This window comes from Maribacter sp. IgM3_T14_3 (assembly GCF_049603095.1).
Taxonomy (GTDB): domain Bacteria; phylum Bacteroidota; class Bacteroidia; order Flavobacteriales; family Flavobacteriaceae; genus Maribacter.
On the sequence record NZ_CP187138.1, the window covers coordinates 2,275,758 to 2,506,443 of the forward strand.

Consider the following 230,686-nt stretch of genomic DNA (forward strand, 5'->3'; position numbering starts at 1 on the left):
GGGTGCCAGATGAAACCGATTTGGATGACGACAACGATGGAATTTTGGATACGGATGAAGACCCTAACGTTGATGGCGATAATAATCCATTAACGGATGCTCAAGACAGTGACAATGATGGTTTCCCTGATACTATTGATATTGATAGTGACAATGATGGGATTCCTGATAATGTAGAAGCGCAAACTACGGATGGCTATATTCTACCTAGTGGTAACGATAGTGACAATGACGGTATAGACGACGCATATGATTTTGGTAGTGGTACAGGTATTACACCAGAAGACACAGATAATGATACAATTCCCGATTATCTAGACGAGGATAGTGATGGTGATTCCGTTTCGGACAACAATGAAGGAAACGACTTTGACTTCAATGGCGTTCCTGATCAAACCTTTACAGGAACAGATACCGATGGTGACGGTTTAGACGATGGGTACGAAGGAGACGATGTCAATGATGGTTTCGACGTGAATGATGAAATAGACAGCCCCGCTGCCGACCTGCCAAATACAGATGGTACGGAAGATGCGAACTATAGGGATTTGGATGATGATGGAGACGGCATCAGCACCTTAGACGAGGATAGTGATGGCGATGACGATTCTACCAATGATGATACCGATGGTGACGGTACTCCCAATTATTTAGATCCAACGGATGATAGAATCGATACCGATGGTGACGGAGTGCCCGATGAAACCGATTTGGATGACGACAATGACGGTATTTTGGATACGGATGAAGACCCTAATGTAGACGGTGACAATGATTCATTAACAGACCCACAAGACAGCGATAATGATGGTTTACCGGATGCTATTGATATTGATTCGGATAACGATGGTATTCCGGATAATGTAGAAGCCCAGACTACCGACGGCTATATTCCACCTAGTGGTAACGATAGTGACGGTGATGGTTTAGACGATGTATACGAAGGTACTGGTAATGAAGGTATTTTCCCGGTAGATACGGATAACGACCTTAATCCTGACTACATGGACACTGATGCCGATGATGACGGAATTAATGATGTAGATGAAGCCGATCAAGGAACCGCTACAGGAACGGATGCCGATAATGATGGTCTGGACGATGGTTTTGAGGGAACGAATATAAATGATGGTTTTGATGTAAACGACGAGATAGCAGACCCTGCTACCGATTTACCGGATGTTCAAAACCCCGGAGGAGATGTCGACTTTAGGGACGACCAGCTCCCAAATATTGAATTGGAATTCGAATGTGATCCACAGACTGGTCTCGATACTGATGGTAATCCGTGTGTATACATAGACAACCAAAGTGTTGGCCCACAGATTGACGAAGGATTCTTTAGAATCAATAACATTGATTTCTTCCAAGACAATACTTTAAAAATATTCAACCGCTGGGGGGTCTTGGTTTACGAAACCAATTCTTATGATTCTTCGAACAATAACTTTAGAGGAATCTCAACAGCGAGAGCTACCATTAACGCAGAAGAAGAACTACCTTCTGGAACATATTATTACATCCTTGATTATACGGTAAACGGGCAAACCAATATATTATCCGGATACTTATATTTAGTAAGATAAAAATTACACAATAAGAGTAATTATGAAGAATATAAAATTAACAATGGCAATAATGTTGGTCACAGGTTTAGGCTTGCATGCACAACAGGATGCACAATACACACAGTATATGTATAATACCATGACTGTAAATCCTGCTTATACAGGTTCCCGTGGTATGTTGAGTATAGCTGCCTTGCACCGATCGCAATGGGTAGGTTTAGATGGTGCGCCGGCTACTCAGACCTTAAACGTACATTCTCCGGTTGGAGGGCGTATGGGATTAGGACTATCTATTGTAAACGATAATTTGGGTAATGGTACAAGTCAAGAGACAAATTTTGATGTTGCTACTTCATATACCATACCTACTTCGGAAAAAGGTCAATTGTCTTTCGGATTAAAATTAGGAGGGAATTTGCTAAATGTTGATTTAAACCGTTTAGCAGCTTATAGACCAGATTTAAATAGAACGGGTCAAGATGGTGTAAGTAACAACTTCTCTTTCAATTTCGGTGCTGGAATATACTATCATACTGATAGATTTTATCTAGGATTATCGGCACCCAACTTTTTAGGCACCCAACATTTTGAAGACTCGGAAAATGCCGAAACCTTTTTAGCTGAGGAACGCCTGAACACTTATTTAATAAGTGGTTACGTTTTTGATCTTAGCCCTAACGTTAAGTTTAAACCGGCCACTTTGGTAAAAATGGTCAGCGGTGCTCCTTTACAGGTAGATGTGTCGGCGAACTTTATGTTCAACGAAAAATTTATACTAGGTGCTGCCTACAGGTGGGACGCGGCCTTAAGTGGTTTAATTGGATTTAACGTTTCTGACCAATTTATGGTAGGTTTGGCCTATGATCGGGAAATCACTGAACTTGGAGCAACCACATTCAATAGCGGCTCTTTTGAGGTATTTCTAAGATATGAATTGCTCAGTAAAACAAGAAAATTAAAAACTGCTAGATTCTTCTAAAATAGATGACTATGAAATTTCAATATATAATACTGGGTATTCTCATGACCTGTGGTGCATTAAACGCCCAAACTAAGAGAGAACTAAAGGCCGATAAAAAATTTGAGGATCTTTCTTACCAAGATGCTATAGAAACTTATGAGCGCATCGTAAAAAAAGGAGAAGCAAACGACGATGTATTCAGCAACTTGGGAGACTCCTATTTTGCATTGGGCAACTACGGTAAAGCAGGTATTTATTACGATAAACTTTCCAATACCCAAAACGGCTATGGAAGTAAAGAAACCATGTATAGGCACGTGTTGACTTTAAAGTCCGATGGGGACTATGACCGTGCCGATAGTATTATGGAGGAGTTTTCTCAACAATACTCGGAAGATATGCGTGCCAAACTTTTTTTGAAAAATAGAAACTACAGGGGTGATATCACAAAAAACTTAGGGGAATACGAGTTGGAAACATTGAGCTTTAATTCAGAGTGGGCAGATTTTTCTCCTTCGTTTTACGGGGAACAGATTGTATTTGCAACCGCCCGCGATACGGGTACGGTAAAGAAAAACCTTCACTTATGGGATAATGGATATTTTGAAGATCTATACGTGACCACGAAACTAGATTCGCTCGGAAATTACACCTCCCCGAAACCTTTCTCCAATACCTTGAACTCGGTTAACGAAGAAACTTCCGTTGTTTTTAGTAGGGACGGGAATACCATTTATTTTACACGTAGTGCCAACAATGACAAGAAAATTAAAAAAAGTGATAAGGGTATTGGCCACTTAAAATTATACAAAGCTGAATTGGTAGACGGCTCATGGGTCAACCAGATAGTATTGCCTTTTAACGGTGATTCATACTCTGTAGCGCATCCGGCATTGAGTCCAGATGGTAAAAAACTTTATTTTTCATCGGATATGCCAGGTACTAGCGGAGGGTCGGATATTTTTATGGTAAGCGTTAATGAGGATGGTACTTATGGAGCACCGGAACATCTAGAAAACGGCATCAATACAGAAGCCCGCGAATCATTCCCGTTCATTACAGAAAACAATGTGTTGTATTTTGCCTCAGACGGGCATCCAGGTTTAGGGGGTTTAGACGTATTCCTAGTAGACTTAAATTCCAAAAATCCAGAAGTAATCAATCTGGGTACACCAATAAATAGTACAGCCGATGATTTCTCCTATATCGTAAACGATGAAAATATGCAAGGACTATTTGCTTCTAACCGTAATGACGGTATAGGAAGTGATGATATCTATAGTTTCGTCCAAAAAGCAAATCTATTAAAAAAGGTACAGCTATTAGCCGGTACTGTTAAGGACCTTAGTACAGGCGAAGTTCTGGCTGAAGTCGATGTTACGGTAGTAGCTAACGAAAACAAAAATGAAAAGTTCAGTGTAAAGTCTAGTGAAGAAGGTGTATTTGAAATAGAAGAATACCTGTCAAGTTCAACCTATATCCTCACTGCAACTAAGGAAGGTTATGAAACTAACCGAGATACGATTAATATTAAAGAGATGGAGGATATGAAAAATATCCTTGTAGAGCTAGAGCTGATGGCTAGCGAAACTGACATGGCGGATATGAAGTCAGGAGATAACCTGGCCGATATGATGAACCTATCCCCAATTTATTATGATTTTGATAGCGCAACGGTTCGTGAAGACGCCAAACCCGTTCTAAATGAAATTACTGAATACTTGAAAAATAATCCAACGGTTTATATTGAGATACGGGCACATACAGATGCTCGCGGTAGTAGTGCGTACAATCTCAAACTTTCTGAAAGAAGGGCAACATCAACCATATATTATATAGTATCACAAGGAGTTGAACTTTCTAGACTTACGGGTGTAGGTTTAGGCGAATCAGAATTAATATATGATTGTAAAAATTGTTCTAAAGAGGAACACCAGCTTAACCGAAGAACTAGGTTCATAGTGAAGTAATACCGTCATTTGGGCTCAAGGACATTAGGTTGTAAGAGTGAATTTCGTTTGGGAAAGTGCGCTTCAACAATATTTTAAATGAAAATCAAAAAACCGACTAGCTAGTCGGTTTTTTGATTCTATATAAAAGCTTAATCCTTGAAATCATCGGCAAACCCTATTTTTTATGGATTAGCGACTAAAATTCTGCTGTTTTACATCGCTTTTAAGCAAAAACAAACTAGTCGGTTTATAAGAATAAATTGAATATCTTCTGGTTTAACAATCCGTACTATCAATTAAAATGTGGTTTACCGATGAACGGTATAATAATCTGGCTGTTTTTAAGTTAAACATACATACGTAGATCAACTATTTTGAATCTTAAAAATAAACTTATTTTATCCGGTGTTTTGGCGAGTATGCTTTTCAGTGCATGTTCGACCAAAAAAGATGCCTTTATTAATCGTAATTGGCATGCGCTGAACACCAAATACAATACCTTATATAACGGTAATATCGCTTTTGAAAAAGGGCGCACGACTTTAAACGAAACCTATCAAGACGATTATTTTGAACTCTTGCCTATAGAACGTTTAGAGGTTAGCGGCGAAATTAAACTCGACTCAGAAGACAACAATCCTAATTTTCTAATCGCGGAAGAAAAAGCGACCAAAGCTGTTCAACGCCATAGTATGGATATTAAAGATGAAGAGCGTAATCCACAAATAGATGAAGCTTTTTTATTATTAGGCAAGGCAAGGTATTTTGATGAGCGTTATATACCGGCATTAGAGTCTTTCAACTATATTTTAAATAAATACTCTGAAAGCGATAAGCTGAATGAAGCTAGTATTTGGAGAGAGAAAGTAAACATCCGATTAGAAAACGATGATCTAGCCATTAAGAACTTAAAGCGCTTAATGAAATACGAGCGCTTAAAAGATCAAGAATATGCCGATGCAAGAGCAATGATGGCGCAAGCGTTCATTAACCTTAATGCACCAGATACTGCTGTTCAAAATCTTAAAATTGCATCGCACTACACCACTAAAAATCCTGAGAAAGGCAGGTACTACTATATTATAGGTCAGTTGTATAATCAATTGGGGTATAAAGACAGTGCTAATTATGCATTTGACAAGGTGATAGACTTAAATAGAAAGTCGCCACGGGTATACATGATCAATGCAAAAATTGAAAAATTAAAGAATACCGAGGTTACTGCTGAAAATAAAGAAGAGGTTTTAGAATATTTGACCAAATTGGAATTGAATAGGGAGAATAGACCCTTTTTAGATGACATTTATAGACAATTGGCAGAGTTTCATTTAAAGCAAGAATCTGATAGCTTGGCGTTGGCCTATTTCAATAAATCGCTACGTGCTTCGCAAAACAAGCCAAAATTGAATGCGCTTAACTATGAGAATTTAGCGGAGTATAATTTTGATGAAAGTATATACAAGTCAGCAGGTGCCTATTATGATAGTGTACTTACAAACCTGAATGAGAATACCAAGAAATTTCGTGCTATTAAAAAGAAGCGCGATAATTTAGAAGATGTTATCAAATATGAGGACATTGTGCAATATGCCGACAGTGTAATAACATTATATCAAATGCCAAAAGATGAGCAATTGGCTTATTTCGGTAAGCATATTGAAGAATTGCAAAAGGCAAAAGAAGCTGCACAGAAAAAAGAGAAAGAAAGAATTACCGATGGTTTCGCTGCGTTTAGCAATAGTAAAGGTGGTAAAGAAAATAAGGGTAAATTCTATTTCTACAATATTACCAGTTTAGGCTACGGTCAAAATGATTTTAAGAATCGCTGGGGAAATAGAGAATTAACCGATGATTGGCGTTGGTCAGACAAATCGGTGATAAATAATGAAAATCTAGCATTACAAGATGCACAAGGGGTTAATGATAGTTTAAGTGTTGTAGGTGATGATGAGAAATTCTCGTTAGATTTTTATATGGATCGTTTACCAACAGATGTTGCTGTTATTGACAGCCTAAAGACAGAACGTAATTTCGCGAACTATCAATTAGGTTTAATATATAAAGAGAAGTTCAACGAAAACCTTCTGGCAGCTGGTAAATTAGAAGATGTATTGGCATCTAATGCAGAAGAACGATTAATTCTTCCTTCAAAATACAATTTGTATAAGATTTACGAAGAAGTTGATAGTCCGTTGAAAGAGGCTATGAAGGCAGATATTATTGCCAACCATTCAGACTCTAGATATGCTGAGATTCTATTGAACCCACAAGCGGTATTAGCAGATAATTCTGATAGTCCTGAAAAGCGCTACGAGAATTTGTTCAAACAGTATAAAGACCAAAAGTATTTACAGGTAATTACAGGATCAGAAGAAAACATCAATAGATTTACAGGTGATCCTATAGTTCCGAAATTTGAGATGCTAAAGGCAAATGCAATTGGTAGACTGCAAGGTTTTGAGCCTTTTAAAGAAGCATTGAATTATGTGGCACTAACGTATCCTAATAATCCGGAGGGTAAAAAGGCCGAACAGATGATTGCAGAGCAGCTTCCGAAGTTAGAGCCAAAAGAATTTTCACCAGAGACAGATTCTAAGGGAACATCGAACTGGAAAGTAGTTTTTCCGTTTAAAAGAAGCAATACCGAAAAGGCGTTAAAGTTGATGGAATTGTTAGAAAAATCTATCGTAGAACTTAGATACAAAAATATAGTTTCGAGAGATATTTATAATCTAGAAGATCAATTTGTAGTGGTACACGGATTTAAATCTAAAGATTTTGCACTTGGGTATGCCGAGCTGCTAAAAAATAATAAGGATTACCTAGTTGCTGATGAGAATTTTGTAGTTTTATCGGAGAACTATAAGATTATTCAAGTACACAAGAATATTATCGATTATAGAAATACGCTTTTAACCCCAAAACCGTGAACAATGTTTTCAGACAAACAAAAACCTAGAACTATGAATGAAGTAGGAGGTCAACCTAACAGAATAGAGAAGAATACCAAAATTAAAGGAGATATAATTTCAGAAGCTGATTTTCGCATAGATGGTAAGCTAGACGGTAATGTAAAAACTTCAGGAAAAGTTGTTATCGGTAAAGATGGTTACATTCATGGTAAAGTAGAATGTGTAAATGCAGATATAGAAGGTAGTTTTAACGGCGAACTTTTAGTGTCTGACTTATTATCTTTAAAATCATCTGCAGTAATAGAAGGTACCGTATCTGTAAATAAATTGGCGGTTGAGCCAGGTGCTACATTTAATGCTTCTTGTACAATGGGCGGTGGTAAAGGCGCTAGTGGTGCAGGTTTTAAATCATCTAATAATGGAGCCGCAAAAGCCTTGTAATGACAATTCTGAACTTTTAAGAAATGCCGCAAGCTTATCTGGTGTTGCCATACAAATGGGTGTCACGATATTCTTAGGCAATCTTTTAGGGGAGTGGTTGGATCAAAAATTTGAAAAAACGTTTTTAGAAGACACAGTTACTTTACTTGCCGTATTTTTGTCCATATACTTGGTCATTAAAAAAGTAATGGCCTTAAATAAATAAGGACAATTGCTTAGAAGAATAATAACATATTTAGTCGTGTTCCTTTTAGTGGGCACGACTTCTTTTTTTTTGCACACATTTTTTTTAGAGGAATTTGGGGCTAATTTTATTCCATTATTAAAAAAAGCATATATTTTTCATTTTTGTTTTTCTTTTATTCTAGTACTATTGTTTCTAATATTCAGCAGTGTTGAGAGAATATTTGAACAATTAGGATTCATTTATTTAGGAGTACTCGTTTTTAAAATAATAATTTTTACAGTTATTTTTTATCCGCAACTTTTAGGAGAAAATATGTTATCCCAGTATTATAGGGCTTCGCTATTAATTCCAGTTATTGTATTTTTGCCGCTTGAAGTGATTTTCATTTCAAAATTGATGCATGGTAAAAAAGTTTAAATTTTAAAGCTCTAAAGTTGCGTAGATTAGGTTAATATTAACTACTTTTGCGCAAAATTTCAAGAGCTTAATTTTTGAAAAAGATATAATGAAGAAAGTTTTAGATACATTGAAAACGGCAGCACTACTTTTTGTATTATGTTTTTCCTTACAAGGATTTGCATCATCTGACGAGGACCAGAACCTTTCGGTAGACACTAAAGATGAGGTAGATGCATACATTTTGCACCACATTAAAGATGCGCATGACTTTCATTTGTTTTCGTATACCTCTAATGGGGAGCGAAAACATGTTGGTTTTCCTTTGCCTGTAATTGTTTGGTCAAGTACAGGTCTTACAACATTTATGTCTTCTGCTTTTCATCACGATGATGATGGTAAGGTGGTTGTTGAGCGTAACGGATCTAGTTTTGTAAAGCTTCACAGTAAAATATATGAATTAGAAACGGGTGCTTCTCAGGTTGAATTCGATGAAACACATCACGCTACAAATGCACATAAAGTATTAGATTTTTCTATTACTAAAAGTGTTATGGGAATTTTACTTGTGGGCTTATTTATGCTCATCGTTTTTGGTTCTTTGGCAAGACAGTATGCAGGTAAAAAAGTGCCAACAGGTTTTGGTAGAGTGTTAGAACCTTTGGTTATTTATGTTAGAGATGAAATTGCATTGCCTAACATTGGTGAAAAAAAATATAGGAAATTCACAGGATATCTATTAACGGTTTTCTTTTTTATCTGGATTTTGAACTTGTTAGGATTAACACCTTTCGGATTCAATGTTACAGGGCAATTAGCGGTAACTGCTGCTTTAGCAATATTCACTTTAATTATCTATACCGTAAGTGGTAATAAAGATTATTGGATGCACATGCTTTGGATGCCAGGGGTACCTGTTTTAATTAGACCGGTATTAGCAATTATAGAATTGGCTGGTGCATTTATTATAAAGCCTTTCTCATTGTTGGTGCGTTTGTTCGCAAACATATCGGCAGGGCATATTGTAGTTATGAGTTTAATTGCGATTATGTTTACTTTGAAAGAGAGTTTAGGTGTTGTCGGGGCAACAGGGCTTTCTTTGGTATTAGCGTTTTTTATCACCTTAATTGAAGTGCTTGTAGCATTTTTACAAGCATATATTTTTACAATGTTATCAGCTTTATTTATAGGTATGGCAGTTGCAGAGCATGATCACGAACATGATCACGATGACCATGGTCATGATGTGCCATATGCAGAGGATGTAAGAGGGGATTTTATTTAACACGAGTTTTTTTAATTTAATTATATAAATCAATTAGTATGGTAACTTACAATTTAATTGGAGCAGGTTTAATCGTAATCGGAGCAGGTATTGGACTTGGTCAAATTGGTGGTAAAGCAATGGAAGGTATTGCTCGTCAGCCAGAAGCGACAGGTAAAATTCAAACTGCGATGATTATCATCGCTGCACTTTTGGAAGGTTTGGCATTCGGTGCTTTGTTCTTAGGAAAATAAGAACACAAAAACCAAAGAACATTCTCCTGCAACGGTTGGTTACAGGAAATGTTTTTTTTAATTATTGATTTAGATTTTAAAGATTAAGATATGGAAGTTTTATTGAACGATTTTTCACCAGGTTTATTTGTTGTTCAAACAATATTATTATTAGCATTAATTTTCTTAATGGTAAAATTTGCTTGGAAACCAATTTTGAATTCGCTGAACGAAAGAGAAGCTGGTATAGAAGAGGCATTGGCTGCTGCTGATAAAGCACGTACCGATATGCAAAACTTACAAGCTGATAATGAAAAGATGCTTCAAGAAGCACGTGCTGAACGTGAGGGGATGTTGAAAGAAGCGCGCGAAATCAAAGAAAAAATGATCTCTGACTCTAAAGAGCAAGCAAAGATAGAAGGCGATAAGATGTTGAAGCAAGCGCAAGCTGCCATCGAAAGCGAGAAAAAAGCTGCTGTTGCCGATATTAAAAGTCAGGTTGCAGAATTATCTGTAGCTATAGCAGAAAAAGTTATAAAAGGAGAGTTATCTAACAACGACAAGCAATTGAAATTGGTAGATGCAATGTTGAGCGACATAAAACTTAACTAAAAGAAATAATGAGCGAATCTAGAGCTGCATTACGTTACGCAAAGGCAATATTGGACATGGCCAAGGACAACAAAGCCTTGGATGCTGTTGAGAAAGATATGCGTTCAATCGCCGCTACTATTTCAAATAGTAAAGAACTAAGAGTTGTATTGGCTAGTCCGGTTGTTTCTGATACCATGAAAAAGAATGCTTTACTTGAGATTTTCAAGGGTAGCCATTCTATTACAGAGGGTACTATTAACATGTTGGTAGACAATAAACGTTTAGGAATGCTAAACGAGGTTGCTTTAAAATATATTATTCTTAATGAGCAATTAAAAGGTATAGATGTAGCATACGTTACAACTGCTGTGCCCTTAGATGCTGAAATGGAGAAAAAAATATTGAAGAAGGTAGCGGCACTTACTGGTAATGAAGTTACCATTGAGAGTAAAATTGACGAAAGTATTATTGGTGGCTTCATCTTAAGAGTTGGAGATTTACAATATGATGCTAGTATCGCCAATAAGCTGAATAATATTAAAAGAGAATTTTCAAATAGTCTATAATAACTATATATGGTAGTGGATGTTTACATCTATCACCTAATATCTTATATCTAATTAAAAATGGCAGGAGTAAAAGCCGCTGAAGTATCAGCAATTTTAAAGAAACAATTATCAGGATTTGATGCTACCGCTACTTTAGACGAAGTAGGTACTGTTTTAACTGTAGGTGATGGTATCGCAAGAATCTACGGATTAGCTAATGCTCAATATGGAGAATTAGTTGAGTTCGAAGGCGGACTTGAAGGTATCGTTTTGAACCTTGAAGAAGACAACGTTGGTGTGGTTCTTTTAGGGCCTTCTAAATCAGTAGGTGAAGGTGATACGGTTAAGCGTACTCAACGTATTGCTTCTGTAAAAGTTGGTGAAGGTATTGTTGGTCGTGTAGTTGATACTTTAGGTACACCTATAGATGGCAAAGGGCCTATTGCTGGTGAAACTTACGAGATGCCATTAGAGCGTAAAGCTCCAGGGGTAATCTATAGAGAGCCTGTAACTGAACCAATGCAAACTGGTATTAAAGCAATTGATGCCATGATCCCAGTTGGTAGAGGTCAAAGAGAACTTGTTATTGGTGACCGTCAAACTGGTAAGACTACAGTTTGTATCGATACCATTTTGAACCAAAAAGAATTTTATGATGCTGGTAAGCCTGTTTACTGTATCTATGTTGCCATAGGTCAGAAAGCATCTACTGTAGCCGGTATCGCTCAAGTATTGGAAGATAAAGGGGCAATGGCATATACTACTATTGTAGCTGCTAACGCATCTGATCCTGCACCAATGCAAGTATATGCACCGTTTACTGGAGCATCTATTGGAGAGTATTTCCGTGATACAGGTCGTCCTGCATTAATTATATATGATGATTTATCAAAACAAGCGGTTGCTTATCGTGAGGTGTCTCTTTTATTAAGAAGACCACCAGGACGTGAGGCTTACCCAGGTGATGTTTTCTACCTACACTCTAGATTGTTAGAGCGTGCTGCAAAAATTATCAATGATGATGATATCGCAAAAGAAATGAACGATTTGCCAGAGGTGTTAAAGCCAATGGTAAAAGGTGGTGGTTCTTTAACGGCTTTGCCAATAATTGAAACACAAGCGGGTGACGTTTCTGCTTATATCCCAACAAACGTAATTTCTATTACTGACGGACAGATATTCTTAGAACAAGATTTATTCAACCAAGGTGTAAGACCGGCAATTAACGTAGGTATTTCTGTATCTCGTGTTGGTGGTAACGCTCAGATTAAATCAATGAAGAAAGTTGCTGGTACATTGAAACTGGATCAAGCTCAGTTTCGTGAACTAGAAGCATTCGCGAAATTTGGTTCAGATTTAGATGCAGCTACATTAAACGTTATTGAAAAAGGACGTAGAAACGTTGAAATATTAAAGCAAGCACAGAACGATCCATTTACTGTTGAAGATCAAGTAGCTATTATCTATGCGGGTTCTAAAAACTTGTTAAGAGACGTACCTGTTGATAAAATAAAAGAATTCGAACGTGATTACTTAGAGTTTTTGAACGCTAAGCACAGAGATGTTCTTGATACGTTGAAGGCTGGTAAACTTACAGATGAGGTTACAGATACCTTGACTGCTGTTTGTAAAGACCTTTCGGCGAAATATAAATAAGTTAAAAGTGCAGAGTGATGAGTTATGAGTAAATTGAATGAAAGTCCTATTAGGATAAAAAGTTTTGAATTTGCTTGTAATATTGTTCTGTACTGTGATGCTTTAAAAGGGAATAAAGATTTTGAGCTTGCTTCTCAATTGTTAAGAAGCGGGACTAGTATTGGAGCAAATACTAGAGAAGCGCAGCGAGGGGTTAGTAAGAAAGATTTTAAAAATAAGTTTGGAATAGCTCTAAAGGAGGCGGACGAAACCATGTATTGGTTAGAGATATTGGAAGCGACTGGAAGAAATGTACCAAAGGATATGAAAATTAAATGCGAAGAATTAATTAGAATTTTAGTTTCAATAATTAAAAACTCATAACTCTTCATTCATAACTTTTAACTTGAACAAATGGCAAATTTAAAGGAGATACGTAATAGAATTTCATCGGTTTCTTCAACGATGCAGATTACCAGTGCCATGAAAATGGTATCTGCTGCGAAATTGAAGAAGGCACAAGACGCAATTACCGCGATGAGACCTTATGCCGATAAACTAACCGAATTACTTCAAAATTTAAGCGCAAGTTTAGAAGGTGATTCTGGTAGTGTTTATGCCGATAATCGTATTGTGAACAAGGTTTTAATTGTTTCCGTTACTTCTAACAGAGGTCTTTGTGGAGCTTTTAATACTAATATTTTAAAGCAATCGGTTAATCTAGCAGAAAATGTTTACGCTGGTAAATCAGTTGATTTTATTGCTATTGGTAAAAAAGCAAATGACTTTCTAGGAAAACGCTTTAATGTTATCGCTAATCACAGTGGTGTTTATGATGACTTAACTTTTGATAATGTCGCTGATATTGCTGAGAGTTTAATGGCCCTTTTTGCTGCTGGTACATATGACCGTATTGAAATTGTGTATAACAAATTCAAAAACGCGGCAACTCAAATTGTAATGACAGAGCAATTTTTACCTATTGTTCCATTAGAAGAAGTTGAAGTAACTGCAAGTGCAGATTATACTTTTGAACCTACGAAATTAGAAATCATTGAACAATTGATTCCTAAATCTTTAAAGACACAATTGTATAAAGGTATTAGAGATTCATTTGCTAGTGAGCATGGTGCACGTATGACTGCAATGCACAAAGCAACTGATAACGCTACAGAAATGCGTGATCAATTGAAATTAACATACAACAAAGCAAGACAGGCTTCTATTACTAACGAGATTTTAGAAATCGTTGGTGGTGCAGAGGCATTAAATAACTAGTTGTGCATTTGTACTTGATGACTTGTTTTTTAAAGTCATTAAAAGCTTGATAATATATTGATTTGAAAACCCCACTTTTAAGTGGGGTTTTTGCTTTTATAGCTTTGAGATTACTTTTTTTATACGACTTTTGTCTTGACCATGAAATCAAACAAAACCGCGTTACTTTTTATATTCATTACCATCTTAGTTGATGTAATTGGTATTGGTATCATCCTTCCTATTATCCCAGATTTGATTATGGAGTTAACAGGTGAGGGTAATCACATGGCTATTATTTATGGTATGTGGCTGACTACCGCTTTTGCAGGTATGCAATTTTTGTTTTCACCGGTGTTAGGCGAAATATCCGATAGATTTGGAAGAAGACCTATATTACTTCTTGCGCTATTCGGATTAAGTGTAGATTACATGATTCACGCTTGGGCTCCAACAATTACCTGGTTGTTTTTAGGGCGATTTTTAGCGGGAATAACTGGCGCGAGTTTTACGGTGGCGTCTGCATATATCGCTGATGTAAGTACTAAAGAAAATAAGGCAAAGAACTTCGGATTAATAGGTGCTGCTTTCGGAATCGGATTTATAATCGGTCCGGGAATTGGGGGATTTTTCGGAGAGATCAATATCCGACTCCCATTTTATATTGCTGCAGGCTTAACATTTGCTAACTTTCTTTTTGGCTATTTCTTTGTTCCAGAATCTTTGGCTCCTGAAAATAGAAGACAGATAAATTTTTCAAAGATGATTCCTGGGGTCTCCTTGTTTGCATTACGAAATTATAAAGGGATTTTGTTATTGATATCCGCTTTCTTCTTGGCGAATCTTGCAGGGCAGGCATTACCATCAACGTGGTCTTATTATGGTATTGAAAGATATGATTGGACTCCTAGAGAAATTGGTTTGTCATTAATGGTAGTAGGATTGCTAGTGGCCATTGTACAAGGGTTTTTAGTGGGTAAGATTGTAAAGAAATTTGGAAAACGTAAGGTCATTATTTTCGGGTTTTTATTATGGACCGTAGGTATGTTCTTATTCTCATTCGCCAAAGAACCTTGGATGCTGTATGCATTCTTAATTCCGTATGCGTTAGGTGGTATTGCTGGACCAACGGTACAAGGGGTAATTTCAAATCAGGTATCTGAAAAAGAACAGGGCATTTTACAAGGATCCATAACAGGTTTGGTAAGTATTACTGCTATTCTCGGTCAATTTATCTTCGCACCGGTATTTTACTATTTTATACGTCCTGAAGGCACTATTTATTTTCCTGGTGCACCATATGCTTTAGCTGCAGTATTTCTTTTAGCGGCGTTTATTTTAGCATCCACAGCTATAAATAGAATGGATGTAGAGCCAGAATAAAATCTTTTTTCAATTTAAGATGTAACATTTTTTAATTTTTGAATCTAAAGGGCAAACAAACAAAAACTCTTATGATGAAAACAATTAAAAAATTACTATACGGACTACTTTTATTTACTGCCTTTTCTAGTACTGCACAATACAACCCTTTTGAAGTAAAAGTTACTGGCGAAGGAGATCTAATACTCTTATTCCCTGGATTTACCTGTACTGGTGAAGTTTGGAATGCGACCGTAAACGAATTATCAAAGAATTACGAATGCCATGTATTTACTTTTGCTGGCTTTGGAGATGTACCTGCTATTGAAAAGCCATGGTTGCCGAAAATTAAAGATGGAATTATAGAATACATTTCTGAAAAGAAATTAAATAACCCAACTTTAATCGGTCATAGTTTAGGTGGGGCATTAGCATTGTGGATGGCTGCAGATGGCAATTCATATAAAGAATTAATTATCGTAGATGCCTTACCATCAACAGGTGCTTTAATGATGCGAGATTTCAAGAGCGAATATATGGTGTACGATTCCCCATATAATAAACAACTAGTAGCTATGGGCGATGCTGATTTTGAAGCTATGGCACAGCAAATGGCGAATAGTATGGCTAAAGAAAAATCAAACCAAGAAACCATTAAAAAGTGGATAGTTCAGGCCGATCGAGAAACCTATGTCTATGGGTATACCGATTTATTAAAGTTAGATTTACGTGAAGATTTGGCTAAAATTAGTTCGCCGGTTACGTTACTGGCAGCAACCGAGCCTTATGGTACAGACATGGCGAAATCTACATATGACTTACAGTATAAAGCCCTTGCAGAATATTCCATTGAATTTGCTAATGGTTCATCGCACTTTATCATGTACGACCAACCACAATGGTTTATCGAGAATCTTAAAAAGGCATTGAATAACTAATGAGCTATAAAGAGAATACATACAAGAAAATTTATCAACAGAACTACCCTAAGGTCATTCGTTTGTGTTTAGGGTATACTGTCGGTAATGATGCACTTGCCAAAGATTTAGCTCAAGAAACTTTTATTAAAGTTTGGCAAAATTTAGACGGATTTAGAAATGAAAGTGGACTTTCAACTTGGATCTACCGAATCTGTGTGAACACCTGCTTGGCAGAAATACGACGGGAGCGTAAGAAAGATAAAAACCTGGAAATTGATAATCTTCAGGTTAGTGCTTCTAATGATTATTCGGCTGAAAAAGAAGATATGCTGGTTCAGCTTTATAAATGTATCGATAAATTAAGCAGCATTAATAAAGCTATTATTTTACTAGAATTAGAAGGATTGCCTCAGCTAGAGATTTCAGATATAATGGGTATCAAGCATGAAGCCATCCGTACTAGAATACATAGAATAAAACAACAACTTACAAAATGTGTCCACAATGAATAATTTTGAAGATTTACAGAATAAATGGCAGAGCCAATCGGCGGTTAATGCCACCGAAGACGGATTTCAAGCGCTTTTAAAAGGTGTAAAATCCATAGAACAAAAACAACGAACAGGTAATATTGTTCAAACCATTACAATCATCATCTTAGTTGCATTTCTAATCTACGTTTCAGGTTACAAAAGCGAGACGTTTATGCTTGGTATAGGTTTAATGATCGGTAGTTTAGTAGTTAGAATTGCTATTGAGATGTATAGCCTAAAAAAGCTGAGAAGTATAAATTTCAGTAAAGAATCAAATACCTTCCAAAACGATTTAACGAGTTATTATAGTTTTAGAAAATATACACATTACCTAATTACTCCATCGGTAATTTTTATTTATACCGTTGGGTTTATTATTTTATTGCCATTGTTTAAAGCTTCTTTATCAAATGGGTTTTATCTATATATTTTATGTTCATCTGTAGTGTTTTTAGTGGTGTTCTCGGTTTTTATCTATAAGCAGACACGAAAAGAACTCTCTAAATTGAAAGAATTACAAATGAAAGATTGATTGCTAAATTGTGATAGCGATGTTAAATGAGTCGTTAAACCCATATTACTTGCTATCTTTATATGGATAATATCGGTCTAATGAAATATGTAACTAGTTGTTTTTTACTTTTCTGTCTTTGTCTTACCAGCTGTACTTCGCAAAAAAAATTACAGACAGAAACTCCCTTTGAAATTGGCAACGCCAGTTGCCAACAATACGTTGGCGGACGTGAAGAAAGCGGTTCTGGTACCGAATTAAGAATTCCCGTTGCTAGTTTTCAGAAAGTTACTATAGAACTTGATGAAGTTTATTTTCGTGGTAAGCAAGTCAAAGCACTTGTAAATACAATTGATGATCAAGATATGATTGTTGTTAGAATTTCTAATGAAATGTCAGATTCATCTGAAACGAAGAGTTTGAATTTAAATTCAGATGAGGCGGTTATTAGTTATATTGAGAATGGTGAAACAAAATTTACCAAGATTTCAGGCATAAAACAAAAGCAACCGTTAATTTATAATGGTATCCCTAAAAACTAACTTTGTAACTAGGCTTTTAATAGGTACTTTTATCCTCTGAATTTATAGTGTTTGAATCCACTCAAAAAACTTTTTAAACAAACGGCAATCTATGGCTTGGCAACTGTCTTGCCAAGGATGCTTAATGTTATATTGGTACCTATTTATACCGGTGTAATGAAGCCAGGTTCATATGGCGAAGTAGTGGTAATTTTTGCATATTTTGCAATTTTCAATGTCTTCCTTGCTTATGGTATGGAAACCGCTTTTTTTAGATTCTATAAGGATACAGAAAACAAAAAAAGAGTGGTTTCGACATCATTGTTATCCATTTTAGGATCAACCTTGCTATTTATGCTCATTGGGTTTTTGTTTAAATCTTCGTTATCCGATGTTCTAGAAATATCAAATGAGTATATAGGCTATGTCTTTTGGATATTAGCTTTAGATGCTTTAGTTATCATTCCGTTTGCTTGGTTAAGAGCAAATGAAAGACCTATGCATTATGCCGTAATTAAGTTAATTAATGTTGGCTTGAACTTAGGTTTGAATTCTTTTTTCTTAATTTTTCTTCCAAAAATTGCTGCTGCAGATAGTACTGGTCTTCTAGCATCGATGTACAAACCAGATTTTGAAATCTCTTATATCTTAATTGCTAACTTAGTTTCAAGTGCAGTTACATTAATATTAATGTTGAGAGTATATCTGCGAAGACCATATATTTTTGATATAGATATTTGGAAAAGAATGCTAAAATATGCCATGCCGGTTATGGTGGCAGGTATCGCATTTACCGTAAATGAGGTGTTAGATAAAATTTTGCTTGAGAAAATATTACCTGTCGAAATAGCTAGTGATGAAGTTGGTAAGTATGGTGCATGTGTAAAGCTTGCCGTTTTTATGACGCTATTCGCAACTGCCTTTAGAATGGGTATAGAACCATTCTTTTTTAGCCATTCAGACACTAAAAACCCGCAAAAAGCTTACGCTCAAATAACCAACTACTTTGTTGTACTAGGCAGTATTATACTGTTGGCAGTGGTTGTGTTCTCTGACGTGCTAAAAGTACTTTTTGTACGTGATGAAGCCTATTGGGAAGCTATGCCTGTAGTTCCATTAATTTTATTGGCAGCTTTCTTCTTGGGTATTTACCATAATCTTTCCGTTTGGTATAAGGTGACCGACCGAACAAAATTCGGAGCATATATATCATTAATAGGTGCCGTTTTGACCATAATCGTAAACTTGATTTTTATTCCTCATTTTGGGTATATGGCATCTGCTGTAGCTACATTATTGGCTTATGGAACCATGATGCTGCTTTCGTTTTATTTCGGACAGATGTATTATCCTATTCCGTATAACTTCAGAAAAATTAGTTTTTATTTAGTAATCTCCATCTTGTTTTCTATTCTTTCATTTTACATATTTGATAGAAACCTCTTTGTGGGTATACCGCTGTTAATTGTGTTCTTAGGTTTAGTGTATAAACTAGAATTTGAGAATCTTAAAAAATTATATTTAAATAGATGAACATAAAAATCATTAATAAGTCGAATCACGATTTGCCACATTACGAAACAAATGCATCTGCAGGTATGGATCTAAGAGCGAATCTAACCGAGGCTGTTACGTTACAACCTTTAGGTAGAGCTATTATACCAACTGGTCTTTTCATTGAATTACCTGTAGGTATTGAAGCACAGGTTCGACCTAGAAGTGGTCTTGCTGCAAAAAAAGGAGTAACTGTACTTAATGCTCCAGGTACAATTGATGCTGATTATAGGGGCGAAGTCGGGGTGATATTGATAAATCTTGGTAGTGAAGATTTTATCGTTGAAAATGGAGAACGTATCGCACAAATGGTCATTGCAAAACATGAACGTGCAGAGTGGAGTGTTGTCGACAGCTTGTCTGAAAGCGTTAGAGGCGAAGGCGGATTTGGTAGTACTGGTGTAAAGTAATTTCTGTTACTAGAGATATGAAGAACTTGATTTTAATGGGCTTGCTTGTCGGTGTTTGTAGTACGCCCATGCAATCTTTTGCGCAAGAAAATCAAGAATTGGATGTAGAACAAAGCGCAGAGGTCTTTTTAGAGGAATATTCAGATACTTTTCAAGAGAATTTTTTCGAAGGGTTAAAGCAAATGGGAATTCGTAATTATGACCGAGCTATAACTTACTTCTTAGAATGTAAACGTCTACAACCACAAAATACGGTCGTCTCTTTTGAGTTGGCTAAATTTCATTTGTATGATAAGCAATTTGTAGTTGCTCAAGAATATGCGGTAGAGGCGCTTAACGGTGAGCCAGAAAATTACTGGTATGCAGAAACCTTGGTAGATGTTGTCGATGCTAGAAAATCTGTATTAGAAGAGGTAAAAGAAGAGCTACCTTGGGATAATGTTGTGCTTCGGGGTAATTTGGCAGAAATCTATTTTCTAAAAGAAGATTATGTAACTGCAAAATCTATTTTAAAGGGCTTAAAAACTTCTAAAAAATATCAATACTTAGAGCATAAGATAACAGATTCAATCGCTAAACAACAAGAAAAGCCCACTACAGTTATTGTATCTAGAAAAGCAGAGAATACTACTGATTTAAGCAGTATTGATGGGTATAAAGTAAAAATAGAGGGTTTATTAGCTTCAGCTGGCAATCATGATGAATTATTACGTTTGACAGAAGATGCAATAGAACGTTTTCCATCTCAGCCATACTTTTATTACGCCCAAGGTGCCGCATTTAATCTGTTAAACAAATATACCGATGCTATCGATATTTTAGTGACGGCATTAGACTACGTTATAGATGACATTCCGCTTGAGAATAATATCTATAAAGAATTGGCTACCTCATATATGGCGACCAATAATACCTCGAAGGCAAATATGTACCTTAGTAAAATTAAATAAGGATTTTAGATGATGAAGTTTTTGAATATGATGAAATCAAGGCAAGCCATTGTAATAATGATGATTGTATTTATGGCCTCTTGTAAGAGCACTAAAGTAATTACTGGTGGTACCGTAGATGAAAAAATGACATCTAAGTCGGTTATAAAAGCCCATTATCAAAACGAAGCGGGTTTTAAGACATTAGCCGGTAGGGTTAAAATAGCCTATTCAGATGGGGAATCTTCTCAGAGTGTTTCGGTAAGCTTACGAATGGAAAAAGACAAAGCTATTTGGATGAGTGCGCCCTTAGGTATTGTAAAGGCATATATAACGCCCGATAGAGTGTCTTTTTATAATAAACTAGAGAACGAATATTTTGATGGCGATTTTTCATATTTAAGTAATTTATTGGGCACCGAAGTAGATTTTTCAATTTTACAGAATCTACTAACTGGGCAAGCAATAGTAGACTTAAGAAAAGAAAAATATGATATCGATATTTCTGAAGAAGCATATCGACTTACACCTAGGTTACAGGCATCGTTGTATAAAATGTTATTCAGAATCGAACCTAAAAATTATAAGATGGATTTGCAGCAGATCGCTCAACCTCAAGAGAAGCGTCTGTTAGAAATTACCTATAAAAATTACCAGAGTTTAGATAAAGAAATTTTGCCTAACGAGATAATGATAAGAGCAATTAGTAAGGACAAGGTGAATACTATTGAACTAGAATTCAAGAATTTAGAATTAAATAGTCCTGTAAATTTCCCATATTCCATACCTAAAGGTTTTAAAGAAATTGAACTGTAAACATATGTTGTTCAAAATAAGATATTGTCTTTTTTTAGTAATGCTATTCACCTCTGTGTCTATATTTTCACAAACGAGTGAGCAAAAAGCATTAGAGGAAAAGCGTGAGCAACTTCAGTCGGAAATACGAAACATTAACCGCCTGCTTTTTGCCGAAAAAAAAGAGAAAGGCAATGTTTTGGATCAAATGGAGGCGTTAGATAAAAAAATTACCGTACGCCAGCAACTTATACGAGTTACCAATCAGCAATCGAACTTATTGAACAGACAGATCAATACCAATATTAGAAATATAGGTAAGTTAAAGAACGAGCTGCAAGAAGTAAAGGACGAGTACGCGAAAATGATTCAGAAGTCATATCAGAACAAATCGAAACAGAATAGATTAATGTTCTTGTTATCTTCTGAAAGCTTCTTTCAAGCATTTAAAAGGCTTCAATATATGAAGCAGTATACAGACTATAGAAAAGAGCAGGGAGCTCAGATATTGACCAAAACAGAAGAGCTTTCACGTCTAAATTCAGATTTGAACGAAGAGCGAAAAGTAAAAGAGGTTTTATTGGCTCAGAATAAAAAGGCGAAAGATCAATTATTCGGTGAAATACAGACTCAGAAAGCATTATTGGGTACTATTCGTAAGAACGAGAGTAAGTATGCCAGTGCGATCGATACGAAAAAGAAAGAAGCTAGAAAGATAGATCAGCAAATTGAAAATCTGATTAGAAGTGCAATTGCGGCCTCGAATAAAAAATCTGGCAGTACTACTAAAAACTCAAGTAAGTTCGTACTAACTCCAGAAGCGACTGTTATTGCCAATAACTTTTCTGCCAATAAAGGAAAACTGATTTGGCCCGTAGAAAAGGGAATAAAGAGTCAGGGATTCGGGGTGTACGCTGATCCTGTCTACCCGGGGATTAAGCACCAAAGTAACGGAGTAATTATTGCAACGGATGAGGGCTCAAAAGCACGTGCTATTTTTGAAGGAGAAGTAATCGCTATTTTGGCTGTGCCTGGTGGTAATAAAGGGGTGCAAATTAAACACGGTAATTTCATTAGTACATACTACAACCTTTCTGAACTGTATGTAAAAAAAGGTGATAAAGTATCTAGTAAAGAAGAACTCGGTGTTGTTTATACCAATAAAAATAATGGTCAGACCAGATTAAAATTTTACCTATACCAGGATACCTCTCGTCTTAACCCAGAAGAATGGGTGTATCGACTTTAAAAGATAATCTTATGAAAAACCTACCGGTTATTACAGATATTAAAGGAAGTTTTGAACTCCGTAACGGAGTTAAAATGCCGTATTTGGGTTTAGGAACGTATCAATCAGATAATGAAAAAGAAGTTGTAGAGGCGATTAAAAGCGCAATTCAATTAGGGTATCGTCATATTGATACTGCAGCGGTTTATAAGAACGAAGAGGGTGTAGGTAAAGGTATTCGTGAAAGCGGAATAGATAGAAATGACATTTTTTTGGTAACCAAAGTTTGGAATGCTGACCAAGGATATGATGAAACACTGAAAGCTTTTGACGCAAGTTTAGAACGTTTAGGTGTCGACTATATAGATTTATACCTTATTCATTGGCCAGTTGCTGGTAAATACAAAGAAACTTGGAGAGCTTTAGAACATCTATATGCTCAAAAGAAAATTAGGGCTATAGGAGTTAGTAATTTTCTAAAACATCATTTAGAAGATCTGATGAGCCAATGTAAGGTGGTGCCTATGGTCAACCAAATGGAATTTCATCCGTACTTAGTGCAGCAAAATCTTATTGATTTTTGTACTTCGAACGGAATTCAATACGAGTCTTGGTCTCCTTTTATGCAGGGTAAGGTTTTTGAGTTGGATATTTGTTCCGACTTAGCCAAAAAGTACAATAAGAGTGTAGCACAGATTATTCTGCGTTATAATCTTCAAAAAGGTGTTGTTGCTATCCCGAAATCGGTTCATGCCAAACGAATAGCATCTAATGCCGATATATTTGATTTTGAGTTGTCAAATGATGATATTATCTTTTTAGACGGATTGGAAACAGGAGAACGCTCTGGTCCCGATCCTGATAACTTTAATTTTTAGTAGGTAATTTTGTCAATCTTATTTTTCTGATATTCAAATAATATGATTTCTTTAATTCTTCGTTATCATATTGATTTTCATTATATTATGTAAGTGTGTGTGCCATTTTTTGCCGAATTTTACTGTATTAACCAGTAAAATAGAGCCATTATGCACAATACAATTGCGTTGAATTCCGAGTCCACACAAAATGAACTAGCGAAGAATACTACTCTTAAATCACCAAGTTTTAATCTAAAATGGTCTCTTAAACCAATAGTCGTTTATGTTACATTTTTAGCTACATGTTTGACTTTAGCCTACGGCGGATTAGCTGTTTATTCTATCGCCTTTTTCATAATTGGAAGCATTGGTTTGGCGGCACTTTATATTTGGAATAATGCAAACGAAATGAAAATGGACCTATCTTTTAAAGTTGATATAGAACAGTCGGAATTGGAAAAGGATTTGTACCGAGAAGTGGTTTAGTAGAATTACAAATTAGATATGCTAAAATATAGACAGACCTCTTGGCTCACATATAAAAAAGAATAAGAAATCGATTAGTATTTTGGTAAACTAATTTACTTCGTAAACAATGCCTTAAGTTCGGTAGCATTATCAGGTGTCATTTTACCTGCCAATACTAAACTCAATTGTTTTCTACGTAATGCACCTTCAAAACGGGTAATCTCTAGGGGAGTTTCAGGCGTTAATTCAGGTACTTCAGTTGGTGTACCTGTTTCATCAACGGCAACAAAGGTATAAATAGCTTCATTTGCCTTAGTACTCTTACCGCTGTAGCGGTCTTCTATCCAAACATCTATGTAGACCTCCATAGAGGTGTTGTATGCTCTAGAAACGGCTGCTTCGACAGTAACAACACTACCAAGTGGTATTGCCAAGTTAAAAGCTACGTGGTTAACAGATGCAGTTACGGTAATTCTGCGGCTATGTCTACCGGCAGCAATACTGGCTGCGCGATCCATACGGGCCAATAATTCGCCGCCAAATAAATTTTGAAGTGCGTTGGTTTCACTTGGGAGAACCAAATCGGTCATTGTGGTACGAGATGCTGCAGGAGTCTTTGCTTCCATTAATTAGAAATTTTGCGCAAAGATACGGGCATCAAGGGTACTTATAAAATGTGTGTAGGTTTATTTTTCGGTTAATAACCAAGCATCTTTAGACTGCGTACGTTTAATTTCACGTAAAGCATTCAAAGCATCGTTTGCATTGGTATAACTATCAAAAGTTACCATGTGTAGACCGTAAGCATTCGTGCCATAATAACCGGCATTAAATCCGTTAGCCTTAAGCTGCTCGATTTTTCTATCGGCATTATCTCTAACTCTAAAGGCACCCGCAACAATAAAATGTGTTGATGCGCCTTTGCTAACTGATGGTTTTGAAGTTGTAGTGGCTTCAACAGTAACTGTGGGTAATTCTAATGGCGATAAGTCAAAGAAGGTAGCTTCTTGTATTTGTTTGTTTACAAACTCTTCAGCATCTTGTCTAGCAACTTGCTCGTTTGTATTTTTTTGTTGGTATGCACGGTAACCCGTAACGCCAGTAGAAAATGCCAACATTAGAATAGCCGCATATTTTAAATAAGGTCTAAAACCTCTATTTTCTCTACGTTCAGGACTAATTACGAACGGTATTTTTTCTTCTATTTGTACAACTTCTTCCTTTAATATCTCTCTAATTACAGGTATAGAGTTGAAATTCGAAAGTCCGAAAGATGAGGTTAAATAGTTTGTTTCATTTGCAGGTTGAAACAATATTTTATCTTCATGGTTTCTAGCTAAAGAACCAATATGTTTTAGGTGTAAAGATGTTTCTTGGATCAAAACCTTTTGCCAAGTTTTTACTTGGTTTTCAATTTCAACCAATGCCGTTTCATAAGAAACTTTCTCTGCATTTGACACATAAGAAACCAAAAGCCCATCGTTAGAGATCAGCTGTCTATTGAAAACAATAGATTTATTTGGCGCGCTAAACGTATTGGTAACCACGTTTATTTTGGCAGAATTTTTTTGGGTAAGGAATGCTCCAAATCCTGGTACAACAACACAGTTGTACCTATAAAGTAAATCGCTTATATAGTGTTCTAAAACCATCTGATTACAAATATGAAGAAAATAAAGAGGTATAAAAACTCCTTTCGTAACTTTTTATTAACATATTTTTTTCGCTTATTTGCGAACTAGAAATGAAAACTACACAACATACTGCTGATGAACTTGTTGCAATACTACGGTTACAACATGTTCCAAATATTGGAGATATCCTCGCGAAGAAATTAATTTCTCATTGTGGGAGTCCATCCGCGATTTTCGAAGACAAAAAGCAAAATCTACTGAAAATCGATGGCATCGGTACTCATACGATCAAACATTTATTTGACTTAGAACATTTAGAAGCTGCCGAAGCAGAATATAATTATGTACTCAAAAACGATATTAGCTGCACCTATTTTCTAGATGAAGATTATCCTAAGTATTTAAAGCATTGTATTGACGGACCTATTCTTTTATTTCAGAAAGGAAATATTGATTTGCAGAATCGTAAATTGATCAGCGTAGTCGGTACCCGTAATATTACGAGCTACGGCATGGCTTTTTGTGAGCAGTTTATTGAGGAAATAGCTCCGTTAGATCCAGTCATAATTAGTGGTTTTGCATACGGAGTAGATATTTGTATTCAGCGGGAAGCTATAAAACACGGATTGCAAACCGTAGGATGCTTGGCACACGGACTAAATCAAATTTACCCAAAGGTACATGCCAAATATCAAGCTGATGTTTTAAAGAATGGCGGCTTCTACACCGAATTCTGGAGTACTAGTAACCCTGAACGCGAAAACTTTTTAAAACGAAACCGAATAATTGCCGGTGTAAGTGAAGCTACAGTGGTAGTAGAATCTGCTGAAAAGGGCGGAAGCCTTGTAACTGCTGATATTGCGAATAGTTATAATAGAGATGTTTTTGCTGTACCTGGTAGAACAACTGATAAATATAGCTTGGGCTGTAATAATCTAATTAAGCAGCAAAAAGCACATGTAATGACATCGGCGGCAGATTTAATTTATTTGTTAGATTGGGATATAGCTGAAAAACAGAATAAGAATATTCAGAGACAGCTTTTTATTGAACTAGATGAAGTCGAACAAAATATTTACACCTACCTACAAAATAACGGCAAGCAAATTTTAGATAGTATAGCGTTAGATTGTAAACTACCTATTTATAGAACATCTTCTACCTTATTGAATATGGAAATGAAAGGTGTAATAAGGCCTTTGCCTGGAAAATTGTTTGAGGCAATCTGATATTTTTACAAACCACTCGGTTTGTTTTTTAAATATTCGAAGAGTAGAATTAACCAAGCAATCCTTTTGTCGATAAAATTCCATTCCAAATCGGGAAACTTGACACGAACTCATTTGTAATTAAAACAAAAAACCGACCACTAGGTCGGTTTTTGATATTTGTGGTATTTAAGGCTAGAAATTAATAACCCAGCTTTTCACGAACTCTTCCCAGTACTCCGTCCGCTACTTTTCTTGCTTTTTCCGCACCCAGATCTAATGCATCATCAAGTTCTTTTAAATTATTCATATAGTATTCAAACTTCTCACGAGGCTCTATAAACTTATTAACAATAACTTCATAAAGTGCTTGTTTGGCATGACCGTAACCATAATTTCCGGCTAAATAGTTAGCGCTCATTTCTTCAATTTGAGGCTGGCTAGCTAGAATTTTATATAAAGCGAATACATTATCATTGGTAGGGTCTTTTGGATCTTCCATAGGTGTACTATCCGTTTGTATTCCCATAATCTGTTTGCGTAATTGTTTATCCGTCTGAAAAAGACTGATTAAATTACCCTTACTCTTGCTCATTTTAGCACCATCGGTACCTGGTATGTACATCGTTTCTTCTTGAACCTTGCCCTCTGGTAAAACAAAAGTTTCACCTAATTGTGCATGAAAACGAGAAGCAACATCGCGCGTCATTTCAATATGTTGCATTTGATCTTTACCTACAGGTACAATATTGGCATCATATAATAGAATATCTGCAGCCATTAACATAGGGTAGGTAAAGAGTCCGGCATTTACATCCTCTAACCTATCAGCTTTATCTTTAAAAGAATGTGCAAGGGTTAATCGTTGGTACGGAAAAAAGCAGCTTAGGTACCAAGCTAGTTCTGCCGTTTGCGGTACATCGCTCTGTCTATAAAAAACGGTATTTTCAATATCCAATCCAAAGGCAAGCCAAGTTGCGGCAACAGCATAGGTGTTATGACGCAATTCTGCGCCATTTTTTATCTGTGTTAACGAATGCATATCTGCAATAAAAAGAAAAGATTCGTTAGCAGGATTATTTGCCATTTCTATTGCTGGCTTAATCGCTCCTAGAATATTTCCTAAATGCGGAGTTCCGGTACTTTGTATGCCTGTTAAAATTCTTGCCATTTTCTTTTTTCTAAAAAAGCAAAGGTAAAACAAATACAAAAAAACTATCGTAAATAACTACTTTTGATTTATGCTTAAATTGGTTAAACACGCCGGTCAAACTATATACCGAATTTGGTTTTATGTTCTCGTGGCTATTCCTATTCTACTCTTTTTTCCATTACTGGTAATTTTTGCTTCGCGTGAAACCTGGTATCCACAGTTTTTCTGGATGGCTAGAAACCTCTGGGCTAGATTTATACTATATGGTATGTTTTGTTTCCCGAAAGTAACCTACGAGCAACGTTTGGTGAAAAAGAAGAGCTATATGTTGGTGGCTAACCATACGAGTATGCTTGATATTATGCTGATGCTAGTGGTAAGTAGAAACCCATTTGTATTCGTGGGTAAGAAAGAGTTGGCTAAAATACCTTTATTCGGATTCTTTTATAAACGTGTGTGTATCATGGTAGATAGAGATAACACCCAAAGTAGAACTGGTGTGTATAGAAGAGCGCAAAAGAGATTACAGCAAGGCTTGAGTATTTGTATTTTTCCTGAAGGTGGTGTGCCCGAAGAACATGTGGTTTTAGATACGTTTAAAGATGGTGCCTTTAAAATGGCCATTTCTCATAAAATACCAGTGGTTCCCATAACTTTTTTTGATAATAAAAAACGGTTTTCTTTTACGTTTTTGAGTGGAGGACCTGGTAAATGTAGGGCTAGAGTTCATTCTTTTGTAGAGACGCATTCCACACGGCCAGAAGAAACGGCAGAGCTAAGAACAAGCGTTAGAGAAACGATACTTAGCGATTTAACCAAATAGCTAGAACCTGTAACCAAGGTTAATACCACCTTTACCGATAATGGTAAAACTTCGATCGTTTTTAAATAGATTGCGACCAATGCCTGCATCTATTTCGACGATAAAACCTCTTTTAGTAAGTAGTTTAACACCTGAGCCGATACCTAAGGCAAAATCGACAACATTTTCTTGGTATCCAGAATTGGAATAATAAGAATCTGTTGGTTCGTCGTAATAAGAGTCATAGATGTAATCATCAACAGAATTTAACATGCCAAATGCTTCCACGAAGAAACCTGAGGCATATTTTTTTCCAAAATATTGACGGTAGTACGGCGATACATAATTGTTGACATCGAGATTCTCATCATCATAAGTATAAAGTACATCAATACCTACAGCAGACTCTTCATTTAGTAAATATTGATAATCTAACTCAATGGCGCCTAAGATTAAAAAGAGGCCGTTAAGCTTTAATTCATGATGTTCTTCTGAAGTATAATTTCATCATCTACATCTTGAGAGTAGATAGAAATGCTGAAAAGGCAAATACAGCTTAAGATGTACTTTTTCATAGGTATGATTTAAAATTGAAATGTGAGTCCGCTATAAACCCCTACAGAATAGGGTCTAAAAGTACCGTTTACATCAGAAAAGGTGTTCAGTTGATATTTAAAAATCGGTTCTACATTAAATCGAACTTTTTGTGAAAAGTTATAATTTATACCAAGCCCCATGTTCGCGCTAAAGTTTAGGTCGTTAATATTATTGGCTTCGCCGATTTCAGTGGTCAACTCACCAGAAGTCAAAGAAACTGCGTTGTCAATTAAAAATAAAGAACTGACACCGCCAATAAGGTTTACTCCGAATTTTTTGTCGATCAGTGCGTAATTTAATTCTACTGGTAATTCTATATAACCAAATTGTTGCGACATAAAGCCTTCTCTTGTCGGACTTTTTGCTGTAACATCTAAAGCAGAACTTATGGTACTGAATTTGTCTGATGCAACTACTTTACTCGAAATGGTAAGTGTGTTAGATGTTTCTGCATAATCAATAGTGCTTAATTGACTATTGGTAGATGCCAAAGCTGAGGAAGATGAAAAAGCAACATCTTCTGTATCATACCCGTAATCTACTTTATTGATGCCTGAGCGTATGGTCAGCTTTTTAGTTACGGCATAAGCTACAGAGACTCCGTAACTCATATTAACGTTTCCTGATTTCGCATTCGGACTGAAAATGGAATTTACTGGGGAGCCTTCACCAAGCGCATTAAAATAAACGGGGGCAACATTTGGGCCAGCAGACCATCTATTATTAGCAACTTTTTCCTCTTTAAGCTCTTCTTGATTTTCAATTTCTTCAAAAATAGATTTTTTAGCTGTTTCAGCGTTTTCTAGCGTTTCGTCAGTATTTGTATTTTGAGCAATAGCAGTTTCATTAGTCAATTCGGTCGAACCTAATTTTTCAAAAGAATTGCTTGATTGCATTGTGCTGTTTTCATCATTAACATTAACATCAGTATGTAATGTGTTTTTAGAGCTTTTTTCTTTTAAAGCAATGCTTTCAGCTAGTAATGCACCATTTGTAGTTGACTTACTTGGCGAAATCGGTTTTTTGTTATCAGCGACCGAGTTTTGGTTTTTACCGATGTAATTATCACGTTTTTTGGCTGATGGTTTAATTATGTTGCTTGATTTCTGCTGTGTTGTTTCTGTATTGTTTTCAACAATGTTAACGCTATTTTTTATGGAAATTTCTTGTTCAGCAACTTGATTTTTGTTGATGTCTATCGAATCAATAAAAATTTCATTTTCATTATTCGGTTGAATATCAATGTTGGGTTTTGATTCATTTTCAGTGTCTACCAATATTTCGTTCGATGGTTGGCTATCGGAAAACGGATTAATTACCAATAAGCCAATGGCTATTGCAGCCGCTATACCACCTAGTGACCACCAAATAGGGATCACCCGCTTTTTTTTCTTTTTGTTCAATGACGCATCAATCGCCCGCCAGACTTTATTGTCTGGGTTTTGTTTGAAGTCCGAGAGCTTGTCTCGAAAAAGGTCGTCTATATTTTTCTTATGCATCTAGTACTGTTTCTGTTTATAACCGTTCAGATTATAAAAAGTATGTTGATATTATAATTAAGACACTTACAATTGATTGTGTCATCTTAGTTTCTATTTTCTCTTTTAATAATGCGCGTGCCCTAGCAAGATTAGATTTTGAGGTACCGATAGTGGTACCTAGTATTTCACTAATTTCTTTATGCGTGTGCCCATCCATTACATATAGGTTGAATGTAGCACGGTATTTATTCGGTAATTCTTGTATGTAACTTAAAAGCGATTGTAAACTGATATCGGCATAAGCATTATCAACCGTAACTTCTTCTTCTGTATTTTCTGTAACTACGTTTAAATACTCTTCTTTTCTATATTTTTGTAACGCAGTATTTATGGTAATTCTTTTCATCCAACCTTCAAAAGAACCTTTATTTTTAAACTGACCTATTTTATCATAAATGGTCATAAAGCTGTCGTGCAAGGTATCTTCTGCCTGAGACTTAGATTTAGAGTACTTTAAACATATGCCATAAAGAGTTGTGGCATAGGCTCTATATAATAGTTCCTGTGCTTTACGGTCTCCTTTTTTGCAATTATGAATGAGCTCTTCTAGACTCACAAATGGTTGGTTGTTTTAAGGGTTGTTTACTGGAACGACAATTTCTAAATATTCTGCCTCTCCGTCACTATTATCGCCGGTATAAAATTTAAATGTATAGGGTTCTGTATAAATTACCTGAAAGTTAAATGACGCTGTCTCTTGAATTAATTCTTCCATACAATCATCAATATCTGTTCGTACTGTCCCAATGGCAACAACACTTCTCGTGGTCAGGGAATCTTTAACAACATCAAAACCTTCGTAGTATGTGCAACTATCAGGCTTTAGGTAATTTACAGTAATCTTATAGGTCTCATTAAGAACAAAAGATTCTGGTACTTCTGCATCCACAATTTCCAATGCAGTAAAATGGAAATTGGCGCCATCATCATCAATAGAACAACCATTGCATAAAAATGCCAAGACCAAGGTCAATAACATTAACTTATTTCTCATCATACAACTATTTTGTAATAAGATGAAAAGGAAGTAAAATGGTTGCGTTAACTCATTTGTGTTTGCTAGATACTCTTTAATTTAATACTCCGAGGCTTGCACACCATGAGCGGTCAAGCCTCGAAATTTTAATTTGTTTCTCTTAAGAATACCTCGTGTGCCTACTCAAACACAATTTATTACTATAACAGCTGAACTTAAGCAGTTAAGGCCTTAATGGCTTCTCTAATTTTGCCATCTAATTCTTCAAATAATTCAGGGTTATCTAAAAGTAGGCTTTTGACGGCATCACGACCTTGACCTAATTTAGTGTCGCCATAGCTAAACCATGAACCACTCTTTTTTACTATTTCGTATTCAACACCTAAGTCGATAACCTCACCAACTTTAGAAATACCTTCGCCATACATAATATCAAATTCTGTAGTACGAAAAGGTGGTGCTACTTTATTCTTTACAACCTTAACTCGGGTCTTGTTACCTTGAACATTACCATCTGTATCTTTTATTTGTGTAGATCTTCTAATATCTAAACGAACAGATGCATAAAATTTAAGGGCATTACCACCTGTAGTAGTTTCTGGGTTACCGAACATTACACCAATTTTTTCACGTAATTGGTTAATGAAAATAACGGTACAGTTTGTTTTACTGATAGAACCTGTTAATTTTCTAAGTGCCTGAGACATTAAACGTGCATGAAGACCCATTTTAGAATCTCCCATTTCTCCTTCAATTTCACTTTTAGGTGTCAATGCCGCAACTGAATCTATTACTACAATATCAATTGCTCCAGAACGTATTAAGTTATCTGCAATCTCTAAGCCTTGCTCGCCGTTATCTGGTTGAGATATAATTAAGTTGTCAATATCTACACCCAATTTTTGAGCGTAAAAACGGTCAAAAGCATGCTCAGCATCAATAAATGCTGCAATACCACCATTTTTTTGTGCTTCTGCAATTGCGTGTAAAGTCAAGGTTGTTTTACCTGAAGATTCTGGTCCGTAAATTTCAATTACACGACCTCTTGGGTAACCACCTACGCCTAAGGCAATATCTAAACCTAATGAGCCAGAAGGTATCACTTCAACATCTGCAACAACCTTATCGCCCATTTTCATTACAGCGCCCTTACCGTAGGTCTTATCCATCTTGTCAAGGGTTAATTGTAATGCTTTTAATTTTGCTTCTTTTTCAGAACCCATTTTCTATTTTTTTTGGATAGCTAAATTACCAAATCTTTTTTGAATTGAATAATATTGAATCGAATACGCAACCATTTTAGGCAATTACTATCTTTTATAAAATAGAACGTACTTAATTGGTTATATATCGCTGTTTTAGTGTCGGCGGTTATAGGTGGCTATATCCTTTTTGTATTCTTTAAGAATGCTATGAAAAAGTATTAAAATGGAATAGTCGATAAAAGAGTCTTGTGGTCCACATGGCTCTTTTTTAGATTATAATGTGGTTAACGGTAATAAAATAGGCGCATTTTCATTATTTTTGTCCTTCGAAATTTTTCTATAAACCTTCTGTCATTGGCAGACTTAAATTATTAGTATAGCATGCAACTGTACAATACGTTAAGTGCAATAGAAAGAGCAGCTTTAATTGAAGAAGCGGGTAAGGAACGCCTTACTATCTCTTTCTATACCTATGCACACATTGGTAATACCAACATTTTTAGAAATCACCTTTTCATTAACTGGAACGATATGGATGTTCTTGGGCGAATATACGTTGCTCACGAGGGTATAAATGCCCAACTTTCTGTGCCAGCAGAAAATTTTCAAGTATTCAAAGAACATTTAGATAGTATTTCTTTTCTTGAGAATGTGCGCTTGAATATTGCTATTGAGCAAGACAATCTTTCTTTTTTGAAATTAAAAGTTAAGGTGCGACACAAAATAGTAGCCGACGGTTTAGAAGATAATTCTTTTGACGTTACCAATAAAGGAATTCACGTGGGCGCAGAACAGTTCAATGAACTTATTGAAGATCCAGATACGGTTCTCGTAGATATGCGAAACCATTATGAAAGTGAAATCGGACATTTTAAGAACGCGGTTACACCAGATGTTGATACATTTCGCGATTCATTAGATATTATTGAACGCGATTTGGCGGATCACAAGAAAGATAAAAAATTGGTAATGTATTGCACAGGCGGAATACGTTGCGAAAAAGCGAGTGCCTATTACAAACATAAAGGTTTTGAGCAGGTGTATCAGCTAGAAGGCGGAATTATTGAATACACCCGACAAGTAGAGAAAAATAATCTTGAAAATAAATTCAAGGGTAAGAATTTTGTTTTTGACCATAGAAGGGGAGAACGTATTAGCGATGATGTAATTGCCAATTGCCACCAATGTGGCGAAGCTTGCGATGAACATGTAAATTGTGCCAACGAAGCTTGTCATTTATTATTTATTCAATGCCCATCTTGTGCAGAAAAAATGAATAATTGTTGTTCAGATGCCTGTAAAGAGGTTCATGAATTACCTTTTGAAGAGCAAAAAGTACTCAGAAAAGGCAAGGTTGTAAGTAATAAGATATTTAAAAAAGGAAGATCAGAAGTGCTAAAGTTTAAAAAGTAGGCTTTCTTACTTAGTTAGGCTTAAGTCATTAAATAATACGATACTCTATAAAAAGATAGCGTTTTTCGCTGTCTTTTTATGTTTTTGAAAAGGTCTTGATTGATTGGCAAAGTCACTATTTAAAACCGACACCACTAATTTCACTTTTATTTCACATTAAAAAAACTGTATCTTTACCTATAAGTTTTTTATGAACCTTTTTTGGTGAATTTTATAAGATTCGACCAAACCAATATATATAATATGAGTTGTAGTAGTTGTTCTACCGGTAAGGATGGACAACCAAAGGGATGCAAGAATAACGGTACTTGCGGTACAGATGGTTGCAATAAACTGACAGTCTTTGACTGGCTTTCAAATATGTCGCTCCCTAATGGGGAACGACCATTCGATTTTGTTGAAGTACGATTTAAAAATAGTAGAAAAGAATTTTTTCAGAACACAGAGAATCTTTCACTTTCCATAGGCGATATTGTTGCCACACAAGCACAATCTGGTCATGACATTGGTATGGTCACATTAACAGGTGAGCTTGTACGCGTTCAGATGAAGCGAAAGAAAGAATCTTTCACTGATGTAGAAGCTCCGAAAGTTTACAGAAAAGCGAGTCAGAAAGACATAGATATTTGGCAAAAATGTAGAGATCGAGAAGATGAAATTAAGAAAAGAGCGCGTGAAATCGCTATTATCTTAAAGCTTCAAATGAAGATTTCTGATGTGGAGTTTCAAGGTGATGGATCAAAAGCTACGTTTTACTATACTGCCGATGAACGTGTAGATTTTCGTCAACTGATAAAAGATATGGCAAAGGCTTTCGGTATTCGTATCGAAATGCGCCAAATAGGATATCGTCAAGAAGCTCAGCGACTTGGTGGTATTGGTTCTTGCGGTAGAGAGTTATGTTGTTCAACATGGTTGACAGATTTTAGATCGGTAAGTACCTCGGCTGCACGTTACCAACAATTATCATTGAATCCGCAAAAACTTGCAGGTCAATGTGGTAAGCTAAAATGTTGTTTAAACTATGAGCTAGATGTCTATGTTGATGCTCTTAAAGATTTTCCTGCTCAAGACACAAAATTATTTACAGAAAAAGGACTCGCTTTTTGCCAGAAAACCGATATTTTTAAAGAAATGCTGTGGTTTTCCTATAAAGATAATCCTGCTAACTGGCATGTTCTTTCTAAGGATCAGGTAAACGAAATTATAGAGAAAAACAAAAAGAAAGAGAAGGTTGCTAGTTTAGAAATGTACGCCATGGAAATTGTCGTAGAAGAAAAAGTAGTGTTCGAAAATGTAGTTGGTCAAGACAGCTTAACACGTTTTGATAAACCAAAAGGTGCTGGTAACAACAATAAGAATGAGAATAGAAACCGGAACCGAAATAAGAACAAAAACAAAAATCGTAATAGGAATCAAAAGGATGCGTAGTATATCTTATTGTTTTTTGGCATTAGTACTTTTTGCTTCTTGTGACAGCAATATTATCAAAACCGAATACCGAACTTTAGAAGACGGTGTTTGGAACAAAGATAATGTTCTTGAGTTTTCACTTTCAAAAATGGATACTATTGCCGAGCACGATATCTTTATTAATGTTCGTAATGACAATACATTTCCTTATAGTAATTTGTTTATCATCGCTTCTTTAACTACTCCTGAAGGAGAGGTAACTAAAGACACCTTAGAATATGCCATGTCTGCACCCGATGGTACTTGGCTTGGAAAAGGGAATGGTAGTATTAAAGAAAATAAATTATGGTATAAAGAAAACATCGTTTTTTCATCTTCGGGCGTATATACTATAGAGGTATCACAAGCGATGCGTAAAAATGGTAATGTATCGGGCATAATTGGTCTCGAAGGCATTACAGATGTTGGCATAGAAGTAACAAAAAGCACCCCGTAAACAATGGCAAAAGAGGTAAAGAAAAAAACAACGAATAGTTTTTCGAAATTCATATTATGGTTTTGGATCTTGTTTGGGTCAGGTATTGCAATTGTAGCATTAATTTTCTTATCTGCCTCTTGGGGACTTTTCGGTGCATTACCACCTTATGAGTATTTAGAAAATCCGCAAACAAATTTAGCTTCACAAATAATATCCTCTGATGGTAACTTGTTGGGCAAGTTCTATTTAGATGATAACCGTACCGATGTAAAATTTGATGAATTGCCAGAAAATTTAGTCAATGCGCTAATAGCTACTGAAGATGTTCGGTTTAATTCTCATTCAGGAATTGATGCATGGGGTACTTTAAGAGCCTTCGTGTATTTAGGTAGTAAAGGTGGGGCAAGTACTATCTCTCAGCAATTGGCAAGACAGTTATTCGTAGGGGTTCGTTCTAGAAATAAGTTTGAGACCATACAGCAAAAAATTAAAGAATGGGTATTGGCTATTCGATTAGAGCGAAGCTATACCAAAGAAGAAATCATCAGTATGTATTTTAATATTTATGATTTTGGTAATAATGCCGATGGTATTCGTTCTGCTTCACGTATTTATTTTGGTAAAGAGCCTAAAGATTTAAAAACTGAAGAATCAGCAATGCTGGTGGGTATGTTCAAAAATTCATCACTTTTTAACCCTATGCGTAGGGAAGAAATGGTGAAAGATCGTAGAGATGTTGTTTTGGCTCAAATGGCAAAATATGATTTCATTACCGATGTAGAGAAAGATTCGCTACAGGCTACTAAAATGGATATCAACTACAATCCAGAAACGCATAGTGTTGGTTTGGCAACCTATTTTAGAATGTATTTGCAACGTTTTATGAAAGATTGGATAGATAAGAATCCGAAGCCTGCTATTGGTGACGAATCTGATCGTTATAATCTGTATTTAGACGGACTCAAAATTTACACCACCATTGACTCGAAAATGCAGGCTAATGCCGAAGAAGCAGTCAATGAGCACATGACTAAATTGCAAGCTGAGTTCTTTCATCAAAATACTCCTGATAGAAATAAGACAGCACCGTTTTTGGATATTACACCAGAAGAGACGAAGAGTATTATGGAGCGCGCCATGAAAAATTCTGAAAGATGGAAAATCATGAAAAGCGAAGGTAAATCTGAAAAGCAGATTCGCGAGTCTTTTGATAAAAAAACCGAGATGACAGTTTTCGATTGGAAAAGTCAGACCAAAGAAAAAGATACTATTCTAACTCCGATGGATTCCATCCGTTACTATAAAACATTTTTAAGAACGGCAATGATGTCTATGGAGCCACAAACAGGTCATGTAAAAGCTTGGGTTGGGGGTATCAATTATAAGCATTTTCAATATGATAATGTTATTATGGGATCAAGACAGGCAGGTTCTACTTTTAAACCTTTTGTTTATGCAGCGGCAATAGACCAATTAAGATTATCCCCTTGTGAAACTCGCCCAGATACCCAATATTGTATCGAAGCAGGTAAGCATGGTAATGTAGAGCCTTGGTGTCCAAGAAATTCTGACATGAAGTACTCGGGTACTAGCTATTCGCTTAAAAGAGCTTTGGCAAATTCTGTAAACACGGTTACTGCACAATTAATAGACGAGGTGGGTCCGAAATCTGTTGTGAGTATGGTTCGTAATTTAGGACTTTCAGGAGAAATTCCAGAAGTGCCTTCAATAGCCTTAGGCTCTTTAGATGTTAATGTATATGAGATGGTAGGTGCATACGGTGCTTTTGCTAACCAAGGGGTGTATGTAAAACCGGTTATGGTTACTCGTATAGAAAATAAAGACGGTACGGTTCTGTATGAATATGTACCAGAGACCAAAGATGTATTGAGTAAAGATGTTTCGTATGCTATTTTAGACCTAATGAAAGGTGTTACCCAAGGGGGTTCGGGTACACGTTTACGTACCAAGGATTATAATAAATGGAGACCAGAATATGATGAAATCATTACAGGTTATCCATATCAATTGACGAACCCTATTGCGGGTAAAACCGGTACTACACAAAACAATAGTGATGGTTGGTTTATGGGTATGGTACCTAATTTAGTTACTGGTGTATGGGTAGGTGGCGAAGAAAGAGCAGTGCACTTTAAAAGTATTACCTATGGTCAAGGTGCTTCAATGGCATTGCCTATATGGGGTCTGTATATGACCAAAAATTATGCAAATGAAGAATTGGGCATTTCTAAAGAAGATTTTGAAAGGCCAGCTAACATGTCTATTGAAATAGATTGCGATAAATTCTCAGCCGATATAAAGCAAGATAAAGATGTTGAAGATGATTTAGAAGATTTAGATTTTTAAGTGATCGACTATAATTTTTAGAAAAGGTCTTGGTGTACACCAAGACCTTTTTTTATTTATTCCATTTTAAATCGGTATTTTAGACACTAGATAATTCAATAATAAATGATACGTAAAACAGTAGCAAACGTAACCGATGCATTAGCAGGAGTAAAAGACGGAATGACCTTTATGTTAGGTGGATTCGGACTTTGTGGTATTCCCGAGAATGCGATAAGTGAATTGGTAAGATTAGGTGTAAACGACATCACTTGTATTTCTAATAATGCAGGAGTCGACGATTTTGGCTTGGGATTATTGTTGCAGCAACATCAAATAAAAAAAATGATCTCATCTTATGTCGGTGAGAACGATGAATTCGAACGACAAATGCTTAGTGGCGAGTTAGAGGTTGAATTAACGCCACAGGGTACTCTTGCCGAAAAATGTAGGGCTGCGCAAGGTGGATTTCCTGCTTTTTTCACTCCCGCAGGTTATGGTACAGAAGTAGCTGAAGGAAAAGAAGTTCGAGAATTCAATGGTAAAATGTACATACTAGAAGAAGCTTTTAAGGCTGATTTTGCTTTTGTAAAAGCTTGGAAAGGTGATGCAGCGGGTAATTTAATATTTAAAGGAACTGCACGAAATTTTAATCCGTGTATGTGTGGTGCCGCTACCATTACTGTAGCTGAGGTTGAAGAGTTGGTACCTGAAGGAGAACTAGATCCAAATCAAATACATATTCCAGGAATTTTTGTGCAACGCATTTTTCAAGGAAAAGATTACGAGAAAAGAATAGAACAAAGAACGGTACGTCAAAAATAAAAACATGTTAGACAAGAACGGAATTGCAAAAAGAATTGCACAAGAAGTGGAAGACGGCTATTATGTAAACCTTGGTATCGGTATACCTACCTTGGTAGCAAATTATGTTCGTGATGATATTAGTGTAGAATTTCAAAGTGAAAACGGAATTCTAGGTATGGGACCTTTTCCTTTTGATGGCGAAGAAGATGCAGATTTAATAAATGCAGGTAAGCAAACCATTACAGCATTACCAGGGGCGTCTTATTTTGATTCTGCCACTAGTTTTGCCATGATTAGAGGTAAACATGTAGACCTTACTATACTTGGTGCTATGGAGGTTGCTGAGAACGGCGATATAGCAAACTGGAAGATTCCGGGTAAAATGGTTAAAGGTATGGGTGGTGCTATGGATCTTGTGGCATCTGCCGAAAATATCATAGTCGCTATGATGCATACTAATAGAGAAGGAGAGTCTAAGTTGTTAAAAAAATGTAGTCTTCCTTTAACTGGTGTGGGTTGCGTTAAAAAGATTGTTACCAATTTGGCAGTACTCGAAGTTACTAAAGATGGCTTTTTGTTACTTGAAAGGGCACCTGGCGTATCGGTAGAAGAAATTAAAGCAGCAACTGAAGGTAATTTGATTGTCAAGGGCGAAGTGTTAGAGATGAGTATATAATTTGTGTGGGTCAATCACCGATAAATTGTGCTTTTAATTTTTTTCACAACATGTTATAATCTGTACACAACAATTATTATCGAAAATGAGTAGAACAGATGTATCTTTCAGTCTCAATTAACCCCATAACCTATTAATTACTTAACCGTCATGAATTCACAAATTAACCACACTGCTAGTGAAAACAAAATTCAAGTTTATAGAAATGATTTCTTTAGCGGATTTTTAAGACTTACTAAAAAGTTATTTATGTTGTAAATTACTTTTAAGAGATTACAAAAGAGCGACTTATTAAGTCGCTCTTTTTTTTTGCTTCTTTTTGTAATTTGGATTTTAGCAAATTTAGTTAATGAACTAACTTGTCTATGTTCACCACAATTTTAATAAGTTTTACCACAAATTCTTTTTTGTAAGAAAAAGACTACATATATTTGAAGTGTAATTAAAGTGTATCCCAAATCGCTTTGAAAAACTTAACCTAAAATGAAGTATGTATTTAGTTGCCTAATCTTGATGGTACTTGTTACCTCGTGTTCAAAAATTGAAGAAAATAACGATCCTATTATTGGTATATGGAGTCATACGGTTAAAACCGCTACCAATACAAATAAAATGGTCGTTGATAATGAAGAGTGGATTTTCAATGATGTTTATTTAGGTCGGTTTCACGGCTATAAAGGTGGTCAGGTTGTGTATCTGACAGATTTTAGCTGGAGTGTAAATGGCGATGTGTATATCGTTAGCTACCCAGGTACAGATTTCCCCGATGATTTTGTAAAAATGCAAGAGACTGATGACGGAATGATTCTTATGAGAACAGAAGGTAAATTATTTGCCGAAAAAGAATAAAAGTTCGCAATCGAAAAATGCCCACGAACGATTGCATGTTGTAAATATACACTAGTAGAACAGAAAAGTTACCAAATCAACCATTTTATAAAATTTCCCCCGGTTAGGAGCAAAGTAATTTGCTCCTTTTTTTATTTTAGTGAAATGGAACTTACATATAGATTATGTTCTCTTGAAGAACTGCATCAATTAAGACAAATTTCTGAGCACACCTTTGTAATTGCTTTTGAAAAAGACAATGATCCCGAAGATTTTAAGAAGTACATTAAAAAGGCTTTTACCTTAGAAAAGGTGAAAGAAGAATTGCTTAACCCCAATAGTGATTTCTACTTTGTGTATAACAATAAAGAAGTTGTAGGTTATTTTAAGCTAAATGTTAATGACGCACAGTCTGAACTTAAGCAAGATAATAGTGTTGAATTAGAACGTATTTATGTTGTAGCTAAATATCAAGGTTTAGGTTTAGGGGAACAATTTCTACATTACATTAAAGCTATTGCTCAAGAACGTAACAAGAAAATGTTATGGTTAGGTGTTTGGCAAGAGAATAAACGAGCAGTAAAATTCTATGAGCGCCACGGATTCCAAAAATTCGATACGCACCCTTATTTTATAGGTTCAGATGAGCAAACAGATTGGTTAATGCGTTTCGATTTAAGTAACTTGTAGTTTTAAACTAACTTTCATGAAATCACACTTTATCACGTTCGTAGCCCTCCTTGGTTTTTTAAATCTACAGGGGCAAGATTATTACTTTCCAGAACGAAATGCAGATTGGGAAATAAAATCACCGAAAGATTTTAAAATTAAAGATGGCAAGCTAAATGAAGCGGTAGATTTTGCTGAAGCAAATGAGTATTCAGGCTCTAGAGATTTGCGTATTGCTATCGTAAAAGGTTTTGAAAAAGAACCGTTTCATAAAATATTAGGTCCTACCAAGAAACGTGGCGGTCCGGCAGGCATGATTCTTAAAAATGGATATATTGTTGCTCAATGGGGAGATACAAAAAGGGTTGACATGACTTTCAGTGTTACAAAGAGTTTTTTGAGCACCATGGCTGGTCTTGCCGAAGATGAGAAGCTTATTACCGATACTAAGAATTTGGTAGGTGACTACATCTGGGACGGCACTTTTGATGGTGCACATAATTCCAAAATTACTTGGGAACATTTATTGCAACAGAACTCCGCTTGGTCTGGTGAACTTTGGGGCGGTAAAGATTGGGCAGATAGACCACCTAGTGAAGGTGGTATTGATGATTGGAAGTTAGCAAAACCTAAAGAACCTGGTACTGTTATGGAATATAATGATGTTCGTGTAAATGTGCTTGCATATTCGCTTACACATGTATGGCGCAAACCAATGCCTATAGTCTTAAAAGAGAAAATTATGGATAAAATCGATGCATCTTCTACGTGGCGTTGGTTTGGTTATGATGATGCTTGGACAGAAATTGACGGACTTCAAATGAAGTCGGTTACTGGTGGCGGACACTCAGGTGCAGGAATATTCATTAGCGCAGAAGATATGGCTCGCTTTGGTATGTTGTTCTTGAATAATGGTAAATGGAAGAATGACCAATTGATTTCTGAAAGTTGGATTAAAAAGGCAACTACCCCTTCAACCCCTAATGCAAATTATGGCTACATGTGGTGGTTGAATAAAAAGGGCGCTAGACATTGGGAAGGTCTATCAGAAAATATCTACTATGCTGCCGGTTTTGGCGGTAACTTTATCGTAATAGATAAAGAGAATGATGTAGTTGTTGTAACTCGTTGGTTAGAGCCTAGTAAAATTGGTGAATTTATGTCTAAAGTAAATGCTGCTTTTTAGTAAGTAGTTTTTATAGCTTACATAGAATTTCTACTGCTTTTTCTAAAGTTTCCTGCTTTTTGGCAAAGCAGAATCTTAACATATAATCATTTCTATTATCGACATTAAAAGAGGAGATGGGTATAGATGCTATGCCGTTTTCGATAATTAATCGTTTCCCGATTACTTCATCTTCTTCATTTGAAATAGTAGTGTAATCTAATAATTGAAAATAAGTGCCTTGGGATGGTTTAAACTTGAATTTGGACGATTTTATTCCTTCAAGAAAGAAATCTCGTTTCTGTTGGTAAAAATTGTTCAAATCTAGATAGTGTGATGCATTTTTTAAATAAATAGCTAATGCCCGTTGTACCGGATGGTCTACACAGAATACTGCAAATTGATGCACTTTTCTAAACTCAGCCATTAATTCAGCTGGTGCGGCACAATACCCCATTTTCCAACCAGTTACATGAAATGTTTTTCCGAACGATGCACAAATAAAACTTCTGTTGGCTAAATCTGGAAATCGAGAGGCACTCTCATGTACTTTTCCGTCAAAAATGATATGCTCATATACCTCATCACTAAGTAGAATTATATTAGTAGGTTTTAGTATTGCCTCCAGCTGTTCCATATCCCTTTTTGTCATCATAGTTCCGCTGGGGTTATGAGGCGTATTGATGATGACCATTTTGGTTTTATCACTAATCTTGCTGCGGAAAATACCCCAATCAATTTTATAATCTGGAGCATCTAATTGAACAAAAACCGGAGTTCCTCCATTTAATATGATTGCGGGCTCATAACAGTCGTACGCAGGTTTTATGACAATTACCTCATCACCTTTTTTAACAAAGGCTGTAATGGCTGTAAAAATAGCTTGTGTGGCACCAACGGTCACTGTTATTTCACTATCAGGATTATACAAGCGGTTATGTAACGATTCTATTTTTTGTGATATAGCTTCTCTTAGTCCGTAATACCCTTGCATGGGTGCATATTGATTATATCCATTATTTATAGCCTCGTTTACCAATGACTTTAGTTTGGTATCTGCTTGAAAATTCGGGAAACCTTGAGATAAATCTAAGGCGTTGTGTTTTCGGGCAAGATTACCTACCGTTGTAAAAATGGTAGTCTTTACATGGGGTAATTTAGAAGCTTTGGTGTGTGGTTTATAATCCATAATAGTAAATGTATGAATTTTAAATACGGACATAAAAAAAGCCCAACCAATTGGTTGGGCTTATAAATTCCATAAAAAATGAATTATGCATGTTGCATTTCATGTTTTCCTTCTTTTATTTCCTCAATTAATTTGGAATTAAAAGCAGGCAAATCATCCGGATTTCTACTGGTTACAAATCCTTCATCTACTACGACCTCTTGGTCTACCCAATTAGCCCCTGCATTTACTAAATCATCTTTGATGGAATTAAATGATGTCATTTTTCTTCCTTTCACCACTCCTGCACTAATCAATGTCCATGGTGCATGGCAAATTGCTGCTACTGGTTTCTTTAATTTAAAGAAATCGCGTACAAAATCTAATGCGGTTTCTTCTCTTCTCAATAAATCTGGATTGATTACACCGCCTGGCAAAACCAAGGCATTATAATCTTCAGCTTTTACTTCGCTAAGAGTTTTATCAACTCTATAACTGTTAGACCAATTTCCGTCTGCCCAACCTTTTATTTCACCTTTTTCTAAACTTACGATTTCTACAGTAAAGCCTTCTTTTTCCATGGCTTCTTTTGGAGATTTTAATTCACTTTCTTCAAATCCATTTGTAGCTAATATTGCTATCCTCTTCATATTATATAGTTTTAAACGATTAATAATTTGTTTGATACTAAGTTACATATCATACAGGTTAAAATCCGTTAAGGCTATATTAAATAAGGGCTCACAAGGGTTAAACATTTATTAAATGAACTTCATAAAATTCATTTTGTGCTCTATTGCGTAGCTTTTAAATGATTTAAGGTCATGGTTAAACATTCTTCAAGATTTTTTTTGATATCTGTCTCCCAAAATCTGAATACCGTATAACCTAAATTCTTAAGTTCTTCGTTTACTTCATGGTCACGCTGAATGTTTCTTTCTATTTTGGCAATCCAGAATTCGCGATTGGTTTTAACATTTGGCTTTCTTTCTTCCCAGTTTTTGCCATGCCAATATTCTCCATCGATAAATATGACCGTTTTATATTTTGGTAAGGCAATGTCTGGTTTACCGATCAGGTTTTTGTAATCTATTCGATAGCGATATCCAGCTGCGTACAATGCTTTTCTGAAAGCAAGTTCAGGTTTTGTATTCTTACCCTTTATTTTGCTCATTATTCTTGAGCGCTCCGGTGTAGTGTAGAAACCAGATTCTTCGTTGAACCTTGGCACTTTGATTCGTTCTTTGGGGTAGTCTTCTGGCATATCTTAAAAATAAAAAATCCCGAACCTTTATGGTCGGGATTTTTAAAAACTTTATGATTGTTAAGCCTAACTTTTAATATTAGCACTTAAAAACTCGCGGTTCATTCTTGCAATGTTTTCCAAAGAAATTCCCTTAGGGCATTCTACTTCACAAGCTCCAGTATTGGTACAGTTACCAAAACCTTCAAGATCCATTTGTGCGACCATATTTTTAACACGATCAACAGCTTCTATTTGACCTTGTGGTAATAATGCGTATTGAGAGACTTTAGCACCTACAAATAGCATTGCTGAAGCATTTTTACAACTTGCCACGCAAGCGCCACAACCAATACAGGTAGCGGCATCCATAGCCTCATCTGCTGCATGTTTTGAAATCAGAGTAGCATTTGCATCTTGCGTATTACCAGAAGTGTTTACAGAAATGTAACCACCAGCATGCTGAATACGATCGAAAGCGCTTCTGTCTACAACTAAATCTTTAATTACCGGAAATGCTTTTGCTCTAAATGGCTCTATTGTAATAGTGTCGCCATCTTTGAACATTCTCATGTGTAATTGACAAGTGGTAACGCCTCTGTCAGGACCATGAGCCTCACCGTTAATATACATAGAGCACATACCGCAAATACCTTCGCGACAATCGTGGTCAAAAGCTACAGGTTCTACACCTTTATTGATTAATTGCTCGTTAAGAACATCCATCATTTCTAAAAAGGACATGTGTTCAGATATTTCTGTCACTTTATAATCGACCATTTTACCCTTGTCGTTCGCATCTGTTTGACGCCAAATTTTAAGTGTTAAGTTCATGATACCTTCTTTATTTATAACTTCTTTCTTTAACCTCTATATTCTCGTAAACCAATTCTTCTTTATGCAGAACTGCATCTTTTGGTTCTCCTTTATATTCCCATGCCGAAACAAATTGAAACTCTTTAAGTCTTTTTGCTTCACCATCTTCTGTTTGGTGTTCTTCTCTAAAGTGACCACCGGCAGATTCTTCTCTTACCAATGCATCTTTAGCGAATAATTCTCCCAATTCTAAGAAATCTGCAACTCTACCAGCTTTAGCTAGTTGTTCGTTGTATTCTGTAGTTGTTCCTGGAACATTAACGTTTTTCCAAAAATCTTTTCTAAGCGCCGATATTTCTTCAATTGCCTTTTTAAGACCTTCTGCGTTACGTGACATACCACACTCATCCCACATGATCTTACCTAATTTCTTATGGTAATAATCTACAGAATGCTCTCCTTTATTGTTAATAAAGAAATTAATTCTATCAGTTACTTCTTTTTCAGCAGCATCGAACTCAGGTGTATCTGTTGGTATTTTTCCAGTTCTAATGTCGTGTGATAAATAATCACCAATTGTATATGGCAGTACAAAATAACCATCAGCTAAACCTTGCATTAAAGCAGAGGCTCCAAGTCTGTTTGCACCGTGATCAGAGAAATTTGCTTCACCAATAGCGTAGCAGCCAGGTATGGTTGTCATTAAATTGTAATCTACCCAAACACCGCCCATAGTATAATGTACCGCTGGGTAAATCATCATTGGTGTTTTGTAAGGATCTTGATCAACAATCTTCTCATACATTTGAAATAGGTTTCCGTATTTCGCCTTAACGATGGCAGCACCTAAATCATATATTTTATCTGCTGATGCGTTTGTAATATTATGAATTTTAGCTTGCTCAATACCGTAACGTTTAATTGCGGCTGCAAAATCTAAATAAACGGCTTCGCCAGTTGCATTTACTCCGTAACCAGCATCACATCGTTCTTTTGCAGCTCTCGATGCAACGTCACGTGGTACTAAGTTACCAAATGCAGGGTATCTTCTTTCTAAGTAATAATCTCTTTCATCTTCAGACAAATCTGTCGGCTTTTTCTTGCCTTCACGAATTGCCATTACATCATCTAAATTCTTAGGTACCCAAATACGACCATCGTTTCTTAAAGACTCAGACATCAACGTAAGTTTAGACTGATAATCTCCTGAACGTGGAATACACGTTGGGTGAATTTGAGTATAACAAGGGTTTGCAAAAAATGCTCCTTTTTTATGAATTTTCCAAGATGCCGTAACGTTCGATCCCATTGCATTTGTCGAAAGAAAATAAACATTTCCGTATCCACCAGAAGCAATAACGACGGCGTGCGCAGAGTGGCGTTCTATTTCACCGGTAACCAAGTTACGAGCAATAATACCACGAGCCTTGCCATCTACCTTAACTACATCTAACATTTCATGACGATTGAACGGGGTAATTTTACCACGTGCAATCTGTCTGTTCATTGCAGAATAAGCTCCTAATAACAATTGTTGTCCTGTTTGTCCTTTAGCATAGAATGTACGGGAAACTAATACACCACCGAAAGAACGGTTATCTAATAGTCCGCCATAATCACGTGCAAATGGTACGCCTTGGGCAACACATTGGTCAATAATATTTGCAGATACTTCTGCTAATCTATATACGTTCGCTTCTCTAGAACGGTAATCACCACCTTTTACCGTATCGTAAAATAAACGGTAAGTAGAATCACCATCACCTTGATAGTTTTTTGCAGCGTTAATACCACCTTGTGCAGCAATAGAGTGTGCTCTTCTTGGAGAATCTTGGTAGCAAAATGTTTTTACATTATAGCCTAATTCTGCTAAAGTTGCAGCAGCAGAACCACCTGCCAATCCTGTTCCAACTACGATAATATCAATATTACGTTTGTTGGCAGGGTTAACTAAATCTATGTGGTTCTTATAATCGGTCCACTTCGTTTTCAACGGACCTTTAGGTACTTTTGAGTCTAATACAGACATAAGTAATAGGTATTAATGATTAAAATGATGAAAAAGTGCAATGAATATAAATCCTAACGGAATAGATATCGAATACACTTTAGCAAACAATTGTAGTTTTTCTTTTCTCATGCTCGATGCACCTGCAGACTGAAATGCAGAACTGAATCCATGCATAAGGTGTAGCGATAAGAAAATGAAGGCAATAACATAAGCACCTACACGTAATGGATTTTCAAATTTATGAACAAGTTCTTCATAATATCTGAATCCTTCACCGTTCGGCAGCAAACCGGTCATGTCTCCGTCAATAAACTTAGTGTTGATTTCTGGTATCCAGAAATCGATAAAGTGAAGTACTAGGAAAGCCAAAATGGCTAATCCGCTGTAAATCATATTACGGCTCATCCAAGATGAATTGGCTGCACCATTGTTTTTTGCATATGTTTTCACTCTAGCACTTCTGTTTTTAGCTTCTAAAATGAAACCCATTACGAAGTGATAAATTACCCCGAAAATTAAGACAGGTTGCAAAACATATTGTACGGCCCAAAAAGTACCCATAAAATGCGAAGCTTCATTGAACGCATCGGGACTGAAAACCGATAAGATGTTAATTGCAAAATGCTGAAGTAGAAAAAACATTAAAAAGAAAGCAGAAAGCGCCATTGCGTACTTTCTACCAATCGAAGATTTAAAAAATCCGCTCATTAGTCGTTAATTTTATATGCGAATTTACATCACAAGCTAGTTATTAACAAGAATTAAGCAGTTTTAGTATGTCTATTTAGATTGATTTTAAAATGAATTATAATGATGTTTAAGATTTATCTTCTGTTTAGGCTTGTAAATTCTTAATCTTTAAACAAAAAAATAGTTAAGAAATAGAAGATTGATCTGATTTTTTAGAAATATGTAGCGCCCAATGTACAGCTTGATCTAAATCTATGAAGGTTTTTATCCTTTTTGGAAAAATTAACTTCTTAATCAATAGACTGAATACGTTGTTTTTTAATCCGCCAACTGATGCAATATATTGCATATCGAAACGATTTTTATGAAACTTGAACCATTCAAAAGTTGGCACATGATATTTATTGACCCTATTGGCAATATAAATTAGAGGAATACCTTTTTCGTAGATTTCTTGAGCTGCGTAAACTGCCTTTTTTGCACTTTCCCATTTAAATTTTGCACCTTGATGCATTTCAGATATTACGATGCCACCTTTGAAGAAATAAAACACCCCAAATTCAAACTCCCTTATCTCTCTGATTTGATTAAATAATTCGAGTTCTCGAACTCTTTTCATGCCTATTTTTGTCAGGCGGCAAAGATACTAGATATTAACCTAATAGCTTATAAAAACATCGACGAACGGCTAGGTTATTAGTTGGGCTTCTTCACTTGATGTGTAACCATTATTTCTCCATATCCTTTAACTGAATTTCTAAGGCTTTAGTCGATAATTGTACTTCGATCAATGAGAGTACTAATGAGATCATTAGTGCAAATAAGCTTATGCTAAATACCAAATTAGCCCAAAATGTATATTCAGCATAAATTAAAGTCATGGTAATTACGGCTAACAAAAAACTTACAATAGCGGTTGCCTGCATATTCTTAATTATAGTAAGTCGCTTTCTTAGCTTTTGTACTTGTAAACCAATAGACGCTGATTCTGTTTCTTGATATTTTTGATGTAATTGTCGTATTAAGGCTGCAATGGCTAAATAGCGGGCATTATACGCGAGCATGGTCAACGAAATAGCCGGAAAAAGTAGTGCTGGTATCCCTAAGGTTAATTCCATAATTTGTTTTTCTTAATCTGTTGCAATGCCGAAATAGGTCCAAGTTACATTGGCATCAAAAGGGTTGTGCTGACCGTGAATTTCGCCTGGTTCAATGGTTATACAATTACCTGGACCTACTTTATACTCTTTACCTGAAATAGTAAAAACTGCTTGACCTGTTTGTATATGAAACACTTCGAACATCGTATCATGTTTGTGTAATTCTACTTGTTGACCAGGTTTAAAAACGGCAGTGCCATACATCATTAATTGCGGAATTTCACCACGCTCAATCAATGTTCTCTTTTTAATATCCGTATTATGGCTTACGCCTAAATCAGGTAGTGTATTCCAGTCGACTATTTTCATTTTTACTCTATTTCGAAAGTGATGTTTTCATTGGTGCCGTTTCCTTTTATTTCAACAACGTATGATCCTTTTGGTAGATAGGTGCTTCCATTATCAGCTTGCTTTAATTCGGTTTTGTGTTTTTTAAGGTAATTCAACTTTCCAATTTTAGAAAATGCTAGGTCATATGATAATATATTCAAGCCTTTGCTGGCGATGATTTCGGTTTCGCTCACCACAATATCATCCGAAGATTTTATTTTAGCTTGGTATACATCATCGCGATTAGAATAAAAAGTAATATCTAAACCGGGAGTACTTGCTTTCGACCAAGAGCTCCATGAATTCCCCCAACGCGAAGAATACTTTATGTTTTCTAGCGGATAGGTGTGCAATGCTTTTGCTAATACATCGGTAGTCATACTTTGCAATGCTGAAATATCTGCCTTGAAAATGCTTCTGCCGTGCGTACCTACTAATAAATGCTTGGCTTCTTTTTGAATTACCAAATCATGTACCGCAACATTAGGCATTCCGTTTTGAAAAGATTCCCATGATGTACCGCCATTCAAGCTTACGTATAGACCATTGTCGGTACCTACAAATAATACTTTCTCATTTTCGGTATCTTCAATAATTACATTTACTGCTGCAGTAGGTATATTTGCTGCAATATTTTTCCAAGTGGCACCTTTATCTTCACTTACATATATATAAGGTGTAAAATCGTCTGAACGATAGCCATTTAACGTGGCAAATACTCGGCCCTTTTGATGTTTAGAGGCGATTACCCTACTTACCCACAAATTCTGAGGGAGGTTTTTAGAAATGACTTCCCAATTTCCGCCACCATTGTCGGTACGTTGAATAAGGCCGTCATCACTACCGGTGTACATCAATCCAAATTTAAAAGGAGATTCTGAAATGGTTGCTAAAGTTCCGAATGCGACGTTACCTTTTTTACCTCCTTGGGTTAGGTCGCCTGAAATGGTTTCCCAAGTATCACCTTGATTTAAAGAGCGGTGTAGCTTATTGCTACCCATATATAAAATATCTTGATTATGGGGTGATAATAGAATAGGAGATTGCCAATTAAAACGATACGGAGTCTCGCCTAATTCGTGTTTTGGCTGAATGTAATTTCTCTGGTCTTTTTCTAAATCAATTCTAAAATAATTACCAAATTGATATCCTGTGTAAACGATATTAGCATTGCGATTATCTACTTGTACTTGCATACCATCGCCACCCAAAATAGATTTCCAAGGGTATTGACCTGTTTGTTGCCACTCAGTATTTTCTTCTGCGTTATGTGGACCCATCCAAACGCCGTTATCTTGTAAACCGCCATATACATTATATGGTTTTTCATTATCTACCGCAATAGCATAAAACTGACCTACGGTTGGTGAGTTGTTCTTGAACCAATTTTTACCATCGTCATAACTTGTATTTACTCCACCATCATTTCCGTTGATTAAATGTCCCGGTAAATTTGGATTTACCCATACAGCATGGTGGTCAGAGTGAACATTATCGCCATTAATTGAAGTGTATGTTTTACCACCATCTTTAGAAGAAATAATAGGAACGCCAGATAAATAGATGGCATCAACATTATTTGGGTCTACCGTTATTTGCGCAAAATAATATCCGTAGCTATAGAATAAATCATCAATATATTCTTCGTTTTGCTTCACCCAACTGGTACCGGCATCATTACTACGATACACTTCTGCACCAATTACGGGCGTGTCGAATAACATAGAATTTGCATCTTCTAAATACAATGCGATGTCCGCGGGTTGTACAGCATTACTGCGGACCATTTGCTTTACATTGGCAGCTCTATATTTTTCTTGGAAGTTATTTGTCTTTAGAAACTCGTTCAAGTCTTTGTCGTTTAAATCTAGAAATTGTTCTTTTGAGAGCGATTTAAAATCATCTTTTGATAAGCCAGCTTGTTTCTCTTTCTTTTCTTTGGATGCATTTCTTCTAAATTGACTGTCATGTACTGCATAAACAGTATTATCATCAAAAACCGCTAAACCTATTCTACCTACACCTTCACCAGTGGGGAAACCACTCGTTGGAGTTGAAATTTTAGTCCAAGTGCTTCCTGCATCTGTACTTTTATAAATACCAGAACCTTCGCCATTACCAATAAAATCCCATGCTTTTCTATCTTTTTGCCAAGCTGCGGCATATTGAATGCTATAATTATTAGGTGAAACGGCTACATCAATAATACCTGTTTTGTCATCTATGAATAAGGTGTTTTTCCAAGTTTTACCACCATCTGTGGTTTTATAGATACCACGTTCTTTGTTGTTCGAGTATAAATGGCCTGTTACACCAACGGTAACTTCGTTTGCATTATCCGGATTCACCACGATACGCCCAATATGGTGCGAATCGCTTAAACCCATGTGTTGCCAAGTTTTGCCTTTGTCGGTAGATTTTAAAATTCCGATACCTGCGTATGATGAACGAGAAGAATTATTCTCGCCAGTACCTGCCCAGATAGTACCACTTTGCCAGTGAACTGCAATATCACCAAGATTTTGAGTTTGGGTTTCATCCATCACCGGGGTGAAAGTATTACCGTTGTTATTGGTATACCATATACCCCCAGAGGCATAGGCAGCATAATATTCTGTAGGGTTATTTTCATTGACTGCTAAGTCAACAACACGACCGCTCATTACAGACGGACCAATATTTTTCAAAGGAATGTTTTTAACCAGAGAATTAGTTTCCATCACTTTTTTTGCAACTAAAGATTCATCTACCGTTTGTGAAGTAGTGGGTTGAATTTGTGCCGATGCAATAGTAATACTGGCTAGAAATAACAGGAAAGAGTTTTTCATTTTCATTTGTTTGATCATACTGATGGTAAGTTACTGATTACTTATACCCTTGGCAAATTGTACTATGAAGCTGAATGGGTTTTTATTTAAGCGTTTCTTTTAATTCATTCGATTTTTGCTGTACTTGGTTTTGAGCATCGGAAATAGCAGTTTTTACGGCTGAATTTTTATTTGTATGTATATCAATTACAGAGGCAAGAGATTTATTGTACCAATCTTCCCAAGCAGAAATAATTTGCTTTTCTTCCTCGATTGTACCTCCATTTTTAAGTGTTAGTATACTTAGTTTTGCTTCATCATTTAAACGGTTAATAGCCTGTTCTTTTAAAATTTGAATCTGTTCATGAACAAAAGAATCTGACGCATTTATCAATTTCAACCCACTAACTAACGCTGCCGTACCTACATTTTTCAAGGTTTCTTGAGATACCTTGTCAATGCGGTCATTATCGGTATGGTAAAATTGATCTGTGAAATGCCAAAGTAAAAGTCCTGGAATACCGGCTTCTAAAAACGGAGTGTGATCACTGCCGCCTTCGAAAGGGTTGGTTTCGACTACCCAATTGGCATAGTCGCCTTGTTCTTTAAATGTGGAAATTATAAAATCGTTCAGGTAATGCGGTTTCATATTTTCTAATTTCAAAACCTCACCGCCCCATTCGCTGTGTTTATCTTTTCCGCGAGTCCAAATAGCACTTGGGTCTGGCATTTTTTCGATTAGAAAAGTGCCTCCTGTAATAGCGGTATTTTCACCGACCATGTCTAAACTAATTCCCCATTTAATCCCTTTTGTACGTTCAGAATTTTCTTCAATATATCTTCTAGTGGAGATTATTTCATCTCCCCATAACAAGGTCATGGTTCTTTTAAATTCTATTTTGTTTTCTGCAAACAATTTAGCAGCTGTTTTAGCCATTTCTAATTGTGTGCCTACGCCTGTTGCATTGTCATTTGCACCTGGTTCTTGAATATGTGCGCTGTATACCAAACGCTCATCTGGTAGTTCGCTGCCTTTTATGTTCGCTACTACAGTAAGTTCTTCGGATGGGTATCTTTTGGTTTCAATATGTACCAGAACTTCTGTTTTGCCTTTTTGAAGCTGTGTTTTTAGTTTTTCTTTTGCTTCGTAGGATAGTGCAATGCCCCAAAAATCAGCATCATCTTGAGAAGGTAGACTTCTAAACTGAATAGAGGTCTTGTTTTTCTCTGGCTGTAAATAATCCGGATTATCATACGTAAGAATACCAATGGCACCTTTTTCAACCGCTAGTTTATACAGCCGTCTAACACTCATTTCTGCGAATATTATTTTCCCTTTCACAGAAATACGCTCTAAATCGGTAGTAGATATTATTTGTATGACTTCAGCAGTTACTCCTTTTTTAGGCGTAGAGGCAGAATTTAAATAGGTCATGTTCCTATTCGTTTCTGAAAGTAAGAGCGGATTGTTGTTGCCAACAATTTGTAATGAAGCAGCTACAGGTTCCCATGTTTGGTGGGTCATTTTCCGTTTTTCAATACGGTAGGTCAATCGTTCACTATCCTTTGCTTTTTCCTCAAGCACATAACCTGAAGCTTTTAAACTGTCGGCAATAAGGTAAATGGTTTTATTGAAGCCAGTATTGCCAACAACACGCCAATAATCTTCTACAAAGTCTGTAGTTTCATAAGCAAGTTGACCCGTAAATTCTGGGCGAACAATATCAAAATAGTTAACCGATTTTTCTTCAGTATGCTGCGAACATCCTGTTAAAAAGGAAAAGCAGAGTAGTGCGGGAACAAAACCCTGCTTTATAATTATTCTTTTAAGTGAATTTATTCTTCCCATTTCCAGTCGTTGCCAATGATCAATTTCTCTTTTAAGTCGTTCTTGATCATGAACTCTTTTGTCGTTTCACTATCCATTTTTGTGGCAGGTAATTTATCAGCATTTGCTACAGCATAAAGCATCATAGTACCAAAACGAGCGGTATTTTTCATATGGTCTTCATTCACCAAATTAAAATCGTCACAGTCAGAATGGTAGCAGCCGTAAATAGAACGGTCTAGATTACTGTTTACAGATAAAATCGGCACACCTTCTAACATAAAAGGTTGGTGGTCGCTATGTAAACCAGATTTATTAGAAAATGTATTTTGGTAGATGGTATCTTGTTGTTGAATAGCAGCACCTAAATCTGTAAAGAATTTTTCGTCATCTAACTTTCCGCCAGCATTCATACCAATTGGGTTACCAGACATATCTAAGTTCATCATGTATTTAATGTTCTCAATAGTTTTGTTTTCAATAGCTTGTGCTACTAAATATTTAGATCCGAGTAGCCCTTGTTCCTCTCCCATGAACATTACAAATTTCACTGTACGTTTTGGGTGAAGGTTATTTGCCTTAAAAGCTCTTGCAATATCTAAAACTGCAAAAGACCCAATACCATTATCAATGGCGCCAGTCGCTAAATCCCAAGAATCTAAATGTCCGCCAATAATAATTTCTTCTTGCGGAATTTCAGTACCTGGCAATGTTGCAACCACGTTTCTTGCTTTGATGACATCACTCGTATTGGTCATGTCAATTTTGGCTGTTGCTTTTTTAGTTTTCAACGTTTCTTTCAATGCCATGCCATCTTCTTTTCCAATACACACAGCAGGAATCGGAATCAACTCTCCAGTTACAGAGGCAGTACCTGTCAAGAGAACTCCGTTGTCAACTTGATTAAAAATGATAATACCAATAGCACCGTATTTAATTGCTAGGGCCGTTTTTTCACTTCGGTGTAAATTACTTAGTCCTTCTTCACTATCTGGCAAAATAGAAATGTATACTAAAGCAATTTTTCCTTTTACCGCATCTGGGTTAGCCGTATAATCTGCATCTAGCCCATTGCCCATATCTACTATTTCTCCTATAACATTTGCCTTGATAGGAGCATGACCAAGGGTTACAACTTTAACATCCTCCTCATTTATTTGTAAAGAAACTTCACCTCTTGCCCAAGCCTCTACTTCAAAAGTTTGGTATGCAACATCTTCAAAACCGTATTCTTTAAATTTATTAAAGGTGTATTCTTCAGCTTTCGCTCCGTTTGTAGATCCTGTTAGTCTATGACCAATGGTTTCTGTAGCTTCTTTTAACGAACTATAACCTTTAGAGTTTGCTTTGATTTCGGTGTCAATACGCGCAAAAAGTTCAGATTGAGTTTCTTCTTTTTTGGTTTCGGAACATGCCTGTAGGCACAAAGCGCCTATTAATAGGTAAGCGATTTTTTTCATGAGTTGTTTCTGTTTGGTTTAGGTATACAAGTTAGCTAATTTGTAGTTAAGAATATGAGATGGTGTTCTTGTAAATCTTATAATTCTATGCCCTATTTTCTGAGGAAACAACACATTATGCTTAATTTTATATCAAAATAAGAATTCATGAAATACGATCAAATATCTAACTCCCTATTTATAAAGAACCGTAAGAAGTTTATGGATCGCATGCAGCCTAAGAGTATTGCTGTTTTTAACTCTAATGATATTTATCCAATAAGTGCAGATAGTGTATTGCCTTTTGAGCAACATAGAGATATTTTTTACCTATCTGGGGCTGATCAAGAAGAAACTATTTTAGTGTTGTTTCCTGATGCTATAAATAAAAAGCATCGCGAGGTGCTGTTTGTTCGCGAAACCAATGAACATATTGCTATTTGGGAAGGTGCTAAACTGACTAAGGAAAAGGCTACTGAAGTTTCGGGAATTGAAACTGTTTGTTGGTTGTCAGATTTTGAAAAAATCTTCTTCGATTTAATGACAGAAGCTGAAACAATTTATTTCAATACCAACGAGCATTATAGACAAGCGGTAGAAACGCAAACGCGTGAAGACCGATTTATTGAAAAATATAAGCATCAGTATCCTGCTCATAAGGTTGCCAAGAGTAACCCTATTCTTCAGGAAATTAGAGGTATTAAAGAGCCAGAAGAAATTGCAATCATGCAAACTGCCTGTAATATCACCGAAAAAGGATTTCGTAGACTTCTTAGTTTTGTGAAACCGGGAGTGATGGAATATGAGATTGAAGCAGAACTTTTGCACGAATTCGTAAGAAATAGATCTAAAGGTTTCGCTTATCCACCAATTATTGCTTCTGGTACTAATGCCAATGTACTTCATTACTTAGAGAATAATAGACCTTGTAACGATGGCGATTTAATTTTGATGGATGTTGCTGCAGAATATGCGAATTATTCTAGCGATTTAACCAGAACAATACCTGTAAACGGAAAATTTACCAAGCGCCAAAAAGAGGTTTATAATGCCGTATTACGTGTAAAAGACGATGCTACTAAAATGTTGGTGCCTGGCACGCTTTGGGCAGAATACCATAAAGAGTGTGGTAAATTAATGACTTCAGAATTACTCGGACTCGGTTTGTTAGATAAGGCCGATGTACAAAATGAGAATCCTGATTGGCCAGCATACAAAAAGTACTTTATGCATGGTACTAGTCACCATATTGGTTTAAATACGCATGACTATGGCGCATTAAAAACACCTATGAAAGCAAATATGGTATTTACTGTAGAACCGGGTATTTACATTCCGGAAGAGAATATGGGTATTCGTTTAGAAGATGATGTGGTTATTCAAGAAAACGGAGAGCCTTTTAACTTGATGGCTAATATTCCGATCAAAGCAGATGAGATTGAAGAATTAATGAACAAATAATAACAGAGAATGAAATTAGTATCGTGGAACGTTAACGGCATAAGAGCTTCTGTTAAAAAGGGATTTGAAGATATCGTGAAAGATTTTGATGCCGATGTTTTTTGTGTTCAAGAAACAAAGGCACAAGATGATCAAGTTGCCGAAGCATTGAAAGATGTTGGGGGCTATCAGCTTTTTAGTAATAGTGCAGAACGAAAAGGATATTCTGGTACCGGAATTTTATCTAAAAAGGCACCTGTGAAGTTCGAAAAGGACATGGGTATTGAAGAACATGATCTAGAAGGAAGAATTACACATTCTGAATTTGAACATTTTCATTTGATCAATGTGTACATCCCTAATAGCGGTAGTGGATTAAAACGTTTGGATTACCGTGCCGGATGGGATAAAGATTTTACCAACTACCTAAAAGAGCTATCTAAATCGAAGCCTTTAATTATTACGGGCGATTTTAATGTAGCACATACCGAAAATGATTTGGCGAACCCGAAGAGTAATTACAACAAAACATCAGGATTTACACAAGTTGAAATGGACGGATTTGAGCACATGTTGAAAGAAGTAAACCTGGTAGATAGTTTTAGAAAATTGCACCCGACCACGTTCGATAAATATACCTTTTGGAGTGCACGAGGTGGTGCACGTGGCAGAAACGTAGGTTGGCGTTTAGATTACTTTTTAGTAAGTGAATCTATTTGGGATAAAGTGAAGTCTGCAGAGATACATGATCAGATAATGGGTAGTGATCATTGCCCTATTAGTTTAGAAATAGTTTTTTAAAAATAAAACGGCCCACTTCTAAGTGGGCCGTTCTTTTAATTTGGGGCAAAAATTTACATACCTGGTAATACAACAGTATCAATAACATGTATAACACCATTAGATTGGTTTACATCTGCAATCGTTACCGTAGAAATAGTCCCGGCAGCATCTTTTAACTGTACTTTTTTACCTTTTAGCATAGCTGTTAATGTTCCACCGTTTACAGTAGTCAATTCAGCTTTGCCTTTACCATCTTTAATCATCTTTATTAAGTCCATAGCGCTTACATTACCAGCAACTACGTGATATGTAAGCACAGCTTGTAATTTCGCTTTGTTTTCAGGCATTAATAAAGACTCAACCGTCCCTTTTGGTAATTTCGCAAAGGCTTCATTTGTTGGTGCAAATACGGTAAACGGACCTTCACCTTGTAAAGTTTCTACTAATCCGGCTGCTTTTACTGCTGCAACAAGTGTGGTGTGGTCTTTGGAGTTTACTGCATTTTCAATGATATTTTTATTCGGATACATCTCTGCACCACCGACCATTTTGGTCTCCATCATCATTTTTTCCTTTTTCATCATTTTCTTGTCCTTCTTCATTTCCATGCCGCCATCTTGAGCGAAAGTTGAAGTGGTAAGTCCTATAGTTAAGGCAAGAGTAGCAAGTTTAATCGTTTTTGAAATTTTCATCATCTAATTTTTTAGTATACCCCACTTACGGAAACCAAATAGCGAAGGTTTGGTTTTTGGGTATGAATTAGATAAAATAAATTTTAAGGAAGTTATTTTTTGATGAATTTGCTATACAAATTTGAAAGTACAAACACCACTAAAGCGGGTAATACCCACCCCAAACTATATTCTTGCAGCGGAATCCAAGAGAAGGTATCCGTTTTAGGTGCCAATGCACTAATACTACCTAAGAAATCTGGAATACTAAACACTATGGTGGTAATCGTAACTGCTCTGAAAATAAAAACAGATGCATATTTATCTGGCACTACATTTAATAGAATAAGAATAATGTTTATCGGATAAATGAACATTAAAGATGGTATGGCCACTGCAATAATATAGGCGACATTGAATTGACCTACTAAAACACCAAGTACACTACCAAGAATTGCAGTTATTGTGTAGACCGTTTTTGAATCATTCAATCTAGATGCTGCAAAATCTGCTGTTCCGGTAACAATACCAACTGCGGTAGTAAAGCATGCTAGCCCTACCAAAATACTCAGAAACAAATTACCGATGTTTCCTAGACTTTGTTTGGCCAAGCCAGATAATATTTCTGTTCTCGTGGTATCGGCATCAAAGACCGAATGTACCAATGATCCAGAAAGAATTAATCCCATATAAATTAAAAACAACGATAAACCCGCAAACCAGGCGGCGTTGCGTATTAGTAGCTTCTTATCCTCATAAGAGGCATGGGTGTATTTTAAGTTGATCGATATAATAATTACTCCGCCAACAACGACAGCGCCTATAGCATCAAATGTTTGGTAGCCTTCTAGTATTCCGTTTGTAAACGGACTCGCAAATGAAGTGCTTTCGAAATCAAATGGGAAAGAGAAAATCGTTATCCCAATCACCAAAAGCAAAATTAGAATGATAGCTGGTGTCAATATTTTACCTAAAATATTCAGAATTTTAGATCGGTTTAAAGCGAATAACAATACTAAAGCAAAGTAGATACTGCTCGTATACCAAGAGGAGATATCCCAGTAGGGTTGTATTGCTATTTCGTGGGTTACCGAAGCAGTTCTAGGGCTAGGTAATGCAATAGCAATGGCATAAATGAAAAAGGCATAAATTAAACTGAAGCTTGGCGATACTTTATTGCCAAAATCTATAAGTGTGCCTTGCAGTTTTGCATGTGCCAAAATACCAAGTACAGGAATTGCCACTGCTGATAGTCCGAAACCGATGGTGACAATGAGCCATTGATCGCCAGAATTAAAACCTAATAATGGGGGTAAAATAAGATTGCCCGCTCCAAAAAAAAGGGAGAACAATGCAAAAGCCGTAACGAGGGTTTCCTTCTTTTTAAACATGAATGCAAATTAAGTGAAAGATTATTAAATAACAGTCAAGGCAAGGTTTTTCATTTTTTGAAACAGCAAAAAAAAGGGTGTTGACAACAGGTTAGGTAAAACTCACAACAATTACTGGTACAGGCCTTTAATATGACGTACCTTAACCAAAGGAAACAATGTGTATGCTAATTTCCTTGAAATTCAACCTTATATTAATCGCATTTTCTCGATAACCCAAATCGAAATTTTTGCATAAAAACCTACAGCATGAAAAAATTATTCTGCAACATTTTCGGTCACCACTATTCAATATCTAAAAAAGTGACCTCTCACATTAAAGAGTACAAGTGTATTCACTGTCAAAAACAGGTAACTACAGATGTAAGTGGTAATCTTTCTAATTTAACTCCTGAGTTACAAGATATCAACAGAACTTTAGAGCATATTTACCAAAGAAGACATACTACCGCGACACAACAACAGCAACAGGTAGCATAATTCGTCTTGTTTTAAGTAAATGAATTCCAGCCCTGCGCGGTTAACGGAATCTTCGTATTATTCCTAGAAATTAAGAAAGCACCTTCGTCTTTTCCCGTGGTATGCCCTATGACGGTCAAGTTTGGATTACCCTTAATTTTTGGGAATTCTTTTTGGTCTATATTTTTTTGATTTTATTTTTTCTCCAAAAAAAGAGAATAAATCCTATTGCCAATAGCGTTCCAAATATAGATGGTAAAAATTGGCTATAAGGTTTATATTCTGGTAAAACTGTACCAGTAAAAGCTGCTAGTAGAGCTGTAAATGAAGCAATCATCTTATAAATGTGTTCATAAAGCCATCGATTTTTATATTTGTTTTTAGGTAGAAAGTATCTAACGAAATCATAAGCGATTATTAAAAATAATGCTGCTACTGTACTATAAATAATCCCAGATGCCCATATTAGGCCAATCGTTTCAATATAGTGCATGAAATATAGTCCAGACCCCAAAGCTATTATTGCTACAATAATATCTAATAGTTTCGGTAGGCTTTTTTTATTTCCTAAAACTCTATATCCAGAAAACGCTTGATATCCACTCAGTAATGTAAGTACTAAAAGAAATGTATTTACCTTAAAAATAAAAACCCCAATAAGCCCTGTCATTATTACAATAGCTATCAGGACAAGAAATAGGATGCCACTTGTCTTATGTGTTTTATTTCCTTTTGATGCTATCATAGCAATGATTGCCATTATCATTGCTAAACAACCTGAAGTAACATGTATCAAAATATTTAATTGGTGCGTAAAAGTGTAGTCGCTCATAACTTTAAAGTTTTTAGCAATATTACATTTAGATAATAATCTTCACGACCTAACCTATCGGTTGGCACCTGTAAAAAAGGGGTTAAGAGCTAAAATGGGAGGGAGTTTTGCCTGTATTTTTTTTAAAATATCGATTGAAAGAAGATTTTGATTTAAAACCACATTCAAATGCAATTCCTAAAATTGAAAGATGGTCATAATCATTAGACTCAATCATGGTCTTAGCCATTTCAACACGATATTGATTAATGTAATCATAAAAGTTAATTTTATAATATTGGTTAATGACTTGTGATAAGTGAGCTGGAGAAATATTTAAATTATCTGCAAGTAGCGCTAAATTGAGATTCTCGTTCATAAATGGTTTTTCTTGAATCATAAAAATTTCTAATCGTTGCGCCAATACTTCAATTTTATCATCTGTCAATCCTGATTTTGAATAAGGGGATTTTAGCTTTTCAGGAGAGCTATGAACTGGCGAATTGTTTTGAGAAAAATCAATGCTGGAAAACACAGCAGTTTGTTTGAATCCGTAAAATCCAAAAGCAATTAACATTAAGCTTAATGAAATACCGACCAATGCAAATGCATTTTTTAATGGGAATAATTGAAACTGAGTAGCTCCAAAAATCCAAATTGAAGTTATTACGAAAAGTATTAAAAATGAATTGACAACGTAGGTCAACCATTTTAAATCTATTTTCTCCTGAAATGAAAATAGAGTGGTTATTGAGGTTCTATGTTCTTTTAACAATAGTAAATCCCAAACACAATATAAAAGCCCAGAAATTGCTAAAGGAACTGCATAAAATCGAGACCAAAATGTATCACTTTTTTGAATAATTAGATAGCCGTCTTTTGCTATTATTAACATATCCCAATATTGTTGTGCACCGAATAAGATAATAACATAAATAACATATATGCTCGAATGGACGAGTATAGTTTGAGATAATACTTTGTGTCCTGTAAGATGTAAAATATAAAGATAAAGGACTGGCGCACCCAATAAAGGAAGGCTAAAAAAAGAAATAGCCCAAAACCCTGTCATTTCAAATTGATAGATGGTAATTTGGTAAAAAGCGACTTGGCAAAGCATAATGCCAATCCAGCTAAGAAAGAAGTAATCTCCTTTTTGTTTTGCTTTTTTAAACAATAGTAAAAAAAACATCAAGATTCCAACACCAAAACCAATATTCAGAACAGTTTCCATTTATACACTATAACTCTCCATGCCCCAAACTACGAATTTATATCATAATCAATCCTTTTTAAGTAAATGAATTCCAGCCCTGCGCGGTTAACGGAATCTTCGTATTATTCCTAGAAATTAAGAAAGCACCTTCGTCTTTTCCCGTGGTATGCCCTATGACGGTCAAGTTTGGATTACCCTTAATTTTTGGGAATTCTTTTTGGTCTATCGTGAACAATAATTCATAGTCCTCACCACCACTAAGTGCTACAAGGGTACTATCCATTTTAAACTCTTCGCAAGCTGAAATTACGGTAGGGTCTAAAGGTATTTTGTCTTCGTACAAATCAATTCCCAGTCCGCTACTCTTGCTTAAATGCAGAATTTCAGATGAGAGTCCGTCACTAATATCGATCATAGATGTTGGGTGAACATCTAATTTTTTCAATAGTTCAGTAATATCTTTTCTAGCTTCAGGTTTTAACTGACGTTCTACGATATAAGAATATGGCTCTAAATCTGGCTGACTATTAGGGTTCACTTTAAAAACCTCTTTTTCACGCTCCAACACTTGTAGCCCCATGTAAGCGGCACCTAAATCTCCACTAATCACTAAAAGGTTGTTTGGTTGAGCACCTGATCGATAAGCTATATCTTCTTCATTTGCGATACCGATAGCGGTAACGCTAATCATTAATCCTGTTTTAGATGAGGTAGTATCACCACCAACTAAATCGACATTATATGCCTTACATGCTGTTGCCACACCAGCGTAAAATTCTTCAAGCGCCTCTAACGGAAATCGATTTGAAACTGCAATTGAAATAGTTACTTGGGTCGCCGTGGCATTCATGGCGTAAATATCAGAAAGGTTGACCATTATAGATTTGTAACCTAAATGCTTTAGGGGCATATAGGCAAGGTCGAAATGTACCCCTTCTATTAAAAGGTCTGTGCTGATAACCGTTTTTTTATTTTTAAAATCTAAAACTGCAGCATCATCACCAATACCTTTTACAGTAGACTTTTGTTCGATTTTAAAATCTTTAGTTAGGTGTTCTATGAGTCCGAATTCACCTAATTTCTCTAATGACGTCCTTTCTTGTTCTTTATCTTCTAGCATGTTGCAAAAATAAGAAGTAAAACAAGATGAATGGTATAAAAAAATCCGAAGCTGAAAAGCTTCGGATTAACTATTGAATTAGTAACTATATTTTGGTCTTATCCTACAGAATACCCATCTCTATAGGTACGTTTTACATATTTGTTTGCAGGTTCGAAATTGGTGACTTTCATATTTGCTGCATCCCACTGTAAACGTTTTCTTCCGTAGTATTGTTTTCCACCGCCCCAGAAGCTTTGATTTTCAACTGTCGGATCTACTTCAAAATATGATTTTAATGCTAAGTTTCCGATAAGGATACTTTCAGTGAACGGACCGGCATAATCAAAAGAAGAACTTGTTTCTGCATTGCCATAACCAGCCATACAAGCATTTACCCATTGTAAATAATGACCTTCTGGTACACGTGCAATTGTTTGTTCTACTTCAAATTGTTCGTTAAGGGTTAATGGTAATAACCTTGGGTTTGCACCGTAGCAATCTGCCATTAATTTTCCTTTTGTACCAATGAATAGTACGCCACCATCCCAGTTTCCTAAGGCTTCGTCATCGCCTAATTCTTCTGGTCTTTCAGGTAGCAATCCGCCATCCATCCAAGTAACTTTTATTTTTCCTTTACCATCCGTTCTTGGATAGCTTAAGTGTATTTTACTAGAGTTGGGGAAACTTTTTGGGTAGTCTTTATATTGAAAATTTCCACTGAAAGAATCGGAAACGCTACATTCTACGGTATCAGGATATAAAATCGGTAATATTCTATAAACAGGATCCATAATATGACATGCCATATCGCCAAGTGCACCTGTTCCGAAATCTGACCAACCTCTCCAGTCAAAAGGTAGGTAGGCATTGTTGTAATCTCTAGCAGCAGCGGTACCCAACCAAAGATCCCAGTTTAGACCTTTCGGGATTTTATCTTTTTTGGTAGGTGTTTGTAATGCTTGTGGCCAAATGGCTCTATTTGTCCAGCATTTTACGGTATGTACTTCACCAATAATTCCTGTATCATAAATTTCTTTCATGGTACGAACACCATCGCCAGAACCACCTTGGTTACCCATTTGAGTAACTACCTGGAATTTTTTTGCTGCTTCGGTCAACATTCTTGCCTCCCAAATATCATGTGTCAATGGTTTTTGAACGTAAACATGTTTACCCATAGACATTACCTGGTAAGCTGCAACGGCGTGGTTGTGATCTGGCGTAGCTATTGAAACGGCATCAATATTTTTACCTTCCTTATCTAGCATCTCCCTGAAATCGTTGAAATAACTTGCTTTTGGGAATGCCTCTCTAGACGCTATCGCTTGTCTGTCATCGACATCGCAAAGAGATACAATGTTTACATTTGGGCTTTCAGCAAAAGAAGCGATATCGCTTTGACCTTTACCACCAACCCCAATACCGGCAATATTCAGTTTGTCGCTTGGTGCAACGTAACCTGTACCGCCCAAAACGTGCCTAGGTACGATCATAAAACCGGCTGCCGCCATACCGGTATTTTTCATGAATTTACGGCGGGTGTTGTTTTTGTCGTTCGATTTGTTGTTTGACATATGTTGTAGTTGTTGTTTGATTTGGTATTGAAGGTAATTTATTTCAATCAATAACTTTTAAGGTATTTATAGATTTGTTATTTTTCAAAATAAGCAATTACTATCTTTAGGTATTGAAAATAAATCGATTACATGAATAAAGGCATTTGGTTTTTAATATGTATTATAATTTTTGGATGCTCATCGGATGATGTTGCGCCCGATGTAATAGATGCTGTTGGTGAAGAGGAAACCCCTACAGATACTCCCGTGCAAAATGGTGTAATTCCATGTGAAAACGGATTTGCAGGTATGTACCCATGCAGCGGGTATGATTTGGTAGCACATATCGCATTAGATGTTTTTTCTGCCAATGAGGCCAATGATATATGGGGATGGACAGATTCTGAAACAGGCAAGGAATATGCTATTTTGGGTTTAGCGAACGGAACAGCCTTTATAGATATTTCTGATGCCGAAAACCCTGTATATTTAGGAAAATTGCCAACCGCTACAACTTCTAGTTCTTGGCGAGATGTAAAGGTATTTGAAGATTATGCTTATGTAGTTTCTGAAGCTAATAACCATGGTGTTCAGATTTTTGATTTAAAGAAACTAAGAAACCTGAATAATGGTCCTCAAATTTTTACCTCAGATGGTAGGTATACCAATTTGGGTAATGCCCATAATATTGTTATTAACGAAGATTCTGGTTTTGCCTACCCTGTTGGCACAGCTAGAAATGATCAATTTAATGGCGGTGTGCATTTTCTAAATCTTCAAAATCCGATAGCACCAACACTTGCTGGGGGCTGGGGGTTAAATGGTTATACACATGATGCTCAAGTAATTACTTATAATGGTGCTGATACTAGGTATGTGGGTTCAGAAATTTTTGTCGGTGCCAATGAAGATTTGGTAGTTGTGGTAGATGTTTCAGATAAAAATGCACCGGTTACCTTAGCTACATTGTCTTACCCAAATGTTAGTTATACGCACCAAGGCTGGTTTACCGAGGATCATCGCTATTTTATTTTTGGAGATGAATTAGATGAGGTGAATGTAGGATTCAGGACACGTACATTTATTTTTGATATGGAAGATTTGGAGAATCCGGTGCTCCACCACACCTATTCAGGCCCTACAGCGGCTATTGATCACAACGGTTATGTTTTAGGAAATGAGTTTTTCTTAGCGAATTATACTGCTGGGGTTCGAGTTTTAGATATCACCGACATAGAAAATAAGAATGTAACCGAAAAGGCTTTTTTTGATACGTATCCTTCAAATGATAATACTCAATTTGCGGGGGTGTGGAGTGTTTACCCTTATTTCGAGAGTGGTGAAATAATTGTTAGTGATATTAATAACGGATTTTTTATCATTCAGAAATCGAATTAATTATGCGACATATACTTCTGATTTTGCTTTTTTCTATCCTTTTTTCTTGTGCTAAAGAAGAGGCAGAAGTATCTATTGATGGGTTGAAGACTGATTTTAAGGGGGAGTTAGATTGGATAAAGAGTTTTGGCGGCAGTGGAAATGAAAGTGCCCAAGCCATTGTAAAAACAAATGATGGTGGATATGCTATTATTGGGCATACATCAAGTATTGATGGCGATATTTCTACAAAAAATCAAGAAGAGAATGATTATTGGTTTTTGAAGTTTGATGAAAACAATAATTTACAGTGGAATAAAACATATGGCGGTAGTAAAGATGACATTGGTCAAAGCTTAGCGCTAACAAAAGATGGTGGCTATATCTTAACAGGATATTCTATGAGTAGCGATGGCGATGCGTCTAATAATGAGGGTTTTCATGATAATTGGATTATAAAATTAGATGCTCAAGGCGTTTTAGAATGGGAGAGTAGTTATGGTTTTTCTGGTCATGACCACTCGTACGATATTCTTGAGGCATCGCAAGGAGGTTATTTTTTTACGGGTTTTTTAGATATTACTTCGGCTAGGGCAGACGGTAATACCGAGAAAGTAAATTCATTGACTAGCCATGGAGTTGGAGAATTTTGGGGAACTAAAATTGACGAAGAAGGTAGCGTGCAGTGGCGCGGTTATTTTGGAGGAACAAATAATGACAGGGCACATAGTGCAGTACAAACAAGCGATGGCGGCTTTGTAATGGCAGGTTTTACTGAAAGTGAAGATTATGATATTAGTGATACCAACGGCAGTTATGACTTTTGGGTGGTGAAAGTAGACACGTTTGGAAATTTTGTTTGGGAACATTCTTATGGTGGCGAGGGTATAGAAGTTGCTTATGATATTGCAAAAACTAATGATAATGGTTTTGTGATAGTAGGTAATACCTTCAGTACAGATGGTGATATTCTATTGAATAACGGAGAGTCTGATATGTGGATGATTAAATTAGATGAAGAAGGAAACATGATTTGGGAACAAACCTTTGGTGGTAGTCAGTTCGATTTGGCGCAAGCTGTAATTCAAAGTAAGGATGGGGGTTTTATGATAACTGGTAATACTAAAAGTGACGATAAAAATAGTACTTCAAATAATGGGGAAAATGACATTTGGGTCTTAAAAACGAATGCATTTGGCAGTCTGGTTTGGCAAAAATCTTTTGGTGGTTCAGGGTTAGATTTCGGCTTTGATTTAGTTGAAAATGTAGACGGAAGCATCATGATAATCGGAGAATCTTCAAGTACAGATTTCAATTCCTTAACTTCTAAAGGAAAATCTGACCTAATTCTTCTAAAAATCAAATAGTCGCACTTTTCTGTATAGTATTTCTCTATTAATATATACGTTATAATAATGTTAGGTTCTATGGAAAAAACCTACTTATGACGTATATTTGTAAACTATTTAGATTAAATCTAGTTAATTATGATTCAAGTATCAGAAACGGCTAAACAGAAAGTAATCAACCTAATGACAGAAGAAGGTTTTGATGCTACTACGGATTATGTACGTGTTGGGGTAAAGAGTGGTGGATGCAGTGGCTTATCATATGAGTTAAACTTCGATGATAAGAAAGACGACGCTGATAAAGTATTCGAAGACAATAATGTACGTATTATCGTAGACAAAAAAAGCTTTTTATATTTAGTAGGTACAGTTTTAGAATACTCTGGCGGACTCAACGGAAAAGGTTTTGTTTTTAATAATCCGAACGCTCAAAGAACGTGTGGTTGTGGCGAGAGTTTTTCATTATAGAAGTAAAGTTTTGAATACGTGAAATGATATGTGGTTAATTTTTTAACTCATTTACTTTTTTACTTATTACATAGAATATATGGCATATACAGAAGAAGAATTAAAGAAAGAATTGGAAACCAAAGAGTATGAGTATGGTTTCTACACAGATATTGAATCTGATACATTTCCTATTGGGTTAAGCGAAGAAATTGTTATTGCGATTTCAAAGAAAAAAAAAGAGCCAGAGTGGATGACGCTTTGGCGTTTAGAAGCTTTTCGTATTTGGCAAAGTATGGAAGAGCCTACATGGGCAAATGTGCATTATGAAAAACCAGATTTTCAGAATATCAGTTATTATTCTGCACCAAAATCTGCAGATCCTAATAAAACGTTAGACGATGTAGATCCAGATTTGTTAGAAATGTATCGTAAGCTTGGTATTTCTGTTGATGAGCAAAAGAAATTACAAAATGTAGCTGTTGATATTGTTGTCGATTCTGTTTCTGTAGCAACAACTTTTAAAAAGACACTAGCTGAAAAGGGAATTATTTTTATGCCTATTTCAGAGGCTATAAAAGAACACCCAGAATTGGTGAAGAAGTATATGGGTACTGTTGTGCCTCAAAAAGATAATTTTTATGCGGCTCTAAACTCCGCAGTATTTACAGATGGATCTTTCTGTTATATACCTAAAGGGGTAAGATGCCCAATGGAGCTTTCTACTTACTTTAGAATTAATCAAGCGGGTACAGGTCAATTTGAACGTACGTTGCTTATTGCTGATGAAGATAGTTATGTAAGTTACCTTGAAGGTTGTACTGCTCCGTCAAGAGATGAAAATCAATTACACGCTGCCGTAGTAGAGCTAATTGCTTTAGATGGTGCTGAAATAAAATATTCTACCGTTCAAAACTGGTATCCTGGTAATAAAGAGGGTAAAGGTGGGGTTTACAACTTCGTTACGAAAAGAGCTATCTGCGAGAAGAACGCTAAAGTATCTTGGACACAAGTTGAAACAGGTTCGGCAGTAACATGGAAATATCCTTCTTGTATTCTAAAAGGAGATAATTCAATCGGTGAGTTTTATTCTATCGCCGTAACGAACAATTACCAACAAGCAGATACAGGTACCAAAATGGTTCACCTTGGTAAAAACACCAAGAGTACAATTATATCTAAAGGTATTTCTGCAGGTAAATCTCAAAACAGTTACCGTGGTTTAGTGCAGATAAATAGCCGTGCCGATGGTGCGCGTAACTTCTCTCAATGCGATTCCTTGTTAATGGGTAACGAATGTGGTGCACATACCTTCCCGTATATCGAAGCGAAGAATAAAACGGCAATGATAGAGCATGAGGCTACAACTAGTAAAATTGGTGAAGACCAAATTTTCTATTGTAACCAAAGAGGTATACCAACAGAGAAAGCGATTGCCTTAATTGTAAACGGTTTCAGTAAAGAAGTACTAAATAAACTACCAATGGAATTTGCTGTTGAGGCCCAAAAATTATTGGAAATTAGTTTAGAAGGTTCTGTAGGATAAAAAGTAATTAAGATTTTAGTAAAACGCCATTGGCGCCACAATATTTAAAGTAACATATTATGTTGAAAATTAAAGATCTACATGCTAGCGTAGATGATAAAGAGATATTAAGAGGAATAAACCTAGAGATTAAAGCAGGTGAAGTACATGCTATTATGGGACCTAACGGTTCTGGTAAAAGTACACTAGCTTCTGTAATTGCCGGAAACGAGCGTTTTGAGGTTACTCAAGGTTCAATTGAATTAAGTGGTGAAGATTTAGAAGAAGTTTCTCCAGAAGAAAGAGCACATAAAGGTGTTTTTCTTTCTTTTCAGTATCCAGTTGAGATTCCGGGTGTTTCTGTAACCAACTTTATGAAAACTGCCATTAACGAATCTCGTAAGGCTAAAGGACTTGAAGATATGCCTGCAAAGGATATGTTGAAATTGATTCGTGAAAAATCTGAGTTATTAGAAATTGACCGTAAGTTCTTATCTAGATCATTGAACGAAGGTTTTTCTGGTGGTGAGAAAAAGAGAAACGAGATTTTTCAAATGGCAATGTTAGAGCCAAAGGTTGCAATTTTAGATGAAACCGATTCTGGATTGGATATCGATGCTTTACGTATTGTTGCTAGCGGAGTTAACAAACTAAAAAGTAAGGATAACGCTGTAATATTAATTACACACTACCAACGTTTATTGGAGTATATCGTACCTGATTTTGTTCACGTTTTACACAATGGTAAAATAGTAAAATCTGGTGGTAAAGAACTTGCTCTAGAGCTTGAAGAAAAAGGATACGACTGGTTAAAGCAAGAAACAGCGGTGTAAAAAATTAGTACTAAGTACAAAGTACTTAGTATAGAGTACTTATTACTTTGTACTAAGGACTTAATACTAAAGATATATGGATTTAAAAGATAAATTGATTTCCTCTTTTATGGCGTTTGAGAACAACGTGGATGTTGAACATCCGGTACACGATGTTCGTATGGCAGCTATAAAAAATTTTGAGGAAAAAGGGTTTCCTTCTAAAAAGGAAGAAGCTTGGAAATATACTTCATTAAATAGTTTACAAAAAATAGATTTCAGCATCTTCCCGAAGGAACAGAATGCGTTGGAATATAAAGATGTAAAGCGTTATTTCATTCACGAAATTGACACCTATAAAATTGTTTTTGTTGATGGTATTTATAGCTCTTTCTTGTCTGAAACTACACATGATGGTGTAGATATCTGCTTAATGAGTTCAGCGCTTACCAAGCCAATGTACAAGCAGATTATAGATGTGTATTTTAATAAAATCGCATCTAAAGAAGAGTCTTTAACAACATTGAATACGGCTTTTAGTCGTGAAGGGGCATATATCTATATCCCGAAAAATAAAATGCCTAAAAAACCAATTGAGATATTACATTTCTCTACTGGTAATGAGGCTTCTCTTTTATTACAACCAAGAAATTTAATTGTAGTAGAAGAAAATGCTGAGGTTCAAATTATTGAGCGTCACCAGAGTTTAACATCAAACGACACACTTACTAATGCAGTAACCGAAATATTCGCTGCTAAAAGTGCTATTGTTGATTTTTATAAAATTCAGAACGATGCGGCTACGGCGTCATTAATCGATAACACGTATGTTGACCAAAAAGACAAAAGTGTTGTTAACGTTCATACCTTCTCTTTCGGCGGTAAATTGACTCGTAACAATCTTAACTTTTATCAAAACGGTGAGTATATAGATTCAACCATGAATGGTGTTACTATTCTAGGGGAAAAACAGCATGTGGATCATTACACATTAGTGCATCACATGCAACCGAATTGTGAAAGTCATCAAGATTATAAGGGAATTTATGGCGATAGCTCTACGGGTGTTTTTAACGGTAAAATTATCGTAGATAAAATTGCTCAAAAGACAAATGCTTTCCAAAAGAATAATAATATTCTTATTAGTGATAAAGCAAGCATCAATTCGAAACCTCAGTTAGAGATTTTTGCCGATGATGTAAAATGTTCTCATGGCTGTACTATTGGTCAGTTAGATGAAGATGCTTTATTCTATTTACAGTCAAGAGGTATACCAAAGAAAGAGGCAAAGGCTTTATTAATGTATGCCTTTTCTAATAATGTTTTAAATACGGTTCGTATTCCTGAACTAAAAGCTAGAATAAATAAATTGATAGCTAAGAAACTGGGCGTAAACCTTGGTTTCGATTTGTAGAGACATTCATTGTTTTATTCAATTAAAATTAACGGTTCGTTAGGTTATTCTTAACGAATCGTTGTATTTTCTTACATTAGTAAAGTCTATTTTAGCGCGGTTAATTCCTGACTAAAATAAATATGAAAAAAATCATTCTTGCCTCTTTTTTAGTTTTCTCTTCCTATTTAGTGCACGCTCAAGACCAGAAATGGAGTATTGAGGCTAATTACCCCTTAGTTGCTAATAGTAATCTGCAAAATGATTTCAACGGAGTTTTGGATTTGGGTATCAAATACAGATTTGCAAATCTTGGTCCTGTTATTTTAGGCGCAGGATTCAATGCGGCTTATCTGAAACACTTTGATAATTTTACCTACGGATCAGCAAGCGAGCAGGATTTGGAGTTTGATTACAAAGCAAAACAGTTATTATTACAACCTAAACTATTTGCAGAGTTGCCTATTCCAGGCCTATCTGCTCTTAGACCTCAAATTGGTCTAGGTTATTCGTTTAGTACAGTAGATATAAATTATGATAATGGGGATCAATTTTTTGTTGATGATACCAATACCGAAGGAGGTTTCAACCTAAATGTGGGATTGTCTTATGATATATCTAAACGGTTTTTCGTTCAGGCACAATACGATTATCTTACTATAAAATATAATGGAGAATCTGAAATTAATGGTCAAACAAGTAATTATGACTTTAAAGAGAAAACAGGCTTTATAAAAGCTGGTGTCGGATTCCGTTTTTAACTTTTATTAAACATAGATTATCACAAAAGGATAATGTACAATACCCGATATGTTTTCATTATCGGGTATCTTTGTATATAAGAAGATTGACTATGCTAAATATTAAAAAAATAAGAGAAGATTTTCCAATTCTTAAGCGTCAGGTAAACGGTAAACCATTGGTCTATTTAGACAATGCCGCTACATCGCAAACTCCGCAGCAGGTAATAGATGTTATTGTAGATTACTATCAAAACTACAATGCGAATATTCACCGTGGGGTGCATACGCTTTCTCAAGAAGCGACCGATAAATACGAGCAGGCTAGAATTAAGATTCAGAAGCATTTTAATGCAGCAAAGTCTTATGAAATTATATTCACTTCGGGAACCACCCATAGTATCAACCTTGTAGCCAACGGATTCGCTTCTTTAATCAAAAAAGGAGATGAGGTATTAGTTTCTGCTATGGAGCATCATTCTAATATTGTGCCGTGGCAAATGTTATGTGAACGAACCGGAGCAATCTTAAAAGTAATCCCTATGAATCTAGAAGGGGAATTACGAATGGATGTTTATGAGGAACTTCTAAACGATAAAACGAAACTGGTTTTTTGTAACCATATTTCTAATGCTTTAGGGACTATTAATCCGATAGAAGAAATTATAGAAAAAGCACATAAGGTTGGTGCTGCCGTATTAATTGATGGCGCACAGGCTGCTCCGCATTTAATAGCAGATGTTCAAGCTTTAGATGTTGATTTTTATACCTGTTCTGCACATAAAATTTGTGGTCCTACAGGTGAAGGTATGTTATATGGTAAAGAAGAGTGGTTAAATAAATTGCCCCCTTACCAAGGTGGTGGTGAAATGATAGCCGAAGTAACTTTCGAGAAAACGACCTATGCCGATTTACCGCATAAATTCGAAGCAGGCACCCCTAATATCTGTGGTGGTATCGCTTTTGGCGCAGCACTAGATTATATGAATGCTATTGGCTTTGAGGAAATTGCCAAGTATGAGCACGAATTGCTAGAATACGCGACGGAGGAATTACTGAAGATAGACGGACTCAAAATTTACGGTACCGCTAATGATAAGACTTCTGTTATATCATTCAATATCGAGGGTATTCACCCATATGATATAGGTAGTATTTTAGACAAGTTGGGCATTGCCGTTCGTACGGGGCACCATTGTGCACAACCGATTATGGATTTCTTTAAAATACCAGGCACCGTACGTGCTAGTTTTGCTTTTTATAATACCAAAGAAGAAGTAGATGTACTTGTTGCGGGCGTAATTAAAGCTAAGAGCATGTTGCTTTAACTGGGTAAAATTTGTTAAAATCTATATTTTTCCTAACATTTCTTTAACATATTGTTAATATTTTATATATTGGGTCAACACTAATTATAAAATATTGACTATTTATGAAAAAAGTAATTTTAAGCGTTGCGTTATTAGGTGCATTTCTAGTATCGTGCGAAAATGATTCCCCCATCTCTGATAATACGGTAGAAGAATCTCAGGAAGTACAAGTAGATATGAGCGATTTTAGCTTATATGTTGATCAAGATGACATCGCAGGTAAGTCTGCCAGTAGTTTAGAGAAATGCGTATCCATGAAAAATTTGGAATACAGATTATCTAAGAATAATGGACTAGCGAAAAAGATGTATGATATTGAATATAATACGCGTAAAGCCATTGCTTTAAAAGGTCAAGCTAACAAAGGTAAACCTACAGGAGGCAATGAAGGTGGTGGAACTACCCCTTCTATTTATGAAGGAGCAATTACTATTCCCGTAGTTATCAATATCATTGAACAGTTTTCTGGGCAAGTAACGCAAAACCAAATTAATTCTCAAATTAGAATATTGAATGAAGATTTTCAGAACAATAATTCTAATACTGGTAATGTACCTTCTGCTTTTGCAGGTCTTGTTGCCGATATCAATGTTACGTTTGTATTAGGTACTGTAAATAGGGTAGTGAACACTAAAGCTTCTTGGGGTACCAATGATGCCATGAAAATACCATCTCAAGGTGGTATCGCACCAACAGATGCAACTAGTAATCTAAACCTTTGGGTTTGTGAAATTGGTGGCGGTATTCTTGGTTATGCTCAATTTCCTGGTGGGTCTAATGCAACTGACGGAGTAGTAATCGGAACCGATTTCTTTGGTGAAACTAATGCTGGTGGAATTTATGGAAAAGGTCGTACCGCAACACATGAAGTTGGTCACTGGTTAAATTTAAGACATATTTGGGGTGATGGTAGATGTAATAGAGATGATTTCGTTGCAGATACTCCATCTTCTGATGCTCCTAATTATAATTGTCCAATATACCCTACAGTTAATTGTAGAACTGCTGACATGACAATGAATTATATGGATTATGTACAAGATGATTGTATGTACATGTTCACCTCTGGTCAAAATGATCGTATGCGTGCATTGTTTATAGCTGGCGGACCAAAAGAAGGTTTTATAAACTAAAATTATTCTTAAGCTTATAATAAAAAGGACATCCAATGGATGTCCTTTTTGTATTATTACATGTAAACATATACTAATGAAAATAGTCTTTTTGCTCTTTGGCATTATTACGCTTAATACTTGTGGTCAAAAGTCAATGCCTAATAAAACAATTATTACCGAATTTAAATATGAAGCTAGTACAAGAGGCTCTAATTATACATGTTTGATAAATGAAAACGATATAGATGTGATATCAAAAGGAATATCTGATTTTCAAAAATCTAAAAGTATCAATAATGAGCAATGGAGCTCTTTAATAAACTTATCAAAAACTATAGATGTACTGAATTTAGAGAACCTAATTGCGCCTAGTAATAATAGTCATACTGACAGGGCAAGAATTGCCACTTTAACTATAATAACACCCGATAGTTTTTATATCTCGAAACCTTTTGATGAAGGTAATCCTCCTTCACAATTAAAATCTTTGATAAACAATATGTTGACCATTGCTAAAACTGTTGATTAACATGCTTACTTGTTGTAATTTTGCATAAAATATGGTAATGGAAATTAAAGAGATACAGGAAGAGATTATAGATGAATTTTCTATGTTCGATGATTGGATGCAGCGCTATGAGTACATGATCGATCTTGGCAAATCACTTCCATTAATTAACGAAGAGTTTAAAACTGACGATAACATTATTAAAGGTTGTCAAAGTAAGGTTTGGGTACATGCCGAATTAGAAGATAATAAATTGGTTTTTACGGCAGATAGCGATGCTATAATTACGAAGGGTATTATCGCCATTTTAATACGTGCATTTAGCAACCAAAAACCACAAGCTATCTTAGATGCCGATACGCAGTTTATTGATGAAATTGGGTTAAAAGAGCACTTATCGCCTACAAGGGCAAATGGTTTGGTAAGTATGATCAAACAATTAAAGTTATACGCAGTAGCGTATCAAACACAAATTGAAGACTAGAAGATTATGAGTGATGAAAATATTGCTGAAGACAGCGCAGAATTAGGAGAGAAAATCGTTAAGATTTTAAAAACTATATATGATCCAGAAATTCCTGTAGATATCTATGAATTAGGGTTGATCTATGATGTTTTGGTGAATGAAGATAATGAAGTGAAAATATTAATGACGCTTACATCTCCTAACTGTCCGGTTGCAGAAAGTTTACCTGCAGAAGTAGAAGAAAAAGTGAAGTCATTAGATGCCATTAAAGATGCTGAAGTTGAAATTACTTTTGACCCACCTTGGACACAAGATTTAATGAGCGAAGAGGCGAAATTAGAATTAGGTCTTCTTTAATTAGATTGTTGTATCAATTTAAAAGATGCCTTTATGCAAGATGAAATTTTAAATAAAGTTGCCCAAAGCAAACTAATTACTTTTAACCTAGAAGATTACTATCCGAAAGGTAATAGAGTGGTTTTAGATATCAAAGACTGGCTTTTTGAAGGATTTATCTTAAAGGAGAAAGATTTTAGAAGCTATGTTGAAGCACATGATTGGTCTCAATACGAGGGTGCTTATGTTGCTATGAATTGTTCTACCGACGCTATTGTGCCGGGTTGGGCGTATTTATTATTAAGTGTAAAGCTTAGTGGTATCGCAAAAAAAGCGATTCAAGGTACTTTAGTAGATTTAGAAACAAGTATTTATCAATCTATAATTGAGAATCTAGATGTTTCTGAGTATCAAGATCAACTGATTATTGTTAAAGGATGTAGTAAAAAACCTGTTCCAGCAAACGCTTATCTGTTCCTCGCAGAGCGTTTAAAGCCTGTCGCTAAGTCTATTATGTATGGTGAGGCTTGCTCTTCTGTGCCGTTATACAAAAGAAAATAACATATTCCTACTTAAAGATGTTGCGAAGTATTATTACCTTTGCGCCACTAATAAATTATAAACATTAATTATTATGAAGAAAATTGTATTAACTCTAGCTCTTGCATTTGTTGCAACTGTTGGTTTTTCTCAGACAGAAGAAGAACTAAAAGGTCAATTAGGTGCAGCAAAAGATTCTATCGCAGCTATTCAAGGAAGAGCTGACGCCATTCAAGGTGCTATTGACGCATTGCCAGGATGGAAAAAAGGTGCATTTGGTACTATAGGTGCAAACTTAAGTAGCTTTAACAACTGGTACGGTCAAGGTACTCCAGATTTATCTTCTGGTAACATTGGTGTAACTGTAAACGCTTTTGCTAATTTAAACGAAGAGAAATTCTTCTGGAGAAACTCTGGTAACATCAATTTAGGATGGGTTAAGTTCGACGATAAGAATGATGATACTGATGATGACAGTTTCAAACAAGGAACAGATGTATTTAACATCTCTTCTCTTTATGGAAGAAAGCTTAATGAAAAGTGGGCTATTTCTGGTTTAGCAGAATACAGAACTACAATATTGAATAACTTTAACGATCCAGGATACCTTGACTTTGGTGTTGGTGCTACTTGGACTCCTATTGCTGATTTAGTTGTTGTAATTCACCCATTAAACTACAACTTCGTATTTAGTAAAGGGGATTCAGTATTTGAATCTTCTTTAGGTGCTAAAATCGTTGCTGATTACACGAAACAAATCGGTGCGGTTAACTTTAAGTCTAACCTTTCTATGTTTCAAAGCTATAAGAGCGGTAATTATTCTAATACTACTTGGATCAACTCTTTTGGTTACACATTATGGAATGGTATTGGTTTAGGTTTTGAATTCGGTTTACGTGATAACAAGCAAGAAGCAGTAAATTATGCAGTTGGTACATTAGGCGAAACTGCTACTGATTTTGATACTGTTGACAACAAATTACAGACGTATTTCTTATTAGGTCTTAACTATTCGTTATAAGCATTAGATTAACTGAAATATAATATTTTACAAATAAAAAAGCCCTCTAAATAGAGGGCTTTTTTCGGTTAAGTAATTATCGTAAAATTTGGGATTTTACTTTTTAGTTTTCATAAGTTAAATATCGATTTGGGGTCAAGACTTATCTTAAGTACACTGTAAAATTAACTCATATGGTCTTGTTGAAAACAATTTATGTTGTGAACTCATCTCATAATGTGGTGAGATTTACCATCTGTTTAATTTCATCGATGAACTACATTAATTCATTTATAATTGGTGTCTAATACTCGTCTAAATGTTCCGGATAAAGGAAATTGTTATATGGAAAACGAGTGATATGAATGTCTCTTACCTCATCATAAACACGTTTTCTAAACTCATCTAGATTTTCTTTGTTTAATGCAGATATAAAAATAGCGCGGTCACCAACCTTTTCCATCCATGTTTGCTTCCAATCACTAATGGTAAAATGTCTTCCGGTGCGTTCTGTAATTAAATCATCATCATCGATAGTTTCGTGCTCGTACTGATCTATTTTATTGAAGACCATGATCATTTTCTTGTCTGAACTTTTGATTTCAGATAATATCTGATTTACCGATTCTATATGCTCTTCAAACTGCGGGTGAGAGATATCTACTATATGTAATAATAAATCTGCCTCGCGAACCTCGTCTAAAGTACTTTTAAAGCTTTCTACTAGCTGTGTAGGCAGTTTTCTAATAAACCCTACCGTATCACTTAAGAGAAAAGGTAAGTTTCCTATAACAACCTTTCTTACTGTAGTGTCTAGGGTAGCGAACAGCTTGTTCTCTGCAAATACTTCGCTCTTACTAATAACATTCATTAAAGTAGACTTACCAACGTTGGTATAACCAACCAAAGCAACACGCACCAAAGCACCGCGGTTACCTCTTTGGGTTTCCATTTGGCGATCTATTTTAAGAAGCTTCTTTTTTAATAAGGTAATACGGTCACGTACAATACGTCTATCCGTTTCGATTTCAGTTTCTCCAGGTCCGCGCATACCAATACCCCCTTTTTGGCGCTCAAGGTGCGTCCATAATCCGGTAAGTCTTGGTAACAAGTATTCATATTGTGCAAGTTCTACCTGTGTTCTCGCGTAACTTGTTTGTGCACGCTGGGCAAATATGTCTAAAATCAAACTGGTACGATCAATGATCTTACAGCGTAATTGTTTTTCAATATTACGTTGTTGACCAGGTGTAAGCTCATCATCAAAAATTACTGAGCCAATTTCATGCTCATCAACATATTTTTCAATTTCTTCCATTTTTCCGGTACCTATTAAGGTCTTCGGGTTTGGAATATCCATGCGTTGGGTAAAACGTTTTAAAACTTCACCACCAGCAGTGTAGGTAAGAAACTCTAGTTCATCTAGGTATTCCTTGACCTTTTCTTCATTTTGGTCTTTATTGATAATACCAATAAGAACCGCTTTTTCATAATCTATACTCTTCTTTTCTATCATAAATTCCGTAAAGTGTAAAATTAAGCAATTACCGATAAGCTATTTCGTATTTTTATTGACTCGATAATCGAGATTTTGTGCTCTTAGGCATTTCATGGAATATTAAATGAATACTCCCTAATGTCTTTTTGCTTCTCTAGAGTTGTTACTCCTTAAAATAATACATGCGATTTCCATTCTTTAAGAAAAAGACCAAAAAACAGCGTTATACGATTGCGTTCTACAATTTAGAGAATCTATTTGATCCAGAGCGTAATTCTAAGATTCTAGATAAAGATTATACACCCGACGGCGCTAAAAATTGGACGGTTGAGCGTTATCAACGCAAACTAGATAAGCTTGCAAAGACCATAGTTAAAATAGGAGATGAAGATCACCCTTACCCACCTGTATTAATAGGTGTTGCCGAAGCTGAGAATAATAGTGTTTTTAAAGCGCTGTTGGATACCGATGAAATGGATGATTTTGATTACGGATTTATTCATTACGATTCGCCCGATGAACGAGGTATCGACACAGGTCTTATTTACCGAAAGCGTTTTTTTAAAGTTTTACATTCAGAGCCATTGACCTTATTAGTCGATAATGCCGGCGGAGTTAGAGATACAACCAGAGATATACTATATGTAAAGGGCGAGCTTAATAAAGAGTTGGTACACGTTTTTGTAAATCATTGGCCTTCTAGAAGAGACGGTGGGGTAGAAACCGAATATAAGCGTGTAATCGCTGCCAAAGAAATTATACTTAAAATAGAACGTATTAAAAAAGAGGAGCTAGACCCCAATATTATAGTTATGGGCGATTTTAACGATGACCCTTCTTCAACTAGTCTTCAAACGATGACAGAAGGGGCTGGTCTATTTAATCCTTTTGAGAAGATTCATATACCTAATAGTAAAGGGTCATCTGTTTATGGGAATAAATGGAATATGTTCGACCAAATTTTAATCTCGAATTCTTTTTTTAAATTCCAAAAGAATACCCACAGTTTTGATGCTGCTGCCATCTATGATCATCAATCTTTAAAAGAGAAAGAAGGTAAATATAAAGGTACGCCCTACAGAACCTTTGTATCTGATCGTTATATGGGTGGTTATAGCGACCATTTTCCGGTTTATGCGGTGTTTACATTTAATTCTTAAGGCACACTTAAACGAGAGAAAAATCTTACACATCATAAATTAATGTTTTCACAACAGATTCACCTTTATGTTTAGGTAATTCGTCGAATAAAAGTGTTCATTCACCGAACACACTAATAGGTTTATATATTTGTAGTCCAAATCTTACAATTTTAAACTTATGTTGACTACCTACAATTCAACCTACCGTACAAGTAGTATCTTAATACTGCTATTTTTTGTGTTCTCGTCAATTCATATAGCTTCTGCACAAAATTCTCAACAACGATTAAAAATTGCTGAAAACAATAAGAGAACCGAATTGGCAAATTTTAAATCTAATTTGGTTTCTGAGTATGCTCTTGAAAGAACTCATCTTAAAGAGGTAGCAAAATTGAACAATTGGAAAATAAAGGAAACTTTAGCGAACGGTAAAAAAATAGAATTGCAAGGTATAGGGGTAGATGGTAGTCCTTTATACTATGAAACGTATTCTGATGAAGCTGGTATGGTATCTAGAGCGAGTACATTAAACACCGACGGTTTAATGGGACTGAATTTAGATGGTGACGGAATGAATGTTGGTGTGTGGGATGCTGGTGTTGCCTTAGAGAATCATATTGAATATGCATCTAGAGTTACTATTGCTGATAGTAATGCTGAGGTTGATGCACATGCCACTAGAGTTTCTGGAAGTATTATTTCTACGGGACTTAAAAAAGACGCTAGAGGTGTGGCTAATATGGCCAATGTAATTTCTCATGATTGGACAAGAGATAAAATTGAAGTAACCGAAGCTGCTGCTGACGGACTCCTAATTTCTAACCACTCTTACGGTATTAAAGCTGATCGTGTGCCAGACTGGTATTTTGGCGCTTATACTAAAGTTTCTCAAGATTGGGACAAAATTATGTACAATGCTCCTTATTATTTAATGGTTACCGCTGCAGGTAATGCACAAAAGAGTAGAGATAACGAAACACCTTCTTATGGTAAAACAGCTGATGGTTTTGATGTACTGTTAGGTTTCACCATTTCTAAAAACAATATTACCGTTGCAGCCGCCAATTCTAAGATTGACGGAAACGGAAATTTAAAAAGTGCCGATGTTTCTGCATACAGTAGCTTCGGTCCGGTTGATGATGGTAGAATTAAGCCAGATCTTGCCGGTAACGGTAGTGCTGTTTTATCAACCGATGCGATTAGTAATACTAGCTATAACACTTCTTCTGGTACCTCTATGGCGACACCAGGCGTTACTGGGTCTTTATTATTGTTACAACAGTATAACAAAGAATTATATGGTGAGTATATGAAAGCTGCGACCTTAAAAGGGTTGGCGTTACATACTGCCGATGATATTGATACAGAAGGTCCTGATTATAAAATGGGCTGGGGAGTTATGAATGCAAAAAATGCGGCTGAGGTTTTAAACAACAAAGATTTCTCTAGTCATATCGCTGAAGAGACTTTAGAAAACGGAAATTCATTTTCATTTGATGTAACTGCAGAAGGTAACGAAACATTGATCGCTTCAATTTCTTGGACAGATGTACAATCTAGTTTTATTAATTCTGGTCAGTTAAATAATACTACTGCCGCTTTGGTAAATGATCTTGATATCAGAATCACTAAAAACGGACAAACTTTTTTACCTTGGAAATTGAATCCTGCACAGGCAAATAGCCCTGCAACAAAAGGCGATAATTTGGTAGATCCTTTTGAAAGAGTTGAAATACCTAATGCAAATGGTACCTATACTATTACCGTTACCCATAAAGGTGAACTAGTAAACGCTATGCAAGATTTTTCATTGATCGTTTCAGGTGTTGCTATGACGACATGTTCTATAAATGCTTCAGAAGTTAATCTTGATGAAGCTGAAATGTCTACTGTAAAATTAGCTTGGAATGCTTCGGAAGATGCACTGTATGAAATTCAGTATAAAGAAGTTCACCAACAAGAATGGACAACAGAGTATATTTCTGTAAATAACTTCAGCTGGAAGGGATTGTTAAACGATACTACCTATTCTTTTAGATTAAGAACATTCTGCTCACAGAACATTGCTTCTGAATTCAGTGAAGTGGTAACATTTACTTTTAATGGTGAAGATACCGAGTTAGAAACTTTACATGCGTTAAGTGCAGATTCTGATATTCCGTTTAGCGTATACCCTAACCCTGCGGTAGATGAAATACAATTGAATGTAAAAACGTCTGATACTGCTATCTACAGAATAATGAGTACAGGTGGTGTAGCATTGAAAATGGATAAAGCATCAGATGCTAGAATCAATGTTTCAGATTTACCTTCAGGTTTGTATATATTACAAATTCAAGATTCGAATATCAACAAAAGCACGAAATTCTATAAGTACTAGAAAACTATTTTATTCTTCTAGATTGTGTAGTAAATGAGAGTCCTTGTTGACCAACGGTAGAATTCATGATACCTTCAAATAATGGCTCTGGGCAATCTTTTGGTGCTTGCCATTCAAAAATAAAGTTCGAACCGGTACCGCCTTCAACATCCATCTCGTCAATTATAATTTCAGCCGTTTCTAAAGGGGCTAAATAAATAGGGTGGCTAAAGTAATTTCTTAACGAAACCCCATGGGTATCAAAATACTCGGCCTTAGAAAGGTAAATAGTATCGACATCGCTTGTATTTCGTAAGCTGACCATAGCGGTTAAATTATGGGTTTTATGCTCAGAGCTGCTATAAATTTGAGAATAGATCGATAGATAAGATTTACCGTGCTCTAAAGAATCTTGAACCTTCATGGTAATTTTTCTCTTAGACCAGTTTTCAGGGTGTATAGAGCTTATTTCCTTTTCTTGTAAACAACTTGCCAGTACTATGACTACAGATAATAATAAGATGATTTTTTTCATAGGTATGGCTCGTTTTGAATAAATGTCGTTACTAACAAAATTACATCATTAGTGCTGTTTTTATATCGGTGGATGGTAATTTTAACGCGATTCTATGAATTAGCGACTTTCTTTACTTCATTATCGGTTAAAAGATTTTGATTTCTTAATCTTAAATAGACCTGAGCAGTGGTTAATACGTCTAGTTCGCAATAGGTAACGATTCGGCTTAAATCGTTTTCATCGTAATAGACCACCCTTACCATGCTGCCATCGATATCTTCTTTAGGGGAAGGTATACCCAGCACATGTGCCATAAGTTTTAGCGAAGTATAATGTTTGTAGTCGCCAAATTTCCAAAGCTCCATGGTGTCTATATGCGGGACTTCCCATGGCTTTTTGCCAAATAGATCTAGTTTTTGAGGTAGCGATATGCCATGAATAATCATTCTTCTAGCGATATATGGAAAGTCGAATTCTTTACCATTGTGCGCACAGAGTACATTTTTAACATGGCTAAAATGCTCGTCTAATAAGTCTTTGAAGTCCTGTAATAGCTTAGCTTCTTCTCCGTAAAACGTGGTGATTCTAAAACTTCGCACTTCTTTTTGAAAGGTAAAATAACCTACAGATATACAAATAATTTTACCGAACTCTGCCCAAATGCCAGCGCGCTCGTAGAATTCTTCTGCAGTTATATTATCTTTTCTTTGGTATTGAGATTTGTGCGCCCACAGTTCTTGTGTAGTTTCATCTAACTGGTCAAAAGAACTTTTTTCAGGGACGGTTTCTATATCTAAAAACAAGATATTTTCGAGATGTATTTTATCAGGCATAGTAAGGTAAGATACTAATAAGTAGGAAATTAACACAATTTTGCTTTTGTTGTACTTACATCTTTACTCGGTTTGGCTAAAATTTTTAGCTTTTATTTGTGGGAGAACACCTCCGTATATGAAACTTAGATTGTAAAAAGACACTATTGTGGTTCGTTATTTTTCATACTGATGTTGGATTCACTTGGATTTGTCCTCCTATTGCTTTTAATACTTTCATAATTGTGGCAAATTGAGGTTTTGCTCCATCTGATAATGCTTTATATAAACTCGGTCTACTCAAGCCAGTTTCCTCTGCAATTTTTGTCATACCAATCGCTTTTGCGATATTTCCGATTGCATTTATTACATCTGAATTATCCCCTTCTTCTAAAACCGTATTTAGATATTCTGCAATCATTTCTTTGCTTTCTAAATAATCAGCTATTTCAAATTTTGAAGTTCCCATTTTTATTTATTTAATTCTTTCCAAATACTTTTCGCTTTCGCAATGTCATTTTGTTGGGTAGATTTATCTCCGCCAATCAATAGGACTATTATTTTTCCATCTTTTTCCTTGAAGTAAACACGATAACCTTTCGCAAAATTAATTCTCATTTCTCGAATTCCGTCACCGACTGGTTTGCAGTCGCCAAAATGTTCGTTAGTTTCTAATTTTTGAATTCTGAATATGATTTTAGCTTTAGCCCTCAAGTCTTTAAGCTTTCTAAGCCATTTGTCAAATTCAGATGTTTTCTCAATAAAGAACATAAATAGTGTATCTACTTGGATACAAATTTAAGAAATTTTTTTTAATAATTCTTTTTGCTCATATTAAGTTTTCTATAGCGTGAGTTTTAATGTACTATAATAATTGTAATAGTATATAGTTTCGTGAATATTTCCAGCATCTAATCAGGTGGGTTAAAATGTAACTATTGCCTCCAATTATTATTATGCCAATCCGTAGTAAATACAAATCAACGATATGGTGTCAAAAAAACCATGTACAGCAATTACAAACCATAAATCGTATTTGCGTAGGTAAAATATCAGGGCTATGAGCCCTCCGATGGTACCTGCAACGATTTGTCCGGTAATACCTTGGTAACTATGCATGAAACCAAAAAAACAAGCTAACAAGACGATGTTAAGAACAATACTTAATTTACTTTCTCCGAAGAATTTTACAAATTGTCTCATGAAATAACCACGAAAGATAATTTCTTCTCCAAAGCCTGCAGTAGCCCAAACGACTAATAAGGCAACTAAGCAAGCGGAAAGATTTCCTTCTAATTCTTTGAAACTTGAATAATCTATCGGAACTCCTGTAAGTTTTGTAATGCCAGGAACCAATAAAAAGGCATAAAAAGCAAAGAGACCTAGTGCGACTAATGGCGCTAGTACGAAGATGTTTTTGACTGTAAATTTTTCACGTTGAAAGCCTAGCGCTGAGAATGGTTTTCCCTTGTATTCTATATAATTTGATAAGATGATTAATAGAGACACAACGATGTTCTCTACATAACTTAAATTGAGTGGTCCGAACCAAATAAAGCAGATGACTGCAACGGTAATTAATGGAATTAAGGTTTGTCGTAAGGTAACTTTGTTCATTATTTTAGGTTTTAAATTCTAAGCGAATTAATGAACAAAAACGCTGAAACCCCTTTTGAATACTTATGTTCTTACTGAATGGTAGTAAATTATTAACTGAATAGTCGGTAATTTTTATTGAAACCAATTCATAAATTCTTTTCGCTTGTACCGACTGATATTTATTTCTTTAATAGCATCGTTTTCAATAGTAGCTTTTAATTGAATACGTAATTTACCATTCTCAATTTTTTCTATTTCTTCTACAGCATCTTTGTGAACGATAATTTGTCTATTGGCTCTATAAAACAATTGATTGTTTATTTTTTCTTCAAGCTCATTCAATATAAAATCGGTACTGATAGTTGTGCCATCATTTTTAACAGCAAATACAATTTTGTTTTCACTATAAAAGCATGCAATATTTTCATAAGCGAGTTTTGTAGTTTTTGCTCCACTTTCGATAGTTACAACAGCATCTTTTAAAGATGTCTTATATAAATAGTATACGTCTTGGGCATACGATAAGCCTATAAGAACAAAACTCACTAGTAAGGTAATCAGCAAACCAATTAATAAATAATAGAACTCTATCTCACCGTCTACAACCATACTAAAAATAAAATTTATAGGAATGTACATGAGGGTTATATAAGCTAAGGTTGAAGCCATGAACCATATAATAGTTGTGATTTCAACTTTTTTAAAGAAATGCTTCCTCTTGTAATATTGAAAGTTAACCTCGGTTATAATGCCTATGAGAATACATAAAATAATAGACGCCAAAAAACCTTCAATTGGGAATCTATATACATCACTACCAGGAAAACTTTCTGGTGTCGCTAAATGATTTATGACCAAAGAGAAAATAATAAATATGGCAACTTTCTTAAACCAACGCCATGCAGAACTACTGATAAAAGTGTGCCAATCTGTTTTTAGGGTTTTTTTTGTTTGTTTTGCGGTGCTCATTAATTAGTAGTTCTATTTTTTGGACAGTGAATCTATGTTTATACTATTTTTATACCGAATAGTATAAAAATAGTAGCGGATTAATATGTGTTAACTCTTCATTTAAACACAGACCTTTATTGTATTTACTTAATTCCGTTATATATATTCGGGTTATGTTTCTCCATATAAAATTCAGGATGAGGTATTTCCGTAAAACCAAACTTTTTATAAAGCCATTCAGCTGTGTCGGTTAATAAAATCCAGCGTCTTAATCCTTGAAGATTTGGGTGTTCCATTATTTCATTTATCAACCATTTACTTAATCCCTTTCCTCTATGTTCTTTTAGAACATAAACATCTCCTAAATATGCAATAGTTGAATAGTCTGAAATTATTCTAGCAAAGCCAATTTGTTGGTTTTCGTAATAAAGTCCGAAATTCAAAGAGTTTTCAATTGATGTTTTTAAAGTATTGAGTAGAATTCCGTTAGCCCAATCAGTTTCGTTTGCAAGAAATTTGTGAATACTCAAAATATCTAATTTATCCTTGTCAGTTGAAATGGTGTACTCATTTCTATGTGTTTCTCTAATTTTCAATTCAGTTTTCTTAATTAATGCAACCGTTAAATACATTCTGTCAAGTCAATCTGTTATTTTCGTTCAGATTTGCGTTTAATTGACGTTTATAGAATCCAACTTTGAATCTAATTCCGTCGCTTTATCATTCCACCAGTCCCAATGAGAATCTTTCTTAAGTTGCTCTTTTACAATTAACATCGCTTCATTGATATTACCTTGTTGCTCTAACGATAACATTTCATAAAATGCGAAGGTTTGTAGCTCGGAATCTTCTTGTGCAATTTCTTTAAAATATAAAGATAATTTTTCGGTCTCCTTGTATAGTTTTTGGTCAGTAAGTGAGTCCAGTAAGGTAAATATCAATTCCATGTCCGTATGAAATTCATTTTTCAGTTTACCATCAATGATACTTTGATAGAAGTTGATCGCAGCTTGGGACCCTTTATTTTGGGTAATGGTTTGAAGTGTATCATTGATTAACTTTTTAGGATCAGAAACTTTTTTTACTATTAAAGGATTATAAATCAAAGTGGTATTTGGCGCCATTCCATTACCGCCTTCTTTTCCATAAGCAATTGAGTCTGGTAAAATAGCAATTAATTCATCTCCTTCTACCAAATAGCTATTTAGCTCCTCAAACCCTTTAATCATTGAAGTTGTTTCATGGATAAATCCAATAATGGAGTCTTTTTCAGTTGAAGTCGACCAAAAAATAGAATCAGATTCATTTAGGTACAAATCCATATATTCCTCTACTTTAGAGTTCTTACGAATCGGTTTTCCTTTTCCTTCCTTTAAAAAGATATATTTCAAACCACTTGCTGTGGTTATCGTATCTCCTAATACAATATTTCTACTTTCTTTTTTTTCTTGTTGGCTACAAGAAAAAGTCATGGTTGAAAGAATGAACAAAATGAAATAGTTTTTCATAATTGTGGGTAACGTTAAATATATGGCATTTAGGGCAGAAACTAAACTGTTAATTTCGGTTTTGCACTAAGCCAAACTTTTGCATTTTGATTTACCTTTTCTATCATAAAGCCAAATCAAAAGATTTGGCGACCTCGCAAATAAACAACAACTTTTTGAACTAACACAAACAAGCCCTATTTGCTATATATAGTGTTGTAAGCCGTTATTTTTCTATTTCAGTAAACTTTTCAATATTCAGTTCGATATAGTCAGCTACTTTTTTATGAACTGTTTTTTTAAATTCTTTATCGTAATAATAGTCCTCAATTTTTTCAGTCGATTTTAATTCCTTGTATCCATCAGCGAATGAGTTCCATCTTTTATTCCAGCTTTTTGATTCATCATTAAAAACAGATTTTAATTCTCCGATTTTAGATGTTTTTCCTGTCAATTCATTTAATACAGCATTATAATCTGTCTTTAATTTGTCAATTTCTAATTCTTCCCAAGCCTCAGCAGCCGCAATTATAAATTCTGGACGATTAAAAATAAATTGATAAACACCACCATTATCAGTATCTCCATTAAAAGATAGAAATGCCCAAAATACTTTTTGTTGACGAGTTAATTTATTCCATAATTCATCATAACTCTCAATTCCGCTTTTTTCAATAGTTTCGTCAAAAAGTTTATACATATACTCCCACATTCGATTATCGTATTCGTCAAATTGGTTCCAATCGTATTTAGCTTTTATAGAATCTAATTGCTCTTGTTTTACTTTTATAGATATCAAAAGTTCGTTCTGATTTCCATCATTTATCGAGTATAATTTACTAGGTAGTTTTGATCCTTCATTCTGTTCAGAACTAGAGTTTTTTCTAATAAAAAAGAAGATAGCAAGTCCTACAATTATAATTCCTATTAATATTTTCATTTGTGTTTTTCTAATGGCTTACAACGTACATATAAACGCGCTAGGGTACGTTTATTTCCTTTTTTGGTGGTTTAAAGCTTACTTAGCTAATATACCACTTAAGAATAAACCTACAATTAACAAGCGACTTTCCGCAACCGAAAACCACAATCATAAAAATCATATGCAACAGAAATGGCAAAAAACAACAAACCAACCAACCAGTCTGTTTTTTACTGCTAAAATGTGTGGTAAATCATTGAAAACAGCGACAGCAATCGCAATTGTATCGACAAAATGCAAGGAGTTAGAAGATAAATGGCTGTTTTAGACGCTTAACAAACCAAGTGGTTTGTTTTTTGGAAGCTTAAACGAGCTGTTTCAGAACCCTTTTTCTTGTTTATTTCCTATTTTGGGCTTATTAGTTCTCTAAAGCACGTTTTAATTCCTCTATTTCTGAAGCGTAGATTTCGTTTAAATATTCATTGTAATAATCATCACGTTTAGAGGCTATGTTACTCTCTGCTTTCAGAATATGAGCTTTCGCTTTCTCCAAATCCCCAAGTTTTTGATAGGCTTTTGCAATGCCAAAGTGTGACTCTGGTACGTTTTCCGATTGCTTTAATGCTCTATGAAATTCGGATATGGTTTTTTCATAATTTCCTAATTCGTATTCGCAAATTCCAAGATAGACGAACGTATGTATATCTACCCAATCTTCTTTTTGAGTTTCAATGTTTCGATTGAACATTTCAATCGCTTTTGGGTAATCTTTTTTGCCGAAATAACATTCTCCGCGTAAAAAGTCAATATCCTCTCCCCAAGGGGCGTCAGAGACGTTTGGGGTAAGACTATCAAGTCTGTCAAAGTCGAGTAGGGCTTTATCGTAATCACGCATTTTACGCAATCTGATCCATCCGCGATATCCTAGGTGTTTGACAGGGTCGAGTGCCACAGCTTTATTTAAATATTCAAAACCTTTATTGAAATCACCGGCTTTGTTAAATGAAACGGAACGCTCCATCCAAGCATCACTATTTTCCTGGTCGTATTCAATTGCCTTTTCATATTGATGAGCTTCTGTAAGAAAATTAGATTTTTCGGTGTCCGGTTTTAGGTTCCACCAGATGGTTGATCCAATCACTAGAAATAGAATTATGGACCCCAAAAAAATGAATGAGCATTTAAAAAATTTCTTCAATTTTTCCGTTTTTAATTTTTAATCGAATAAGGTTGTAGGTTTTATAATCTTTATCTCTTTTCCAATCCGTTAAACTCAGTGCAATGGTCTCCAAATCTTTTATTAATTCCCCATTATTGAATACCGTAGGCTCGTAGTTTTCGTCTATTTGAAATGTTTCCATTTCGCAAAATTCACCTGTTTTGGTAATGTACAGTCTCAACGTTATAAAACCGCTACTTGGTGCTATGTTGGTTTCAGCTAGTTGAATGTCTTTAAATGCCTTTCGCAGTGTTGGGTTTTCTCCTTCAATTCTGCTATTAATATAATTTACCCAATAGGGCATGGTTTTTTCGTCGCAGTCGCTATTTTCTTGCGAAAAGGTTAGAAAGGGTAAAATAGCTATTAGGAATATAAATTTTTTCATGCCTATTGTATCGCAGTAAATAAGATTTTGTTTGTTCTACCTCGGTTCTCTTTTGTGCAGCGTTTTTCTCCAGTTTTGTTATTCCTCTTTAATCAATTTTTCGACCTTCGAATTGAAATTTTCTTTATTAATTCCGATCAATTCGTTTGTAGCTTTTAAATAACTTTCTAGCCTATCTTGACTACCAGCATTGATAAATTTTGAAATACCTTCTTTACCTTTTTCCTTTTCAATTTTCTCGGCAATAATTCCCGATATAACAGAACGAACCGAAATTTCTGGTGCGATATTGGTGAAAATCTTTTCATTAGTACTGAAAATCGCAAATAGATTTGTATTCGGATTGTTTGTTAGATAATCTTTTAATTCAGTTACAAGTCTATCGTTGGTAACCATTTCGCCATTTTTGTCTGTATAGTAAGCGTTGCCCCACGCATAGGCAATTCCCTCTTCGGTAATCCAATTTCGGTTTTCACGTTTGTTAATTTGCTCAGAATAATAATGAAACATATCATGAGAAAAGTCTTCGTTGTTCATTACTGCAAAAATTGTTTTACTATCTACACCGTAACCATCTCTATACTTTCCGTTTGAATAAAGAGAATATCCAAAACCCAAAAGTTCTGAAACCTCCTGAAAATTATCGGTCATATAAAAGTCCAATTTCTCTGGTTTTAAGCCTAATTTTTCAGCTATCTTACTATTTTTACTATCAAATACTTTTGCTCTCTCTTTATCAATATGATTTCTAAAGTGGTAGGTAATATTACCTACGGTTTCTGTTTTCCAGTATCGCGTTAAATAATCAAGAGGAACTGAAAATGTAAACTTGTCGTTTAATTCAGTTGCTACTAAATTTATCTTATAAATAAGGATCGGATTCGTTTCGGGGTTTTGATAAGTATAAGAAATGGTGAAAAAATAGTTGTCAGTCGAAATCGGATAGATATTGATCAATTTCTTGTCTTGAATCTTTTTAGCACTACTGTCCTTTTTTGCTTCATAGTTCATTAACTCTTGAAGTTGAGATTTTGTTAAATCAGCTCTTTGTGGTGTTAACAATTCTTCGCTTAGTTTACCTTGTTCCATTTCAGAAAAAAAGGTTTCTAAAGTTTTGTTGAAATTCTGTTTGGTAATTGAATCCATAGGGTTTTGTAGATATCGTGGAATACCAACGGATTCTTGGGCAATTGTAGAAGTGAATGCAAAAATTAATAGTACTGTTACAATTTTTTTTATCATTTCGGTTTTTTAAAATATTGTGGAGCGGCTGGGCGTTTAAACCCTAAGTCTGTATTGTTAATAGGTTGTGTTAAAACCATTATTCCAGCGTGCTAATTAATTCCGAGTATAATTTCCATTCTTTATCCTCAATTATTTTATACTTAAATTCTCTTTGTTTTCCATTCTCTTTTATAAATTCCAAGAGTCCAATTGCACCTTCTTTTTCATTTGTTACAAGGTTGAATACTCTTTCTTCATTGTAGGTTGAACGACCAATGTAGTAATTGAATATCTTGTTTTGCGTCAAATTACTTTCAATAAACATTTCAAAATTGTTAAGAACTTCCAATTCATCTTCTGATGGTAATTTAGAGGCATTATCAATGGCGTATTTTGTTTTGATTTCAATGAAATAAAAGAATTCTTCTTTATGAGGAAACCGTTCGAATCCTTTATTTGCAACAATTAGTTTGGGTACGCCGTCAATAATTAAATCGTTTGTACCATATTCTTCAGGAACTACATAAGTATCTCTTTCTATTGGTTGGTTTTTGTCGGCATTACCAACATCAAATCCATCATATGATGTTACATTGAATTCATCTGCAACTGCATATAGAATTTTATTCAGTTCGAATAATGAATTTGCATCATGAATTTCAATTCTTTCCATATGCAACCAGTATTCTCCTGTATCATCTGAATAAATGTCAACGTATTCAAATCCATCTTTTTTTAAATGTTCCGATACTTTTTCTAATTGTTTTGGTTCAACATTCGTGAAGAAGTATCCATATAACATTTTGATATCCGTATCCACTCCGTTTGAGTGCATATTTGTATACATTTCTTGGACTTTCTCGAATGTTATCATGTTGGAATTCTGTTTGGTTTGTGATTTTCCTTCACAAGAAGTTAGAAGAACTGTAATTAGCAGTAGAATTATTTTTTTGGACATTTTATATTTTTTGTGCACAATTACATATATACTAAAATCTATAAGCATACGTAATCTGTTTACTAATATACTATTATTTGATTCCACGGTACTTTACCAGTATCCTTTTGTTTATTAACTTTAGGACAAATATAGTAAGATATGAACCTATTAAGATTTATGGAGCAGTTCCCCGATGAGGAATCCTGTCGCACCGATATGCGAAATGTTAGGGAAAAGCAGGTCGTGATATGCAAGAAGTGTAAGGGTAAAAAGCAGTATTGGCTCAAGGCCAAGGGACAATGGCAATGCGCAGACTGCGGTTTCAGGACGACCCTTCGCAGCGGCACCATGATGGAGAACAGCAAATTGCCTTTAAGGACATGGTATATCGCCATGGCATTCATGACCTATAGCAAAAAGGGTGTCTCCGCCGTGGAACTCCAGCGTCAGCTAGGCCACAAGCGGTACGATACGGTCTGGTCGCTCATGCACAGAATAAGGGAAGCAATGGGTAAACGGGACGCGCTTTACGGACTAAAGGGGGAAATCGAGTTCGACGAGGGCTATTTTGAGATTGCTACCAAGGAGATCGTAAAGAAGAACCTTAAAAGGGGGCGCGGTAGCCAAAAACAGTCCAATGTAGCGGTAATGGCCGAATCGACGCCTTTGGAAGACCCCGCTACCGGAAAGAAGAGTAGCCATTGCCGATATTTCAAGATGAAGGTACTTACATCCCATAAGGCAGAGGAAATAGATGAAACCGTAAAGGGCAACTTTGAGGAAACGAGCATCGTTTTCAGCGACAAAAGCACGAGTTATGTGAACATATCCGATTATGTCGAGATGCACATAATGGAAAAATCCGGTAAGGAAACCACGGCAACGACACTAAAATGGGTACATATCGCCATTGCCAATGCCAAAAGGACCTTATTGGGCATATACCATAAGATAAAAGGGAAATACTTGCAGAACTACCTTGACGAATTCTGCTATAAACTCAATAGAAGATACTTTGGGGAAAGGCTTTTCGATAGACTCACAATCGCGATCATAACCCCGTACTGGTATATAAACGAGTAATCAAATACTATTAAATAATAAACCTACAATTAACATCTTACATTCTATTAAGGGAAACCATAATCGCTATAAATTATGTGGAACTAATTTGTCATTAATAGCTCTCAAAAGAAAATTACCTTAAAAATAACAAACCGACCAACTAGTCTTTTTTTTATTAGCAAAATGAGTTCAAAATTCTTGAAATTGACGATAGCAATCGTAATTGTATTGATAAAATGCAAAGCGTATGAAGTTTAAAAGGTGTTTTTGGAGCTAAATAAACCAAGTGGTTTGTTTTTTGGTTGGGAAAAGCAGCTGTTTTAAAACAAACTTTACTGAACTCTCATGGTTCAATAACCACTGTTTGCTGTGTAGTTTTGTAACCCTTTATGCAAAGCATTAGATGACTCCAAAGTTTTAAAAAGGAACAAACATGCATTAGTCTTCAGAGAGTGTTTTAAAGCCTTCCATCACATAGATTAACTTACGTTTATCTTCGAATCCCGGATATTCTTCATCTGTGAACATTGATGGTAAAAAGCTCTTGTATTCTGTATAATTTTCGCCTTGGTATAAACCGAAAGTATAGGTTTTTCCACCACTTATGGCGTTTTTCCATGAGTTCGCTTTTTCGCCTAAGGTCGCTAACTGACTTTGATCTATATTGAATTTTCCTTCGCTAACACAGAGATTCAAAAATGCCCAATACTCTGAATACTTTTTTTTCTGAACACGTATCCTCTTTATTTTGGTGGAAGCCGTTGGTTGGGCGGACTCATTAATTCTGTACCGCCTTACCTTACCTTTGTTGAGGTAAACGATATAATCTGATTCTGGTTCAATATGTGGCAGTATAGAGTAGGCGAGGCAAACCACCAATGCGTCTGCATCTTTCAAGCCAAATAACTCAACATACCTGTTTACTTCTTCTGCATTCGATTTAAAGTCGATTTAAAGTCGATTTTTGGTATCCCAGCTTCTTGCGAAAAGGCTAGTATGGGCAAAAGAATTAAAAGATAGCATTGAAGTTTTCTCATTGTAAAGTTATAAAACTTGGTTACGAACGTATTCTGTTTATTGATTTTGTTTTAAAAAACGCCTTTAAAATCAATATAAAAACAGAGACAAAGCAGATGGGTTTTTTAAATAATTATCAGTTTTTATATTTTGGCTTTTACCGATAGTCATTATCGTTATTTCAATAGAAAATAATTTAATCTATTTTTTCTAAAGAATTTTATATTTGTTTTGCCATTCTTGAAAATGAAGCATAACGTTTCTAGTATGGTGCGTTTGTATTCCGGAGGGTGCACATTCAATATAAACTTGTTGTAAGCAGTACCATTATGTTATGTTTAACTTATCAAAAAGAATTTTATTCCGTTGTTTGGCATCTTTTATAATTTTTTGGAAAGGCATAACTTCCACATAAGCTCTTGAAGTTTTTGTTTCATAGAACCTGAAAAAACCTAGGCCATCTGGTGTTGGGTCAAAACTTTCGTACTCTAAAATATTTTCAAGGGTTGGCATTATATCAGCCACTATATAGCAATAAAATGGAGTGTTTCTATTCGCTTTTATTTGCTTACCATTTTTCTTTTCTTTACCTGCAATAATCTCTTCAACATAAGTACGTACTTGCTTTATTGGGTCTTTTTTTCTATCTCCGTGCTTGTAATCATTTCTTTCGGGCTTTTTGAATTCAACAATTGTAAATGATTCGAAAGGAAACTTATCTTCTGAAAATAGAGTAGCATTTTCAAAAACCTCTTCTTGTTGAACAATTAAGTCCATTCTTTTGGCGGAACTAGAGTTGAGCTTATCTATTTGTTTAAAAAGTTTATCAGAAGCTAGAAGAGAATTAAATGTCAATCTTTCATCTAAAAGCCAAAGATTTTGTTTGTCTGAAGAAACCGTTTCACCCGTTTCTCTTATAGGAAAAAATAGACTGTGAACTAAATCCTCATTTGCGAACTTTTCATCTTCATTTAGTTCAATTAGTCTATCAAGTAAATCTATTACTGAACGTCGATGAATTATATATCGTGCCAAATCAGATTGTCCAATTTCATTAAATTGTGTTAGAAATTTGTCATATAAAACTTTATAGTCTTCGAGTTGTGTAATATCTTTTTCCTTGTCGATTAAGTCAATTCCTTTTTTTCTAACTTCAAGTTTCCATTGGCTTTCTATTTCATAAAGTTTTAAGTCTAACTCTTGATTGCTTAATCCAACAGGTAATTTCTTTACTTTATCTAAATTGTTATTTACGACACTTGTATAGTTAGGAAACTCTTCTTTTATAATCGGGAAGTATTTTTCCAATTTCTGTTGTCTTAATTTTACTAAGAATTCATTAAGTAGTTTTTCAATAATCAACAAGGTGCCTTTTCTAATTTTAGATAAAGTAATCTCTTGAAAATCTTCGTCCTCGTCCTCTTCATCAGTATCAAAGTGAAAGCTCGTTCTTGCTTCATTAACATTGTGGTCTAAATAGTCACTAACGACAAAAATTTGGAAGTAAAAACCCTCTTCACCTTCAATATTTATTCTGTATTTGAGATCTTCAAGGAATTTGGATACGTATTCGTCTTTTACAGTTCTTTGATGAGCACAATAATGGATTTTATGACTTTTAGATTTGAGGGATTTTGAGATAAAAACTTTGAAATGTTGATTGGATAAATCAAATGAATCTTTTAAAATTTGGCCTTGAAACTCTCTTTCGAATAAAGTTGATAAATTAACTTCTACGTCATCTTGATTGATAATGATTATTTCAGGTTCAATTTTTTGAATAAAGTATAATTGAAAGTGAGTTATTATTTGACGAGCAATTTCCATTATATCACGAGGAGCGTGCTTTTGGTACTTTAGTTCAAAATTTGAAAGAATTATATGTGTTCCAGTAGTTTTTTGACACTATCCCATTAACTGTGTAAGTTAAAAATAACAGGGGTTGGACTTTTATCTAAAGTCTGACCCTTTTTTCATAGATCGTCAGGAACTGATTTAGGATTATGCCCCAGTTCCTTACAGGCATCGACCACTTTTTGGTGGCCTCCCTTACCGCCAAATATACGGATTTCATCACGGCATCGTCCGTCGGGAAGGACAGCTTGTTCTTGGTGTACTTCCTGATCTTGCCGTTCAGGTTCTCGATAAGGTTGGTGGTATAGATTATTTTCCTGATCTCGATGGGGAACTCGAAGAACACGGTAAGCTCGTCCCAGTTGTCCCTCCAGCTTTTGACGGCATAGGAGTACTTCCCTTCCCATTTGTCCGCAAAGTCCTTTAGGGCGGCCTTCGCCGCAGCTTGTGTAGGTGCGTTGTAGATAAGTTTCATATCTGTTGTAAAGGCTTTTTTGTCCTTCCAGACAACGTACCTACAGGCATTCCTTATTTGATGCACCACACATATCTGGGTCTTGGATTCGGGGAACACGTTCTTGATGGTCTGGGTGAACCCGTTCAGATTATCGGTTGCGGTTATCAGGATGTCCTCGGTGCCACGGGCGCGTATATCGGTCAGTACGCTCATCCAAAAAGCGGCGGACTCGTTCTTGCCCAACCAAAGCCCAAGGACCTCTTTCTTACCGTCCCTGCGCAATCCTACCGCGATATAGACCGTTTTGTTGATGACCTTCGAGTTCTCGCGTACCTTGAACACGATCCCGTCCATCCAGACGATAAGGTATATCGGTTCCAATGGCCTGTTCTGCCAAGCGACGATGTCCCCGGAGATCTTGTCGGTTATCCTCGATATGGTGGATGTGGAGATATCGAAGTTGTAGACCTCCCGTATCTGCTCTTCGATATCGCTGTTGCTCATTCCCTTGGCATAGAGCGATACGATCACGTTCTCGATACCGTCGACCATATTACCGCGCTTGGGCACGATCATGGGGTTGAAACTGGCATCCCTGTCCCTTGGCACCGCGATCCTTGATTCCCCGAAGGAGGTACGGACTTTTTTGGTCGAATGGCCGTTACGTGTGTTCCCGTTCCTGGCCTTTCCATGTTTGTCATAATCGAGGTGGCCGTCAAGCTCGCCTTCCAGCATCTTCTCGATACCACGTTTTTGGAGTTCTTTCAGAAAACCGTTCAGCTCGTCACCGGTCTTGAACTGTTTTAAGAACTCATCGTTGAATAATTCCTCTTTCTTCATAATGGTGTGAAAATTTAAAGTTAAAAAAATAGCGGGGGCATGCCCCCGCTATTTTTTTATTTACACACTTTATGAGATAGTCCTAGTTTTTTTATCGGTGGGTAAATTTTCTTGATATTTATCAAAACCTTCTTTTGATTTACGGTAATTAAATTTTCTAGCTTTTATTGATCCATTATCTTGATATGTACTATCAGCCATTATTTTTTCAAATGCCTTTAAGCAAATTAACCTCCCAACACCTTTACCACCAATCTCTGATTTCTTTTCGGAATCAAATTCTGCAAAAGATGTTATATTTTCTTCATTAAGTCCAATCCCATTATCAATAACAGAAAAAGATTGTATTGGATACTTCTCTATATCACTAATCTCTTTTAAAATATTTTCACTACCATTTCGGATGACTTTTATTGTAATTCTTCCTTTATATTCTGGATTGCCAGGTGATTTTAGTTTTTCATCTATTGCGTGTATAGCATTACTTATAACTTCAAACAAGGGATATAGAGCCTTTGTTTTCGGAAGGTATAATTTTTTTACCCTATTCCTGAGATTTGTTGAGCTATTTGGATTCATTGTTTTGAGTATAGTGTTTTTTAGTATTATCTACAACGATTAGCCAGAGCTTTTTATTTATCTTTTTCATTTTAAAAGCCAAATCCAAAAGATTTGGCTGACTTGGTGAATACGCTCAAGTCCTTGAATTAGGCACTTTATGAGCTAGATGCTATAGCCCTTGTTGTGTTTAGTTATTTTCCTATATAATTTGCAATTAATCCTCCAACTACCGAAATTATAAGACCAATTATTACTACTGTATTAACTGTTTTTCTAGCAGATTCTTTCTTTTTAAATACTTCGAGGTAATCTCCCCAACAAAAATTATAAATAGGATAAAGTCTAGAGAGATAAATAAATAGAATTATTAGGATTAAAATTAAGCTTCCAAAAAACATTAATATATATTTTACCGGGGTAAAAGGGTCAAGTGCATTTTTTCCTTCTTGAATTTTAATCAATGCTTCTATCGGGTCTGTTAATTCTCCGGCTTCCCATTCCTTTCTTATATCAATTATTATTTTGTCACTTTTCCCAATAGTTGTAAATAGAGATGAAGTAAGTACTAGTAACATTGTAACAGGAATAAACAAAGTACTAAAAGGTTTATTCTTCCTAGATTTTGATAATAGACTTAGATTAAATCGTTTTATTTTTTTAATTCTTTCATCCATTAAAGAACTTGTGATAAATACCCAATCTCTTGTCAGTCCGCTAATAGTATATTTTATACTTATATCGCTTCTTACATTATTTGAATCCGCATTTGAAAAATCTATTCTAATTATTCTTTTATCTTTTATTTCAGAAGTTAATTGTAATTCAATAATTTTCGCGGAACCACTATTTTCTAAAGAAAGAATTTCCTCAATATCATTAGTTTCGGCAACTACACCATTTTCAAACACAATTGAATAAGTATTTTCAATTTTACCATCAATTTCTTTTTTTAATTGTTCTTGAAATAGGTCATTAAATCTTCGAAGTTCTTGTTCGTTTAATAAGAAACCGTGATAAAATGTTTTATTTGATTCTACACTTAGTTTTTTCATTCTTGGTTTTTAATTAAACACAACGTATGGATATATACAATCAATCATATCCGCATATATTGAGGTATATGAGTAATTCTTTAATTTAGTCTGAACACTAATATACCACTAAAGAATAAACCTACAATTAACAACTCACATTCCATTACGGAAAACCATAATCGCTATAAATAAATGGTGCATGTGAGTAATTAACAGAACTTAGATGATAATTGTCATAAAAATCGAGAACCGACCAACCAGTCTGTTTTTTACTTGTAAAGAGAGTTGAGAATTGCAGAAAGAAACGACAGCAATCGCAATTGTATCGACAAAAAGCGCAACGAACAAAGTTAAATGGGTGTTTTAGACATTAAACAAACCAAGTAGTTTGTTTTTTAGTTGGGTAAAGCAGTTGTTTTAGAACAAACTTTGTTGCTTAAACGGACTCTCATGGTTCAATAACCACTGCTTTCTGTGCAGTTTTATCGCTAATGCTCATGACCCTCAATGTAAAATGGTATATGACTGAATGGTTTTAAAAGGAAGAGTAAAATTAGCTTTGATTGCAGCCTTTAATATATTGATTAATCAACTTTAAGGAATAACCCAACCTGCTCTAGATTATGATAGAAATAATATGGTTAGATTTAATTTGATTTTTTCGACCGGTTATATAGCCAAGTATACTTTAAAGTGTATTTCAGATTATATTTTAATTAATTAATACACTTTATAGTGTATATATGCGTTATATTTTTACATTTGCAAAGAATTTGACACGTTAATATGGCGGATAAATCAATTGTAAAATCTTTTTTGCAAGAACTTAAGGCGATTATAAAGTCTTTAGGCATAATCTTCACCAATCGCCCTAAAAATAGTATTCAAAATCTTGCAGATTTAAGTATTACCGCTAAAATGCGTGAAGAAATAATTTTAAATCTAGAAGTAGAGGATTATAGCGAAGGTCCTTTAGAAGAAACTCAACAAGGAGGAACTGAAATGTGGGTTTTCGGTAAAGTGATTAAAGGTCAACAGGTCTATATTAAATTGACTATTTCAAAAATGACTGGAGGAGCAGTTTGCATCTCTTTTCATAAAGCGGAATATTCAATGAAATTTCCTCTTAAGAAATTAAGCTAAAAAAACAAACAATTATGAAAAGTCCAATCACAGGTAAGGAAATGGCCTTACAAAATGAGAAGAGTATTTTGGTTTTTCGAAAAGAAGAATTTGAGTATAATCACAAAAGTTATTTTTGTGAAGATAGTGGTGAGTCATTTACAACCACAGAGTTAGATGAATTTAATTTAAATCAAGTTTATAATAAATACAGAGATAAACATAATGTTCCATTTGCGGAAGAAATAAGAGAATTTAGAGAAAAATACTCTTTTAGCTATGCTGATATAACCAAAATATTAGGCTTAGGTATTAATAGTTACAGTAATTATGAAAAAGGAGAAGTGCCTAGTTTGGCTAATGCTGCGTTATTAAAAGCAATAATAAATAGTTTAGGAACATTAAAAGGGTTGATTAACAGTAATAATGAAATTTCTGAATCCCAAAGAGAGAAGTTTTTAAAAAATATCAGCAAAGTAAAAAAGGAAGAAGAATTAAATAAAAGAAAACAAGAATTGATTGACTATGTTTTTGACTATAACTTTTTGCCTGATAATTTTTCAGGTTATAAAAAACCCAATTTTGATAAACTAGTTGAAATGGTAGTGTATTTTACTGAAAATGTAAGAGTAACACCCACTAAAATGAATAAACTACTATTTTATTCAGATTTTTTACATTATAAATTAACTGGTGTTTCAATAAGTGGGACACGTTATTTTGCGCATACACACGGTCCTGTTCCTAAGAAATTTAGAACGTTATTCGATTATCTTTCAGACCAGCAAATTGTAGATTTAATTTCGGTTCAATATCCAAGTGGTTTAGTTGGTGAAGAGTTTATAAAAATTCCATCTAAATCATTTAAGAGTGAATTATTTGATAAAGCTGAGATTGATATTTTGGATGAAATTATTTTAAAATTCAAAAAGTACAATGCGAAGGAAATAAGAGAATTAAGTCACGAAGAAAAAGCGTGGATTGACAATGAGAAGAGTAAAGGATTAATAGATTACAATTATTCGTTTGAACTAATTCATGTTTAATTTTCAAATGTTTGCCAAGGAAATAATGAATTCATCAAGATAGGTTTATTTCCTGTTTTGGTGCTTAAAGCGTACCTAGCTAATATACTATTAAAGAATCAACCTAAAATTATCATCTCACATTCCATTACGGGAAACCATAATCACCATAAATTATTTAATTCTACGTAAGAAATGACTAAAAACAACGAACCGACCAAGTAGTCGGTTTTTTACTTGTAGCATATGTTTATAATTGTTGATAGTAACGACAGCAATCGCAATTGTATCGATAAAATGCAAGATGTAAGATGTATGAAGGGGAATTTTGAAAGGAAACCAACCAAGTAGTTTGTTTTTTAGACGGGTAAAGCAGCTGTTTTAGAACAAACTTTGTTGCTTAAACGGACTCTCATGGTTCAATAACCACTGTTTTCTGTGCAGACCGCCAGCGTAGCCTGTAAGTGAACCATCAGTGCCAATAACCCTATGGCAAGGCACCACAATCCATAACGGATTTCTGGCATTTGCAGAAGCGGCTGCTCTGGTTGCATTGGGATCACCTAATAATTTTGCAAGCTCTAAATAAGACTTCGATTTTCCGTAAGGTATATTCTGTAACTCCACCCAAACCTTCTTTTGAAACTCGGTTCCTTCAGGGTTTAGTTTTAAATCGAATTTGGTTCTTATCCCTTCAAAATATTCGTTCAATTGATAAACGGCATCTTCTAAAGATTCTGGTATAACATCGGTAAGTGGTTCATCAGAATTCAATACGGTTATAGCGGTAAGGCCATCAGCATCACCAATAATTTTTGCAACTCCTAAAGGCGTACTTATATATGCTATATCCTCCTCCATCGTATTTTGAAAATTATTCGTCTGGTGAAGTTGGCTTTTCGATCACGCCCGTTGCCTGAGCGCGTTTTTCCCAGTTTTTACGAGCAAGACTCTGTAAATCGGCAACATTGTCGCTCTCGTCCATTATTTCGAGTCCTAAGAGGGTTTCAATAACATCTTCCATAGTTACAATACCACTTACAGAACCATATTCATCTACAACAAGAGCAATTGCTTCACGTTTTTCAATGAATATTTCAAATAAGGTGGGTATTGGTGTACTTCTACGGGTTACTAAAATTTCGCGTTTAATATCTTTCAGCGGAATGTCTCCGTTCTGATCGATCATTTCTTCAAGCACATTATCCTTTAAAACAAAACCGGTAATATTATCCATATTATCGGTGTACACAGGAATTCTAGAAAAACGCAATTTAGGATTATCGGAAAAGAAATCTGCAATCGTTTTTTCATCAGATGCTACTTTCATAACTGCTCTTGGCGTCATTATATCTTTCACCAATACTTCATCAAACTTCAATAAGTTTTTAATAATGGTAGATTCAGACTTCTCAAAAACACCTTCTTCATGTGCCATATCGGTCATGGCATGAAAATCTTCGCGACTTAACACACTACCATGGTGTTTGCCACCGCCTACCATTTTGGTAAACAAACGCAGCAACCATAACAGCCCCGTATATTTTAAGCCCAAAACCATAATGTTCAAAGCCTTGGTAGAGAAATTAGCCAATTGTTTCCAGTACGTAGCACCAATAGTTTTTGGTATAATCTCTGACGCTACCAAAATAAGAATGGTCATAATGGTAGAAACCACACCAACCATTAAATCTTCTGTAAAGGTGATGCCTAAAAATGATTTGGTTTCGCTACCATATAATTCGGCATAGGCAACTTTTGCTTGCACACCTACCAAAATTGCACCGACCGTGTGGGCGATTGTATTTATGGTTAGAATGGCAATTAAAGGTTGATCGACATCTTTTTTAAGTGCCTCTAGGGTTGTTGCATACGCATGACCTTCTTTCTTTTTTACATTTATGAAAGTAGGGGTAATGCTCAACAGTACTGCTTCTAGTATAGAACACAGAAAAGAGAAGAAAATAGAAATGAACGCGTAAAAAAGTAGTAAGCCCATAGGGTTGTTTTATAAATCGAAGATATTAATAATAATGCTAAGGTTTGTGCTCTTTTACGTTATCAAATGCCTGATAAAATATTTGTTGGATGGATGAACGTATATTAAGATCGTAAATATTGCGATTTTCTCTCGTAGGATACACTCTATTGGATAGAAATATATACACTAATTTGCTTTCGGGATCTGCCCAAACAAAAGTACCCGTAAAACCGCTATGACCAAAACTTGATGCACCAACTTCTGGTGCAGGGTAGGCATCGGCAATTTTAAAGGTGTTATTTTCTAAATAAGGCTTGTCAAAACCTAAACCTCTTCTGTTATCGTTACCAGGATATTGAACTTTGGTGAATTCTTTTAACGTGTTTTCAGAGATATATTGCTTGCCAGCATAACGGCCGTTTTGCATGAACATTTGCATGATAATCGCCAAATCATTTGCAGTACCGAACAGCCCTGCGTTGCCAGAAATGCCACCTAATAAAGATGCGTTTTCATCATGTACCCAACCTTGGGTTAACGTATGTCTGTAAATTGTATCTATCTCTGTGGGGACTATTTTGTTGTTAAAATTTTTAGTGCTCGGCAGAAAACCGAAGGTTTTCATACCAAGTGGTTTGTAAAATTCATGCTCCATATAATCTGCATATGGAACGCCAGTAATTTGAGTAATGAGCTCAGGAAAAATCAGAAATGTGAGTCCGGAATATTTGTATTTTTTCTCTGCAGATACTTCAGAACGATTTATGATTCGGTACATTTTTCGGTGGAATCTATTTTTTACATAGATACCTTCAAATGCTTCGTTGCTAAATCTGTTACTCGATTTTCTACGGATGAACCTTTTTTTAAACCGACCGTTATTTTTTAAAGTTTCATTTAGGAATACGACATAAGGTTGAAGTCCCGCTTGGTGTGCTAAAATCTCGCGAAGCGTAATAGTTGCTTTATCTTTCTGTCTTCGCCAAGGTTTCCAATAGGTGCTAAAAGGGACATCTAAATCTAACTTTCCTTCATCGACCAATTTCATAATGGCAGGCAGCGGACCTAAAATTTTGGTGACCGATGCTAAATCATAGATGTCATTTAAAGCTACAGGCTGAATACTATCATAGGTGTGAAATCCGTAAGCTTCATGAAAAATGATATTCCCTTCTTTGGCAATTAATACCTGAGCACCGGGGAACGCATTATTTTTTATACCAGTCGTTACAATACTATCTACTTTGCGATATATGTAAAGAGAATCTAACCCATAATGCGCCAATGAAGATTCTTGCAAACTAGAACCAACCGGAAGCAATAAAGTTTTGGTTGCAGGTTCTTGGGAAACAAGAATACCACTTAATAAACCAAATAGTATAAAAAATAATTTATTCATTCACTGAATTCAGTCCTGCTTTTAACCCATTAATTTTACAGCATCTTTTGCAAAGTAACTTGCAATAATATTGGCGCCTGCTCTTTTAATTGCCAATAACTGCTCCATCATTACGGCATCATGATCTAGCCATCCTTTTTCGGCAGCAGCTTTTACCATCGCGTACTCACCAGAAACTTGATAAACGGCAACGGGTACATCGACTTCATTTTTAATTTCACGAACAATATCAAGGTAGCAAAGTCCTGGTTTTACCATTACGATATCTGCACCTTCTTCAATATCCATCAATGTTTCTTTAATAGCTTCAGATCTATTGGCAGAATCCATTTGGTATGTTTTTTTATCCTTAGGTACATTTTTAATGTCGACAGGGGCAGAGTCAAGTGCATCTCTAAATGGTCCATAAAGTGCGCTTGCATATTTTGCACTATAGGCCATAATACCGGTATTGGTGTAACCTTCATCTTCTAGAGCCTCGCGAATGCGAAGAATACGCCCGTCCATCATATCACTTGGCGCAACAAAATCTGCACCGGCTTTGGCGTGCGAAACACTCATTTCTGCCAAAACCTCTACGCTTTCATCATTAAGAATTTGTCCGTCAGCAACAATACCATCATGCCCGTACGAAGAATAAGGGTCAAGGGCAACATCTGTCATCACCAACATATCTGGACATGCATTTTTGATCGTCTTAATCGCCAATTGCATTAATCCGTTTTCATTCAATGCCTCAGAACCGATATTATCCTTTAAGTTATCTGGCACTTTAACAAATACAAGCACCGAACACAGCCCCATACGCCAAAGTTCTTTCACTTCTTTTGCAAGATTGTCTAGACTTAGACGGTAATAATTGGGCATAGAAGGTATTTCTTCTTTAATGCCTTTACCCTCCACTACAAAAAGCGGAACTAAAAAATCACTTGGTGTAATAATGGTTTCCCTCACCAAACTACGTATGGCTTCTGAACTTCTAAGTCTTCTATTTCTAATAAGTGGGTACATAATGCTATTTTATATTCAATATTTATTCAGATTCCTGACTTTTTTTAATAATGCTTTTTAAACGTTCTTTTCTTAGTGCGGCTTCTTTTTTCAATTTATTCTTCTTTCTATCCATTAGCTTGGCATGCTTTGCTTTGTTCACCGTATTTTTAGCTTTACCTTTTTTTGCCATAACTGAATATTTTTATTCAAACGCTTTATTGCTTTTTCACTATAACCTTCTAGTCTTTACCTGTTGAAAGCGTAAGCGTCTTGAAGTTATACAAAAATAGGGGAATTTGAAGAATAGCTACAGACGTTACCACTTATTTTTATTGGCTTAACCGCTAAATGTTTTTTGAAATAAAAACTCAGTGAAATATTACAATTCAAATATAGCTGGGTAGTTACTAGTAGATTTTTTTTGAAGGTTTCAAGAACTTATAAATGAGGGGCACTTACATGTTTTAGCGCCACATAGATTATGTAAAATTATATTCGGATTTGAAAAAAAATCCATTGAGAAGCAGGTTGTTGGAGTATTTAACCCTGCAAAGAATATTCGATTCAATTTCTTATGAGAAAAGATATATGTCAAACTTTTGAAAACGCTCAATTTTCTATTCAATGGTTTTATTTCTTAATAGTTTTCGCCTGTACATTTTAATTAAGAATAATTACTACGATTTTGTAGGGTAAGTTATATGATTGTGAATATTTTTTATCACTATTGTAACTTTTATAAGATTTTAGACACGTATTAGACATCTAAATACTAACCTTGAAAACCAATTACATTATGCTTTCGATTACAGATTTGAATAAAACGTATCCGAACGGTACAAAAGCCTTAAACAATGTTAATCTACAAATAGGTACCGGTATGTTCGGGTTACTTGGTCCGAATGGTGCAGGCAAGTCCTCTTTAATGAGAACTATTGCTACTTTACAGCAAGCAGATAGCGGTCATATTGAATTTAATGGCATTAATGTTTTTGAACAGCCCGATGAGATTAGAAAAGTTTTGGGTTACTTACCTCAAGATTTTGGCGTCTACCCGAAAGTATCTGCTGAAATGATGCTTAATCATATCGCCAAAATAAAAGGTATTCAAAGTAAAACGGATCGCAAGGCGTATGTAGCCGATTTATTGAATAAAGTAAACCTCTACAAATTCCGTAAGCGTAATTTGGGCGATTACTCTGGTGGTATGAGACAACGTTTTGGTATAGCTCAAGCATTGATAGGGAATCCTAAATTGATTATTGTAGATGAGCCAACTGCGGGTCTTGATCCTTTAGAACGTAATCGTTTTCATAATCTATTAAGTGAACTAGGCGAAGATGCCGTGGTTATACTATCAACCCATATTGTAGATGACGTTATTAATTTATGTACCAATATGGCCGTATTTAATGAGGGTAGTGTAGTGGTGCAGGGGCATCCGTTAGAACTTTCAAATACATTGAATAACAAAGTATTTCGTAAAAATATTGCAAAAGAAGAGGTTGAAATATACCAGTCAGAATATAATGTGCTGTCTACCTATTTACGAAGTGGTAACCTATATATTAATGTATTTTCAGAAGGCGATCCAGGTCAAGGTTTTGAAGAAGTGGCGAATAATTTAGAAGACTTTTATTTCTATAGTATTAACCAACCACAAACTGTTTAATATGAAAGAAATATTCTTATTTGAGCTAAAATATAGGCTTCGACGACCTGTTACTTATATCTACATATTTATCATGTTTTTAATACCCTGCTTACTTGGAGTATTTGACGAATCTGTAACGGCAGAATTCACGAATAGTCCGAATAATATAACAGGTGTTTTTGGAGTGTTAAGTGTATTTGCATTGTTCTTTTATGCCGCGATTATGGGTGTACCTGTGTATAGAGATGAAGAACATAAAACTGCCCAGACCTATTTCACTTTTCCTATTTCTGAAAAGAACTACATATTGGGTCGTTTTTGGGGTAGTTTTACTATCGTCACTATAATGAACATTGCCGCTATGCTCGGTGCAATGTTTGGTTATGTGTTAGGTGCATTATTAGATAGACCCGACTATGGTACGTATACCGATTTTAACTTTTGGTCGTACTTTTTTCCGTTTTTATACCTATTAGTTTTTAACTCCTTTTTTATTGGCAGTCTTTTCTTCTGTCTGATGACATTTTTTAAAAGAATGCCAATCTTATATTTAGGAGGTATATTAATATTTATCGGTACATCGGTATCGGGGCAATTACTATCTAGTTTAGATACAGAATGGCTTAGTATCTATGTTGATCCTTTTGGGCAATCTGCTTACAGCTTTTTAACAAAGTATTGGTCTGTAGACGAGTTAAACACTACCCAATTGGCTTTAACAGGTAAGTTTATGCTAAATCGTTTACTATGGTTGTCTTTAGGTATTTTGATATTTGTATTTACACTTTTTAAATTTTCGTATAAAGGGTTTTTATCCTCTAAGAAAAAGAAGAATGTAAAAGAAGATAATGATCTAATAGCATCTTCAGAAACCATTAGTGTTGTTCAAGAGTTTAGTGAAAAAGCGCAAAGACAAAATCTATGGTCTTTAAGTAAAATAGAATTTTTATCTATAGTTAAAGAACCTGTATTTCTTGTATTAATCATAATAGGGGTTATAGTAGCTGGGTTTATAACCTATCAAAATAATCAATATAATGGTACGCCGTCATTACCGCTTACTAGGTTTATGGTTGCCTATGTTTCTGGTGGGATAGCTTTATTTTCCACAATTATTCTAATTATTTATTCTGGTGAAGCAGTGCATCGTACAAGAAGTAATAAGACTTTTGAATTTTATGATGCGCTACCGGTAAGTAATACTACACTATATCTTTCAAAGATTATTTCGCTTATTGGTGTTGCCGTTTTGTTGACTTTAATCAATATACTGGTTGGTATTATGTATCAGACAGGTAATGGTTATTTTGATTATGAATTGGGTATGTACCTTACCTATAATTTTACATCTCTTTTTCCTTTATATGTTTCTACATTGTTATTGGCGTTTTTTATTCATGTGCTAGTAAACAATAAATTTTTGGGTCATTTTATTGTAATTATAATTTATGTGGGTATACCTATTTTGGTGAGTTTAGTGTTGAAAACAAATAACCCACTTTTAGCTTTTGGAGAAACAACACCAGGTTTTATAAGTGATTTAAATGGATTTGGACATTACCTGACTGGTCAATTTTGGTTGAACTTATATTGGGTTCTTTTTACAGGTACATTGGCTGCTATTGGTAGTGTATTCTGGAGTAGAGGTTTTTATTCTTCAGCAAAAGAGCGTTTAAAATTAGCTAAAAGTAGATTTAAGGGTAAAACGGTCGCTTATACCTTGTTTTTCTTATTTGCTTTTATCTCTGTAGGAGCTTATAGCTTTTACAATATAAAAGTTCTGAACCATATGGAAGATAGCGATTCTAGTGAGAAGCTTTCTGCTGATGCTGAAAAGGCATATGGTAAGTATATAGATAAGCCCCATATTCAAGTTATCGATTTAAAAGCTGATATAGATATTTATACAGATACACGTGGTGTAGATGCAAAGGGAGTGTTTACAGTTGTTAATCCTTCAGAAGTGCCAATCGATACCGTCTTAATGGAAATAAAGTTTCCAACTTATGATACTAAGATTACGAAGGTGGTTTATAATGATCAAGAGTTAAAACCGTTTTTAAGCGATTCATTGTATCGTTTATTCATTTACAAATTGCCAGAAGCTTTACAGCCGAAAGACACTGCTAATTTGGTTATTGAAACTAAGGCAAGAACTCATGGTTTTTCTATGGATAGAGAAACTGCTGTACTTAATAATGGTTCTTTCTTTAATGATGGTATTTTTCCAAGCTTTCATTATGATATTGCTTTGACAGAGAATGGTGCTCGTGAAAAATACGGTTTAGAGAAATTAGACTTTCTTTATCCGCCAAGAACAGATAGCATTGCTTTGAAAAAGAACTTATTCAATGAGGATAGCAATTATATGGATTTTGAAGCAACAATTAGCACATCAAAAGGGCAAACAGCTGTCGCTCCAGGAGTTTTGGTTAAAACATGGGATACCGAAGATAGAAGCTATTTTAATTATAAACTGGAAGATAAATCTGATTACTTCTTCAATTTTGTTTCTGCAACTTATGATATCGAACAAGATGTTTGGATAGCACCTAGTGGCAAAAAAGTGACTATTGAAGTGTATCACTCTCCGAAACACAAGAAAAACTTAGCTTCATTTATAAATGGGGTTAAAGTTTCGTTAGATTATAATTCTAAAAACTTTTATGAATATCCATATTCAGTTATCAGGATAATTGAGTTTCCGGCGCACACAACATTTGCACAATCTTTTGCGACAACGATACCTTACTCAGAAGATTTTGGCTTCGTAGCAGATTTTTCTAGCGAAGAAGATTTTAATTATGCGTTTAGGGTAACAGCTCATGAAATTGCACACCAATGGTGGGGTCATATCGTTACGCCAAGTAAAACAAGAGGAGCAAATATTATTTCGGAAACTTTAGCAGAGTATGTTTCATTAATGGCTTTAAAGCATGAATATGGTGAAAATGGTATTAAAGGGTTTTTAAAGCCTTCTTTAGATACCTATTTATCTAGAAGATCATTCAGTTTTAAACCAGAACGTTCGTTAATGGATGTTGAAACCGGTCAGCATATTTGGTATCAAAAAGGTTCCATGATTATGTATGATTTGCAAGATGTCATTGGTGAGGATGTAATAAATGCGGGACTGAAATCTTTCTTGAATGAATACAAGTATTTTGAAAAGGGAGTATATGCTACCTCTGAAGATTTCTACAAAGCTATTTATAATGTTACTCCAGATTCCTTAAAATATAAAGTTGATGATGGTTTCAAAGAGATTGTTCTTTATGAAAATCGTGTAATGGATGCTAAGACCAAAAAGCTAGATAATGGAAAATGGGAAACCACATTCACAGTCAATTCTAAAAAGATTTACTATGATGATACCGGTAAAGAAAAATTGATTGATGATAAAAAGAACTTGGTAGATATTGGTCTCTTTGGTGAAGATATCACTGGTGACGATGGGGTAACTATCAAGAACCCGTTTTACTTTGAATTAAAATGGCTTTCTGCAGGTGATAATACATTTACTATCGTTACTGAAGAAAAACCGTTAAAAGCGGGTATTGATCCGTATAATAAGTTAATCGATCGTAATTCTGATGATAATCTAGAAACGGTAGAAGAGTAGTTTTTTCAATTTAGTTAGTGAGCTCATCTTGACTTTTTGTTTGAAACCGAGAATTATGGCTTTTGTGCCGTAAGGAAGTCATTTTTTACTTGCATAGCCATAGCCATAGCCACGGAACTCAAAAATGACAAAATTAGGGTGCAAAATGTATAATTCGTAGGTAAAAGAAAAAGTTAAGAAGAGTTCAGTTATACCTGTTCGTTAATGGCAATTGTCATAAAACGGACAGGTTTTTACTTTTTTAAAACTTTGACAAGAGGCTGTATTAGTTAAATAGAGTGATACAAAACCTAAATCTCTATTTCCCCAATCAAGTAACAAACTCCATTACCCGATATTTTTACGCGGTCTCCCAAATATTCGCATTGTATATCGCCACCACGTTCAGATAGTTGTTTTGCGGTTAATATTTTCTTATTCAACTTCTCTGACCAATAGGGTGTAAGTGTAGTGTGTGCAGAACCAGTAACTGGATCTTCAGGAATTCCACATTGCGGAGCAAAAAAGCGAGATACAAAATCTACATCGTTACCTTTTGCCGTAACAATGACGCCTCTACAATCTAACTCATTTAATAAATGAAAATTAGGAGTGATGGCTTCTATTGCTTCTTGAGAATCATAAATAAGCATGTAATCTGTTTTCCCTTTATAGGTTTCTAAAGGTTGCTTTCCTATTGCTTTTGTAATGTTAGTTTGTTCTGAAACAGGCGTTACATCATCCGTTGGGAAATCCATCGTTAACAGTCCCGATTCACTTTTTTGGACTAACAATTCACCACTTCTTGGGGAAATAAACCGTAAAGTATTTTCTTTGAAACCGTAGTAATTATAGAGTACGAAGGCAGTTGCAAGGGTAGCATGACCGCAAAGATCTACTTCTATTTCAGGGGTAAACCATCGTAACTCATAATGGTCCTTATTCTTAACTGCAAATGCCGTTTCGGCTAAATTATTTTCAGCAGCTATCTTTTGCATTAAATCGGTTTCTAACCAGTTTTCAAGAATACAAACTGCTGCCGGATTTCCGCCAAATAGCTTGGATGTAAATGCATCAACTTGATATATTTTTTGCTTCATGGAACATAAATTTATTCAATCCCTAATTTACGACTTATCTCGTCGGCTTTCGCAATCCATTTTTTTGGCGCATCAAATCGATAGCCTACATAAAACTCGAGAAAGCTTATGGAGTCGTCTAAAACGAAATTCTCATCAGAAGTGTGACTTAATAGTTGCGTATTGATATTTACGCCACTAAAGAAATTTTCCGAATTATAACCTCCTGTCATTCTAAAGATCAGTTGCGCTAAACCATTAAATGAAGTTTTGCCTTCCGTTTTAGAAAGGTTAAAACCTAATCCCCCAGTGGCACCAGCAGAAACTAAATAGTTTTCATCAAATACCCAATTGTAATAATACCCGGGACCTATAGCAACCTTCAAAGATTTCTCTAATTGATTATCGATAATAGGGTCTTCTAACTTAAACTTGGTGTAGTAGTACGATATGCTAGGAATAAAACTGCCGACACTTTGTTTTTGCCATTCATTCTGAAACCCGATAGCACGAAACGAAAAATCAGGATTGAAAATGTAACTAGATGTTCCTCCGATTTTGAAGGTTTTTAAATCATCTATGGGTAAGGTTAAATCTGCCGTTCGAACGAAGAACCCTTTTTGCTTATAGATATCTAAGGTCTGCATGTATTGACCAAAGAAAGTGCGTATGTTGAAAGTGATTAATTTAGAATCCCCATTGTCTTTATTCTCTGATAGAAAGTTAGGTGCATACCCAAAATCAACTTCTAAAAATCGAAATAGAACCGATAACCCTAAATAGCTTTTGTCATTTGGTATAAACTCGGTTTTATTACGTGTTATCTTATCGCTAAGGGTAAAACTATTTGAAGTGGTCTGTAATGACAACCTCACGGTAACCTTATCAGGAAAGGCTTCTTTGTAGTGCGAATTCTGAGCTGTACTAATTTGTGTAAAGCATAGCATACACCAAAATAGAAAAATTCTTAAACCCATGCTTTTGGTTTCATCAATACTTCAATTAAGCGCTCTTCTTCGCTTCCTTTTTCTGGATGGTGGTCATAGACCCATTGTACATGTGGCGGCAAGCTCATTAATATACTTTCAATACGTCCGTTTGTCTTTAAACCGAATAGGGTTCCTTTATCATGAACTAGGTTAAATTCTACATATCTTCCTCTTCTAATCTCTTGCCAATCCCTTTGTTTCTGGGTATACTCTAGATTTTTTCTTTTTATAACAATCGGTACATAACAATCTAAAAAGCTATTGCCAACTTCGGTTACGAAGTTGTACCAGTCTTGCATATCCATCTCCGGAGTTGCTTTACAATAGTCAAAAAATAGTCCGCCTAGTCCGCGTGCTTCGTTTCTATGGGTATTCCAGAAATACTCGTCGCAGCGTTTTTTATAGGTGTCATAGAATGTGGAGTTATGTTTGTCACAAGCAGTTTTGCAAACTTCATGAAAATGAACGGCATCTTCGTCAAATAGGTAATAGGGAGTCAAGTCTTGACCACCGCCAAACCACTGGTCTACAATTTCGCCGTCTTTACCATACATTTCAAAATAACGCCAATTGGCATGAACCGTCGGCACCATCGGATTTTTCGGATGCAATACTAAACTTAATCCGCAAGCGAAAAAATTAGCATCTTCTACTCCGAAATAAACCTTCATACTGTCAGGAAGCTCACCGTGTACTCCTGATATATTTACACCACCTTTTTCAAAAACAGCTCCGTTTTCAATTACTCTAGTACGACCGCCACCACCTTCTGGGCGTACCCAAATATCTTCTTTAAAAGTGGCTGTGCCGTCTACTTCTTCTAATTTAGAAGTAATCGTGTCTTGAAGTTGTTCTATGTAAGCGTAAAATTTATCTTTCATGAGACTAGAAATATCATAATCGTAATAGATTACAAAATTACGATTTATTGAGAAGGTATTGAATTAGTATATGGCAATAAAAAAAGCGGGCACTTAGAAGGTTGCCCGCTTTTTAATCTATTTAAAAATCAATTTAATTTTTAAAATCTCCTGCATTTACTACAGACCATTTTTCGTACGGACCTATATATTTTTTAATTGCAGCATTAACTTTTGAGACTGTTAATTTACTTACGTTATCTTCTATTGATTTTTGGAAATCTAATGTTCGATTGTAAAAAATATTGTTGTTTATTAAGCTGCTTAGCTCATTATCTTTTGCCCTCGAGACATTTTTAGATTGGATCCAACCATTGATGGCATTTGTTAACTCTTCTTCTGTAATACCATCTTTAATAAATCTTGCAATTTCTTCCTTAAAACCTAATTGTACTTTATCAAAATTTTCAGGTGCATAGATTGCATACAAATACATCTGAGAATTCTGGTCATCTTTGTTGCCATCGCCTTGAAAACCAGCGCCAGCACCATAACTTACTCCGTCTTTTTGTCGTAAACGATCTGCAATACGTGAATTTAAAAATCCGCCACCCAGAATCGAAGAAGCAATTTCCAATGCGGCATAATCTTCATGACTGTCACTAATATTAATGCTGAAACCACCTAATGTCATTGCATTCTGCTTATCTGGCGTTATAAGGCTTTCATTAGTCTCTTTTACTGGTTTGTAAGGATTTGCAATATATGAGTAAGGATTTTTGCTTTTAAAGTTTCCGAATTTTTCTTCCATAAAAGTTTTTACCTCCTCAGATGGTACGTTTCCTATACCAACTAAAATAGAATATCCTAAACCATAATAATCAGTATAAAAAGATTTTAAATCATCAACTGTCAATTTTTTAATTGCAGCTTCTTGCTCTTCAATACTCATAGCGTATAATGGGTGACCAGCAGGGTATGTATTATTGATTTGCGCTAATTTTTGGGATGCTAAAAACTGTGGTTCAGTCTTATTGCTCTCTAGGTATGCTAGTTCTTCAGTTTTTAATTTTTCAAGTTCTGCTGCATCAAATTTTGGATTCATTAATAAATCTTCCATAAGAATTAGGGTAGGCATTAAATCTTTCTCGGTCGAAGATATATTGGCATAAATATTACCATTTGACCCCCTAAAATAAATTGAGCTTTTTAGTTTGCTTAATTCATCTTCAATTTGCTGACGTGATTTTGTTGTTGTACCCTTGTTCAACATATTCGCAGTAAAACGCGGAATCATACCTTTATTCATTAAAGATTTTACATCACCGTTTCTTCCACTAAAACTCAATGTAACAGTGTTACCTCTATTATTTTTTTCGATGAAAGCATAGTTTACACCATTAGAAAGGGTACCACCATTTATACTATTTTGAATTGCATCATAAGCTACATCAAAAGCATCTCCAGTACTCATGGCTTCCTTACCCTTATAATCTTTTACAAGAGCGCTGATATCTGTATTATGAGGTAAAGAAACTCGTTCAGGATTTTTAGTCGGGTAGAATCTTCCAGTAGTTCTATTAGTAGGAATTAGATATTTTTTCATTGCTGAATTGACCTGATCTAAAGTCATATTCTCTACTCTATCTCGTTGTAAAAATGCTAATCGCCAGTCACCTGCGCCAATAAACTCACTCATATAAGTGCCTAAATATGCTGAATTTCTAAAAACTTCATCGATTTCTTTTAAGATATTAGATTTTGCTCTTTCTAATTCCTCTGCTGTAATTGGATTATCTTTTAAATTGTCTAATGTCGATCGTAAAATAGTTTCTACTTCATCTGCATTTTTCTCAGAGGGTACATCAACATTTATGTACATAAAACCTGGTTCTTTTGTAAATGGGGAAAATGACCATAAAGAAGATGCTTTTTGAGTTTCTATCAATGCTTTGTAAATTCTTCCAGAAGGTTCATCAGTTAATATGTTTTCTACTACTGACATTGCTGCGAAATCAGGGTCAGATCCTGCTGGTGTATGATATAAGGCACTTACCAATTGTAAATCGCCAACACGACTCACGCTTACATTTTTTTCTCCATCTTGAGCAGGTTCTTCAGTGTAGGACATTAGAACAGGAGTACTGGGGTTTTTAAGATCACCAAATTTGCTTGATATTAAATCTAGTGTTTTGTCTACTTCAAACTTTCCAGTTACCATTAGCACGGCATTGTCAGGTCTGTAAAATTTTGAATAAAATGCTTTTAAGTTTTCAATAGGTACTCGCTCTATATCACTACGGTTTCCGATAGTTGAGTTTCCGTAGTTATGCCATAGGTAAGCAGCATTAATAACTTTCTCAAGTAAGACCCCTGTTGGATCATTTTCACCACTTTCAAATTCATTTCGAACTACTGAAAATTCAGATTCTAAATCTTTTTTTGCAATGTATGAGTTTAACATTCGGTCAGCTTCCAAATCTAACGCCCAATCTAAATTTTCGTCGGTGGCATTAAAAGTTTCGAAATAATTAGTACGATCATACCAGGTTGTACCATTTGGCCTTGATCCATGAGAAGATAACTCTTTTGGAATATTGGGGTGGTTAGGTGTGCCCTTAAAAACCATGTGCTCTAATAGATGAGCCATACCCTTTTCGCCATACCCTTCATGTCTAGATCCAACTAAATAAGTGATGTTAACTGTAATTGTTTGAGCAGAATTATCTGGAAATAACAGCACTTTTAGACCATTATCCATTTTGTATTCTGTTATACCCTCAACTGAGGTTACTTGGGTTGTTTGTGCAGAGGTTACTGCATAACAGGCTATTAAAAAATAGCTAATGAGTAGATTCTTTATCATTTTCAATTATTTAGTGTAAGTCCAATATTACAAAAATAAAAGGCAATGTATAAATTCTTACATTAAAGAGTGGTGTTAAAAAATATATAACATGTAGTAGTTTAAAAACAAACTTGACTGAATATCAGTAGATGTAGTTAATTCTGTAAAACATAAAGTTCCATATCTAACGGTTCTTCGTTAGGCGGAGTGTGTTCTTTTAATAGTGTCTCTTTCCAAAGATAACCACAATTTTCTGCTACCTTAATACTACCTAGATTCGTGTTATGCGCAATGATTCTGAGTCGTTGTAAATGTTGTTCGCTGAAGCCCCATTCTGAAATGGTTTTAACAGCTTGTGAGGCAAACCCTTTATTGATGTGGTCGTATGATATGCAATAAGCGATTTCTGCTTCTTTAGCTGCTCGTTTCAGTTCTTTTAAATATACTAGCCCTATAATTTTTCTACTTTCTGGATCCTTAAGTGTGAATAAATACTCTTTGCCAGATAGAAAATCGGATACTTTTTCAAGAACGAAAATATTGGATAAGGTCGGATTAAGATTTGCAGCAACAGTTTTAGGGAAGTATCTTTTTATATGATCTGCATTGGCAGATATAAAATCGCACAAACGCCATGCATCTCTCTCTGAAATCGGATTAATTTCGAAATCTGGTAGTTGAAATGAATTCATTATGCGATTATTATATCGGCTACTTCAATTCTTTTTGAGCCTCTAAAATATTAGGCTTGCTTGTATTCCTTCACGGCATCAATAAACGCCTTGGCATTTTCAACAGGAACATTTGGTAGTATACCGTGACCTAAATTAACCACGTAGCTATCTTTACCAAATTCATTGATCATTTGGTGTACCATCTTCTTGATTTCAGAAGGCGGAGACAACAAACGAGATGGATCAAAATTACCTTGTAGCGTAATTTTGCCACCACTTAAATAACGGGCATTTCTTGCAGAACAGGTCCAGTCTACACCTAGCGCCGCAGCGCCAGATTTTGCCATATCACCTAAAGCGAACCAACATCCCTTACCAAAAACAATAACTGGAGTTTCATCTTTTAAAGCATCGATAATTTGCTGAATGTATTGCCAAGAGAATTCTTGATAATCGGTTGGCGATAACATGCCGCCCCAAGAATCAAATACTTGTACCGCGTTTACACCTGCAGCAACTTTAGCCTTTAGATATGAAATGGTGGTATCTGTGATTTTCTGAAGTAATTCGTGAGCTACAACGGGTTGTGTAAAGCATAGTTCTTTTGCCTTATCAAACGTTTTGCTTCCTTGACCTTGTACACAGTAACATAAAATCGTCCAAGGGGAACCTGCAAAACCGATCAACGGAACTTCGTCATTCAGTTTTTCTTTAGTTGCTTTTATGGCTTCCATTACGTAACCTAATGTTTCGTGAACATCTGGTACAATAACACGATCTAAATCTTTTTGACTACGAATTGGGTTCGGTAAATACGGACCAAAATTCGGCTTCATCTCCACATGAATATTCATTGCCTGTGGAATCACCAAAATATCACTAAACAATATAGCGGCATCCATACCGTATCTACGAATAGGTTGAACCGTAATTTCTGATGCCAATTCTGGAGTCTGACATCTTGTGAAGAAGTCATATTTTTCTTTGATAGCCATGAATTCAGGTAAATATCTACCTGCTTGACGCATCATCCACACTGGTGGTCTTTCTACCGTTTCACCTTTTAAGGCTTTTAAAAATAAGACGTTTTTTAAGCTCATATTCTTTTAATAGCTTTTAGCTGCTAGCCATTGGCTTTTAGCTATTTTTTATTTTACTAATTAGACTATTAATCATTTTAGATTCTATTGAAATCAATTCAAAAATTAATTTCAAGTCTTCACTATCTAAATATTTCAATTCTTCTGATATTATTAATTGCGTTTCCACTTCAAAAAGAGAACCTAGTGCAATCTCTAAAAATCGTTTAAATTCAACTTCACTATTTCGGCTGCATCCTTCTGCAATATTTGAAGGAACTGAAACAGCAGCTCTTGAAAGTTGACTTTTAAGTCCGAATTTTTCTTCGCTTGGCAACTTTTGAACTAAACTATAAACATGCTTAACTATGGTGATTCCATTTTTCCATATTTCAAGCTTTTTAAAGTCCCTCATAATTTATTAAAAAAGCCAAAGGCTAGCAGCCAAAACCAAGAGCTAATCTTTATAGTCACTGTTCACCAATTCAATAACACTTTCTACAGTAGGTATTTTGGCTACTTTAACTACTTTGAAATGCTCTCTCGCTGCTTTTGCGGTGGTTTCACCAATGCAGTAGGCAACTCTGTCGGTAGAATTCTCTTTTAAATAGCTTTCTACGTTCGACGGACTAAAAAACATAATACCTTCTGCACTTTCTGGTATTGCTTTGCCAGAAAGTTTAGTTCTATATGCTTCTATAGCATTTACCTCAATATTATTTTCTGCTAAAATACTAGGTAATTCTTCGAGACTTAGATTACCATGAAAATAAGTAATCTCAGATCCGTCGATAAATTCTACCAAATAGTTTGCTAAGTCTTTTGCATTATTTTCATAATGGGTAACCTTACCGAACTTGTTTTTAATAAATCTGCGGGTTTTTCTGCCAACGCAGTATATGTTTTCAAAATCTAATTCAGCAGCGTCTCTACTAGCTAATACAGCTTCTACCGCATTTTTACTGGTGAAAACTACATTTTTATGTCTTTTTTTCAAGATGATCGGAGAGATACGATTCGGATTAATTTTTATAAAATCATCTGAATCGGCGTTTACCGATATGTTTAGCATTAGCTGTTGTGGCGGCGTCAGTTTTTTGGTAGAAAAGATATTGACTTCTAAACCGGCATTTGCCAGTTCGGTCATTAATCTCTTTCCGCCTCTGGCTAAAATACTCTTAGCACAGTCGATACCTAAATTTTGATGCTTACCAAGTGGCGCGGTCAATTCTGCTTCTAGTTTTTTACTTCCATCAACATTTAATAAAATACCTTTTAGGGTAACAATATTTTCTTTGTTGATATAGGATAATGCTCCGATCGGTGCACTACAACCACCTTCTAATTCCCTAAGAAATTCTCTTTCCAGCGATACACAGGTGTCCGTTTCTTCATGATTAAGTTGTGCGCAGGCTTCACGAATTTCTTCATCATCTTCCATGGCAACTACCATAATGGCACCTTGCGCAGGCGCTGGTAACATCCAACCTAGTCCAATAGTATTTTCTGGTTCTAAACCTATACGCTCTAATCCGGCTGCGGCGAAAATGGCACCGTTCCAGTCATTTTCGTAAAGTTTTTCTAAGCGTCTATTTATATTCCCTCTTAAATCGACAACAGTATGTGTTGGGTATCTATTTAGCCATTGTGCTTGTCTACGTAAACTACCCGTTGCAATTACACCTTCGCGAGAACCTAAAAATTCTTCATTGTCTTTAAACGCCATAATGTCCATGTAATTACCGCGCTTTAAAACAGCAGCTTTTACAATGCCTTGTGGCAGGGCAGTAGGTACATCTTTCATAGAATGTACGGCAATATCAATATCACCATTGATCATGGCGACATCTAATGTTTTGGTAAACACACCTGTAATTCCTAATTCATATAGGGGTTTGTCTAAAATCAAATCTCCTGTAGATTTTACAGGGACTAATTTTACTTTATAACCTAATGCTTGAAGTTGACTTTTAACGGTATTCGCCTGCCATAGCGCTAATTCGCTATCGCGTGTGCCTAATCGTATTACTTTACTCATTGTTCGTCCAATTCTAATTGAAATACTTTCTGGATAAATTCTAAACTTGAATTGGAATCTACCGTGTCATCTTTTAGATGATTTGCAAATTGCTTGGTTATTTTTTGAATGATGCGGTTCGTGACCAAATCTGCTTGGTGCGAATTAAAATCTACCGTTTTTTTAGATTGGTAGTCTAGCTCCTCATCTTTAATAGTCTTTAATTTTTTCTTTAGAGCCTTAATTACAGGGGCAAATTTTCTGGTTTCTAACCATTGGTTGAAATCGTTTTTAACCTCTTCGTTTATGGCTTCTGCCTCTGGTATATATTGCTTTCTACGCTCTAAGGTTTCATCTGTCATTTGGGATAAATGATCTAAATGAATTACGGTAACATTCTCCATTTCTGAAATAGCATCATCTACATTCTTAGGAACGGAAAGATCTAATATCAATAATGGTTTGTTCGTATATATTAATTCTTTGGTAATTGTAGGTTTTTGAGCACCGGTGGCAACTACCAAAATATCTGAAGTTCTAATTTCGGACTGTAAATCGCCATAATCTTTTACCATAAGGTTGAACTTGCCTGCAATTTGCTCAGCTTTACCTTTAGTTCTATTGATTAGGGTGATATGCGGATTCTTGGTATGCTTTATTAAATTCTCGCAGGTATTACGACCAATTTTTCCGGTTCCGAATAAAAGAATATTCTTTTCGGATACATTTTCTACATTACGCAAAATGTATTGTACAGACGCAAATGCTACCGAAGTAGCACCAGATGAAATTTCAGTTTCATTTTTAATACGTTTGCTGGCTTGTATAATGCTGTTACAAAGTCTTTCAATAAACGGATTGGCAATACCCAATTCTTTTGAACGCTTAAAACTTTGCTTTAATTGACTGATGATTTCAAAATCGCCAAGTATTTGGCTATCTAAACCTGTACCTACTCGGAACAAGTGATTGATAGCTTCTTTATTTTTGTATACATACGCCACCTCTTGAAAAGCCTCAACGGTTCCGTTTGAGTGGTCGCATAATAATTTTATAAGTTGAAAAGGGTGTTGTGCAAAACCATGTAACTCGGTACGGTTACAGGTCGATGTCGCTATCAAACCATCTATCCCCTGGTTTTTGGCTTCTATTAAAAGTGCTTTTACAGCTACTTCGTCTAAGCTAAATTTACCACGGGCTTCAGCATCAGCCTTTTTATAGTTAAGGCCAATAGTGTAAAAGGAGTTGTGTTTAGAAATGTGATAGTCCTTCATAAAGCGGATACAAAAGTAGGAGCATCTATTCAATAAAAACAACGCTAGAGGTACAATTAATGTCGCCTGCCGAATTTTTGGTCAAAATATGATATTTATCAGTTAATTAGCTATAATTTTATGATGGTTACAGTGAATGAACCTTATTTTATTTAGATGCTTTCTAAATAGATATAAAAACAATTTAATAAAATGGAGATAGAAAGTAACGCTCAAGGGTCGTACGACGAAGTTTTAATTGAAGACGGATTTTATGTGCTTAAATTTCAGAATGAAGAAGATGTTTCAGTACACTATACCCGCGATATTAATAAACGCTTTATTCAATTTCACTTTTGTTTAAAGGGAAGTGGTACGTATAATTTCAATCAAGGTAATTATAGTTTAGATGTTAAAGAAGAGAATTCTTTGTTGCTGTATAACACGCAGTTAGACTTGCCGCTAAATTTGAAGCTTGATCCTAAATCTTCTTTGGTTTCTGTAGTAATGACCTTAAGAAAGTTTCATTCTCTATTTACTGCAGAGGCAGATTACATTCCGTTTTTAAGTTCAGATAATAAAGAAAAGAAGTACTATTCTCAAGAACCATTTTCGCCTTCGATAGCAGTTATTTTGAGTCAGATTGTGAACTATAACCTACATCCTTCTATAAAATCACTTTATGTAAAAGGTAAAATTTACGAATTGATAGCCTTGTATTTTAATAGAAGCCCCAATGCAGATATTGAACAATGCCCGTATTTGGCTGATGAGGAAAATGTAAAAAAGATAAAAAAAGCTAAAGAAATTATTTTGGCGAATATGGCAGAGCCACCGACATTGGCTGAGCTGTCAAGTGAAATAGGTCTGAGTTTAAAACGCTTAAAAGAAGGTTTCAAGCAAATTTATGGTGATTCCGTTTATAGTTTCTTATTTGATCATAAGATGGAGTATGCCAAACGTCTTTTAGAAACCGGTCAGTATAATGTCAATGAAATCGGACTCAAAGTAGGGTATAGTACCTCTAGTCATTTCATAGCTGCCTTTAAGAAGAAGTATAATACCACCCCTAAAAAATACTTATTGGCGTTAGCAGGTAGTTAGAAAATTATAACGGTCTTGCAACCATAATACCTGTGTTGCTTTTTATACCTTTCAGGTAATCCGCTAGCGGTAATTTAGATACTTCAACTTCCATTGACCCCGTTGAGGCATGTAATAAATGGATTCTACCATCTTTTTCGCGCGTAGCAATACCGGTATGGGTAACATCTAATCCGTTTATAGAAGTGGCAAGTGCTATAATATCTCCAGATTGAATAAGATGTTCGTTCTCGGCAATTTCATCTTGTGCAAGTACACAAATAGCCTGACTGTTTAAATAGTTTTCAGAGGCTTTAATTTTTGAGTAATTTATGTCATCAGACAGAAACGGATACAAATCTCTATGGGTACTCATAAAATTGATATCCTTCGTGATTTCTGCACCACCAATTTCACCAGTGATATCTTTTAGAAGTCCTTTCTCGGCATTGTTCGCAATCCACTCAGAAAAGTAATGTAAACGCGATGCGTAACCTTCTAATTCGCCGTCTTTGTATCTAATAACTTCTAAGTTTTTGACGAATGCATCAAATGACAGATCTTCTTGTCTCAACAACTTACAAAAGTCCAATACATTCTCAACGAATGTGGTACAATCTAACCCATGAAGGTTTACGACCAATGTTTCAGTATCACCAATCTCTAGGGTTTTGGCAACATAAGGAGTCTTCATAAACGACTTGCCAATGCTCACCATGGTTTCACCGAAATTACCCTGATACATCCCGTCGATTTCTGCTAGCTTATTTTCAACAGCAGCCTTGTCTTTTGGCGAGCAGGTTATTTGTTGTGCTAGTAAAATTTGACCTATGAAAATCAATAGGACAGTTATAAATCTTCTAAGCATTTAATTATTATAAATTAAAATTCCGTCCATTGATGGATAAGTTTCATTGTAGTTAATGTCTTGTAAATTTAAGAAAGTTTTGTAAGGTTTAATTTTGTCAAGATTCATGTCTGGATACTTTTCTAATATTTCTAATGGAATACTGCCGACAATTTTTTTTGTGTTTTTGGGTGTTTCAATACTACGAGTGGTTATGTTGTAATTACCGAAGGGGTAATTACCTTCAATATGTCTCCAAGTATAAATTGAAGATGTAAAATCACTTGTAGTGCTAAAACGAAAATTTTCAAAGGATGATTCGTTATTTATTATGAAGTTGGGATTTTTAGGTATGATAAGCTTATCAAATCTTGAGCCAAATTGAGTTTTATAATAACTGTAATCTGATGTCTCTAAAATAAAACGTGTTCGATAATTTGAAAATTTACTTAGGTAACTTAATGAAATAAAATTTGAATTTATATTATCGCTATTTAAAGGTATATCTAATAAATTGAAACCTCCGAAGTAATTAAAAGATTCATCAATATCAAATCCTCCTATATTAATTAAATAATTCGAATTTATAGGAACTTCTACTTTCAATGTAGAATCAAATAATTTGAATTCAGAATAATTTATAGTTAAGTCTTGGTTTTCAGGATTAGAAAAAAGGAAATACTTATTTGCATAATTTCCGTCTAATATGGAGATTAGATATTCTTGTTCCCCTTCATTCTGTATTAATCTTTCGGTATAATCTATTAGGTCATTTCCCTCCCAAGAAGGAGAATAGCCATATGGTATAACTCCATTTTTTGTAGAAATATTTAAATTTTTAATTTGAGGGATATCTTCTATCGTTATATTGAACTCGCCAATTTTAGTTCGATTTTGTGGTTCATTTAACACAGTTGAATTGATATTAAAAACATCTCCTTTTTTAAGGCCATTAGTTGTTGAAATCTTATATTTCTTGCCTATTTCAGAGCGGGTCTGTGGGGTTGTTCCATCATTTAAATCATTTACATAATCTATAACTTGACTAAACTCTGTTATACTCAATGAGGATGTAATTGAATCGGGATAAGCACTGAAAGTTATTTCGTCTCCACTGTCATATGATTTATAATCAACCAAATTATTGTTGTCATCGTGAATGATTATCCAATCTTCGCTATCGGTAGTATTTTTGTTTGCGTCAATATTTACAGTTAAATATACTTCCTCTTCAATAATTTCTGGTGAAGAGACTGGATTTTCTGATTCGATGACTTCTGGTTGTATGATTGATTCCTTTGTTTCTTCGTTTTTTGAACAATTAAAAAAAGAAAATATGATAAAACTTAAATAGGCGAACTTTAAAACTTTCATTTCATAAATTTACTACTTAATTAACGGCTATAAATAGTTAATATTTCACCCTATTTGATACTTTTTATTTAGAATAGATATTATTGTCCTTTTCCAACCAAACTCTATTCCTGGCAATGCTTTCGGGATAATTCTGTTGTAAAAATGTAATCAGTTTTTCACGAACAAGTACACGCAAATCCCAAGAGGTAGGGGAATCTTTTGCGCTCATAAGCGCTCTAATTTCAACACAGTTTTGTTTACTTTCGGTTACTTGAAGCACATTAACTTCTTTGTCCCAAAGGTCTGTACTCTCTAGAATTTTGGTCAACTCTTCTCGAAGCGCATCGAAAGACACGTTGTAATCGGTATATAAAAAGACAGTACCCAAAATATCAGATGAAGTCTTTGTCCAGTTTTGAAATGGTTTTTCAATGAAATATGGTGTAGGAACAATCAATCTTCTTTTATCCCAAATTTTCACCACAACATAGGTCAATGTAATTTCTTCAATACGGCCCCATTCTCCTTCAACGATAACAACATCGTCTATTTTAATAGGTTGTGCTATGGCAATCTGTATTCCTGCCAATACGGTACCGATCATTTTTTGTGCAGAAAAACCGATGATAATACCTGCAACACCTGCTGATGCAAATATGCTAACACCTAGTTCACGAATACTTTCAAAACTCATTAAAACTGCCCCAATTGCCAATAAAATAATGGTAAACATGAAGATGCGTTCTAAAATATTGAATTGTGTATAAATTTTTCTTGCCTTTAAATTGTTTTCTACATGAACATCATAGTTACTAACGATAATTTTTTTAATGATTTTTAAAAGATTTAACAGTAGCCAAGTAACCGAGAAAATAAATAAAATGGTGCTTGTTTTTTTGAAGAAATATTCATGTTCGTTTAAATGCAATATTTTTCGTAAAGCTTCTGAACGAATGAGTATTGATATGAAAATAAAAAAAATAGGCCAACTTAATTTTCTAAAAGTACCTTCGGGTAATAGGTATTTGGGATCCTTACCAAATTTTCGAAGAAAATAGGATATTAACCAATACGTGAAAAGAATGGCTACAATAGATACTAAAAATAAATAAAGTTCACTTCTAGGTATGGTATCAAAAAATGTATTCATTTCAAATGTTTAGTGGTTTTGGATTAAATACAACTTACTAAAATTAAATAGGACTAAAAATTTATTGACTAGTTATTAGATTGCTTTATGAGAGTATAGAAAAACTATTGCCCGAAATTAAATTATCATCGATTTGCATGTGTTATTTTTGCAATCGAATAACAAATATATACGCTATGAAAGGAGTATTATTGGTCAATTTGGGTTCTCCAGAAAGTCCTACCGCAAAAGATGTTAAGCCCTATTTAGATGAATTTTTAATGGATGAGCGTGTAATTGACGCGCCTAAATGGTTAAGAACTATACTAGTACGAGGAATTATTTTGCAGACTAGACCAAAGAAATCTGCGAAGGCGTATGCTAAAATTTGGTGGGAAGAAGGATCTCCGTTAGTTGTGATATCTGAGCGTTTCTCCAATAAATTGAAAACACAGACCGAAATGCCAGTGGCATTGGGTATGCGTTATGGTACGATGTCTATTAAAAAAGCATTGCAACAATTGAAAGATAAAGGTGTTGATGATGTTCTTTTGGTGCCGTTATATCCGCATTATGCGATGTCTAGTTTTGAGACGGTTGTTGTAAAAGTCTTAGAAGAGCAAAAAGATGGATTTCCTGAAATGAAAATTACTACCATGCCTGCTTTTTATAAGCATCCGGAGTTTATTAAAGCGCTTTCAGAAAGTATTAAGGACGGATTAGAAGGTTTTGATTACGATCATATTTTGTTTTCATACCACGGTATTCCTGAGCGTCATATTCGTAAAAGTGATCCTACCAGCTTTCATTGTAAAATAGATGGCACATGTTGTAACGTAAATTCTGTTGCGCATAATACATGTTACAGACACCAAGTATATGACACTACCGAAATGGTAAAAGCGTATTTGGGATTAAAAGAAGAGCAAGTGAGTTCTTCGTTTCAATCGCGTTTGGCCGGTGACCCATGGTTAAAGCCTTATACCGATTATGAATTTGAGCGCTTGGCTAAAGAAGGCAAGAAAAAGTTAGCTGTTATTACCCCCGCATTTGTAAGTGATTGTTTAGAAACATTGGAAGAAATTGCAATGGAAGGTAAAGAGCAGTTCATGGAAGCTGGTGGTGTAGAATACAAGCATATTCCATGTATGAACGATAACGATACTTGGGTGAAGGTAATGGCGAAGTGGGTTAACGATTGGCATGCTACCGATAAATTAGATGTTGTGCCAAGCACCTAATAAAATTAAAATTCTAAGAAAATCACTGCTATGAAAATCGAAGAAATAGAAATTATATTACGACCGTTAAGAGAACAGCTGAGAAATCATAAGCTTTATAATACGCTTACATCGGTTTCAGATATTCAACTATTCATGGAGAGCCATGTGTATGCCGTTTGGGACTTTATGTCTTTATTAAAAGCACTGCAAATAAACCTTACCTGTACTTCATTGCCTTGGAAACCGGTTAAGAATACAAATACCGCTCGGTTTATAAATGAAATTGTTCTTGAAGAAGAAACGGATCGTAATGAATTGGGAGTTTTAAAAAGTCATTACGAAATGTATTTGGACGCCATGTTAGAAGTTGGCGCCGATACTGGTAAAATAAAGGAGCTTTTGAACGGAATTGGTGATTTGGATAGTGTTTTACAAACTATTGAAAATTCTGATTTGAACGAAGCTGTGAAGTCCTTTTTAAAATTCACTTTTGAAACCATAGAAACGCAAGAACCACATAAAATTGCGGCTGCCTTTACTTTTGGGAGGGAAGAATTAATACCAGATATGTTCTTGAAGATTGTTGAAAGTGCAGGTAAAGATGCGTACCCAAAACTTGAATATTATTTAAGAAGGCATATTGAATTAGATGGAGACGAACATGGTCCGCTTTCCCTAAAAATGATTCAAGAATTATGCGGAGATGATGAGGTTAAGTGGCATGATGTTCTAGAATGTTCGGAAAATGCATTACAACAACGTATCAATTTATGGAACCATATTGCAGAAGCTATTCAAGAACGTCAACAGATTACAGCCTAATTGGGGATCTTTTAATCAAAATCAATAATCAATAAATTTAACAAATAATGGCAAACGTTTCCGCAGAAGAACTGGGTACGGAATCAATTTCGAGTTTGCTCATTAAACAAGCAGTACCCGCTAGTATAGGCATACTGGTCATGTCGTTAAACGTTCTGGTTGATTCCATTTTTGTGGGTAATTGGATTGGTTCTATTGCCATCGCCGCAATAAATGTGGTTTTGCCGATTTCATTTTTTATTGGTGCTCTAGGTATGGCAATCGGTATCGGCGGTGCGAGTATTATTTCGCGTGCTTTAGGTGCTAATAATAAAGAAAAGGCGCTGCGAACATTTGGCAATCAAATTTCGTTTACCATACTGATTACTGTAATTATGGTGGCAGTAGGGCTAACTTTCGTAGATACCCTAATACCTGCTTTTGGGGGTAAAGGCTCTATTTTTGAATTTGCTAAAATCTATTATGTTATCGTTCTCTATGGTGTGCCGTTTTTAGCACTAAACATGATGGGCAACACGGTTATACGAGCAGAGGGCAAACCCAAATTTGCCATGATAGCCATGATAATTCCGTCCATAGGAAATCTTGTATTAGATTATCTATTTATTAATGTATTAGACTACGGAATGGAGGGTGCCGCTTGGGCAACTACAATCAGTTATTTTCTTTGTTTTAGTTATATACTATACTTTTTTCTTTCTAAAAATTCAGAATTAAAACTGAATGCACAGTATTTCAGAATCGACTTTTCGATTATTAAGGAAATTAGTTCTTTAGGATTTGTAACATTATCTAGACAAGCAGTAGTAAGTGTTATTTATTTACTGATGAATAATATTCTTTTTGATTTAGGAGGTGAAGCTATGGTAGCTGTTTATGCTATAATTGGCAGAATGTTGATGTTCGCCCTTTTTCCAGTATTTGGTGTCACGCAAGGCTTTTTACCTATTGCAGGGTTTAATTACGGAGCAGGAAAATACGAAAGGGTAAAAGAATCTATTTATACGGCTATAAAATTTGCCGCCATATTAGCGACGGTAGTTTTCGCAGGACTCATGATTTTTCCCGCAGATATTGCAGGACTCTTTTTAAGTCATAAACCAGGTATGAGTGAATTTGAAATAGCTACGAATGCTTTTGTTCTTGAAAATACTCCGTCAGCTATGCGCTGGGTGTTTGCAGCTACACCGATCATTGCACTACAACTTATTGGTGCTGCTTATTTTCAAGCGATTGGCAAGGCTGTGCCGGCGTTATTATTAACCTTATGCCGACAAGGCTTTTTCTTTATTCCATTAATTCTAATACTACCTAATTATCTTGGAGAATTAGGAGTGTGGATTTCCTTCCCCATTGCAGATGTGCTTGCAACTATTGTTACCGGGTATTATTTGCGAAAAGAGATCAATAAAAATTTGGTTTAATATTTCTGAAAACCAAACCTCAGAAAACATTTTCCGTAAGTAGCTTTAGAAATCCTAAAGAATACTGTTATGAATTTTATTTTATCTCAATTAATTGCCGGTGCCATATTTCTATTAGCATGGAAACTTAAAGAATTGATAAACAATCAAAACACCTATGTAAGGCTACTTAAGGAAAATGTCATTAAAGTCTCAAAAACTAAATATTAGTTGGCAGGTTGAGCATGTAATAACTCCATACCTGTAGAAGACCTTGGTTTAAAACCTGTCCAGTCTTTTTCATTTGAATTTTCTTGTACATCTAAAAACTGAGCGTTGTCTTGACTTTTAAGATGATTACCAATAAATGCAGTTATAAAGTGTTGATTTACGTTGTTAATTTTACGTTGATCCCATGATGGCTCTGCATATCTATAGTATTCATCGATATGTAAACCTGGTGCCAATGCTTCTACTGGTGCTGGGTTAGGTGCAACATTATGTCTTGCGCTTTGGTAAGTCAATAGATAGCGATCTGCATTTATTGCACCCTCATATATGGCTTTAATACCTTTTTCGTACCCTGAAATATCATCTTCGCTTCCAGCAATAAAGAAAGTAGGCGTTTTTAAACCTTTTAGTCCCTCTACGTCCCAAACACCACGTTCCATTCCCCATGGTGCGAAAGCTACTATTGCTTTAATTCTAGCATCAGCTAATTTTTCGTATTCTGCATTACCTGCCGTGTTTACAGAAATTGCAGTGCTGCCACCTGTCATCCCTGTAAAAAATTGACCTAAACCTGCGCTATATCCAGCTCCGCCGACATTTAGTACTCCGTAGCCTCCCATAGAATATCCTATAATTGCGGTGTTGTTAGCATCTACAAGTCCCTCGATTTTATTTTTAGAACCTTTTGCTCCTAATTTTTCCATTTCATTGATTACAAAACGAATATCTTTTGGTCTGTTCAAAAGTGTACTTTGAAACGCGTTGGCATCTTTGAATGTAGAGTCTGTATGGTCAATTGCTGCGACAATATATCCTTTAGAGGCTAAATTCTCTGTTAGGTATGTCATTAAAAAGCGTGACCCCACATAGCCATGAGATACTACTACCAAAGGAAATTTAGTCCCTTTTAATGCTTCTGCATCTCTGTAGGATCTTCCTTTGAAAGTAAATGGTGTTAATGGTCTTAGCGAATCTCCTCTTGTGCCCATTACTTCATCATAAACTACCGTTTTGGCATCGGCACCTACGCTTGCTGGGTACCAAACTTCTATAGTTATCGGTCTGTCATAACTTGGGTCTTTACCGTCTTTTGAATTTAAAATATCAACTTGATTCGGGTTTACAAGGTTTACTGTTTGTACGCCAACTTTATATTCGCCTCTAGCACTTAGTTCTGGTGCATCGGGCATTTGGTCTCCATATAGAAAATCTTGTGTCTGGGCATTTATAGAAGTGATGCTCAATCCGTTAAAAAGAATGGCAATTAAAGATGCCGAAAATAATAGTGTTCTAAATTTCATAATTGTTAGTTTGTTGGCTTAAATATAGGAATACTTTAAATATCTAGTACATTCTATTTAAGATGTTGAATTGCTTTTTGCTTGATGGATGATATTCTTGCTTGTAGTGTAGTGCATAGAAATAGCATCCGCTACTGAGAATTAAGTATAGAAATACGAAGCTTATTCTCAATTTGACAATTGTACTTCTTATGAAATGCTAATAAAATCTTAAAATCAACAATTGCCCAACAAAATGTTTAATTTTAGAGAAGACTAACATCAAACTATCAAAATGAAAAAGCACCTTACCAATGCTGGCATTCTCATGCTGGCATGTTTCCTATTACCTTTATCCTTACTAGCTCAAAAAAGGAGTAAAACTCAAAACAACGCACAAATATATCCAGAAGAATTATACTCTAGTTTAGAGTATCGTTCCATAGGTCCATATCGGGGTGGGCGTTCTGCAGCCGTAACCGGCGTACCTGGCGAGCCTAATCTATTTTATTTCGGCGCAGCTGGTGGTGGAGTATGGAAAACCTTAGATGGGGGCCGTACTTGGGATAACATATCAGATGGATATTTTGGAGGTAGTATTGGTGCCGTTGAGGTTGCCAAAAGCGACCCGAATGTTATCTATGTAGGTGGAGGAGAAAAAACCCTAAGAGGAAATGTCTCGTCTGGTTACGGAGTTTGGAAAACAGAAGATGGGGGTAAAACATGGGCTTCGGCAGGTTTAGAAAAAAGTAGGCACGTACCTAGACTTCGTGTACACCCAACAGATTACAATACGGTTTATGCCGCTGTATTAGGCGATATTTATAAACCGACCAAAGACCGCGGAATTTATAAAAGTACCGACGGTGGCAAAAATTGGAAGCAGGTTTTGTTTGTAAACGAACAAGCAGGGGCTGTTGATTTAACTTTCGATCCAAATAACCCTAGAATTTTATATGCTTCTACATGGCATGCACAACGTACACCTTATAGCTTAATTAGTGGTGGTGATGGTTCTGCTTTATGGAAGAGTGTGGATAGCGGTGAAACTTGGACAGAAATTTCTAAGAACGAAGGTTTTCCAAAAGATACCTTAGGTATTATTGGTGTAGCTGTTTCCCCAAAAAATTCAGAGAAAGTTTGGGCAATCGTTGAGAATAAGGAAAAGGGAGGTTTATACCGTTCTGAAGATGGTGGTAAAACATGGTCTGTTGTAAATGAAGAACGTAAAATTCGCCAACGAGCTTGGTATTACACTAGGGTTTATGCCGATACACAAGACGAAGATGTAGTTTATGTGCTAAATGTAAATTACCATAAGTCTACCGATGGCGGTAAGTCATTCAATACTTTTAATGCGCCACATGGGGATCATCACGATTTATGGATATCTCCAGAAGATTCGCAACGTATGATTATTGGCGATGATGGTGGCGCACAAATTTCTTATGATGGTGGCGAAACTTGGAGTACGTATTACAACCAACCTACGGCACAGTTTTATCGAGTAACTACAGATAACTCTTTCCCATACAGAATATATGTTGCACAACAAGACAATTCTACTTTACGTATAGATCATAGAAGTGATGAAAATTCTATTGGTGATGGCAATTGGGAAGAAACCGCTGGTGGTGAATCTGCTTGGATTGCTGTCGACCCTAAAGACAACGATATTGTTTATGGTGGTAGTTATGACGGATTCTTAACTCGTGTTAATCATAAAAAGAAAACAGTAAGGGGTATAAACGTTTGGCCTGATAACCCTATGGGTGCAGGCGCAGAAGCAATGAAGTATCGTTTTCAATGGAATTTCCCTATTCTGTTCAGTAGACATAATCCGAAGAAATTATACACCTTTTCTAACTATGTACATGTTACAGAAAACGAAGGGCAAAGCTGGAAAGTATTAAGTGGAGATTTAACTAGAAACGACCCAACTAAATTAGGTTCTAGTGGCGGACCAATAACACAAGATAATACGAGTGTTGAGTATTATTGTACCATTTTTACTGCAAATGAGAGTCCGTTAAAAGAAGGAATTCTTTGGGTAGGTAGTGATGACGGATTAATTCATGTTTCAAAAGATTCTGGTGCTACTTGGGAGAATGTTACTCCGCCAAATATGCCAGAATGGAATATGATAAACAGCATTGAACCATCAAACTTTGACGAGGGTACCTGCTACGTAGCCGCAACTAGATATAAGTTAGGTGATTTTCAACCATACTTATACAAAACTATGGATTACGGTAAAACCTGGACAAAAATAACGAACGGTATTCCTGAAGAACATTTTACAAGAGTAGTACGTGAAGACCCAAAAAAGAAGGGTTTACTTTATGCCGGAACAGAAACCGGTATGTATGTGTCATTCAATGACGGTGCTAGTTGGTCTCCTTTTCAATTGAATTTGCCAATTGTACCTATTACAGATTTAACCATAAAAGATGATAACTTAATTGTAGCTACTCAAGGTCGTAGTCTTTGGATTATTGATGACTTAACGGTGCTTCATCAATTAGATGAAAGTAAAAAGAATGCGAATACCGTTTTATTTAAACCAAAAGATTCATACCGCACAAAAGGTAGAGCATCTAAAAAACCTTCTAAAACTGCGGGACAGAATTTAGAGAATGGTGTAATCACTCATTTTCTGATGAAAAACTATACAGAGAAAGATTCGGTTCAGTTAACGTATACAAGTATGGCTGGCGATACATTGGCTCTTTATAAAAACCATTTGAAGAAAGGTGGGTCGCTGAGCGGAGTCGAAGCGAAGAAGTTAGAAGTAAATAAAGGCGGAAACACTTTTGTTTGGGATACTCGTGGTAAAGGAGCTGAGAAACTAGAAGGAATGATTTTCTGGTGGGCTAGTTTTGACGGTGCAAAAGCGGTACCTGATAATTATAAAGTCCATTTGAATGTGAATGGAACTAATAGTAGCGAAACATTTACCATTTTACCAGATCCAAGAGCAGAAAGTTCGGTAGCAGAAATGCAAAAGCAATTCGATTTTATTACTGATATCAATACAACCATCGAAAATGCGCATCAATCTATAAAGAAGATTAGAAATGTTACCAAACAACTGAATTCATTTACCGAGCAGTATAAAGACGATGACAGAACTAAGGATTTGGTCGAAAAGGCAAAAGCCATGAAAGATAAACTTGGTGAAGTAGAAAAAGCATTGTACCAAACTCAAAACAGAAGTGGTCAAGATCCATTGAACTTTCCTATTAAATTGACCAATAAATTGGGTCATTTAAATAGTTTGGTTTCTATAGATGATTTTCCGCCAACAGAGCAAGATGTTGCTGTTAAGAATGAATTGACAACTGCAATCAATAAAGAACTTGAAATTTTTAATAACGTAATCTCGTCAGAGCTTCAAGAATTTAATAAAGGTTTTAACGAGCTTAAATTGAATTACTTGTTCATTGATGAAAGTAAGTAAAATACAGTTTTGTCATTTCGAGTGAATTTTTGAAGTATGAAAAAATTAGTATCGAGAAACCTTTTGTGTACCAAAGGTTCTCGATACAGTTTTTATTTACGTTTTACTCCAAGAAAATCCACTCGAACTGACAATATAAATATCTAAAGAACATCCAAACAAACTATCATGAAAAAACAACTACTCTTGTTTATGGCGGTACTTACAACCACCATAACTTTTGCGCAGACAGCCAATGATTATTTTAAACCCTTAAAATTTAGAAATATTGGTCCGTTCAGGGGTGGACGTTCTGTAACTGCTACGGGAGTTATTGGTGATCCCATGACGTATTATATGGGTACGACTGGTGGTGGAGTTTGGAAAACGGAATCTGCAGGGCAACGTTGGGAGAATATTTCTGATGGATTTTTTGAAGTAGGATCGGTTGGTGCGGTTTCCGTATCGGCATCGAATCCGAATATTGTTTATGTGGGTATGGGCGAACACGCGCCACGTGGGGTAATGACATCTTACGGAGATGGCGTTTATAAATCTACAGACGCTGGTAAAACATGGAAGAAAATGGGACTTGAGAAAACCCAGCATATTTCACGAATTATCATCCATCCTACAAATCCAGAAATTGTTTATGTGGCTGCGCAAGGTGCACTTTTTGAAGGTAATGCCGAACGTGGAATATATAAAACTACAGATGGAGGTAAAACGTGGACAAACACTCTATTCGTAAACAATCTTACGGGAGCTTCTGAACTTTCTATGGATGCTAGCTATCCTGATATTATGTATGCTGCCATGTGGGAACATCAACGTATGCCAAACATGGTTGTAAGTGGAGGACCAGGTAGCGGACTTTATAAATCTACGGACGCAGGAGATACTTGGAAAAAAATTCATGAAGGTTTACCGGAGGAGAAAGGAAAAATGGCAATAGCTGTGAGTCCGTCGAATTCCGATAAGGTATACGCATTAATTGAAAGTGATTCAGATGCCGATAAAGGCGGATTATTCGTTTCTAACGATGCAGGTGAATCATGGACGATGGCTAGTGGTGATAACCGATTAGTACAACGTGCTTGGTACTATATTGAGGTTTTTGTGGATCCTAATGATGATGACACTGTTTATGTGTTAAGTGCCCCTGCATTACGCTCTGAAGACGGGGGAAAAACATGGGAGGATGTTGACGTTGCCCATGGTGATACACACGATTTATGGATAAATCCTACCAATTCTAAAAACATGATTTTGGCAGATGATGGGGGTGCTTCGGTATCCTTTGATTATGGTTTTACATGGTCTACACAAAGCAATATGCCTACTGCGCAGTTTTATAGAATTAGTGTAGATAATCTATTTCCGTATAATATTTATGGTGGTCAACAGGATAATACCTCTGTAAAAATTGCAAGTTTATCTACAGGTAGCGGTAGTATTACTACAAGAGATTGGACAGATTCTGCAGGTGGTGAAAGTGCCTTTTTAGCATTTGATCCAGATAACCCAAGATATGTAATGGGAGGTCAATATTTAGGTACGGTTGAGGTTATGGATATGGAGTCTAAGGCAGCAACTCAGATTATGCAGGCGCCAATTCAATATTTAGGTCGCGAGGCTAGAGATATGAGGTATTTGTTTAACTGGAATGCACCAATTATTGCATCTACACATGAATTGGGTACCTTTTATCACGGAGCGCAATATGTATTTAGAACACGTGATATGGGTCTTACTTGGGATAAAATTTCTGATGATCTTACCCGAGATATCGATGCTAAACAAGGTAATGGTGGCGGACCATATACGAACGAAGCCGTTGGTGCTGAAAACTACGGTACACTGGCATATATATTAGAATCTCCACATGAAAAAGGATACATCTGGACAGGTAGTGATGACGGATTGGTGCATTTAACCAAAAATGGTGGCGAAACTTGGGAAAATGTAACACCTAAAGGTTTAAAAGAGTGTTTGATCAATGCAATTGAGGTTTCTCCGCATGATCCTGCCACTGCTTACATTGCTACAACTAGATATAAGTTTAATGACTACACACCAGGTTTTTATAAAACAACCGATTATGGAAAAACTTGGACTGCAATCAATTCCGGAATTCCATACGGTGCTTTTACTCGTGTAGTTCGTGAAGACGAGTTTAAGAAGGATTTATTGTATGCAGGTACGGAAAAGGGTATCTATGCTTCTTGGAATGGCGGTAAATCTTGGGAGCCTTTTCAATTGAATTTACCAAAGACTCCAATTACAGATTTAAAGGTTCACAAAGGTGATTTGGTAGTAGCTACATCGGGTCGTTCATTTTGGATTCTTGATGATGTTGTTGCTCTTGGGCAGTATCAACCTTCAAAAAAGGGACTTCAGATTTTGAAACCAAAAGATGCCTACAATGGTTCTTGGGGTAGCCCATTGAGTGGCAATTCTGATAAATTTACCGGTAGCGATGCTTTTGAAGGTATTAATCCTGCTAACGGAGTAGTGCTATATTATGAGTTACCTAAATTGAAAGATAGTACTGCAATTGCCTTAGAAATATCAGATGCTAAGGGAAAAGTAATTAGAACTATAAGCTCAAAAAAAGACCCTAGTTATATTCCTCATAATGGTGGTGGCGCTCCACCTGCACCGGTTTTAAGCAAAGAAGAAGGGTTAAACCGTTTTGTTTGGGATATGAAATACCCAATTATGCCTGGTATACCAGGTGTTTATATTGAGGCAGGTTTTAGCGGACATAAAGTATCTCCTGGTACGTATACTTTTAAATTAAAGGTTGATGGCCAAACAGTTTCTACTACAGGTATAATTAATGAAGTGCCCACCTATGAAACCAAGTCAGGTCAGTACGAAGAGTATGATGCTTTTATGACCATAGCAGAAGCAGAAATGACCGAAATGCACAATATGATTAATCAGTTATATGCTGCACAAAACGATTTAGCGGAAGTGTTGAAAAAGGTAACTGATGCAAATGCGAAATCAGTTGGAGAAAAATTATTAGCAGACATGAAAACATGGGATGGCGATATGATACAACGTAAATCTCAAGCATACGACGATGTAGAAAATTTTCCTAATAAGTTTTCTGCCGAATATATATTTATGATTAATCAGACGAATAGTGATATTCCAAGATTGAACAAAGCGAGTAAAGATCGTAAGGCTGAGTTAGACGCACAATGGGCTGGGTTAAAAGCCAAAGGCAACCAATTCATAAACACGGCTATACCTGCTTATAATAAAACGTTATGGGAAGCGGGAGTTGGCGCTATAAGATTATAATCTAAGTTCTTTCCGCTTTTGCTAACTTTGGGCTTAGTTTAAGATTAGAAAATAGAAAAGAGAATTTAGAAAAGAGAGTCGAGAAAAGAGAATTGAGAAATTAGTTTTGCACTTGAATTTTGAATTTGAATTTGAATTTGTCTCTTGAACTTGAACTTGAGTTTTGAACTTGAACTTGTCTCTTGAACTTGAGTTCGTTTTTATAAGCCTATGACAGAATATTACAACTATATAAAATCCCTGCATCTCATCTTCGTAATAACATGGTTTGCAGGGCTTTTTTATATTCCGAGATTGTTCATTTATCATATAGAAGCCAACCAAAAATCATCGCCTGATAAAGAAATTCTTTCTAAGCAATTGAAGTTGATGACTAAACGGTTGTGGTATATCATCACTTGGCCATCTGCTGTATTGGCAACTTTTTTTGCAATTTGGTTATTAATTATTTACCCGGGTTGGCTAACGCAACCTTGGATGCACGTAAAATTAGGTTTCGTATTGTTGTTGATTTTTTACCATTTAAAAAACCACCAAATTTTCAAGAACTTTCAACGCGATGATATTCAGTATACTTCTAAATTCATGCGTATATGGAATGAAGGTGCTACGCTGATTCTATTTGCTATTGTGTTTTTAGTAATTTTGAAAAGCACTTTTAATTGGATTTTTGGCGTTTTAGGTATTATAGTTTTAGGTGTACTTTTAATGTTGGGGATAAAGCTATACAAGAGAATCAGAAATAAAAATCCCGAGGCTTAAAGATTGTTTTGTACAAGTGAAATAGTGAAAAAAATAAATGCAATTGGTATTAAAGAATAAAACGCTGGTTATTCATTGGTTAATGGCTTTTTTCATCATTAGCATTCCAGTTTTGAGTTCGCCTGATTTGAAAGACGGTACAAAGCTATTTTCAAACTTTCATTTTCTTCGAAATTTCTCATCATATGTATTAATGGCAGGTTTTTTTTTCTTGCATTATTATGTCTTGTTTCCAAAATATTATAGAAAAGAAAAACTTTGGTTATATATCTTGTTGATTATAGCTTCTTGTTTTTTAGTTTTTTTTCTCCCAGACATAGTATCATCCACATTAGGTAGATCTGGGCACATGGGTCCTCCACCGAATACAGTAGGTAACTCTCAAGAAAATTATATTTTTAGAATAATTAGTTTTAACAACGGTATTATTTTTCAATTTATTGCGATTTGGTTGTTGTCGTTATTCTTAAAATTTAATGAACGATTAATTATTGCGAATAATGAAAAGTTAACTGCAGAGGTCAATTATTTAAAAGCAAAAATAAATCCGCATTTTTTATTTAATACTTTAAACAATATTTATTCATTGGCGCTTACCAAATCATCTAAGGCACCAGAAACCATTCTAAAACTTTCTGATTTAATGCGATATATCGTTACAGAAAGTGAAAATGAAAGGGTGGCTTTAACTAAAGAGTTAACTCATATAGAAAATTTTGTTGGGCTTCAAAAGTTAAGAATAAGTAGTAATACGACGTTGAATTTTAAAATTACTGGTGAACCGAAAAACCTTTTAATTGCTCCTATTATATTAATTAATTATATCGAAAATGCATTTAAATTCGGTGTAAATCCAGATTTACAGTCTAAAATTAGTATTGATATCACTATTGATGAAGGTTATATAATTTTATTAGTAGAGAATAATATAGTGGTAAATACGCAAGAAACTAAAATTTATAGCACAGAAGAAGGTATGTATAATACCTTAAAACGCTTAAAGATTGTGTATCCTAATAAATATAAACTTGATATTAATAATAATGGGGAAACTTATTCATGCTTGCTCAAAATTGATTTAAGATGATTAAAGCCATTGCAATAGATGATGAACCCTTGGCATTAGATGTAATACAGGAATATTGCCAAAGTATTGATGGTATACAATTAAAGCAAACCTTTGTTTCGCAAGATAAAGCGCTTGATTACCTAAATAATACTGAGGTCGATTTAATTTTTTTAGATATTCGAATGCCAAAATCTAATGGTATTCAATTATATAATTCACTTACACAAAAAATCAGGGTTATTTTTACTACAGCGTTTAGTGAGTATGCGGTAGAGGGCTTTAATCTTAGTGCTATAGATTATCTGCTAAAACCATTCTCTTTAGAACGTTTTTCGGTTGCAGTTGAAAAGGTTAAAAAAGACATTGGGCTTGAACTTAAATTAGAAGAGAAGCAAAATTACCTAATGATTAAGGCAGATTATAAATTATACAATATTCCATTAGAAAAGATTGTATTTATTGAAGCTTTAGATGATTATGTTAAAATACATCTAGTTGGTCAAAGTAAAATAGTAGCTAGACATACCATGAAAGGAATTCTAAATAAGTTACCTGTTAAGGAATTTCAAAGAGTTCATAGGTCTTACATAATTTCGGTAAATAAAATAGACGCCATAAAAAAAGATAGTATTGAATTAGAGGAATTTACCATTCCCATAAGTACTACTTACAAAGACAAATTTTTGAAATTTATTAACACTTAGGTAGTTCTTACCGCAAAATTATCTGAGTTCACCTCATTTTTAATTTACCAATTTTAGTTTTACATAATATTGCCATCATATTACTTCGATGTATTTGATTTTAAGTAATTTAATTTAAAATATTATGAGAAAAATTAAGAATAGCTTTTACTTACTTTTTACGGTTTTAACGTTTGGTTCTACCACATTGGTTTTCAATTCTTGTAGTAATGATACGAGTACTTCAGAAACTGCCGATGAAGATACTGAAACTGATGAGGATTCTGACGGCGATAGTACAGTAGCTTGTGAAACAACAGGTGAATTAGATCAATCTACTAATACAGAAATTGAGACTATGCGCCAAGCGGTAGTCGATTTTAGAAATTCTTTATCGTCTACTTTATTAGATGATGCTTCAGTTTGCCTAGATGATGAACGTTTTTATTTATGGCATAATACCCCTGCCAATAATAACAATAGAGATGGTATTACCTATGGTGATTTATCTGACGATCAATTAGTTGCTTTTAAAGATATTCTTCAATTGTTTTTAAGTAGTGGAGGGTATCAAAAAGTATATGAAATTACTGAGCTTTCTGAAGGTTGGTTGAATAACGTACAAAGCAGTGTTTGGGATCCTGAGTTTTATTCAATAGATATGTTTGGAGATCCAGAAACTAGTGGTTCTTGGGGTTTTCAGTTAGATGGGCATCATTGTGCCATAAACTTTTTGGTTCATGGAGATAATGTATCTATCGTACCTGCATTCTTAGGAGGTGAACCTGCTGCGGATACGTGGAACGGAGAAGAATTTGATATATTCTCAGATGAAAGAGATTTAGCTTTAAACCTATATAACAGTTTAGATGCAAATGAGCTTACTTCTGCATCTTCTATATCTTCTACTCATTCATTAGAAGTTGGACCTGCAGATATGAACGGTGATCCTGATCCGTATATTGGCACTTATGATTATTCTGGTTTTACAACTGGTTTAAAATATTCTGAAATGTCTACAACGGCGCAAGCCAATTTAATAGTGGTCATGAAAGAGTACGTTTATAATTTAACAGATTCTTTTGCAGACATATGGTGGGCAGATATCATGGATAATATAGATGATACTTATTTTGTCTGGATAAATGATTCTGGGTCAACACCAACCGCAACTTCTCAATTTTATTATAGAGTATATAATCCTTATTTATGGGCAGAGTTCAATACAGAAGGTTCAACAGGTGCTAATTCGTCCACTATTGCCGATTACAATCATGTGCATACCATAACGCGTATCCCAAATAATCCTTCAACAGATAATGGTGGAGATTACGGTATTTTTGCTTTTATGATCAACCAAAATGGTCCGAAAACTCTTTTAGAACATTACGTATTAGCTGATCATCATAAATCAAGTAAATTTAAATTTGATTATTATATTAAAACTGAATTAAATAACTCGTCTCATACCCATAACGGAAACACACATTTTCACGAAGGTTAAGACTTAGTATATATTCTTTTGAGATGGTCGTAAAATGCAAATATTTGGTTTGTGTTTTACGGCTAATTTCATTTAACTAAGACATATTCACCTTCTAAGAAGTTAATACGATTTTTGCCTTTTGTGCTGCAATTTTAGCTTTTGGAAGAACTAGTTTAAAAGTAGCTCCTTTTCCTTCTCCCTCTGATTCTGCTATAATGGTACCACCATGCGAATTGGCAATTTGTTTTACCATATAGAGACCTAAACCTGTACCCTTGACATTATCATGAAAACGTATAAATGGGGTGAATAGTTTTTTTAGAGCTCCCTCATTCATCCCTGATCCATTGTCAATGACCATAAAGCTGTTCGTGTCACCATTTTCTTCGAACGTGACTATTATTTTAGGGTTTTCTTGGTCGCCCATATACTTAATGGCATTATCTAAGAAATTGCCAAAAACTTGAAGTATTCTGTTACGGTCTCCAAAAATATCGGGCATATTTTCAGTAATTGTAAGTTCTATATTGAGCTGTTTTAGCTTGCCTTTTATTAAATTTCTAGATAGGTCTAATAGCTCGTTAGTTTTTAGCAACTCATTTTTATTGTCTATTTTACCTAGTCTGGCAATTTCTGTAATATCAGATATTAATTCGTTCATATTATTGCAAGAAACATCGATAAGGCTCAAGTATTCGGCTAGACCTGGGTGGTCTTCTAAAGATACTTCTAAAGGTATTAGACTTGCAAGACCTCTAATGTTACCTAACGGACTTTTTAAATCGTGAGAAACGGCATATGTAAATCGTTGAATTTCCTCGTTTTTAGATGCTAAGTTATCTGCAGCTTCTACTAGTTTGTTTTTCTGAAATTGTAATTCTTTGGTACGTTCATCAACCTTCAACTCTAGTCTTCGCTGATTTTTCCGAATATTTAGTAATTTAATATGTTGCGCGATATAGAATATTAACAAGACAAGCGTAATCATTAATGCTTTAAACCACCATGTTTGCCAATAAGGTGGGGTAACGGTAATATGAAGGTCTATTTCGTTGTCGACCCAAACTCCGTCAGAATTGGTAGATTTAATTCTTAATATATATTCTCCAGGATTTAAGTTTGTGTATGTCGCAGTAGGATTGTTACCGACATAATTCCAATCTTTTTCAAAACCTTCAAGGTAAAATGCATAATTAACACTTTCTGGATGTCGAAAAGTAAGGGCTTTAAAATCAATATTAATTACAGATTGGTCGTAGTTAAAGGTCAGGGAGTCTACTTGACTAATATCTTTTTTTAATATCCCAAAATCATCATTTGGTAAAACTGGTTGATTGAAAAGTTTTAATCCAGAGACAAATAGGGTAAGTGTGTCTTTTCGTTTTTCAACATCACCTGCAGTAAAAACATTAAAACCGTTAATGCCACCAAATATATATTCACCTTTTTTAGTAGTTATAGATGAACTTGCAATAAATTCTTTTGACTGTAGACCATCGCCTACATCATAATTAATTGTTTCTCCGGTTTTATTGTTATATCTGATGATACCTTCTTCAGTGCTTAGCCATAAGTGACTGTTTTGATCATCTATGATACCTTTAATGGCGTCATTTTTTAAACCATCAGTCTTAGCGATTACTGAAAATGAATTAGTGGCTAAGTTATATTTGTTTAGTCCGCCTTGGGTACCGACCCAAATGGTATCTTCATTATCTTGAATGATAGCATTAATGAAATTATTACTTAATGAATTTTTGGTATGATAATGAACCGATGTCCATTCATCACCATTTTCTGTTAATTTAAATAAACCTGTGTTTATGGTTCCTATCCATATATTACCTTGGTTATCTTCAAAAATCTGATATATGGAGTTGATTATACTATTATCAACTTCGGAATTGAGTATTATATTTTGATGTTTTTTAGTTTTCGGATCATATACTTGCACTCCCGCAAAGTAGTTTACTATCCAAATTCTTTCTTTTTTATCCTTTAAAAGATCAATTATTATATCTGATTTTAAAAATGAATTCTTTGAAGTTAGTTCACTGGTTTTTTTTGTGTTTGTATTGAGAACGGCTATACCATTTGTCCAAGTCCCCGCCCATATTTCGTCATCTTTCGTCTGTAATATTGAAAGAACTACATTACTCGCAAATGTTTTCTTACTTAGCGAATAGTTTTCAAATATATCTAAAGAACGGTCCCAGTAATCAATTCCACCGCCATCTGTGCCAATCCAAAGGTTGCCTTTGTCGTCTTCGGTAAAGCAATTCACTAATTTGTTGCTAAGTGATTTAGGGTTGAATGGGTCAGAATTTATATGTTTAAATTTATAATATTCTTTATCATAAATATTTAGTCCGCTTTTGTAAGGCGCTATCCACATGGTACCATCTCGTGTACATAATAATGCCCATATAGAATTACCAGAAATAGAATTTGGTCTTGTAACACTGTACTCAATATGTCTTATAAAATCTAGATTTTCATTGTAAATATGTAAACCGTTATTTTCTGTGCCTATCCACAATTCATTATCTAAGTTTTTTTCTAAAGAGCGTATACTAAAACCCGGACTAACATCTTTTTCTTTATTTATATAAATTGAATTTTCTTCTATGGCCAATTTAAATAGCGAGCCCTTGCCTGATCCTACTAAAAGCGTATTTTCTGATGAATTTATACCGGTAACAATCTCTTCTGTTTGTAATATTTCACTAATAATCTCCATATCATAGTTTAGTAGGAGGGTATTATAAGTGAAAACAACAAGAATGCGGTTAGTATCTAAAACTTCAACTTTAACAACTTTGTTAAGTCGTGGGTTTTCAACTTTTATGTGTTCATTAGGTGGAGAAAAATGTTTTACTTTTCCAGTTTTTATCTCGTAACTATAAAAACCACTAGACTCTGATCCTAACCAGAGGATTTCATTTTTCTTAACTATAGTCTCAAACACTTCGTTTTTGATAGTTTCACCTTCATTGATGAAGGGGTAGGGAGTTATAATATTTAAACTACGATCATAAAGACTTATTCCTTCATTTGTACCGATGATAATATCTTGTTCATCTTCATATAAAGCCACAATATATTCATGGTTGAGCCCAGTTATACCATCTAAACTTTTGGTGTAGATTTCAAAATCTTTTCCATCATATCTGTTGAGTCCATTTCTGGTTCCTATCCAAATAAAACCAAAATTATCTTCTAAAAGAACGGTAGCGCTGCTTTGAGACATACCTTCTTGAATATGTTGAAAGGTAAGCGGCTCAGAATATTGAGAATGTAGTGTTATAGGGGTGCAAAGGGCAATGAATATGGTGAATAAAGTTAATAGGGACTTATATAGCATGCCTAAATTTTATAAAAAAGATAAATTACAACATAGTATTAACGTAAATAAATGTAAGAAATTACTTCCAAACTTTATTTATCATGAAATTTTAACTTTTATTTCAAAAGAATTGATTTTAGAAATGAGTTTAAAAATTATATCTAAGTGATATATGATTTGATTTAATCAATCTACAATGGATTAATCCGCTATTTCATAAGTGTCACGGACTTAATTCATTTCCCTATTAGGTATCCGATGATATTTGTTCCACTTTTACAAGTTGTTCTGTCGGATATACTAGCGGACCAAATTGATTGAAAATAGCAACATCGGCAGCATCACGACCAAAACCAAGAATAACATACCCACCAGGCGAATTTACTTGTGTTGCATCAAATGTATACCATCGATCTCCAACATAAGCTTCAAACCAAGCATGCATGTCCATAGGCTCTAAGCCAAAAAGATAACCAACAACAATACGGGCAGGAATGCTTAAACTGCGGCACAAGGCAATGCCCAAGTGAGCAAAATCTCGACAAACACCAAACCTTCTAATATTAACCTGACTTGCAGATAATGGCTGATTATTGCTTCCTGGTAAATAGCTAATATTGTCACGCAACCAATTGGTAATTGCAGAAACTTGATTATAACCGTATAAATGACCATTTGTTATACTTGAACTCATTTCATAAAAGCAATCAGATTCGCAGTATCTGCTTGGTAATAGGTAACTAAGAACAGCGTCTGGTAAATTCTGTATATCTACAAATGATGCCCCAAAACCTTGGTCTATAAAATTTGAGGTTACAATTTCTGAAGAGGTAGATATTAAGAACTGCCCTGGTTGAGCAATTAATCGTTGACATAGATTACCGTAGTTGTCGGTAAACTCAATAACTGGAATGCTCGGGGTAATTTTATATTCCTCTCTTTCTACCCATTGTTGGCTGCCACTACGCGGTCTCAACATAAGAATAAATGGTGTTGGCTCAGAAATCTCGAACTTTATATTGCAACTGGTACGTAAACGCATATATCTGAATACTTTAATTATGGCGCCTTGACGAACCTAGTATTGAAGATAACAATTAAAGTAACACCCTATACTTCTTGTCACAAAACCTTAAAAGCATATTTGATATTTTTGGTTCGATATTTGCTAACTTTAGACGAAATAACAGAATCTTGCTAACAAGAGTATCTTTACGGTCACGCATTTTCCTTTCCATGATATTTTTGGTGCTTATTGCATCTGTATTAATTGCAGGTGTTACCGTATACCAATACCGTGAACAGTCTAAAGACTATCACGAAAATAGAATGGAGCGTAAAGAGGAGCAAATACGCCAAAGTATTGACCTTGCCATTCAGAAAACGACCTATCCGGTTACTACCGAAAATCTAGACCTTATTTTTAAAAATGAAATTTATGAGATTGCAGTGGTGCAAAACATGAATTTTAACATCTACAGCTTAGATGGGGAACTAATAAAAAGTTCACGTCCAAAATTCGCCAATGATTCTATTTCAATGTGTTTAGATGCTGAGGTGTTGAACAAATTGGAGATTAGTCCAAATAAACATTATATACTTGAAAACGCTTTGGCAGGAGATAAATACAAAGCTTCTTTCTCTTATATCGCTGATCAAAAATTTAAACCCATAGGTATTCTTAATCTACCTTATTTTGAAGATAATTCATTCAACGATTATGAGTTAAAAGAGTTTTTATTTCGACTATCTGGAGTGTATTTATTGATGTTGCTCATGGCAATTGCTTTTGCATTTTTTATATCGAAGTATATTACTCGATCGTTAGAGACCATTTCTACGATGATGGGGAAAACAAACTTGAACAAACAGAACAAGAAAATTTATATAGACAACCCAGGCGAAGAGATTGAAAAGCTAATTGACGCTTATAATGGTATGATAGATGAGCTTGGGCAAAGTGCGGCAAAATTAGCACGTAGCGAACGTGAGCAGGCATGGCGCGAAATGGCAAAACAGGTGGCGCATGAAATCAAGAATCCGTTGACACCTATGCGATTAACGGTACAAAGTTTTGAACGCAAGTTTGATCCAAGCGACCCGCAGATACATGAAAAATTAAGGGAATATTCCGATACCTTAATTCAGCAAATAGATACCATGAGCAGCATTGCCTCAGCTTTTTCAAATTTTGCCGAAATGCCAGCGCAACAAAACGAAACGTTGAACGTGGTAAAAATCGTGAAATTGGCTTTAGATATTTTCAATGAAGATTACATACATTTCATCGCAGATGAAGAAGAAATTATTGCGAAATTAGACCGAACACAACTAATACGTGTGGTAACCAATTTGGTAAAAAATGCTATTCAGGCCGTGCCAGACGTAGCATCGCCAAGAGTTTTGGTCAGTGTAGCATCTGAAGGTGATATGGTTAAAATATCTGTAGCAGATAATGGTCATGGTATTGAAAAGGATAATGAAGAAAAAATATTTGAACCTAAGTTTACTACTAAAACTAGTGGTATGGGATTAGGTTTAGGAATGGTAAAAAATATCGTGGAAACTTACAAGGGATCTATCACTTTCACCTCTCATTTAGGTAAGGGTACGGTCTTCTGTGTAAAGTTTCCGAAAGAGAATACATAAATCAACAAAACAACTACAATGTCATACGAAACAATTCTTATAGATAGAGAAGCAACAACTGCAATTGTGACGATTAATCGTCCGAATAAATTAAATGCACTAAATAAAAAAACAATTGGCGAGCTGCAAGAAGCTTTTAAAACGTTGCAAAAAGATAAAGGAGTTAAAGCAATTATTTTAACCGGTAGTGGAGAAAAAGCATTCGTAGCAGGTGCAGATATTTCAGAGTTTTCTGATTTTAGTGAAAAGGAAGGAAAGAAGCTAGCGGCAAAAGGTCAAAAACAATTATTCAATTTTGTAGAGAATCTAGATACACCGGTAATAGCAGCAGTGAATGGATTTGCTCTTGGTGGCGGATTAGAATTGGCAATGGCATGTCATTTTAGAGTAGCTAGTGATAATGCAAAAATGGGATTACCAGAAGTTTCTTTAGGTGTTATACCAGGTTATGGTGGTACACAACGTTTACCACAATTGGTAGGTAAAGGTAGAGCTATGGAGATGATCATGACCGCAGGTATGATAACTGCAGAACAAGCGCATGCTTATGGTTTGGTGAACCATGTAACTACCCAAGAAGAATTATTGCCATTGTGCCATAAAATTATATCAAGAATAACCAATAACTCATCTGTAGCCATTGCTCATGCAATAAAAGCAGTAAATGCTGGTTTTAAGAATACTGTAAATGGTTATGAGCAGGAAATTGAAGCCTTTGGTGCTTGCTTCGGTACAGATGATTTTGCCGAGGGTACTACTGCATTTTTAGAAAAAAGAAAGGCAAATTTTCCGGGTTCATGACATAAACCAAACTGGTTATGTTTAAACGTAGCGCATTCTTATTCTTGTTCCTTATCAATGTAGTTAGTTCTTTTGCTCAAGAAGAACTTGTATCATATGCTATTGGCGAAAAATATCACGATAAATATAGATACTCTAATATGCTTGCCATCGCTGATGATGGTAGCGAGGGTACTGTTGTGGTACGTGCCTATTACACAGGTATTATACTAAGACCAAAAGGGTATTTTATTGAACATTATAATAAAGATTTAGAATTAGTATCTGAATATAATTATAAGTTGAAAGATGCCAACTTTATAGATGCTTACGTGCGTAACGGTCAAGTATATTTGTTGTTTTTAGAGTACAGTTATAGAAACAAGAGTTACCAGTATGAGGTGCATAGAAGTCCGTTTTCACAATTTCAGTTTACAAAAGAAACAATTCTGTCTATAGCATCTGATCCGGTAGAGCAACCTTTAGATCGAAATTTCTATAATCGAAACTTTTCATCTGGTTTTACGTCCTCTATTTTATTTAATGATGATAAGTCGGCTTTTGCCATAACAACACATTACAAGAAAAGAAAGGTTGATCAGCATACAATTCATGTATTCAATGCCAACTTGAATAAGTTAATGGAACATGATTTTTCTGATGAGGTAGAAGAAAAGAATTATGCATTCGAAAATATCGTCTTCTCAAAAGATTTACAGAATGTGTATTTGGTAGGTAAGGCATACTTTAAAAAGAAACGTTTTAATGCTACTGAACGTAAGTTTCAATATGAAATGGTTCGAATTTCGAACAGCGGTAGAAGTGTACAGTCTTTTTATACTCCAGGTAAATTTCCAGAATCATTGAAACCTATTTTTAGAGGTGATGAATTGCTTTGTATCGGTTTTTATGCGGATAGAAAAGATAATCGTTATAACGGAATTTCTTATTTCAACTTAGATCCGAAAACTTTAGAAATGAAGACTGAAAAATTTAACCAGTTCTCTGAACAATTTATGATGGATAAGTTTGGGCGTGAAGATGACAAGGCCATAAAAGATTTAGTGTTTAAAGGTATGGACATTACCAATGAAGGGAATATTCTATTTAATGCTGAAGAGTACTTTACAAGTAAAAGTGTACAGTCTAACTCTAGTGGTGGGCGCGTTGCGGTAACTAGATATCACCATAATGATATTATTAGTGCAAAATTAAGTGCAACGGGAGATTTAATTTGGGCAAGAAATATTAACAAGACCGAAGTTACACAAGGTGATGGTGCTTATGCTTCATATAGCTCATATACTAAAAACAATACAACATATTTTTTTATAAGTACATCTTCAGAAAATCCGCAACAACTTAGTGATGAACGTATTATGTTCAAGCAAGGCTTAAGTAGAAATAGAAATGTATTTTTAATTCGTTTAGACGAAAACGGACATATGAAATACAACAAGGTAATTGATGATACTGAAGCTCGCTTGCCGTTAATGGTATCTGTACCTTACATTGATCACCAGAAAGATGAATTAAGGTTCTACGCTAAAAGAGGCACAAAAAAGCAATTGGTTCAAGTGGGTGTTAAATAAATAAAATATTAGGATTTATTCCATAATTTTGGAATAAATCCTATTTAATGAATTCTAATACTTCGGTGAAAGGCAGAGGTGCCCAGAAAAATACCAGTAATAAATTCTCTGCATATAGTTACGAAACACGAGACGATTTTCTCGAATTCTGCCGTGTAGAAGGTGAAGTTGCCGATAGAAATAAAACCCAATACCTTCCTATATTCCCAAAAACGATAGTGAATAAAGTAACTAGTCCAGATGTGGGTATGAGTTATTCTATGAATATGTACCAAGGTTGTGAGCATGGTTGTATTTACTGCTATGCCAGAAATGCACATGAGTTTTGGGGCTATAGTGCCGGATTAGATTTTGAGCGAAAAATACTGGTGAAACACGATGCGCCTAAACTGTTAGAAGCTAAATTAAGAAGTATAAGCTGGAAAGCTAATACTATTGTGTTATCTGGTAATACAGATTGCTATCAGCCTGCAGAACAAAAATTTCAATTAACGCGTAAGTGTTTAGAAATCTTTTTAAAATATAGGCACCCGGTGGGTATCATAACCAAAAACGCTTTGATTTTACGTGATTTGGATATTCTAAAAGAACTGAATGAATATGGATTAATCGGTGTCAACATTTCCGTCACTTCATTATCCGAAGAAACAAGAAGAATATTAGAGCCTAGAACTACCACTATTAAGAAACGATTGGAAGCCATAAGAGTGTTGTCTGAAAATGGAATTCCTGTTAATGCAATGTTAGCGCCAATTATACCGGGCATTAATAGTCACGAGATTTTGAGCTTGGCAAAGGCAGTGTCAGAGCATGGTGCGCTATCTATGGCATTTACCGTAGTAAGACTAAATGGAGCAATTGGTGAAATATTTACAGATTGGATTCGCAAAACGTTACCCGACAAAGCAGAAAAGGTACTGCATCAAATTCAAGAATGCCATGGTGGAAGATTGAACGATAGCAGATTTGGATTAAGAAGTAGGGGTGATGGTATCATAGCTACTCAAATTCATGATATGGTACGTTTGGCAAAGCGTAAATATTTTGAAGGTAAAACATTCCCAAAACTTAATACTACTTTACATGAAGCATATAAAGATGGGCAGTTGAAGTTATTTTAATACTTCATTCTAGGTTTAATTCTTTGAGGCTTTTTTGCACGTATCATTCAGGCGTCTCTCTCGAAATATCAGTTCAGAAGTATACCTCATGCTCTTGAGTCGAGGAGTTTAATTCTTATTTCATTTTTTAGAGTGTATTGATTCCACCTAAAAGCTTCGAGTTTCCTAGAATTGAACCAGCCAAAAAATCGGTAAGCGCATCTATATCACGAGTACGTCAAGTAACAGTTTATTCACGAAGAAGCTGGGTCATTTCTTTATCTATTTGACCTCAATTAAAAGTAAAGCTTAAAAGAAGTATCAGGTATATATTTTATTTCAGAATTCTTTTAATTTTTATATGTATCATAAAAAAGCGTTTTTCTTAATTAATCGATCTAAACGCATGAAAATGAGTGGAATATTGCAAATAAGTCAAAAATTTAAGCTTTTAAATTAGCAGGTTAGAATTATAATACGTGCAATAGTAATAGCCAAAAAAAATGTTTAAAAACTTTTACTAAAATAACATCCAAAAGTAACTTATGCCCGTAAATAGGTCAGAGTTATAAATAGTAGAACCATTTATAAAAACCAAGAACACTACCAAAAACGAAATGAAAACATTAAAAAACAATACCGAGAAAACAGAGAAGAAGTCTTTCTTCTCAAGAATCAAACATCTAATAGAAAATGCCAACGCATGGGGCATCTTTGTAATGGGCAGCACCTTCGTGCTAATGTTCGGTTCAGCTTATTTAGCATACATATTACAAAATGACTTCACTCAATTACATTTAGAGAGAAGAAGCACTATGATCGGATTAATTTTTATGATTGTAGCCGCTGCTTTTTTTGTTTTTAAATTGACTTTCTTCATTTATACTTTTATCAGATTTTTAAAGTACAAGGCAATCCCTTCTGTTTCTGATGAAGAATTACCAACAGTTACGGTTATTGTACCAGCATATAATGAAGGTAAGCAAGTATGGGCAACATTGAAGAGTTTAGCCGATAGTGATTATCCAGAGCACAAGATTCAATTATTAGCTATCGATGATGGTAGTAAAGATGATACTTGGAACTGGATGAAAGAAGCCAAGAAAGAATTAGGTGATAGAGTTTCTATCTGTCAGCAACCAAAGAACATGGGCAAGCGTCACGCATTGTACAGAGGTTTTAACGAAGGTACAGGTGAAATATTCGTAACCGTTGATAGTGATTCTATTGTTGATAAAGACACCTTAAGAAATTTAGTTAGTCCGTTTATCGTGGATAAGAACTGTGGTGCTGTTGCAGGTAACATTAGGGTTTTAAATAATGACAAGATTTTACCTAAAATGTTAGACGTAAGTTTCGCATTAAGTTTTGAATTCGTTCGTTCTTCTGAAAGCACGTTAAATTCAGTTTTATGTACTCCTGGTGCTTTAGCAGCCTACAGAGCTACTGCAGTATTCGGTTGTTTAGACCAGTGGATCAATCAAACGTTTATGGGGCAAGCTTCAGATATTGGTGAAGATAGAGCTATGACGAACATGATCTTAAAGCAAGGGTTCCACGTATTGTTTCAAAGAAATGCATTTGCTTATACTAATGTTCCTGAAAAATATAAAGGACTTTATAAAATGTTCATTAGATGGGGTAGAAGTAATGTACGTGAGAACATTCAAATGTCTAAGTATGTATTTACTAACTTTAGAAAAGGACCAAAAGCTGGTACGAGATTATTGTTCTTTAGCCAATTTTCAAGAATTGTACTTTGCTACCCATTTGTGTTGTTCATGTTAGTATTTGTGATCACACATCCATTATTATTCTTAAGTTCTACTTTTGTAAGTATATTGGTTTTATCAACTTTTCCAGTATTGTTCTATGCTAAAAGATACTCGTTTTCTGAGTCTATATGGGCATATTCTTACAGCGTGCTTTTCACCTTCGGTCTTTTCTGGATTACACCTTATGCAATTGTAACAGCAAGCAGAAGTGGTTGGTTAACTAGAGAGTTGCCACAGAAGTAATAGTAAAATATATAAAATGCAAAAAGGGTCTCAATATAAATTGAGACCCTTTTTTAATGGTTTGAAGTTGTTGAACTGTTCTCTAAATTTAACCTAAAATTTTTAAAGGATTCCACTCTTGATAAAATTGCTCTAAAAAGTCGATCATATATTGGTGTCTTTCTTCAGCCAATCGCTTGCCTGTTTCTGTATTCATTTTATCTTTTAGCAATAAAAGTTTTTCATAAAAATGATTCAAAGTAGGTGCTTCAGATTTCTTGTATTCTTCTTTACTCATTTCTAAATTAGGCGATATACTAGGGTCATAAAGTGCCCTATTTTTGAATCCGCCATAATTGAACGCACGGGCAATACCAATAGCACCTAGGGCATCTAAACGGTCGGCGTCTTGTACCACTTTAAGCTCTTTAGACGAGAATAGCTTCTTCTTCATCTTTCCATCGGTTAAACTGGCTTTAAATGAACTGTATTTGATGATATTGGTGACGTGGTTAATGGTTCTTTTTGGTACACCCAGACTTAATAAAAAATTCTCTGCCATTTTCGGACCCAAAGATTCATCACCATCATTAAATTTAGCATCTGCAATATCATGAAGCAATGCGCCAAGACTAACGACCAATAGGTTTACATCATCTTCATCTTTTGCAATTAACATGCTATTATTGAATACGCGCTGTATGTGAAACCAATCGTGTCCGCCCTCGGCATTTTTTAAAGTTTCTTTGACAAATGTGATGGTTTCTTCTACAATTTCTGAATTGGTCATTTAAAGGAATTTATTCCGCTAACTACGGATGCTTCTATTTGTGTAATGAGTTCATCTAGATTGCCCGTATTCTCTAAAGGTTGTTGAACCTCTAATCGAACCTTGGCGCCTAACCCCATCGGAAATTGTCCGAAGCGAACCAGTTTCCATGAATTATTAATACTAATAGGTACAATTAATGCAGACGGAGCTTTTTTAAGAAGCATCTTAAGTCCCATCGGTTTAAATGGTTTTGGGTGACCGTCTCTACTTCTTGTTCCTTCCGGAAAAATGACTGCACTTCTTTTATGTTCTTCAATATAGGTACCAAGTTTTCCTATCTCCATAATGGCCGATTTGCCATCGTTTCTGTCAATTAAAACAGAACCGCCATGAACAAGGTTAAAAGATACACTGGGTATGCCTTTGCCTAATTCTTTCTTACTCACAAATTTTGGGTGGTGTTTACGCATATACCAGATAAGTGGTGGTATATCGTACATACTTTGATGATTGGTTACAATAATCAATGGTCTGTCTGTTGGTAAATCAAAGTTATTGGTAAAGCGGTAAGTCGTACCGAGAATATTGGTACTTCGCATTAAGCAATAATTCAATTTGCTGACAGATGGTTTTAATCCGCTGTATCCAAATATCTTAAACCCGATCCATTGAATGGGGTGAAAAATAAGGAGGCATAGCCCAAATGCCACGAAAAAAAAAGGAGTTATAATATAAGAAAGCAACTTCTGCATACACAAAAATAAAAAACCGCTCAATTAGAGCGGTTTTTTAATCCTATTATTTTGTAAGAAAATAGCTTAGACTGTAAAATCTAGCAAAATTCGTCGTAAGCCTGTGCTAAATTCTGAGCAATCATTTCAGCTGGTCTACCTTCAATGTGGTGACGTTCGATCATATGAACTAACTCGCCATTTTTGAATAAAGCCATAGAAGGAGAAGAAGGAGGGAAAGGAACCATAAGATTTCTTGCCGCGTCAACAGCTTCTTTATCTACACCAGCAAATACAGTTACTGCAAAGTCTGGTTTTTTATCGTTCTGCAAACTCATTTTTGCTGCAGGTCTTGCATTTGCCGCTGCACAACCACAAACAGAGTTAACAACTACTAAAGTTGTTCCTTCTTTATTGATGGCATTTGCTACTGCATCTGCTGTATATAATTCTTCAAATCCGGCAGAGGCCAGATCATCTCTCATTGGTTTTACTAATTCCGCAGGGTACATATTCTTATTATTTTAATTAAACTACTACAAAGATACTCAATTAGTCGTAGTACAGCTTCAGACCTTAACTTTTCATTGACCTAACTTTCTGTCGTTAATATTTTATCTTTGGCAAAATTGAGAATACAAAATGATTAAATGGTTGGGAGCTGTAGTAGGCTTTTTTTTAAGAGGTTTATCGGGAGCGGTTTTAGGCTTCTTTGCCGGTAGTGTTATAGACAGCTTTTTTGGATCTAGTAAAGGTAGCGCACGTAGTGTGTTCGAAGATTATACAAGACCTAATGTAACAGCAGCAGATTTTGAGCTGAATTTACTTTCATTGTGTTCTTTGGTCATTAAGGCAGACGGACAAGTGAGTCAGTCAGAAATGGATTATGTACGCCAGTATTTTGTAAGTACATATGGTAAAGACAAGGCGAATGCCATTTTTAGAAGTTTCAATGAAATAAATAAGAAAGGACAAATATCTGCACAGAACGTTTGTACGTTTTTGGCACAGCGCACCCGTTACGAGGTTCGCTTGCAGTTGCTTCACTTTTTATTTGGTATTGCTGAGGCAGATGGTAGCATTAGTAATCCCGAAATTCAAAAAATTCGAGAGATAGCAGGTTACCTAAGAGTTTCGCTTAATGAATTTGATAGTATAAAAGCCATGTTCGTAAAATCGGCGAACAACTCTTATAAAATTTTGGATGTTGAAAAATCAGCTACAGATGCCGAGGTAAAAAAGGCATATAGAGAAATGGCTAAAAAGTATCATCCAGACAGGGTGAATACCAAAGATGAAGCCATTAAAAAAGGTGCTGAAGAAAAGTTTAAGCAGGTACAAGCCGCTTATGAGACTATTCAAAAAGAACGCGGATTAAATTAGAAGGGAATTTTTTAAAAGTATTAGCATGCAAGAATTTTGGTTTTATATAGAATTGGGTCTGCATCATGTTTTAGACATAAATGCGTATGATCATATTTTGTTTTTAACTGCCCTAGCATTACCTTTTACTTTTAAAAGTTGGAAGAATGTTTTGCTTTTAGCTACAGTTTTTACCTTTACACATTGCTTGGCATTGGTATTCTCTGTGTATGAGATTATGGTGATAGAAGCTAGTTGGATCGAGTTTTTGATACCTGTTACCATAGTAAGTACCGCACTATTTAATTTAGTTGATAGCAATGATCTAAAAGAAGATAATACAATATGGTTTCATGTAATGGCCACAGGTATTTTTGGGCTAGTACACGGATTCGGATTCTCTAATTATTTTAAAATGTTGATTATGGGAGAGGAAGATAAACTAGCACCATTATTAGGCTTTGCTGGCGGAATCGAATTGTCTCAAGTAGTTATTGTTCTGTTAGTGTTGATTTTGGCTTACGTAATACAAAACATTTTAAAAGTCAAGCAAAGCCTATTCATAACAGTTGGTAGTGTTTTAATAGTTCTAATTACCCTGCCCTTGTTATATGAAACATTTCCTTTTTAGATTGTTAAAATTTAGCCTAAGACATTGTGGGTACTGTACAAAGCAGGTACCTTAGGCTTATGTACTTAGTTAATATGTACTATAAATGAAGAAAGAAAAACAATTAAAGTATGATAGGGCCTATTTAAGAATGGCCAAAGAATGGGGTATGCTTTCTTCATGTAAGCGAAAACAAGTAGGCGCCATTATCGTAAAAGATAGAATGATTATTTCTGACGGATATAACGGTACACCAACTGGATTCGAAAATTACTGTGAGGATGAAGATGGGTATACCAAATGGTATGTTTTACATGCCGAAGCCAATGCAATACTTAAAGTTGCTAGTTCTACACAATCTTGCCAAGGGGCCACTTTGTACATTACGTTGTCGCCCTGCCGAGAATGTAGTAAGTTAATTCATCAGTCTGGCATTAAACGTGTAGTATATCAAGTAGGATACAAAGATGATTCGGGATTGCAATTTTTAGCCAAAGCGGGAGTTGAATTACAGCATATGCCAGAAATAAATGTGGCTAATTAACGTTAATAATAATGATGAATAAAAAATACAGTTCTCTTCTACCACTAATTATCGCTTCTGCGCTTGCATTAGGGTTTTTTGTTGGCGGAAAACTGAATTTTAATGACTCTCCAGAACGTTTATTTTCTACGAATTCTAAAAAAGACAAACTCAACAGACTTATAGATTATATCGACTATGAATATGTAGATGATGTAAACACCGATAGTATTGTTGATGTTACCGTTAATAGCATTCTAGAAAAACTCGACCCGCATTCCGTATATATTTCTGAAAAAGAAATGTCTGGGGTAACCGAAAATATGAAAGGCGATTTTGTAGGTATAGGTATTAACTTTTATGCTTATCAAGATACTATTGCCGTTATTAAAACGGTTAAAGATGGTCCAAGTTTCGTTAAAGGAATTTTACCTGGTGATCGTATTCTAATGGCTGATAACGATACGCTTTATGGCAAAGACTTCCCGAGCGAGGTTATTGTAGAAAAATTAAAAGGGAAAGAGGGTACATCTCTTGATCTTACTGTTTTTAGAAAGTCTGAAAATCGCACATTCAAGGTTAAGGTAAAGCGTGGTATTGTTCCTTTAAAAAGTGTTGATGCCTTTTATATGCTTACTAAAGACATTGGTTATATAAAAGTAAATCGCTTTGCAGAATCTACTTATAAAGAGTTTAAAGATGCCTTGGTGAATTTACAGAAACGCGGCGCCAAAAAATTAGTGCTCGATTTAAGGGATAACCCAGGCGGCTATTTAGGTATGGCCGAAGAAATGGCAGATGAATTTTTAGAGGACGGTAAGCTAATCTTGTTTACTAAAAATAAAAAAGGAAAAATCAATAAGAGCTTTGCGACCGATGAAGGTAGCTTTGAAGATAAACCAATTTATGTGCTCATCAATGAAAGGTCTGCTTCTGCTAGTGAAATTGTAGCGGGTGCTTTGCAAGATAATGATGTAGGTACCATTGTTGGTCGACGTTCGTTCGGTAAAGGTCTGGTGCAACGAGAAATGGCTTTAGGCGATGGCTCGGCTGTTAGACTTACAGTTTCTAGATATTACACACCTACTGGTAGAAGTATTCAAAAAACTTATGCCAACGGTACTAAAGATTACTATCAACGTTTTACAGATAGATTTCATAGCGGAGAAATGATCTCTGTTGATAGTATTAAAGTAGCAGACTCATTGAAGTTTACCACTCCGAAAGGAAAAGTGGTATATGGCGGTGGCGGTATTATACCTGATGTATTTGTACCTATCGGCAGCAATGAGGAGGAAGCTGTTGAGAGTATGGATAATTTAGGATTTTTATCCTTTTTCGTATTTGAACATTTAGATGAGGATAGAGAAAGATATGCTCAATATACCCAAGAAGAATTTGTAAACGATTTTAAAGTAGATGATATCCTTTTTGAAAGGTTTGTACAATACTCTGTAGATAGAAATCTAAGAATGAATTTCTACGATTATGAGCAAAGCATCAAAAGATATTTAAAAGCGAATATTGCCGAACAGTTGTTTAATACCAATATTCACGCAAAAATAAAGGCAGATGATGATTTAATGCTTCAAAAAGTATTGGAATTGGATGGTGCTGGAATACAGCAACAAGCATCTGGTGTAATTAAAGCCATTAATTAATCATTTTTCATTTTATCTTGAATCTTCTTGCTGGTAACGAATACCAAAAGAAGTACAATAGCGCATAAAGAAGCCATAATGCCAATCAATGCGATAGTACTATTTTTCTCAAAAGGGTCGGCAAAATTCACCAGTGTTACATTATAGGCTATAAGTGCTATTGCAACTACTATAAAAATTATGGATAATGTCTTGCTCATAAACTTGTTTTTATAAAAATACAACCTTCTAGTGGTCTAAAAAAGCTGGTTAATGTTAGCTGCGAATAATTTAACAGCAATTGCCATAAGAATAACACCGAATACTTTTCTAATTACGTTTACTCCGTTTTTACCTAACATCTTTTCAATTTTTACAGATGATTTTAGAACTATAAACACGAAGATGATGTTAATGATGATGGCCACAATAATATTTTCTACAAAATATTCAGCTCTTAACGACAGTAAAGAGGTAAGTGTACCTGCACCTGCAATTAATGGGAATGCAATAGGTACAATAGAAGCACTTTCTGGTTCATCATCTTTGTATAATTGAATACCTAAAATCATTTCAATAGCTAAAAAGAATATGATGAATGCACCGGCAACAGCAAATGAATTTACATCGATGCCTATAAGGTTTAAGATTTCCTCTCCAAGAAATAAAAATGCTACCATAATAACGGCTGCAACTACAGATGCCTTTTCAGATTGAATATGGCCTACCTTTTTTCTGAGCCCGATAATAATAGGAATACTACCCAAAATATCAATAACGGCAAATAGCACCATACTGGCGGTAGCGATCTCTCTTAAATCAAAATGAAATTCCATCCTTCAAATTTTTTGCAAATTTACGTTTATAAATACGCACTTAGATGTTTATTCTTAAAATATTCTAAGACCAATGCCTTTTAAAAAATGTATCTTGCGCCCTTTAAATTAGGTCATGTTTCAATTAGGGAAAACCATAGTATCTGAAGAAATAATCGAGAGAGATTTTGTTTGCAACCTTAGCGCTTGTAAAGGTGGCTGTTGTGTTGATGGTGAAGCGGGTGCACCTGTCGAAGATGCTGAAACCGAAATCATGGTTGATATCTACGCCAAAGTAAAACCATTTTTGAGACCAGAAGGTATTGCCGTTATTGAAAAAGAAGGTGCTTTTGTTAAGGGTGAAGACGGTGAATGGGAAACACCGCTAGTAAATGGCAGCGAGTGTGCTTATGTCATTTTTGATGATAAAAAAATTGCCAAATGCGGTATTGAAGAGGCTTACAACCAAGGTAAAATTAAGTGGAAAAAACCTGTATCTTGTCATTTGTACCCTATTCGAGTGCGAGAATATACCGAACTAACTGCTGTAAATTACCATAAGTGGCAAATATGTGATCCTGCATGTGCTTTAGGTGAAGAATTAAAGGTGCCTGTTTACAAATTTGTAAAAGAAGCCTTAATTAGAAAATTCGGTGAACCTTGGTATAATGAATTAGAGGAGGTCGCAAAAGATCATCTTAAATAGTCGGGATATATATAACGATCTGCGTACCGATAGCGTTAGTATCGTCATCGAATTTATCAATGATGTCTACATGAAAAAAGTTTTCGTAATCACGAGAAAAATTTGCCAGTCGCTCTTTTGTAATATCGATACCTACAGATTTTCTCTTAAGAACTTTACTGTACTTTATTTTTTCAGCTGCATCGCGACCCACACCATTATCGGTAATGATTATTTCAATAAAGCCGCTTTTACCTTTCTTTACGACTAAGTCAATATTTTTAACTCCATCTTTAGATGATAACCCATGCCAAAGGGCATTTTCTAAAAACGGTTGAAGAATCAATGAAGGTATCTTTATATTATGGGTATTAATACCATCTTTTATATCAATAACGAAATTGATTTCATTAGAAAATCTAATATTTTCAATGTTCATATAAAGTGCTACTGTTTCTAATTCTTCTGCTAGTGAGATTTCTCGCTGCGACGATGCTTCTAAAATTTTACGCACCAACTTAGAGAACTTGTTTAGGTAGTGTACCGCATTCTTTTTCTCGTTATTAATGATATACAACTTTATCGAATTTAAAGAATTGAACAAAAAATGCGGATTCATTTGACTGCGCAACATACTTTGCTCTAATGTCAATAGTTTTTTCTCGGCATTTAATTGACTTTGCCTATATAGAATATACAAAATGCCTACAAGTAATATTAAGAAGATACCAATGATAAGCAGCATGGTTCTATTATTTTTTAACTTCAACCTTACCGATTCATTTTCTTCAGCTAACCGCTCTAATTGATTGGCTCTCATTTGAGATTCGTAACGCAGAATCATATCATTTACATAACGTAGATTTAGAGAGTTGGTAATGCGTTCTTCATATTTTCTAGATTCTTTAAAATAAAGCATACCTTTTTGGTAGTCATCTCGTTTGATCCAAAGTTCAGATAAGAATTTGTTAGCTTCCGCTATTTCCGCATTGAAATCATTTGATTTTGCTAGGCTTAAACCAGATTCTAAATTTGTTTCTGCTGCTTCATAATCTCCTAAGCGAATTAAAGCCCATCCTAAGTTTATATAAATGGTGGTGATAATTTTTTGATCGCCAAGAGAAATTGCTTTTATTAAGTTATTCTCTAAAATTGTGATAGCTTCTTTGATCTTGCCCATGTGAACATAGACATGTGCTATACTATAATTACATATGATTTTTCCGCGATTAGAATCAATTATTTCATTGTAAACAAGTGCTTTTCTAAATTTTTTTAGAGCGGGTTCTAGCTTTCCTTGATACTCATAACATTCACCTAAATTTTGATGGCTAATGGCAAGTCCTTGTTTATCTTCCAATTCTTTTTGAAGAGCCATCGATCTTTCATATTTTTCAATGGCCAAATCGTACTGTTCTAGCATCTGGTAGATTCCGCCAATACTATTTAAAGAAATGGTGATGCTTTTTTTTAATTCGATATTAGGTTCAATGACAGTTTCGGCTAATTCTAATGCTTCTTGGCTGTAATCTAATGCCGATTTTACGGCATCTGTACGGCTGTAAACTGTACTTAACATATTTAAAGCATATACCCTAAATTCAATATTATCAGCTTCAGTCGATCCTTCTAAAGCTTTTTGATATAGTTCAAGGGCTTTTGGGTAAATAGCTAACTCTCGATATATATTACCTAATTCAATTAATGCGTAGGTTTCGCCAGAAAGATACTTTTTAGTTGTACTTCTTTGTTCTATGTAGCGCAAAGCAATGCTGTCATTATTAAATGGAGCTAAGATCGTTTGTATCTGTTGATAGTCTTTCGGAGTTTTTGAAAGCAGGCTATCTACTATACCTTTTAAATTTCCGGGTATATCTTGAGAGTAACTATGGTGTGATAGCACTAATATGTACAAGAATAAAAATAGAAATTTGAACTTTAATTTATACACTATAATTTTTAAAAGTAAGCTTAAGATTTATGTGAGAAAGGTCTATAGAATGACTACAGCATGTCTAAAAAATCAGATTTCTTTTGTCTAGATACCGGTATTTTATGATTTGATTTTAATACCACGTAACCATCTGTTTTCAAGAATTCTTTTATTTTATTGAGATTGATTATGTACGAATTATGAATCCTAAAAAAAGAATCTGCCGGAAGTAATTCGTTGACTTCCTTTAATTTTTTGGTAAGTACTATTTTTTGACCGTCGGTTAAAAATATGGTACTGTAATTACCATCAGATTCGGCATATAGAATTTCATCACTCTCTAAAAATAACAATTTGCCATCGGTATTCAGCGTAATACGTTTATGTATTGATCTAGAGTTATAATTTAAAAGTGCCTTTTCTAACTTTTCGACAGAAAAATTCTTGCTATTGAATTTTTTTATCTTAACTATAGTTTCTTCTAAATCATCGGTATCGATAGGTTTTAAAAGATAATCTAGCGCTTGGCTTTTGATAGCTTTTAAGGCATATTGATTATAGGCAGTAGTGATAACAACAGGAAAATTTTTGTTGGTAAGTTTTCTAATGAATTGAAAACCATCCATAGTGGGCATTTCGATATCTAAAAAAAGACAATCTGGAGTATTTTTTTCTAAGTATGAAAGTGCTTCGTTTGGGTTGGTAAACGATGCTATTACATTTATTTCATCGCTGAAATTTGTAAGCTCCCAGGTTAAGCTTTGTAGTGCTTTAATTTCATCATCGACGATAACAGCTTGTAACATAAAAGATCGGGTATCAAGTTAGAAAGTTATGAAAATTTACGGGTATGTGGGGCTTTCCACTGCTATTTTGTATCAATGGATGTAATTTTAGTGTAATCGGTATATAAAGAGTTAAAGGTGTGTGAGCTTTTTAAATCATCACTTTTAGAAGGAAAAAGATTACAAAAATGGATTTTCTTAAATTTCGTGAGAATTTCGTTTTCCGATTATACATAAAAGGATACAGGTTATACAATATAGACCTATGCTTTTTCAGCTTAAAATTATCTTTAGCAAAGAACTTCAGTATGTTATAGATGAAATTAACATGAAAAAGTGCGGTATAATGTTAGCATTATTTATAGTGGCTTTATTGGTCGCTTCGCAGTTTATGCAAGATGAAGACGGTTTAAATGAAAATATGACCGTAGCATTAGAGGTTCAGAATCAAAATATTGACAGACCATGACTATAACTAATTCTTACAACTATGTTTAAGATATTTCAGGTTATAGGCAAATCATTGAAAATGTTTTTTTTCGGTATTGTACCATTTTTTTTGCTTGCTGGTGGGTCTAAAGGTGATGTAGAAAGATTAAAAGTTGAAAATGGCACTTATAATTTTACTATTAATGGTCAATTAAGTTTTCAATTAGAAGGTTTGGCAACCTTTAAAAATAGTGTTGAGGAAGATAAATTCGGTAATTCGATGAACAGATTGTTATTGAATTTTACTTCTAGTGATAATGTTAAGATGCAAAATTTAGAATTTATAATAGCTTCTAAAACAAAAAAGAATCATGGTGTGCCGGTAGGTGTACATAAAATAAAAAATTTAGACCGTTTACTGAATAAGTTTAGCGGTGTGTATGGTTTTGCAGATTTAGGTAGTGTTAGCGAACTACCTTTCTTTATAAAATCGGGTGATATAATTATCACCGAATATTATTCTGACCATGTCGATGGTAGGTTAGAAGTACAATTAGAAAATGCAAATGGAGAATCTTTGAATGTTAAAGGTTCTTTTAATGCTGATATAAAAGTTTAAAATTTAGTACGGTTCTTTATAGGGTAGTGTATGTTATCTTATATCTAATGTTTGAGCGCCAAAACAGTATAACTACGATTCGTCGTAGATTACATTCTAAGAAAAGGTTTCGGGGGAACTACCTTTATTAGACTTGGTGGGCATTTTTCATAATAGAAGCATTAGTGGGGCCGTACATTTTTTATTTCAAGTGATAATTTAAATGCCAATTTTTCATCTTCAGTGGCAATTTCAAAAGGAGTAATAATATTCCTGTATTCTTTAACTTAGAGTCTTTTAGTGTTACTTTTTTTCTAATATTTTAGAAGTAATATTTGAATTACTTGGAGTATAATTTTAAAAAAATCACATTCGCTTCATTAAGTCTAGTGACTTCCGTAAGAAATAAAAGTAATGATGGCTAATGCTAAATAATGGCTAGCAGATAAAAATTCTTAATTTGAAGTTTTCGCAATATATTTTTAATGAAGAGAATAAAAAAGACCCCTAAATAGGGATCTTTTTTAAATACGGCAAAGCCGAGGTTAAGTAAGGGGGTTCTTATTTATCTTTATTGATATATGGCTTTAATACAGTCGTAAATAATAACGCTGCCGCGTATATCATTAGTAAAGTGATGTAGTTTTCCATAGCTTAAGTATTAGAGTGTAAGTTATATACGTAGCAAAATCCTTTTTGGATTATGGAAATTTTATGGTATCGTTAAAAAAACTATGATACGTTAGTTTCAAAGCATTTTTAATGTTAAACCATTTATAACTTAATCTCATTTGAAATAATTCAAATGAATTGGACTTTACCTTTTTATAGATATAAAAAGATAATTTTGAGGCCAGAAGTAAACCGGCATAGACAAGTAATGTGTGTAGGTATTGGGACATATACAAAAGAACGAATAAGTAAGTAAATTCTTACATATTAAAATGTATTTCATCGAAAAAGTGATAACTATTCGATGAAATACATTTTTGGTGCTGTTGTTATGTGCTTAGTCTATAGATTGTATTAAAGAAAACTATCTACTTTTTGGTAGGCTTCAATTACAGCAAGCTCACCTTCTTTGCCATCTCTAGAATTACCATGTTCCATACCGAGTATTCCAGTAAAGCCTTGCTCATGTATCCATTTAAATACATTATGGTAATTGATTTCACCAGTAGTTGGTTCTTTTCGGCCTGGGTTATCGCCTATTTGAATATAAGCAATCTCTGACCAAGAAGCTTCCATATTCGGGATCAGATTCCCTTCTTGAATTTGTTGATGGTATATATCAAATAAAATTTTACAGGAAGGTGAATTAACCGCTCTGCAGATTTCAAATGCTTGAGGCGAATCGGTCAAAAATAATCCTGGGTGATTTCTGAAATTCAATGGCTCTAAAACCATGGTAATATTATGTGGTTCTAATAGGGCAGATGCTTGTCTAAGGCTCTCTACAACATAGGTAGTTTGATAGCCCATTCGTAATTTTAGGTCTACATGACCTGGAACTACGGTCATCCATTTTGCATTTACGCGTTTGGCTACTTCAATTGAGCTTTTTATATCATTTAAAAACTCTTCTCTTTTAGTTAAATCTCCAGAGGCTAGATTCGGTGTTGTCCAATGAATTTCATGGGCAACAAAAACACCCATTTCAATACCCCGTTTTTTCATTGTCGCCGCCATTTGTTCTTGCTGTTCTATGGGGCGTTTACGCATCTCATTATCTTCAAAAGCGGTAAAACCTTGATCAGCCATATAGTTTAATTGATCAATAGGATCATCGCCAGCAAGGTTTTTGAACATACCTAAGTGCGGAGCATACTTTAAATTGTATGTATATGCTGCGGTAGAATTTTTTAGCGTATTGGCAAATGTTACGCTACTCGCTACAGAAAGTGCGCCAGTACTTAAGGCCGTTTTTTGAATAAAACTTCTTCTTTTCATATGTAGTGTTTTAAAATGAAAATAGCCAAGAGCGATACATTATCATGCCCTTGGCTATTAGATTAAACTGTTATTAGGTTATAAGGACCATGCCTTGCCACCTGTAAGCTCTTGTAGATCTCCACATGGCACATATTCGCCAGGTACAGGTAAGTAAGCTAAAACTTCTTCACCAACATATTCAGAAGCTTTATAGCCCCAAATAGTCATACCTCTTAAATTGTTCGCAAAAGCAAATCTAGAGACCTCGTCATCTAACTCTGCAGTTTCCCCTTCAGCAATAGCTTCTGTGTAGCTATTTATAGATTTAGACATTTCTGTTTGTTGATCTTTGGTATATTTTAAAGAACTTGCTAAAACTGGTTCTAAATCTTCAACAGTTAAATCTTCAGCTTTTTCTTTACCAGAATCTGCCAAGGCTTTATTTATAAATTTATTCATAGACATTTTAAGGAAATCTTGTTGTTCCGTTTCCATTACGTCTTTGGCAAATTTGTCAATAAATATGTCAACTTGTACTTCTATGGCAGAAGGTGTATCAGTTTTCGGCAAAATAATATCTACCAATTTAGAAAGTACCGACCCTTCGTTTTGACTTAAAAATTCAGGTGTCCAGGTAATTGCTGGCTCACTTTTACAACTTTGTACTATTGATAACAAAGTTGGGGTTGCCACCATATATCCAAGTGACATACCCATATTTTTTAATACGCGTCTTCTATCCATTATATGTTTCCTTTTTTAAGTTCATTAACTGCGTGATTTGCAGCTCTGGCCGTAAAGGCCATATATGTTAGTGATGGGTTTACACAACTAGCAGAGGTCATAAACGATCCATCTGTTACATAAACATTTCGTACATCGTGCAATTGGTTATTCCCGTTTAAAACAGATGTTTTTCTGTCTCTCCCCATACGGGCAGTACCCATTTCGTGAATTCCTAAACCTAAGGCACTTTCGTTATCGTACCCTTTTACTTCTTTTAATCCAGCTTTTTCAAGCATATCAACAGCCGATTCTAAAATATCTTTACGCATTTTAAGTTCGTTCTCTTGTAGCTCAGCATCGAAAGTAACGGTTGGCAGACCCCAATTATCTAATTTGTCGTAGTCTAAGGTAAATCTGTTGTTTTCGTATGGTAATACTTCACCGAAGCCCATCATACCGAACGTCCATCCGCCTGGTTTTAAAATTGTTTCCTTTAATTCCTTACCATGAGAAAGTTCTGCGATAGAATCTTCCCAGTTACCTCTAGAGGCACCACCTTGGTATCCGAATCCTCTCTTATATTCTCTATCAGTATCTCCACCTAAGTTTCTAAATCTAGGAATATAGATTCCATTAGGCTTTCTTCCTTTATAATATTTATCATCGAATCCGTCAAATTTACCAGAAGCTCCTACTTGAAGTTGGTGGTCCATTATGTTACGGCCTAGTTGGTCAGATTCATTACCCATACCGTTAGGGAAAGTTTCTGATTTCGATTGCATTAAAATTGAAGTAGATGCAATTGCAGAAGCACATAAGAAAATAACCTTCGCCTTAAATTCAAAAGTTTCTTTAGTATTCGCATCGATCACTTTTACACCTGTAGCTTTCTTTGTCTTTGGGTCATACATTACCTCATGTACAATCGAATCTGGTCTAAGGGTCATATTACCTGTAGCTTCTGCTGCTGGTAATGTAGATGACAAACTACTGAAGTAAGCTCCAAAAGGACACCCTCTTATACATCTGTTTCTAAATTGACATTTACTTCTACCGTCAAATTGTTTTGTTCCGGTTAGGTGTGCTACTCTACCTGCGGTAACTACACGACCATCAAAATTCTCGGCTACTTTTTCTCTAAAAACTTGTTCTACACAATTTAGATCCATCATTGGTAAAAATTGACCATCTGGCAATTGATCTAAACCTAAGTTTTCACCACTTACTCCAATAAAAGTTTCCACTTTATCGTACCAAGGTGCGATGTCTTTATAACGAACTGGCCAATCTACGGCAATGTTCTCTTTTTTGTTAGCTTCAAAATCTAAGTCACCTAAACGGTAGCTTTGACGACCCCATTGCAGCGAACGACCACCTAAGTGATACCCTCGCATCCAATCGAATCTTTTTGTTTCGTTGTATGGGTGCTTTAAATCATTAACAAACCACATATTACTTGCTTGGTTTGTAGTATAACCTGTTCTATTTTGCTTTGGTTGTTGTTCTATGATTTCTTTGGTCGGTTCACCTGCATTAGGAAAATCCCAAGGATCTTTATTTGCCGTTTCGTAATCTTCTATATGCTTTACCATTCGACCACGTTCTAAAACCAGTGTTTTAAGACCTGCCTCGCATAGTTCTTTTGCGGCCCAACCACCACTTATTCCTGTTCCTACGACAATTGCGTCATACGACTCTTGTTCTTCGTTATAATAAAATTTGCTCATAAAAGTTGTTTATTCTCTAAATTTATTAAATATAAAATTAATTCTATACATTTAATGTCCATTCTTCTTGCGAAATTCTCTAAAACAGGTATCTAGTTAGATTAATGTACCTATTCATAATTTTAACGCTAGCAAATAGCGTTATATTTCAAACAACAACAAACTACCAAAAATGAAAAGAAAAAAATTTATCCGTTTGGCCTCTACTGTGGCCATTGGAATTTCGTTACTAGGAACTTACGGTTGTAAGGAAACAAAGAAAGAAAAAGTAGAAAATTCTGAAGTCGTTGCAAATAACAGTACTGAAGAACCTTTTTTCGAATTATCATTGGCACAATGGTCTATGCATAAAATGATCAATGAAGACGGGGTTGATCCCTATTCTTTTGCCGAGAAAGCAAAAAACTGGGGGTTTACAGGTCTAGAATATGTTAGTCAACTCTATAATCCAGAATTGGCAGATGCTGGTTATTCTGAGGAAGCAATGGCAAATTTTGTGGCAAAATCTAATGCAGAGGCTGAAAAATACGGAATGAAGAATGTGTTGATCATGATAGATGGTCAAGGAAATTTAGCGGTTAATGACGAGGCTGAAAGAAACGAGACAGTAGAAAAGCATAAAAAATGGGTAGATGCAGCAGCAGCGATGGGTTGCCATGCTATTCGAGTTAACCTTAATGGTAGTAATGTGCCAGAAGAATGGATAAAAAATTCTGTCGACGGACTTACAAATTTAGCGACTTATGCAAAAACCAAAAATATTAATATTTTGGTAGAAAACCATGGCGGATTATCATCTAACGGTGAACTACATGCTCAGGTGATGAAAACCGTTAATATGGATAACTGTGGAAGCTTACCTGATTTTGGAAATTTCTGTATGGAACGTAAACCAGAAAGTCGGGACTGTTTAAAAGAGTATGATAAGTATAAAGGTGTTAAAGAATTAATGCCATATGCTAAGGCCGTTAGTGCAAAATCTAACAATTTCGATGCTGACGGGAATGATACTGGTATCGATTATGTTCAGATGTTAAAAATTGTAAAAGAAGCAGGTTATACCGGTTTTATAGGTGTAGAATTCGAAGGTTCTGAAATCAGTGAAGAAGCAGGTATTATTGCTACTAGAGATCTTTTGTTGAAAGCAGCAAAAGAAATAGAATAATCAAGAGTGTGATTTATGGAGACTTTTTTTAATGAAATATTCGATTATAATTTTCACTGTAATAAGAAGCTAATAGAGCAGTGTTTAGCGCTAAATACGGTTCCGCCAGAAACCATGCGTTTATTTAGCCATGTCTTGAATGCGCATCATCTTTGGAACGCGAGGGTTTTAAATAAACCTAGTGAATACGAAGTTTGGCAAGAACATGATGTAAAAAATTGGGCAGATATTCATTATGAAAATCAGCGTAGTTCATTTGAGATAGTTTCTAATGCCGATAGTTTTGATAAGCGTATTGACTATGAGAATAGCGAAGGGCGATTGTTTGCCAATACCTTGCAAGATATTCTTTTTCATATCATCAACCATTCTACTAATCATAGAGGGCAAATTGCCGTAGATTTTAGAAATAATGATGAAATTCCGATGAGTTCAGATTATGTGTATTACAAAAGATAGATGAAAAATAAAGTCAGAGCACAGCTTTGCTTCATGATGTTTCTAGAATTTTTTATCTGGGGTGCATGGTTTGTAACCCTAGGTACATTTTTAGGAAACAATTTAAAAGCAACAGACGGTGAAATAGCCTTGGCATTTTCAACACAATCATGGGGAGCTATTATTGCTCCCTTTGTTATTGGTATAATAGCCGACAGATATTTTAATGCTGAGAAAATCTTAGGAATTTTACATCTTCTAGGCGCAGTTCTTATGTATTTTATGTACCAAAGTTCTGCTTTCGATGATTTCTATATGCTGGTTCTGGTATATATGATTTTATACATGCCCACTTTGGCATTGGTAAATTCGGTTTCTTTTAATCAAATGAAAAATCCAGCAAAGGAGTTTTCTATGGTTAGAGTGTTCGGAACTGCAGGTTGGATTACTGCCGGACTCTCAATCAGTTACGTTTTTAGTTGGGATCAAGGTGAAAATATTGGGCAGGGTTTATTAAAAAATACTTTTTTAATGACTGCAATTGCATCATTAGTTTTAGGAGTGTTCAGTTTTACATTACCTAAAACACCGCCTAAAGCAGCTAGTTCAGAAAAACTAGGATTAAAAGATATTTTAGGCTTAGATTCTTTGAGTTTATTTAAGGATAAGAATTTTTTAATATTCTTTATCTCGTCAGTATTAATATGTATTCCGTTGGCATTTTACTATCAGAATGCGAATCCGTTTCTTGTTGAAATTGGGATGGATAACCCTACAGGAAAAATGACGTTAGGTCAAATTTCTGAAATTGCCTTTATGTTATTACTACCTTATTTCTTTACCAAATTCGGCTTTAAAAAAACTATTCTTGTGGCCATGGCAGCTTGGGTAGTTAGGTATTTACTATTTGCTTTTGGTGATGTTGAAGAACTTGGTTTCATGTTGATAGTAGGTATTGCACTGCATGGTATATGTTATGATTTTTTCTTTGTATCAGGGCAAATCTATACCGATAGCAAAGCAGGTGAAAAGTTCAAGAGCTCAGCACAAGGTCTTATAACATTGGCAACCTATGGTGTGGGTATGTTAATAGGTTTTTGGGTCGCAGGTAAAATATCTACCGCATATCTTTTACAAGACGGTAAACACTTGTGGAAAACGATTTGGATGTATCCGGCTGGTTTTGCGTTGGCTGTATTTATTTTGTTCGCCATTTTCTTTAAAACCGAGAAAATAGAATATCAGTCTTAGATTAATTCTTTAATTTAAACGCCTGAAAATTGTTACTTACCTAGTGGTATTTTTATTTTTAATGCCTCAATTCGGTAAGCAGTTTTCTAATTAGAACAATAATGTTCATCTGAAGAGATTTTAAACAATACCATTTTCAATAAAAACAACAACAAAAACAACAAAAATGCCAAAGAAAATACGATTAGGAATATTAGGTGGAGGAGGAGACTCATTAATAGGAGTTTTGCACAGAGTAGCATCATTCATCAATGATAATTATGAAATAACAGGTGCTGTTTTTAATCCTGATTTTGATGCCAGCATTGAATTTGCAAAAGAAATTGATGTGCCTTTAAACCGAATCTATAAAGATTTTGATACCTTAATTGAAGAGGAATTAAAATTGCCAGAAGATGAGCGTATTCAAGTATGTTCTATTCTTACCCCTAACTTTTTGCACTACCCAATGGCTAAGAAGTTGTTAGATAATGGGTTTCACGTCATTTGTGAAAAGCCGATGACCACTACGTTAGATGAAGCAAAAGACTTGCAGAAATCTCATGAGAAAGCGGGTACGGTTTTCGCTTTAACGCATACGTATACAGGTTACCCAATGGTACGCCAAATGCGCGAAATGATCAAGGCTGGTGCTTTAGGTAAAATACATAAGGTTGATGCCGTGTATTACCAAGGTTGGATCAATACTATTATTCACGACAAAGAGAAAAGATCTTCTGTTTGGAGATTAGACCCAAAGAAAGCAGGTATTAGCTCTTGTATGGGCGATATCGGTGTTCATGCTTTCAACCTTGTCGAATATACTACTGGGCTTAAAATCAACGAACTACTATGCGACTTCAACTATCTGTATGAAGATAACCAGATGGATGTTGATGGTACCGTTCTTATACGTATGGGAAACCATGTTAAAGGTGTTATTAGAGGTAGTCAAGTAGCTACTGGTGAAGAAAACGGACTTGCAATTTCAATCTATGGCGAGAAAGGTGCTTTTCGTTGGGAGCAAGAGCGCCCTAACTTCTTATATAAATTAAGCGATACTGAGCCAACACAAATATATAAGCCAGGTCATGCCTATAATTCTGCGCTGTCTTTAGATGGCACTAAACTACCAGCTGGTCACCCAGAGGGTATTTTTGATTCTATGGCAAACATCTATAAAGGTGTAGCGAAAGCAATTAGAGGACAAGAATATAATAGTGGCGAATTCCCAACCATGACAGACGGTGTTCGTGGAATGAACTTTATTGAAGCAACCGTAGATTCTCATAAAAGCGGAAATACTTGGGTAGCTTTAGAAAACTAAAGTAATTATTGAGTATAAAAAAGAGCCGCAATTTGCGGCTCTTCTTGTTATATAAGATTTAAACGATATTTAAGAATTTACCACTTTAAAATGTTGGCATACAACGATCATACTTTCTCTTGGCTCTCTTTTGAATTGTTGTAATTCCCTGGTAAAAAAATCCCAATGATATTTTTTCCAACTGTCTAATGATTTGTCTCCATTTGCTTCTAATTGAGCATAAGTTGAATCAATACTAAAATACGGTTTAAGAGAAACGGCCGTGGTGGCTACTATACATTGTGCTTCACCACTCCAATTCGTAACTACAATATAATCTCCTATTTTGGGTAAAGGTTCATTACGGTTTTGTAAACCTAGTAAAGAATGTGAAATTGCCTTTCTAGCTCCGCTCTGTATTAATCTGGCGTTTTCGTTGGCATCGTGTTCATTGTCGCCAAAATACATTGTTTTAGGTGTCTCGTGAAAGACATCTTCGAGGTGATTTTTTAAATAACTACCCCACATATTTCTGGCTGAAGCATTTTCCATAAATTGTTATTTTCTTTAAGCTATAGGATTTAATAAACGTTATAATCGGTAATTAATTTTAACGTTAAGCGAATTTACCTGCTTTTAATTGTTCGGCTGCATGGTTTGCTGCTCTTGCCGTAAAAGCCATATAGGTTAATGACGGATTTACACAGCTAGATGATGACATAAACGCACCATCGGTCACATAAACATTCGGCACCAAATGTACTTGATTATTTTTATTTATAATCGAAGTCTTTGCACTGTGCCCCATTCTTGCACCGCCCATTTCATGAATTCCTAAGCCTGGTCCGCTAGGTTCATCATAAGAAGAAACATCTTTAAAACCAGCTTCTTCGAACATTGTTACTATTTCTTTTTTAATGTCTTCGCGCATTTTATACTCGTTCTCTTTAAACTCAACATCAAAAGCCAATTGCGGTAATCCCCATTTGTCTTTTTCAGTAGGGCTTAGGGTAACTCGATTATCGTCATATGGTAAGAACTCGCCAAATCCTGTAACACCTATCGTCCAGCTTCCTGGTTTTAGTACAGATTCTTTTAGCTCTTTTCCGTAGCCTAATTCGCCAATTTCTTTAGACCAGTCTCCTCTACTTGCTGTACCTTGATAACCGAAGCCACGTAAATACCCTTCTCTCTTTGTTTTCTCGTTGAGGTTTACAAAGCGAGGTATGTAGAATCCGTTTGCGCGTCTGCCTTTATAATACTTATCTAAGTAACCATCAACTTTTGCAGTTGCTCCAAGTTTGTAATGGTGGTCCATTATACCTCTTCCTAAAGCATCAGAATCATTACCTAATCCGTTAGGAAAACGCTCAGATTTAGATTGTAATAAAATACCAACTGATGCCATGGCGGATGCGCAAAGAAAAATCACCTTTGCCTTAAATTCTATTTTCTCATTGGTTTCAGCATCAATAATACGTACCCCTGTTGCTTTTTTTGTGGTATCATCATAGATGATTTCATGTACAATCGAATTTGGTCTTAAAGTCATGTTTCCGGTGCGTTCAGCAGCCGGTAACGTAGATGAGTTACTGCTAAAATAACCACCAAATGGGCACCCACGCCAGCACCGGTCTCTGTTTTGGCATGTACCGCGACCTTCAAAAGTTGCATTAGGGTCTGTAATGTGTGCCGTTCTACCGATAGTTACCAATCTACCATCATCAAACTTATCGGCAGTTGTTTTTTTAAAATCCTCCTCAACACAATTCAATTTCATAGCGGGTTGAAATATGCCATCGGGCAGTACTTCTAAACCTAATTTTTCGCCACTTACCCCAATATATTCCTCGACTTTATCGTACCAAGGCGAAATATCTTTATATCTAACAGGCCAGTCTACACCAATACCGTCATTTTTATTCGCTTCAAAATCAATATCGCTCCATCGATAGCTTTGACGACCCCAAGTAAGTGATCTACCACCAACTTGATATCCGCGAATCCAGTCAAAACGTTTTGTTTCTACATATGGGTGGTCAAGATCGTTTACAAAAAAGTGCTTTGAGTCTTCTGTCGGTGCCCAATTTACGCGTTTTTGTACATGATATTTTTTCTCATCTTCCTTAGATAATTTACCTTTTAAAGGGTAATCCCATGGGTCATCGTTCATCGTAGGATAATCTACCACATGCTTTACCATAGGGCCCCGTTCCAAAACAAGTGTTTTTAAGCCGTTCTCTGTTAATTCCTTAGCAGCCCAGCCACCACTTATTCCTGTTCCGACAACAATTGCGTCGAATATTTCATCTTGATTCATGCTTGAAATTTTATCTTTTTCTGATGGTAATCCCTATATTTATAGCAAATCTCCAAAGTATTGAGAAGAACCTGATACAATTCTTAAATATAAGATTTTTTGAGAGAGGTGACATCCCAAATACAACAACAAATTCAAACAACAACAGATAGTATATTTTTATGAAAACAATCAAAGGACCAGCCGTATTCTTGGCACAGTTTGTAGACAGTAAAGCTCCATTTAATTCTTTAGACGGAATGTGTAAATGGGCAGCTGATCTTGGATATAAAGGAATTCAAATTCCGACTTGGGAAACTTTTTTAATTGATTTGGACAAAGCAGCTGAGAGTCAGACATATTGCGACGAGCTTAAAGCCAAAGTAAACTCTTACGGATTAGAAATAACTGAACTTTCTACACACTTACAAGGGCAATTAGTTGCAGTGAACCCTGCATATGACTTAATGTTCGATTCTTTTGCTCCTAAAAATGTGCACGGAAACCCAAAAGCAAGAACAGAATGGGCAATGGAAACCGTTAAAAAAGCAGCGACTGCTAGTAGAAGACTTGGTTTAAATGCGCATGCCACTTTTTCGGGATCCTTATTGTGGCATACCATGCACCCTTGGCCACAAAGACCTGCAGGTTTAGTGGAAATGGGATTTGAAGAATTGGCTAAAAGATGGACACCGATTTTAAATCATTTTGATAAAGAAGGTGTAGATGTTTGTTATGAAATTCACCCTGGTGAAGATTTACATGATGGCGATACTTTTGAGCGTTTTCTAGAAGCTACTGGTAATCATAAAAGAGTGAATATTCTTTATGATCCTAGCCATTTTGTGTTGCAACAATTAGACTATATCACATACATCGATCATTATCATGAGTTTATAAAATCTTTTCATGTTAAGGATTCTGAGTTTAACCCTACTGGGAAAAAAGGTGCTTTTGGTGGATATAACGATTGGGGCAATAGAGCTGGTAGATACCGTTCTTTGGGTGATGGTCAAATAGATTTCAAAACCATATTTTCTAAATTGACACAATACGGATGTGATGTTTGGGCGGTTATGGAATGGGAATGTTGTATTAAGAGTCCGGAGCAAGGTGCTCGTGAAGGAGCAAAATTCATTTCTGACCATATTATCGAAGCGACTGAAAAGACTTTTGATGATTTTGCAGGCGCTGAAATCGATAAAGAAATGTTGAAGAAAATGTTAGGACTTTAAAATAGAACACAAATGAAGAAAGTTATAGCTAGTGTAGCTTGTGTTTTGGCATTCGTTGCATGTAAACAAGAGAAAAAAGAAACAACTCAAACCGCCGTTGCTGAAGAAGTAGCAATTGTTGAAAATGATTGGGAAGTCTTATTCGATGGTTCATCATTAGATCAGTGGAAAGAGTTCAAAACTGACGGAGTAAGTGATGCTTGGAAGATTGAAGGTGACGCTTTGGTGTACACACCACCTGCTGAAGGTGAGGAGTCTACAAACCATGACCTTGTAACAAGAAAAGCGTATACCAATTTTGTATTAAGCTTAGATTGGAAAATATCCGAAGCGGGCAATAGTGGTGTCTTTTGGGGTGTTAGTGAAGACGAAAAATTTGGGACAGGATACCAGACAGGTCCAGAAATTCAAATTTTAGATAATGAAAAACACCCAGATGCAAAAGCGGGTACAACGCATCAAGCAGGTGCTTTGTATGATATGGTTTCGCCGGCAAAAGATGTTACTAATCCGGTTGGGGAATGGAACACAATGGTTATTACCGTAGATCACAATGAACATATAGGAAGCGTTACCTTAAACGGTACCGTAATGGTAACATTCCCTGTAGCAAATGAGCAGTGGGATGCTATGGTCGCAAAATCTAAATTTGCAGGTTGGGACGGCTTCGGAAAATATACTACCGGTAAAATCGGATTACAAGATCACGGTAACATAGTCGCTTTCAGAAACATAAAAATCAAACAATTTTAATAGCATTTACCTATGAAAAATAGATACTCATTACTAATCTTAGCTGCATCATTATCAGTAATTTCTTGTCAAGAAAAAGTAACGGTAGATGCTGATAGTCATATTGAAGCAGTAAAAGATAGTGTAATCGTTTACGAAGAATACATGGGCGAAGAACCTACTACGCCGGAAGAAACTGAGTTTTATGAGCCTAAAGTTGCCGTTGTTAAACCTGCTACTTCTAGTGCTGCACCAAGCGATGCCATTGTACTTTTTAATGGTGCAGGCTTAGAGAATTGGATCAGTGCAAATGACAGTACTGCTGCCAAATGGCATTTGAACAAAGATGGTAGTATGACAGTAAATGACAAAACCGGCAATATACAGACCAAGCAGAATTTTGGTGACGTTCAGTTGCATATTGAATGGAAATCTCCATTACCAGTACAAAGAGATAATCAGAATAGAGCAAATAGCGGTGTATTTCTAAATGGAATTTATGAAGTGCAGATTCTAGATCAAAACGACAATCCAACCTATGTAAATGGTCAGGTAGGTTCTATTTACAAACAACATGTGCCTTTAGCTATGGCTTCTGTACCAACAGGTGAATGGAATACGTATGATATTATTTACCATGCACCAGAATTTAATGTTGATGGCGGTAAGATAAAATCAGGAGATATTACCGTAATCCATAACGGGATTTTGGTTCAAGACCATATAGAGCTTAAGGGAACTACGCCTTATATTGGTTGGCCTAAAAATCCAGCTCATGGTAAAGGACCTCTGATGTTACAAGATCATGGCGACGATAGTCGTGTTAGTTTTAGAAATATTTGGGTTAGAGAACTTTAATATTTTATCAGTTAGAATTTAAGGAGTAAACAAGATATTTTTCTGTTTACTCCTTTATTAATTACGTAAGGTGAGATGATTATCGTTGAAATTTTCATTTACCTTACCTTTGCCTTAATCTAAAATGTATTTATGATTCAATCAATGACAGGCTTTGGAAAGCATGTAGTTCAATTACCTAATAAAAAAATTACGGTAGAAATAAAATCGCTTAATAGTAAGAGCATTGATTTAAATGCGCGTATGCCTTCAAGTTATCGTGAAAAGGAATTAGAACTAAGAAAGTTGGTCGCTAATTCATTGCTTCGTGGTAAAGTAGATTTTAACTTATATGTAGAGCTTACTGGTGATACTACTTCTACTCAAGTGAATGAAGTAGCCGTTAAACAATACATGAATCAGTTGAAAAAAATCGCTGATGGTGATGATTTACGGTTATTAGAAATGGCGTTGCGTTTTCCTGATGCCATGAAGACCGATAAGGAAGATATTGATGAAATGGAATATGAAGCTATTAAAGAAGCATTACAAGGTGCTTTAGTTGAAATTAATGAGTTTAGATCAGAAGAGGGTAGTGTATTAGAGAAAGATTTTCTAGACAGAATAACTTCTTTAAATGATTTACTAGAAGAGGTAATAATTATTGACCCTAGTAGACAAGCCACTATTCGTGAGCGTTTAGAAAAAGCGGTACAAGATTTAAAGGCAGATGTTGATGCTAATAGATTTGAGCAAGAGCTCATTTACTATTTAGAGAAATACGACATTACTGAAGAAAAAGTGCGCTTGGCAAATCATTTAGATTATTTCAGTAAAACATTAATGTCAGACGATAGTAATGGTAAAAAATTAGGATTTATATCTCAAGAAATTGGTCGTGAAATCAATACGATCGGTTCTAAAGCAAACTTTGCGCCAATGCAACAAATTGTAGTGCAAATGAAAGATGAGTTAGAAAAGATTAAAGAACAAATGTTAAACGTACTATAGATGAAAGGTGGTAAACTAATCATTTTTTCTGCACCCTCAGGAAGTGGAAAAACAACCATTGTACGCCATTTATTGGCACAACCAGAATTAAATTTAGCTTTTTCTGTATCTGCAACTTCGCGCCCTAGAAGAGGTAAAGAAAAGAATAAAGAGCACTATTATTTCATGTCGGTATCCGAGTTTAAAAATCATATTAAGAATGATGATTTTTTAGAGTGGGAAGAGGTGTACAGAGATAACTTTTACGGTACCTTAAAAAGTGAAGTAGAGCGTATTTGGGCAGAGGGCAAAAACGTAATTTTTGATATTGATGTTGTTGGCGGATTAAGAATAAAAAAGAAATTCCCAGAACAGACTTTAGCTGTTTTTGTAAAACCACCAAGTGTTGACGAGCTTAAAATCAGGCTTAAAAAACGAAGCACCGAAAACGAAGAAAAAATAAATATGCGTATCGCCAAAGCATCGGTAGAATTGGCAACAGCACCACAATTCGATAAGATTATAAAGAATTATGACCTAGATGTTGCTTTACAAGAAGCAGTAGATTTGGTTGCCGATTTCATTTCAGAGGATAAGAAATAAGTGCATATGAAAAAGGTAGGATTATACTTTGGAACCTTTAACCCTATTCATATCGGTCATTTGGTTATAGCGAACCATATGGTAGAGTTTTCAGACTTAGATGAGGTTTGGTTTGTAGTAACACCACAAAGTCCGTTTAAGACCAAGAAAACGCTTCTAGACAATCACCAAAGGTTCGAGATGGTATACGAGGCTACTAAAGACTATCAGAAGTTGAAGCCTAGTAATATCGAGTTTAACCTTCCGCAACCAAATTACACGATAAATACGCTTGTTCATTTAGGGGAGAAATACCCACAAGGATATGATTTCTCATTGATAATGGGGGAGGATAATTTAAAAGGACTCCATAAATGGAAGAACTATGAAGCCATCTTAGACCTTCATCATTTATATGTATATCCAAGAATATCTGAGGGTACTACAGATCATCAGTTTAAAGACCATGGTAAAATACATCGTGTAGATGCTCCGGTAATGGAAATATCATCAACCTTTATTAGAAGAGAACATAAAAACGGTAAAAATATCAAGCCTTTATTGCCGCCAGAAGTGTGGAAATATATGGATGAAATGAATTTTTATCGCTAATCTAAAACGCTGGCTTTTCGTAAAACATCGGTAGCAAGAAATACATCACCTTTGTTATAATACCACTTTCGTACTTTAGGTATTTTAATTCCGTTTACGGTAATCATTTCAGAAAGTAGAATATATTCCCCGTCGTTTTTACTTTCGTCATGAAAAAACTGATAGACTTCCATCGCGTATGTCTTAGGGTCGAAATAGAAATACCAAGTATCATTACCTACTTCTTTCTCGTAAGTAGCCTTTAATACTAAATATTCTTTTCCTTTAAATGTCTTTTTAATCACCTTATCAGCTATCAACGTACCCTGATCTTTTAACTTCATTGGTAGTCCATATAGATACGTGTAGTAGTTCTTCATCATCTTAGCACGCTCACAACTAATATTCATGCTGTCTTTTATCTTAGGAAATATTGAAGTACTACCATTTAATTTTAAGGTACACTCGCCATTATCTAACTCTGACTCTATCGTATAATTATCCTTTTTTACAGTAGTCTTGAAATAGTTGTTCGGTAATTTCATTTCAATCACCGTACTACGAGGACTCCCCTTAGGATTTTCCATTTCAATAAGCATTTTGCCTTTGAAGGTAGACCAATTATTTTGCGGGTCATGAAATGCTATTGCTCGTTCTAATAATTCGCTACCGGTTATTTCTTGGGCATTTATGAAAAACCCTGTCAGTAAATAAACGGCTATCAAAAGATATTTCATGAGTATGCTTTTAATTGAATTGGATAATCATTTAATCTAATTTTGCAGGTGCAATATCAGCATCATGTTCTTTGTAATAAAGCTCTAAAAGATCCATGGTTGCGGTCATTAAATCTTTAGTTTCAAGTAAAATCGAAAAATATAATGTCGTGTTTTTCGGACTTGATTCTTCTGATCTTGTGCGCTCTACTTGTAGACTAATTTTTTGCGATACTAAATCGTATAATTCTTGCTTATTATTTAGAATATTACCGATTTTTTCAAATGATCTTTCTTCGAAAGCGTGGTACGTATTATCTAAAATCTCAGCTAGTTTTATGTCTATCTGCTTAAGCTCTTTAATTTGGTTATACTTTAATTTCTTGTGATTATTGTTGACATGTTTGTGGCTTACTTTACCAATATATTCCAACGATTGTGAAATGTCGGTTAAGTGCCCCATTGCATTAATATAGAAATTACTGGCGCCAATATGTGCCTCTTCTAAATTCTTGATAAAGTAAAAGGTATGGTTTCTAAGATCATCGATTTCATTTGCCAATTTAGCACCTTGCTTCTTGTTCTTATGAAGCGAGTTAAGATCTTGTTTTGCGAGTCCGTTAATAGAATTAGAATAGATTTTACTTGCTCTTTTTACAACGTTAGCAATGTTCTTGGCACTTTCTTCGATAACACCTTGAATAGAACTACTCTCTGCACGTTCTAATATTTCTTCTTCTTTGGTTTCCTTTAATTTCTTGGTATGCGAAAGGTAGTTTTTGCCTATAAGAACGAAAGCAAAAATTAATAATGCAGCAATTGCCCAAATACCACCAAGGTGAATAATGTATGCGATTATAGCTGCCGCTACGAATGCTACGATAGCGGTAAAGAACCATCCGCCAATAACATTAAGTACACCTGCAACTCTATATACGGCACTTTCTGATCCCCAAGCCCTATCTGCTAACGATGTTCCCATAGCAACCATAAACGTTACATATGTGGTCGATAATGGCAGTTTTAACGAGGTTGCAAGAGATATCAATACACTGGCTACCATTAAATTTACCGAAGCTCTGATAAGGTCGAAAGCTGGTTGGTCTTTTGCCTTTGCCTTTTGAGCGTATGACGTGGGTTTAACGAATTGAGTGTCTATTCTGTTTTGTAATGATATAGGTATTAATCCGTTTAAACTTTCAGATGCTTTTATAGAGAATTTTACGATTTGTCTCGATAAATAGTTTGGCTCAAAACGCTCATCGCCTTCATCTTGTCTAGAAAGGTCAACACTTGTTTTTACTACATTTTTAGCTTTAGATGAAAACCATAAGGTAACAACCATAACAATACCCGAGGCTAATAATAGATAGGTTGGTGTTTGTACGGCAACTGCTAAACCCTTCATGTTATATTCGGTGGCTAATTGACCAGAGTTCGACCAACTTACAAATGACTCGTATGCTGCCAACGGTACACCAATAAAGTTTACCAGATCATTGCCGGCAAAGGCCATGGCCAAAGCGAAGGTTCCTAAAATAATAATAATGGTATAAATATTCCATTTCAAGAAAGTCGTTGCTAACCATGATAAGGCAAACCATACTATAAAGTTACCTAATATGAATATTTCAGGATTATTGCCAATCAATACTGATAATTCAGGACTGATAATAGAAGTGCCTTTTAAACCTTTTATAAGTATGAAATAAATAATAGCTGTAATCGCCATACCACCAAAAATAGCCCCTAGCCATTTTGGTTTATTTTCAAACTTAAACGATAATAGAATACGCGTAAAGAATTGGACGACAGCACCTATAGTAAATGCTATGACGACGGATAAGAGTATACCTATTATAATTTCAGTAGCCTTATCGGTATTGATATAATTTGAAAGGTGTGTAAAATTACCATCACCTGCGTAAATTTTAACCAATGATATGGCAACTGCAGCGCCTAATAATTCAAAAACAATAGAAACAGTGGTTGAGGTTGGCATACCTAAAGTATTGAAAAAGTCAAGCAAAAGAATGTCGGTTATCATAACTGCCATGAAAACAATCATAATCTCAGCGAAAACAAATTCAGACGGATTAAATATTCCTTTTCGGGCCACCTCCATCATACCGCTTGAAGAAACGGCTCCAAATGCGATACCTACACTGGCAACAAGCATTATCGTTTTAAAGGAAATCGCTTTTGAACCTATTGCAGAATTTAAAAAGTTTACGGCATCATTACTGACACCAACGATTAAATCTGTTACGGCTAAAACCGCTAATGCAATAATCATGAATAAATAAATGTTCTCGCCCATCAAAAATTTAAATAAGGAACAAAAATGATATTATAAATTATCATTAACGTTAAAATAAGGTTATGAAGTTAAATCGAAAATTTTGCAATGATGATTAATAGTTACAAAGAAACCAAGATTAGTTGATGAAAATACTAATTTCTTTTCGAAAAAGATTTTTTAGCGCAATTCAATTGGGCTTTTTTAAGTGATTAAAAAAATGAAACCACTTCGATAGCAAAATTTCTGAAGATTACCTTGTTTTGTTTGAGGCTAATTCTAATGAACTAAGAACATCTTTTGTTGTTGAACTTACTTTAGATGTAGAAGGCATTGGTAGGCTTTTAGCATATAAGGTTTCTAAAATTTCAGCTTGCTCGCCTTCTTTAACCGTTATTTCTATATGTATTGGGTCGTAGCCTACAAATTGCACGAGTACATCATGCGTACCAGGTGTAATATCGGTAAACTCAAAATTACCTCTAAAGTTTGTTTGTGTAGAAATATCTGCATTATCAATAGATACAGAAGCCATTAATAATGGTTCATTGAAAAATTCACCATCTAAAATTTGACCTTTAATAGCACTGGTTTCTTGTGAGAAAGACACAGAGCAAATCATTAAAGCGAATAGAATAAATATTTTCTTCATACCTAATTTAAATACTGGTACAAAGAAAATGCCCAAAGGTTAAGTTAAGGTTACCTAAGGATTATGAATATATGTTTTAAAGGTTAAGGTTCTGAGATAAAATAGTTTACCAGAAATGAGACTTTAGGTAATGAAATAGGCAAATGCTGTATCTTGCAGGCTGTAAAAACGGACTAACATGAATTGGGAGCAATTACTTTCTTTGCGCAGACAAGGCGATAAAAATAAACGGTTACGAAATGAACAAGATGAGACCCGTTTAGGGTTCGATGTAGATTATGACCGTATCATATTTTCGTCTGCCTTTAGAAGTTTGCAAGATAAGACCCAGGTAATACCGTTGTCAAAGACCGATTTTGTTCATACCAGATTAACGCATAGTCTTGAGGTGTCTGTTGTTGGTAGAAGTTTAGGTAGATTGGCAGGAAAGAAAATCATCGAAAAACACCCTTACTTAAAAGAGGTTCATGGATATCAATTCAATGATTTCGGAGGTATCGTTGCTGCTGCTGCATTGGCTCACGATATAGGTAACCCACCATTTGGGCACAGTGGTGAGAAAGCAATTGGTGAGTATTTTAAAACCGGTAACGGACTACAGTTAAAAGATCAACTTTCGGCAGTTGAATACCAAGATATTATCGATTTTGAGGGTAATGCTAACGGATTTAAATTAATGACGCAAGATAGGGCAGGTGTCTTTGGCGGACTCCGTCTTAGCTATGCCACATTGGGTGCTTTTATGAAATACCCGAAAGAATCATTGCCTAAAAAACCTAGTAACCATATCTGTGATAAAAAATTCGGATTCTTTCAAAGTGAAAAACACATTTTTGATGAAGTAGCTCAAGATTTAGGATTACCGACTAGAACTAACGACGGTACCATTTCATACGGTAGGCATCCGCTGACATTTTTGGTAGAAGCTGCAGATGATATTTGCTATACCATTATTGATTTTGAAGACGGAATTAACTTAGGTCTCATTTCTGAAGATTATGCCTTAGTATACCTTATTAAACTAGTTAAGGACACCATAAATACCAAAAAGTATAATTCTTTGGAATATATGGAAGATAGACTTAGTTATCTTCGTGCCTTAGCCATCAACACGCTCATACAAGATGCCGTTTCTATATTCATCGAGAATGAAGAGCTTATTTTAAATGGCAATTTTGAGGTTTCTTTATTAGATAAAAGCGGATTCAAAGCCCAAATTGAAGATATCATTAGCCTAAGCGTTCAAAAAATTTATCAGTCGCAAGAAGTGGTAGAAAAAGAGATTGCCGGGTATACTATTATATCTGATATTCTAGATGTATATATTGCTGCCTTAATTGGTAAAATGAATAACAATGCATCTAACTATCACAAGTTGATTTTGAGAACTTTGCCTGGTTTTTATCAGCAAACCAATACATCGCTTTACGAAATAGTTTTAAATACCTGCTGCTATGTTGCAAGTCTATCTGATAGCGCAGCAGTACATATTCACAATAAAATTAAAGGAAAACAACTTTAGAATCCGTACAAGATACCAACACCTAATACTTGCTTAAATTGAATTTTAGGTACACCAGGGTTTATGGTAGTTCCGTTATCATTTTTCAGTACATCGAAAAGAATATCATCGTCATAAATCATTTGTGTGCCTAGGCTTGTGCTAATGAACTTGTTTACTTTCATGTTTAGCGTAAGTTCCCAGTCTACATCAATATTACCAAAGCTTTTTATATAATCGGTGTAGAGATTTAGTCTGTTGGTTAATTCAATATTATCAGCAATGGTAATATTGAAATTATTGGTAATTAATATTCCAATTTCTAACAAATGGTTTTCTCCGGGTGTTATAATGTTTCCATCTGCATCTAAAATGGCCTCTTGTACACCAAAATTACCATTGTCAGCTAAATCTTGGTCTAATACGAAAGTCGATTTTTGAGTTAATGGTGATAGGTAAAGATTAAACTTTTCATCTTTGGTTATATAAGAGGTACCCGCACCAAAAAGTAGATAGCCAGGTGCCATAAAACGAGATACAGGTGTCTCTCTATCTGGGTATTTATAACCATTAGAGAACTGGGTATTAAAGTTTAGCTGAACCGAATAGAACCAGCGACTGGTGTTGTCTTTTTTAAAGCCCAAATTTGAACTCAAACGTATAACATCTTCCGTTTTTCTAAGTTTTTGACCTTCTTGAGCATTTAATCCGTAGCGTAATTCAAGATTATTTTCCCATTGAAAACTACTGAACTTATATTTTCGTGCAAATTTTAAAAATCCTAATCCGCTTATAGCATTATCACCACCCGCATTCCAGTTTACAAAGGCAACTTCACTAATATTGATACCGAAGCTATTTTCGTTTTCCCAAAACGATGGTATTCTAAATCTATTAAACCCCTTTTGCAAGGTTTTAGTTTTGTTGAAGTCTATGTTAGGTATTTGAAGATTTACATCTTTTCTAGGAGAATAGATTTTATCTACCGTTCTGCGTATTACAATAGTATCTATAGCAACACTATCTACTATTATTGGTGCAGGTATGGTATCTTGACCGTAGGTTATTAAAGTCACCAAAAAGAGTAACGAACAAATACTCTTAACGAATTTTGAAGCTATTTTATTCATAAAAATTGTTGTACATATTTTTTAACGGATATCTTATCTATCCCTGCTTTTATATACAGTTTTTCGGTAGCACCGTGGGTTATAAAGGCATCTGGAATGCCAAATATCTTAATTATTTTATGGATTCCAATAGTATTTGCAAATTCTAACAAACCACTTCCAAAACCGCCAGTTACTGAACCATCTTCTAAGGTGATAATATGATCGAATTTCGTCAGTATTCTTTTCAATAAATCTGTATCCAATGGTTTTATAAATGGAAAATTATAATGCGCGATTGCAGGGGTATTATCCAATTCATGTATTAGTTCAGAAACCATATTACCGATAGGGCCTGTGCTTAGAATAGCAATTTTACTTCCTTCTTTTAAAAGTTGTGCTTCTCCGATATTGAGTTTTTTCATCGGTACTTGCCAATTGACTTCTTTTCCACGTCCACGTGGATATCTTATAGCAATAGGATGGTCTAAACCTAACTGAACCGTGTACATAATATTTCTGAGCTCAATTTCATTTATTGGGGAACAGATAATCAGGTTCGGTATACATCGCAAATAAGAAATATCGAACACACCATGATGAGTAGGGCCATCTTCGCCAACCAAACCTGCACGATCCAAACAAAAAATAACGGGAAGATTCTGTATAGCTACATCGTGTATAACCTGGTCGTAAGCACGTTGTAAAAAAGTGGAGTAAATATTACAGAAAACTATTAAGCCATCTGTTGCCATACCTGCGGCCATGGTTACCGCATGCTGTTCGGCAATACCAACATCGAAAGCTCTTTCAGGTAATGCATCCATCATAAATTTTAAAGAACTACCTGTTGGCATAGCAGGAGTAATACCTACTATTTTTTTATTTTTTAGCGCAAGTTCTACTAAAGTCTTCCCGAATACATCTTGAAACTTAGGTGGTTCAATGGTATTGGTTTTCTTTTGTAGCTCACCAGTTTGTTTATCAAACTTACCAGGGGCATGGTAAGTAACCTGGTTTTCTTCTGCCTTTTGTAAGCCTTTACCTTTTGTGGTGATTACATGTAATAATTTAGGGCCTTCTATCTTTTTTAATCGTTCTAATTCTTTCACCAAAGCAGGCAGGTCATGACCGTCTATGGGACCTGAGTAATAAAAATTAAGGCACTCGAAAATATTCTCTTCTTTTGCGGTACCAGTTTTTACATTAGTCAGGTATTTTTTTAATGCACCAACGCTTGGGTCTATACCCATAGCATTATCGTTGAGTACGACAAGAATATTCGCATTGGTTACACCAGCATGGTTTAAACCTTCAAATGCCATACCGCTTGCTATAGATGCATCGCCAATAACTGCAATATGTTGTCTTCTTAATTTTCCTTGTAATTGTGCTGCCAAAGCCATGCCTAACAAAGCTGAAATAGAGGTAGAACTATGCCCAGTGCCAAAAGCATCATACTCGCTTTCTTCCATTTTCGGAAAACCACTAATGCCACCAAATTGTCTGTTGGTATCAAAAACATCTTTTCTGCCCGTCAGTATTTTATGACCGTATGCTTGGTGCCCTACATCCCATATTAGCTTATCTATAGGTGTGTTGAACACATAATGTAATGCAATGGTCAACTCTACAACACCTAAACTAGCGCCTAAATGCCCTTCTTTTACAGAAACAATATCAATAATGAACTCACGTAACTCAATAGCCAGTTGCTCTAAATCCTTTACTGATAAAGTTTTTAGATCGTTAGGTGATTTGATATGTTCTAGAATTGATTTCAAATTGCATCTATAATGGGCACAAAAATACTTTTTTAAAAATGAAACTATCGTATTTTTGAGGTTATGGTTTTACCTTACGATGATACTTATTTTATGAAAAAGGCACTTCAAGAAGCTGAATATGCATTTGAAGCTGGCGAGGTGCCCGTAGGCGCTGTAATTGTAGTGCAAGACAGGATTATTGCAAGAGCTCATAATTTGACCGAAAAATTGAATGATGTTACGGCACATGCCGAAATGCAAGCGATTACTTCTGCAGCTAATTTTCTAGGTGGTAAGTATTTAAAAGATTGCACGTTGTATGTAACCTTAGAGCCGTGCCAAATGTGTGCTGGTGCGTTGTATTGGAGCCAGATTGGTAAAATTGTTTATGGGGCTACAGATGAACAGCGCGGTTGCGGAGTTATGGGAACAACTCTTCACCCTAGAACTAAAATAATCGGCGGTATTCTTGCAGATGAAGCGGCTAGTTTATTACAGCAATTTTTTGCGAAGAAAAGAAAATAGCAAATTGCGTATAAATGAAAAACCACGCAAGAGCGTGGTTATCTAATTTTTTTAATGAAAAAGAATATTTTAAAGTACCTGCACTTGCCCAGCAACTGTACCTTTTTTTCCTTCTTCCTCTTTGTAGCTCACCTTATCACCTTCTCTAATTTCTGTGCCATGTAAAGCGGTGGCGTGAACAAAAATATCTTTTCCAGTTTCTTCATTGGTTATAAACCCATAACCCTTAGATTCATTGTAAAATTTGACGGTACCAATCATTGTATTGAAATTTTAATATTAACATTCTAATTTACAATATTTTAATATTCCTTGGTAAAGAATTGAACTATTATTTTTTCGGAGTGTCTTGATTATCAGCCTTTCTAGGTTCTTTGCCTTGCATTTTTCGTACATTCTCATCGGTAAGCATGTAATCATTGAATTTTTTACCCTTACTCTCTCGAATAAGAAACAGCGGCATGGCCACTAAAAATAGTAATAAAGTGCCCGAGCCTATATATTTGTGAGATAGGGCATCTTCACTAGCATCTAAATTGAATCCGTAGATAATTAATCCGATTGAGATGAATACTATGGCGATAATTACATATTTCATAAGTTCTCTTTTACTCTATAATCGAGATTTAAATGCTCCGAGGCTTGTCTCGAATTGTTATTCTTGTTCTAAAAATGCCTCTGGGCTTACCCGAGGTTGATTACTTAGTGAATTTTATAAGTTCTCTTCTGTAAGCGGTCAATAGTTTTGATTTTGAAACAAAACCCATGTATTTTCCGTTTTTGACAACGGGTAAATTCCATGCACCACTATCTTGAAATTTTTGCATTACAATTTGCATACTGTCCAGCCCATAGTAAATATGATCCGGTGCCTTATGGGTAAATGTTTCCACTTTTGTAGTGTCATACAATTTGGTGTCGAACATGAACTCCCGAATATCATCTAATAAAATAATGCCTAAAAACACGTGATTTGCATCTACTACAGGAAAAATATTTCGTGTTGATTTAGCAACGGAGTCATGCAGCATTTCACCCAAAGTCATTTTTGGGTGTACAATTTTGAAATTGGTTTCTATAACCATATCAATATTCATAAGGGTAAGTACAGCGTGATCTTTGTTGTGTGTCAATAAATCGCCACTTTCAGCCAATTCTCTGGTGTAGATCGTATAATCTACCGTGTTTTTTGTGATGATGTATGATATAGATGCTGTAATCATCAAAGGCACAAATAAGGCATACCCACCTGTTATTTCAGCAATAAGGAAAATTGCTGTCAACGGAGCGTGTTGCACGCCTGCAATAAGACCTGCCATGCCTATTAGGGTGAAGTTACTTTCTGATACCGAAAATCCCAATCCCGAATTGTTGATTAATTTCGCAACGACATTGCCCAAGGCACTACCCATTACCATTGTTGGTATAAAAATACCACCTGCGCCACCGGCAGCCAAAGTAGTGGTCATCGCTACTGCCTTAAAAATTGTGATGCCAAATAATAGAGCAATTACAACCCAAATATTACCGATGTAGGCATCGAAGGGTGTTTTGCCTAAAGCTTGAATATGGTCACCTTTCAACAAGTTGTTTATAAATGTAAATCCTTCACCGTACAATGGCGGAATCATATACAGCATAAATCCAATAGCTAGTCCGCCTACCAAAAGTCGATATTTCGGACTTTTCAATGGCTTAAAAAGGTTAATGATGCCGAAGTACATTTTTGTGAAGTAAATAGAAGCTACTGCTGTACCTACGCCGAGAAGAACATAAAATAAAGTATCCTTCACTTCAAATGGCTCACTAATGGAAAAATTGAACAATACCTCGTTACCCATGAAGAAGTAGGAGGTTAGCACACCACTAATCGATGCCAATAATAACGGTAACATCGAAATCATGGTCAGATCTAGACTAAACACTTCTACAGCAAATATGATGGCGGCAATTGGCGATTGAAATATAGATGAGATTGCACCAGCCGATGCACAGGCAATTAATAAAGAGCGCGTTTTAGAATTGATATGAAAAAGCTTACCTAAATTGGAGCTTAATGCTGCACCTGTTGCCACTGCCGGACCCAATAACCCTACTGAACCACCAAAACCAACAGTTAGCGGTGCAATAATGAGTTGGGTGTACATTTGCTTGGCATCGATATTTGCCTTGTTTCTTGATAATGAAAATAGAATTGAAGAAACGGCATGCTTTAATTTCTCTTTATGAATGTATTTTACATAGAGATATACCAGGGTAAGACCTATAATAGGCAGAATAAAGTATAGTTGGTTACTAGAAAAAATAATCCCTTTTTCGAGAGATGCCTCAATAAAATAAGTGATGTTTTTTAGGGTGACAGATGCCAAACCAGCCAAAAGCCCAACAATTACACTTAAGATGTAAATGAAGGTTTTTTGAGAGATATGTTTATATCTCCATTTGTAAATGCTTTTTAAAATTTTATTCCTTTGGATGGGCATGGTTGAACCATATCAATGATAGAGGTCAAAGGTATTTAATTACTTGCTATGATTTCAGCTTTAAGTTCTTCTAAATCTTCAAGATAAATTTGGCGTAAGGTTTCCACATATTCTCTATTGTTATAATAGCCATTGTTAAAATCTACAATGGCATCATCAATCATATTCATAGCCGCCTTTTTATTTCCCTCATTTAATAATAATTGCGCCTTATAATATTTGGCATCTGCCGAGTTTGTGAAATACGAAACCACTTTATTAAAATTCTCTTTGGCTTTTTCATTATTACCAGATTCAAAATACGCAATACCTCTGTATAGAAATGCTTCAAGTTCTACCCAATCTTCACCAGAGTCTTCGGTTTCTTTGGTAATATGTTTGTCCCAATAAGCAATGGAGTTATCATAGTCTTTTGCGCCTAAATATGCAATGCCACGCCAAAAATCTACACTGTGCCCTTGCGGATAATCTATATAGGTGGTTAACGAATCTGATGCGTTAAAATCGGCAATTGCTTTTTCGTAGTCTCTGTAGAACCACAGGTATAAATAGCCTCGCCAAGGCACCCATGTCGCTGGGTCATGTTTTACTGCTTTGTCAAATCTTGTTTTCCATTCAAGTGGAATTCCCCTTTTTAGAAAAGGAACGGAAATCTCCCTTAATGCATCTGCATTCGTACTATCTAAAGCTATAATTTTATCCAGAAGGGTCATCGCTTTTGGTGTCCCTTGAAAACTACCATTAAAACCGTGCTTACTATTTTCAGTGTCCCAAATATCTTTTGCTATTAGTTTTGAATCTTCATTTAGATTTTCATTCTTACAGCTTAATGATATTAATAGTAAAAAACTAAGGTAATATTTCAACAATTTTTCCATCTTCTATTTTAAAAATCAAGTACATGTATTTGTCATTATCCGATTTGTTATTTGAAATAACCCAATTTTCCTTTTCTACAGTCAATTGAATTATCTCTTCAACCAAATCGTTATTCATCTCTGTTAATTGGTAATCATTATTTAATTGATTTACCTCCATGTCACCGACTTCACCTTTACAATTGATAATAAAACGAAGGTTCAACATTCCGTGATCTGTATAGTGTACACTTTTAAAGTTAGACTGAATAAAGCGTTTAAAATGTGCTTTGTTATTGTCGAAAATGTTAAATCCTACGCTAGAATAATAGCCTCTTGGACGGTGGTCATTACAACGTTTAAAATTGGGGGTAAAATCACGATTTTTAGGTGATAAATAACCGACATCATGCTGATATTTTTCAGAATTTACATCATACTTCCATTCGTATTGATAATAACCGTACCCGACAATTCCACAAAGAATTAGCACAATTCCCAATAAACTATACAATACTATTTTAACCCATTTTTTCATGGCTCTAAATATAGTAAAATAATAATTTTCTTACATATCGGAGAGGGTGACCACATTATTTTTATTGCAACCGCTTTTCTTGAAATCAATAAGTTAGGTTTAGGTAAATCGTTGCTACTTTCTTTAATTACTTGCTATGATTTCAGCTTTAAGTTTTTCTAAATCTTCAAGATAAATTTGACGTAGGGTTTCAACATATTCTCTGTTGTTATAATATCCATTATTAAAATCTACAATGGCATCATCAATCATTTTTAGCGCCGCTTTATTATTTCCGTTGTCTAATAAGAGCTGCGCTTTGTAATATTTTGCATCTGCGGAATTGTTGTGATAGGTAATTACCTTATCAAAATTTTCTTCTGCTTTTTTTGTCTCACCAGCTTCATAATACGCAATACCTCTGTATAAAAATGCTTCAAGTTCTACCCAATCTTCACCAGAGTCTTTGGTTTCTTTAGTAATGTGTTTGTCCCAATATGCAATTGAATTATCATAATCGTTTAGACCTAAATACGCAATACCACGCCAAAAATCGACGCTATGCCCTTGCGGATAATCTATATAGGTGGTTAACGAATCTGATGCGTTAAAATCGGCAATTGCTTTTTCGTAGTCTCTGTAGAACCACAAGTAGAGATAACCTCGCCATGGTTGCCAAGTTATAGGGTCATACTCAACTGCACCATCATACCAAGATTTCCATTTATGTGGAATACCTCTTTTTAAATAAGTAACTGAAAGTTCTCTATATGTTTCTGCTTTTGTAGAATCTAATTCTAATGCATAGGCGAATGCATTCATGTGTAAACGATTACCTTGATAATGCCTAAAGCCTACATCATATGCATCTTGAACTTTTTCTTCTTTGGTTTGGCAAGAACTTAAAAGAAAAACAAGAATAATACTAAGGAATAATTTCTGTGATCTCTCCATTTTCTATTCTGTATGATATGTACATATATGAATCCCTTTCTGCACCATACATGTAATTAGGTTTCCATTTTTTTAATTCAACTGTAATGTTCAAAAGTTGGGATACTAAGTTTGTATTAAATTTTTTCGGATGTAAGTCTAAATCATTTTCATGAATAACATAAGCGCCGGCTTCACCTTTGCAGTTTACTATAAATCTAAAATTTAAATAGCCAGAATCTTTATAGTCTTTATTCACATATTTAGATAATACTTCTTTTCTAAGACCATTTTTATTAGTAGTATACTGAGTTCTTCTATGTATAGAATCACCTGGTGCATAATTGTAATAGTCCACAATACGAGTGCTATCACAGATTTTAAAATTTTCAGAAAATAGTGCTTTTTTAGTATCTATATAAGCAACTCTTTTCTTGTATAGATCTTTTGAAGGAACATACTTTATTTTATAAGTATAGTATAGATATCCATATCCTGCTGCGGCAATTAGAAGCAAGCTACTTAAAACTATTACGGTAATTTTAACCCATTTTTTCACAAAGTGAATTTAACAAAAAATATCTTACTTGATGTGAGATTGATTTGTAAGGTGTCTAATAGAACTGGAGAACAAACAAAAAAATCCCGCACTAGGCGGGATTTTTACTTTTATATTAAGTTGATTTTATTTCAAATCTATATCTAATTTCAAACTCAATTCTTTCAATTGTGCATTATCAATTGGTGCAGGAGCATCGATCATGACATCTCTACCACTGTTGTTTTTAGGGAATGCAATAAAATCTCTGATAGTTTCTTGTCCGCCTAAAATAGCGACAAGTCTATCCAAACCAAATGCTAATCCGCCATGTGGTGGTGCACCGTATTGAAAAGCTTCCATTAGAAATCCGAATTGTGCCTTTGCCTCTTCTGGTGTAAATCCTAAATGCTTAAACATTGTTGCTTGCATGTCCTTATCGTGAATACGAATAGATCCACCGCCTATTTCGTTTCCGTTCAATACTAAATCATAAGCATTTGCACGTACAGCACCTGGATCAGTATCTAATAATTCTAACTGACCTGGTTTTGGAGAAGTAAATGGGTGGTGCATTGCATGGTAATGACCAGTTTCTTCATCAAGCTCCAATAATGGGAAATCAACAACCCATAATGGTGCGAATTCATTTGGTTTTCTTAATCCGAGTCTGGTTGCCATTTCCATTCTCAAGGCACTTAATTGTGTTCTTGTTTTATTGGCATCACCAGAAAGTACACATATAAGATCACCTGGTTTGGCGCCTGTTGCTTCTGCCCATTTTGCTAAATCGTCTTGGTCGTAAAATTTATCAACGGTCGATTTAAAGCTTCCGTCTTCATTGCATTTTACGTAAACCATTCCATTGGCACCAATTTGTGGACGCTTAACCCAGTTGATCAATGCATCTAATTCTTTTCTAGTATATTCTGCTACACCAGGTACTGCAATACCAACTACTAATTCGGCGGAGTTGAAAACTCCGAATTCTTTATGTTGTGCAATAGCGTTTAATTCAGCGAACTCCATTCCAAAACGAATATCTGGCTTATCGTTACCATATTTTGTCATGGCATCATCATAAGTCATTCTTGGGAACGAATCGATCTCAACACCGTTCACTTCTTTTAAAAGGTACTTGGTTAAGTTTTCGAATACATTAAGTATATCTTCTTGCTCAACAAAAGCCATTTCGCAATCTATCTGCGTAAATTCTGGCTGTCTATCGGCACGTAAATCTTCATCTCTAAAACACTTTACTATCTGAAAGTATTTATCTAAACCACCAACCATTAGCAATTGCTTGAATGTTTGTGGCGATTGGGGTAGCGCATAAAACTGACCTTCGTTCATACGGCTTGGTACCACAAAATCTCGAGCACCTTCTGGTGTAGATTTTATTAAATATGGAGTCTCCACTTCTATAAAGCCTTCGCCAGATAAAAATTTACGGACTTCCATAGCTACCTTACTTCTAAAAATAAGGTTGTTTTTTACAGGATTTCTACGGATGTCTAAATACCTGTATTTCATTCGAAGATCTTCACCACCATCGGTTTCGTTTTCGATAGTGAATGGCGGAGTTTTAGATTCGTTCAGAACTGTAAGTTCAGAAACCAAAACTTCTATATTACCCGTTGGGATGTTTGCATTTTTAGATGCTCTTTCAATAACCTCTCCCTTAATTTGAATAACAAACTCTCTGCCTAAATTTCTTGCCTGCTCTAATAGCTCGGCATTTGTGCGGTCTTCATCAAGTACTAGTTGTGTAATACCATAGCGATCCCTTAAATCTACCCAAACTACGAAACCTTTGTCTCTAGTTTTTGCTACCCAACCAGATAGTGTAACCGTTTGGCCAATATGTGATTCTCTTAACTCCCCGCAGGAATGGCTTCTATACATAGTACTTGCTTTAATGAATTGGCAAATTTAAGAAGTCTATTTCATTATAGATCTATTTAACCGGTAGCTTTTACACGATGACTAGTTGTGCCAATGTTAAACATGAATTGTTGTTAAAATACTGTAAAATAGGATATTACACTTCCAATGTAAACTTAATGTAAACTAAAAGTTACCAAAACATTGATTAATTGAGAAATAAATGTATATTTGTAACGTTAGTGTTAAGGAAGAAATTAATTTAAAAAATATATCCCATGAAAAAAATCTTAATTATAGCTGTAATGGCATTGTCGTTCGGAGCTTACGCTCAAGTTGATCCTACTTTTGAAAAAGATGGAGATAAAGTAAAAGCAACATATTTTCATGCTAATGGAGAAAAGTCTCAAGAGGGCTATTTTTTAAATGAAAAGTTAGAAGGACAATGGAAAATGTTCAATGAAAAAGGAGAGAAGATTGCAATGGGTAACTATGATAATGGTGTAAGAACCGGTAAGTGGTTATTTTGGGAAGGTGATGTAACGAGTGAAGTAAACTTCGATAACAACAGAATTGCTAGTGTAAATAAAGCTAGTAAAAAAGATCCTGTTGTAAGCAATAAATAATCTCAATCAACAACAATAAAAAAAGCCCCGTATCAAATGATACGGGGCTTTTTTATTTCAGCTTTTTGTAGATTAAGCCACTTGTTCTAATTGTTTATTTTCTTCATTACTATTACTGCCGAAACCGCTAAACTTTATTTTTATACGGTATACTATATTGAATAATACCGGCACGATTATTAGGGTTAAGAAGGTCGCAACGATTAATCCGAAGATAACGGTCCAAGCTAATGGCCCCCAGAAAATCACGTTATCACCACCTATGTATATATGCGGATTAAACTCTGTGAATAGTGCAAAGAAATCAATGTTGAGTCCGATTGCTAACGGAATCAATCCTAATACGGTGGTAATGGCAGTTAATATAACTGGGCGTAATCTTGCCTTACCACCAACGATCATAGAATCGGTCGCATCTTCAATTGTTAACAGATCACTGTCTTCCATACCAAGTCTTACCTTTTTACGATCGACCAGAATTTGGGTGTAATCAAGGAGTACCACTCCGTTATTCACAACAATACCTGCAAGTGAGATAATACCCATCATTGTCATCATAATAACGAAGGACCATCCGGTGATCATCAATCCTCCAAAAACACCAATGAAGCTTAAGAAAATTGCGATCATAATAATCAACGGTTTTGAAATACCGCCAAATTGGAAGATTAGAATAAGCATAATCAATCCTAATCCTGAGAAAAAGGCACCAATTAAGAATGCTTGTTGCTTCGCTTGCTCTTCTAATTGACCGGTATAATCAATATTTACAGTAGCTGGAGTTCCATCAAAACTTCCCATCTCATTTTGAATTTCAGCAACAATGGCGCCGGCATCTGTAAAGCCCGGTTTTAAACCCGAATAAATAGTAACCACACGTTTACCGTCTCGGTGTTTAATAGCACTATAACCAGATGTGTTCTTCTCGGTCGCTACAGCAGAAATCGGAATCTCTTTGATCTGTCCGTTAGAAGGATCTCTAAAAATGATATTCTGATTGAATAATGCACTCTTATTGTATCTCAAATCTTCATTGAACCTTATGTTGATATCGTAATCTTCACCATCTTCTTTATAAACACCTGCTTTTTCACCAAAAATAGAGCGTCTTAACTGGTTACCAACTTGACCAACGGCAACACCTAATTCTCCCGCTTTTTCGCGATCTACAATCACTTGCATGGCTGGTTTACCTTTGTTTACATCTATCTTCAATTCTTCAATACCAGCAATATTTTTGGTGTTGATGAAGTTTTTAATGTCTTCGGCAGTATTTATCAGCTCATCATAATCATTACCTTCAAGTTCAATGTTAATAGGAAAACCTGCTGGCGGACCATTGGCATCTTTTTCTACCGATATGGCAACACCAGGATAAATACCCTGTAATGCGGCTTGTACACGACCACGTATATCTTCGGTATTTAAACCATTACGAAATTTATACTCGCTAAAGTTTACGGTTACCTTACCCTTATGTGGCATTTCGGCAGATGAACCACCATCGGTAAGCGGATTACCGGCACCTTCACCTACTACAGATACAGCAGAAGCCATCATAAAGTTTTCACCCTTTTCATTCTTGTACATATCATCATCCATAATAGCGTACACCTGCTTTTCGACCTCTTTGGTAATCTCATTGGTTTTCTCAATAGAAGTACCTTCAGGGTATTCTACATACACATAGATTTCATTAGGCTTATTATCTGGGAAGAATTCAATTTTAGTTCTACCACTACCAACAGACATACCAAATAACATGAATACGCCAATCAACATTAAAAAAGTAACACCAAAATACCAATATACATTGCTACCTCTAAGTGCATGCTTTAAACGACGCTCATACCAATTTTCAAAACGTGCCATTGTATTCTTTTGAAACTTGATAGCAGAGCCCTTAATAACGTATTTGTATGCCCAAAACATAATTGCTGTTAGTATAAGTACAGAACCCAAGCCACGCATAGCGCCACCGAAAATTAGTATTAATGCTCCAATGCCACCCATAATAACACTCATTTTAATGAGTTGCTTTAAAGTAAGTTCTTTTTCATCGGTACTCATGAATTTCGATACCAACATAGAGTTCATGAAAATTGCCACGAATAATGACGAACCCAATACAACAGAAAGTGTAATAGGGAAGTAAATCATAAACTGCCCAAAAATACCAGGCCAAAGCCCTAATGGTACAAACGCGGCCACAGTTGTGGCTGTTGATATGATAATTGGATATGCTATTTCACCAATACCTTTTTTTGCAGCTTCGGTTCTTGACAAACCTTCATCCATTAATCGGTAAACGTTTTCAACTACAACAATACCGTTATCAACCAACATACCAAGCCCCATGATCATTCCGAAAAGAATCATCGTATTTAAGGTATAACCTAGCCATGATAATATGACGAAAGACATAAACATCGACATTGGTATTGCAAAACCAACGAAGAGTGCATTTCTAAAGCCTAAGAAAAACATTAAAACCGTTACTACGAGTATAATACCGAAGATGATATTATTTACTAAATCGTCTACTTGGTTTAGTGTACGTGTAGAAGAATCATTGGCAATAGAAATATTTAAATCTGGCGGAAAGTAATCTGCTTTCTCTTTCTTTACCAGTTCCTTTATTTTATCTGAAGCGGAAATGGAGTTTCTACCAGCTCGCTTTTTTACATCAAGCATTACCACATTATCCCCGTATTCACGAGCATACGTAGTTTTGTCTTTTGCCTGAAAGTTTATGGTCGCAATATCTTTTAGGTATACGGCACCATTTTCGGACTTCACTACGAAATTGTTCAATTCTTTAGGGTCTTCTACTTCTCCTAAAATACGAATGGTACGTCTTTGTCCAACAGTCTTTAAATTACCTGCAGACATCGTCATATTACCATTGCTAATAGCACTAATAACATCTTGAAAGCTGATTTTGGCAGCCATCATTTTATAAATATCAACACCAACTTCAACTTCTAAATCTTGTGCACCACGAATATCCGCTTGTTTAATTTCAGGAAGGTCTTCAATTTCGTCTTGTAAATATTCAGCAAACTCCTTCAACTTTTCTACAGGGTAATCACCCGTAAAATTGATGTTCATAATAGGCACTTCTTCTGAGAAATTTAGATCGAAAACATTGGGTTCTACCTTTGCTCCATTAAAAGTAGGCCAGTCTTCACTCGCTTTTTCACTATCTACCTCATCTTTCACCTTTTGTTTGGCTTGCTCAACAGTAATTTCTTCGTCGAACTCAACGGTTAAAATAGCGTAATCTTCTTGAGAAGTTGAGGTAACCTCTACTACATTACTAATGTTTTTTAGCCTATCTTCTAGAGGGTCTGTAATCAGTTTTTCAATATCTTCGGCAGTGTTACCTGGGTAAGGTGTGCTAATGTAGATTTTGGTTTCTATAATTTCAGGAAAATCTTCTCTAGGCATTGCCATATAGGCTCTGAATCCCAGCCAAAGAAAAATGGCGATCATCACATAAATAACCGAAGGGTTATCAATGGCCCAAGACGATAAACCGAACTCTTTATCGGCGTTCTTTTGTACTTTGCTCATCGCTCTTTATTTTTTGATTTTTACTTTTTGACCATCTTTTACACTTCTAGCACCTTCTTTAATAATTTGGTTGCCATCTGCTAAACCAGATAATACTTCAATATTCGCACCTTGTGTTTTACCGGTTGTGATTACCGATCTTTTTACCAAAGCTTCACCGTCTTCATTTGGCTCTTCTGCAACGAAAACATATTGCTCACCTTCTGCATTTTCTGAAATTATACTAGTCGGTATTAATATGGCATCTTCGTTAGTGTAATCGTTGATATTCACTTTAGCCGACAGGTTAGGTTTAATTTTACCCTCTTTATTCGGTACAGGTATTTCTACCTCAAATGATCTATTCGAAGGATTGATGAAATTGCCTGTTTCTCTAATTTTTGTAACGATACTATCACCTAAAACAGGAAAATATACTAAAGCTTCTTTTCCTTTTGATACACTACCTAGGTACGTTTCTGGTACTTCTACCTCAATGTACATATCAGATAGATTTACAATACGAAATACCTCTGAACCTGGACCAGGGGCAACAACCGTACCTTGATCCTTTATTACATTGTCAATAATACCAGAGAAAGGTGCTCTTATGGTAGATTTACCCAATTGACTCTGCGTTTGAGAAACCATATTTTCTGCAGCTTCATAATTAGTTTTAGCCTGTAAAAATTGAATTTCTGAACCTATATTCTGATTCCATAAACGCTCTTGACGTTCAAAAGTCGTTTTTGCCAAAGCGGCTTGAGATTTTAGTTGGCTTAATTGGCTTGACATACCGCCATCATCAATAGTCGCTAATACCTGACCTCTAGAAACTTTGTCACCTTCTTTAACATATACTCTTTGTAAGGTACCTGGCATTTCTGGGTAAATCAATACATTCTGCTTGGTAGATACATCACCTTGTAATTCTAAATAGTGATTGAATAGCTCTTTTTTAGCAGTCAATGTATTTACTAATGGTAATTTTTCTTCATTACCCAAAATTGCAATGGCAGAATCTAAAGATTTTACTTGAGCATCAATTAGTTTTTGCTGCGCGGTAATATCATTTTTTTTAGCTCTTATTGCCTCTAGGTCTTGCTGTGCTATAATATCTGCTACCGATTGCTCACCACTGCCACAAGAAAGTAAGCTTACGGTCGCAATTAATAAAACTAGTATTTTCTTCATGATTATATTTTTAATGATTGATTATTTAGTCTTTTGTATTTAAAATGGTTTCTAGTTCTGTCTTGTTATTAATTACCTCAACCATTGATTGTAAGTATTCTTGTTGGGTAGCATACAATTGTGTTTGTGCCTGTCTTAGTTCAAAGCTTGTAGCGAGACCTTCTTTATACTTGATTTGGTTTTTGTTTTCAATACGTTCAGATAGGGTTAGGTTTTGCTTTGCAGTTTCGTAATTATCTATCGCTAGGGTATAATTGTTTTTAGCATTCTCTAACTGTAATCTAATTTGTTGTTCCGCTTCGGTTAATTGTGTTTTTGCTTTTTCCAAGGCAATTTTAGCACGTTGCGTACTTGCACTTCTTTTAAATGAACTGAATATTGGTATGTTCAAATCGAAACCCATAATTGAAGAATCGAACCATTGCTGATCTCCGCTAAAAAAATCGAAGCTTTCTGAGTAAGCTGAACTACCATAGTTTACGTACGCATTCAAGGTTGGTAATGCACTACTTCTTGCTAGTTTCCATTCAAAATAGCGTTGTTCGTTTAAATTCTCGGCAAGTTTGTAATCAACATTGTCATTAATATTAAAGTCGAAACCAAGAATACCTAAGTCCATTTTTGACATGGTAAGATCTTCTAGGTTTTCTTGTAATTGTGTAGGCGCATTAAGGGCTAAACCCATGCTTACATTCAACATTTGTAATGTAATGTCTTTTAGCCTAAGCGCATTTTGCAATTGATTTTCTATAGATGATAATGTAATTTGAAGTTGATCAACACTTTCTTCTTCTCCTAGTCCGTTTTCAAATAACTTCGTAGTTTCAAAAAGATTTTTTTCGAGTGTGCTCTTATTTTTTTCTAAGATTTCTATACTTTCTTCAGCTAAAAGTACATTTCCGTAAGCTTCAACTACTTGTTTTCTAACGTCTAGTTCTGTTTTCTCTTTGTTGTTTGCACTATAGCTTAAAAATGCTTTTGTTGCTTGTACACCAACAATATAAGATCCATCAAAAATTTGTTGGGTCAAAGTAGCAGTTGCCGTTGCTGATTGTGGTTGAGAAAAAATTACCGGTACAAAAGTTCCAGGTTCACCACCTAAAATTTCTCCAGGTAGTAATGAAACGGGTTGTTTTAATTGATTTTGATAACCAACTGACCCATTTATTTGTGGTAGACCGGTAGCTATAGTTTCCCACTTTTGCTTTTGGGCATCTATAATATCTCTATTTGCATTAATTGCCGAATAGTTGTTTTCTAACGCAAATTGAATTGCTTCTTCTAACGTAAACGAATAGGTTTGCTCTTGTGAATACCCTAAACAAATACTTAGAATAGTTATTAAGATTACTAATTGATTTCGCATTATTCTTGATTTGAATTGATGATGTTATTTAATATGGTTTTTCCTTTTGGTGTTACAATACCCCTAATATGATATTCTAAAAATGAGTCCATTAGTTTCCCTATCGGAAATTGTTCTAACGGAAACATGTTTTGATCCTTTATACTATTTAAGCCCGTAAAATATATTCGAGCAACAAACTCCGGATTTATATTATCTCTAAACAAGCCTTGTTCTAAACCACGTTCAACATTCAATAATATGCACTTATGCATCTTATCGAATTGTAGTAGCTTCAGGTTTTTATGAATTTTAGGATAGTATTTCATTAATTGATACTGAGGAGAGCTTTTTTCATCATTTAAATGAGACATGACATACTTTTTAATCTCATACAATTCTTCAATAGCGTTTTTCTCCATCGCTATAATTAAGTCAATACCGTTGCTTAAATCGCAGAACTTATGCATTACGCAATCTTCTACTAGCGAAGTCTTGTTACTGTACTCGCTGTAAATTGTTTTTTTAGACATGCCGATTTCATTGGCAATATCGTCCATAGTAATACTCTTAAAACCACGTTCTAAGAAAAGCTGTGAAGCTGTATCCCTAATTTTTTCTTTCATAATGGCTGCGAATATACAGCAGAAAACTTAAGAAACTAAAAAAGTTTCCAAAGTTTTACAATTTTTTAATATTGGGATAATTATTTAACCAAATTTTGAGGGACTGGTAATTAGCTATATAGCCCAAGTGAATTTATACTTGAGCTATGTTTTGTATAAAAATCTGTTGGGTGGTAATCGATATTTTGAATAGATAGCGTGTAAAAGCGTTTCAAATTGTTCGTATTTGAAAAGTTGAAGTATTGAATGCTGATGTTAATTTGAAATAGGTATTTTAAAAAAAATCAAATGTTATGACCTTTGGCAAAGTAAGCTTATTGCCTTTTCCTTTTAGCTACAAAATAGAGAACAACAAGTGATAATAAAGCGCCAATTAGGTACCATATATTAGAAGTTTCTTTTTTCGGTTGATTGTTTTCGACAATTTCTAATTGTTGATTCGCCTTAATATTGGTAAGTATTTGAGTCTTACCGCCTGTCCAGTTTACAATTACGGAATCAACAACAGTATTAGCTCCCAATCCGAAGTGTGCTATTACCGAATTTTGGGATAAATGGCTAGATCCACCACCATCAATTTCTCTGATAATTCTTTTTCCATTCACAACTACAGTTACGCGAGAGCCTATGCCATTTGCTTCAGAATCCAAACCTTTAAGAGCAACTTTTAGCCAATTTCCCTTTACCAAATCATTTCTAAAAAGGCGAGTGGTAGATGCTATTGGGTAATTTAAAATAGGTTGTTGATTTACGACTAGTAAATCCATATCACCATCATTATCCATGTCAAAAATTACCGATCCTCTGCCGATACCGTAATCGTTTATGGCTAATTCCCTTCCTTTTTCAGTAAAGGTATTGTCGTTATTTTCAAAATAGAAGTTGCCCATTGGTGTGCAATTCGGATTCAAATCTCCGTTAGCAACAAATAAGTCTAAATCTTCATCATGGTCAAAATCCGCAAAATTTGCGCCCCAACTAATCGCTAAATTGTAAGTGCCTAATTCTTTTGCCTTGTCAACAAATGGTTTGCCAATACCTTGATTTTCCATTAGCATATTGAACTTGATGTTGGTAATGTAATAATCCATCCACCCATCACCGTTATAATCGCCAACAGCTGCGCCCATGGCGTTTATTTTTAAGTCCATTTCGGTTTCTTTACTGGCGTCATCAAAATGGTGATTAGGATACTCATTTCGGTATAGAAAATTAGGAACGGCTTTATAGCCAAAATCTTGATTCACCAATAAGTCTTGATCTTGGTCATTATCATAATCGGTGAAAACGCCACCAAATCCAAAACCTTTATGCCCTAAACCATATTCATCATACACGTTTTCGAAGCTTTTACCTCTTTTGTTTTCAAGTAAATAACTTCTGGCTGTTTGGTTCGCGCTAACTATGGTAGCATCTTTTATAATACCCAGTTTGCCCGTAAATTCTTGAAAATAATTACCCACGAATAAATCAGGATATCCGTCTGCATTAAAATCACCAAAACTTGGTCCTGTACTAAAGGAGTTTAAGTCTTCCAAGCCATATTCATTCGTAACATCTTTAAAGGTAGCATCTCCATTATTTAAGAAGAGTAAATTTTTTGCCCTTGGTATAACGCTTTTACCATCGGTTGTAGTAATGGTGGTAATGAACAAATCTCTATATCCATCTTTATTAATATCTGCACTTACGACACCTTGGGTAACATAGTCATTGGTAATTTGTAAACCAGAACTATCAAAAATATCTTTGAAAGTACCGTCACCATTGTTGAGGTAGAGCCGATCTGATTTTATACCACTCGTTATATATAAATCTTCGTAACCGTCGTTATTGACATCAAATACCGTGACACCACCGCCAAATGTCCCTTCATAAACTTCGTATTGGTGGGCAATGCCTGCATCTTCTGAGACATCCGTAAAAGTTTGTTGCGAATAGCTTATCAATCCGAATATTAGAAAGAATATACTACTGCTTATTTTAATGGGTGCTGAATTATTTTTCATCGTTGTTCTTCCATTCTAGGGCGTAAATATTTTTTGCAATTTCCACTCCTTTTTCTAAACCTACTTCATTGTCTAATTTCGTGTGAATGCCTCCATAAAATCTAGAATCTGCTGTTTCTAACGCGGCATCCCAAAAGGTGTCGAATGACCGTATTACAAAATCAGTTTCTTTGAGTTCATCGCGTTCTCTGCCTTCATGAGCTTTATCTGTAAATGTGAATTCTTTTCCGAAGTTATGTTCTAATACTGTTGCCGCTGCGGCTGCTTGTATTGCATGACCTGATGGGAAAGATGGAAATGGAGGGTCGGGCCAGAAAGACTCCCATTCTTCATCAATATATTTTGGTATAAAGGTATTTGGTCGTTCTGTAAAAAACTGATATTTCCATTTCCAACAATTCACGAAAGCATCTGATACTGCCATGCCTACTTGAGCATATATTTTTGCACTTTCAATAAGTGATATATTATGGCCTTCTATTGCTAATGTGGCAAAATAATAAGAATGCCCTGGCGGAGTAAAACTCACGTCTGGATCATCGCCCCACCAAATAGCAGCTTCTTTTTCTAGCTGTGTCAGTTCTAAATCTTTCAGATATACATTTTCAAACTGTTTGTAATAAGGAGAACCAATAGTTGTGTCATACGGAATCATCTTTGGGTCTTCGAGTTCCTTATTACTGGATGCAAAAGTTCTATTTTCTCCCCAATGTGGGTGTAAAGGATGATGGCTGAACGATTGAGCGAACAATGGAGGTTTCCAAGAACCTGGTCGTTCTGGGTGTATCATGGTTTTATCAAAATTGTTCAAATACCCTCTATGTCCGCCATCTGTTTTAGACCATTCGAAAATAGTTTGTGCGACAGATTTACCAAAGTCCACAGAACGCGAAACGGTTTCCTCATCTAAACCATCTTGAAATTGAGTAAATATCACTTGTTCAAGAGAATCAATTTTTAGAATATTTTCTTCGGATGTTTGAACATAGATATTCTTTAGAATTTCAGATTGCCCCGCATTTAATGCTAGTACCCAATTATATTCTTTTGAATCATCTGCCATAGGTAGCTTATTTAAACCCTTTAATTGCCCATTCATTGAATTATAATTAGAAAAACCTGGTACTATAGCCTCATACATGGTGAGACCAGTATACCCAAATGCCCTAGATGCAAATGTGGGAGAATTTGATGGAGTATACCTAGTAATAAACAAGGTCATATTCGCCCATTCTAAGGCAACTTCTTTATCACTCATTTTTGGCTGCTCGGTTTTTGAACATGCCATTATAAGCAAGAGCGACAGTATGGTAGAAATTTTTATAAGTGTTTTGTTTATGGTACTTGTCATCGTTAAATTAAGAGCTATTTTAAAAGTTTATAGGTTTCAGTTGGTGCGCCGTAGCTGGTTAATATAAGTTCATCATTTATCAATACTGCATGGGTATTGCTTCCTTTTACTGATAATCCAGATTTTGGTTGCGATACATATTTAAAAGTACCATCCCCGACACCTAAAAATGCCGTGCCGTAGTTGGCATCAAATTTTCCTATTCTTAGTTTATAATAATCATTGTTGCCTAAAAGTAGCAAATCTAAAACACCATCATTGTTGAAATCTGATGTTATAATTTCTGATACGGGGGCGTATTGCGCTTGAATTGGTAATGGTATGTTTTGGTATTTGCCATTTGCAGTACTTATTAAAACAGTGGTTTCTTGATGAGTAATTACAAGTTTACTAGCCTTCTGCAATTCGGTTTCATTGAAAATGTCTTTTAAAGTTGCATTGGCGTATTTTTCATAACTATTGAACTGTTGTCGTTTGCCTGATAGTTGACCTAGCAACTCATCTCTTGTTATATAGGGGTAGCTAGTACCATCCATATAAAAATTCAAAATAGGGTCTACAGAACCGTTGTTGTCAAAATCTGAATAATACAATTCAGCGGGAGTATCTGTACCTAGTTTAAATTGAGTGTTAGTTCCAATGTTACCTGCGATTATATCTGGTTTACCATCTTTATTAAGATAAGTTAAATGTAGGCTTGTCCATAATCCAGATAATGGTTTCTCAAAAAACTGGTCAGATTTATTAATTAATTTGCCATTTTTATTGAGGTAAATAGAAATAGGCATCCATTCACCAACAACTATTAAGTCTTCTATTTGGTCACCGTCCATGTCTGCCCAAACAACATCTGTGGTTATACCTAAGGTTTTTAGTGAAGGCTGAATATCATCGGTTTTATCCGTGAAATTTCCTTTACCATCATTTATTAAAATATAGCCTCTGGATGATTCAGGAAAACGTCCGGGTGTAACGGATCCACCAACGAAAATATCTAAAAATGTATCGTTGTTCACATCTGAGAAAGCAACTGAACCCGTATTAGTCTGCATGCTTGGTAGTGTATTTATTGACTTTGCAAAATTTCCTTTTCCGTCACCTAAATATAATCGGTCTTGTAATAAAGAGTCATTTTGGGCAAAGTTATGGTAGCCACCACTAGCAACGTACATATCTAAATTACCATCATTATTTACATCAAAAAGAGCTATATCTGAATCGAAACGGTCTTTATCTACATCGAAACTACCATTTATCTTTTGAGTAAATTTCTTATTGTTGTTCTGTATAAATATGGATGTTGCTTGCCCAATGCCACCACCAATTACAATATCTTCTAAACCGTCATTATTAATATCACCCTTAGCCATTGGCGGCCCATCATGCGACAATTGTTTCAATAAAAGCGACTGCCTTTTAAAGTCATTTATTGATGATGATTGGTGCTGATAATTAATAGTACTCGAAACTTTTGAAAATAAGACTTCTGATTTGCCTCTTACTAAATCTGATTTTTTCGCATTACTTTCTTCAAGTACTAATAATTGATTTGTAGAAACTTGTGTTAGAGTTTCTGTTTTACCAGAATTCCAGCTAATTACTAGAGAGTCTATTGTAGTGTTATCACCCAATCCAAAATGTAAAATAGGCGAAACAGTTGATAGATAACCTTGGGTAGGCATCTGTTCAATTACTTGAGTTTCTCCATTACTGAAAATGCTTACTTTAGAACCAATACCATTTGTATTTTTATCGCTGCCTTTAAGTTCTACACTCAAATAATTGTTGGTTTTATTTGGCGAATCGTTTCTGTAAATAAAAGCCGGTTTGTTAATGTTATTTACTACTAGATCTAAATCACCGTCATTATCTAAATCGGTATATATGGCTCCGTTACTATTTGCAGGTTGATCTATGCCTGCATTTTGAGTGTCGTCAGTAAAATTTACGCCGTCTTTATTGCTGTAAAAGAAATTTGTTAGGTTAGATGCTGGCATTTCCTTTATCAGTTCAAGAACATCTTGTCTTTGCAATCTGCCTTTAGATTGAACGTAACTATCCATGTAGTTTATAAAATCTAAATTGGTGTAGTCTCTGAAGTATCCGTTAGAGATAAAAAGATCTTTAAATCCGTCATTATCAAAATCTGCTAATAGGGGAGCCCAGCTCCAATCTGTATTCGAGATTCCTGATAACTGCCCAATCTCGCTAAAGGTATCATTACCATTGTTCAATTGTAGCATGTTTCGCATGTATTGATGGTGAAATCCGTTTCTGATATTTAAATCGAATTTTTCGTAATTATCTGGAGATAGCAGTAACTTTTGACGTTTGTTATCTTTTGGCAACATATCTAAAGTGAAAATATCTTGTAGACCGTCATTATTAATATCTGCCACATTATTTCCCATAGAGAAGTGACTTGTATGTCCCATTTGGCTTCCTAATTCGTCTGTAAATGTTCCGTTTTGATTATTAATGTACAGGTAATCTGGTACTGTATAATCATTAGAAATGTAGAAATCTTGCCATCCGTCGTTATTGATGTCACTTATGGCAATACCTAATCCGTAGGTTAGGGCAGAACCACTTATACCTGCTTTTTCGGTGATGTCGTAAAATTTATTATCTCTTTGTTCAAATAGACGTGTACCTTGAAAAGGGTCGTCTTTTTTTAAAAATTCTTTGGTGCTGACTTCATTTAATACCGGAAGTGATTTCGGATTATGATTTAGTAAAAGCATATCTAAATCGCCATCTTTATCATAATCAAAAAAATAACCTTGATTGCTGAATGCGGCACTTGCCAATCCATATTCTTCAGCTAGCTCTTTGAAAATAGGAATGTTATTAGCGTCGTTACCTTGATTGATAAAAAGTTGATTTTTACGCTTAGCATCTGGTAATGCACCTGAATAACATAGGTATAGGTCTAATTTTCCGTCACCGTTAACATCTGCAGAAGTAATACCGGTTTTCCATGGCCCGGGTCTGCCTTCAACTTTAGAGATTGAGGTAACATCTTTAAAAGAAAAATTATTTTCATTTATGTAGAATTTGTTTTCACCCATGTTAGAGGTGAAATATAAATCTTGTAATCCGTCATTATTGAAGTCTCCTGTTGCTACTCCGCCACCATTATATAAATACTCATATACCAATACATTGGCATTAAGACCTTCTTTTAATGTGTTTTGGAACGTAACATTTGTTTCACTTTCAGATAAAAGTGAAAATAAAGTTGGTTTATCAACGGGATCAATGGTAAATGATACTTCGTCATTATTAGCCTTCTCTTTGCAGCTTTGAAGAAGTGTACATACGATAAATAGATAGAGAGTTAGATTTTTTATCATTTGCTTAAAAGTAAAAGATCTATCCCAAAAAGGGATAGATCTTTAAATTAACTCAATTTAAACTAAACTAATAACCTGGATTCTGAATCAAAAGGTTATTTCTGTTGATTTCATCTCTACTAATAGGCATGAAATACATTTTGTCATCCCAAGTTCTGGTTTCATTATCATTATTATCAACAACGGTATAGGTGTAATCATATACTGTTGTATCATATTGATAAGGGGCTCTTGGTGTAGCACCTGCTTTAAGGGTTGCAGTAACTTTCATTACTTTAATACCTCTACCCAATGTTTGATCTGCGATCATCCATCTTCTAGCATCGTGGAATCTGTGCTCTTCATAGGCTAATTCAACTCTTCGTTCATTGATATAGGCTTCTAAAAGATCAGAACCAGATGCCGTAATTGCAGGCATACCTGCTCTAAAACGAATCTTGTTCAACCAGTTTCTAGCTTCACCTTCATCGCCTAGTGCAATAGAAGCTTCAACGTAGTTCAATATTACTTCAGTATAACGAATAAATGGCCATGGCACAACCTGCGCACTTGATTGATTGTCTACTAATGATGGATCTGAATCGATAAATTTACGAACATAATATCCTGTTCTACTTCCATTCCAGTTTTCGATAGGTGAATCACGCATATCAACACCAGCAATAATTCCGCCACTACCATCTGCATAAGTACCTGTTTGAATTTCATCATAAGGATCAATTGCAGCCACATCATCTGGTCTTGGTTTCCATGGTGCACCATCGTAAAGAACGGTTGCGGCCAATCTTGGATCTCTATTTTCATACGGAGCAGCAGCGTGCTCAGGATTGCTCCAATCGAAATCGGTACCATCCATCATTTGATAATCATCTACCAACTGTTGAATTGGCGTATTACCTGCCCAGTTGTGGTAACCATTTGGACCATTATTGATTCCTTGGTGAATACCACCCAACGGCCAATTACTTTCAGCTGTAAATAATGGTGAATGTGTTCTTTCGAATAAAAGTTCAGATCTTGCAGCAGCATCGCCAACAGCACTACCACCTCCCATAGCAATGGAGATGTAAGTTTCTTTAGCGTCTTCAGCACTTGCTGGTGCCGTTAAGTCTAATTTGTAACCAGTTGTTGCATCTAATACTGCCTTGGCTGCAGTTTTAGCTAACGTCCATCTAGCATCTCTGTCCCCAGAAGTATACGCAACTAGTTCTAGATTTGAGTAGCCACCTATAACAGATGATTTTGCGCTAGCTGTAGGACCATCGCGTAAATCGCTTGCTGCATATGTAAGCACTCTAGATTTTAAACCCATTGCACTTAACATTGAAGCTCTACCAGGAGTTACATCTTTACCGTCTAACAATGAAATTGCTTTGTCTAAATCATCATTTACGAAAGTTACGTTGTCAGCGTAAGTACCTCTCGCTATAGTATAGTCGTCATCTAGACCATAAGGAGTGTCTATTAATGGTGCGCCACCATAATAACGCATTAACTGATGATAATAGTAAGCTCTTAAAAAATGAGATTCACCTAGTAATCTATCTTTTAAAGCTTGGTCATCAAATGCGGCATTTGGTAATTCTTGTATGGCGATATTCGCTTTTCGAATAGCCAAATACAACTCATTCCATTGTGGAATGATATTTACATTTCCCGTACCTGACGGAGAAAGTGAACCTTCTGTAATTACATTTACACCTCTACCAGAGTGCGTAAACATTGCTTCGTCTGTTAAAGAAGATAAACCCTCTTCCTCAAATCCTCCATAGCCTAGAGATGAGTACACATTAAATACAAAAGCTTGTGCTAAAGCACCATCTGCCCAAGTGGCATCTGCGGAAATTGAATCTAATGGTGAAGTTTCTAAAAAATCTTCATTACACGAAATAGGTACTAACGCAAGCGTTAGTAAGCCTAAGAGTACTAATTTTCTTTTTTTCATGATTTTTTTTTAAAATGTTAAACTAAAACCTGTGTTAATAATTGACTGTTGTGGGTAGAACTGACCACTATTACTAGTCGATTCAGGATCGTAGATATCTTGAGCTGCCCATGTTGCCAAGTTAAGGCCGCTCATGTATACCTTAAATTTAGAAAGTCCAAACTGACTGATCATTTCTGACGGGAAATTATATGCTAGTTGAACGTTCTTAAGTCTTAAATAATCTTTACTGAAAAGGTTGTAGGTATTATTACCATAATCACCACCTGTATAATACGTATCTCCACGACTCGCTAGTCTTGGGTGAACGCTACTTGGGTTATCTGGGCTCCATCTGTTATCATAACTGTACTTTAAGAAGTTACCAATATCTCCAGATTCTGTTTGAATAAATAATTTAGCACCTGTTGCACCTTGTAATAAAACTGAAAGGTCAAAGTTCTTGTAAGAAGCATTGAACGTAACACCAAAGTTGAAATTAGGATTGATACTATTTTTGATTCTTACTTGATCTAAATCATTAATAGCACCATCACCATTAATATCTTTAAACTTCATGTCACCTGGCTCTAATTGTGGCTTAACAGCGCTATAGTCTAAAGTATTTGCACTAACTGCTGCTTCGTCAATGAATACACCATCTGATTCATACACTAGGTATGATCCAATAGGCTTCCCTTCTTGTAATTGATAGTCTGGAGCTCCAGGTATTTCATCTAAAAACTCAACACTGTTTTGAGCGTAACCACCGTTAACACCAACATCCCATTTAAAACCATCAACATTGCCACCGAAATAATTTAAAGCAAATTCAAATCCCTCATTATTAACTTTACCTGCATTTACAGGAGGTAATAAAGCAGAGATACCAGAAGAACCCGGTGTAGAACCAGTCTTTTGAATAAGAATTTGATCACGCTTGTTTAAAAAGTATTCTAATGTGAAGCTTAATTTACCATCAAGCACTATACCATCTAAACCAATATTATAGTTCTTAGCACGCTCCCAAGTAAAGCTAGGGTTAGCCAAAAGGTTTTCGAACAATGTTGTTTGTACTTGACCATTTACAGGATACTGACCGAATTCATAAATTGATTGATATGCATATTCCTGTAATTCATCGTCAGTAATTTCTCCATCACCATTAGAGTCAAAAGAAACTTGATCGTTACCCATTTCTCCGTAAGAAGCTCTAAGTTTTAAGTAACTGATGGAATCCACATTAAACCAATCTTCATTATTAATGTTCCAACCAAGTAATAAACCTGGGAAGAATCCGAAACGATCATCACCTGGGAAGATGTAAGAACCATCGACTCTCCAAATAAATTCAGCTAGGTATTTTTCTTTATAGTTATACTGAGCACGACCGTAGTAACCTAAACGTGTTCTATTATATGCAAAACCGTCAGTTTCTTGTGCAATTTCACCACCAACCCCAAGTTGATCCACAGCTGTAGAAAGATAGTTTCTTCTAAATGCTGAGAAAAATTCTCCTTGAAAATTTTCACGGGTGATACCTGCTAAAAGACCGATATTATGATCTTCACCAAGGGTTTTGTCATAAGTTAATATACCAGTAAGGTTTGTGTTTAGTACATTGTTAGATGATTGTAATAATCTCGCATCGGTAAAATTTGAACGAATAGACCCACTTAGTTCAGGAACACCTGTAGCGATATAATTCGCACGATCTAATGAATAAAGTGTCCATGGTGTTTGCCATAATTTTCTACGTAACTGGCTTTGATCTACACCTGCGGTTAAATTTAATTTAAGACCTTCAACCCATGGGTTCGTAATATCAACCGAACCAGTAAATTGTAGGTAATCTGTAGGTTGTTTATCATACCCAGTAGCATTGGTTGTTACTACAACTGGTTGTTGACCATTTTCAATATCTGGTCCTGGTAATCCGTTTGGCCAGATTGCAGGTTCGTTTGGTCTACCTCTCATTAACATTCTAAAAATAGCACCTGCACCTTCAGTAGGGAAAGTTCTATCTTCCTTTCTATAGGCCATACTCAACTTCGTTGAAATATAGTCGTTGATTTTAGCTTCGGTATTCAATCTAAAATTATATTGCTGATACCTGTTCGCTGAGTTCTTGTAGATAGCTCCTTGATCAGAATATCCTAAAGAAGCATAATATTTCAAATCTTCATTACCACCACTTATAGATAGATTGTGTCTTTGTTGTTCTGCCCAATCTTTAAATGTTGCACCGAACCAATCAGTGTCTGGGTATAACCATGCATCAGCACTTGTTCTATGATTGTTGATAGTTTCTGGGCTAAAAGCTGCATTTACAGTTTCTGCCGGACTGCTGCCAGGAATGGTATAGTTGCCAGAAGTTTGAAATGCAGTACTTGCAGTACCCCATTGTGATGCTGGAATATTACTATTGTAAATTGCCAGTTCGTTCATTATGGTTTGGTACTCTACTGCACTAGCCATTTCAGGAGTTCTAGTTGGTCTAGTAAGACCAAAGTCAGCCTTATAATTGATTTGCATTTTGCCAGACTTACCAGATTTAGTGGTTACTATAATTGCACCGTTTGCAGCCCTAGCTCCATAAATAGCTGCAGAGGCATCTTTAAGTACAGAAATATTTGCAATATCATCTGCATTGATACGACCTATACCACCATCTCTATCTGGTATACCATCAATTACTATTAATGGTTGGTTATTACCTAAAGTGTTGGTACCACGAATACTAATAGTAGATTCGTCATTACCAGGCTCACCACTAGTTTGTACGATTACTACCCCAGGTAGTCTACCTGCTAGTGAGTTAGATACACTAATAGCTGGTGAACTTTCTAATACAGGACCTTGTACTGCGGTAACAGCACCGGTTACGGTTGCTTTTTTCTGTGTACCATAACCAACGACAACTACTTCGTCTAGGTTGGCAACGTCTTCTTCTAGAGAAACGTTAACGGTACTTTTATTGTTTACGGGTACTACTACCGTTTTAAAACCGATGTAGCTAAATCGTAGACTAGAATTGCCGTCTTCGATAGTAATGGTAAAATTACCATCAAAATCTGCTTGTACTCCCGTTGTTGGATTGTTAGCATCAATAACCGATACACCTGGTAACGGCATGTTATCTGATGCTGAAGTTACAGTACCTGATACAGTTGATTGTGCGTGAAGACTAGTGAAGAGAAATCCACTAAAAAATAAAATCATCGTTAAGTTTACATGATTTCGAATCATGTGAAACTTAGTAAAGTTTGTTTGATAATTCATAGAGTTAGTTCTTACAGTTGTTAGTTATTGTTGTTGATATTCGAATCATAATCTCTTGGAAGCATTTTGAGATGAAAAGACTATGATACACTATGCTACTGCAAACAAATATATAATAAAATGTTAATTTAATAAATTATACTTACATATTTTTTGAATATGACATTTGATTTATGAAATATTGAGGATTCATCAGCGTTAACTTTATATTAAGATTCAGTATTTACAGGGATTTTGCCGAATTTGGGTTCGAATTTTAAGATTTCAATTTTTTTTTTTGAAAAATCTAGGCGATTTTATTTTTTAGTCCATTTTTGATAGGATTATGAAAAATACTTGACTTCTCATTGGTCTAAGAAGATACCAATTATCAACGCTAGTAAAATGAAGAAACTTTGATATATTTTATTAAATTGTATATTGTCGCATTCAAATTAGATTTATAATTTATGGCGGTTATTAGAAATATTTTAAGCCTAACCCACAATAATAACCTTACAAAACACGAACAATTAGTTCAGGGTGTAATTGAATCTATTGAAGATGGTAAATTATGTGTAGGTGATCAGTTACCTTCCATAAACACTATGGTTGAAGAAATTGGTTATGCCCGTAAAACTATTTTTAAAGCGTACGAAGAACTTAAGAATAGAGGTTTAATTGAGTCGAGACAATTAAAGGGTTATTTTGTAATTAGTCAGGCTACGAATATTACAAAAAGAATGGCCTTAATCTTATTCGCCTTTCAAAGTTATCAAGAAGAATTCTATAAAACATTTCGTAAAGAGATGGGTAGGCGGTTTCAAATCGACGTATTCTTTCACCATAATAATCTTACTGTTTTCGAAACAATTCTTACCAATATTAACGGTAAATATGGCATGTACGTAATTGCTTCTATACAGGATCAAAAAGTTATTCCTTTATTAGAACAGATTGAGCCTAAAAAACTACTGCTGGTTGATAGATATTTAGATTTAGGAAAGTCCATTTCTTATATTTCTCAAGAGTTTGAAAATGTAATTTATACTTCTTTGGTGCAATTGCTTCCTCAAATAAAGAAGTACAATAGAATCATATTATATTTTAATGAAGAAAGTGATTATTCTCCTATCTCCATTAAAAAGGCATTTGAAAAATTTTTAAAAGATTATTCGATAAATGGGGTGGTCAAGAATCATTATTCAATTGGTTCTGCTACTAAAGGCAATCTATATTTCGCACTAGGAGATACTATTTTATGGCATATATTACGCGATTCTGTGCGAAAAAAGCTGAAAATTGGAGAGGATATTGGTATTTTGTCTCAAAATGATAATGTATCGAAAGAAATAGTATTTGGCGGAATAACTACCATTTCTACAGATTTTAATGAAATGGCGAAAATGGCAGCGAAACACTTAAAAAACGATAGTATAACTCAGGTAATTATGCCTTCTAGATTAATAAAACGATCTTCTTTATAAATCATTCCACCATCGATTATTATTCTATTTTCTTCCCTGTAATTTTATTTTAAATCGTTAGCCTTAGATGTGGTTCTTCAACGTATAAAAGAGGAGAATCAATCTTATTTGTTCTATTTTTGAATAAAATTGCGAACAATGCACACTATTAATGAATATCGAGAAGAGTTTATTGCGTATTTGGACTCAAAAAAAATTACTAAGGAACCTAGAAACCTTTATGAGCCTATTACCTATATTCTTAGTTTAGGTGGAAAGCGCCTAAGACCGGTTTTAGTGTTAATGACCGCTGAAATTTTTAAGGGCGATTTTAAAAAAGCTTTAGATGCCGCCCTTGCAATTGAAGTATTTCACAATTTTTCTTTGGTACATGATGATATTATGGATGATGCCCCTGTTCGTAGGGGGGAAACTACCGTTCATGAAAAATGGGATATAAACACTGGTATTCTATCTGGTGATGCGATGCTAATTATGGCATATCAGCTTTTTGAAAATTATGAGCCCAATGTATTTAGAGATTTAGCCAAGTTATTCAGTAAAACCGCATTAGAAGTTTGTGAGGGTCAACAGTACGATGTTGATTTTGAAACAAGAGACGATGTTATGTTACCTGAATATTTAAAAATGATCGAGTATAAAACTGCTGTACTCGTTGCAGCTGCACTAAAGATGGGCGCTATTGTTGCCGGTGCTTCAGATTCTGCACAAGAGAAAATGTATAATTTTGGATTAAATCTTGGTATTGCCTTTCAATTGCAAGATGATTATTTAGATGTATTTGGGGATCCAGAAACGTTCGGTAAGCAAGTGGGTGGCGATATCATTGAGAATAAGAAAACCTACTTATATTTAAAAGCATTGAATTCTGGCTCTGAAATGATGACGAAAGAGCTTGAACATCTATATTCTATTCAGCCAAAAGAATCAGAAGCTAAAATAAACGCAGTGCGTTCTATATTTGAAAAGACAGAAGCTGATAAGGCAACTAAGATAGCAATAGGTGATTATACGGCAAGGGCATTCGATGTTCTTGAAGAAATGGAAATAGAGCCTGAAAACAAAGATTTGTTAAAGCAATTTGGTGAAAATTTAATGAATAGAACGGTTTAAAATAGCCTTCTAATCAAAGCTTTTATGAATGGGGTTTTCGGACAAGAATTTATGTATATAAAATCTTCTTTTAAGCTAGTTCTTTCATCTAGAAATTTAAATACCATCTGTGGTTTTATAGCTTTAAAAATAGATTCGAAAATTGCATGACCGTTACCATTATTATAATGCAAGACATCTAAAAAGAGCATATCATAAAACCAAAATTTATTTTTTAATTTCATTTTTTGAAGTGGCTCGCCTTGCTTTATGTGTTTAATTAATTTCGGAATCTTATTTGCGGTACTCATTAAGGTGTAGCCTGTACTGGGTTTTGCCCATCCGCCTGCGGTACCTATATATCGTATTCTTTTGGTGTGATGTTCTCTAAAGTCATATGCGGTCATGGGTATACTACCAGCTTCCTTTTCGATAATTTCATAAGTATCGCATTGAAAACGGTCTACTATATATTCTTTAATCGCTGCTTCATATTCGCCTTTTGGCAGTAATTGTTCTGAAAATAATGTGTATTCAATCAACGCAGTGTCATTTGAATAGGGAAGTACATACATAAATCGGGTATTTCCTTTTTGAGGGATGGAAAAATCCATATAAGTAACTTCATTGGCATTGAAAATTGGCTTTTCAGTTTTAATTACCCAGCCCACAAAATGTTGCTGAAGCACCGGATATTTTTTTTGCCCAGTTGCCATTTTATAATCAAAAAGACTATTGAATAGGTATTTGCCAGTATAGGTACTATTGGTTGTGTTTATAATAACCTCGGTGGCAGACTCCTTTAGGTCGACCAATGCTTCTTGGACGAAAGTGATATTGGCTGATTGTTTGATTCGACCTAAATAGTGATTGTAAAAATCAATGCTGCGTATCATTTTATAAGAATACGGGGCAATATTTGTTCTTTTAAAAACATCGTCTCCTTGAAAATGAATCGTATCCCATTTTTTATGGACAATCTTATGGAATGGACCTTTACCTTCTTCCCAAAAACACCATGTTCTATCATTGCTGTTTTTAGCGTCTTTGTCGAGAAGTAATATCTTTTTATGATCAAAAAACGAATCATTGAGCATAGCATCAGCCAGTAATAAACCAGATGCGCCTGCTCCAATAATAATGTAATCGTATTCGTTCATGAATTTTTAAAACATTGCTCGATAATCGAGATTTAAATGCTCCGAGGCTTGCCTCGAAATATTATTGTTGTTGACTTACAAATGCCTCGTGGGCTTGGCCCGAGGTTGTTTACCCAGGGTTTTACATACCGAGAATATCAAAAATACGAAATAGTAGTTGTTTTTTGTTCTTAATTTAATGTGTAACGTAATCCTAGAAATGAACGTATGCCTTGGTTAGGACCATATACGTACGACGGATCAAAAGTCAATGCATTTGGGTTGTTTGGTGTCGCAACTGCATTACCATTGGTATCAAAAGTTACTTCTTTATCAAATGGGTCGTTTGCACGTGCTATGATAAATGGATTTCCTCTATTTGGTGTCCAGTTTAATAAGTTTTTTACTCCTCCGTAGAACTCGAAATTTTTCAGTCCATCATACGTAAATTGTATGTTCTGAATACTCCATGCAGGTGAAAAATCTCGTCTGGGATCGCTTTCGCCTAAAGTAGGTAAACGCATAGGTCCATATAGATTACCTGTGTAATCAATGCTAACATCCCAGGTACGAATATCATAGCTAATACTCCAGTTTGCTGAATAACTTTCAGTTAGTATTTGTCTTTCTTTTATGCCGTCTTCCGTATTACTAACGTTTTGTAATGTACCGCCTAACATAAACTTTATACCGTTGAATAAAGAAACATCTACATTGGCACTAACTCCTTTTGAAATAGAGGTGCCGTTTAAATTATCATATATAATTTGATTAGGGTTTGTATCGTAATCAGGGATGATCACATTCTGAAAATTGGTATAAAATACAGAGGCATCTAAGCTTACAAAAGTGCCATTGTCACCATAGAATTTCTTCAAGTAATTTAGGTTGACATTAAACGAACGCTCTGGCTTTAATTCTTCGGCAATGATCACATCTCGCGAGCCTGTTAATGCAGCATGATCCTCGGTAAACAGATTTACTACTCTAAAACCTGTACCGGCGTTTAGACGAATAATGTCATTATCAGTAAATTTAAAACGATATGCCCCTCGGGGAGTAAAAATGTTACCGTGGCGGTCATCATAATCGAAACGACCACCTAATAATAAAGAATGCTTTTTATTAAATGCTATTTCATCTTGTATAAATAAACTTGGTATTACAACTTCGTCTGGTTGGTTACCATTGCCATCGGTATTTAAGGTCGCAGGGGTGTTGTCATCGTAGTAATTGTAACGTAATGCTGTACCTGCTAAAAGGCTATGTTTACCTATGGTTTTATCCCAAGTCAGTTGTGTAAAACCTATTCGTTGATCGGCTAGGTATGGTACAACACCATAAACAGAATTTTGTTTGTGGTCGTTATATGAAAAAGAAAGCATGAGTTGCTCTTCTACCGGTAATTGATATTTACCCAGAACTTCCCATCTGCGGGTATAAATACTTTCTCCGTAAACTTCATCTCCTCCTCTAAACTCAGGTGTCCACTGCATTTCGCCACCCCATCTATCTTCGTAAAAAAAGCGTCCGGCTAGCGTAAGAATTCGTGAGTTATTTCTAGTAAAATTCCATTTTTGAAAAACCGAAATACGGTCTTGTAATGTTAGGTCTGTAAAATTATCTCCGTTATTATCTATGGGGTTATCATACTTAAAATAGTTGGCTCCTAAGAGCACATTAGTCTTTTTGCCAATATTAAATTTCGTGCCTACATCAAGGTTAAGTTCCCCCCATGAGGTAACAAAACTGTCAGCGAAAAAATCTGGTGCAGACAAGTTATTTTTCGTGATGATGTTTATGAGTCCGCCAACGGCTTCACTTCCGTAAAGGGTAGAAGCAGGACCTTTAACTACTTCAATTTGTTCAATAAGCGAGTTGGGTATGCCAGATAATCCATAAACGGTACCTAGACCACTAACTATCGGCATACCGTCAATGAGTACTAAAGTATACGGCCCTTCTAATCCATTAATATGAATATCACCCGTATTACAAACGTTACAGTTTATTTGTGGTCTAACACCGTTTACATTCTGCAAAGCTTCAAAAATACTTGCCGTCGGATTTTTCTTGAAGAAAGTCGGTTTATAGACTTCTACAGGCACCGGACTCTCTAATCTACTTACAGGCTTTAAGGTTCCGGTAACGACCATTTCATCTAAAAATTCGGTAGAAGGCGATAAGTTGATACTAACGATTTGATCTTCGCCTTCGGCAATTGTAATTGTTTTGTAATGTTTCTCAAAACCGATGGTAGAAGCTATAAGAGTGTATTTTCCCGGGGGAATATTTTTTAAGATGTATTGTCCATTTTCATCAGAAGCAGTACCAATTTCGGTTCCCTTTAAATAAATATTTACATAGGCCGCTGAACCATCATTTGATGAAACAGAGCCAGATATCGTAGAATTTTGTGCACTTATGATACCGAAAGATAAAATAGAGCAAACAAAAAATATTATTTTAATCATCTAAAATTAATTTTAGACAAAGCTAAAAAATTGTTTTTACGTATAAAAATGTATTTTTGTGTTTATATTGTTTTAACATGACTTTATCTGAAGAAGATTACATAAAAGCTATTTATCATTTAAGCGAGTTCAATAGTACCTCTGTTGCCACCAATGCAATAGCCGAGCAAATGAAAACGAAGCCATCATCAGTTACCGATATGGTTAAAAAGCTATCTGAGAAGTCTTTGGTAAATTATAAAAAGTACCAAGGTGTGTTACTTTCTGAAAAAGGACGGCTGGTAGCATTATCCATCATCAGAAAACATCGTTTATGGGAGGTTTTTTTGGTTGAAAAATTAAATTTTTCTTGGGATGAAGTACACGTGGTTGCCGAACAATTAGAACATATAAAGAGTGATACTTTAATAGATAAATTAGATGCCCATTTAGGATACCCAAAAGTAGATCCCCACGGTGATCCGATCCCGAACAAAGACGGAGTCTTTACTAAATCAATTAAAAAATTGATTAGCGAATTACCTGTAGGCAGTCAAGGTGTTTGTGTTGGGGTAAATGACTCATCTGCAGCTTTTTTAAAGTTTTTAGATAAGAATAAAATTGCCTTGGGCGATACGTTTAAAATATTGGAAATTGAGGAGTTCGATGGTTCCGTTACCATTTCTACTCGGTCGGGATCCATCAGAATATCAAAGCAAATTGCAACAAATTTATTTTTAGATATAGTAGATGAAGAATAGTTTTTAACTGATGAATTTATGAAATTATGGAACAAATTATAGCTTATTTTGAATCGATAGACCCAGTGTTGGCTGCGTTTTATGCGACTTTATTCACTTGGGGACTAACAGCTGCAGGTGCTTCTTTGGTTTTTCTATTTAAAACATTGAACCGTGCTGTATTAGATGGCATGTTAGGTTTTACTGGCGGGGTAATGGTTGCTGCAAGTTTTTGGAGCCTATTGGCGCCTGGTATAGAAATGAGCCCCGGGGAAGGATTCGTAAAGGTTATACCCGCAGCTATTGGGTTTTTCTTAGGTGCAATGTTCATTTTTGGATTGGATAAAGTGTTACCGCATTTACACATTAATTTTAAGGAAAGTGAAGTGGAAGGCGTAAAGACCCCTTGGCATAGAACTACGTTATTGACTTTGGCAATTACATTACATAACATACCCGAAGGTTTAGCAGTAGGTGTTCTTTTTGGTGGTGTAGCTGCTGGTTTTGAAGGTGCATCAATTGGTGGTGCCGTTGCTTTGGCACTTGGTATTGGTCTTCAGAATTTTCCCGAAGGCTTTGCGGTAGCTATGCCATTACGTAGACATGGGTTAAGTAGAACAAAAAGTTTTATGTTCGGTCAGGCATCTGCACTTGTTGAGCCTATCGCTGCGGTATTAGGTGCTTGGGCAGTAATGACCTTTCAGCCTATTTTACCTTATGCTCTTTCTTTTGCTGCTGGTGCTATGATATTTGTTGTCGTAGAGGAAGTTATACCAGAAACACAGCAAGATAAATACACCGATATTGCCACCATGGGCTTCATCGGGGGCTTCATTATTATGATGACTTTAGATGTTGGTTTAGGGTAAGCCTATTGTTTATTCTAGCGCTAATAATTTATGGTTCAATATTTTTAATGAACCGGTAATTTAATATCGATTTTAACGTTAAAGGGATTAGTATAGTTAACTTCATACTTTAAAATTTTATGCATTCTTCTAAGAAAGGTTGGGTCTGGACAGTTATGTTGGTAATCACTGTTATATGCTGTACATTTGTTTTGATTCTACATACTAGAAATTGGGTAGGTAATGATGGTAATAACCTTAGCCTACGATCAGGTTTTTATAATGTCGAAATTCCTTTAAACGAACTTGATAGTGTTGTTTTTGTAGAAAGAATTCCGCCAATGGAGCGTTTGCATGGCTTCTCGGCCTTAGAAAAAGAGAAGGGTGTATTTAGGGAGTTTAAAGATTCGTTGACAGATAAAAAGGTGCGCGTTTTTGTAGATAACATCAATCAGAATAAAGTAAAATTGGTTTATAAAGATTCAACTTATGTATATTTTAACCTGAAAGACTCCGTTGAAACTGTTCAGTTATTTCAGCAGCTTAATGCTAAATTGAGTGTTTTAAGTGAGCCTAATTAGAATTGGTGAAGGGTTATTAGAATAAAGTTTAGAAGTGAAGTAATCATTTGGCATAACTATTGAAACAATTGTAGATTTTAGAACTATTTATAATGATGAGAAAAAATTTATTATTGCTATTTTTTTTAAGCTTCATAGCCACAGGAATTTTTGCACAGCATAATGTTAGCGTAAGTATTGATGGAGTTACCTCTGAAAAAGGGAATATCTGTTTTGCTGTTTATAATAATGAGGATTCTTTTTTGAAATTCGATAAAGTTTACAAATCTGGTTCAGAGAAAGCGGTTAAGGGAAAAACAGCTTTTAATATCTCAGATTTACCTGATGGTGATTACGCAATTGCCATTTTTCATGATGCGAATGGTAATGATAACTTAGATACTAATATGCTTGGCATTCCAAAAGAGCAAATTGCTTTTTCTAAGGGCAAAATGAAAATGTTCGGTCCACCAAAATATAAGGAATGTGTATTTACCGTAAATTCTAATATGGAGATGAATATTAGTTTGCAGTAGAGCTCTCAAATCTTATCAAATATTTCCTTCCGATTAGGTTGCTTAATTTTTTATTGATTTGAGTCGAAAGAAATCAGGAAATTTTAACTAGAATTTATATTTATCCTCCAATAGTCCAACTATTTGTTGATGAGCTGTAAGTATTGGATTCCCCAAGACCTAATCCATACCAAACAATATAAGTTGAGTCATTTTCCATCTGATAAAAAGCAGGACCTTCCATAGCTTCTTTCAGACCAATTTCTGATATGTTTTTTGGTAATCTTCCATTTTCCTTTTTAAATCTTTTGACCTTTTGAATTAATATATTGGCATATTCTTCCTTCTCGTCTTTAAAAGTACAGCTGTACATAAACAGAAATAAAACAATAACTAATATTTTAAAACGTGTTTTCATTTTTAATTGGAGAATATTATAATTTAATAAGTAGTAATTTTAATTACCCCATTAGAACCCTGGGTTCCGTAACCCGCAGCATCTGCCCCAGATAGAATAACTATTTTCTTTACATTATAACTATCTATTAGTTCGTTTACAGAATGAAACGAATTTCCGATTACTTGATTATTTAAAACATACAAGGGTTCTTGATTTCCGCCAGAATCGAACGAATTTGTGGTTTTGTTTAAAATGGGGACATTGTTTTGTAGCACCACTCCTGGTTTTTGTCTTATACGTTGTAATAACGAAACATTAGCTCTATTCTTTTCTCTTAATTCAGTATCTAAAGATGATTTCTCTTTGGTTGTATTTTTTGAAGGTCCGCAACTACACAATAGTATTGCCGCTGTTAAGCAAAAAGATAAGTAACTTTTCATTTTTCTTTGATAATGGTTTCTGTAATTTATGAATTAAAAGGAGATGACAGTATCTTTGAAATAAAAAGTTATGGTATTAGTAGCGCAATTGATAGGAGCTTTGTTGGGTTTATTGGCGGTTGTCTTTGGTGCTTTTGGTGCACATTTATTAAAGAAAACTTTTACTTCAGAACAATTGAATAGTTTTGAAACGGGAGTAAAATATCAAATGTACCACGCACTGTTAATATTAATGCTCAGCTTTAATCTTAATCTAGAAACGGGTCTAGAGAAAGCTATTATCTATTGTTTAATTATCGGAACCATCCTATTTTCTTTCAGTATCTACGGTTTATGCATTTCTGCATCCAAAGGAAAAAAAATAAAAATATTAGGTCCTATAACCCCTCTCGGCGGACTCTTTTTAGTAGTAGGCTGGGGGTTATTATTCTATAGTTTTGTTAAGAACTTGATTTAATTTATTCGGAAGAAGTAGCTGTAAATTCTTTAATTGCTGTGTTTGGTTCCATAATAGCATAACCTTCCCAGAAAGTTGGGTCATACTTAGGCATGTAGATGGGTAGTATGGTATTATTTTCTGTAAATCCATCAAAAGTAGCCTGACTAATATTTTCTGATTCAAAAACGATTATTTCATTTTTTACAACATTTATAAATACGAAATCCATATCTCCGGATAATTCGTTCTGCTTATTTCTACCTTTTACAATTCTATTTTTTTCAAAAATCTTTAAAGGTCTTTTTATACCAAAACGTTCGCCTATCTCAGATTCATAATAGTGTAAACTGTAATGGCCATTGGCACTTTTATTATATATTATTTTTCCTTTAGATAAGTATTTATTGGTCGAGATTCCTAATAAACTAAGCTTACTAACGGGTTTTACATTTCTGTAATCTATTTGTATTACAGCGAAATCGTCTGCATTGATATATAGTGTACCTTCAAAATCTGCTGATCCATCTGGTTTAAAAGATATTACATATACAGCGTCATCGCCTATATAGGTGAATTCATTAAGAGTATAATTGTATTTTCTAGATTTGAGTATAAAATTAAGATCGCTACCATCTTGAGTAGGTAATCCATTTAATATGGAACCTAAATTGTTCCTTTTCCAAGATGCAAAGTTTTTTTGCCGCTCTTCTTTATCTTTTTTCTTTTTCTCGAGTTCTGCATTTAATGCAGCTACATCTGTTGAGTCTACGTCTTCTTTAAAAAGCTCATTGACTTCATCAGCATCTATTTTAAAGGATAATAATCCGGATTTAATTTTGAAATAAGATCCAGGCTTTACATTTTCCTTTAGTATGGAGTTAAATTTTTCTTCCATCTTTTCTTGATTAAGAGTGGTGTTTTTATCGTACAATTTAGACGCTTTTAACAAATCTAATTTTTGTGATTCTTCATCATAATTACCATATAAATCACCCACTAATTCTTGATAATAAGCATCATTTTTAGGTACAGTCGAAATGATGCTATCAATAAACTGTTGGTTTAATACATCTATAGAAGATTTTTTTACCGTAAAATCACTCTTTGTCCAACGGTCAAAATATGATGATCGATGAAATAACCTTTTTTTAGTGAGATTATTGGTATAGTTCTTTTCTAAATTATCTTCAACGAAATCCATAATCTCATCGGCCGTATAATTTTTGTTGGATACAATAACCTCTCGTAATTCAATCGATTTAGGTGCTAGTACTATTTTTGTAGTAGTAAATTCAGAAATTGGTTTGGAAAGTGTTTCATAACCAATAGATGAAATAGTTAAGGAGTCAGACTCAGTAATAGTTTCGTTTAAAAGGAAGTTGAATTTACCTTCCTCATTGGTAATTACGCCTTTATCTTTTAGTTGTATAGTGGCGAATGGTATGGGTTGTTGACTAACACTATCAATAATAGTTGCACTTAAGCTTTGTGCATTGGCATTAAATAGGTTGAAAATTAGAAAGGTGAAAAAAGCTAGAAGAGGTAATTTTTTGTTCATAGGTTCGATTATTCTTACGCAATCTAGACGAACCAATGTAAGTAACGTTACAATTTTAGAAACTGTTAGGAACGTTTTAAATAAATTTTAACAAAAATCTATAATCTAATGACAGCCACAACCATCTTGGCCACAAGCCTTTGAGCTTTCTTTTTTACTGGACCAAATAGATTTTGGGATAAAAAATTTAGTAACTATATAACCAACAGAAATAGCTAAAGTGATGTAAACTAAGATGTGTTGTATCATGTGTTTTTATTTTAATAATTGATAAGCTATTAAAGCAACAATATAAGCAAATAGGCTCATAAATACTAGTTGCCCCGCAGGCCATTTCCAAGAATTCGTTTCTCTTTTTACTACGGCCAATGTACTCATACATTGCATGGCAAATGCATAAAATAGAAGTAGCGAAACACCAGAAGCTAAATTAAATAGTGGCTTTTGAGTTCTAGGGTTTACTTCTGCGGCCATTCTATTTTTTATGGTTTCTTCTTCATCATTACCTACGCTGTAAATAGTTGCCAATGTGCCGACAAAAACTTCTCTGGCTGCAAATGAGGTGATGACGGCAATACCAATTTTCCAATCATAGCCTAAAGGTCTTACAATAGGTTCTATAGCTTTACCCATATGGCCCATATAAGAGTGCTCTAGTTTATAACCTGCTATTTCTTGCGCTAATGCGCGTTCTTCAAGTTCTTTTTGTTGGTCAGATGCATTTGAGTTGTTTATATCTAAACCATCTTGATGGGTGTCAAAATAAATTTCACTACTGGTACTGAAACCTTCTTGTTCTACACGGTTGGTTACAATGGTCTCTGCATTTTTAAATTCGTCAGAAGATCCGTTAGAGCCTAAAAACCATAGAATTATAGAAATTGCTAAAATGATTTTACCTGCCCCGAAAACAAAACTTTTGGTCTTTTCAAGAACGGTATAGCCTACATTTTTAAGCAATGGTAATTTGTAATTTGGCATTTCTACCACAAAGAAAGATTTGCTCTTTATTTTAAGTATTTTATTTAAGATTACCGCCGATAGAATAGCGGCTCCAAAACCCATTAAGTACAATGACATTAAGGTCAGTGCTTTATAGCTTAAGCCTAAAAAGCTACCTTCGGGTATGACTAATGCTATAATAATCAGGTAGACTGGCAAACGCGCCGAGCAGGTGGTAAACGGAGTTACTAATATGGTAATTAATCGTTCTTTCCAGTTTTCAATAGTTCTGGTAGCCATCACTGCAGGTATAGCACATGCTGTTCCTGATATTAACGGAACTACACTTTTACCACTTAAGCCAAACGGGCGCATTATTCTATCCATTAAAAATACCACCCTACTCATGTAGCCCGTTTCTTCTAACAAGGCTATAAAAAGAAACAAGAACGCTATCTGTGGAATAAAAATAACAATACCGCCAATACCAGATAAAATTCCCTCTGCAATTAGGTTTGTGAAAACCCCTGGTGGCAATGTGTTTTTTACCCATTCTGTAGCTGATGCAAAAAAACCGTCAATAAGATCCATCGGGTATTCGCTCCATCCATAAATGGCTTGAAATATGGTCAATAAAATTAGAAAGAATATAAGGTAGCCAAATACTTTATGTGTTAGCACCTTGTCTAAAGTTGCTCTAAAACCTTTGGCAGCATTAACGTCGACCTTATAGGTCTCTTTTAAAATTCCGTTAATAAACTGGTATCTTAAAATCGTTTCTTTCTGTTGAAGACGCTTTAATTCAGATTTAGATTTGGTGGCAAACGAAGTGGCATCTTTAAATAATGTCTTTTCAAGAGGCATAAAATTGACATCTTGAGTTATAACCAGCCATAGTTTGTACACATCTTCTTTTGGGAAGGTGGTAGAAAGTTTCTCAAAATAATCGGGCGCGATTACAGAGATGTCTACATTTTGCGTTTTTGGTAAATTCTTATAATCGGCAATTAATTCTCTTAGTTTTTCTATACCCGTTTCTTTTCGGGTACTTACTAATGCAATTTTGGCGTTTAGCTTTTTTTCTAGTAATTCTATATCTATTGTAATACCCTTTCGAGACATACGGTCTGCCATGTTAATGACCAGTATAGTGGGTATTTTTAAATCTTTTATTTGTGTAAAAAGGAGAAGATTTCTTTTTAGGTTCTCAACATCGGAAACTACAATGGCCACATCTGGGTGGTCTCTATCATTTTTATTGAGAAGCAGTTCGACAGCAACACTTTCATCTAAAGAGGTTGTGTTTAAGCTGTATGTGCCTGGTAAATCTAAAATATGGGCTTTTACACCTCGTGGAAGTTTACAGATTCCTTCTTTTTTTTCAACGGTAATACCTGGGTAGTTACCTACTTTCTGGTTTAACCCGGTAAGCTGATTAAAAACTGAAGTTTTACCGGTGTTTGGGTTCCCGATAA

At 35.2% G+C, this 230,686-nt stretch carries 209 protein-coding genes and 1 pseudogene (2 of these 210 only partly in view); 104 read left to right on the forward strand and 106 right to left on the reverse strand.

Annotation, left to right across the window (positions count from 1 at the left end; all coding sequences use genetic code 11):
* The 26 genes from ACPF9A_RS10150 to ACPF9A_RS10275 all read left to right on the forward strand — a co-directional run.
* Nucleotides 1–1,586, forward strand: partial view of a gliding motility-associated C-terminal domain-containing protein gene (locus tag ACPF9A_RS10150; RefSeq protein ID WP_424004096.1) — the 3' end only. Its footprint begins 2,875 nt before the window's first position; the window shows 1,586 of its 4,461 coding nt (coding positions 2,876–4,461); its start codon lies beyond the left edge, outside the window; it ends in the stop codon at nt 1,584–1,586.
* Between the two features lie 22 nt (nt 1,587–1,608).
* The gene (locus ACPF9A_RS10155) at nt 1,609–2,547 is read left to right on the forward strand and encodes a PorP/SprF family type IX secretion system membrane protein (RefSeq protein WP_424004098.1); all 939 of its coding nucleotides are present in this window, start codon (nt 1,609–1,611) and stop codon (nt 2,545–2,547) included.
* A gap of 11 nt (nt 2,548–2,558) precedes the next feature.
* Nucleotides 2,559–4,499 (forward strand): OmpA family protein, encoded by a 1,941-nt coding sequence (locus tag ACPF9A_RS10160; RefSeq protein ID WP_424004100.1) that lies wholly within the window; start codon nt 2,559–2,561, stop codon nt 4,497–4,499.
* A gap of 401 nt (nt 4,500–4,900) precedes the next feature.
* Entirely contained in the window at nt 4,901–7,411 is a 2,511-nt protein-coding gene (locus ACPF9A_RS10165) for a tetratricopeptide repeat protein (RefSeq protein WP_424004451.1), read from the forward strand.
* A gap of 3 nt (nt 7,412–7,414) precedes the next feature.
* Entirely contained in the window at nt 7,415–7,834 is a 420-nt protein-coding gene (locus ACPF9A_RS10170) for a bactofilin family protein (protein WP_424004102.1), read from the forward strand.
* Complete coding sequence (locus ACPF9A_RS10175; RefSeq protein WP_424004104.1) at nt 7,812–8,039, forward strand: AtpZ/AtpI family protein; 228 nt, start codon at nt 7,812–7,814, stop codon at nt 8,037–8,039. The genes ACPF9A_RS10170 and ACPF9A_RS10175 overlap by 23 nt, the downstream gene beginning before the upstream one ends.
* Before the next feature lie 6 nt (nt 8,040–8,045).
* Complete coding sequence (locus ACPF9A_RS10180; protein ID WP_424004106.1) at nt 8,046–8,438, forward strand: DUF6168 family protein; 393 nt, start codon at nt 8,046–8,048, stop codon at nt 8,436–8,438.
* An 88-nt stretch (nt 8,439–8,526) separates the two neighbouring features.
* Entirely contained in the window at nt 8,527–9,702 is a 1,176-nt protein-coding gene (atpB, locus tag ACPF9A_RS10185) for a F0F1 ATP synthase subunit A (RefSeq protein ID WP_424004108.1), read from the forward strand.
* 38 nt (nt 9,703–9,740) lie between these two features.
* Nucleotides 9,741–9,935, forward strand: coding sequence for an ATP synthase F0 subunit C (atpE, locus tag ACPF9A_RS10190; protein WP_036825176.1), 195 nt, complete (start codon nt 9,741–9,743; stop codon nt 9,933–9,935).
* 90 nt (nt 9,936–10,025) lie between these two features.
* Nucleotides 10,026–10,526 (forward strand): F0F1 ATP synthase subunit B, encoded by a 501-nt coding sequence (locus ACPF9A_RS10195; RefSeq protein ID WP_424004111.1) that lies wholly within the window; start codon nt 10,026–10,028, stop codon nt 10,524–10,526.
* A gap of 8 nt (nt 10,527–10,534) precedes the next feature.
* On the forward strand, nt 10,535–11,074 hold the full coding sequence (gene atpH / locus ACPF9A_RS10200; RefSeq protein ID WP_424004113.1) for an ATP synthase F1 subunit delta: 540 nt from the start codon (nt 10,535–10,537) through the stop codon (nt 11,072–11,074).
* Between the two features lie 60 nt (nt 11,075–11,134).
* Nucleotides 11,135–12,712, forward strand: coding sequence for a F0F1 ATP synthase subunit alpha (gene atpA / locus ACPF9A_RS10205; RefSeq protein WP_424004115.1), 1,578 nt, complete (start codon nt 11,135–11,137; stop codon nt 12,710–12,712).
* Nucleotides 12,713–12,736: 24 nt separating this feature from the next.
* A complete protein-coding gene (locus ACPF9A_RS10210) occupies nt 12,737–13,075 on the forward strand; it encodes a four helix bundle protein (protein ID WP_424004117.1) in 339 nt (112 codons plus the stop codon).
* Between the two features lie 30 nt (nt 13,076–13,105).
* Complete coding sequence (gene atpG / locus ACPF9A_RS10215) at nt 13,106–13,969, forward strand: ATP synthase F1 subunit gamma (RefSeq protein WP_424004119.1); 864 nt, start codon at nt 13,106–13,108, stop codon at nt 13,967–13,969.
* A gap of 141 nt (nt 13,970–14,110) precedes the next feature.
* On the forward strand, nt 14,111–15,331 hold the full coding sequence (locus tag ACPF9A_RS10220) for a TCR/Tet family MFS transporter (protein ID WP_424004121.1): 1,221 nt from the start codon (nt 14,111–14,113) through the stop codon (nt 15,329–15,331).
* Between the two features lie 71 nt (nt 15,332–15,402).
* Entirely contained in the window at nt 15,403–16,248 is an 846-nt protein-coding gene (locus tag ACPF9A_RS10225; protein ID WP_424004123.1) for an alpha/beta fold hydrolase, read from the forward strand.
* The gene (locus ACPF9A_RS10230) at nt 16,248–16,742 is read left to right on the forward strand and encodes an RNA polymerase sigma factor (RefSeq protein WP_424004125.1); all 495 of its coding nucleotides are present in this window, start codon (nt 16,248–16,250) and stop codon (nt 16,740–16,742) included. The genes ACPF9A_RS10225 and ACPF9A_RS10230 overlap by 1 nt, the downstream gene beginning before the upstream one ends.
* Entirely contained in the window at nt 16,735–17,295 is a 561-nt protein-coding gene (locus ACPF9A_RS10235; protein ID WP_424004127.1) for a hypothetical protein, read from the forward strand. Before ACPF9A_RS10230 ends, ACPF9A_RS10235 begins: the two co-directional genes overlap by 8 nt.
* Nucleotides 17,296–17,375: 80 nt before the next feature.
* The gene (locus ACPF9A_RS10240) at nt 17,376–17,816 is read left to right on the forward strand and encodes a hypothetical protein (protein ID WP_424004129.1); all 441 of its coding nucleotides are present in this window, start codon (nt 17,376–17,378) and stop codon (nt 17,814–17,816) included.
* 51 nt (nt 17,817–17,867) lie between these two features.
* Entirely contained in the window at nt 17,868–19,328 is a 1,461-nt protein-coding gene (locus ACPF9A_RS10245; RefSeq protein WP_424004131.1) for a lipopolysaccharide biosynthesis protein, read from the forward strand.
* Entirely contained in the window at nt 19,325–19,759 is a 435-nt protein-coding gene (gene dut, locus ACPF9A_RS10250) for a dUTP diphosphatase (RefSeq protein ID WP_424004133.1), read from the forward strand. The genes ACPF9A_RS10245 and dut overlap by 4 nt, the downstream gene beginning before the upstream one ends.
* A gap of 17 nt (nt 19,760–19,776) precedes the next feature.
* Nucleotides 19,777–20,709, forward strand: a complete 933-nt coding sequence (locus ACPF9A_RS10255; protein WP_424004135.1) for a tetratricopeptide repeat protein — start codon at nt 19,777–19,779, stop codon at nt 20,707–20,709.
* A 9-nt stretch (nt 20,710–20,718) separates the two neighbouring features.
* Nucleotides 20,719–21,504: a DUF4292 domain-containing protein gene (locus ACPF9A_RS10260; protein WP_424004137.1), complete on the forward strand. Its 786-nt coding sequence runs from the start codon at nt 20,719–20,721 to the stop codon at nt 21,502–21,504.
* 4 nt (nt 21,505–21,508) lie between these two features.
* Complete coding sequence (locus tag ACPF9A_RS10265) at nt 21,509–22,732, forward strand: murein hydrolase activator EnvC family protein (RefSeq protein ID WP_424004139.1); 1,224 nt, start codon at nt 21,509–21,511, stop codon at nt 22,730–22,732.
* Nucleotides 22,733–22,743: 11 nt separating this feature from the next.
* Nucleotides 22,744–23,589, forward strand: coding sequence for an aldo/keto reductase (locus ACPF9A_RS10270; RefSeq protein WP_424004141.1), 846 nt, complete (start codon nt 22,744–22,746; stop codon nt 23,587–23,589).
* 150 nt (nt 23,590–23,739) lie between these two features.
* Nucleotides 23,740–24,057, forward strand: coding sequence for a hypothetical protein (locus ACPF9A_RS10275; protein ID WP_424004143.1), 318 nt, complete (start codon nt 23,740–23,742; stop codon nt 24,055–24,057).
* Between the two features lie 95 nt (nt 24,058–24,152).
* Here ACPF9A_RS10275 and ACPF9A_RS10280 read toward each other — a convergent pair whose 3' ends face one another.
* Nucleotides 24,153–24,665, reverse strand: coding sequence for an acyl-CoA thioesterase (locus ACPF9A_RS10280; protein ID WP_324024675.1), 513 nt, complete (start codon nt 24,663–24,665; stop codon nt 24,153–24,155).
* Nucleotides 24,666–24,725: 60 nt separating this feature from the next.
* Nucleotides 24,726–25,691 (reverse strand): SPOR domain-containing protein, encoded by a 966-nt coding sequence (locus ACPF9A_RS10285; protein WP_424004145.1) that lies wholly within the window; start codon nt 25,689–25,691, stop codon nt 24,726–24,728.
* 92 nt (nt 25,692–25,783) lie between these two features.
* On the opposite strand from ACPF9A_RS10285, the gene dprA reads away from it, so the two are divergent.
* A complete protein-coding gene (gene dprA / locus ACPF9A_RS10290; protein ID WP_424004147.1) occupies nt 25,784–26,902 on the forward strand; it encodes a DNA-processing protein DprA in 1,119 nt (372 codons plus the stop codon).
* Nucleotides 26,903–27,083: 181 nt separating this feature from the next.
* Here dprA and trpS read toward each other — a convergent pair whose 3' ends face one another.
* The gene (trpS, locus tag ACPF9A_RS10295) at nt 27,084–28,052 is read right to left on the reverse strand and encodes a tryptophan--tRNA ligase (protein WP_424004149.1); all 969 of its coding nucleotides are present in this window, start codon (nt 28,050–28,052) and stop codon (nt 27,084–27,086) included.
* Nucleotides 28,053–28,122: 70 nt separating this feature from the next.
* On the opposite strand from trpS, the gene ACPF9A_RS10300 reads away from it, so the two are divergent.
* The gene (locus ACPF9A_RS10300; protein ID WP_424004151.1) at nt 28,123–28,857 is read left to right on the forward strand and encodes a lysophospholipid acyltransferase family protein; all 735 of its coding nucleotides are present in this window, start codon (nt 28,123–28,125) and stop codon (nt 28,855–28,857) included.
* On the opposite strand, the gene ACPF9A_RS10305 is transcribed toward ACPF9A_RS10300, so the two are convergent.
* The 5 genes from ACPF9A_RS10305 to recA form a co-directional block, all read right to left on the reverse strand.
* Nucleotides 28,858–29,109: a hypothetical protein gene (locus tag ACPF9A_RS10305; protein ID WP_424004153.1), complete on the reverse strand. Its 252-nt coding sequence runs from the start codon at nt 29,107–29,109 to the stop codon at nt 28,858–28,860.
* Nucleotides 29,110–29,420: 311 nt separating this feature from the next.
* Nucleotides 29,421–30,932, reverse strand: a complete 1,512-nt coding sequence (locus ACPF9A_RS10310; RefSeq protein ID WP_424004155.1) for an outer membrane beta-barrel protein — start codon at nt 30,930–30,932, stop codon at nt 29,421–29,423.
* 31 nt (nt 30,933–30,963) lie between these two features.
* Complete coding sequence (locus tag ACPF9A_RS10315; protein ID WP_424004157.1) at nt 30,964–31,530, reverse strand: RNA polymerase sigma factor; 567 nt, start codon at nt 31,528–31,530, stop codon at nt 30,964–30,966.
* Between the two features lie 15 nt (nt 31,531–31,545).
* Entirely contained in the window at nt 31,546–31,971 is a 426-nt protein-coding gene (locus tag ACPF9A_RS10320) for a hypothetical protein (RefSeq protein WP_424004159.1), read from the reverse strand.
* A gap of 194 nt (nt 31,972–32,165) precedes the next feature.
* Entirely contained in the window at nt 32,166–33,173 is a 1,008-nt protein-coding gene (gene recA / locus ACPF9A_RS10325) for a recombinase RecA (RefSeq protein ID WP_424004161.1), read from the reverse strand.
* A gap of 363 nt (nt 33,174–33,536) precedes the next feature.
* On the opposite strand from recA, the gene ACPF9A_RS10330 reads away from it, so the two are divergent.
* The 9 genes from ACPF9A_RS10330 (at nt 33,537) to ACPF9A_RS10370 (ending at nt 42,971) form a co-directional block, all read left to right on the forward strand.
* Nucleotides 33,537–34,568: a rhodanese-related sulfurtransferase gene (locus tag ACPF9A_RS10330; protein ID WP_424004163.1), complete on the forward strand. Its 1,032-nt coding sequence runs from the start codon at nt 33,537–33,539 to the stop codon at nt 34,566–34,568.
* Between the two features lie 243 nt (nt 34,569–34,811).
* The gene (locus ACPF9A_RS10335) at nt 34,812–35,999 is read left to right on the forward strand and encodes a PSP1 domain-containing protein (RefSeq protein WP_424004165.1); all 1,188 of its coding nucleotides are present in this window, start codon (nt 34,812–34,814) and stop codon (nt 35,997–35,999) included.
* The gene (locus ACPF9A_RS10340) at nt 35,992–36,477 is read left to right on the forward strand and encodes a gliding motility lipoprotein GldH (protein WP_424004167.1); all 486 of its coding nucleotides are present in this window, start codon (nt 35,992–35,994) and stop codon (nt 36,475–36,477) included. Before ACPF9A_RS10335 ends, ACPF9A_RS10340 begins: the two co-directional genes overlap by 8 nt.
* Nucleotides 36,478–36,480: 3 nt before the next feature.
* Nucleotides 36,481–38,826, forward strand: coding sequence for a transglycosylase domain-containing protein (locus ACPF9A_RS10345; RefSeq protein WP_424004169.1), 2,346 nt, complete (start codon nt 36,481–36,483; stop codon nt 38,824–38,826).
* Between the two features lie 105 nt (nt 38,827–38,931).
* Nucleotides 38,932–39,630, forward strand: a complete 699-nt coding sequence (locus ACPF9A_RS10350; RefSeq protein WP_424004171.1) for a CoA transferase subunit A — start codon at nt 38,932–38,934, stop codon at nt 39,628–39,630.
* A gap of 4 nt (nt 39,631–39,634) precedes the next feature.
* On the forward strand, nt 39,635–40,288 hold the full coding sequence (locus ACPF9A_RS10355) for a CoA transferase subunit B (RefSeq protein ID WP_424004173.1): 654 nt from the start codon (nt 39,635–39,637) through the stop codon (nt 40,286–40,288).
* Nucleotides 40,289–40,771: 483 nt separating this feature from the next.
* Entirely contained in the window at nt 40,772–41,137 is a 366-nt protein-coding gene (locus tag ACPF9A_RS10360; RefSeq protein ID WP_424004175.1) for a hypothetical protein, read from the forward strand.
* Nucleotides 41,138–41,281: 144 nt separating this feature from the next.
* Nucleotides 41,282–41,806, forward strand: coding sequence for a GNAT family N-acetyltransferase (locus tag ACPF9A_RS10365; protein ID WP_424004177.1), 525 nt, complete (start codon nt 41,282–41,284; stop codon nt 41,804–41,806).
* A gap of 16 nt (nt 41,807–41,822) precedes the next feature.
* Nucleotides 41,823–42,971 (forward strand): serine hydrolase domain-containing protein, encoded by a 1,149-nt coding sequence (locus ACPF9A_RS10370; protein WP_424004179.1) that lies wholly within the window; start codon nt 41,823–41,825, stop codon nt 42,969–42,971.
* A 10-nt stretch (nt 42,972–42,981) separates the two neighbouring features.
* Here the strand turns inward: ACPF9A_RS10370 and ACPF9A_RS10375 are convergent, their stop codons facing one another.
* The 12 genes from ACPF9A_RS10375 to ACPF9A_RS10430 form a co-directional block, all read right to left on the reverse strand.
* The gene (locus tag ACPF9A_RS10375; RefSeq protein ID WP_424004181.1) at nt 42,982–44,139 is read right to left on the reverse strand and encodes a methionine aminotransferase; all 1,158 of its coding nucleotides are present in this window, start codon (nt 44,137–44,139) and stop codon (nt 42,982–42,984) included.
* Nucleotides 44,140–44,222: 83 nt separating this feature from the next.
* A complete protein-coding gene (locus ACPF9A_RS10380) occupies nt 44,223–44,768 on the reverse strand; it encodes a type 1 glutamine amidotransferase domain-containing protein (protein ID WP_424004183.1) in 546 nt (181 codons plus the stop codon).
* Between the two features lie 143 nt (nt 44,769–44,911).
* Complete coding sequence (locus ACPF9A_RS10385) at nt 44,912–45,382, reverse strand: very short patch repair endonuclease (RefSeq protein WP_424004185.1); 471 nt, start codon at nt 45,380–45,382, stop codon at nt 44,912–44,914.
* 66 nt (nt 45,383–45,448) lie between these two features.
* Nucleotides 45,449–46,195 (reverse strand): succinate dehydrogenase/fumarate reductase iron-sulfur subunit, encoded by a 747-nt coding sequence (locus ACPF9A_RS10390; protein ID WP_424004187.1) that lies wholly within the window; start codon nt 46,193–46,195, stop codon nt 45,449–45,451.
* A 10-nt stretch (nt 46,196–46,205) separates the two neighbouring features.
* Nucleotides 46,206–48,206, reverse strand: coding sequence for a fumarate reductase/succinate dehydrogenase flavoprotein subunit (locus ACPF9A_RS10395; RefSeq protein WP_424004189.1), 2,001 nt, complete (start codon nt 48,204–48,206; stop codon nt 46,206–46,208).
* 12 nt (nt 48,207–48,218) lie between these two features.
* A complete protein-coding gene (locus ACPF9A_RS10400; protein ID WP_424004191.1) occupies nt 48,219–48,896 on the reverse strand; it encodes a succinate dehydrogenase cytochrome b subunit in 678 nt (225 codons plus the stop codon).
* 166 nt (nt 48,897–49,062) lie between these two features.
* Complete coding sequence (locus ACPF9A_RS10405) at nt 49,063–49,497, reverse strand: hypothetical protein (protein ID WP_424004193.1); 435 nt, start codon at nt 49,495–49,497, stop codon at nt 49,063–49,065.
* A gap of 109 nt (nt 49,498–49,606) precedes the next feature.
* Nucleotides 49,607–49,996: a DUF2721 domain-containing protein gene (locus ACPF9A_RS10410; protein ID WP_424004195.1), complete on the reverse strand. Its 390-nt coding sequence runs from the start codon at nt 49,994–49,996 to the stop codon at nt 49,607–49,609.
* Between the two features lie 12 nt (nt 49,997–50,008).
* Nucleotides 50,009–50,347, reverse strand: a complete 339-nt coding sequence (locus ACPF9A_RS10415; protein ID WP_424004197.1) for a cupin domain-containing protein — start codon at nt 50,345–50,347, stop codon at nt 50,009–50,011.
* A 2-nt stretch (nt 50,348–50,349) separates the two neighbouring features.
* A complete protein-coding gene (locus ACPF9A_RS10420; RefSeq protein ID WP_424004199.1) occupies nt 50,350–53,196 on the reverse strand; it encodes a VPS10 domain-containing protein in 2,847 nt (948 codons plus the stop codon).
* Nucleotides 53,197–53,278: 82 nt separating this feature from the next.
* Nucleotides 53,279–55,024 carry a M28 family peptidase gene (locus ACPF9A_RS10425; RefSeq protein ID WP_424004201.1) on the reverse strand — a complete coding sequence of 582 codons (1,746 nt, stop codon included), beginning with the start codon at nt 55,022–55,024 and terminating at the stop codon, nt 53,279–53,281.
* The gene (locus ACPF9A_RS10430; RefSeq protein WP_424004203.1) at nt 55,012–56,463 is read right to left on the reverse strand and encodes a M20/M25/M40 family metallo-hydrolase; all 1,452 of its coding nucleotides are present in this window, start codon (nt 56,461–56,463) and stop codon (nt 55,012–55,014) included. The genes ACPF9A_RS10425 and ACPF9A_RS10430 overlap by 13 nt, the downstream gene beginning before the upstream one ends.
* A 147-nt stretch (nt 56,464–56,610) precedes the next feature.
* Here ACPF9A_RS10430 and ACPF9A_RS10435 point away from each other — a divergent pair, with 147 nt between their 5' ends.
* Both ACPF9A_RS10435 and ACPF9A_RS10440 read left to right on the forward strand, forming a co-directional pair.
* Entirely contained in the window at nt 56,611–57,903 is a 1,293-nt protein-coding gene (locus ACPF9A_RS10435; protein WP_424004205.1) for an aminopeptidase P family protein, read from the forward strand.
* Between the two features lie 9 nt (nt 57,904–57,912).
* A complete protein-coding gene (locus ACPF9A_RS10440) occupies nt 57,913–58,683 on the forward strand; it encodes an exodeoxyribonuclease III (protein WP_424004207.1) in 771 nt (256 codons plus the stop codon).
* Between the two features lie 53 nt (nt 58,684–58,736).
* Here the strand turns inward: ACPF9A_RS10440 and ACPF9A_RS10445 are convergent, their stop codons facing one another.
* Nucleotides 58,737–59,357 (reverse strand): fasciclin domain-containing protein, encoded by a 621-nt coding sequence (locus tag ACPF9A_RS10445; protein ID WP_424004453.1) that lies wholly within the window; start codon nt 59,355–59,357, stop codon nt 58,737–58,739.
* A gap of 92 nt (nt 59,358–59,449) precedes the next feature.
* A complete protein-coding gene (locus ACPF9A_RS10450; RefSeq protein WP_424004209.1) occupies nt 59,450–60,727 on the reverse strand; it encodes a branched-chain amino acid transport system II carrier protein in 1,278 nt (425 codons plus the stop codon).
* A gap of 249 nt (nt 60,728–60,976) precedes the next feature.
* On the opposite strand from ACPF9A_RS10450, the gene ACPF9A_RS10455 reads away from it, so the two are divergent.
* Nucleotides 60,977–61,207 (forward strand): hypothetical protein, encoded by a 231-nt coding sequence (locus tag ACPF9A_RS10455; RefSeq protein ID WP_133685911.1) that lies wholly within the window; start codon nt 60,977–60,979, stop codon nt 61,205–61,207.
* A gap of 11 nt (nt 61,208–61,218) precedes the next feature.
* Here ACPF9A_RS10455 and ACPF9A_RS10460 read toward each other — a convergent pair.
* The 5 genes and pseudogenes from ACPF9A_RS10460 to ACPF9A_RS10480 all read right to left on the reverse strand — a co-directional run.
* Nucleotides 61,219–61,368, reverse strand: a pseudogene (locus ACPF9A_RS10460) (thiamine-phosphate kinase); the annotation flags it as partial.
* Complete coding sequence (locus ACPF9A_RS10465) at nt 61,365–62,018, reverse strand: hypothetical protein (protein WP_424004211.1); 654 nt, start codon at nt 62,016–62,018, stop codon at nt 61,365–61,367. The gene ACPF9A_RS10465 and the pseudogene ACPF9A_RS10460, both read right to left, overlap by 4 nt.
* A gap of 82 nt (nt 62,019–62,100) precedes the next feature.
* On the reverse strand, nt 62,101–63,231 hold the full coding sequence (locus ACPF9A_RS10470) for a helix-turn-helix domain-containing protein (RefSeq protein WP_424004213.1): 1,131 nt from the start codon (nt 63,229–63,231) through the stop codon (nt 62,101–62,103).
* A gap of 58 nt (nt 63,232–63,289) precedes the next feature.
* Complete coding sequence (thiL, locus tag ACPF9A_RS10475; protein WP_424004215.1) at nt 63,290–64,333, reverse strand: thiamine-phosphate kinase; 1,044 nt, start codon at nt 64,331–64,333, stop codon at nt 63,290–63,292.
* A 98-nt stretch (nt 64,334–64,431) separates the two neighbouring features.
* Nucleotides 64,432–65,889 (reverse strand): Gfo/Idh/MocA family protein, encoded by a 1,458-nt coding sequence (locus ACPF9A_RS10480; protein ID WP_424004217.1) that lies wholly within the window; start codon nt 65,887–65,889, stop codon nt 64,432–64,434.
* A 132-nt stretch (nt 65,890–66,021) separates the two neighbouring features.
* Here ACPF9A_RS10480 and ACPF9A_RS10485 point away from each other — a divergent pair, with 132 nt between their 5' ends.
* From ACPF9A_RS10485 to ACPF9A_RS10550, 14 genes are all read left to right on the forward strand, one after another.
* Nucleotides 66,022–67,269, forward strand: coding sequence for a choice-of-anchor B family protein (locus tag ACPF9A_RS10485; RefSeq protein ID WP_424004219.1), 1,248 nt, complete (start codon nt 66,022–66,024; stop codon nt 67,267–67,269).
* A 2-nt stretch (nt 67,270–67,271) separates the two neighbouring features.
* Nucleotides 67,272–68,615: a hypothetical protein gene (locus ACPF9A_RS10490; RefSeq protein WP_424004221.1), complete on the forward strand. Its 1,344-nt coding sequence runs from the start codon at nt 67,272–67,274 to the stop codon at nt 68,613–68,615.
* A 120-nt stretch (nt 68,616–68,735) separates the two neighbouring features.
* Nucleotides 68,736–69,065, forward strand: coding sequence for a HesB/IscA family protein (locus ACPF9A_RS10495; RefSeq protein ID WP_073241609.1), 330 nt, complete (start codon nt 68,736–68,738; stop codon nt 69,063–69,065).
* A 79-nt stretch (nt 69,066–69,144) separates the two neighbouring features.
* Nucleotides 69,145–70,590: a Fe-S cluster assembly protein SufB gene (sufB, locus tag ACPF9A_RS10500; RefSeq protein WP_424004223.1), complete on the forward strand. Its 1,446-nt coding sequence runs from the start codon at nt 69,145–69,147 to the stop codon at nt 70,588–70,590.
* Between the two features lie 59 nt (nt 70,591–70,649).
* Nucleotides 70,650–71,402 carry a Fe-S cluster assembly ATPase SufC gene (sufC, locus tag ACPF9A_RS10505; protein WP_282048849.1) on the forward strand — a complete coding sequence of 251 codons (753 nt, stop codon included), beginning with the start codon at nt 70,650–70,652 and terminating at the stop codon, nt 71,400–71,402.
* A gap of 76 nt (nt 71,403–71,478) precedes the next feature.
* Complete coding sequence (gene sufD / locus ACPF9A_RS10510; RefSeq protein ID WP_424004225.1) at nt 71,479–72,795, forward strand: Fe-S cluster assembly protein SufD; 1,317 nt, start codon at nt 71,479–71,481, stop codon at nt 72,793–72,795.
* A gap of 122 nt (nt 72,796–72,917) precedes the next feature.
* Entirely contained in the window at nt 72,918–73,535 is a 618-nt protein-coding gene (locus ACPF9A_RS10515) for an outer membrane protein (RefSeq protein ID WP_424004227.1), read from the forward strand.
* Nucleotides 73,536–73,627: 92 nt separating this feature from the next.
* Nucleotides 73,628–74,842 carry an aminotransferase class V-fold PLP-dependent enzyme gene (locus tag ACPF9A_RS10520; RefSeq protein WP_424004229.1) on the forward strand — a complete coding sequence of 405 codons (1,215 nt, stop codon included), beginning with the start codon at nt 73,628–73,630 and terminating at the stop codon, nt 74,840–74,842.
* A gap of 104 nt (nt 74,843–74,946) precedes the next feature.
* Nucleotides 74,947–76,017, forward strand: coding sequence for a zinc metalloprotease (locus tag ACPF9A_RS10525; protein ID WP_424004231.1), 1,071 nt, complete (start codon nt 74,947–74,949; stop codon nt 76,015–76,017).
* Nucleotides 76,018–76,093: 76 nt separating this feature from the next.
* Complete coding sequence (locus ACPF9A_RS10530; protein WP_424004233.1) at nt 76,094–76,528, forward strand: hypothetical protein; 435 nt, start codon at nt 76,094–76,096, stop codon at nt 76,526–76,528.
* A 37-nt stretch (nt 76,529–76,565) separates the two neighbouring features.
* Nucleotides 76,566–76,991 carry a SufE family protein gene (locus tag ACPF9A_RS10535; protein WP_424004235.1) on the forward strand — a complete coding sequence of 142 codons (426 nt, stop codon included), beginning with the start codon at nt 76,566–76,568 and terminating at the stop codon, nt 76,989–76,991.
* Nucleotides 76,992–76,997: 6 nt separating this feature from the next.
* Nucleotides 76,998–77,330 carry an SUF system Fe-S cluster assembly protein gene (locus tag ACPF9A_RS10540; RefSeq protein WP_036151130.1) on the forward strand — a complete coding sequence of 111 codons (333 nt, stop codon included), beginning with the start codon at nt 76,998–77,000 and terminating at the stop codon, nt 77,328–77,330.
* Nucleotides 77,331–77,363: 33 nt separating this feature from the next.
* Complete coding sequence (locus ACPF9A_RS10545; RefSeq protein ID WP_424004237.1) at nt 77,364–77,870, forward strand: DUF2480 family protein; 507 nt, start codon at nt 77,364–77,366, stop codon at nt 77,868–77,870.
* A 73-nt stretch (nt 77,871–77,943) separates the two neighbouring features.
* On the forward strand, nt 77,944–78,870 hold the full coding sequence (locus ACPF9A_RS10550) for a DUF3078 domain-containing protein (protein ID WP_424004239.1): 927 nt from the start codon (nt 77,944–77,946) through the stop codon (nt 78,868–78,870).
* A 283-nt stretch (nt 78,871–79,153) separates the two neighbouring features.
* On the opposite strand, the gene hflX is transcribed toward ACPF9A_RS10550, so the two are convergent.
* The gene (gene hflX, locus ACPF9A_RS10555) at nt 79,154–80,365 is read right to left on the reverse strand and encodes a GTPase HflX (RefSeq protein ID WP_424004241.1); all 1,212 of its coding nucleotides are present in this window, start codon (nt 80,363–80,365) and stop codon (nt 79,154–79,156) included.
* 164 nt (nt 80,366–80,529) lie between these two features.
* On the opposite strand from hflX, the gene ACPF9A_RS10560 reads away from it, so the two are divergent.
* Nucleotides 80,530–81,507, forward strand: a complete 978-nt coding sequence (locus tag ACPF9A_RS10560) for an endonuclease/exonuclease/phosphatase family protein (protein ID WP_424004243.1) — start codon at nt 80,530–80,532, stop codon at nt 81,505–81,507.
* Between the two features lie 160 nt (nt 81,508–81,667).
* Nucleotides 81,668–83,869, forward strand: a complete 2,202-nt coding sequence (locus ACPF9A_RS10565; RefSeq protein WP_424004245.1) for a S8 family serine peptidase — start codon at nt 81,668–81,670, stop codon at nt 83,867–83,869.
* A gap of 4 nt (nt 83,870–83,873) precedes the next feature.
* Here the strand turns inward: ACPF9A_RS10565 and ACPF9A_RS10570 are convergent, their stop codons facing one another.
* From ACPF9A_RS10570 to ACPF9A_RS10630, 13 genes are all read right to left on the reverse strand, one after another.
* Nucleotides 83,874–84,383, reverse strand: a complete 510-nt coding sequence (locus ACPF9A_RS10570) for a DUF3124 domain-containing protein (RefSeq protein ID WP_424004247.1) — start codon at nt 84,381–84,383, stop codon at nt 83,874–83,876.
* Between the two features lie 92 nt (nt 84,384–84,475).
* Nucleotides 84,476–85,198 carry a 3'-5' exonuclease gene (locus ACPF9A_RS10575; RefSeq protein ID WP_424004249.1) on the reverse strand — a complete coding sequence of 241 codons (723 nt, stop codon included), beginning with the start codon at nt 85,196–85,198 and terminating at the stop codon, nt 84,476–84,478.
* Between the two features lie 163 nt (nt 85,199–85,361).
* Entirely contained in the window at nt 85,362–85,646 is a 285-nt protein-coding gene (locus ACPF9A_RS10580; RefSeq protein WP_324024627.1) for an addiction module antidote protein, read from the reverse strand.
* Between the two features lie 2 nt (nt 85,647–85,648).
* Nucleotides 85,649–85,948, reverse strand: a complete 300-nt coding sequence (locus tag ACPF9A_RS10585) for a type II toxin-antitoxin system RelE/ParE family toxin (RefSeq protein ID WP_424004251.1) — start codon at nt 85,946–85,948, stop codon at nt 85,649–85,651.
* A gap of 183 nt (nt 85,949–86,131) precedes the next feature.
* Entirely contained in the window at nt 86,132–86,794 is a 663-nt protein-coding gene (locus ACPF9A_RS10590) for a lysostaphin resistance A-like protein (protein WP_424004253.1), read from the reverse strand.
* 114 nt (nt 86,795–86,908) lie between these two features.
* Nucleotides 86,909–87,745: a LytR/AlgR family response regulator transcription factor gene (locus tag ACPF9A_RS10595; protein ID WP_424004255.1), complete on the reverse strand. Its 837-nt coding sequence runs from the start codon at nt 87,743–87,745 to the stop codon at nt 86,909–86,911.
* Between the two features lie 125 nt (nt 87,746–87,870).
* Entirely contained in the window at nt 87,871–88,359 is a 489-nt protein-coding gene (locus ACPF9A_RS10600; protein ID WP_424004257.1) for a GNAT family N-acetyltransferase, read from the reverse strand.
* 39 nt (nt 88,360–88,398) lie between these two features.
* Complete coding sequence (locus ACPF9A_RS10605; RefSeq protein ID WP_424004259.1) at nt 88,399–89,235, reverse strand: FKBP-type peptidyl-prolyl cis-trans isomerase; 837 nt, start codon at nt 89,233–89,235, stop codon at nt 88,399–88,401.
* 205 nt (nt 89,236–89,440) lie between these two features.
* Complete coding sequence (locus tag ACPF9A_RS10610; protein WP_424004261.1) at nt 89,441–90,154, reverse strand: DMP19 family protein; 714 nt, start codon at nt 90,152–90,154, stop codon at nt 89,441–89,443.
* Between the two features lie 400 nt (nt 90,155–90,554).
* Nucleotides 90,555–91,277: a tetratricopeptide repeat protein gene (locus ACPF9A_RS10615; protein ID WP_424004263.1), complete on the reverse strand. Its 723-nt coding sequence runs from the start codon at nt 91,275–91,277 to the stop codon at nt 90,555–90,557.
* A gap of 40 nt (nt 91,278–91,317) precedes the next feature.
* The gene (locus ACPF9A_RS10620) at nt 91,318–91,740 is read right to left on the reverse strand and encodes a hypothetical protein (RefSeq protein WP_424004265.1); all 423 of its coding nucleotides are present in this window, start codon (nt 91,738–91,740) and stop codon (nt 91,318–91,320) included.
* Between the two features lie 78 nt (nt 91,741–91,818).
* Entirely contained in the window at nt 91,819–92,982 is a 1,164-nt protein-coding gene (locus ACPF9A_RS10625; protein ID WP_424004267.1) for a hypothetical protein, read from the reverse strand.
* Nucleotides 92,983–93,061: 79 nt separating this feature from the next.
* A complete protein-coding gene (locus ACPF9A_RS10630; RefSeq protein ID WP_424004269.1) occupies nt 93,062–93,922 on the reverse strand; it encodes a DUF695 domain-containing protein in 861 nt (286 codons plus the stop codon).
* Nucleotides 93,923–94,063: 141 nt separating this feature from the next.
* Between ACPF9A_RS10630 and ACPF9A_RS10635 the strand changes: the two genes are divergently transcribed.
* Entirely contained in the window at nt 94,064–94,987 is a 924-nt protein-coding gene (locus ACPF9A_RS10635) for an IS1595 family transposase (RefSeq protein WP_424000131.1), read from the forward strand.
* Nucleotides 94,988–95,407: 420 nt separating this feature from the next.
* Here the strand turns inward: ACPF9A_RS10635 and ACPF9A_RS10640 are convergent, their stop codons facing one another.
* The 5 genes from ACPF9A_RS10640 to ACPF9A_RS10660 form a co-directional block, all read right to left on the reverse strand.
* Nucleotides 95,408–95,866, reverse strand: coding sequence for a hypothetical protein (locus ACPF9A_RS10640; RefSeq protein WP_424004271.1), 459 nt, complete (start codon nt 95,864–95,866; stop codon nt 95,408–95,410).
* Nucleotides 95,867–96,313: 447 nt separating this feature from the next.
* The gene (locus ACPF9A_RS10645) at nt 96,314–97,813 is read right to left on the reverse strand and encodes a hypothetical protein (RefSeq protein WP_424004273.1); all 1,500 of its coding nucleotides are present in this window, start codon (nt 97,811–97,813) and stop codon (nt 96,314–96,316) included.
* A 127-nt stretch (nt 97,814–97,940) separates the two neighbouring features.
* On the reverse strand, nt 97,941–99,137 hold the full coding sequence (locus ACPF9A_RS10650) for an IS256 family transposase (RefSeq protein WP_423997793.1): 1,197 nt from the start codon (nt 99,135–99,137) through the stop codon (nt 97,941–97,943).
* A 69-nt stretch (nt 99,138–99,206) separates the two neighbouring features.
* A complete protein-coding gene (locus tag ACPF9A_RS10655) occupies nt 99,207–99,716 on the reverse strand; it encodes an ATP-binding protein (protein ID WP_424004275.1) in 510 nt (169 codons plus the stop codon).
* 173 nt (nt 99,717–99,889) lie between these two features.
* Entirely contained in the window at nt 99,890–100,750 is an 861-nt protein-coding gene (locus ACPF9A_RS10660) for a hypothetical protein (RefSeq protein ID WP_424004277.1), read from the reverse strand.
* A gap of 768 nt (nt 100,751–101,518) precedes the next feature.
* Here ACPF9A_RS10660 and ACPF9A_RS10665 point away from each other — a divergent pair.
* On the forward strand, nt 101,519–101,875 hold the full coding sequence (locus tag ACPF9A_RS10665; protein WP_424004279.1) for a hypothetical protein: 357 nt from the start codon (nt 101,519–101,521) through the stop codon (nt 101,873–101,875).
* 14 nt (nt 101,876–101,889) lie between these two features.
* Entirely contained in the window at nt 101,890–102,900 is a 1,011-nt protein-coding gene (locus tag ACPF9A_RS10670) for a type II toxin-antitoxin system antitoxin SocA domain-containing protein (RefSeq protein ID WP_424004281.1), read from the forward strand.
* A gap of 360 nt (nt 102,901–103,260) precedes the next feature.
* On the opposite strand, the gene ACPF9A_RS10675 is transcribed toward ACPF9A_RS10670, so the two are convergent.
* The 5 genes from ACPF9A_RS10675 to ACPF9A_RS10695 are packed head-to-tail and all read right to left on the reverse strand — an operon-like array spanning nt 103,261 to nt 107,442.
* Complete coding sequence (locus tag ACPF9A_RS10675; RefSeq protein ID WP_424004283.1) at nt 103,261–103,740, reverse strand: methylated-DNA--[protein]-cysteine S-methyltransferase; 480 nt, start codon at nt 103,738–103,740, stop codon at nt 103,261–103,263.
* A 13-nt stretch (nt 103,741–103,753) separates the two neighbouring features.
* Entirely contained in the window at nt 103,754–104,878 is a 1,125-nt protein-coding gene (locus ACPF9A_RS10680) for a CNNM domain-containing protein (protein ID WP_424004285.1), read from the reverse strand.
* A gap of 37 nt (nt 104,879–104,915) precedes the next feature.
* A complete protein-coding gene (locus ACPF9A_RS10685; protein ID WP_424004287.1) occupies nt 104,916–106,259 on the reverse strand; it encodes a serine hydrolase domain-containing protein in 1,344 nt (447 codons plus the stop codon).
* 21 nt (nt 106,260–106,280) lie between these two features.
* Complete coding sequence (gene hemB, locus ACPF9A_RS10690) at nt 106,281–107,270, reverse strand: porphobilinogen synthase (protein ID WP_424004289.1); 990 nt, start codon at nt 107,268–107,270, stop codon at nt 106,281–106,283.
* Nucleotides 107,271–107,292: 22 nt separating this feature from the next.
* Nucleotides 107,293–107,442, reverse strand: coding sequence for a hypothetical protein (locus tag ACPF9A_RS10695; protein ID WP_166638520.1), 150 nt, complete (start codon nt 107,440–107,442; stop codon nt 107,293–107,295).
* Between the two features lie 606 nt (nt 107,443–108,048).
* On the opposite strand from ACPF9A_RS10695, the gene ACPF9A_RS10700 reads away from it, so the two are divergent.
* On the forward strand, nt 108,049–108,924 hold the full coding sequence (locus ACPF9A_RS10700) for an ABC transporter ATP-binding protein (RefSeq protein WP_424004455.1): 876 nt from the start codon (nt 108,049–108,051) through the stop codon (nt 108,922–108,924).
* A gap of 1 nt (nt 108,925) precedes the next feature.
* On the forward strand, nt 108,926–112,528 hold the full coding sequence (locus ACPF9A_RS10705; protein WP_424004292.1) for an ABC transporter permease/M1 family aminopeptidase: 3,603 nt from the start codon (nt 108,926–108,928) through the stop codon (nt 112,526–112,528).
* Between the two features lie 290 nt (nt 112,529–112,818).
* Here ACPF9A_RS10705 and ACPF9A_RS10710 read toward each other — a convergent pair whose 3' ends face one another.
* From ACPF9A_RS10710 to hemA, 9 genes are all read right to left on the reverse strand, one after another.
* The gene (locus ACPF9A_RS10710; protein WP_424004294.1) at nt 112,819–113,607 is read right to left on the reverse strand and encodes a PhzF family phenazine biosynthesis protein; all 789 of its coding nucleotides are present in this window, start codon (nt 113,605–113,607) and stop codon (nt 112,819–112,821) included.
* 11 nt (nt 113,608–113,618) lie between these two features.
* On the reverse strand, nt 113,619–114,563 hold the full coding sequence (locus ACPF9A_RS10715) for a DUF4421 family protein (protein ID WP_424004296.1): 945 nt from the start codon (nt 114,561–114,563) through the stop codon (nt 113,619–113,621).
* On the reverse strand, nt 114,554–115,456 hold the full coding sequence (gene hemF, locus ACPF9A_RS10720) for an oxygen-dependent coproporphyrinogen oxidase (protein ID WP_424004298.1): 903 nt from the start codon (nt 115,454–115,456) through the stop codon (nt 114,554–114,556). Before hemF ends, ACPF9A_RS10715 begins: the two co-directional genes overlap by 10 nt.
* A 133-nt stretch (nt 115,457–115,589) precedes the next feature.
* The gene (locus ACPF9A_RS10725; protein ID WP_424004300.1) at nt 115,590–118,301 is read right to left on the reverse strand and encodes a M16 family metallopeptidase; all 2,712 of its coding nucleotides are present in this window, start codon (nt 118,299–118,301) and stop codon (nt 115,590–115,592) included.
* 137 nt (nt 118,302–118,438) lie between these two features.
* Nucleotides 118,439–118,975, reverse strand: a complete 537-nt coding sequence (locus tag ACPF9A_RS10730; protein WP_424004302.1) for a GNAT family N-acetyltransferase — start codon at nt 118,973–118,975, stop codon at nt 118,439–118,441.
* A 50-nt stretch (nt 118,976–119,025) separates the two neighbouring features.
* The gene (hemE, locus tag ACPF9A_RS10735; RefSeq protein WP_424004304.1) at nt 119,026–120,057 is read right to left on the reverse strand and encodes a uroporphyrinogen decarboxylase; all 1,032 of its coding nucleotides are present in this window, start codon (nt 120,055–120,057) and stop codon (nt 119,026–119,028) included.
* Between the two features lie 37 nt (nt 120,058–120,094).
* Nucleotides 120,095–120,451 carry a four helix bundle protein gene (locus ACPF9A_RS10740; RefSeq protein ID WP_424004306.1) on the reverse strand — a complete coding sequence of 119 codons (357 nt, stop codon included), beginning with the start codon at nt 120,449–120,451 and terminating at the stop codon, nt 120,095–120,097.
* A 42-nt stretch (nt 120,452–120,493) separates the two neighbouring features.
* Nucleotides 120,494–122,074, reverse strand: a complete 1,581-nt coding sequence (gene hemC / locus ACPF9A_RS10745) for a hydroxymethylbilane synthase (protein WP_424004308.1) — start codon at nt 122,072–122,074, stop codon at nt 120,494–120,496.
* Complete coding sequence (hemA, locus tag ACPF9A_RS10750; RefSeq protein ID WP_424004310.1) at nt 122,071–123,327, reverse strand: glutamyl-tRNA reductase; 1,257 nt, start codon at nt 123,325–123,327, stop codon at nt 122,071–122,073. Before hemA ends, hemC begins: the two co-directional genes overlap by 4 nt.
* Nucleotides 123,328–123,519: 192 nt before the next feature.
* On the opposite strand from hemA, the gene ACPF9A_RS10755 reads away from it, so the two are divergent.
* A complete protein-coding gene (locus tag ACPF9A_RS10755) occupies nt 123,520–124,410 on the forward strand; it encodes a helix-turn-helix transcriptional regulator (protein WP_424004312.1) in 891 nt (296 codons plus the stop codon).
* Between the two features lie 4 nt (nt 124,411–124,414).
* Here the strand turns inward: ACPF9A_RS10755 and ACPF9A_RS10760 are convergent, their stop codons facing one another.
* From ACPF9A_RS10760 to ACPF9A_RS10770, 3 genes are all read right to left on the reverse strand, one after another.
* Nucleotides 124,415–125,257 carry an N-acetylmuramoyl-L-alanine amidase-like domain-containing protein gene (locus tag ACPF9A_RS10760; protein WP_424004314.1) on the reverse strand — a complete coding sequence of 281 codons (843 nt, stop codon included), beginning with the start codon at nt 125,255–125,257 and terminating at the stop codon, nt 124,415–124,417.
* On the reverse strand, nt 125,258–126,610 hold the full coding sequence (locus ACPF9A_RS10765; protein ID WP_424004316.1) for a hypothetical protein: 1,353 nt from the start codon (nt 126,608–126,610) through the stop codon (nt 125,258–125,260).
* A gap of 64 nt (nt 126,611–126,674) precedes the next feature.
* A complete protein-coding gene (locus tag ACPF9A_RS10770) occupies nt 126,675–127,742 on the reverse strand; it encodes a mechanosensitive ion channel family protein (protein ID WP_424004318.1) in 1,068 nt (355 codons plus the stop codon).
* A 176-nt stretch (nt 127,743–127,918) separates the two neighbouring features.
* Here ACPF9A_RS10770 and hemH point away from each other — a divergent pair, with 176 nt between their 5' ends.
* The 4 genes from hemH (at nt 127,919) to ACPF9A_RS10790 (ending at nt 131,400) form a co-directional block, all read left to right on the forward strand.
* The gene (hemH, locus tag ACPF9A_RS10775; protein WP_424004320.1) at nt 127,919–128,962 is read left to right on the forward strand and encodes a ferrochelatase; all 1,044 of its coding nucleotides are present in this window, start codon (nt 127,919–127,921) and stop codon (nt 128,960–128,962) included.
* A 30-nt stretch (nt 128,963–128,992) separates the two neighbouring features.
* Nucleotides 128,993–129,766, forward strand: coding sequence for a DUF3050 domain-containing protein (locus ACPF9A_RS10780; protein ID WP_424004322.1), 774 nt, complete (start codon nt 128,993–128,995; stop codon nt 129,764–129,766).
* Nucleotides 129,767–129,813: 47 nt separating this feature from the next.
* Nucleotides 129,814–131,190, forward strand: a complete 1,377-nt coding sequence (locus ACPF9A_RS10785) for an MATE family efflux transporter (RefSeq protein ID WP_424004324.1) — start codon at nt 129,814–129,816, stop codon at nt 131,188–131,190.
* A gap of 69 nt (nt 131,191–131,259) precedes the next feature.
* Nucleotides 131,260–131,400 carry a hypothetical protein gene (locus ACPF9A_RS10790; protein WP_424004326.1) on the forward strand — a complete coding sequence of 47 codons (141 nt, stop codon included), beginning with the start codon at nt 131,260–131,262 and terminating at the stop codon, nt 131,398–131,400.
* Here the strand turns inward: ACPF9A_RS10790 and ACPF9A_RS10795 are convergent.
* Nucleotides 131,397–132,701, reverse strand: coding sequence for an alpha/beta hydrolase family protein (locus ACPF9A_RS10795; protein WP_424004328.1), 1,305 nt, complete (start codon nt 132,699–132,701; stop codon nt 131,397–131,399). The two genes, ACPF9A_RS10790 and ACPF9A_RS10795, sit on opposite strands and share 4 nt — an antisense overlap.
* 307 nt (nt 132,702–133,008) lie before the next feature.
* Here ACPF9A_RS10795 and ACPF9A_RS10800 point away from each other — a divergent pair, with 307 nt between their 5' ends.
* The 6 genes from ACPF9A_RS10800 (at nt 133,009) to ACPF9A_RS10825 (ending at nt 143,452) form a co-directional block, all read left to right on the forward strand.
* A complete protein-coding gene (locus ACPF9A_RS10800) occupies nt 133,009–136,140 on the forward strand; it encodes a WD40/YVTN/BNR-like repeat-containing protein (RefSeq protein ID WP_424004457.1) in 3,132 nt (1,043 codons plus the stop codon).
* 168 nt (nt 136,141–136,308) lie between these two features.
* On the forward strand, nt 136,309–139,434 hold the full coding sequence (locus ACPF9A_RS10805) for a VPS10 domain-containing protein (protein ID WP_424004330.1): 3,126 nt from the start codon (nt 136,309–136,311) through the stop codon (nt 139,432–139,434).
* Between the two features lie 210 nt (nt 139,435–139,644).
* Nucleotides 139,645–140,196, forward strand: coding sequence for a CopD family protein (locus ACPF9A_RS10810; protein WP_424004332.1), 552 nt, complete (start codon nt 139,645–139,647; stop codon nt 140,194–140,196).
* 43 nt (nt 140,197–140,239) lie between these two features.
* Nucleotides 140,240–141,283 carry a sensor histidine kinase gene (locus ACPF9A_RS10815; RefSeq protein ID WP_424004334.1) on the forward strand — a complete coding sequence of 348 codons (1,044 nt, stop codon included), beginning with the start codon at nt 140,240–140,242 and terminating at the stop codon, nt 141,281–141,283.
* The gene (locus ACPF9A_RS10820) at nt 141,280–141,969 is read left to right on the forward strand and encodes a LytR/AlgR family response regulator transcription factor (protein WP_424004336.1); all 690 of its coding nucleotides are present in this window, start codon (nt 141,280–141,282) and stop codon (nt 141,967–141,969) included. The genes ACPF9A_RS10815 and ACPF9A_RS10820 overlap by 4 nt, the downstream gene beginning before the upstream one ends.
* Nucleotides 141,970–142,093: 124 nt before the next feature.
* The gene (locus ACPF9A_RS10825) at nt 142,094–143,452 is read left to right on the forward strand and encodes a DUF3500 domain-containing protein (protein WP_424004338.1); all 1,359 of its coding nucleotides are present in this window, start codon (nt 142,094–142,096) and stop codon (nt 143,450–143,452) included.
* 94 nt (nt 143,453–143,546) lie between these two features.
* Here the strand turns inward: ACPF9A_RS10825 and ACPF9A_RS10830 are convergent, their stop codons facing one another.
* Nucleotides 143,547–146,798 carry a ligand-binding sensor domain-containing protein gene (locus ACPF9A_RS10830; RefSeq protein ID WP_424004340.1) on the reverse strand — a complete coding sequence of 1,084 codons (3,252 nt, stop codon included), beginning with the start codon at nt 146,796–146,798 and terminating at the stop codon, nt 143,547–143,549.
* A 229-nt stretch (nt 146,799–147,027) separates the two neighbouring features.
* Nucleotides 147,028–147,822 (reverse strand): transglutaminase domain-containing protein, encoded by a 795-nt coding sequence (locus ACPF9A_RS10835; protein WP_424004342.1) that lies wholly within the window; start codon nt 147,820–147,822, stop codon nt 147,028–147,030.
* Between the two features lie 194 nt (nt 147,823–148,016).
* On the opposite strand from ACPF9A_RS10835, the gene ACPF9A_RS10840 reads away from it, so the two are divergent.
* The 5 genes from ACPF9A_RS10840 to ACPF9A_RS10860 all read left to right on the forward strand — a co-directional run bounded on the left by ACPF9A_RS10840 (nt 148,017) and on the right by ACPF9A_RS10860 (nt 154,919).
* On the forward strand, nt 148,017–149,429 hold the full coding sequence (locus tag ACPF9A_RS10840) for a sensor histidine kinase (RefSeq protein ID WP_424004459.1): 1,413 nt from the start codon (nt 148,017–148,019) through the stop codon (nt 149,427–149,429).
* 18 nt (nt 149,430–149,447) lie between these two features.
* A complete protein-coding gene (locus ACPF9A_RS10845; protein ID WP_424004344.1) occupies nt 149,448–150,230 on the forward strand; it encodes an enoyl-CoA hydratase/isomerase family protein in 783 nt (260 codons plus the stop codon).
* 17 nt (nt 150,231–150,247) lie between these two features.
* The gene (locus ACPF9A_RS10850) at nt 150,248–151,801 is read left to right on the forward strand and encodes a hypothetical protein (protein WP_424004346.1); all 1,554 of its coding nucleotides are present in this window, start codon (nt 150,248–150,250) and stop codon (nt 151,799–151,801) included.
* Between the two features lie 47 nt (nt 151,802–151,848).
* Entirely contained in the window at nt 151,849–152,922 is a 1,074-nt protein-coding gene (locus tag ACPF9A_RS10855; RefSeq protein WP_424004348.1) for a PA0069 family radical SAM protein, read from the forward strand.
* A 596-nt stretch (nt 152,923–153,518) separates the two neighbouring features.
* Nucleotides 153,519–154,919 (forward strand): glycosyltransferase, encoded by a 1,401-nt coding sequence (locus tag ACPF9A_RS10860; protein ID WP_424004350.1) that lies wholly within the window; start codon nt 153,519–153,521, stop codon nt 154,917–154,919.
* Between the two features lie 88 nt (nt 154,920–155,007).
* Here ACPF9A_RS10860 and ACPF9A_RS10865 read toward each other — a convergent pair whose 3' ends face one another.
* From ACPF9A_RS10865 to ACPF9A_RS10875, 3 genes are all read right to left on the reverse strand, one after another.
* Entirely contained in the window at nt 155,008–155,688 is a 681-nt protein-coding gene (locus ACPF9A_RS10865; protein WP_424004352.1) for an HD domain-containing protein, read from the reverse strand.
* Nucleotides 155,685–156,269 (reverse strand): lysophospholipid acyltransferase family protein, encoded by a 585-nt coding sequence (locus ACPF9A_RS10870; protein WP_424004354.1) that lies wholly within the window; start codon nt 156,267–156,269, stop codon nt 155,685–155,687. Before ACPF9A_RS10870 ends, ACPF9A_RS10865 begins: the two co-directional genes overlap by 4 nt.
* A gap of 233 nt (nt 156,270–156,502) precedes the next feature.
* A complete protein-coding gene (locus ACPF9A_RS10875; protein WP_027065332.1) occupies nt 156,503–156,913 on the reverse strand; it encodes a BrxA/BrxB family bacilliredoxin in 411 nt (136 codons plus the stop codon).
* A gap of 130 nt (nt 156,914–157,043) precedes the next feature.
* Here ACPF9A_RS10875 and ACPF9A_RS10880 point away from each other — a divergent pair, with 130 nt between their 5' ends.
* The 4 genes from ACPF9A_RS10880 to ACPF9A_RS10895 all read left to right on the forward strand — a co-directional run bounded on the left by ACPF9A_RS10880 (nt 157,044) and on the right by ACPF9A_RS10895 (nt 160,557).
* Complete coding sequence (locus ACPF9A_RS10880; RefSeq protein ID WP_424004356.1) at nt 157,044–157,784, forward strand: TerB family tellurite resistance protein; 741 nt, start codon at nt 157,044–157,046, stop codon at nt 157,782–157,784.
* 25 nt (nt 157,785–157,809) lie between these two features.
* Entirely contained in the window at nt 157,810–158,394 is a 585-nt protein-coding gene (locus ACPF9A_RS10885) for a HupE/UreJ family protein (RefSeq protein ID WP_424004358.1), read from the forward strand.
* An 85-nt stretch (nt 158,395–158,479) separates the two neighbouring features.
* A complete protein-coding gene (locus tag ACPF9A_RS10890; protein ID WP_424004360.1) occupies nt 158,480–158,917 on the forward strand; it encodes a deoxycytidylate deaminase in 438 nt (145 codons plus the stop codon).
* A gap of 14 nt (nt 158,918–158,931) precedes the next feature.
* Nucleotides 158,932–160,557, forward strand: coding sequence for a S41 family peptidase (locus ACPF9A_RS10895; protein ID WP_424004461.1), 1,626 nt, complete (start codon nt 158,932–158,934; stop codon nt 160,555–160,557).
* Here the strand turns inward: ACPF9A_RS10895 and ACPF9A_RS10900 are convergent.
* Nucleotides 160,554–160,757, reverse strand: coding sequence for a hypothetical protein (locus ACPF9A_RS10900; RefSeq protein WP_424004362.1), 204 nt, complete (start codon nt 160,755–160,757; stop codon nt 160,554–160,556). The two genes, ACPF9A_RS10895 and ACPF9A_RS10900, sit on opposite strands and share 4 nt — an antisense overlap.
* Nucleotides 160,758–160,793: 36 nt before the next feature.
* Nucleotides 160,794–161,372, reverse strand: coding sequence for a MarC family protein (locus tag ACPF9A_RS10905; RefSeq protein ID WP_133685993.1), 579 nt, complete (start codon nt 161,370–161,372; stop codon nt 160,794–160,796).
* A 115-nt stretch (nt 161,373–161,487) separates the two neighbouring features.
* Here ACPF9A_RS10905 and ACPF9A_RS10910 point away from each other — a divergent pair, with 115 nt between their 5' ends.
* On the forward strand, nt 161,488–162,057 hold the full coding sequence (locus ACPF9A_RS10910; RefSeq protein ID WP_424004364.1) for a DUF3109 family protein: 570 nt from the start codon (nt 161,488–161,490) through the stop codon (nt 162,055–162,057).
* Here ACPF9A_RS10910 and ACPF9A_RS10915 read toward each other — a convergent pair.
* Complete coding sequence (locus ACPF9A_RS10915) at nt 162,050–163,987, reverse strand: tetratricopeptide repeat-containing sensor histidine kinase (protein WP_424004366.1); 1,938 nt, start codon at nt 163,985–163,987, stop codon at nt 162,050–162,052. The two genes, ACPF9A_RS10910 and ACPF9A_RS10915, sit on opposite strands and share 8 nt — an antisense overlap.
* A gap of 53 nt (nt 163,988–164,040) precedes the next feature.
* A complete protein-coding gene (locus tag ACPF9A_RS10920) occupies nt 164,041–164,775 on the reverse strand; it encodes a LytR/AlgR family response regulator transcription factor (RefSeq protein WP_424004368.1) in 735 nt (244 codons plus the stop codon).
* A gap of 325 nt (nt 164,776–165,100) precedes the next feature.
* On the opposite strand from ACPF9A_RS10920, the gene ACPF9A_RS10925 reads away from it, so the two are divergent.
* Nucleotides 165,101–165,223: a hypothetical protein gene (locus tag ACPF9A_RS10925; protein ID WP_424004370.1), complete on the forward strand. Its 123-nt coding sequence runs from the start codon at nt 165,101–165,103 to the stop codon at nt 165,221–165,223.
* Nucleotides 165,224–165,244: 21 nt separating this feature from the next.
* Nucleotides 165,245–165,802: a hypothetical protein gene (locus ACPF9A_RS10930; protein ID WP_424004372.1), complete on the forward strand. Its 558-nt coding sequence runs from the start codon at nt 165,245–165,247 to the stop codon at nt 165,800–165,802.
* A 1,005-nt stretch (nt 165,803–166,807) separates the two neighbouring features.
* Here ACPF9A_RS10930 and ACPF9A_RS10935 read toward each other — a convergent pair.
* The 3 genes from ACPF9A_RS10935 to ACPF9A_RS10945 all read right to left on the reverse strand — a co-directional run bounded on the left by ACPF9A_RS10935 (nt 166,808) and on the right by ACPF9A_RS10945 (nt 170,166).
* Nucleotides 166,808–167,731 (reverse strand): hydroxypyruvate isomerase family protein, encoded by a 924-nt coding sequence (locus ACPF9A_RS10935; RefSeq protein ID WP_424004374.1) that lies wholly within the window; start codon nt 167,729–167,731, stop codon nt 166,808–166,810.
* A 78-nt stretch (nt 167,732–167,809) separates the two neighbouring features.
* The gene (locus ACPF9A_RS10940; RefSeq protein WP_424004376.1) at nt 167,810–168,457 is read right to left on the reverse strand and encodes a gluconate 2-dehydrogenase subunit 3 family protein; all 648 of its coding nucleotides are present in this window, start codon (nt 168,455–168,457) and stop codon (nt 167,810–167,812) included.
* Nucleotides 168,457–170,166 carry a GMC oxidoreductase gene (locus tag ACPF9A_RS10945; protein WP_424004378.1) on the reverse strand — a complete coding sequence of 570 codons (1,710 nt, stop codon included), beginning with the start codon at nt 170,164–170,166 and terminating at the stop codon, nt 168,457–168,459. The genes ACPF9A_RS10940 and ACPF9A_RS10945 overlap by 1 nt, the downstream gene beginning before the upstream one ends.
* A gap of 172 nt (nt 170,167–170,338) precedes the next feature.
* Here ACPF9A_RS10945 and ACPF9A_RS10950 point away from each other — a divergent pair, with 172 nt between their 5' ends.
* From ACPF9A_RS10950 to ACPF9A_RS10965, 4 genes are all read left to right on the forward strand, one after another.
* A complete protein-coding gene (locus tag ACPF9A_RS10950) occupies nt 170,339–171,331 on the forward strand; it encodes a sugar phosphate isomerase/epimerase family protein (protein WP_424004380.1) in 993 nt (330 codons plus the stop codon).
* 15 nt (nt 171,332–171,346) lie between these two features.
* The gene (locus ACPF9A_RS10955; RefSeq protein WP_424004382.1) at nt 171,347–171,790 is read left to right on the forward strand and encodes a DinB family protein; all 444 of its coding nucleotides are present in this window, start codon (nt 171,347–171,349) and stop codon (nt 171,788–171,790) included.
* Nucleotides 171,791–173,020 carry a nucleoside permease gene (locus ACPF9A_RS10960; protein ID WP_424004384.1) on the forward strand — a complete coding sequence of 410 codons (1,230 nt, stop codon included), beginning with the start codon at nt 171,791–171,793 and terminating at the stop codon, nt 173,018–173,020.
* A gap of 166 nt (nt 173,021–173,186) precedes the next feature.
* Complete coding sequence (locus tag ACPF9A_RS10965; RefSeq protein WP_424004386.1) at nt 173,187–174,326, forward strand: Gfo/Idh/MocA family protein; 1,140 nt, start codon at nt 173,187–173,189, stop codon at nt 174,324–174,326.
* Nucleotides 174,327–174,395: 69 nt separating this feature from the next.
* On the opposite strand, the gene ACPF9A_RS10970 is transcribed toward ACPF9A_RS10965, so the two are convergent.
* Together ACPF9A_RS10970 and ACPF9A_RS10975 are read right to left on the reverse strand one after the other, a co-directional pair.
* A complete protein-coding gene (locus ACPF9A_RS10970; protein WP_423996820.1) occupies nt 174,396–174,857 on the reverse strand; it encodes an ASCH domain-containing protein in 462 nt (153 codons plus the stop codon).
* Nucleotides 174,858–174,921: 64 nt separating this feature from the next.
* Nucleotides 174,922–176,625 (reverse strand): GMC oxidoreductase, encoded by a 1,704-nt coding sequence (locus tag ACPF9A_RS10975; RefSeq protein ID WP_423996822.1) that lies wholly within the window; start codon nt 176,623–176,625, stop codon nt 174,922–174,924.
* Between the two features lie 161 nt (nt 176,626–176,786).
* Between ACPF9A_RS10975 and ACPF9A_RS10980 the strand changes: the two genes are divergently transcribed.
* From ACPF9A_RS10980 to nadD, 6 genes are all read left to right on the forward strand, one after another.
* The gene (locus ACPF9A_RS10980) at nt 176,787–177,839 is read left to right on the forward strand and encodes a sugar phosphate isomerase/epimerase family protein (protein ID WP_423996824.1); all 1,053 of its coding nucleotides are present in this window, start codon (nt 176,787–176,789) and stop codon (nt 177,837–177,839) included.
* A gap of 12 nt (nt 177,840–177,851) precedes the next feature.
* The gene (locus ACPF9A_RS10985; protein WP_423996826.1) at nt 177,852–178,592 is read left to right on the forward strand and encodes a 3-keto-disaccharide hydrolase; all 741 of its coding nucleotides are present in this window, start codon (nt 177,852–177,854) and stop codon (nt 178,590–178,592) included.
* Between the two features lie 12 nt (nt 178,593–178,604).
* On the forward strand, nt 178,605–179,429 hold the full coding sequence (locus ACPF9A_RS10990) for a 3-keto-disaccharide hydrolase (protein WP_423996828.1): 825 nt from the start codon (nt 178,605–178,607) through the stop codon (nt 179,427–179,429).
* Between the two features lie 132 nt (nt 179,430–179,561).
* Entirely contained in the window at nt 179,562–180,419 is an 858-nt protein-coding gene (locus ACPF9A_RS10995) for a YicC/YloC family endoribonuclease (RefSeq protein ID WP_423996830.1), read from the forward strand.
* Nucleotides 180,420–181,001 carry a guanylate kinase gene (gmk, locus tag ACPF9A_RS11000; RefSeq protein ID WP_423996832.1) on the forward strand — a complete coding sequence of 194 codons (582 nt, stop codon included), beginning with the start codon at nt 180,420–180,422 and terminating at the stop codon, nt 180,999–181,001. It begins immediately after the preceding gene.
* Between the two features lie 6 nt (nt 181,002–181,007).
* Nucleotides 181,008–181,592, forward strand: coding sequence for a nicotinate (nicotinamide) nucleotide adenylyltransferase (gene nadD, locus ACPF9A_RS11005; protein WP_423996834.1), 585 nt, complete (start codon nt 181,008–181,010; stop codon nt 181,590–181,592).
* Here the strand turns inward: nadD and ACPF9A_RS11010 are convergent.
* From ACPF9A_RS11010 to ACPF9A_RS11020, 3 genes are all read right to left on the reverse strand, one after another.
* The gene (locus ACPF9A_RS11010) at nt 181,589–182,308 is read right to left on the reverse strand and encodes a DUF6503 family protein (RefSeq protein WP_423996836.1); all 720 of its coding nucleotides are present in this window, start codon (nt 182,306–182,308) and stop codon (nt 181,589–181,591) included. The two genes, nadD and ACPF9A_RS11010, sit on opposite strands and share 4 nt — an antisense overlap.
* A 31-nt stretch (nt 182,309–182,339) precedes the next feature.
* Entirely contained in the window at nt 182,340–184,607 is a 2,268-nt protein-coding gene (locus ACPF9A_RS11015) for an anion permease (RefSeq protein ID WP_423996838.1), read from the reverse strand.
* Nucleotides 184,608–184,839: 232 nt separating this feature from the next.
* Complete coding sequence (locus ACPF9A_RS11020) at nt 184,840–185,238, reverse strand: carboxypeptidase-like regulatory domain-containing protein (RefSeq protein ID WP_423996840.1); 399 nt, start codon at nt 185,236–185,238, stop codon at nt 184,840–184,842.
* 178 nt (nt 185,239–185,416) lie between these two features.
* Here ACPF9A_RS11020 and dgt point away from each other — a divergent pair, with 178 nt between their 5' ends.
* A complete protein-coding gene (gene dgt, locus ACPF9A_RS11025; protein ID WP_423996842.1) occupies nt 185,417–186,760 on the forward strand; it encodes a dGTP triphosphohydrolase in 1,344 nt (447 codons plus the stop codon).
* Here dgt and ACPF9A_RS11030 read toward each other — a convergent pair.
* A complete protein-coding gene (locus ACPF9A_RS11030; RefSeq protein WP_423996844.1) occupies nt 186,757–187,869 on the reverse strand; it encodes a DUF3078 domain-containing protein in 1,113 nt (370 codons plus the stop codon). The genes dgt and ACPF9A_RS11030 overlap by 4 nt on opposite strands.
* Nucleotides 187,866–189,632, reverse strand: a complete 1,767-nt coding sequence (locus ACPF9A_RS11035) for a 1-deoxy-D-xylulose-5-phosphate synthase (RefSeq protein WP_423996846.1) — start codon at nt 189,630–189,632, stop codon at nt 187,866–187,868. Before ACPF9A_RS11035 ends, ACPF9A_RS11030 begins: the two co-directional genes overlap by 4 nt.
* A 63-nt stretch (nt 189,633–189,695) precedes the next feature.
* On the opposite strand from ACPF9A_RS11035, the gene ACPF9A_RS11040 reads away from it, so the two are divergent.
* Nucleotides 189,696–190,139, forward strand: a complete 444-nt coding sequence (locus ACPF9A_RS11040) for a nucleoside deaminase (RefSeq protein ID WP_423996848.1) — start codon at nt 189,696–189,698, stop codon at nt 190,137–190,139.
* Nucleotides 190,140–190,208: 69 nt separating this feature from the next.
* Here ACPF9A_RS11040 and ACPF9A_RS11045 read toward each other — a convergent pair whose 3' ends face one another.
* The 8 genes from ACPF9A_RS11045 to aspS all read right to left on the reverse strand — a co-directional run bounded on the left by ACPF9A_RS11045 (nt 190,209) and on the right by aspS (nt 197,372).
* Nucleotides 190,209–190,400, reverse strand: a complete 192-nt coding sequence (locus tag ACPF9A_RS11045; RefSeq protein ID WP_299319054.1) for a cold-shock protein — start codon at nt 190,398–190,400, stop codon at nt 190,209–190,211.
* A 70-nt stretch (nt 190,401–190,470) separates the two neighbouring features.
* Nucleotides 190,471–190,737: a hypothetical protein gene (locus ACPF9A_RS11050; RefSeq protein ID WP_423996850.1), complete on the reverse strand. Its 267-nt coding sequence runs from the start codon at nt 190,735–190,737 to the stop codon at nt 190,471–190,473.
* A gap of 100 nt (nt 190,738–190,837) precedes the next feature.
* Nucleotides 190,838–192,622, reverse strand: a complete 1,785-nt coding sequence (locus ACPF9A_RS11055) for a chloride channel protein (protein WP_423996852.1) — start codon at nt 192,620–192,622, stop codon at nt 190,838–190,840.
* A 35-nt stretch (nt 192,623–192,657) separates the two neighbouring features.
* Nucleotides 192,658–193,500, reverse strand: a complete 843-nt coding sequence (locus ACPF9A_RS11060; protein WP_423996854.1) for a tetratricopeptide repeat protein — start codon at nt 193,498–193,500, stop codon at nt 192,658–192,660.
* Nucleotides 193,472–194,017 (reverse strand): hypothetical protein, encoded by a 546-nt coding sequence (locus tag ACPF9A_RS11065; RefSeq protein WP_423996856.1) that lies wholly within the window; start codon nt 194,015–194,017, stop codon nt 193,472–193,474. The genes ACPF9A_RS11060 and ACPF9A_RS11065 overlap by 29 nt, the downstream gene beginning before the upstream one ends.
* Nucleotides 194,018–194,140: 123 nt before the next feature.
* Nucleotides 194,141–194,950: a tetratricopeptide repeat protein gene (locus ACPF9A_RS11070; protein ID WP_423996858.1), complete on the reverse strand. Its 810-nt coding sequence runs from the start codon at nt 194,948–194,950 to the stop codon at nt 194,141–194,143.
* A complete protein-coding gene (locus tag ACPF9A_RS11075; RefSeq protein WP_423996860.1) occupies nt 194,922–195,488 on the reverse strand; it encodes a hypothetical protein in 567 nt (188 codons plus the stop codon). The genes ACPF9A_RS11070 and ACPF9A_RS11075 overlap by 29 nt, the downstream gene beginning before the upstream one ends.
* 126 nt (nt 195,489–195,614) lie before the next feature.
* Complete coding sequence (gene aspS, locus ACPF9A_RS11080) at nt 195,615–197,372, reverse strand: aspartate--tRNA ligase (protein WP_423996862.1); 1,758 nt, start codon at nt 197,370–197,372, stop codon at nt 195,615–195,617.
* A 257-nt stretch (nt 197,373–197,629) separates the two neighbouring features.
* On the opposite strand from aspS, the gene ACPF9A_RS11085 reads away from it, so the two are divergent.
* Nucleotides 197,630–197,977, forward strand: coding sequence for a toxin-antitoxin system YwqK family antitoxin (locus ACPF9A_RS11085; RefSeq protein WP_423996863.1), 348 nt, complete (start codon nt 197,630–197,632; stop codon nt 197,975–197,977).
* Between the two features lie 72 nt (nt 197,978–198,049).
* Here the strand turns inward: ACPF9A_RS11085 and ACPF9A_RS11090 are convergent, their stop codons facing one another.
* The 9 genes from ACPF9A_RS11090 to ACPF9A_RS11130 all read right to left on the reverse strand — a co-directional run bounded on the left by ACPF9A_RS11090 (nt 198,050) and on the right by ACPF9A_RS11130 (nt 216,619).
* Nucleotides 198,050–201,553 (reverse strand): efflux RND transporter permease subunit, encoded by a 3,504-nt coding sequence (locus ACPF9A_RS11090; RefSeq protein WP_423996865.1) that lies wholly within the window; start codon nt 201,551–201,553, stop codon nt 198,050–198,052.
* A gap of 6 nt (nt 201,554–201,559) precedes the next feature.
* Entirely contained in the window at nt 201,560–202,726 is a 1,167-nt protein-coding gene (locus ACPF9A_RS11095) for an efflux RND transporter periplasmic adaptor subunit (RefSeq protein ID WP_423996867.1), read from the reverse strand.
* A 25-nt stretch (nt 202,727–202,751) separates the two neighbouring features.
* Complete coding sequence (locus ACPF9A_RS11100) at nt 202,752–204,092, reverse strand: TolC family protein (RefSeq protein ID WP_423996869.1); 1,341 nt, start codon at nt 204,090–204,092, stop codon at nt 202,752–202,754.
* On the reverse strand, nt 204,092–204,697 hold the full coding sequence (locus ACPF9A_RS11105) for a TetR/AcrR family transcriptional regulator (RefSeq protein WP_423996871.1): 606 nt from the start codon (nt 204,695–204,697) through the stop codon (nt 204,092–204,094). Before ACPF9A_RS11105 ends, ACPF9A_RS11100 begins: the two co-directional genes overlap by 1 nt.
* Before the next feature lie 314 nt (nt 204,698–205,011).
* Nucleotides 205,012–206,706: a CRTAC1 family protein gene (locus tag ACPF9A_RS11110; RefSeq protein ID WP_423996873.1), complete on the reverse strand. Its 1,695-nt coding sequence runs from the start codon at nt 206,704–206,706 to the stop codon at nt 205,012–205,014.
* Nucleotides 206,696–207,964: a phosphatase PAP2 family protein gene (locus ACPF9A_RS11115; protein WP_423996875.1), complete on the reverse strand. Its 1,269-nt coding sequence runs from the start codon at nt 207,962–207,964 to the stop codon at nt 206,696–206,698. The genes ACPF9A_RS11110 and ACPF9A_RS11115 overlap by 11 nt, the downstream gene beginning before the upstream one ends.
* Nucleotides 207,965–208,071: 107 nt before the next feature.
* Complete coding sequence (locus ACPF9A_RS11120) at nt 208,072–211,413, reverse strand: VCBS repeat-containing protein (RefSeq protein WP_423996877.1); 3,342 nt, start codon at nt 211,411–211,413, stop codon at nt 208,072–208,074.
* A 67-nt stretch (nt 211,414–211,480) separates the two neighbouring features.
* Nucleotides 211,481–213,358 carry a RagB/SusD family nutrient uptake outer membrane protein gene (locus ACPF9A_RS11125; RefSeq protein WP_423996879.1) on the reverse strand — a complete coding sequence of 626 codons (1,878 nt, stop codon included), beginning with the start codon at nt 213,356–213,358 and terminating at the stop codon, nt 211,481–211,483.
* A gap of 9 nt (nt 213,359–213,367) precedes the next feature.
* The gene (locus ACPF9A_RS11130) at nt 213,368–216,619 is read right to left on the reverse strand and encodes a SusC/RagA family TonB-linked outer membrane protein (protein ID WP_423996882.1); all 3,252 of its coding nucleotides are present in this window, start codon (nt 216,617–216,619) and stop codon (nt 213,368–213,370) included.
* 449 nt (nt 216,620–217,068) lie between these two features.
* Between ACPF9A_RS11130 and ACPF9A_RS11135 the strand changes: the two genes are divergently transcribed.
* Nucleotides 217,069–218,085: a GntR family transcriptional regulator gene (locus ACPF9A_RS11135; protein ID WP_423996884.1), complete on the forward strand. Its 1,017-nt coding sequence runs from the start codon at nt 217,069–217,071 to the stop codon at nt 218,083–218,085.
* Nucleotides 218,086–218,223: 138 nt separating this feature from the next.
* Complete coding sequence (locus ACPF9A_RS11140) at nt 218,224–219,198, forward strand: polyprenyl synthetase family protein (protein WP_423996886.1); 975 nt, start codon at nt 218,224–218,226, stop codon at nt 219,196–219,198.
* Here the strand turns inward: ACPF9A_RS11140 and ACPF9A_RS11145 are convergent.
* Nucleotides 219,195–220,337: a lycopene cyclase family protein gene (locus tag ACPF9A_RS11145; RefSeq protein ID WP_423996888.1), complete on the reverse strand. Its 1,143-nt coding sequence runs from the start codon at nt 220,335–220,337 to the stop codon at nt 219,195–219,197. The genes ACPF9A_RS11140 and ACPF9A_RS11145 overlap by 4 nt on opposite strands.
* A 170-nt stretch (nt 220,338–220,507) precedes the next feature.
* Entirely contained in the window at nt 220,508–222,790 is a 2,283-nt protein-coding gene (locus tag ACPF9A_RS11150) for a TonB-dependent receptor (RefSeq protein WP_423996890.1), read from the reverse strand.
* A gap of 77 nt (nt 222,791–222,867) precedes the next feature.
* Here ACPF9A_RS11150 and ACPF9A_RS11155 point away from each other — a divergent pair, with 77 nt between their 5' ends.
* The 4 genes from ACPF9A_RS11155 to ACPF9A_RS11170 all read left to right on the forward strand — a co-directional run bounded on the left by ACPF9A_RS11155 (nt 222,868) and on the right by ACPF9A_RS11170 (nt 225,453).
* On the forward strand, nt 222,868–223,530 hold the full coding sequence (locus ACPF9A_RS11155; RefSeq protein ID WP_423996892.1) for a metal-dependent transcriptional regulator: 663 nt from the start codon (nt 222,868–222,870) through the stop codon (nt 223,528–223,530).
* A 26-nt stretch (nt 223,531–223,556) separates the two neighbouring features.
* A complete protein-coding gene (locus ACPF9A_RS11160; protein WP_423996894.1) occupies nt 223,557–224,378 on the forward strand; it encodes a ZIP family metal transporter in 822 nt (273 codons plus the stop codon).
* Nucleotides 224,379–224,497: 119 nt separating this feature from the next.
* Nucleotides 224,498–224,938: a hypothetical protein gene (locus ACPF9A_RS11165; RefSeq protein ID WP_423996896.1), complete on the forward strand. Its 441-nt coding sequence runs from the start codon at nt 224,498–224,500 to the stop codon at nt 224,936–224,938.
* 92 nt (nt 224,939–225,030) lie between these two features.
* Complete coding sequence (locus ACPF9A_RS11170; RefSeq protein WP_423996897.1) at nt 225,031–225,453, forward strand: DUF2141 domain-containing protein; 423 nt, start codon at nt 225,031–225,033, stop codon at nt 225,451–225,453.
* A gap of 100 nt (nt 225,454–225,553) precedes the next feature.
* Here ACPF9A_RS11170 and ACPF9A_RS11175 read toward each other — a convergent pair whose 3' ends face one another.
* Entirely contained in the window at nt 225,554–225,850 is a 297-nt protein-coding gene (locus ACPF9A_RS11175; RefSeq protein WP_423996899.1) for a hypothetical protein, read from the reverse strand.
* A 23-nt stretch (nt 225,851–225,873) separates the two neighbouring features.
* On the reverse strand, nt 225,874–226,272 hold the full coding sequence (locus tag ACPF9A_RS11180; protein WP_423996901.1) for a TonB-dependent receptor: 399 nt from the start codon (nt 226,270–226,272) through the stop codon (nt 225,874–225,876).
* A gap of 70 nt (nt 226,273–226,342) precedes the next feature.
* On the opposite strand from ACPF9A_RS11180, the gene ACPF9A_RS11185 reads away from it, so the two are divergent.
* Nucleotides 226,343–226,729, forward strand: a complete 387-nt coding sequence (locus tag ACPF9A_RS11185) for a DUF423 domain-containing protein (RefSeq protein WP_423996903.1) — start codon at nt 226,343–226,345, stop codon at nt 226,727–226,729.
* Nucleotide 226,730: 1 nt separating this feature from the next.
* On the opposite strand, the gene ACPF9A_RS11190 is transcribed toward ACPF9A_RS11185, so the two are convergent.
* Entirely contained in the window at nt 226,731–228,269 is a 1,539-nt protein-coding gene (locus ACPF9A_RS11190; protein WP_423996905.1) for a carboxypeptidase-like regulatory domain-containing protein, read from the reverse strand.
* A 255-nt stretch (nt 228,270–228,524) separates the two neighbouring features.
* Nucleotides 228,525–230,686, reverse strand: partial view of a ferrous iron transport protein B gene (gene feoB, locus ACPF9A_RS11195; RefSeq protein WP_423996907.1) — the 3' portion only. 25 nt of this gene lie beyond the right edge of the window; 2,162 of the gene's 2,187 nt are visible here — the last part of the coding sequence; its start codon lies beyond the right edge, outside the window; it ends in the stop codon at nt 228,525–228,527.

Coding starts and splice junctions, on each gene's coding strand:
- ACPF9A_RS10155 (WP_424004098.1), top strand. CDS start 1,609: ATGAAGAATATAAAATTAACAATGGCAATAATGTTGGTCACAGGTTTA.
- ACPF9A_RS10160 (WP_424004100.1), top strand. CDS start 2,559: ATGAAATTTCAATATATAATACTGGGTATTCTCATGACCTGTGGTGCA.
- ACPF9A_RS10165 (WP_424004451.1), top strand. CDS start 4,901: ATGCTTTTCAGTGCATGTTCGACCAAAAAAGATGCCTTTATTAATCGT.
- ACPF9A_RS10170 (WP_424004102.1), top strand. CDS start 7,415: ATGTTTTCAGACAAACAAAAACCTAGAACTATGAATGAAGTAGGAGGT.
- ACPF9A_RS10175 (WP_424004104.1), top strand. CDS start 7,812: ATGGAGCCGCAAAAGCCTTGTAATGACAATTCTGAACTTTTAAGAAAT.
- atpB (WP_424004108.1), top strand. CDS start 8,527: ATGAAGAAAGTTTTAGATACATTGAAAACGGCAGCACTACTTTTTGTA.
- atpE (WP_036825176.1), top strand. CDS start 9,741: ATGGTAACTTACAATTTAATTGGAGCAGGTTTAATCGTAATCGGAGCA.
- ACPF9A_RS10195 (WP_424004111.1), top strand. CDS start 10,026: ATGGAAGTTTTATTGAACGATTTTTCACCAGGTTTATTTGTTGTTCAA.
- atpH (WP_424004113.1), top strand. CDS start 10,535: ATGAGCGAATCTAGAGCTGCATTACGTTACGCAAAGGCAATATTGGAC.
- atpA (WP_424004115.1), top strand. CDS start 11,135: ATGGCAGGAGTAAAAGCCGCTGAAGTATCAGCAATTTTAAAGAAACAA.
- ACPF9A_RS10210 (WP_424004117.1), top strand. CDS start 12,737: ATGAGTAAATTGAATGAAAGTCCTATTAGGATAAAAAGTTTTGAATTT.
- atpG (WP_424004119.1), top strand. CDS start 13,106: ATGGCAAATTTAAAGGAGATACGTAATAGAATTTCATCGGTTTCTTCA.
- ACPF9A_RS10220 (WP_424004121.1), top strand. CDS start 14,111: ATGAAATCAAACAAAACCGCGTTACTTTTTATATTCATTACCATCTTA.
- ACPF9A_RS10225 (WP_424004123.1), top strand. CDS start 15,403: ATGATGAAAACAATTAAAAAATTACTATACGGACTACTTTTATTTACT.
- ACPF9A_RS10230 (WP_424004125.1), top strand. CDS start 16,248: ATGAGCTATAAAGAGAATACATACAAGAAAATTTATCAACAGAACTAC.
- ACPF9A_RS10235 (WP_424004127.1), top strand. CDS start 16,735: ATGAATAATTTTGAAGATTTACAGAATAAATGGCAGAGCCAATCGGCG.
- ACPF9A_RS10240 (WP_424004129.1), top strand. CDS start 17,376: ATGAAATATGTAACTAGTTGTTTTTTACTTTTCTGTCTTTGTCTTACC.
- dut (WP_424004133.1), top strand. CDS start 19,325: ATGAACATAAAAATCATTAATAAGTCGAATCACGATTTGCCACATTAC.
- ACPF9A_RS10255 (WP_424004135.1), top strand. CDS start 19,777: ATGAAGAACTTGATTTTAATGGGCTTGCTTGTCGGTGTTTGTAGTACG.
- ACPF9A_RS10260 (WP_424004137.1), top strand. CDS start 20,719: ATGATGAAGTTTTTGAATATGATGAAATCAAGGCAAGCCATTGTAATA.
- ACPF9A_RS10265 (WP_424004139.1), top strand. CDS start 21,509: ATGTTGTTCAAAATAAGATATTGTCTTTTTTTAGTAATGCTATTCACC.
- ACPF9A_RS10270 (WP_424004141.1), top strand. CDS start 22,744: ATGAAAAACCTACCGGTTATTACAGATATTAAAGGAAGTTTTGAACTC.
- ACPF9A_RS10275 (WP_424004143.1), top strand. CDS start 23,740: ATGCACAATACAATTGCGTTGAATTCCGAGTCCACACAAAATGAACTA.
- ACPF9A_RS10280 (WP_324024675.1), bottom strand. CDS start 24,665: ATGGAAGCAAAGACTCCTGCAGCATCTCGTACCACAATGACCGATTTG.
- ACPF9A_RS10285 (WP_424004145.1), bottom strand. CDS start 25,691: ATGGTTTTAGAACACTATATAAGCGATTTACTTTATAGGTACAACTGT.
- dprA (WP_424004147.1), top strand. CDS start 25,784: ATGAAAACTACACAACATACTGCTGATGAACTTGTTGCAATACTACGG.
- trpS (WP_424004149.1), bottom strand. CDS start 28,052: ATGGCAAGAATTTTAACAGGCATACAAAGTACCGGAACTCCGCATTTA.
- ACPF9A_RS10300 (WP_424004151.1), top strand. CDS start 28,123: ATGCTTAAATTGGTTAAACACGCCGGTCAAACTATATACCGAATTTGG.
- ACPF9A_RS10305 (WP_424004153.1), bottom strand. CDS start 29,109: ATGTTAAATTCTGTTGATGATTACATCTATGACTCTTATTACGACGAA.
- ACPF9A_RS10310 (WP_424004155.1), bottom strand. CDS start 30,932: ATGCATAAGAAAAATATAGACGACCTTTTTCGAGACAAGCTCTCGGAC.
- ACPF9A_RS10320 (WP_424004159.1), bottom strand. CDS start 31,971: ATGATGAGAAATAAGTTAATGTTATTGACCTTGGTCTTGGCATTTTTA.
- recA (WP_424004161.1), bottom strand. CDS start 33,173: ATGGGTTCTGAAAAAGAAGCAAAATTAAAAGCATTACAATTAACCCTT.
- ACPF9A_RS10330 (WP_424004163.1), top strand. CDS start 33,537: ATGCAACTGTACAATACGTTAAGTGCAATAGAAAGAGCAGCTTTAATT.
- ACPF9A_RS10335 (WP_424004165.1), top strand. CDS start 34,812: ATGAGTTGTAGTAGTTGTTCTACCGGTAAGGATGGACAACCAAAGGGA.
- ACPF9A_RS10340 (WP_424004167.1), top strand. CDS start 35,992: ATGCGTAGTATATCTTATTGTTTTTTGGCATTAGTACTTTTTGCTTCT.
- ACPF9A_RS10345 (WP_424004169.1), top strand. CDS start 36,481: ATGGCAAAAGAGGTAAAGAAAAAAACAACGAATAGTTTTTCGAAATTC.
- ACPF9A_RS10350 (WP_424004171.1), top strand. CDS start 38,932: ATGATACGTAAAACAGTAGCAAACGTAACCGATGCATTAGCAGGAGTA.
- ACPF9A_RS10355 (WP_424004173.1), top strand. CDS start 39,635: ATGTTAGACAAGAACGGAATTGCAAAAAGAATTGCACAAGAAGTGGAA.
- ACPF9A_RS10360 (WP_424004175.1), top strand. CDS start 40,772: ATGAAGTATGTATTTAGTTGCCTAATCTTGATGGTACTTGTTACCTCG.
- ACPF9A_RS10365 (WP_424004177.1), top strand. CDS start 41,282: ATGGAACTTACATATAGATTATGTTCTCTTGAAGAACTGCATCAATTA.
- ACPF9A_RS10370 (WP_424004179.1), top strand. CDS start 41,823: ATGAAATCACACTTTATCACGTTCGTAGCCCTCCTTGGTTTTTTAAAT.
- ACPF9A_RS10375 (WP_424004181.1), bottom strand. CDS start 44,139: ATGGATTATAAACCACACACCAAAGCTTCTAAATTACCCCATGTAAAG.
- ACPF9A_RS10380 (WP_424004183.1), bottom strand. CDS start 44,768: ATGAAGAGGATAGCAATATTAGCTACAAATGGATTTGAAGAAAGTGAA.
- ACPF9A_RS10385 (WP_424004185.1), bottom strand. CDS start 45,382: ATGCCAGAAGACTACCCCAAAGAACGAATCAAAGTGCCAAGGTTCAAC.
- ACPF9A_RS10390 (WP_424004187.1), bottom strand. CDS start 46,195: ATGAACTTAACACTTAAAATTTGGCGTCAAACAGATGCGAACGACAAG.
- ACPF9A_RS10395 (WP_424004189.1), bottom strand. CDS start 48,206: ATGTCTGTATTAGACTCAAAAGTACCTAAAGGTCCGTTGAAAACGAAG.
- ACPF9A_RS10400 (WP_424004191.1), bottom strand. CDS start 48,896: ATGAGCGGATTTTTTAAATCTTCGATTGGTAGAAAGTACGCAATGGCG.
- ACPF9A_RS10405 (WP_424004193.1), bottom strand. CDS start 49,497: ATGAAAAGAGTTCGAGAACTCGAATTATTTAATCAAATCAGAGAGATA.
- ACPF9A_RS10410 (WP_424004195.1), bottom strand. CDS start 49,996: ATGGAATTAACCTTAGGGATACCAGCACTACTTTTTCCGGCTATTTCG.
- ACPF9A_RS10415 (WP_424004197.1), bottom strand. CDS start 50,347: ATGAAAATAGTCGACTGGAATACACTACCTGATTTAGGCGTAAGCCAT.
- ACPF9A_RS10420 (WP_424004199.1), bottom strand. CDS start 53,196: ATGAAAAACTCTTTCCTGTTATTTCTAGCCAGTATTACTATTGCATCG.
- ACPF9A_RS10425 (WP_424004201.1), bottom strand. CDS start 55,024: ATGGGAAGAATAAATTCACTTAAAAGAATAATTATAAAGCAGGGTTTT.
- ACPF9A_RS10430 (WP_424004203.1), bottom strand. CDS start 56,463: ATGAAAAAAATCGCTTACCTATTAATAGGCGCTTTGTGCCTACAGGCA.
- ACPF9A_RS10435 (WP_424004205.1), top strand. CDS start 56,611: ATGAAATACGATCAAATATCTAACTCCCTATTTATAAAGAACCGTAAG.
- ACPF9A_RS10440 (WP_424004207.1), top strand. CDS start 57,913: ATGAAATTAGTATCGTGGAACGTTAACGGCATAAGAGCTTCTGTTAAA.
- ACPF9A_RS10445 (WP_424004453.1), bottom strand. CDS start 59,357: ATGAAAATTTCAAAAACGATTAAACTTGCTACTCTTGCCTTAACTATA.
- ACPF9A_RS10450 (WP_424004209.1), bottom strand. CDS start 60,727: ATGTTTAAAAAGAAGGAAACCCTCGTTACGGCTTTTGCATTGTTCTCC.
- ACPF9A_RS10455 (WP_133685911.1), top strand. CDS start 60,977: ATGAAAAAATTATTCTGCAACATTTTCGGTCACCACTATTCAATATCT.
- ACPF9A_RS10465 (WP_424004211.1), bottom strand. CDS start 62,018: ATGAGCGACTACACTTTTACGCACCAATTAAATATTTTGATACATGTT.
- ACPF9A_RS10470 (WP_424004213.1), bottom strand. CDS start 63,231: ATGGAAACTGTTCTGAATATTGGTTTTGGTGTTGGAATCTTGATGTTT.
- thiL (WP_424004215.1), bottom strand. CDS start 64,333: ATGCTAGAAGATAAAGAACAAGAAAGGACGTCATTAGAGAAATTAGGT.
- ACPF9A_RS10480 (WP_424004217.1), bottom strand. CDS start 65,889: ATGTCAAACAACAAATCGAACGACAAAAACAACACCCGCCGTAAATTC.
- ACPF9A_RS10485 (WP_424004219.1), top strand. CDS start 66,022: ATGAATAAAGGCATTTGGTTTTTAATATGTATTATAATTTTTGGATGC.
- ACPF9A_RS10490 (WP_424004221.1), top strand. CDS start 67,272: ATGCGACATATACTTCTGATTTTGCTTTTTTCTATCCTTTTTTCTTGT.
- ACPF9A_RS10495 (WP_073241609.1), top strand. CDS start 68,736: ATGATTCAAGTATCAGAAACGGCTAAACAGAAAGTAATCAACCTAATG.
- sufB (WP_424004223.1), top strand. CDS start 69,145: ATGGCATATACAGAAGAAGAATTAAAGAAAGAATTGGAAACCAAAGAG.
- sufC (WP_282048849.1), top strand. CDS start 70,650: ATGTTGAAAATTAAAGATCTACATGCTAGCGTAGATGATAAAGAGATA.
- sufD (WP_424004225.1), top strand. CDS start 71,479: ATGGATTTAAAAGATAAATTGATTTCCTCTTTTATGGCGTTTGAGAAC.
- ACPF9A_RS10515 (WP_424004227.1), top strand. CDS start 72,918: ATGAAAAAAATCATTCTTGCCTCTTTTTTAGTTTTCTCTTCCTATTTA.
- ACPF9A_RS10520 (WP_424004229.1), top strand. CDS start 73,628: ATGCTAAATATTAAAAAAATAAGAGAAGATTTTCCAATTCTTAAGCGT.
- ACPF9A_RS10525 (WP_424004231.1), top strand. CDS start 74,947: ATGAAAAAAGTAATTTTAAGCGTTGCGTTATTAGGTGCATTTCTAGTA.
- ACPF9A_RS10530 (WP_424004233.1), top strand. CDS start 76,094: ATGAAAATAGTCTTTTTGCTCTTTGGCATTATTACGCTTAATACTTGT.
- ACPF9A_RS10535 (WP_424004235.1), top strand. CDS start 76,566: ATGGAAATTAAAGAGATACAGGAAGAGATTATAGATGAATTTTCTATG.
- ACPF9A_RS10540 (WP_036151130.1), top strand. CDS start 76,998: ATGAGTGATGAAAATATTGCTGAAGACAGCGCAGAATTAGGAGAGAAA.
- ACPF9A_RS10545 (WP_424004237.1), top strand. CDS start 77,364: ATGCAAGATGAAATTTTAAATAAAGTTGCCCAAAGCAAACTAATTACT.
- ACPF9A_RS10550 (WP_424004239.1), top strand. CDS start 77,944: ATGAAGAAAATTGTATTAACTCTAGCTCTTGCATTTGTTGCAACTGTT.
- hflX (WP_424004241.1), bottom strand. CDS start 80,365: ATGATAGAAAAGAAGAGTATAGATTATGAAAAAGCGGTTCTTATTGGT.
- ACPF9A_RS10560 (WP_424004243.1), top strand. CDS start 80,530: ATGCGATTTCCATTCTTTAAGAAAAAGACCAAAAAACAGCGTTATACG.
- ACPF9A_RS10565 (WP_424004245.1), top strand. CDS start 81,668: ATGTTGACTACCTACAATTCAACCTACCGTACAAGTAGTATCTTAATA.
- ACPF9A_RS10570 (WP_424004247.1), bottom strand. CDS start 84,383: ATGAAAAAAATCATCTTATTATTATCTGTAGTCATAGTACTGGCAAGT.
- ACPF9A_RS10575 (WP_424004249.1), bottom strand. CDS start 85,198: ATGCCTGATAAAATACATCTCGAAAATATCTTGTTTTTAGATATAGAA.
- ACPF9A_RS10580 (WP_324024627.1), bottom strand. CDS start 85,646: ATGGGAACTTCAAAATTTGAAATAGCTGATTATTTAGAAAGCAAAGAA.
- ACPF9A_RS10585 (WP_424004251.1), bottom strand. CDS start 85,948: ATGTTCTTTATTGAGAAAACATCTGAATTTGACAAATGGCTTAGAAAG.
- ACPF9A_RS10590 (WP_424004253.1), bottom strand. CDS start 86,794: ATGAACAAAGTTACCTTACGACAAACCTTAATTCCATTAATTACCGTT.
- ACPF9A_RS10595 (WP_424004255.1), bottom strand. CDS start 87,745: ATGAGCACCGCAAAACAAACAAAAAAAACCCTAAAAACAGATTGGCAC.
- ACPF9A_RS10600 (WP_424004257.1), bottom strand. CDS start 88,359: ATGTATTTAACGGTTGCATTAATTAAGAAAACTGAATTGAAAATTAGA.
- ACPF9A_RS10605 (WP_424004259.1), bottom strand. CDS start 89,235: ATGAAAAACTATTTCATTTTGTTCATTCTTTCAACCATGACTTTTTCT.
- ACPF9A_RS10610 (WP_424004261.1), bottom strand. CDS start 90,154: ATGAAAATATTAATAGGAATTATAATTGTAGGACTTGCTATCTTCTTT.
- ACPF9A_RS10620 (WP_424004265.1), bottom strand. CDS start 91,740: ATGAAAAAATTTATATTCCTAATAGCTATTTTACCCTTTCTAACCTTT.
- ACPF9A_RS10625 (WP_424004267.1), bottom strand. CDS start 92,982: ATGATAAAAAAAATTGTAACAGTACTATTAATTTTTGCATTCACTTCT.
- ACPF9A_RS10630 (WP_424004269.1), bottom strand. CDS start 93,922: ATGTCCAAAAAAATAATTCTACTGCTAATTACAGTTCTTCTAACTTCT.
- ACPF9A_RS10635 (WP_424000131.1), top strand. CDS start 94,064: ATGAACCTATTAAGATTTATGGAGCAGTTCCCCGATGAGGAATCCTGT.
- ACPF9A_RS10645 (WP_424004273.1), bottom strand. CDS start 97,813: ATGGAAATTGCTCGTCAAATAATAACTCACTTTCAATTATACTTTATT.
- ACPF9A_RS10650 (WP_423997793.1), bottom strand. CDS start 99,137: ATGAAGAAAGAGGAATTATTCAACGATGAGTTCTTAAAACAGTTCAAG.
- ACPF9A_RS10655 (WP_424004275.1), bottom strand. CDS start 99,716: ATGAATCCAAATAGCTCAACAAATCTCAGGAATAGGGTAAAAAAATTA.
- ACPF9A_RS10660 (WP_424004277.1), bottom strand. CDS start 100,750: ATGAAAAAACTAAGTGTAGAATCAAATAAAACATTTTATCACGGTTTC.
- ACPF9A_RS10665 (WP_424004279.1), top strand. CDS start 101,519: ATGGCGGATAAATCAATTGTAAAATCTTTTTTGCAAGAACTTAAGGCG.
- ACPF9A_RS10670 (WP_424004281.1), top strand. CDS start 101,890: ATGAAAAGTCCAATCACAGGTAAGGAAATGGCCTTACAAAATGAGAAG.
- ACPF9A_RS10675 (WP_424004283.1), bottom strand. CDS start 103,740: ATGGAGGAGGATATAGCATATATAAGTACGCCTTTAGGAGTTGCAAAA.
- ACPF9A_RS10680 (WP_424004285.1), bottom strand. CDS start 104,878: ATGGGCTTACTACTTTTTTACGCGTTCATTTCTATTTTCTTCTCTTTT.
- ACPF9A_RS10685 (WP_424004287.1), bottom strand. CDS start 106,259: ATGAATAAATTATTTTTTATACTATTTGGTTTATTAAGTGGTATTCTT.
- hemB (WP_424004289.1), bottom strand. CDS start 107,270: ATGTACCCACTTATTAGAAATAGAAGACTTAGAAGTTCAGAAGCCATA.
- ACPF9A_RS10695 (WP_166638520.1), bottom strand. CDS start 107,442: ATGGCAAAAAAAGGTAAAGCTAAAAATACGGTGAACAAAGCAAAGCAT.
- ACPF9A_RS10700 (WP_424004455.1), top strand. CDS start 108,049: ATGCTTTCGATTACAGATTTGAATAAAACGTATCCGAACGGTACAAAA.
- ACPF9A_RS10705 (WP_424004292.1), top strand. CDS start 108,926: ATGAAAGAAATATTCTTATTTGAGCTAAAATATAGGCTTCGACGACCT.
- ACPF9A_RS10710 (WP_424004294.1), bottom strand. CDS start 113,607: ATGAAGCAAAAAATATATCAAGTTGATGCATTTACATCCAAGCTATTT.
- ACPF9A_RS10715 (WP_424004296.1), bottom strand. CDS start 114,563: ATGGGTTTAAGAATTTTTCTATTTTGGTGTATGCTATGCTTTACACAA.
- hemF (WP_424004298.1), bottom strand. CDS start 115,456: ATGAAAGATAAATTTTACGCTTACATAGAACAACTTCAAGACACGATT.
- ACPF9A_RS10725 (WP_424004300.1), bottom strand. CDS start 118,301: ATGATAAAGAATCTACTCATTAGCTATTTTTTAATAGCCTGTTATGCA.
- ACPF9A_RS10730 (WP_424004302.1), bottom strand. CDS start 118,975: ATGAATTCATTTCAACTACCAGATTTCGAAATTAATCCGATTTCAGAG.
- hemE (WP_424004304.1), bottom strand. CDS start 120,057: ATGAGCTTAAAAAACGTCTTATTTTTAAAAGCCTTAAAAGGTGAAACG.
- ACPF9A_RS10740 (WP_424004306.1), bottom strand. CDS start 120,451: ATGAGGGACTTTAAAAAGCTTGAAATATGGAAAAATGGAATCACCATA.
- hemC (WP_424004308.1), bottom strand. CDS start 122,074: ATGAGTAAAGTAATACGATTAGGCACACGCGATAGCGAATTAGCGCTA.
- hemA (WP_424004310.1), bottom strand. CDS start 123,327: ATGAAGGACTATCACATTTCTAAACACAACTCCTTTTACACTATTGGC.
- ACPF9A_RS10755 (WP_424004312.1), top strand. CDS start 123,520: ATGGAGATAGAAAGTAACGCTCAAGGGTCGTACGACGAAGTTTTAATT.
- ACPF9A_RS10760 (WP_424004314.1), bottom strand. CDS start 125,257: ATGCTTAGAAGATTTATAACTGTCCTATTGATTTTCATAGGTCAAATT.
- ACPF9A_RS10765 (WP_424004316.1), bottom strand. CDS start 126,610: ATGAAAGTTTTAAAGTTCGCCTATTTAAGTTTTATCATATTTTCTTTT.
- ACPF9A_RS10770 (WP_424004318.1), bottom strand. CDS start 127,742: ATGAATACATTTTTTGATACCATACCTAGAAGTGAACTTTATTTATTT.
- hemH (WP_424004320.1), top strand. CDS start 127,919: ATGAAAGGAGTATTATTGGTCAATTTGGGTTCTCCAGAAAGTCCTACC.
- ACPF9A_RS10780 (WP_424004322.1), top strand. CDS start 128,993: ATGAAAATCGAAGAAATAGAAATTATATTACGACCGTTAAGAGAACAG.
- ACPF9A_RS10785 (WP_424004324.1), top strand. CDS start 129,814: ATGGCAAACGTTTCCGCAGAAGAACTGGGTACGGAATCAATTTCGAGT.
- ACPF9A_RS10790 (WP_424004326.1), top strand. CDS start 131,260: ATGAATTTTATTTTATCTCAATTAATTGCCGGTGCCATATTTCTATTA.
- ACPF9A_RS10795 (WP_424004328.1), bottom strand. CDS start 132,701: ATGAAATTTAGAACACTATTATTTTCGGCATCTTTAATTGCCATTCTT.
- ACPF9A_RS10800 (WP_424004457.1), top strand. CDS start 133,009: ATGCTGGCATGTTTCCTATTACCTTTATCCTTACTAGCTCAAAAAAGG.
- ACPF9A_RS10805 (WP_424004330.1), top strand. CDS start 136,309: ATGAAAAAACAACTACTCTTGTTTATGGCGGTACTTACAACCACCATA.
- ACPF9A_RS10810 (WP_424004332.1), top strand. CDS start 139,645: ATGACAGAATATTACAACTATATAAAATCCCTGCATCTCATCTTCGTA.
- ACPF9A_RS10820 (WP_424004336.1), top strand. CDS start 141,280: ATGATTAAAGCCATTGCAATAGATGATGAACCCTTGGCATTAGATGTA.
- ACPF9A_RS10825 (WP_424004338.1), top strand. CDS start 142,094: ATGAGAAAAATTAAGAATAGCTTTTACTTACTTTTTACGGTTTTAACG.
- ACPF9A_RS10830 (WP_424004340.1), bottom strand. CDS start 146,798: ATGCTATATAAGTCCCTATTAACTTTATTCACCATATTCATTGCCCTT.
- ACPF9A_RS10835 (WP_424004342.1), bottom strand. CDS start 147,822: ATGCGTTTACGTACCAGTTGCAATATAAAGTTCGAGATTTCTGAGCCA.
- ACPF9A_RS10840 (WP_424004459.1), top strand. CDS start 148,017: ATGATATTTTTGGTGCTTATTGCATCTGTATTAATTGCAGGTGTTACC.
- ACPF9A_RS10845 (WP_424004344.1), top strand. CDS start 149,448: ATGTCATACGAAACAATTCTTATAGATAGAGAAGCAACAACTGCAATT.
- ACPF9A_RS10850 (WP_424004346.1), top strand. CDS start 150,248: ATGTTTAAACGTAGCGCATTCTTATTCTTGTTCCTTATCAATGTAGTT.
- ACPF9A_RS10855 (WP_424004348.1), top strand. CDS start 151,849: ATGAATTCTAATACTTCGGTGAAAGGCAGAGGTGCCCAGAAAAATACC.
- ACPF9A_RS10860 (WP_424004350.1), top strand. CDS start 153,519: ATGAAAACATTAAAAAACAATACCGAGAAAACAGAGAAGAAGTCTTTC.
- ACPF9A_RS10865 (WP_424004352.1), bottom strand. CDS start 155,688: ATGACCAATTCAGAAATTGTAGAAGAAACCATCACATTTGTCAAAGAA.
- ACPF9A_RS10870 (WP_424004354.1), bottom strand. CDS start 156,269: ATGCGAAGTACCAATATTCTCGGTACGACTTACCGCTTTACCAATAAC.
- ACPF9A_RS10875 (WP_027065332.1), bottom strand. CDS start 156,913: ATGTACCCTGCGGAATTAGTAAAACCAATGAGAGATGATCTGGCCTCT.
- ACPF9A_RS10880 (WP_424004356.1), top strand. CDS start 157,044: ATGATTAAATGGTTGGGAGCTGTAGTAGGCTTTTTTTTAAGAGGTTTA.
- ACPF9A_RS10885 (WP_424004358.1), top strand. CDS start 157,810: ATGCAAGAATTTTGGTTTTATATAGAATTGGGTCTGCATCATGTTTTA.
- ACPF9A_RS10890 (WP_424004360.1), top strand. CDS start 158,480: ATGAAGAAAGAAAAACAATTAAAGTATGATAGGGCCTATTTAAGAATG.
- ACPF9A_RS10895 (WP_424004461.1), top strand. CDS start 158,932: ATGAATAAAAAATACAGTTCTCTTCTACCACTAATTATCGCTTCTGCG.
- ACPF9A_RS10900 (WP_424004362.1), bottom strand. CDS start 160,757: ATGAGCAAGACATTATCCATAATTTTTATAGTAGTTGCAATAGCACTT.
- ACPF9A_RS10905 (WP_133685993.1), bottom strand. CDS start 161,372: ATGGAATTTCATTTTGATTTAAGAGAGATCGCTACCGCCAGTATGGTG.
- ACPF9A_RS10910 (WP_424004364.1), top strand. CDS start 161,488: ATGTTTCAATTAGGGAAAACCATAGTATCTGAAGAAATAATCGAGAGA.
- ACPF9A_RS10920 (WP_424004368.1), bottom strand. CDS start 164,775: ATGTTACAAGCTGTTATCGTCGATGATGAAATTAAAGCACTACAAAGC.
- ACPF9A_RS10925 (WP_424004370.1), top strand. CDS start 165,101: ATGTTAGCATTATTTATAGTGGCTTTATTGGTCGCTTCGCAGTTTATG.
- ACPF9A_RS10930 (WP_424004372.1), top strand. CDS start 165,245: ATGTTTAAGATATTTCAGGTTATAGGCAAATCATTGAAAATGTTTTTT.
- ACPF9A_RS10935 (WP_424004374.1), bottom strand. CDS start 167,731: ATGAAAAGAAGAAGTTTTATTCAAAAAACGGCCTTAAGTACTGGCGCA.
- ACPF9A_RS10940 (WP_424004376.1), bottom strand. CDS start 168,457: ATGGATAGAAGACGCGTATTAAAAAATATGGGTATGTCACTTGGATAT.
- ACPF9A_RS10945 (WP_424004378.1), bottom strand. CDS start 170,166: ATGAGCAAATTTTATTATAACGAAGAACAAGAGTCGTATGACGCAATT.
- ACPF9A_RS10950 (WP_424004380.1), top strand. CDS start 170,339: ATGAAAAGAAAAAAATTTATCCGTTTGGCCTCTACTGTGGCCATTGGA.
- ACPF9A_RS10955 (WP_424004382.1), top strand. CDS start 171,347: ATGGAGACTTTTTTTAATGAAATATTCGATTATAATTTTCACTGTAAT.
- ACPF9A_RS10960 (WP_424004384.1), top strand. CDS start 171,791: ATGAAAAATAAAGTCAGAGCACAGCTTTGCTTCATGATGTTTCTAGAA.
- ACPF9A_RS10965 (WP_424004386.1), top strand. CDS start 173,187: ATGCCAAAGAAAATACGATTAGGAATATTAGGTGGAGGAGGAGACTCA.
- ACPF9A_RS10970 (WP_423996820.1), bottom strand. CDS start 174,857: ATGGAAAATGCTTCAGCCAGAAATATGTGGGGTAGTTATTTAAAAAAT.
- ACPF9A_RS10975 (WP_423996822.1), bottom strand. CDS start 176,625: ATGAATCAAGATGAAATATTCGACGCAATTGTTGTCGGAACAGGAATA.
- ACPF9A_RS10980 (WP_423996824.1), top strand. CDS start 176,787: ATGAAAACAATCAAAGGACCAGCCGTATTCTTGGCACAGTTTGTAGAC.
- ACPF9A_RS10985 (WP_423996826.1), top strand. CDS start 177,852: ATGAAGAAAGTTATAGCTAGTGTAGCTTGTGTTTTGGCATTCGTTGCA.
- ACPF9A_RS10990 (WP_423996828.1), top strand. CDS start 178,605: ATGAAAAATAGATACTCATTACTAATCTTAGCTGCATCATTATCAGTA.
- ACPF9A_RS10995 (WP_423996830.1), top strand. CDS start 179,562: ATGATTCAATCAATGACAGGCTTTGGAAAGCATGTAGTTCAATTACCT.
- gmk (WP_423996832.1), top strand. CDS start 180,420: ATGAAAGGTGGTAAACTAATCATTTTTTCTGCACCCTCAGGAAGTGGA.
- nadD (WP_423996834.1), top strand. CDS start 181,008: ATGAAAAAGGTAGGATTATACTTTGGAACCTTTAACCCTATTCATATC.
- ACPF9A_RS11010 (WP_423996836.1), bottom strand. CDS start 182,308: ATGAAATATCTTTTGATAGCCGTTTATTTACTGACAGGGTTTTTCATA.
- ACPF9A_RS11015 (WP_423996838.1), bottom strand. CDS start 184,607: ATGGGCGAGAACATTTATTTATTCATGATTATTGCATTAGCGGTTTTA.
- ACPF9A_RS11020 (WP_423996840.1), bottom strand. CDS start 185,238: ATGAAGAAAATATTTATTCTATTCGCTTTAATGATTTGCTCTGTGTCT.
- dgt (WP_423996842.1), top strand. CDS start 185,417: ATGAATTGGGAGCAATTACTTTCTTTGCGCAGACAAGGCGATAAAAAT.
- ACPF9A_RS11030 (WP_423996844.1), bottom strand. CDS start 187,869: ATGAATAAAATAGCTTCAAAATTCGTTAAGAGTATTTGTTCGTTACTC.
- ACPF9A_RS11040 (WP_423996848.1), top strand. CDS start 189,696: ATGGTTTTACCTTACGATGATACTTATTTTATGAAAAAGGCACTTCAA.
- ACPF9A_RS11045 (WP_299319054.1), bottom strand. CDS start 190,400: ATGATTGGTACCGTCAAATTTTACAATGAATCTAAGGGTTATGGGTTT.
- ACPF9A_RS11050 (WP_423996850.1), bottom strand. CDS start 190,737: ATGAAATATGTAATTATCGCCATAGTATTCATCTCAATCGGATTAATT.
- ACPF9A_RS11055 (WP_423996852.1), bottom strand. CDS start 192,622: ATGCCCATCCAAAGGAATAAAATTTTAAAAAGCATTTACAAATGGAGA.
- ACPF9A_RS11060 (WP_423996854.1), bottom strand. CDS start 193,500: ATGGAAAAATTGTTGAAATATTACCTTAGTTTTTTACTATTAATATCA.
- ACPF9A_RS11065 (WP_423996856.1), bottom strand. CDS start 194,017: ATGAAAAAATGGGTTAAAATAGTATTGTATAGTTTATTGGGAATTGTG.
- ACPF9A_RS11070 (WP_423996858.1), bottom strand. CDS start 194,950: ATGGAGAGATCACAGAAATTATTCCTTAGTATTATTCTTGTTTTTCTT.
- aspS (WP_423996862.1), bottom strand. CDS start 197,372: ATGTATAGAAGCCATTCCTGCGGGGAGTTAAGAGAATCACATATTGGC.
- ACPF9A_RS11085 (WP_423996863.1), top strand. CDS start 197,630: ATGAAAAAAATCTTAATTATAGCTGTAATGGCATTGTCGTTCGGAGCT.
- ACPF9A_RS11090 (WP_423996865.1), bottom strand. CDS start 201,553: ATGAGCAAAGTACAAAAGAACGCCGATAAAGAGTTCGGTTTATCGTCT.
- ACPF9A_RS11095 (WP_423996867.1), bottom strand. CDS start 202,726: ATGAAGAAAATACTAGTTTTATTAATTGCGACCGTAAGCTTACTTTCT.
- ACPF9A_RS11100 (WP_423996869.1), bottom strand. CDS start 204,092: ATGCGAAATCAATTAGTAATCTTAATAACTATTCTAAGTATTTGTTTA.
- ACPF9A_RS11105 (WP_423996871.1), bottom strand. CDS start 204,697: ATGAAAGAAAAAATTAGGGATACAGCTTCACAGCTTTTCTTAGAACGT.
- ACPF9A_RS11110 (WP_423996873.1), bottom strand. CDS start 206,706: ATGAAAAATAATTCAGCACCCATTAAAATAAGCAGTAGTATATTCTTT.
- ACPF9A_RS11115 (WP_423996875.1), bottom strand. CDS start 207,964: ATGAGTGATAAAGAAGTTGCCTTAGAATGGGCGAATATGACCTTGTTT.
- ACPF9A_RS11120 (WP_423996877.1), bottom strand. CDS start 211,413: ATGATAAAAAATCTAACTCTCTATCTATTTATCGTATGTACACTTCTT.
- ACPF9A_RS11125 (WP_423996879.1), bottom strand. CDS start 213,358: ATGAAAAAAAGAAAATTAGTACTCTTAGGCTTACTAACGCTTGCGTTA.
- ACPF9A_RS11130 (WP_423996882.1), bottom strand. CDS start 216,619: ATGAATTATCAAACAAACTTTACTAAGTTTCACATGATTCGAAATCAT.
- ACPF9A_RS11135 (WP_423996884.1), top strand. CDS start 217,069: ATGGCGGTTATTAGAAATATTTTAAGCCTAACCCACAATAATAACCTT.
- ACPF9A_RS11140 (WP_423996886.1), top strand. CDS start 218,224: ATGCACACTATTAATGAATATCGAGAAGAGTTTATTGCGTATTTGGAC.
- ACPF9A_RS11145 (WP_423996888.1), bottom strand. CDS start 220,337: ATGAACGAATACGATTACATTATTATTGGAGCAGGCGCATCTGGTTTA.
- ACPF9A_RS11150 (WP_423996890.1), bottom strand. CDS start 222,790: ATGATTAAAATAATATTTTTTGTTTGCTCTATTTTATCTTTCGGTATC.
- ACPF9A_RS11155 (WP_423996892.1), top strand. CDS start 222,868: ATGACTTTATCTGAAGAAGATTACATAAAAGCTATTTATCATTTAAGC.
- ACPF9A_RS11160 (WP_423996894.1), top strand. CDS start 223,557: ATGGAACAAATTATAGCTTATTTTGAATCGATAGACCCAGTGTTGGCT.
- ACPF9A_RS11165 (WP_423996896.1), top strand. CDS start 224,498: ATGCATTCTTCTAAGAAAGGTTGGGTCTGGACAGTTATGTTGGTAATC.
- ACPF9A_RS11170 (WP_423996897.1), top strand. CDS start 225,031: ATGATGAGAAAAAATTTATTATTGCTATTTTTTTTAAGCTTCATAGCC.
- ACPF9A_RS11175 (WP_423996899.1), bottom strand. CDS start 225,850: ATGAAAACACGTTTTAAAATATTAGTTATTGTTTTATTTCTGTTTATG.
- ACPF9A_RS11180 (WP_423996901.1), bottom strand. CDS start 226,272: ATGAAAAGTTACTTATCTTTTTGCTTAACAGCGGCAATACTATTGTGT.
- ACPF9A_RS11185 (WP_423996903.1), top strand. CDS start 226,343: ATGGTATTAGTAGCGCAATTGATAGGAGCTTTGTTGGGTTTATTGGCG.
- ACPF9A_RS11190 (WP_423996905.1), bottom strand. CDS start 228,269: ATGAACAAAAAATTACCTCTTCTAGCTTTTTTCACCTTTCTAATTTTC.